Genomic DNA, 230686 nt, shown 5'->3' on the forward strand with positions numbered 1-230686 from the left:
CTTCCACTTTGGAAGTGCTCAAGAACTATCATTTCGAGGAGCCGTGCGGCTCCGCGGTGGTGCTGCGCGAACCCGTCGGCGTCATCGGCATGATCACGCCCTGGAACTGGCCGCTGAACCAGATCGCCTGCAAGGTTGCGCCCGCGCTCGCCGCCGGCTGCACCATGATCCTGAAGCCTTCCGAATTCACGCCGTCGTCGGCCCTGATTTTCGCGGAAATCCTCCATGAAGCCGGCGTGCCGAAGGGCGTGTTCAACCTGATCAACGGCCTCGGCCCCGAGGTCGGCGCCGCCATGGCCGAGCATCCGAACATCGACATGATCTCGTTCACCGGCTCGACCCGCGCCGGCGTCGATGTCGCCAAGCGCGCGGCACCCACCGTCAAGCGCGTCAGCCAGGAACTCGGCGGCAAGTCGCCTAACGTCATTCTCGAAGGCGCCGACCTCGCCAAGGCCGTCACCGGCGGCGTGATGCACATGTTCAACAATTCCGGACAGTCGTGCAACGCACCGTCGCGGATGATCGTGCCGCTGTCGAAAATGAAGGAAGTTGCCGCGATCGCCAAGGGCGTGGCCGACAAGACCAAGGCCGGCGATCCCCGCGCCGAGGGCACAACCATCGGCCCGGTCGTGTCCCGCATCCAGTGGGACAAGATCCAGAAGCTGATCCAGAAGGGCATCGAGGAAGGTGCCACGCTAGTCGCGGGCGGCCCCGGCCTGCCGGAAGGCGTCAACAAGGGCTTTTATGTGCGTCCGACGATCTTCGCCGATGTCACCAACGACATGACCATCGCGCGCGAGGAAATCTTCGGGCCGGTATTGACGATTCTCGGCGCCAAGGATGAGGAAGACGCCGTCAAGATCGCCAACGACACCCCCTACGGTCTCGCCGGTTACGTCTCCGCCGACACCGTGGAAACCGCCCGCAAGGTCGGCCGCCGGATCCGCGCCGGCAACGTCAACCTGCAGGGCGTGCCCAACGATCGCACCGCGCCGTTCGGCGGCTACAAGCAGTCCGGCAACGGCCGCGAATGGGGCAAATACGGTCTGGAAGAATATCTCGAGGTCAAGGCGGTCGCGGGTTACAACGCGGCGTAAGTTTTACGTATGGTGCAGCGCCGGGACGGATGAAAATCCGCCCCGGCGTTTTTGTTTTTCGGGAAGCGTCAACAAATTCGGTGTCGTCCCTGCGAAAGCAGGGACCCATACGCCGCGGCTTATCCGTAACGCGATGTGGCAGTCACCTTCCGCAACAATACAGGCCGGTGACTATGGGTCCCTGCTTTCGCAGGGACGACAGCGGTGATTGTTTCGCCGGGACGACATCATAACTATCCCCCCAACGCGCCTTGCGTGTTCACATACAGCGCATAGATCGACTGGCTCGCGGCCATGAACAGCCGGTTGCGCTTCAAGCCGCCGAAGCAGAGATTGGCGCAACGCTCGGGCAGCGCGATGCGGCCGATCATCACGCCGTCGGGCGCGAACACCACGACGCCGTCGAGTTCGGGATCGCCCATGCCCCAGCCGCACCATAGATTGCCGTCGATATCGGCCCGCATGCCGTCGGGCGTGCCCGGACCGGCGTCGACGAACACGCGCTTGTTGATGATCTTGTCGCCGCCGGCTGCGACGTCATAAGCGAGGATCTTGCGGGTCGGCACGCCGCGGGATTCGATAATGTAGAGGATTTTTTCGTCTGGCGAGAAGCACAGCCCGTTCGGACCCAAAATGCCTTCGGCGACGATGCTGGATTTTCCGGTCTGGCCGTCGATCCGGTAGACGTTCATGTCGATTTCGGACTCCGCCACATAGCCCTCGTAATTGCCGAGCAGGCCGAACACGGGATCGGTGAACCAGATCGAGCCGTCTGATTTCACGATGACATCGTTCGGCGCGTTTAGCCGCTTGCCCTCGAAGGAATCCATCAGCACCGTGATCGAACCGTCATATTCGGTTCTGATGACACGCCGCCCGCCATGCTCGCTGGTGACCAGCCGTCCCTGGCGGTCGCGGGTGTTGCCGTTGGCGAAATTCGAGGGCTTGCGGAACACGCTGACCGCGCCCGTTTCCTCTTCCCATTTGAGAATGCGCTGGTTGGGGATGTCGCTGCACAGGAGATAGCGGCCGTCGCCGAACCACACCGGTCCCTCGGCCCAGCGCAACCCCGTGGTCAGCCGTTCCACCGCCGACAGTTTCAGCCAGTATTTTTCGAAGCGCGGATCGAGCGCGTGGATCGCCGGATCCGGGTAATAGGTCGCCGGCTGCCAGCCGCCGCGCGGGGATTTTACTTCCGACATTTGCTGTTCTCGTTGTTGTCTGAATTCCTCACCAGTCTTGGTTTGCTATCACCGCCTTATTGCGGCGGCAAGCAGGTCTACTTTACGGTCGTCATCACCCGCGAAAGCGGGTGAACCAGTATTCCACCAGCGCCTGCGATGGAGCCGAGAGGCCGCGGCGTACTACATGCCCGGTGGAGCCTGTCATCGGGCTCGCCGAAGGCGAGACCCGGTGGCGGGCATGACAATGGTATTTGTGTTGGGAGGCTTGCGCTTGCCGCACCGCCGTCAGCGCGCCATACTCTCTTCAACGCGATCAAAACGAGGGACGAAATGCCACGCATATTGATGACCGGCGCATCGGGGGGAATCGGAACGAGCCTGCGCAAGCTTTTGCCGCCGATCTATCCGGACCTTTTGTTGAGCGACGTGAAGGCGCCCGCCGATCTCGGAAACGACGAAAAATTCAAGGCGGCCGAGCTGTCGGATCTCGCGCAGGTCGAGGCGATCTGCGAAGGCGTCGACGGCATCCTGCATTTCGGCGGCTATTCGGTCGAAGGCCCCTGGGACAACATCCTGCAGTCCAACATCATCGGCTGCTACAATCTGTTCGAGGCCGCCCGCAAGAAGGGCGTCAGGCGCGTCGTGTTCGCGTCGTCGAACCATGCGGTGGGATTTTATCCCAGGCATCACCGGATCGGAACCGACGTCACCGCGCGCCCCGACAGCCGTTACGGCGTCAGCAAGGTGTTCGGCGAAGCCGTCGGCGCGCTCTATGCCGACAAGCATGGGCTTGTGGTGACATGCCTTCGAATTGGCAATTTCGGCGACAAGCCGCTGGATCACCGCAGGCTTTCGATCTGGCTCAAGCCGGAGGATCTGGTGCAGCTGTGCCGGATCGGGCTCGATCATCCCGATATCCATTTCGAGATCTTCTACGGTGCCTCCTACAACGAGCGCTCGTGGTGGGACAACCACCGCGCCCACGACCTCGGCTATCGCCCCACCGGTAGGGCTGAGGATTTCCGCGAGCACGCCTTTGCCGAGCAGGCGAAGCTCGGGCCCGATCCGGTCGGCGATTTTTATCAAGGCGGCACATTCTGCGGCATGGAGTTCGACGGCGACTTGAGCAAGATCATCGACTGGAAATGACAATCGCTGTCATTCCGGGGCGTGCGAAGCACGAACCCGGAATCTCGATGACGTTTGCACTGTTTTTTCGTTACCTCGAGATTCCGGGTCTGGTCCTTCCGACCATCCCGGAATGACGCGGCTTATTTCGTGCCCTGATCCGCCCCGATCCGTCCCAGATAATCCGACTTGCTGAACTGCATGTGATCGACGCAGAGCTGCGCCAGCGCCCAGCTGTCGCGCCCCTTGAGCAGTTCGATCATGAACTCGTGCTGGCGGCGCGATAGTGCGAGCCCCTCGGTATCGGCGAGGTTCTTGGCGCGCATCGGCAAGGTCAGGTTCATGTAGTCCTGCAGCGAGCGCACCAGATAGGGATTGCCGCTGGCCGAGAACAGCGCGACGTGGAACGCGTCGTTGGCCTCGTGAATGCCGCGCAGATCCTGCGCGTCGGCCTTCGCGCAATATTGCCGCTGCAGTTCCGTGAGCTGGTCGATCAGCGCGGCCGGCGCCGGCAGCGCGATCATCAGCGCCGCCTGCCGCGTCAGCATTTCCCGTACCTCGTAGATCTGCCGCACCTCTTCGCCGGAATAGAACCGCACGGTGGCGCCGATGTTCTTCTCGCGCAGCACGATGCCCTGACGCTCGAGCTGGAACAGCGCCTGGCGCACGAAATGCCGGCTGGCGCCGTAGCGGCTCATCAGAGTGTCCTCGACCAGCCGGGAACCCGGCGCGAACCGGCCGAAGATGATGTCTTCCTCCAACCGGCGGATCACTTCCGCCTGTTCCTCCTCGCGGCTGAGCGGGGAAATTTCCGGTGATGCGGCCTGGGCTTTCATGGGCGTTCGCTTCGGATGTCAGCCAAAGTCAGCACGAGGCGGGCTCTATTGTCAATAATAATGGCTTTTGGTTTGCATTTTTGCGCAGTCGAGGGTCGCGATTATCAAATATTGACAATAATTCAGCGGGCTCCTTTAGTGAGACGCGGACGCATAAGGAAATAAAGACGATGGCTGACGGACTTCGCAAGGGACTGACGAGCTATGGCGACGCCGGATTTTCGCTGTTCCTGCGCAAGGCCTTCATCAAGGCGATGGGGTATTCCGACGACGCGCTGAACCGCCCCATTGTCGGCATCACCAACACCTACAGCGACTACAATCCCTGCCACGGCAACGTCCCGCAGATTATCGAGGCGGTGAAGCGCGGCGTGATGCTGTCGGGCGCGATGCCGATGGTGTTCCCGACCATCTCGATCGCCGAAAGCTTTGCCTATCCGACCTCGATGTATCTGCGCAACCTGATGGCGATGGATACCGAGGAGATGATCCGCGCCCAGCCGATGGACGCCGTCGTCGTCATCGGCGGCTGCGACAAGACCCTGCCGGCGCAGATCATGGCCGCGGTCTCGGCCGATCTGCCGACCGTGGTGATCCCGGTGGGGCCGATGGTGGTCGGCCATCACAAGGGCGAGGTGCTGGGGGCCTGCACCGATTGCCGCCGGCTATGGGGGAAATATCGCGCCGGCGAGATCGACGATGTCGAGATCGAGGCCGTCAACGGCAGGCTGGCACCGTCGGTCGGCACCTGCATGGTGATGGGCACCGCCTCCACCATGGCCTGCATCACCGAAGCGCTGGGTCTCTCGCTGCCGATGAGCGCGACGATTCCGGCGCCGCATGCCGAGCGCTTCCGTTCGGCGGAGGCTAGCGGCAGGGTCGCCGCCGCGATGGCGATGGCAAAAGGCCCAAAACCGAGCGAGCTGCTGACGGCGGCGTCGTTCAAGAACGCGCAGGTGGTGCTGCAGGCGATCGGCGGATCGACCAACGGCCTCATTCATCTGACCGCGATCGCCAACCGCACCCAGTATCGCATTGATCTCGAAGCGTTCGACAGACTCGGCCGCGAGGTGCCGGTGCTGATCGACCTGAAACCGTCGGGCGAACATTACATGGAGCATTTCCATCACGCCGGCGGCGTGCCGAAGCTGATGGCGCAGCTCGGCGATCTGATCGACCTCGACGCCAGGACTATCACCGGCGCCAGCTTGCGCGACGTCGTTGCCGGCGCCGAGGAGGTGCCGGGACAGGACGCGATCCGCCCGCGCGATCAGCCGATCAAGCCGGAAGGCGCGATGGCGGTGCTGCACGGCAATCTCGCGCCGCGCGGCGCGGTCATAAAACATTCGGCGGCAAGCCCAAAACTGCTGCAGCATACCGGCCGCGCCGTGGTGTTCGAATCCGTCGAAGACATGACGCTGCGGGTCGACGATCCCTTGCTCGACGTCAACGCCGACGACGTTTTGGTGCTGCGCAATGCCGGCCCCAAGGGCGCGCCGGGCATGCCGGAGGCGGGCTATCTGCCGATCCCGAAGAAACTGGCGCGCGGCGGGGTCAAGGACATGGTGCGGATATCCGACGCGCGGATGAGCGGTACCGCGTTCGGTACCATCGTGCTGCATATCACCCCGGAATCCGCCGTCGGCGGTCCGCTGGCGCTGGTCAAGAACGGCGACATGATCCGGCTCGACGTCGCCAAACGGAGCATCGATCTCCTGGTCGATGCCGCCGAGCTGGACAAGCGCCGCAAGGCGCTGGCGCTGCCGGCGACGCCGGAATGGGCGCGGCGCGGCTACGCGCATCTGTTCAACGAGACGATCCTGCAGGCCGACGAGGGCTGCGATTTCGATTTCATGCGGGCCAAGGGGAAGTAGAGGGCGGCCTCGTAGCCCGGATGTAGCTGTCATGCCTGCGAAGGCATCCAGTACTCCGAGACGATGAGGAAAGAGCCGATCGGCCGCGGTGTACTGGATCATCCGCTTTCGCGGATGATGACGACCGTGTGAACGGTACGACCCGTCATCGCTCATAAGCGATCATCGTCTTTCCATCTCGCAGCTGCGTCGTCTCTTCGCCTCCCGATGTCGTCTCTTCACCTCCCGATGTTGAATTGACATCCCGACAACCCCGATGGGATGATGAAAGAAAACATCCGAAATCGAGGGGGAGACGATGCAGAACCTGGGAAGGATTCTCGGTGCGGTCGTGGCCGCATCCACCATGCTCATGAGCGCCGGCGCGCATGCGCAAGAGGCAAAACATTATCGCTTCGCCTATGACCAGCCGAAGACGACGGGCTATGGAATCCTCGGCGACATCTTTGCCGACAAGTTAAAGACCCTCAGCAAGGGCACCATGCTGATCGACCAGTATCCCGGCGCGCAACTCGGGCAGGAGCCGCAGGTGCTGCAGCTCGTCAAATCGGGTGACGTGGAATTCTGCATTTCGTCCTCGGCGAATGCCGCGACGCTGTCGCCGCAGGCCGGCGTGATGTCGATGCACTTCCTGTTCAGCTCCGAGGATCACCTCATCAAGGCGATCGCCGACCCTGAGGTATCCAAGGCGGTCAAGGCGATGATCGCGGACACCGTGCAGGGCGCCCATGTCATCGCGCTTTCCACGCTCGGCCTGCGCAGCATGTATTCCAAGCGCGAGATCAAGAACATCGCCGACGTCAGGGGACTCAAGGTGCGGGTGCAGGCGACGCCGACCGAGGACACTATGTTCCCCGCCTACGGCGCGCAGATCGTGCACATGCCGTTCGGCAGCGTCTACACCTCGCTGCAGACCGGCGTGGTCGACGTCGCCGAAAACGGCGTCAACGTCTATCTCGCCAACAAGCATTACGAGGTCGCGCCGGTGCTTTCGATGACCGAGCACGAGGCCAATAACAGCCTGGTGTGGGTCAGCGACAAGCTCTGGAACAGCCTGACGCCGGAGCAGCAGGGCTGGGTGCAGGCTGCCGCCGACGAGGTCAACAGGAACCAGCCGGCGAAAGCGATCGAGCTCGAGCATCAGTCGCAGGAAAAACTCAGGTCGATCGGCGTCAAGGTCGTCATCGATGTCGACAAATCGGGCTTCGTCGCCGTCGCCGATCCCTATCTCGACAAGCTCGCCAAGGAGCTTGGGCCCCATGCCGAGAAAATCAAGGACCTGATCCGCGCGATCAAGTAGATCGCTGCGGCTTACGAACAAGCGTCAATTATCGATAATTTTGGACCGTGACGGCTTGGCATCGTCGATTATCTCTCCATTCCCGATGTTTTATTGACAATCCCGCGAGCTTGATGGGAAGATTGCCAAAATCAAAACAACGGGGGGAGCCAGGCGATGAAGTGTCTGCAGAGAATGGTCGGATGGGCCGTGGCGTCGGCGGCTGTCCTGTTCGCCGTGAGCGCAGGCGCGCAGGAGGTAAAGCATTATCGCTTCGCCCACGATCAGCAGCTCAATTCCGGCTACAGCATCGCCTACGATATCTTTTCCGCCAGGCTCAAGGAATTGAGCAAGGGCACCATGCTGATCGATCAGTATCCCGGCGCGCAGCTCGGGCAGGAGCCGCAGATCCTGCAACTGGTCAGGTCGGGCGATATCGATTTTGCGATCGTCTCTTCCGCCAACACCTCGACGATCTCGCCGCAGGCCGGTGTGATGTCGCTGCATTTCCTGTTCCGCAACGAGGACCACAACATCAAGGCGCTGAGCGACCCGAAGGTGTTCGAGGCGATCCGCGACATGATCGACGACACCGTGCAGGGCATCCATGCCATCGCGCTCGGCACCCAGGGTTTTCGGCACATGTACGGCAAGAAGGAAGTGCACAAGGTCGGGGACATCAAGGGCTACAAGGTCCGCGTGCAGGCGACCGCGACCGAAGACACCATGTTCGCCGCCTATGGCGCGCAGACCGTGCACATGCCGTTCGGCAGCGTCTACACCTCGCTGCAGACCGGCGTGGTGGATTTCGCCGAGAACGCGGTCAACGTCTACCTGATCAACAAGCATTACGAAGTCGCCCCCGTGCTGTCGATGACCGAGCATGAGGCGAACAACGCCATCATGTGGATCAGCGACAAGCTCTGGCAGAGCCTGAACGCCGAGCAGAAGCAGTGGGTGATGACCGCGGCGAGGGATGTCAGCGTGCAGGAACCCAAGCGCGCCTTCGAGCTCGAGCGCGCGGCGGCGGTCAAACTCGAGAAAATGGGCGTCAAGATCGTAAGAGACGTCGACAAGCCGGGCTTCCAGCAGATTGCCGATCCCTATCTCGACAAGCTCGCCAAAGAGCTCGGCCCGCACGCCGACAAGATCAAGACCCTGATCCGCGCGATCAATTAAAGAAGGCCTCATGGTGAGGAGCGCGCCTCTGGCGCGCGTCTCGAACCATGAGGACGATACGTTCTCGTCCTTCGAGACGCGGCCAAGAGGCCGCTCCTCGTGACTGCCCAACCGGCTTAGGGAACGCTGATGTCCATCGCCGACAAACTGGTGCTGCAGCGGCAGCATCATCTGAAATGGCGGTCGTTCGACAGGCTCGAATTGATCCTGATGATGCTGTGCGGCGTCCTGTGTTTCGGCTTTTCGCTGTCGGTGACGTGCGACATCGTCACCCGCACCATCGGCCATCCCTGGCTGTGGCTGCAGGAAGTCACCTCCACGTTGTTCATCTATGCGATCTTCATCGGCGCCGCGGTTGCCACCCGCCGCAACGATCATCTGTATCTGACCGCGGTCTCGGAGGCGCTGCACGGCACACCGCGCCTGGTCGTCGAGATTCTGATCCGCCTCGTCGTTCTCGGCGTCGCGTTTTGCCTGATTGGGTTCGGCTACGTCAATTTTCTCCGCGGTTTTGGCAGTTTCCGGCTGCCATCGGGCACGCCGATCGCCTCGCTCTATGCCGCGATTCCCCTGGCCGGCGTGCTGATCGCGCTGTTCACCGTCGAGCAGCTGGTCAACGGCATCCGCAACGGCTTCGACCATCCTGAGCCGCTGGAAGAGGACTTGCCGCCTGCCGGCGCCGGCGTACAGACGAGGGTCGGCCTGTGAGCGCGCCGGTCATCCTCGCTTTGATGTCGTTCTGTTTCCTGTTCTTCGGCTACCTCGGCGTGCCCGTGCCGTTTTCGCTGATGGCCGGCGTCTTCGTCGGCGCGCTGCTGACGGACGTGTCGCTGGCGGCGATCATCCAGAAGATCTTTGACGGCGTGGATTCCGAGGCGCTGCTGGCGATCCCGTTTTTCCTGCTGGTCGGCGAGCTCATGAGTTCGGCCAATGTCGTGGTGCGGATAGCCAATCTGTCGCTGTCGCTGGTCGGGCATATCAGGGGCGGCCTGTCGCAGGTCGTCGTCGTCTTCAGCATGTTCTTCTCGGAAATGTCGGGCTCGACCACGGCCGACGTCGCCGTGATGAGTCGCGCCCTCGGCGGCCCGATGAAGCGGGAGGGCTATTCGCCGGCCTTCATCGCTGCGATCATCGCCTCCGCCTCCACCATCGCAGCGCTGGTGCCGCCGAGCATCACCGCGGTGGTCTATGGCGCGGTCGGCAACGTCTCGATCGCGGGCCTGTTCATGGCCGGCGTGGTGCCGGGGCTGATGATCGGCTTCGGGCTGATGATCTATTGCTATTTCTTCGGGCCGTCGGGCATGCGCAAGCCGCGGGCGCCGATGCGCCAGATCGTCTTTGCCACCGCCGACGCCGCGCTGCCGCTGATGATCCCCGTGATCCTGCTCGGCGGCATCCTGACCGGCTGGTTCACGCCGACCGAAGCCGGCGTGGTCGCGGTGGTCTATATCATCGCGGTCGTGATTCCCGCGCTCAACCGCGGGCATTTGCGCAAGATTCCTTACGACTTCTGCCTCGCCGGGCTGATCTTCTCGCTGCCGCTGATCACCATCGGTGCCGCCAATGCCTTCGGCTGGATGCTGGCTTATTTGCGCGGCGCCATCGTGATCGCCGACTGGATCGTCTCGATCGCCGGTAACGATCCCCATTACATGATGCTTTTGCTGGTGCTGCTGTTCACCGTAGTCGGCGATTTCATCGAGCCGGTGCCCACCATCATCATCTTCATGCCGCTGGTGAACGCGCTCACCCAGGCCGGCGACATCAACGGCGTGCATATGGGCGTGGTGCTCATCGCGACGCTGGCGTTCGGCCTGATCACGCCGCCCTATGGGCTCGTGCTATTGATGGCGTCGAAATTCGTCGGGGTCAGTTTCGGCAAGGCGTTGCGCGCGGCGCTGCCGATCTATGTGGTGTTCTTGGTGACGATCTGCTTCACCATCTATTTCCCGAAGGTCGTGCTGTGGCTGCCGAAGCACGTGATTCCGGAATCGGTCGGCTGCTTCAAGTCGCCGGCAGGGACGGGATATATCTGTCCGGAATGAGGCTTCTCACACACTCTCGGTCGTCATGCCCCGCCACCGGGTCTCGCCTTCGGCGAGCCCGATGACAGGCTCCTGCGGGGCATCCAGTACTCCGGGACGGTGAGTTGAATCGAAGGGGCGCGGCCTACTGGATCATCCGCCGGAGCCTGTCGCCCGGCCGGCCAAAGGCCGGACCGGATGGCGGATGATGACAGCGATGTGCGCGGCTGTACCGTTACTTCCCTTTGCTCGTGAACTTCTTCACCGCCACGCGAAAATCCTCGGTGTGCATGGCGTCGATGATCTTGGCTTCTTCGGCGTCGAGCTGCTGCTTGGTCGGGGTGACCGCGGCCTGGTAGACCAGCGATTTGGTGCCGGCAATCGCGGCCGGCGGATTCTGCGCCAGCCGTTCGGCGAATTGCCTGGTCGCGGCCTTCAGTTCGACCGCCGGAACCACCTTGGCGACCAGGCCCCAATCATAGGCCTGCTGCGCGGAGAAGCTGTCCTCGGCGAGAAAGATCTGCAATGCGCGTCGAACTCCGACGGTGCCGACCATGCCGACGGTGCTGCCGCCGTCCGGCGACACGCCGATCTTGGCGTAGGCCGGCGTGAAGCGGGCGGTGTCGGCGGCGATGCAGAGGTCGGTGACGAAGGCGAGCCCCATGCCCGCGCCGGCCGCGGAGCCGTGAACACTCGACAGCACGATCTTGGGCATCCGCCGCACGGTCTCGATGAACGCGTGATAGTGCTTGAGCAGTTCCCCGACCACGGGCGCGATGGTGTCGGCCTCGGCGGCTGCTCCAATGGTCTGCAGATCGCCGCCCGCGCTGAAGGCGCGGCCTTCGCCTTCGATCACCAGCACCCTTATATCGTGCGACGCCTCGACGGCGGCGGCGAGCTGCTCCAGCTTTTTCGCGATCGAAAGGTCGATCGAGTTGAAGGCGGCCGGCCGGTTGAGCGTGATGGTGGCGATTGGGCCGTCGATCCTGAGCAGCGCGGGATCGTCGGGAAGGGAGGGGGTATGATCGGGTGCCGGCATGGGAGAGCCTCGAAGTCGGAAGGGGGCGGCCAGCATTTAAATAGCAGAAGGGAAGAGGTGACAATCCCGGCCAAGTCTGCAAAATGCGCCCCGACCATCCTCCTGGCCAGAGACGCCCTTGCGCCTCCTCAAGCCATGAGGCCAAATAGTGCCCCATCGTTCCGGACGCGGCCACGAGCGCCGTTCGTTACGGATGAGGCGAGCCAGCCAAAATCGGCGGAGTGAGGAGATGACATGGGTAATTCCTGTGCGCTTGTAGTTGGGTTGTTCCGATGACGATGGGAACGATTGTCATCGCCGGCGCTGGACATGCGGGCTTCCAGCTCGCGGCGTCGCTGCGGCAGCATGGTTTCGGCGAGCGCGTCTGCCTGATCAACGACGAGGCGCATCTGCCGTACCAGCGTCCGCCTTTGTCCAAGGCCTATCTGAAAGGCGAAGGCCGCCCCGACAGCCTGATGTTCCGGCCGGACAAGTTCTATCGCGACCAGAACATCGAGCTGATCAGCGATCGCGCCGCCTTCATCGACCGCGCCGCGCGGCGGCTGGTGCTCGAATCCGGATTGTTTCTCGATTACGGCCATCTGGTGCTGGCTACCGGCGCGCGCAATCGCCTGCTCGATATTCCCAACGCGACGCTGGCCGATGTGCGCTATTTGCGAATCCTCGACGAGAGCGAGGCGCTGCGGCTCAGGATCGGCAGGGCGCGCCATGTCGTCGTGATCGGCGCCGGCTTTATCGGGCTGGAATTTGCCGCTACCGCCCGCGCCAAGGGCCTCGAGGTCGATGTGCTCGAACTCGGCAGCCGCGTCATGGCGCGCGCGGTGACGGCGGAAATCTCGGATTATTTCCAGGAGCGCCACACCGCGGCGGGCATCCGCATTCATCTGGGCGTGCAGGCCACCAGCATCGAGAGCGACGGGACCAACGTCACCGGCGTCAGCCTCAGCGACGGCCGCCATATTCCGGCGGATCTGGTCGTGGTCGGTGTCGGCGTGCTGCCCAATGTCGAGATGGCGAAGGAGGCCGGCCTGACGGTCGCGGCGGGGATTATCGTCGACGAACACCTGCTCACTTCCGATCCCGACATCTCCGCGATTGGCGACTGCGCACTGTTCGCAAGCCCGCGCTTCGGCGGCTCGTTGCGGCTGGAGTCGGTGCAGAACGCCACCGATCACGCCCGCTGCGTCGCGGCGCGGCTGACCGGGAATGCAAAACCCTATGACGGCCAGCCCTGGTTCTGGAGCGATCAGGGCGACGACAAGCTGCAGATCGCGGGGCTGACCACCGGCTACGATCGCGTCGTGGTGCGCGGCGACCGCGCGGCGCGCTCGTTCTCCGCCTTCTGCTACAAGCAGGACGTGCTGGTCGGCGTCGAATCCGTCAACCGCGCCGCGGACCACGTGTTCGGACGGAAGGTTCTCGGCATGAACCGGTCGGTCACGCCAGAGCAGGCGGCGGATCTCGGCTTCGATCTCAAGGCCGCGGTGAAGTAGCTCAGTGCTATCTCGTCGTCCCGGCGAACGCCGGGACCCATACGCCGTGCAGTTTCGATGAGGCAATTTGGCAGTTGCCTCAACAAACCACTGTGGTCATGGGGCCTCGCGTTCGCGGGGGCAACTAGCGGAGAGGACCTCGGCCGCCGTCGGCATCGACGGCGCCGCGCCCATCCTTTGCACGCAAATCGACGCCGCGGCATTGGCGTAAGCAAGCGCATCGTGAATGGTCCTGCCGGCGGCGAGTTGTGCGGCGACCGCGCCGACGAAGCAATCGCCGGCGCCTGTCGTATCGACGACTTTGACGCTGCGGCCGGGAATAAGGCTCGACTCGCCGCCGACAAGCGCGAGCACGCCGCGTTTGCCCATGGTGACGCAGATGATTTTGTCTTTTGCCATAGGCAACGATTTGGCGGCCTCGATGAAGCGGTCTTGGTCGTCGCTATCATGAAGTTGGGTCTTCGCCAGCGAGCCGAGCTCGGTTTCATTGAGGATCAGGATATCGACGAGATCGAGCAGCTCACGGTTGAATTCGATGGCGGGCGCCGGATTGAGGATGGTGGTCGCGCCGGCGGCACGGGCGCGTTTGAAGAAGGCGGCAATCGCGGGCAGGGGTATCTCGAACTGGCTGACCGCGATGTCGCCTTTGGCAAGCCTGGGCGCGGCGACGTCGGCGGCACTGACCAGCGCGTTCGCGCCGAGAATGACGACGATGGTGTTGTCGGCATTGGCGATCGTGATGATTGCCGTCCCGGTATGGGCCTGAGGCGTCTGCTGCACGAAGCTCAAATCAATCCCCTGGCCGGCAAGAAACGCCTTCAGCTCATCCCCGAATGCGTCCTTGCCGAGGTGGCCGATCAGCGTGGTCGCCGCGCCGAGCTTGGCGGCGGAAACCGCCTGGTTGGCGCCCTTGCCGCCGGGAAAGTAGAGCACCGAGTGGCCGGCGACGGTTTCGCCGATGCGGGGATGCCGGTCGGCGGTCGCCACCACATCCATGTTGATGCTTCCGGCAACAAATACCCGGCCCATGCTTGATTCCCTGCGGCAGCCGGTCAGACCCGGGCGCCGAATTCCTGTTTGACGGATTCGATATCGGCAAGCGCCGGCAATCCGGCTTCGTTGCCAAGCCGCTGGATCTTGTAGGTCGATGCCGCGCGCGCGAACTCGAAATGGTCGTGCCAGCTTTTGCCGGGACTGGCGAGGTAGGAATAGACATAGGCGCCATGAAACACGTCGCCGGCGCCGTTGGTGTCGAGCACGCGCTCGCGCGGGATCGGCAGCGCGGGAAGCGTGTGGGTCGAACCAGTCTCGTCATACCAGAGCAGGCCGCGTTCGCCCATGGTGACGCCGCCGACCCGGCAACCCCGGCTCTTGAGATAGTCCAGCATCTTTTCCGGCGTCAGGTCCATCTGCTCGCAGAGCCGCTCGGCGACGATGGCGACGTCGATGAATTCAAGCAGTTCATGGGTGTTGGTGCGCAGGCCGCCGCCGTCGAGCGAGGTCAGGATGCCGGCCTCGCGGCACAGTTTGGCGTAATGGATCGCGGCGTCGGGCTGGTGGCCGTCGACATGCAGCGCGCGGCAGCCGCCGAGATTCAAAAGCGGAAAGGGGTGGATATGCTCGTCGTCACGGCAGCGCACGATCGCCCGCTTGCCGTCCTTCGGCATGATGAAGGACAGCGAGGAGGACTTGACCTTGCGCGGATGGATCGAGATTCCATACTTCGCGCTCATGTCCTGAAACATCCGCCCCAGCCAGTCATTGGCGACGGTGGCGATCAGGTCCGGCACGATGCCGAGCTTGGCGCAGCAGAACGCTGCCGTCACGGCGTTGCCGCCGAACGAGACCGCGTAGGCGGAAGCGACGTGCTTCTCGTCGCCGGTCGGCATATGGTCGGTGATGAAGGTAACGTCGATATAGGTCTGTCCAATGAAGAGGGCCTGCATTCGTGTTCCGTCTGGCTGAGGGGTGGTCCCGGCCGGCGCCGTACCTTAGCACTGGTATGCCGGATCATTCGCCGAAAATATTCGCAAAGCCCGCCCGCTAACGGCTTGAGATAGCCATGTGGCGGGACTACGACCACCCCCGGGGCATGCCGGCGCGCCGCGCCGACCCAACGGCCTGCGGCGGGCCTCGGTTCCTGGCAGGCGGAATATGGGGGAGAACTTATGACCGTCTATTCCGGCCCGGTATTCGACGTGGCGGTCAACCCGTTCGCGGTGACCAGCGATCATCTTGCGGTCCCCCTGGACGCGCGCGACCGCGCCGCGATGAATACAACGGGACTGTTCCCGTGATCAACGGCCTCGACCACATCGTTGTGCTGGTCGACGATATCAAGGCCGGCGCCAAGGCCTATGAATTGCTGCTCGGCCGCGCGCCGTGCTGGCGCAGTCACGGCGACGGCTCCGAGACCGTGCTCTTTACGCTCGACAACGTGTCGCTTGAGCTGATGGCGCCCGCCGGCAATTCGCCGACGGCCAACCGCATCCGCAACGTCATCAACATCTGGGGCGAGGGGCTCGCCAGTATCTGTTTCCGCGTCGGCGATATCGAAAAGACTTTTCGCCGGCTCGATCGGGTGGCGATGAAGCCGGAACCGGTCGCCGCGGTCGAGAGCCGCGATCTGGATTCTGGCAGAACGCTGCACTGGAAGCGCACCCGCGTTGAGACCGAACTCGCCCGCGGGATACGGATGTTCTTCCTTGAACTCGCCGAGGAACGCCCGCGCTCGGCCGTAACATCTGCGGCGCCGATCCTGGCGCTCGATCACGTCGTAGTTTCGACCGAGGATCCGGAGCGCGCCGCGGCGCTCTACGGCGCGCGGCTGGATCTCGAGATGGCGCTCGACCGCTCGCACCAGGACTGGGGGCAGCTGATGTTCTTCCGCTGCGGCGATCTCATCGTCGAGATCGTGCGCCGGCCGGTCGCCGGCGCCGACCAGACCCACGACAAATTATGGGGCCTGAGCTGGCGCGTCGCCGACATCGGGGCCACGCGCGCGAGGCTCGTGGCGTCGGGCCTCGATGTCTCGGAAGTGCGCGCCGGCCGCAAACCCGGCACGCGGGTGATGAGCGTGCGAAACGGCACCTGCGGCATCCACACGCTGCTGCTGGAGCGGGCGGCGAGGGCGAGCTAAGTCGAATCGCGCCCTCGTCATTGCGAGGAGCGTAGCGACGAAGCAATCCATAGCAGCCACGCCCGTGGCTGTGGATTGCTTCGCTTTGCTCGCAATGACAGTGGAAAGAGCATCTTCATTCTCAAAGCCTGTTACCCGTGCTACATCCGCATGCGTGGAGCGATGGGCGGCAATTTTGGCCAAGTCAAAAAAAACAGCAAAATGGCAGCGCGACCCCGAGGGCATGCGGCTGCGCATCCTGGAGGCGGCGAAGCAGGAATTCGCCGCCCATGGCCTGGCCGGCGCGCGGGTCGACCGCATCGCGGCCAACGCCGGCGCCAACAAGCGCATGCTGTATTATCACGTCGGCAACAAGGAAAATCTCTATCTCGCGGTGCTCGAAGGCGCCTATGAGAAGATCCGCGCCGAGGAGCGCGGGCTCGATCTCGAGCATCTCGATCCGCCACGCGCGATCGAGCGGCTGATCGACTTCACCTGGAACTATTTCATCCGCAACCCGGAATTCCTGGCGCTGCTCAACACCGAGAACCTGGCGCGGGCGCGGCATCTCAAGCGCTCGACCAAAGTCAAATCGATGCACTCGCCGTTCGTCGAGATGATCCGCACCGTGGTGACGCGCGGCGTCGAAAGCGGCGATTTCGTCGTCGCGGTCGATCCGGTGCAGCTCTACATCTCGATCGCGGCTTTGTGCTTCTTCTATCTCTCCAACAGCGCGACCCTGAGCGTGATCTTCGGCCGCGACCTCCTGAGCAAGGAAGCCAAGGACGAGCGCCTCGCCCACATGGTGGCGCTGGTGCTGGCGGCGCTGACCGGTAAATCGATCGCCTTGTTCGGCAACGACAAGCCGGCGAGGGTCCGCGCGCCGGCAAGGCAGCCGGCGTGATATAGGGGCGCAGCGAGGCCGTATTCATTTCAAGGCCGACAGGCGTAATCCACATTGGATCGTCATACCCCGCGAAAGCGGGGTATCCAGTACGCCGCGGCCTCTCGATTGATAACCGGCGTCTCTGGAATACTGGATCACCCGCCTTCGCGGGTGATGACGGTTTGCGGGTTTCGGCTTTCGACCCGCCCACGCCAATTTGTCGCCTGAAATCTCGCTAGACAGTATTTATCCAACGGGTTAATTTGTCGCCAAGAAGCCGGTGAACGAGGGAGGAAAGCGTGGCCGAACAGAGGGCCCGGAGTGCGGTATCGAAAGCGCTGAACGCGGCGTGGGTGCGGCCGTTTCTCTTCCTGATCCTCATCGTGGTGGCCTGGGACGTCGCGATCCGGCTGTTCCGGATCCCGGCGTATCAGATACCGGCGCCCGCCGATATCGTGGTGGTGCTGTGGCAGGACTGGCCGGAGCTGCTGCGGCAGGCCTGGCCCACGACGTATGCAACGATCTGCGGCTTCGTGCTGTCGGCCCTGTTCGGCATTCCCGTGGCGATGCTGATCGCGGGATCGAAGACGGTGGAGAGCTACGTCTATCCGCTCCTGGTGTTCTCGCAGTCGGTGCCGAAGATCGCGATCGCGCCGCTGTTCGTGGTCTGGTTCGGCTTCGGCATCATCCCGAAAGTGATCTCGGCGTTCCTGCTGGGATTCTTCCCGGTGGTGGTATCCGCCGTGCAGGGATTCAAATCGGTCGACCCCGATATGGTCGATCTCGCACGCGCGATGCAGGGCAGCCGCTTCCATGTATTCTGCGCCGTCAACCTGCCGCACGCGATGCCGGCGATCTTCTCCGGGTTGAAGGTCTCGGTGACGCTGGCGGTGGTCGGCGCCGTCGTCGGTGAATTCGTCGGTTCCAATTCCGGCATCGGCTATGTGCTGCAGCGCTCGATCGGTACGTTCGACCTGCCGACGATGTTCGCGGCCCTGGTGATCCTGGCGCTGATCGGGGTGATCCTGTTCTGGATCGTCGACCGCATCGAGCGTTTTGCGATCCCCTGGCATGTCAGCCAGCGCGAGGAAGTTTTCTTCGCCGCCTGACGCGGCGGGACCATCGACAAGCGGTCCGCCAAGGGCCGCACAAACACCAACGGGAGGATGAAATGATCAGATTTTTGGCGGGGCTTGCATCGGCGCTGATCTGGACCGCGCTGGCGGCGGCGCCGGCCAAGGCCGCGGACAAGGTCGTGTTGATGCTCAATTGGTACGTCTATGGCGAGCACGCGCCGTTTTATTACGGCAAGGCCAAGGGCATTTACGCCGCTGAAAATATCGATCTGGAAATCCAGGAAGGCCGCGGCTCGGCCGCGACCACGCAGGCGGTGGCGGCCAAGACCGCCGATTTCGGCTATGTCGACGTGCCCACCATGATGCGCGCGGCTATCAAGGGCGCGCCGGTGATCGCAACCGGCGTGCTGCTGCAGACCAGCCCGATGTCGGCGATGGGGTTTGCCGACAAGAACATCAGGAAACCCGAGGACATCAAGGGCAAGACCGTCGCGATCACGCCGGCGGATTCCATGACGCAGATCTGGCCGCTGTTCCTGAAGAAAACCGGCCTGAAGGAGAGCGATTTCCACACGGTGGCCGGCGACGGCCAGACCAAGCTGAACGCCGTGATCAACGGCCAGGCGGATCTCTTGCTCGGCTACGTCATGGACCAGTCGATGAAGATCAAGGACGCCACCGGCAAGGACGTCTATCCGATCAAGTTCGCCGACTACGGCATCAACATGGTCTCGTCGGGCATCGTCGCCAACAGCGACTACGTCAAGGCCAATGCCGACCTCGTCCGCCGCTTCATGTCGGCCACGACCAAGGCGGTCGAGGCCGCCGAGAAGGATGCCAGGGGCGCGGCGCAGGCGATCCTCGATGCCAACCCGAAGGGCGGCAAGATCGACACGCTGACGCAGGGCTTTGAACTCACGATCCCGCTCTATCGCACGCCGGAAACCAAGACAAAACGGCCGTTCCAGGTCACCGACCAGAACATGACCGACAGCGTCAATCTGATGGTCGAATATGGCGGACTCGATGCCAAGGCCAAGGACAACCCGAAGGCGTTCTATACCAACGACTATCTGCCGAAGGGCAATTCGTGAACGGACTCGTTTGAATGAACCCAGCGACCAAAATGTCCGGCATCGATGCATCGGGCGCGCATCTGCGCCTGGTGTCCGATCGCGCCGCCTCCGGCACGCCGGGCATTACGCTGGCCGGCGTGTCGAAGACCTACCGCTCGCGTGACGGCGACGTGCCGTCGCTGCGGCCGCTGGATTTCCACATCAATGAAGGCGAGTTCTTTGTCGTGGTCGGCCCGTCCGGCTGCGGCAAGTCCACGCTGTTGAAGATGATCTCCGGGCTGCTCGCGCCTTCGACCGGTGAAATCCTGGTTGAGGGCGAAAAGGTGACACAGCCCCACGGCAATGTCGGCATCGTGTTCCAGAACGCGCTGCTCTTGCCGTGGCGCAACATCCTCAACAACGTCATGCTGCCGATCGACATGAAGCGGCTCCCGCGAGAGAAATACCTGCCACGCGCGAAGGACCTTTTAAAGCTGGTTGGGCTCGAAGGGTTCGAGAAGAAGCTGCCCTGGCAACTATCCGGCGGCATGCAGCAGCGGGCGTCGATCTGCCGGGCACTGGTGCACGATCCCAAGATCATGCTGATGGACGAGCCGTTCGGCGCACTCGATGCCATGACGCGCGAGCGCATGAATGTCGAGCTGATGCGGATCCAGCGCGAAACCGGCAAAACCGTGCTGCTGATCACGCATTCGATTCCCGAGGCCGTGTTCCTTGCCGACCGCGTGCTGGTCATGACCGAGCGGCCGGGCTCGATCGCGGCGATCTACGACGTTCCGCTGCCGCGGCCGCGCTCGCTCGACACCATGGCCGAGCCGGTTTTCACCGAACTGGTGCAGCGCATCCGCAGGCATTTTTTTACGCAAGGCACGTTGGATTGAGGTCGTCCCCATGCCGCCGCGTTTAGCCGTGCGCGATATCGTATTTTTCGAACGCCCGGTCAGTTTTGTCCGGCCGTTCCGCTTTGGCGCGGTCGTGATCAATGCCACGCCGCAGGCGTTCGTTCGGGTCGAGATCGAAGTCGAAGGCAAGGGCACGGCCATCGGGGCCAGCGCCGAATTGCTGGTGCCGAAATGGTTCGACAAACGGCCGCATCTGGCGCCGGAAGAAACGATCGACCAACTGCGGCGCTCGCTGCTGATCGCGCGCGCGCTTTATCTCGGGCGCAAGCGGTTTGACACCGCCTTCGGTCTGCATGCGGCCTGCATCGGCGCGCAGGCCGAGGCCTGCGCGACGGAAGACATCCCGCCGCTCGCGGCCGCTTACGGCCCGGCGGAGATCGACAAGGCCATCCTCGATGCGCTGCTGCGTGGCCTCGGCATGAATTTCTTCGATGGGATGGCGGCGAATGTCGCCGGGATCGATGCGCGGCTGTCGTCCGATCTGGCGAACGCGGACGTCGCGCAGTTCTTGGCGCGATGCGCCCGGCTGGAGCGGGTTGCGATCCGGCATACCGTCGGCCTCGATGACATGATCGAGGGCAAAGGCGGCGTCGCCGACGCGAACGAAAATGCCGGAGCACGCTATTTCAAGCTCAAGCTCAACGGCGATCCGGAGCACGACGCTGCCCGCCTGACCCGGATCGGCAGGGAACTGGCGACGCTGCCGCATGACTATCGCGTCACGCTCGACGCCAACGAGCAATATGCCGATCTCGCAGGTTTGAGCATGCTGGTCGATCGGCTCGACCGCGACGGCGCCTTGGCGCCGATCTCCGAAAAACTGCTCTATATCGAGCAACCGATGCCGCGCGATATTTTTAGGGAGGCGCTGCTCGGCACGCTGGCGCGGCGCGACTTCATCATCGACGAGGCCGACGATTCCTATGACGCGTTTCCGGCGGCGCGCGCGCTCGGCTATCGCGGCATCTCCTCGAAATCCTGCAAGGGCATCTACAAGTCGGTCGTGAACGCGACCCGCGCAGCCAGATGGAGCGCGGAGAGCGAAAGAACATTCTTCATCTCCGGCGAGGACCTGACCTGTCAGGCCGGGCTCGCCGTGCAGCAAGACCTCGCACTGGGCGCGTTGATCGGCGTCACCCATGCCGAGCGCAACGGCCATCATTATGTCAACGGCTTTGGCGACGCGCCGCTCGCCGAGGCGCAGGCGTTCCGTACCGCCCATCCCGATCTCTATCGCGACGCCGGAGACGGCATCCGGCTCTCTATCCACGGCGGCGATCTCCTGACGGGATCGCTGACCGTCCCGGGCTTTGCCACCGGCGTGCACCCGCTGTGGACCGCACTGTCGCCATTGGAACAACCAAAAGCAAAAAACCTGCAGGAGCAAAGACGATGACGACGCAACGCCTCGGCGTGATCATGAACGGGATCACCGGCCGCATGGGACTGAACCAGCATCTGATCCGCTCGATTGTCGCGATCCGCGATCAGGGCGGCGTGCTGCTGGCGAACGGCGACCGGTTGATGCCGGATCCGATCCTGGTCGGCCGCGATGGCGACAAGGTCGAGCGCCTGGCAAAACGGTTCAACGTCGCGCGCTGGACCACCGACCTCGACAGAGCGCTGACCGAGAAGGGCGACACCATCTTCTTCGACGCCGCGACCACGCAGGCGCGGCCGTCGCTGCTGACCAAGGCGATCAACGCCGGCAAGCATGTCTATTGCGAGAAGCCGATCGCGACCAATCTCGAGGAAGCGGTGGCGGTACTCAAGCTGGCCAATTCGAAGGGCGTCAAGCACGGCACCGTACAGGACAAGCTGTTCCTGCCGGGCCTGAAGAAGCTCGCCTTCCTGCGCGACTCCGGCTTCTTCGGCCGGATCACCGCGGTGCGCGGCGAATTTGGTTACTGGGTGTTTGAAGGCGACTGGCAGGAGGCGCAGCGGCCGTCGTGGAATTACCGCAGCGAGGATGGAGGCGGCATCATTCTCGACATGGTCTGCCACTGGCGCTACGTGCTCGACAATCTGTTCGGCGACGTCGAAAGCGTCAGCTGCACCGGGACCACCGACATTCCCGAACGCTGGGACGAGAACGGCAAGAAGTACAAGGCGACGGCGGACGATTCCGCCTACGCCACCTTTCGCCTCAAGGGCGGCGCGATCGCCCATATCAACATGTCCTGGGTGACGCGGGTCTACCGCGACGATCTCGTCACCTTCCAGGTCGACGGCACCCACGGCTCGGCGGTGGCCGGGCTTTCCGATTGCGTGATCCAGGCGCGGCAGGCGACGCCACGGCCGGTGTGGAATCCGGACGAGAAGCGGCTGCACGATTTCTACGGCGACTGGCAGAAGCTGCCGGAGAACGCGACCTACGACAACGGCTTCAAGGAGCAGTGGGAAATGTTCATCCGCCACGTCTGCGAGGACGCGCCGTATAAGTTCACGCTGCTGGAAGGCGCCAAGGGTGTGCAGCTCGCCGAATGCGCGCTGCAGAGCTGGCGCGAGCGGCGCTGGATCGACGTCGCGCCGATCAAGCTGTGAGGAGGAGGCCATGAACAAACCGGTTTTGCCCGTCTCGTCGTATCAGCTGAAGCTGCCGACCGCCAACCGCTCGATCGAGACCTATCGCCTCGCGGCGTCGCGGGCGTTTCCTGCAAAACTTCAGGGCCCACTGAACCGCGTGGCGTTTTCGGCGGCCCATGTGGTGTTCGATCCGCTCGCCGATGCCGATCCCTGGCTCACCGCGGCGGTCGATTGGGACAGGACCATCGCGTTTCGCGAGCATGTCTGGAATCTCGGTCTCGGCGTTGCCGAGGCCATGGACACCGCGCAGCGCGGCATGGGACTGGACTGGCCGACGTCGCTGGAACTGATCCAGCGTTCGGTGAGGGCGGCAAAAGCGCGCGGCAATGCGCTGGTGTTTTCCGGCGCCGGCACCGATCATCTGGCAGCGGAGGATGCCAAGAGCCTCGATGACGTGATCCGCGCCTATGAGGAGCAGATCGCGGCGGTCGAGAAGGCCGGCGGGCGCATCATCGTGATGGCGTCGCGCGCGCTGGCGAAGATCGGCCGCAACCCGGACGACTATGTCAAAGTGTACGACCGCGTGTTGTCGCAAGTGCGCGAGCCCGTGATCATCCACTGGCTCGGCGACATGTTCGACCCGGCACTGGCAAATTACTGGGGCACCCCGAACCTCGACGCGGCGATGGATGTCGCAGTCGGCGTGATCAATACGCACGCGGCAAAGGTCGACGGCGTCAAGGTATCGCTGCTCGACAAGCAGCGCGAGGTCGACATGCGCCGCCGACTCGACAGGGGCGTCAAGATGTATACGGGCGACGATTTCAATTACGCTGAACTGATCGCCGGCGACGAGGTTGGTTTTTCCCACGCCTTGCTCGGCATCTTCGACGCCATTGCGCCCGCGGCGTCCTATGCGCTGTCGCGGCTGGCCGCCGGCGATGCCGCCGGTTTCCACGACGTGCTGGGCCCCACGGTGCCGCTGTCGCGGCATATCTTCAAGGCGCCGACGCGGTTCTACAAGACGGGAATCGTCTTCATGGCCTATCTCAACGGTCATCAGGATCATTTCACGATGGTCGGCGGGCAGGAGAGTACGCGCTCGACGCTGCATTTGGCCGAACTGTTTCGTCTCGCCGACAAAGCGGGGCTGCTCGCCAACCCCGAGCTTGCGACGCGGCGGATGAAGACGGTGCTGAGCCTGCGCGGCATCGAGGCGTGATGCGGGATTTTTCGGGCGATCATCGCTGGCTGTCGCTGAACACGGCGACCGTTCGCAGGCAGGGCGATCTCGTGCAGATCATCGAGGCCTGCGCGCGGCACGGTATCCGCGCCATCGATCCCTGGCGCGATCAGGTCGCGGCCGCTGGGCTCGATCGTGCGGCGCGCGCCGTGCGCGACGCAGGGCTGGAGCTGTCGGGCTATTGCCGCGGCGGGATGTTTGTTGCCGATGCCGCGCACCGGATCGAGGCGCGCAATGACAACCGCCGTGCCGTCGACGAGGCGAAGGCGCTCGGCGCCCCCTGCATCGTGCTGGTGGTCGGCGGCCTGCCGCAATATTCGCGGCCGGGCAGCGCGGCCTCGAAGGATATCGGAGCCGCGCGCGCGCAAATCGACGACGCGATCGCCGAAATGATGGTCTATGCGCGGCAGGCCAACATGCCGCTCGCGATCGAGCCGCTGCATCCGGCCTATGCCGCCGACCGCGCCTGCGTCAACACCACCAAGCAGGCGCTCGATATCTGCGACCGGCTCGATCCGCAGCGCTCCGGCGCGCTCGGCGTCGCGCTCGACGTCTATCACATCTGGTGGGATCCCGAGGTGCTGCCGCAGATTGTGCGTGCGGGGAAATCTCGCCTGATGGCATTTCACGTCTGCGACTGGCTGGTGCCGACCAGGGACATTCTCAACGACCGCGGCATGATGGGCGACGGCGTGATCGACATTAGGGCGTTGCGCGGCGCGGTCGAGGCGCAGGGTTTTGACGGTTATTCCGAGATCGAGATCTTTTCGAATGATTGGTGGAGCAAGCCGATGGACGAGGTCTTGCGAACCTGCATCGCGCGGCACCGTTCGGTGGTGTAGGGCTCTGATCGCTGGCACACTCCATCGTCGTCCCGGCCAAGCCGAGGGGGTCGCGCGGATGCCGTTGGGACGACCAAGCGACCTTCGCCGTTCCGGGCCTCATGGTTCTCCCGGTGATGCGAAGCATCGTCCGGAGACGGCGCGATGCGCCTCCTCACCATGAGGGATCGGCCAAGTGCAGCAGGCTGGACCTCATCCCCGGGGAGCCGCGCCCTTGCGCGGCGTCTCGAAGGATGGGCCGCAACAAGACATGAACTCGCGTTCTCGCCGCCTGCTTCGCGCGAGGTTTTGCCAGCTCGTTCCGCCCTCTCGTATCAAAGGGCGCAGGGAATGCCGGGCGCCCGATGCGCCCGATAGCCGCGTGTGCAATGAGTGTGGTAGAACGCACACGCGTTAGTCAGGTCACACCGGAATCACCCGGCATTCCCCGCGCAATGGTTTTAACGGCTTCCTTCGCGATCTCCCCGGCGACCGGGCTTTCTTGCCACCGTCGCCCCCGAAAATTGCCTCCCGGGAACTTGACGCCAGCGTCGGGGCGTCAGGACCACGCGACTTCTCCGTCCGCATCGGGCGCCGTCGTCTACAGCACCATCCGCGTCCACCGCATCCCGCTCCGCGTTTCGTGACGTTGCGCAACGCCCCTCTGAGTGGGGCGGGACGGCGGGGGATATGAAGGTGATTTGGGGGCGGGGTCAAGGGAAAATTCGGAAAATCGGAAATAAAGGCGGCGAGTCCGCGAGCCGCGGGTCCGGATCAGCAGGCTTCATAGGCTATGCCGCTCGCCGCGCGCGAAGGTCTTGCCGTCCTCCGATGTGACGTAACCGAGCCGCGCCAGTGAGGCCAGCACACATGGCGTAGGCATCCCCTCCACCACGTGCCGGCGTTAACCCACAAGTTATGGTAGTGTGGCTTAATTTCCCTTTTTGGATGGCTCATGGCGGACAAAGTAATTGACCCTACTGACGGGCTGGTGGCCGACGTGGTCGGTCCGTGGACTTCGGAAAAGCACGAGCGCCTACGCAAATATATCGATGCGTACCGAGGTGCGCGCGCGATGTTTTTGCCGAATAAGGGCACAGGGGGCGCATGCTACATTGATTTGTTTTCGGGGCCAGGTCGATCTCAGGTCGAAGGCACTGAGCAATTTATCGACGGCAGCCCACTCGTCGCATTTAGAGCAGCACAGAGTAGCCGCGCAGGGTTTTCAAATCTTCATTTCAACGATCTCGATGCAGAGAACGTGGATGCGCTGCGTCAGCGCATTTCGAACTTGGGTGGGGCGGCGAACTTTTACAGTGAAAGGGGGGATGCCGCAGTGGATCGTATAATTTACGCGTTGAACCCCGCTGGACTGCATTTCGCATTTCTCGATCCCTACAATCTCGAAAACCTGTCGTTCTCGATCATCAAAAAGCTTGCAACGCTGCCGAGAATGGACATGCTCATTCATGTGAGCATTTTTGATTTGCAGCGTAACCTGAGACGTTACCTGAATGATCGTCGGGTACTGGATGCCTTCATGCCCGGCTGGCACGGCGCGGTAGACGTCAATGGAAGTGATCACGCTGTAAGAAGGCAACTACTCGAGCATTGGCTTGGTCTCATTAAGAGCTTGGGGACCACTCCCGCCGACGGTATCGAGCTTGTGTCGGCAACTGGCGGACAACGCCTCTATTGGCTGGTATTCGTCAGCGCGCACCCGTTGGGGCGTAAGTTGTGGAACGACATTAGGAACGTCAACATGCAAGGTCGACTACTCTGAGGAATCATGGCTGAAACTACAATCGAATGGACCGACGCAAGTTGGAACCCGGTGGCTGGCTGTACTGTCATCTCGCCCGGGTGCACGAATTGCTACGCCATGCGCATGGCCGCCCGGCTCGATGCAATGGGAATGAACAAATATCGTGGACTGACTCGTAAGAGTGGGAAGCGAGCGGTATGGACAGGGAAAGTCGGGCTTGATCGGAAATCCCTCGGCATACCGGCAAGCTGGAAGAAACCGCGTCGGATTTTTGTGAATTCAATGTCGGACCTGTTTCACGAAGCCGTGCCTGCTGAGTTCGTTGCGGCCGTCTGGGGGGCGATGCAGGTGACACCGCAGCACACGTATCAAATCCTGACGAAACGACCGGACCGGATGGCTGAGATCGCTGCGTCGTTACCTGTGCTTGCGAACGTTTGGCTTGGGGCAAGTGTTGAAAATGCTGACTATCTCGCGCGCATCGACGATTTGCGAAAGGTCAATGCTGCCGTTAGGTTTATTTCGTTCGAGCCTCTTCTTGGGTCCGTAGCCGGAGCTGACTTGACCGGAATCCACTGGGTTATCGTCGGCGGTGAAAGCGGACCGCATTCGCGACCGATGGCAGAAGAGTGGGTCGGGGAAATCGAGGCAGCCTGCCGCAGGGCGAGAACGGCATTTTTCTTTAAGCAGTGGGGCGGCGTACACAAAAAAAGCACCGGGCGACAATACCGCGGGCGTACGTTCGATGAGATGCCACGCGGGGCTCCTTTGTAGAATGCCGACCCAGAACCTCCGATCACGGAGGCCGCAGCGCGGCACAATTCGGAAAGCAGATATCAACGCGGCGGGCGTGATGCCGAGCCACTCGCAGCGAGAGGAGCGAAACGCGCCTCAGCTCTTCCGCGTATGGCCCCACGTCTCGTCCCAGTCCGCGCCCGCGGCGTCGACGACACGGCCGTCGGCCTCGAAGAACTTGTTGGGGACCTGGAACATCGCAAGGAGCAGCGCGCCGTCCGGGCACCATGCGGCGTGGCGGCTGCCCGGTTCGCGCCAGATGAATTCGCCTGATTTGCAGGCGATGCCCTGCGCCGGGCCTTCCTTGTCGACGAGGCTGCCTTCGAGCACATAGGTCTGCTCGATGTTGACGTGTTCGTGGTCGGGCAGTACGGAGCCGGGCGCAAACCGCATCAGGGCAGTCATCAGGCCGGTCGTTCGATCGAACAGCAGTGTCTTGGCCTCGCAGCCGGAGAAGCGGGTCTTCTGCCACTCCATGTTTTGAGGCTGAACGAGGTGGGAATGCGTGTCTGAGGTTTGAGGGCCTTTCGGCGTCACGGCGTCCATCGCAAAAAACTCCGTTGCAAGATGCACCTCAAATAATCTAGCAGCTTTGCTCGCCCGCGTCAGCGCCTGAGGCCTCGAAGGATTTGCTGCGGTGCGGCGCGCTATGGACTGACCACGCACGGTACTTTCAAAAATCCGCGAAAGCGCGCGCGGCCGCCGCGCACCGGTTCGCCGTTTGCGGCGTAGTCCGGAAACCGCGCCAGGAATCGCGAAATCGCGATCGCGCCTTCGAGCCGCGCCAGCGCCATCCCGGCGCATTGATGCGCGCCGGTGGCGAATGCCAAATGCCGGTCCGGGGTGCGGCCGATGTCGAAATTTTCGGGGTCGGGGAATTGCGCCGGATCGCGATTGGCGGCGCCGATGCACAGCGTGACTGGCGTGCCGGGGGCAAGCGTGACGCCGCCGAGTTCGACCTGTTCCGTCGTCATGCGGTTGCCGAGCTGGTTCGAGCTTTCGTATCGCAGGATTTCCTCGACTGCGGTCTTGATCAGGCCGGGCTGTTCGATCAGCCGCTTTTTCTGGGCGGGAAAACGCGACAGCGCCACCAGCCCGTTGCCGATCAGATTGGTGGTGGTCTCGTGCCCGGCGTTGAGCAGGAAGATGCAATTATGCAGCAATTCCTTTTCCGTCAGCCGCTCGCCATTGTCCTCGCCGTTGCCCTCTCCCTGGATCAGCCGCGTCAGCACATCGCGCTCGGGATTGCCGGGTTTTGCCCGGCGCCGCGCCACCAGGATTTCCAGATAGGTGAGAAAATCCTTTACCGCGGCGTTGCCGCGGGCGAAGGCTTCCGCCGAGATCACCGGCTCCAGCGCGCCGAGGATTGCCAGCGACCAGTCGCGCAAGGGCTCGCGCTCCTCGCGCGGCACGTCGAGCAGGTTGCCGATCACCTCGATGGGGATCGCGGAGGCAAAATCATCGACCAAATCGACATTGCGCTTTGCGGCGAGATTGTCGAGCAGCCGGTCGACCAGCGCGATCAGATAGGGCTCCATTTCCGCGATCGCGCGCGGTGACAGCGCACCCATGATCAGCCGGCGCACGCGGGTGTGGGCCGGCGGGTCGTTGAAGACGAGGCTGGTGGTGTGGTGCTCGTAGAGCAGCGAGGCGCCGTATTTCGGCAAAAACTCCTTTTTCTTGTCGGAGGAGAAAACCTTCGTGTTCTTGTAGGCGCTGACGAGGTCGTCATAGCGCGTCAGGAACCAGGAGCCGTTGGGCATGCGCTTGACCGGCTCATGCTCTCGCAGTGCACGATAGACCGGATAGGGGTCGGCATAGAATTCCGCGGTCAGTTTCTCGATGTCGAACCGGGCCGCCAGCTCTCGCGCGTCTGCATTCATGCTGCCATACTCTTTGGGGGAGACCGATATGCCGTTTTTGCTCTTTTCGAGGACGGGGTTCCCTCTACAGTCCCGCACCGCAAATACAGTCTCGCCCAACCGACTGGAAATGAAAATGCACGCTCGCACCGAAGCTGCTCCCGAAACCGCGCCCGAGGCCAAGTCTTCCTGTCAGGACAAGTCTTCCTGTCCGGACAAGCCTTCCTGGCCGGAGGAGATATTTGGGATTTTGCAGCGCTTCGACGTCCGGCAGGTGCCTTATGTTCCGGATGCCGGGCATTCGCAGCTGATCGAGCGCGTGCTGGGTGCGTCGTCGATGCGGGGCGTCCCGCTCACGACCGAAGAGGAAGGCGTGGCGCTTCTGGCCGGCGCCTGGGCCGGCGGCCAGCGCGGCGTGCTGTTGATGCAGTCGAGCGGCGTCGGCAATTGCGTGAACATGCTGTCGCTGACGCAGATCTTCCGCTTTCCGTTCCTGACATTGGTAACGATGCGCGGCGAATGGGGCGAGTTCAATCCGTGGCAGGTGCCGATGGGCTCGAGCACGCAGGCCGTCTTCGAATTGTGCGGCATCAAGGTGCTGCGCGCGTCGCACCCGGACGAGGTGCGTGAGGTCGTCGAGGCGGGGGCTGGCCAAGCCTATAATGCTTGCACGCCGACCGCCGTTCTTCTGTCGCAGCGCCTGATCGGGGCAAAGGTCTTCACCAAATGAGCAAAGCAAATCTTCTCGATCGCCGCAGCGTCGTCTCCAGCCTGCTGGCGGACCGCAAGGGAACGATCGCCGTCGGCGGCCTCGGCGCCTCGACCTACGATATCGCCGCCGCCGGCGATCACGACCGCAATTTTTATCTGTGGGGCGCGATGGGCGGCGCGGTCATGATCGGGCTCGGCCTCGCGCTGGCGCAACCCGAACTGCCCGTGGTTGTGATCACCGGTGACGGCGAGATGCTGATGGGAATTGGAAGCCTCGCCACCGTCGGCCTGCAGAAGCCCGCCAACCTCACCATCGTGGTGCTGGACAACGAAGTCTATGGCGAGACCGGCGGGCAGGCGAGCCACACTGCCACAACCGTCGACCTCGTCGGCGTCGCCAAATCCTGCGGAATCGCGGATGCCCGCGCGATGGCGACCCTGGCCGAGATCGAGGCCTATGCGGCCGATATACAGGACACCGCCGCCGGGCCGCGCTTTGCCAGCGTCAAGATCGACAGCGCGAATCTGGAACGCGTGCTATCCAGCCGCGACGGCACCTTCATTGTGAACCGCATCCGCGGGTCCCTCGGATTCAGCCCGATCTAACGTTCACGTGATTCAGCCCGATCTAGCATTCACGTGAACGTGTGCGACGCAGCAAATTTATTGACTTTTGTTAAGGTGAGTGCTTACTCACAACATGAGCACTTTGCGAATGACTGGCGACTTGCGGCGGCAGCTGATCCTCAGCGCCGCCAAGCGTTGCTTTGCCCGCCACGGCTTTGCGGGCACTACCACCAAGAGTGTCGCGGCGGCGGCCTCCATTTCCGAGGGTTTGCTGTTCAAGCACTTCCCGTCGAAATCGGCGCTATATGCGGAAATCCTCGCTGACGAATGCGAGGCCGATCCCGGTCTGAACCGGCTGTTGGGATTGAAGCCTTCGACGGAAACGCTGGTCGTGCTGATTCGCTGCATGGTGGGCCATTTCCAGGAGGTCGTGGCGGCGCCCGATCAGGAGGATGCGCAGCGGCTCCGCCTGATGGTCACCAGCCACCTTGATGATGGAGAATTCGCGCGGCTGTTGTACGAGAAGATAGGGGATCTGATCGGACCCGTATTCGCTGCGGCGCTGGAGCAGGCGGTCGCGGCAGGGGACGCTGCGCGGACCGGGAGCAAGCCGCTGGACCTGTTCTGGTTTGCCCATCACACCCTGGTGATGACGGCGCTGGCGCGGCTGCCGTCGGTGCCATGCCTGCCCTACGGCAATTCGGCCGATCTTGAACGGCAGCTTTGCGAATTCATTCTCCGCGGCATTGGATTGAACGAAACCGCCATTGCCTCCCACCTGGATCGCGAATTGTCGATCGATCCGGCGCCGAAGGTAGACGCAGAAGGTGCATGACATGAATATCGTCACGGAACCCAAAATCTCGGGCAAGCCGATTACGGAGCCGCCGCGCAAGCGTCCGGTCAGGATGCTGCTCTGGTTTATCATCGTCGGCGCGGTGCTTGCGGCGCTGGTCGGCGGCTTGGTCTGGTTCAATTATTTCCGCGGCCAGATGATCGCGCAGTTCTTCGCCAACAACAAACCGCCGCCGACCAGCGTGAGCGTTTCTGAAGCCAAATCCGAGGTGATTCCCAATCTCCTGACCGCGGTCGGCGATCTCGCCGCCGTGCACCAGGTGAACGTCACCTCCGACGTCTCGGGCCGCATCACCGACATCATGTTCACCGCCGGCTCGGACGTGAAGGCCGGCAGTGTGCTGGTGCAGTTGTTTGACGGTCCCGATCAGGGCGACCTCGCCAGCTTCAAGGCACAGGCAACCGGTGCGCAGCTGGTGCTGGATCGCGCCAAGCAGCTAGCGGCGAAGCAGTTCGGCCCGCAGGCGACGGTCGATGCCGCGCAGGCGGCGTATGATCAGGCCAATGCCGGCATCGCCAAGACCCAGGCGCTGATTTCGCAGAAGCTGGTGCGCGCACCGTTCGACGGCGAACTCGGCGTCCGCCATGTCGAGGTCGGCCAGTATCTCACCGCGGGCACGCAGATCGTCACATTGACCGACCTGTCGCAGCTCTATGCCAACTTCACGGTGACGGAAAAGGACAGTGCGGCGCTCAAGGTCGGACAGACCGTGCGCATCGCGGTCGACGCCTATCCCGGCCGTACCTTCGAGGGCAAGATCACCACGGTCGAGCCGCAAATCGCCACCGACACGCGCAACATCCGCGTGCAGGCCACGCTCGACAATCCCGATCACATCCTCATGCCCGGCATGTTCGCGACCACGACCGTGGTGCTGCCCGACAAGCCGCCGGTGGTCACGGTTCCCGAGACCGCCGTCGACTATACGCTGTACGGCGATTCCGTGTTCCTGATCACCGAGAAGAAGGCCGATGACGGCAAGACCAGCCTGACCGCCGTTCGCACCTTCGTGCGTACCGGCAACCGGCTTGAGGGGCGCGCCGAAGTTCTCAGCGGGTTGAAACCCGGCGATCGCGTGGTCGCGGTCGGCCAGCTCAAGCTGCAATCGGGTGTGGCGGTCGCGATCTCGACCGACCCACAGCCGCCGATTCCGGCTAATCCGCCGCGTTACTGAAGCATGATCCGTTCCGGGCAAACGCGGGGCGTTGCCCGGAGATCGTGTTCAAACAAACAGAAGAGATCAGGGCCCAATTCAATCGGACCGTGATCTAACGGAGCGCATCGCGATGGTCTGGACCGATATTTTCATCAAGCGACCCGTGCTGTCGGTGGTCGTGAGCCTGCTGATTCTGCTGATCGGCCTCCGGGCCGCCACGACCTTGCCGATCCGGCAGTATCCGAAACTGTCGAACACGGTGGTCAACATCACCACCGTGTATCCCGGCGCGTCGCCCGACCTGATCCAGGGCTTCATTACCACGCCGATCGAGCAGGCGGTGGCGTCCGCCGAAGGCGTCGACTACATGACGTCGTCCTCGGTGCTCGGCACCTCGACGATCCAGGTCTACATCAAGCTGAATTTCGACCCGAACCAGGCGCTGACCGAAGTCCTCGCCAAGGTGAATTCGGTCAAATACCTGATTCCGAAGGAATCGAACGACCCGATCGTGACCAAGACGACCGGCCAGACCACCGCGGTGATGTATCTCGGCTTCTCCAGCGAAGTGCTGTCGGGTTCGGCGATTTCGGATTACCTGACGCGGGTGGTGCAGCCGGTGCTTTCCACCGTCGACGGCGTCGCCTCCGCCGATATTCTGGGCGGCCAGACCTTTGCGATGCGGCTGTGGCTCGATCCCGTGCGCATGGCCGGCCGCAGCGTGTCACCTTCGGATGTTTCCGCGGCGATCGCCGCCAACAATTTCCAGGCCGCCGCGGGCCAGTCCAAGGGCTTCTTCATCGTCTCCAACGTCTCCGCCAATACCGACCTGAAGAATCTCGAACAATTCAAGCGCATGATCGTCAAATCCAAGGATGGCGGGTTCGTGCGCATGGAGGATATCGCGACCGTCGAACTGGCGGCGCAGAGCACCGATGCCAGCGTCGCCTTCAACGGCGAGCATGCGATCTTCATCGGCGTGCAGGCGACGCCGCAAGGCAACCCGCTGACGCTGGTCAAAGGCGTCCGTGCGCTGTTTCCGGAACTTGAGCGCAACCTGCCGCCGTCGATGAAGATGAAGGTGGCCTACGATTCCACCAAATTCATTCAATCCTCGATCGACGAGGTCGAGAAAACACTCGGCGAAGCGGTCATCATCGTGGTGGTGGTGATCTTCCTGTTCCTGGCTTCGTTCCGTTCGGTGATCATCCCGGTGGTGACCATTCCGCTGTCGCTGATCGGCGTCTGCAGCCTGATGCTGATCGCGGGATTCAGTTTCAACCTGTTGACGCTGTTGGCGATGGTGCTGGCGATCGGGCTCGTGGTCGACGACGCCATCGTGGTGGTGGAGAACATCCACCGCCATCTGGAGGAGGGCAAGCCGCCGGTGCAGGCCGCGATGCAGGGCGCGCGCGAAATCGTCGGCCCCGTCGTCTCCATGACCATTACGCTCGCCGCGGTGTATGCGCCGATCGGTTTCCTCGGCGGCCTGACCGGTTCGCTGTTCCGCGAATTCGCCTTCACGCTGGCCGGCTCGGTGATCGTTTCAGGCGTGATCGCGCTGACGCTATCGCCGATGATGTGCTCGGTTTTCCTCAAGAGCGCCGAAGAGGGCCGGTTTGCGAAACTCGTGAACCGGGTATTCGGATCGATGACCCGCTGGTACGGCAGGCAGCTCGATCGTTCGCTCGACTATCGTCCGATCACAGGGTTGTTCGCGCTGACCATCCTCGGGCTGGTCGGATTCCTCTATCTGCACACGTCGAAGGAGCTGGCGCCGGAAGAAGACCAGGGCATCGTGTTCGCCGTGACCAAGGCGCCTAAATACGCCAACATCGATTACGTGGATTTCTACGGCGAGAAGCTCGACAAGGAGTTTTCGAAATTCCCCGAGACCGATCTGCGCTTCGTGCTGAACGGCATCAACGGTCCACAGGGCGGCATCGCCGGCATGCTGCTGAAGCCATGGGACGAGCGCAAGCGCTCGTCGATCGCGCTCAAGCCGCTGGTGCAGGCGCAGCTTTCCAAGATCGAGGGCGTCAACGCCTTCGCATTCAATCTGCCGCCGCTGCCCGGCGGTCCCGGCGGCCTGCCGGTGCAGATGGTGATCAACTCCACGGAAGGATTCCAGGCGGTCTATGACCAGATGGTCAAGGTGAAGGACGCTGCGCGCAAGAGCGGCCTGTTCATCGTCTCCGACAGCGATCTCGACTTCAACCAGCCGGTGGTGCGGGTCAAGGTCGACCGCTCGAAGGCGAGCGACCTCGGCATCACCATGGCCAACATCGGCAGCACGCTGGCGACGCTGCTCGGCGGCAACTATGTCAACCGCTTCAATCTCGAGGGCCGCTCGTACCAGGTGATTCCACAGGTGCCGCGCAGCCAGCGGCTGTCGCCCGAAGCGCTCGGCCAATATTACGTGCCGACCAGCACCGGACAGCAGGTGCCGCTCTCGACCGTGGTCTCGATCGAGACGGCGACCGATCCGAACGCGCTGACCCACTACAACCAGCTGAACTCCGCCACTTTCCAGGCAGTGCCGATGCCCGGGGTGACGGTCGGCCAGGCGGTCGACTTCCTCGAGGGCGAGGCCAAGAAGCTGCCGGCCGGCTTCAGCCACGATTATCTCGCCGACTCCCGGCAATATGTCCAGGAAGGCAACCAGCTCGCGGTCACCTTCGGCTTCGCGCTGATCATCATCTTCCTGGTGCTGGCGGCGCAGTTCGAAAGCCTGCGGGATCCGCTGGTGATCATGATCAGCGTTCCAATGGCGATATCGGGCGCCCTGATTCCGCTGTTCTTCGGCGTCGCCACCATGAACATCTACACGCAGGTCGGACTGCTGACGCTGGTCGGGCTGATCAGCAAGCACGGCATCCTGATGGTCGAGTTCGCCAACGAGCTGCAACTCAGGGAAGGGCTCGACCGCCGCTCCGCGATCGAGATGGCGGCCCGGGTCCGGCTGCGCCCGATCCTGATGACGACGGCAGCGATGGTCACGGGCCTGTTGCCGCTGCTCACCGCCACTGGCGCAGGCGCGGCGAGTCGGTTCTCGATCGGCCTTGTCGTGGTCGCCGGCATGTCGATCGGCACCCTGTTCACGCTGTTCGTGCTGCCTGCGGTCTATGTAGCGATCGCCACCGACCACCGCGCGTCGGCCGAGTCCGAACGGGCCAAGGAGATCGCGGATTTCGATGTCGCTACGAAGGCGCTAAAGCCGACGTAAGCCGAGGTTTCGATCAAGGCGGCGGCAACCGGCTACGGTTGGTTGCCGCCGTTCCCGTTACGTTGCTCCCAGCCCCCCCTTCTTTGGAGGGGTTCGGTCGGCCTAGGTCCCTGCTGCAGTGCGGCAAGAGACAAGCGTGCCCCTTCTTGCTACCTTGGGCGCAATGAGCATTTCCCTGCATCCCGACACGTCAGGCCAGACGCTGGCGGCTCCGCCCGTGGCGGGAGCGACGCCGGCGGCGGCACCGTCCGGGACCCGGATCCGCAGCAGGCTGTTCACCAAATATGTCGCGCTGTTTGTCGCCGTGGTCGCCGTCGCGCTGCTGTCCAACGGGATTTTCGAGGTTTTCTTCTATTACCGCGAGCACAAGGCGGCCCTGATCCGGATTCAGCACGAGCAGGCGGAAGCCGCGGCGGCGAAGATCGGCCAGTTCATCAAGGAAATCGAGAGCCAGCTCGGCTGGACCACCCAATTGCCGTGGTCGGCGGCCTCGATCGAACAGCGCCGGTTCGACGCCTTGCGGCTGTTGAAGCAGGTGCCGGCCATCACCGAACTGGCGCAGGTCGATTCTTCCGGCAAGGAGCGGCTGCGGGTGTCCCGGCTCGCCATGGATGTCGTCGATTCCGGCCTCGACCTCTCCAAGGATCCGAAATTCACCGAGGCCGTCGCCCACAAGGTCTATTACGGGCCGGTCTATTTCCGCCGGGAGTCCGAGCCCTATATGACGATTTCGCTGGCCGGCACCCGCAAGGATGCCGGCATCAGCATCGCCGAGGTCAATCTCAAGCTGATCTGGGACGTGGTCTCGCAGATCAAGGTCGGCGAGCACGGCCACGCCTATGTCGTCGGCGCGCAGGGCCGCCTGATCGCGCATCCCGACATCAGCCTCGTGCTGCGCAATACCGACATGTCGAAACTGGCGCAGGTGCAGGCGGCGCAGGGCGGAAGCGCCGGCGCCGACCTCGAATCCTTGCAAGGCACCAAGAACATCCAGGGCCAGGAGGTGCTGACGGCGTCCGCCCCGATCTCGCCGCTCGGCTGGACCATGTTCGTGGAGCTGCCGGTGGAGGAGGCCTACGCCTCGCTGTATCTCGCCCTTCAGCGCCTCGCCATCGTGCTGGCGGCGGCGTCGATCTTCGCGGTGCTCGCCGGGATATTCCTGGCGCGGCGCATGGTCGGCCCAATCCAGGCCCTGCGCGCTGGCGCCGAGCGCATCGGCAGCGGCGATTTCGCCCAGCGCATTTCGATTCCGACCGGCGACGAACTGGAAGGACTAGCGAATCAATTTAACGACATGGGCGCGCGGCTGCAGGAATCCTATGCCGACCTGGAGAAAAAGGTCGAAGTGCGAACGGCCGAATTGAGTGAATCACTGGAGCAGCAGACCGCGACGTCCGAAGTGTTGCAGGTCATTAGCAACTCGCCGTCCACCATCCAGCCAGTGCTGGACGCAGTCGTTATGAGCGCCGGTCGCCTCTGCGAAGCGCAGGCCGCCACGATTTATCTCCGAGACGGTGACGTCGTCGTGACATCAGCACAGTCCGGGCCTCTTGAGAGCACTCCCATCGGTCATCGAACATCGCTCAACCTCGACTGGGTCACGGGCCGGGCGATCCTTGAAGCGCGGACGATCCATGTCCCAGACCTGCCTAGCAGCGACGATTTTCAAGATGGTAGGGAGATGGCTCTTCGCTACGGCCATCGAGCGACCCTGGCCGTGCCCATGGTCCGTGAAGGAGTCGCTGTTGGCGCCATCCTGGTTCGTCGTCGGGAAGCCCGCCCGTTCACCAACAAGCAAGTCGATTTGGTCACGAACTTCGCCGACCAGGCGGTCATAGCCATCGAGAACGCCCGCCTGCTCAATGAACTGCGCGAACGCACCGACGACCTGACCGAATCGCTTCAGCAGCAGACCGCCACCGCCGACGTTTTGAAGGTGATCAGCCGTTCTGCGTTCGACCTGAAATCGGTGCTGACGACGTTGACGGAATCAGCCAAGGCGCTGTGCGGCGCCTCGCTTGGCATCATTACCCTGCGCGACGGCGATGTGATGCGGCTGCAGGCCGAGTCTGGCTGCCCGCAGGCGTTCGTCGATTTCATGAATGCCAATCCGATCAAGCCGGGGCGGGATACCCTGACCGGCCGGGTCTTCCTTGACGGCAAGCCTGCCCACGTTCCGGACGTGCAGAACGACCCGGACTACAATTTCGGTCAGGCGCCGGTGCTTGGCGAATACAGGGCGGTGCTTGCCGTGCCGCTGATGCGCGACGGCGCGGTCGAAGGCGTGCTGCTGCTCGGACGGTCGGTGGCCGGGCCGTTCAGCCAGCGCCAGATCGACCTGGTTCAGACCTTTGCCGACCAGGCCGTCATCGCCATCGAGAACGTACGGTTGTTCGAACAGGTGCAGGAGCGCACCAAGGAGCTTTCCCTATCCCTCGAGGACCTGCGCACCGCGCAGGACCGCCTGGTGCAGACCGAAAAGCTCGCCTCGCTCGGCCAGCTCACCGCCGGCATCGCCCATGAAATCAAGAACCCGCTCAATTTCGTCAACAATTTCTCGGCGGTGTCGGGTGAACTGATCGACGAACTGAACGACGTCTTGAAGACGGCCGCGCTTGACGACAAGACGCGCGAGGAGATCGACGAACTCACCCATATGCTGAAGGGCAATCTTGAAAAGGTGGTGGTGCACGGCAAGCGCGCCGATTCCATCGTCAAGAACATGCTGTTGCATTCGCGCGAGGGCTCCGGCGAACACCGGCCGGCCGATATCAACGCGATCGTCGAGGAAAGCCTCAATCTCGCCTATCACGGCGCGCGCGCCGAAAAATCCGGATTCAACATCACGCTCAAGCGCGACCTCGATCCCGCCGCCGGCATGATCGACCTCTATCCGCAGGAAATCACCCGGGTGTTCCTCAATCTGATCTCGAACGGCTTCTATGCCGCCACCAAGCGCAAAGAGGCTGGCGAAGCGGGCTTTGAGCCGACGCTGAGCGCGACAACAAAAGACCTCGGCAACAAGGTCGAGATCCGGATCCGCGACAACGGCACCGGTATCCCGCGCGAAGTCAAAGAGAAGATGTTCAATCCATTTTTTACTACCAAGCCCGCCGGCGAGGGCACCGGACTTGGCCTGTCCATGAGCCACGATATCGTGGTGAAACAACATGGTGGCAAGATCGACGTTGATACCGAGCCTGGCGCATTCACCGAATTCATTATTACGCTGCCGCGGACGGCGGCGGCACAAGCACCTTCCGGAGGCACAAATTGAGCGTTTACATCCTCGTCGTCGATGACGAGCCCGACGTCGAAGCTTTGTTTCGCCAGCAATTCCGGCGCGACCTGAAATCCGGACGCTTCACGATGGAGTTTGCGCCGTCGGCGCCCGAGGCACTGCTGCGCGCCGCCGAGGTCAGGGATCCATCGCTAATCCTGATTCTGTCCGACATCAACATGCCCGGCATGAGCGGACTTGAAATGCTGCCAAAAGTGCGCGCGGAGCGGCCCGATGTCCCCGTCATCATGATCACGGCCTATGGCGATGCGGAAACCCGCCGCAGGGCGATCGAGCGCGGTGCGGTCGGCCTTCTGACCAAGCCGATCGATTTCGCGCTGCTGCGCCACGAGATCGATACCAGGCTCGGACAGGCCGCATGACCGCCACCATCCTGTTCGTCGACGACGAGCCCGATCTCAAGGCTCTGGTTGTGCAGAAATTCCGCCGGCAGATTCGCGACGGCGCGGTTGTCTTCATGTTCGCCCATGACGGCATCGAGGCGCTGGAGTCGATCGAACAGCATCCGCATGTCGACATGGTGGTGTCCGACATCAATATGCCGCGGATGGACGGGCTGTCGCTGTTGCAGAAGCTGCAGGAGGCCGAGGACAAGAAATCGACCATCATTGTTTCGGCTTATGGTGACATGAGCAACATCCGCACCGCGATGAACCGCGGCGCGTTCGATTTCCTCACCAAGCCGATCGATTTCTCCGATCTCGAAATGACCATCGACAAGACCATCCGTCATGTCGAGATGATGCGCGAGGCGCGCCGCCGCCAGCTCGAGGCGGAGCGGGCGCATGCCTCGCTGTCGCGGTATTTTTCGCCGCAGATCGCCTTGAGGCTTGCCGCCGTCGGCGAGAGCAACGGCATGGAAGTGCACTGGCGCGAGGTCGCGACCATCTTCACCGACATCACCAGCTTTACGTCGCTGGTGGAAACCGCGCCGCCCGAAGTACTGGGCGCGCTGCTCAACGAATATGTGGGCGGCATGACCGACGTGGTGTTTGCCCATGAGGGCACCGTCGCCAAGATTATCGGCGATGCGATCCAGATCCTGTTCAACGCGCCGGGCGAGCAGCCGGATTACGCCGCGCGCGCGGTCGCCTGCGCGCACGATCTCGATGTCTGGGCGCAGGCGTTTCGCGAACGCTGGAAGGAAAAGGGTGTGAATTTCGGCGCCACCCGCATCGGCGTGCATGCCGGTCCGGCGCTGGTCGGGAATTTCGGCGGCAGCCGTTTCTTCGACTACACCGCCTATGGCGATACTATCAACACCGCAGCAAGGCTGGAGGCCGCCAACAAGTTCCTGGGCACCCGCATCTGTGTCAGCGCCGCGGTCGCCGATGCCGCCGGGTATTTCAGGGGCAGGCCGGTCGGCGATCTCGTGTTGCGCGGGCGCAGCGAACCGCTCCGCGCCTACGAGCCGCTGCCGGAAGCCGCGTTCGAGAGGCCGGCCACAAGGCAATATGCGGACGCCTTTGCGAAACTCGAGGCGGGCGATGCGGCGGCGATGCCGGCCTTCGCTGCCTTGGTCGGGCTGCATGCCGACGACGCGCTGGCCGGTTTTCACCTCAAGCGGTTGCTCAATGGCGGCAAGGGCGTCCGCATGCAACTGGAATAGGGATCATCAGCGAATGCCAGAGACGACGCGCGATTTTTCGGCCGGCAATTATCGGTTCATCCCGGCGGTGTTTCAGTATTCGAGCGGCGCGGCGGCCGCATCGGGCTATGAGATCGAGCGGGTGCGCTTCGACAAGATGCCGTCACTGGCAGATGGATTCGCGCAGATCGCAAACTACATCCAGGCGGCGGGGCGGCCACTGACGTCGTTCTGTGCCTGCGAGCTGCGTTCGCCCGCGGCGTTCACCGAGGACGGCTTTCGCCGGTTCAACGAGCATTACGTCAAGACCCTCGCGGAATGGAAGATATTCGACGGGACCACCAATCCGGTGGCGCGCAGCAATGTGTGCCCGGAGATCGATCCGCCGTCCGAGCCGTCGTTTTATGCGTTCTCCTTCACCCGGCCGACGCAAGGCACGGCGCCAAGCTTTGTGATCGCGGGCGGCGCCGAGGCGCGCGGCGGCGCGGGAAGCTATTCCGAGCGCATCGTGCGTTACCGAGACGTCGGCGCGGAGGGGCTGAAGGAAAAGGTCCGCTTCACGGTGGGCGAGATGGAAAGCCGTCTCGGCGCGTTCGGATTTACCTGGAAGGACACCACGGCGGCGCAGGCCTATACCGTCCATGATTTTCATCCGGTCATTGCCGACGAGCTGGTGCGCCGCGGCGCGACGCGTTCGGGCCTGACCTGGCATTTTGCGCGGCCTCCGGTGATCGATCTCGAATACGAGATGGATTGCCGGCGGGTGATGCGGGAGATTTTGATTTAGCCTAATACCAGCCTTCGGAAGGTCTGACTCTTTTTTGAAAAGCTGGCGCCGGCGTGATTCATTTATGACCGACTGGATTGATTCGGGAGGTCGGCGATGGGCGCGGCGGTCGGTCTACGGGAGGATTTCGAGGCGGATGAGCTGCGTCGGCTCGCGGCGAAGGTGAAGGATGCCGCGCAGGCGCGACGGCTGCTGGCGCTGGCGGCGATTTGCGACGGGATGAACCGCACCGAGGCGGCCCGGATCGGCGGCATGGACCGGCAGACGCTGCGGGACTGGGCGCACCGCTTCAACCAGTACGGGCCTGACGGTCTGATCGACATCAAGCCGACCGGGCGGCCGTCGAAGCTCTCCGACGAGCAGAAAGATGCATTGAAGCAGCTCGTCGAGACCGGCCCCGACCCGGAGAAGGATGGGGTCGTACGCTGGCGCTGCGTCGACCTGAAGCGTGTTCTCGGACAGCGTTTCGGTGTCGATCTGTCGGAGGTGAGCCTGGGGCGCGCGCTCAAGAAGCTCGGCTTCTCGCACATCAGCGCCTGGCCGCGCCATCCCGTGCAGGATCCGGAGACGATCGCGGCATTTAAAAAAACTTTCCTACGCAGGTCGCGGCGATCGTGACCAAACTCGCCCCGGAAACGCCGATTGAGGTCTGGTTCCAGGACGAGATGCGGGTCGGCCAGAAGAACAGCCTCGTCTACCAATGGGCCAAGAAGGGATCACGGCCGCGGCAGCCCAAGGATCAGCGCTACGAGAACGCCTATGTGTTCGGCGCCGTCTGTGCGAGCCGCGACACCGGCGTCGCCCTCATCATGCCGCAAGCCGACACCGAGGCCATGCAGGCGCATCTCGACGCCATCGGCAAGGCCGTCGCGCCCGGCGCGCATGCGCTGCTGATCCTCGACAAGGCCGGATGGCACACGACGCGCAAACTAAAGCCACCTGCCAATGTCACCCTCGTGCCGCTGCCACCCGCCTGTCCGGAGCTCAACGCAGCCGAGAACATCTGGCAGTATCTGCGACAGACCTATCTCGCCAACCGCGTGTTCGCGTCCTACACCGATATCCTCGACGCCTGCCAAGACGCCTGGCGAAAACTTCTCGCCGAAACCGGGCGCATCACCTCGATCGCGGCCCGCGACTGGGCCATCATCGGTCAGCCCTTCTGAAGGCTGGTATAAGCCGTCATTGCGAGCGAAGCGAAGCAATCCATAGGACAATAGGCAAGAAAGCTGGATTGCTTCGCTGCGCTCGCAATGACGAACTCAGGCGGACGAACAAAATTCACCGCTCCCTCGGATCGAGCGCGTCGCGCAGGCCGTCGCCGACCAGGTTGAACGACAGCACCACCAGGAAGATAGCCAGTCCCGGCCACAGCGCCATCCAGGGCGCGTTGGTGAGAAACCGCTGCGCCGCGTTGAGCATGCTGCCCCAGGACGGCAGCGGCGGCTGCTGACCCAGGCCCAGGAACGACAGCGCGGCCTCGGCGATGATGGCGGCGGCGATCGACAGCGTCGCCTGCACCAGCAGCGCCGGCATGATGTTCGGCAGGATATGAAACAGCGCGATGCGCCAGCGCGGATTGCCCATGGCGCGCGCCGCCTCGACATAATCCTCGACCTTGACGCTCATCACCTGGCCGCGGGTCAATCGCACAAAAATTGGCGTCGTCGAGATGCCGATTGCGATCATGGCGTTGCCCAAGCTTGGGCCGAGGAATGCCGCCAGCGCGATGGCAAGAATCAGGAACGGGCAGGCCAGCATGGCATCGGTGATCCGGCTGATCAGCGCATCGACAAAACCGCCGCGATAGCCCGACAACAGCCCGAAGGGGACGCCGATGCCAAGCGCGATCCCGACCGAGATCGCGCCGGCCGTCAGCGAGGCGCGCGCGCCATAGATCACGCGGCCAAAGATGTCACGGCCCAGATCGTCGGTGCCGAACCAGTGCAGGGCCGACGGCGGCTTGCGCACCGCCGTCCAGCTGGTCGCGATCGGGTCATAGGGCGAAATCAGCGGCGCGAAAATCGCGAGCACGATAAAGGTCGCGATCACGACGAGCCCGGCCACCGCGCCCCTGCGCGCAAACAGACGGCGCAATGCGCGCCGCGCCGGGCTCTCCAGCTCATCGGGGGCGATAACGGGGATCGCGGCGAGCGCGGCGTCGGTCATGCGCGTCACGCCCTCAGCCGCGGATTGACGAGGATATAGGCGATATCGGCGATCAGGTTCAGCGTGATGTAGATGGTCGCCGTCACCAGCACGACGCCTTGCACGACCGCGTAATCGCGGTTGAACACGGCATCCACGATCAATTTTCCGAAGCCCGGAATCGAGAAGATCTGTTCGGTCAGCACCGCGCCCGACAACAGCGTGCCGAGTTCGAGCGCGCCGAGCGTGATGATCGGCGTCAGCGCGTTGCGCATGGCGTGCTTGAGGATCACCGAGCGCTCGGAAAGGCCCTTGGCGCGGGCGGTGCGGACATAGTCGCTTTCCAGGACCTGCAGCATGGCGCTCCTGGTGTGCCGCATCAGGATCGCCGCGATCGCGTTGCCAAGCACGAAGGCGGGCATGATGGTGGCGGCCAGGCTGGCGCGCCAGTTTTCGCTGAGCGGCACGTAGCCCGAGGCGGGCAGCCAGCCGAGTTCGATCGAGAACAGGAAGATCAGCATGATGCCGAGCCAGAAATTCGGCGTCGAAATGCCCCACAGCGCGAACAAATTGGCGCCGTAGTCCCAGGCGGTGCCCTTCTTTACCGCGGAGACGATGCCGGCGGGAATGCCGATCAAAAACGCGATCACGATCGCCATTGCGGCCAACTGCATCGTCACCGGCAGCTTCTGCGCGATCAGCTCGCGCACCGGCATCTTGTTGCGCAGCGACTCGCCGAGATCGCCTGACAGCACGCCCTTGATCCAGTAGGCGTACTGGATGGGAATCGGCTGATCGAGCCGGTACTGCTGGCGGATCTGGGCGATCACGGCGGGATCGCGTTCCTCGCCGGCCATCACCAGCGCGGGATCGCCGGGCAACAGATGCTGCAGCGAGAAAATCATGATCGAGACGAACAGCAGCGTCGGCACCAGTTGCACGAGACGGCGGGCGAGAAAGTTCAGCATCGGCTGTTCCGTCTGCCGCGCCTGGCGATGACAACCCTCACTTCAGCTTCAGCCCGACGACGCGCACCAGGCCGTCCGGCATCTGGCGGTAGCCTTCGAGCTTGTTGGTATGGGCGATCAGTAGCTTGCGGTGATAGATGTAGATGATCGGTTCATCGTTGAGCACGATCCCGGTCAGCTTCTGGTAGATCGCCTTGCGCTGCGCGGGATCGTTGATCATTCGCGCTTCTTCCATCGCCTTGTCGGCCGCCGGGTTGGCGTAGCCGCCGTCGTTCTGGGCCGCCTTGCTGTGCAGGAAGACGTAGGCATTGCCGTCGGGATCGATCCGGCCGCTCCAGTTGATCTGGAAGACCTGGAACTCGCCGGCCTGGGCCTGCTTGAACGAGGTTGCGAATTCGATGACGCGGATCTTGAGGTCAAAGCCAGCTTCGGCCGCCATCGATTGAATGACCTGGGCGACGGCTTCGTTTTCCGCCCCCTTGGGCACCATGTAGTCGACGCTGACGGGCAGGGAGACGCCGGCTTCCTTCAACAACGCCTTGGCCTTCGCGATATCGCGCGGCCGGATCGGAAACGCCTTCTGGTAATAAGGGTGCGACGGGCTGACCCACTGGTTGCCCGGCGTGAACTCGCCGTTGAACACGACTTGGTTGACGGCCTCGCGGTCGATCGACAGATCGAGCGCTTGGCGCACTTTCTCGGATTGACTGAGCGCACCTTTGGTCTTGTCGTTGGCAATGTTGATGGTGAGCCCGAGATAGCCGAGTTCGGGCGCCGTCGACAGCGTCAGCCTGGAATCCGCCTGCACCGTCTTGATATCGGTCGCCAGCACCCGCTCGATCAGGTCGAGCCCGCCGGATTTCAGATTGGCAAGCCGCACCGTGGCATCGACGATCGGCAGGAATACGATGCGGTCGATGAAGACGTTGTCCTTGTTCCAGTAGTCGGCGAATTTCTCGAACACGATGCGGTCCTGCTGCACGCGTTCGACGAATTTGTAGGGGCCGGCGCATACCGGATGCAGCCCGAACTTGTCGCCTTCCTCCCTGGCGGCTTTCGGGGAGACCATCATGCCGGCGCGATCGGTGAGCTGCGCGATCAGAGGCGAGTACGGGGCCTTCAGGATGAGCTTGATGGTGAGGGGATCGACCACCTCGACGTGATCGACGCTGGCCAGCTCCGGCTTGCGGAAGGAGGTCGGCAGATTGGTGTGACGCTCGATCGAGAACTTCGCGGCTTCGGCGTCGAGAGGTTCGCCGTCGTGGAACTTGACGCCGGGCCGCAGCCTGATCGTCATTTCCTTGCCGTCGGCCGAGGTCTCATACGACAGCGCGAGCTGCGGAACGATGTTGAGTTTCTCGTCGATGTCGAACAGCTTGTCGCAGAATGCCGAGAAGACGATGCGGCCGACATAGGTACGTCCGATCGATGGATCGAGAATATCCGGGTCCTCCGCTATCCCGATGCGCAACGTGGTCTGGGCGTGAGCGCCCGTGGCAATCGAAAGCAGCAGGGCTGCCGCCGTCAACGCGAACCGAAAAGCGCCCATCGAACCAGTCTCCTCTAAATGCCGGACGGCAACCTTGCATCAAATATACCAACCCCGGGAACTGCTGATCCTTCCCCGAGGCGGCTGAACGCGGCTACCAGCTTCTCCAGCGCCGGCGAAAGCTGGCCGTCCTCGGGGACGACAGCGTCAGCCGGCGGCAGCTCGGCCGTACGGTGACAGGCGGTGGCGTGGTGGCCGGTGGTCGCATCGTCGCGCAATTCCGGCGCATCGGTGCGGCAGCGCTCGACGAGGTAAGGGCAGCGGGTATGAAAGCGGCAGCCCGCGGGCGGATTGAGCGCGCTTGGCATATCGCCCTGCAACAGAATGCGGCTTCGCCTTGCCTGCGGTTTGGGCACGGGAATCGCCGATAACAGCGCCCGGGTATAGGGATGGCGGGGCATGGCGAACAGGTCTTGCGTATCGGCGGTCTCCACGATGGTGCCAAGGTTCATCACCGCGATGCGGTCGGCGATGTGTTTGACCACCGCGAGGTCGTGCGAAACGAAGATGTAGGCAAGCCCGAGCCGGTCCTGCAGGTCGCGCAGCAGGTTCAGGATCTGCGAGCGGATCGAGACATCCAGTGCAGACACCGGCTCATCGCAGATGATGAGTTTCGGTTCCACCGCGAGCGCGCGGGCAATGGCGATGCGCTGGCGCTGGCCGCCGGAGAATTCGTGGGGGTAGCGGCGTGCGGAGCGCGGCTCGAGTCCGACCAGGCGCAACAATTCCTCGACGCGCTCGCGGCGGCCGGAGACCGGCACGAGGTCGTGCAGCGCCAGCGGTTCGGTCAGGATCTGGTTGACCGTCATGCGCGGGTTGAGCGAGGCGTAGGGATCCTGGAAGATGATCTGGGCGTCGCGGCGGAACGCGCGCAACTGGTTGGCGTCGAGCGCCAGCAGGTCGCGGCCCTCGAAGCGGATCCGCCCCGAATCCGGTTCGATCAGCCGCAGCACCAGCCGGCTCACGGTGGATTTGCCGCAGCCGGATTCGCCGACCAGCGCCAGCGTCTTGCCGGCCTCGACGCTGAAGCTGACGCCGTCCACCGCCTTGACGAACGCGGTCGGCCGTCCGAACACCGAGCGCTCGGCGACGAAATGCTTGACGAGATTGTCGACCTCGAGCAGGGCGCTCATGACACCAGCCTCTCCAGCGGCGCCTTGATGCAGCGCGACCAGTGAGCGGGCCCCACCGCCACGAAAGGCGGCGGCGCGGCGACACAGGGCTCGCCGGCAAACGGACAGCGCGCGGCGAAGCGGCAGCCGGACGGCGGGTTCGCCATATTGGGAACCATGCCTTCGATGGTCGCAAGATGCGAGGCACGGCGGTCGAGCCGGGGGATCGAGCCGAGCAGACCGACGGTGTAGGGATGCTGAGGGGCGGCGAACAATTCGTCGACCGGGGCGCGTTCGACGATCTCGCCGGCATACATCACCGCGACCTCGTCGCAGACCTCGGCGACCACGCCGAGATCATGGGTGATCATGATGATCGCCGCCCCGCTCGCCGCCTTCAGCTCGCGCATCAGATCGAGGATTTGGGCCTGCAGGGTGACATCGAGCGCGGTGGTCGGCTCGTCCGCGATCAAGAGCCGTGGATCGCAGGCCAGCGCCATCGCGATCATGACGCGCTGGCGCATGCCGCCCGACAGCTTGTGCGGATATTCGTCGACGCGTTTTTCAGGCGAGGGGATGTGGACGCGGCGCAACAGCTCGATCGCGCGTTCGCGCGCGGCGCGCCGCGCGCCGCCGCGATGGCGCAGGATGGTCTCGATGATCTGCTCGCCGATGGTGAAACTCGGGTTGAGCGAGGTCATCGGCTCCTGGAAGATCATCGCCAGCCGGTTGCCGCGCAGGTCGCGCAAGGTCTGATCGGGCACCTCGAGCAGGTCAAAACCGTCGAAACGGATCGAGCCGGTGACTTCCGCCGAATGTTTCGACAGCAAGCCCATGATGGCCAGCGAAGTCACGCTCTTGCCGCAGCCGGATTCGCCGACCAGCCCGAGTGTCGCCCCCTTGGCGACGCTGAGGTCGACGCTGTCGACCGCATGGGTAATGCGGCCGTTATCGCCGTGGAACAGCACCCGCAAATCCCTGATGTCGATCAGCGGGATTTCCGTCATTTCCGGCCCGCGACGGCGGCTTCGATTGACGCGTCGATGCTCTTGCGGTCGATGATTCCGGCCGGGTTCTTGCGCGTGGGCAGCACTTTTCGGAAATGCGCCCAATGCTCGCGGCTGACCGCCTCGATACGTTCCAGCTCTACAAGCGGATCGGCATGGTCGTCGACGCGCAGGTCGAGCTCGGACCATTCCTGGTCGCCGTAGATCAAAAGCGCCGCGGATTGCTTGCCGCGCTTGTCGCCGCCGGCGGATTCGCCCGCGCGCATCGCCGCGATCAGGCGCTGCGGGAACGGCAGCAATTCGTTCGCCAGATAGGCCTTCGCGGTGTCATCCAACACCTGCGCGCCCGCGAGCATGTTGCCGGCGATGGAAAATCCGTTGCCCTCGATATGCCCGCACCAGTCGATGCATTCGCGTCCCGTATGCGAAGCGATGCGGCCGGCGGCGTCCATGACGTGAAGCTGCCGCGTCTCGCGCCCGGCATCCGCCGCAACCAGGCCGTCGACGATATCGCGCGGCGCACCGCCTTCGCGCAAGCGCTTCAAGCCGTCGATGCCGTAATAGGGATTGACCAGCGCCTGCGTCGCGATCGCGCCGAGACGAGCCGCGATGAACGGCACGCGGGCGCCGACGGCGAAGAATTTTGTCGCTACCGCGATGCCGAACTGGCCGGTCGAGGTGTCGCGGGCGATGATCGACCAGGTCATCTTCTACCTTAAACCCATCTCTGCTCTTACCGTCCGGCCGCGTAGCCCTGCATGCCCCGCGGATTGGCGGCGGCGCGGCGGCGGCGGCCGATTTTCGAGGCGGCGGTGAGGCGGCCTTCGGACCAGTCGGGGCCGGTCTCCACGATATGGCCGCGGCTCCTGAGGTTATCGACGCTCGCCTTCGGCACGCGGTTCTCGACCACCAGCACGCCGGGGCGCGCGGTGCGCGGCCAGAACGAGATCGGGAAATGCTCGGAATGCCACGCCGGTGCGTCGATCGCCTCCTGCAGATTCATTTTGGCATGAACGTGCCGCAGGAAGAATTGCGTGATCCATTGGTCCTGCTGATCGCCGCCGGGCGAACCCCACGACAGGTACGGCTCGCCGTCGCGCAGCGCCATGGTCGGGCTCAGTGTGGTGCGCGGTCGCTTGCCGGGCGCCAGGGCCGCGGGATGATTTTCCTCGAGCCAGAACATCTGCGCGCGGCTGCCGAGGCAGAAGCCGAGTTTCGGAATTACCGGCGACGATTGCAGCCAGCCGCCGGACGGCGTCGCCGAGATCATGTTGCCGGCCTGGTCGATGATGTCGAAATGGACAGTGTCGCCGCGCACCTCGCCGAAACGGCCGACGGTGGGCTCGCCCGCACCCATGGCGCCGACCGCCTCGCGATGTCCCTCCGCCCGGCGCAGCTTTACGACCGAGCCGAAACCCTCGACCGAGCCGGGGACGAAATCGAGTGAGGCCTTTTCGGAAATCAGCTTGCGGCGTTCGTCGTTGTAGGCATCGGACAACAGCGTGGCGATCGGGATCTCGGTAAAATTCGGATCGCCATAGAACTTCTCGCGGTCGGCATAGGCGAGCTTGGCGCATTCGACCTGCAGATGGATGAACTCGGGCCCTGCGGGATCGAGTCCGTCGAGTTCGAACCCCTTCAGCAGCGCGAGCTGCTGCAGCATCACCGGGCCCTGGCTCCAGACGCCGGCCTTGCAGACGGTGTAGCGGCCATAGTCGTAAGTCAGCGGTGCTTCGACCGAGGGCTGCCAGCGCGCCATGTCGTCGGCGGAGAGCACGCCGCGATGCGGTGAGCCGGTAACGTCCATGACTTCCTGGGTGCGGCAGAATTCGCCGATCGCTTCGGCGACGAAACCATGCGACCAGGCCTTGCGCGCGCGCTCGATCTGGGCGAGGCGGTCGCTACCGGCGCTTTCGGCCTCCTGCAGGATGCGGGCATAGGTTTCCGAAAGCGTCTTGTTGGTGAAGAGCGTGCCGGGTTTGGGAACCTCGTTGTTGGGCAGATAGACCGCGGCAGAGGTGGTCCAGTGTTTCCGGAACAATTGCTCGACCGTCTGGATGGTCGCCGCGGCGCGCTCGACCAGCGGATAGCCGTCGCGGGCATAGGCGATGGCTGGCTCCAGCACGTCGCGCAACCGCAAGGTGCCGTAGTCGCGCAGCAACAGCATCCATGATTCGAAGGTACCGGGAACGCAGGCCGCGAGCAGCCCGGTGCCGGGCACCATCTCCAGTCCCTCGCTGCGGTAATGCGCGATCGTCGCTCGCTGAGGCGCCGGGCCCTGGCCGCAGATCACTTCGGTCCGGCCACGTCTCACGTCGTGCACGATGATTGGCACGTCGCCGCCGGGACCGTTTAGATGCGGCTCGACCACCTGCAGCGTAAAGGCGGCAGCGACACCGGCGTCGAAGGCATTGCCGCCCTTCTCCAGGGTGGCCATCCCGACCGCGGTGGCGATCCAGTGGGTCGAGGTGACGACGCCAAAAGTTCCTTCGATTTCCGGCCGGGTCGTGAACGGATCGGGATTGATTTTGCTCATGATAATCCAGGGTTGCGCTGGTGCCGTGGGGCGCGGGCACTTGACCACAGCCGAGGCGGCCTGCCAACCACTGCCACCCGCGGCGGCGCTCCCGTCCCCGTGATCATGCGGGGACTGCGGCGGCGGGAGTGTTGACGGCGTGGCAGGCGACGCCGTCGATCAGTTCGGGGGCTTGCTTGCGGCAGAGGTCGAACGCCAGCGGGCAGCGCGGGTTGAACGCGCAGCCGGGCGGCGGGTTGATCGGGTTGGGGATTTCGCCCTTGACTGGAATCCGCTGGCGGCCGGACATCGCCAGATCCGGCACCGCGCCCAGCAGCATCCTGGTATAGGGCATTCGCGGATTGTTAAAGAGTTCGCGGCCCTCCGCGATCTCGACAATGCGGCCGAGATACATCACGCCGATGCGGCTCGCCATGTGGCGGACCACGGCGAGGTTGTGGCTGATGAAGAGGTAGGTGAGGCCGAACTTGTCCTGCAGGTCGCGCATCAAATTGAGGATCTGCGCCTGCACGGAAACGTCGAGCGCGGACGTCGGCTCGTCGCAGACGATGAACTCAGCTTCGGAGGCGAGCGCCCGCGCAATCGCGATGCGCTGGCGCTGGCCGCCGGAAAATTCGTGCGGATATTTCCAGCCGTCGTCGGCGTGCAGACCGACTAGAGCCAGGAGCTCGCCGACCCGCGCCTGGATGTCGCGCTCGCCCTGGATCAGATCGAAGGCGCGGATCGGCTCGGCAACGATGGCATCGACCCGAAGCCGCGGGTTGAGGCTCGCATAGGGATCCTGGAAGATCATCTGGATGCGGCGCCGCAGCAGCCTGCGGGCCTGCACTTGCCTGGGGTTGGCCATCGAGACGCCGTCGATGACCACTTCGCCCGAACTGGGCGGCAGCAACCCCACCACCATGCGGGCAACGGTGGTCTTGCCCGAACCGGATTCGCCGACGAGCGCAAAGGTCTCGCCCATGGCGATGTCGAAGGTCACGCCGTCGACCGCTTTTAGAAACTCCAGATGGCCGCCTTCGAGCACGCGATTGAGCCACGGCTTCGAGACGTCGAACACGCGGCGCAGATTCTTCACCTCGACGAAGGGCGTCGTCATGCCGCGGTCTCCTTGGCGGCGGCGTCGAACAGATGGCAGGCAACGGCTTGCCGGCCGCGCCTGATCGGCTCCGGCCGCTCGATCCGGCAGCGGTCGAAGGCGAAGGCGCAGCGCGGGTTGAAGGCGCAGCCCGGCGGGATCGCGGAAAGCCGCGGCATCGAGCCGGGGATCTGGACCAGCCGCGCGGCGTCGCCCGCGAGCGTCGGGATCGCGCCCATCAGGCCCTTGGCGTAGGGATGCAGCGGGTTCTGCACGACCTCCCGCACCGGGCCGATCTCGGCGATCCGGCCGGAATACATCACCGCTACGCGGTCGCAGGTTTCGGCGATCACGCCCATGTCGTGGGTCACCAGCATCACCGCAGTGCCGTGATCGCGCCCGAGGCGTTTTATCAGGGAGATGATCTGGGCCTGCACCGAGACGTCGAGCGCGGTGGTGGGTTCGTCGGCGATGATCAATTCGGGCTCGGCGCAGATCGCGAGCGCGATCACGACGCGCTGGCGCATGCCGCCGGAGAATTCGTGCGGATAGGCGTCGATGCGCTTTTCCGGCGCGGGAATGCCGACCTCGGCCAACAGGTCGATGGCGCGCTTGCGCGCGGCCTGCTCCGACAGATTGGTATGGGTCCGGATGGTTTCGATCAGCTGATCGCCGATGCGGTACAGGGGATTGAGGCTGGTGAGCGGATCCTGGAAGATCATGCCGATCCGCTTGCCCCGGATCCGGCGCATTTCCTCGGGCGGCAGGTTGTCGATCCGCAGGCCCGAAAGATGGATCGATCCGCCCGCGATGCGGCCGGGCGGGTCGATCAGGCCGATCACCGCGAGCCCGGTGACGGATTTTCCGGCGCCGGATTCGCCGACCACACCCAGCACTTCGCCCTTGGCGATGTCGAAGGAAATCCCGTCGATGGCGCGGAGCGTCGATCGGCGGGTGACGAACTCCACTTTGAGGTTGCGTACGGAGAGAACGGGTTCGGTCATGCGATCCGCCGCAGGGTGTTGACGGCGCTTCTCATCGGAGTTTCGGGTTGAGCGCGTCGCGCAACCAGTCGCCGAGCAGGTTGATGGACAGGATCAGTGCCGCCAGCGCAATGCCGGGGAAGGCGACGATCCACCATTCGCCGGAGAACAGATAATTGTTGCCGATCCGGATCAAGGTGCCGAGCGAGGGCATGGTGTCCGGCATGCCGGCGCCCAGAAACGACAGCGTCGCCTCGGTGATCACGGCGAGCGCAAGGTTGATGGTGGCGATCACCAGGATCGGCCCCATGGTGTTGGGCAGCACGTGACGCAACATGATCACCGGCGCGGGAAGGCCGATCAACTGCGCCGCCGCCACATAATCCTTGTTCTTCTCCACCATGACGGAGCCGCGCACGGTGCGCGCATACTGCACCCAGAAACTCAGGCCGATAGCGACCACCAGCACCGCCAGCGTGCTCATCGCGTCCAGACGGTTGCCCAACACCGATTTGGCGACGCCGTTGACCAAGAGCGCGATCAGGATGGCGGGGAAGGAGAGCTGCACGTCGGCAATGCGCATGATCAGGCCGTCGACGGCGCCGCCGAAATAGCCTGCGATCAGGCCCATGACGATGCCGATCGCGCCGGAGAACAGCACGCCGAGAACGCCGACCGCGAGTGAAATCTGCAAGCCGTAGAGGATCGCGGAAAACACGTCGCGGCCCTGCTCGTCGGTGCCGAGCAGGAACGGGCTTTGGCCCTCGGCGGTCCACAACGGCGCGATCCGCGAATTCATCAGTTGAAGCTGCGCCGGGTCGAATGGATTCTGCACGGAAATCAGCGGTGCGAAGATCGCGAGCAGGAAAAACAGGATCGTCACGGCCGCCGCGACCATTGTGATCTTGGAGCGGCGCAACGAATAGAACAGGTCGCTCTCGATGGCGCGGCTGATGAGCCGTCCGGGCGAGAAGCGCATGCGCGGCGCGCCGGAATCGGATTTGTGCGGGACGACGGCGTCGGACATGGCGAAAACTCGGTTCAAGCCGGGCGGCTGAGGGTCGAGCGCAGCCGCGGATCGACGACGGTGTAGAGGATATCGACCACCAGGTTGATGGTCACGAACATCAGCGACACCATCATCAAATAAGCTGCCATGATCGGAATATCGACGGTTTGCACGGCTTGAACGAACAACAGTCCCATTCCCGGCCACTGGAACACAGTTTCGGTAATGATCGCGAATGCAATAACCGAGCCAAATTGCAGGCCGGCCACGGTAATAACCGGCACCAGGGTATTCCTCAGCGCGTGACCGAAGTGGATCGCCCGCGTCGTCAATCCGCGCGCCCGCGCAAAGCGGATGTAGTCGGTGCGCAGCACCTCCAGCATCTCGGCCCGCACCAGCCGCATGATCAACGTCATCTGGAACAGGCCGAGCGTGATCGAAGGCAGGATCAGGGCCTTGAGCCCCGAGAGCGTCAGAAGCCCGGTGGTCCACCATCCGAGCCGCACTACTTCGCCGCGGCCGAACGAGGGCAGCCAGCCCAGCACCACGGCGAACAGATAGATCAGCAGAATGCCGATCAGGAAAGTCGGCAGCGAGATGCCGATCAGCGATATCGCCTGGAACACTTTTGCCAAGAATGAGTCGCGCCGCAGCGCCGAGTAGACGCCCATCAGGATGCCGAACACCATCGCCAGGATGGTGGCGCAGATCGCCAGTTCCAGCGTCGCCGGCATCCGCTCCTTCAGCAGGCTCGCGACCGGCTGACGGAACTGGTAGGACACGCCGAATTTGAATTGCGCCGCGTTCGCCAGATAATGCGCGAACTGCAGCGGCACGGGATCGTCGAGGCCGAGGGATTTATGGATCGCGGCGCGCTCGGCCGCCGAGGTGTCGATGGCGACCATCTGGTTGACCGGATCGCCGGCGAAGCGGAACATCGCAAACGAGATGATGCCGACTGCGATCATGACGCCGATGGCCTGGATCGCCCGGCGCAGCGTGAAAGCGAGCATGTGATCCTTTCACTTCGCGTTAAACGGGGGGCGCGCGACCTCGAAACCCAAAATGAAAGATCCCGGAAAGCGCGAAGCCACCGGGACCCCTGATGATAGGACCGACTACTCTTCCTGTTTGGTCGCCCAGTAAAGCAGGACTTGGTTGTCGGCGCGCTGGGTCAACTTCACCTTGTTCGAGACGCCCCATGCCAGGGCCTGCTGGTGCAGCGGAATATAGCCGTAATCCTTGATGCCGATCTCGAAGGCCTGCTTGATCAGTTGATCGCGTTTGGCCGGATCGGTCTCGACCAGGATCTTGTCGGTCAGCGCATCCAATTCCTTGTTGCAGTAGCCGCCGAGATTGGCTTCGCCGCGCGTGGAGTCCTTGGGATCGTCACGGCAGCCCATGATATCATGCAGCACGTTGTGCGAATCCTGCGAGCCCGGCTGCCAGCCCAGCATGTAGAACGAGGTCTTGTAGCCGCCGGGCTTGAGCACCTTGGCAAAATATTGCGCCTTGGGCTGCGCCAGCAGGTCCACCTTGACGCCGATCCGCGCCAGCATGCCGACCACCGCCTGGCAGATCGCGGCGTCGTTGACATAACGGTCGTTCGGGCAGTCCATCGTCACCTCGAAGCCGTCGGGATAACCGGCTTCCGTCAGGAGCTTCTTGGCGCCATCGGGATCGTATTTCCCCCGCGTGAAGTCCTTCGACAGCGGGAACAGTTCCGGCGCGATCATCAGTGCCGACGGCGTCGAGAGGCCGCGCATGACGCGGGTCTTGATCAGCTCGACATCGATCGCCTTGAAGAAGGCCTCGCGGACGCGGATGTCCTTGAAGGGATTCTTGCCCTTCACATTCGAGTACAGCAATTCGTCCCGCGACTGGTCCATGCCGATAAAGAGGGTGCGCAATTCCGGACCATTCAGAACCTTGGCGATGCCGCTCGCATTCACCCGCGCGATATCCTGGATCGGCACCGGTTCGACGACGTCGACTTCGCCCGAGAGCAGGGCAGCAACACGCGTGGCGTCGGAGGCGATCGGCGTGAAGATGATTTCCTTCAGATTATGTTCCGGCTTGCGCCACCAGTTCGCGTACGGTTTGAACACGGTCTTCACGCCCGGCTGATGGCTCTCGATGATGAAGGGCCCCGTGCCGTTTTCATTGAGCGAGGCGTAGCTCGGCGTGGTTGCGGAGGCCGGCGTCGGCGCCACTGCATTGTGCTCTTCGCACCACTTCTTGTCCATGATCAGCCAGCCGTCCCATTGCGTGATCAGGATGGGATTGGGCGAGGACAGCACGACATCGACGGTGTAGTCGTCGACCTTGACGAACTTGGCATCGGGCGGAATGACGCTGGTGAAGTTGGAGCCCGTGGCCCGCACCCGGCTGGCCGAAAAGATCACGTCGTCGGCGGTGAAGGGGTCGCTGTTGTGGAATGTCACATTGTGGCGCAAATGGAAGCGCCAGCGGGTCGGCTCCGGTGTCTCCCAGCTTTCCGCGAGCGCTGGAATGATCTTCAGATTTCTGTCCCGGCCGACGAGACCCTCATAGATATGCGAGTGATGCGCGGTGGTGGTGGTTTCCCTGAGCGTATAGGGATCGAGCGATTTGAGATCACCCTGGTTGGCGTAACGCAAGGTCTGGGCCGATGCCGGCGATATCGCCAAGGCAACGATCGAAGCGACGGTCGCTGCCAACAAGGTTCGACGTACCGACATTTGTTTATATTCTCCGCTTAGCTACTGCACGTCCCGCGATATCGCCCGGCTGAGGACCGATCCATGTTGCCAGAGTTTAGCCGCCGCGCAAGCGCGATTTCCGCTCAAACCATGCCGGTTTGCGCGGCCTATTCCCGATGGTTAGCCTGAGCCCAAGCCGCAGACCAGCGTTTTGACCCACAACTTTTGGAGTAGTGATGACGGAACTCAAGGCCGATGTTCTCGTACTGGGGGCGGGGATGGTCGGCGTCAGCGCCGCCTTGCATCTGCAGCAGCGGGGGCGGGACGTCGTCCTGGTCGACCGCCATGAACTCGCCGGTGAAGAGACCAGCTTCGGAAACGCCGGGCTGATCGAGAGCGCCTCGGTCTTTCCCTACATGTTTCCCCGGGATTTCCGGCAAATCCTCAAATATGCCATGAACAGCACACCGCAGGTGCGCTACCACGTCGCCGATCTGCCGGGCTTTCTGCCCTGGCTGGTACGCTATTTTCTCGCATCCTCCAAGCCAAGGGCGCTGCACAGCGCGCTTGCTGAGTTGCCCCTGATCCGGCGCAGCCTGATCGAGCATGAGGCGCTGATCGCGGAGGCCGGCGTGCCGGAGCTGTTGCGGCGGACCGGTTGGATCAAGCTGTTTCGTTCCGATGCCACGCTTGCAAGCGCGGTTGCCGAACTCGAGCGCGCCAGGCAATATGGCGTCGCGGGCGAGGTGCTCGATGCCAAAGCGATTGCCACGCGCGAACCCAATCTGACGGGAGATTTTGCCGGCGCGGTGTATTTTCCGGCGCCCGGATTCGTTCCCGATCCCGGCGGATTGGCAAAGGCCTATGCGGCGCTTTTCAAGCGCAAGGGCGGGCGCTTTCATGTCGGCGACGCGCGATCGTTGCAACAGGAGGGCGGCGGATGGCGGATTGCCGGCCCCGACGGTGCCATCGTCGCGCGCGAGGCCGTGGTGGCGTTGGGCCCTTGGTCCGATCTGGTGTTCCGTCCGCTCGGCTATTCGATTCCGCTTTCGGTCAAGCGTGGTTACCATTTGCATCTTGCGCCGCGCGGCAATGCCGTGCTGCACCATCCCGTGCTCGACAGCGATCTCGGCTATCTGCTGGCGCCGATGAACCGCGGTATTCGTCTCACCACCGGCGTCGAGTTCGCGCGCCGCGACGCGCCGCCGAGCCCGATCCAGGTACAGCAGGCGCTGCCGCGGGCGCATCGATTGTTTTCGCTGGGCGGGGCGATCGACGCCAAGCCCTGGATCGGCGCGCGGCCGTGCCTGCCGGACATGCTGCCGGTGATCGGCAAAGCAGGCCGCCATGCCGGGCTGTGGTTCGATTTCGGACACCAGCACCACGGCCTGACGCTGGGGCCCGCGACCGGCCGGCTGCTGGCGGAAATGATGACCGGCGAGACGCCGTTTGCCGATCCCGGCCCCTTCGGCGTCGAGCGTTTCGGTTGACCATAACAGCCGACTGGACGGCCGGGACCATCGCTTTTGGCCTTAAGGTCGCTTGCGTCGCGCGGCCGGTCGTGGCGATACTGCGGAAAAGCCGTCAAAAGCGTCAGGAGCGGACATGAAGATCAACGTTGAAATAGACTGCACGCCGCTCGAAGCCCGCCAGTTCTTCGGGTTACCGGATGTGCAGCCGATGCAGATCGCGGTCATGGACAACCTCCAGAAGCAGATGATGGCCAACATCGAAAAGGTCTCGCCGGAGGCGCTGATGCAGAGCTGGTTCACCTTCGATCCGAAGATCGCCGAGCGCTTTCAGGACATGTTCGTGACCATGGCGGGCCTCGGCGGCGTGCGCGCCACCGACAAGAAATAATGATGCCGATCGAGGGGAGCGATCCGCCGCCTTCGGGCCGGCTGCGTCCGCCGGGTCTCGGCCTGCTGCTCGCCGAAGCGCGAGGAATTTTCGAATTCAACGCCAGCCTGCTGCTTTCGCCGCTGTTGATGCGCGCGCCGCGCGGCGACGGCCACTCCGTGCTGACGTTGCCGGGCTTTCTCGCCAGCGACCTGTCGATGGCGCCGATGCGGCGGTATCTGAAAGAGCTCGGATATGACTCTCACGCGTGGCGGATGGGCCGCAATGTCGGCGGCATTGCGCGCATGCGGGCAGCACTGCGCGACCGGCTTGCCGAGATTTACGCTTCCAGCGGCCGCAAGGTCTCGATCGTCGGCTGGAGCCTGGGCGGCGTCTATGCGCGGGATTTGGCGCTGCAGGCGCCGGAGATGGTGCGCTGTGTCGTCACGCTCGGAAGTCCGTTCGCCAACGACGTGCGCGCGACCAACGCGACGCGGCTTTACGAAGCGCTGTCGGGCGAAGCGGTCGAGGACAATTCCGAACTCCGTCAGGCTATCGCCGGAGACCTGCCGGTTCCGGCGACGTCGATCTATTCGCGCAGCGATGGCATCGTGAACTGGCGAACTTGCCTGTTGCGCCCTTCCGAGACGGCTGAGAACATCGAGGTGCATCTTGCCAGCCACGTCGGGCTCGGTGTGAATCCGGCCGCGCTATGGGCGGTGGCGGATCGCCTGGCGCAGGGCGAAGGCCAATTCAGGCAATTTGACCGTTCCGGCCCGTTTGTCATTGCGTATGCGCCCCCGGAGAATGCACAATCCTGAATGGATGTCCTTAAAAGCGGGACGGTCTGAACGCCAGAAGCGCCACCAAGGCGCCGCGTGTTGCAAAGCGGGAGGGAATCATGAGTGACGCCAAAAAGCTGTCCTCGATGGACGCGTCGTTTCTCTATCTGGAAACGCCGGAAATGCCGATGCATGTCGGAAGCATGGCGATCTTCCGCCTGCCTGAGGATTACAAGGGCGACTTCTTCGAGGACTTCAAGTCGATGATCGCCTCGCGGCTGCACGTCGCGCCGATCCTCAAAGCGCGGCTGGAAAAGGCGCCGCTCGACATCGACCATCCGTCCTGGGTCGAGGACGACCAGTTCGACATCGACCGCCATATCTTCCGCGGCACCCTGCCGGCGCCGCACGACCGCGCCACGCTGGAGCGCATCGTCGGCTGGATGCACGCCAAGCTTCTCAACCGCGCCCGGCCGCTGTGGGAGTTCTATGTCTTCGAGGGCATGAAGGACAACGAGATCGGGCTTTACTCCAAGATGCATCACGCCTGTATCGATGGCGGCGCCGGCGCGGCGCTGACCAACATGATCTATGACGTCACGCCGATCCCGAGGAAGATCGAGCCGCCGACGGCGCGCGCCAAGGTAGGTCAGGAGCCGCGCGACATCGCCGCCAACCTGCTGGATTCCTATCAGCAGCTCTGGACCCAGCCGTTCGATGCCTCGGCCGCCGCCAAGGGCATCGAACTGCCGCGCTCGGGGAAGAGCGACCTCGGATCGATCCTGTTCGACAACGCGATGTTCCAGATCGAGAACGCGGTGAAATTCGCCGGCAGCATCCCGACCATGCTCAAGAGCGTCTCCGACGTGGTCGGAAAGATCTCCGATCCGAAATCGCGCGACAGCATCGCCAGCATGATGTCGCCGTCGACGATCCTGAACAAGTCGATCTCGTCGGAGCGCAGCTTCGCCGGCGTGTCGATCCCTCTGTCGCGGGCCAAGGCCGTGGCAAAGCAGGCCGGCGGCAAGCTGAACGACGTGGTGCTGGCGGTCTCCAGCGGCGTGGTACGGCGCTACCTTAAGGAGCGCGGCGCGCTGCCGGCAAAATCGATGACGGCCGCGGTGCCGATCTCGCTGCGCGAGGAGGGCAATACCGATTCCAACAACCAGGTGTTCGGCATGATCTGCTCGATCGCCTCGAACGTCGAGGATCCCAAGGCGCGGCTGGAGGCGATCATCGCGCAGTCGACAAAATCCAAGGAGATGTCTCATCCGCTGCGCGCCCTGATGCCGCAGGTGTCCAACGTCTCGCTGCTGGGCGCGCCGATCCTGGTCCAGATACTCGCGCTGTTGTACAGCCGCTCCAGCCTGTCGGACGTGCTGCCGCCGGCGGCCAATATCACGGTCTCCAACGTGCCGGGGCCACGGCAGACGCTGTATGCCGCGGGCGCGGAGCTCTTGCATATCTTCCCGGTGTCGATCTCGACGCATGGCCTTGCGCTCAACATCACCGTGCAGAGCTACCGGGACCAGCTGGATTTCGGCTTCATTTCCGGCGCCAACATCATCCCCCATGTCCAGGTGCTCTGCGACATGCTGCCGGCGGAATTCGAGGCACTTGAAGCCGCGTTCGCGCCGCCGGCCGATCTGAAAAGCGCGGCAAGTTGATCCACAGCAGGAGTGCTCGATCATGATTGAAATGCCGCCGCTGCAGTTTGCCCAGACCAACGGGATCCGGATGGGCTATTACGAAGCCGGCCCGAAAACCGACAAGCCGCCGGTCATTCTCTGCCACGGCTGGCCGGAGATCGCGTTTTCCTGGCGCCACCAGATCAAGGCGCTGGGCGAGGCCGGGATTCGCGTGATCGCGCCGGACCAGCGCGGCTACGGCTCAACCGACCGGCCCGAACCGGTCGAGGCTTACGACATCGAGCATTTGACCGGCGATCTCACAGGCCTGCTCGACACTCTCGGAATCGACAAGGCGATCTTTGTCGGCCACGACTGGGGCGGTTTCGTCATCTGGCAGATGCCGCTGCGGCATATCGATCGCGTCGCCGGCGTGGTCGGGATCAACACTCCGCACATGGACCGCGCACCGGCCGATCCGATCGAACTGTTCCGCCAGCGGTTCGGCGAGCACATGTACATCGTGCAATTCCAAAATCCCGCACGCGAGGCGGACAAGATCTTCAACGGCCGGGTGGAACAGACGTTTGACGCCTTCATGCGCAAGCCGGTGCCGCGCGCCGCCGACGCTCCGGCCGAACAGCCGGTCGCGGGCGTCGGCGCCTCGCCCCGGCTCAACCTGGCGTTTCTGCAGATGATCGCCGGTTACGATGCCAAGCACGATCCGCGGACGCCGATCCTGTCGCCAGAGGAAAAGCAGGTGTTCGTCGACACCTTCACAAAATCCGGCTTCACCGGCGGCATCAACTGGTACCGCAACATGTCGCGCAACTGGCAGCGTTCGGCGGGGCTCGACCACACAATTCGGGTGCCCTCGCTGATGATCATGGCCGAAAACGACCAGGTGCTGCCGCCGTCGGCGGCCGACGGCATGGAGAAGATCGTGCCTGACCTGGAAAAATATCTGGTCCGCGGCAGCGGCCATTGGACGCAGCAGGAAAAGCCGGACGAGGTCAGCGCCAAGCTGATCGAATGGCGTAAAAAACGGTTCGGTTGAGGCTGGCTCTCGCGGGTCGTCATTGCGAGGAGCGAAGCGACGAAGCAATCCACTCTTTCTTTTTGTGGCACGATGGATTGCTTCGCTTGCGCTCGCAATGACGGATAGAGATCGAAATTGGGGAAAACTACGCAATGGCGTCGACCAACCGACTGAGTCCGATTCCGCAGCCGCCGGGCAAACCGGTGGTCGGCAACATGCTGTCGCTGGACTCGACCGCGCCGGTGCAGAATCTGGCCCGGCTGGCCAGGGAACTGGGGCCGATCTTCTGGCTGGACATGATGGGCGCACCGCTGGTCATCGTTTCCGGCCACGATCTCGTCAACGAGCTCTCTGACGAGAAGCGCTTCGACAAGGTGGTGCGGGGGCCCTTGCGAAGGGTGCGCGCGATCGGCGGCGACGGCCTGTTCACCGCCGACACCTCGGAGCCGAACTGGAGCAAGGCGCACAACATCCTGCTGCAGCCGTTCGGCAACCGCGCCATGCAGTCCTATCATCCGAGCATGGTGGATATCGCCGAGCAGCTGGTGAAGAAATGGGAGCGGCTCAACGCCGACGAGGAGATCGACGTCGTTCACGACATGACCGCGCTGACGCTCGACACTATCGGGCTGTGCGGCTTCGATTACCGGTTCAATTCGTTCTACCGGCGCGACTACCATCCCTTCGTCGAGTCGCTGGTGCGTTCGCTCGAGACCATCATGATGATCCGCGGCCTGCCGCTGGAAAATTTGTGGATGCAGAAGCGGCGGCGCGATCTTGCCGCCGACGTCGCCTTCATGAACAAGATGGTCGACGAGATCGTCGCCGAGCGCCGCATCAACACCGAGGTGGCCTCCGACAAGAAGGATATGCTCGCCGCCATGATGACCGGCGTCGACCGCTCGACCGGCGAGCAGCTCGACGACGTCAACATCCGCTACCAGATCAACACCTTCCTGATCGCGGGACACGAAACCACCAGCGGGCTGTTGTCGTGCGCGCTCTATGCGCTGCTCAAGCATCCCGACGTGCTGAAGAAGGCCTATGAAGAGGTCGACCGCGTGCTTGGGCCCGACATCAATGTCAGGCCGACCTATCAGCAGGTGACGCAACTCACCTACATCACGCAGGTCCTGAAAGAGGCCTTGCGGCTGTGGCCGCCGGCGCCGGCCTACGGCATCGCGCCGCTGCAGGACGAGACCATCGGCGGCAAGTACAAGCTGAAGAAGAACACCTTCATCACCGTGCTGGTGCTGGCGCTGCATCGGGACGCAAGCGTGTGGGGGCCTAATCCCGATGCGTTCGACCCGGAAAATTTCAGCCGGGAGGCGGAGGCCGCGCGCCCCGTTAACGCCTGGAAGCCGTTCGGCAACGGCCAGCGCGCCTGCATCGGCCGCGGCTTTGCCATGCATGAGGCCGCACTGGCAATCGGCATGATCCTGCAGCGCTTCAAGCTGATCGACGTCAACCGCTACCAGATGCAGCTGAAGGAAACGCTGACCATCAAGCCGGACGGTTTCAAGATCAAGGTGCGGCCGCGCAGCGAAAAGGAGCGTGGCGCCTATATCGGCTCGGCGACGGTGACCGCGGGGGCGCCGGGTGTCGCTGCAGCGCCGCGCGCGCGAACCCGGCCGGCGCACAACACACCGCTGCTGGTGCTCTATGGATCGAACCTCGGCACGGCGGAAGAACTCGCGACCCGCGTTGCCGATCTCGCCGAGGTCAACGGGTTTGCGACCAAGCTGGCGCCGCTCGACGATTTCGTCGGCAAATTGCCGGAGCAGGGCGGCGTCCTGATCTTCTGCGCCTCCTACAACGGTGCGCCGCCCGACAACGCCACCCAATTCGTCAAATGGCTCCGCGGCGACCTGGCCAAGGATGCCTTTGCAAAGCTGCGCTACGCGGTGTTCGGCTGCGGCAACAGCGACTGGGCTGCGACCTATCAGTCGATCCCGCGGCTGATCGACGGGCAGCTGGCGGCGCACGGGGCGCGCGCCGTGTATGCGCGCGGCGAGGGCGACGCCCGCAGCGATCTCGACGGCGAGTTCGAGAGCTGGTTTGCCAGGCTGGCGCCGCTCGCGACGAAAGAATTCGGCGTCGAGCAGGCTTTCGGCCGCAGCGCCGAGGACGAGCCGCTCTACCGGATCGAGCCGGTGGCGCCGTCGGCGGTCAACGCCGTTATCGCGCTCGGCGGCGTTTCGCCGATGAAGCTGCTCGCCAACGGCGAATTGCAGAACAGGGAAGGTGTCAATGCTTCGCAGCGTTCGACCCGGCATATCGAGGTGCAACTGCCGCCCGATGTCAGCTACCGGGTCGGCGATCACCTCAGCGTGGTGCCGCGAAACGATCCGACGCTGGTGGATTCGGTGGCGCGCCGCTTCGGGTTTTTGCCCGCCGACCAGATCCGGCTGCAGGTCGCCGAAGGCCGCCGCGCCCAATTGCCGGCTGGCGAGCCGGTATCGGTCGGGCGGCTACTCACCGATTTCGTCGAGCTGCAGCAGGTCGCGACCCGCAAGCAGATCCAGATCATGTCCGAACACACGCGCTGTCCGGTGACAAAACCGAAACTCGTGGCCTATCTCGGCGACGATGCCGCCTCGGGCGAGCGCTATCGCGCTGACATTCTGGGGGAGCGCAAATCGGTGTTCGATCTCTTGGAGGAATATCCGGCCTGCGAGCTGCCGTTCCATGCCTATCTCGAAATGCTGTCTCTGCTGGCGCCGCGCTATTATTCGATCTCGTCGTCGCCGTCGGTCGACCCGTCGCGTTGCAGCGTCACGGTCGCCGTGGTCGAGGGCCCCGCGAGTTCGGGGCGCGGCGTCTACAAGGGCGTCTGCTCGAACTATCTCGCCGGCCGCCGCGCCAATGAGACGATCCACGCCACGGTGCGCGAGACCAAGGCCGGCTTCCGCTTGCCCGATGATGCGTCGGTGCCGATCATCATGATCGGCCCCGGCACGGGGCTGGCGCCGTTCCGCGGCTTCCTGCAGGAGCGCGCCGCGCTCAAGGCGAAGGGCGTGAGCCTCGGCCCGGCGATGCTGTTCTTCGGCTGCCGGCATCCCGATCAGGATTTTATCTATGCCGACGAGTTGAAGGCGTTCGCCGCCTCCGGCATCACCGAACTCTTCACTGCGTTTTCGCGCGGCGAGGGTCCGAAGACGTATGTTCAACACCTGGTCGCGTCGCAGAAGGACCGCGTCTGGAGCCTGATCGAGCAAGGCGCCATCATCTACGTCTGCGGCGACGGCGGCAGGATGGAGCCGGACGTCAAGGCCGCACTGGTCGCGATCTATCGCGAGCGCACCGGCAGCGATGCTGCTGTCGGCCAGCGCTGGATCGACGATCTCGGCGCGAACAACCGCTACGTGCTGGATGTTTGGGCAGGCGGCTAAGGCACGAATCTAACCACGGGTCGTCCCCGCGAAAGCGGGGACCCATCCTCCGTGTCGTCTCGATTTGGTTCCGCCGCGCGTTGCCTTCGTAGCCATACCGGCCGGTGATGGGTCCCTGCTTTCGCAGGGACGACGAGAGAGTTTTTACGATTTCGCCTTCGCCGACGCCGCATGGGCGTGCTTGGCGATGGCGTCGATCACCTGCGGCCACATCGGGATAGGCAGCGCGTGTCCCATGCCTTCGATCATCAAGAGCTTCGCGCCGGGGATCGAGGCCGCGGTGTCCTTGCCGCCCATGGGATGCACCAGCGGATCGACGGTGCCGTGAATCACGAGCGTGGGCGCCGTGACCGTGTGCAGCCGTTCCTTGCGGCTGCCGGAGGCGAGGATGGCGCGGAACTGCCGGCCGACGCCGGCCGGGTTGAGGCCGCGCTCAAAAATGCGTTCGGCGCGCGAACGGTCGAGCGCTTCATCCTCCGGAAAATGGCCGACGCGCAGCACCTTCCAGGTCTGTGCGAAGCGCGCAAAATATTCCTCCCGCGTGGCCGGTGGCGGCGCCATCAGCACCGCGGTGGCCTCGCGGGTCGGCGGCGGTATTCTCGGATTGCCTGTGGTCGACATGATCGAGGTGAGCGAGCGCAGCCTCGCTGGAAACGAGATCGCGATTTCCTGGGCGATCATGCCGCCCATCGACATGCCCACGACATGCGCGGACTTGATGCCGAGCGCGTCCATCAGGCCGATCGTATCCTCGGCCATGTCGCGCAGCCGGTAGGGCGCCTGGACCGGAATCTTGAGGAAGCGGAGTTTTAAGAGTTCGAGCGGCGTCAGGCGCTTGCCGCCGGAGAGATGGCTCGACTTGCCGATGTCGCGATTGTCGAAGCGGATGACGCGAAAGCCGCGCGCCGCAAGCTGCCGGCAGAAATCGTCGTCCCAGAGCACCATCTGGCCGCCGAGCCCCATGATCAGCAGCACCGGCTCCGCATCGGCCTCGCCGAAGATATCGTAACAGAGGTCGATCCCGTTGGCGCGGGCGATCTGCGGCGGCTGATGGGCGATGGCGTTCACCTTGGCAATCCCTCGATCGGTTTTCTTGAGAGAGCTCTATGCCATGGTTTTTCGCGCCGCAGAAGGCTCATCGCGCCGACAAATCGGCGGCGGCGATGTTGACCGATCTGTCGCAACGGTATGGTATGGCTGAAAACAGGCGAGACAATCGCTGTCACCTCGAGGAAGCATCCATGGCCGACAACAGCACCGATCCGGTCGCGATCTGGCAGAACATGATGGGCGAGATGGAGAAGGGGTTTAACGCCTTCGCCACCAAAGCGATGGAGGCGCCTGAATTTTCCAAGGTCGTCAATCAGGTCGGCGGGGTCTCGGCGGGCGCGCAGAAGCAGCTCGGCGACATGATGGAAAAATATCTCCTGACCATGAACCTGCCGAGCCGGGCGCAGATGGTCGGCATGGCCGAGCGGCTGCAGGGAATCGAGGGACAGCTCAGCGAGATCAAGGCGCTGTTGCATCAGCTGCAGAAGAATGCCGGCGCGGCGGGCAGCGGGTTTCCGCCCGCGCCAAAGCCGCCACGGACCAAACGTCCGCCGTCCGCGGGCGGAGAGCCAAAATGAACGCGGCCGCCGGCCTCGATCTGGCATCGATCCCGGAGCGGATTCAGTCCGAGGTACAGCGTGCGATCCAGCGCAGCATCAAGGGCGTCGAATATATCGCATCATCCGGCCCGTCGCTGGGATCGACGCCGAAGGACATCCTCAATGTCCGCGGCACCATGAACCTCTACCACTACCGGCCGGTCGCCGACGAAATCTACCGGGTGCCGATCCTGATCGTGATGGCGACCACCAACCGCGGCTATATTCTGGACCTGGTGCCCGGCCAGAGTTTTATCGAGTTTCTGCTGAAGCGCGGCTACGACGTCTACATGCTGGACTGGACCGCGCCGCGGCCGGAAGAGAAATCCTTGCGGATGGAGGATTACGTCCTCGACTTCATTCCCGACTGCGTGCGCCATGTGCAGCGCGATTCCGGCGAGACCGATGTCACCGTGATCGGCTACTGCTTCGGCGGCGTGCTGTCGCTGCTCTACGGCTCGATCTTCGCCGACGGGCCGATGAAGAACCTCATCTGCTTCACGACGCCGGTCGACTTCCGCGAGATGAAGCTGTTCCAGAATTTTTCCGACCGGCGCTATTTCGATGTCGACCGGCTGGTCGACAGCGTCGGCAACGTGCCGCCCGAGATGATCCTGTCGTCGTTCGAGATGCTGCGCCCCGCCTCGCGCGCGGCGAGCCAGGTACAGTTGTGGGAAAACATCTGGAACGACGAATACGTCAAGTCGTACCGCATGTTCGACCGCTGGGCGACCGACACGCTGCCGCTGGCCGGCGAGTATTTCCGCAGCATCACCAAGGATTTGATGTGGGACAACAAGCTCTACAACGACGCCATGTCGGTCGGCGGGCGCAAAGCCGATATTTCCGGGATCAAGGTGCCGTTCCTGCACGCCGTCGCCGAGCACGATCACATCGTGCCCTATGATGCCGCAAAACCGCTGATCCAGAAGATCGGCTCGACCGACAAGGAAGAGGTGATGCTCAAGGGCGGCCATGTCAGCCTGGTGGCCGGCGCCAACGCGGTCAAGCGGCTGTGGCCGAAACTCGATTCATGGCTAGGCGAGAGATCGACATGAGCAGCGACACCCCCATTTATCCGCGCCACGCCTTGACCGATGCCGGCGAGATCGAATTCCGGCTGATGTCGCAGGCGGACGAAGCCGCCGTGCTCGACTTCGCGCAAAAATTGCCGGTGCACGATCTGTTATTCCTGCCGCGCGACATCAGCGAGCCCAAGGTGCTGGCGGCCTGGATCAAGGAGATCGAGCGCGGCGCGATCACAAGCCTTTTGGCGGTGAAGGCGGGCAGGGTGGTCGGCTGCGGCACGCTGGTGCGCGATCCCCTGTCGTGGTCGCCGCATGTCGGCGAGATCCGCAACGTGGTCGCGTCAGAGGTGCGCGGCCAGGGCGTCGGACGGGCGCTGTCGCAGGAGGTCTTTGCGCTCGCTCTGGGCGCCGGGCTTGAAAAACTGTTGGTGCAGATGACGGTCGATCAGACCGGCGCCATCGCCATCTTCGAAGGCCTGGGCTTCAAGGCCGAGGCGCTATTGCGCGACCACGTGCAGGACAAGGCCGGCAAGAAGCACGATATCGTCGTGCTCGGGCACAATGTGGCGCAGGTCCGGGCCCAGATGGAAGCCTATGGGCTGCCGGGGGCGGTTCAGCATTAATCAGGCGGACGCCGGTTTATCGAGCAAATTGCGCATCTCTTGTGCTGATCACTAATTCGTGATATCGCATCGCACAATGAATATTGCGGTGCACCATTAACTATGCCATAGAGCGGTTGCCCCGGGCCAATCCGGACGGGGCGAGCCCATAGCTCAACCCGAGGATGGAGTACCCAAAATGACCGATAGCAATTCCGTATTGAACACCGTCAAGGACGCTTTCACGCCCGTCACCGACGCGCTCAAGAACCTCCAGAATATGGAAGTTCCCGAGGCTGCCCGTGAGTTCGTGAAGAAGACCGCTGGTACCGCTAAGGAGCGCGCCGCCGATTTTCATGCCGGTTCTGAGAAGGTGACCGCCGCGATCGAGACCGCCGTTGCCGGTTCGGTCACGGAAGCCGCCAAGATCAGCCGTAACATCCAGGATGCGCTGTACCAGGACGCCGAGGCGTTCTTCGCGGGCATCGACAAGCTGGCTTCTGCCAAGTCGATCAACGAGGCGGTGCAGATCCAGTCCGACTTGCTGCGTTCGCGCGGCGAAGTGCTGATGTCGCGGGCGAAGGCCTCGACTGAATATCTCGGCAAGCTCGTCGCCGACGGCGCCAAGACTGCCCAGGATAACTTCTCCAAGGTCTATACCAAGACCGCCTGATCGCGATCTGGCTACCCAACTGCGCTTTCGAAGGCTCGCTCAGGCGGGCCTTCTTTTTTTGTCTCGCGCCTACAAATCCTCTTGCTCTTTTCTCCCCCGTTAATGCGAGGAGCGTAAGCGACGAAGCAATCCAGCTTCGTCCGCGGCACTATCGTCTGTCGCACGATGGATTGCTTCGCTTCGCTCGCAATGACGGAAGCTGCTATTCTGCGGCCGACGCGAATTCCAGTTCATCCGAAAGCCGCCATGACCGTCCCCGCCACCTTCTCCTTCGACGCGCCCGGCGATGCGGCGCGCGCGGCCGAGCTGCGGCGGGTCAAGACACTGGCGACACTGGTGCTGACGGCGACGCTGCTGCTGTTCGTGACGGCGAAGCTGCTGCTGCCCATGCACCCCGCCTTCGGCTTTGTCGCAGCGTTCGCGGAGGCCGCCACCATCGGCGGGCTCGCCGACTGGTACGCAGTGGTGGCGCTGTTCAAGCGGCCCCTGGGATTGCCGATCCCGCATACCGCGATCATCCAGAGTAACCAGCAGCGCATCGCCGACAAGCTCGGCGAATTCATCGAGGTGCATTTCCTCGAAGCGGCTCCCGTGGAAGCCAAGCTGCGCCAGATCGACTTCGGCTCCTTCATCGCCGACTGGCTGCGCGACCGCAAGCGCAGCGCCGATCTCGCCCGCTTCGCGCTGCGGCTGTTGCCGGAAGCGTTCAATGCGACGGAAACCTCCGGCCTGATGAATTTTGTCACCCGCCGCATCACCACCCAGCTGCAGGGTATAGATCTCGCGCCGCTCGCCGCCGGCACGCTTCGCGGCTTCGTGGCCGAGGGCAAGCATCAGGGTTTGCTCGACGATCTCCTGCGGGTGATGCATCAAACGCTCACCCAGCCCGACACCATGGCCATGATCCGCGAGAAAATCCGCGCCGAGCTGCCGACGCTTCTAAAACTCTACCGCGCCGACAAATTCCTGGTGAAGAGGATCGTCGCTTCCGCGACGACTTTTTTCGAGGAGGTGCGAAAGGATCCGCAGCATCCGTTCCGCGGCGAGTTCGACCGTATGCTGCTGTCGTTCGTCGACCGGCTCGGCAGCGATCCGGCGTTCGCCGGCCGCATCGATGGATTGAAGCGCGATTTGCTGGCGCGTCCCGAACTCGCCCAGCTTGCCAGCAACGTCTGGTCGAACGCGCGCTCGTTCATCGAACGCAGCGCCAGCGGCGAGACCCAGGTGCTGCAGCAGCATCTGGCGGGCATGTTCGTGAAGGCGGGCGAGGCGCTGGCCGGCGATCCCGAGCTGCGCGCCGAGATCAACCAAGGCCTCGTCGCCGTTTTCCGGAGTTTCATCGCCGACCAGAAAAGCGGCGTTTCGACTTTCATTTCCGATCAGGTCAAGGCCTGGGACATGGGGCAACTGATTTCGCTGATCGAAATCAACATCGGCCGGGACCTGCAATACATCCGCTTCAACGGCTCGCTGATCGGCGGGCTGGCGGGATTAGCGCTTTACACCGCCGAATTCCTGCTGCGGCTGTTGTGACTTTTAGATCACTCGGCGCCTCTTAAGGTGTCGAGGCCTATTGTCCCGTCGTTAGCCAGCGGCTTGAATGACCGAATCAGAACCATAGATTCTCGGAATTGCTGCGCTGCGAAGCAATTGTGCAAGATTTTGCGTTTGATTTGGCCGCGTTTCATTTGATCGATTGGGCCGTCCAGCGGTCCTGAAAAGGAAATACGATGCCCGCCACTGCCGATACGCTGCGCGCGCCGTCCAAAACCCTGATGTTTCTGGAGGGGCGGGCCTTCCACGAGCTGGGCGCGTTTCTCGGCGCTCTGCCGCTGCTCAGCCTGGCGCCGAAGGGCGATGGCCATCCGGTGTTGGTGTTGCCCGGGCTGGTCGCGTCCGACACCTCGACCCCTCCGCTGCGCGGCTTCCTCAGGGATCGCGGCTATACCGTGAGCGGCTGGCGGCAGGGCCGCAATATGGGCCTGCGGGACGGCGTGCAGCACGCGATGGTCGATCTCGTGCATGAGCTGAGCGATAGAAACGGACGCAAGATCAGCCTGGTCGGCTGGAGCCTCGGCGGCCTTTATGCGCGACAACTGGCCAAGATGATGCCGGAGCGCGTGCGCTCGGTGATCACGCTCGGCAGTCCGTTCGCAGGCAGCCCGAAGGCAACCAATGCCTGGCGCGTCTACGAATTGGCGAGCGGCCGCGGCGCCGAGGAGGAAGATCATCGTTTCGGCGGATCATTGGCGGAAACGCCGCCGGTGCCGACCACCGCGATCTTCAGCCGCACCGACGGCATCTGCGCCTGGCAGGGCTGCATGGAAACGCCGTCCGCGCAGTCCGAGAATATCGAGGTCGAGAGCAGTCATTGCGGCATGGGCCATCACCCCGCCGTGGTTTATGCGGTGGCCGATCGCCTTGCCCAGCCCGAAGGCGACTGGATGCCGTTCGACCGCAGCGGCTGGCGCAGCATCGTCTATCCCGATCCGGCGAGACAGTGAGCACGGCGCGACAAGAGCCGTCATTGCGAGCGAAGCGAAGCAATCCATCTTGCAGCGGGAGCGCGGGAAGATGGATTGCTTCGTCGCTTCGCTCCTCGCAATGACGAGAGAGATGTGTTGAGCCCCTGGCCCCCGACATTGTCGCAAATCCCTAAAACGCGCTATGCGTTGAGTATGCCGCATCCGCTTGCCCGCATCATCGATCAGCTCAAGCGCGAGCCCTCGCGCACCGGCTCCATCGTCATCACCGTGTTCGGCGACGCGATTGTGCCGCGCGGCGGATCGGTCTGGCTGGGGACGCTGCTGGAATTCTTCAAGACTCTGGATATCGATAGCGGCGTGGTGCGCACGGCGATGTCGCGGCTTGCCGCCGACGGCTGGCTCGAACGCGAGAAGCTGGGCCGCAACAGTTTCTATCGCCTGGTGAAGAAAGGGCAGCAAACCTTTGATGCTGCGACCAAACATATCTACGATCCGCAGCCGTCCGACTGGACGGGACGCTTCGAGCTCTTGTTGATTGGTAATGGCGAGGACCGCGATGCCTCGCGCGAGGCGCTGAAGAACGCCGGCTTCGGCAGTCCGCTGCCGGGCGTGTGGGTCGCGCCGTCAGGTGTTCCGATTCCGGAGGAAGCCGCGGGCGCGATCCGGCTGGAAGTCGCCGCCGAGGACGACAGCGGCCGGCGCCTGCTCAGCGAAAGCTGGCCGCTCGATCGCACCGCGGACGCCTACCTGAAATTCATGAAGACCTTCGAGCCCCTGCGCGGCTGGATCGGCCGGCGCGAGCGGTTGACGGAAGCCGACGCCTTCACCGCGCGGATCCTGCTGATCCATTATTACCGGCGGGTGGTGCTGCGCGATCCCCTGCTGCCGACGGCGCTACTGCCTGGGGATTGGCCGGGCAGGGAGGCCCGCCTTCTGTGCGGCGAGATCTACCGCGGGCTGTTGCCGAATTCCGAAAAATGGCTGGATCGCAACGGGTTGAACGAGGAAGGCCCGTTGCCGGCGGCCAGCGCGGAACTGGCGCGCCGCTTCGCCGATTGATGTGTTACAGAAATATATTGCATGTTGATATTTTTGTTATATATCTAATGCCAACAATCCAGGAGATCGGCGCATGTACACCCAGGCGCTCAATACGTCGGAAGGCGAGGAACGCAACATCGAGGACGCCGGGCGCGCCGCGCAGTTCCAGGCGCGCATCGACGCCGAGGAGCGCATCGAGCCCAACGACTGGATGCCCGCGGCGTATCGCAAGACGCTGACGCGGCAGATCTCACAACACGCCCATTCCGAAATCGTCGGCATGCTGCCGGAAGGCAACTGGATCACCCGCGCGCCGTCGCTGCGCCGCAAGGCCGCGCTGCTGGCAAAGGTGCAGGACGAATGCGGCCACGGGCTCTATCTCTACGCCGCCGCCGAAACCCTCGGCACCTCGCGCGAAGAATTGGTCGACCAAATGCTGGCGGGGAAAGCAAAGTATTCCTCGATCTTCAACTACCCGACGCTGACCTGGGCCGACATCGGCGTGATCGGCTGGCTGGTCGATGGTGCTGCGATCATGAACCAGATTCCGCTGTGCCGTTGTTCCTACGGTCCTTATGCGCGCGCGATGATCCGCGTCTGCAAGGAGGAATCCTTTCACCAGCGCCAAGGCTACGAGATCATGGTGACGCTGTCGCGCGGCTCCGAAGAGCAGAAGGCGATGGCGCAGGAGGCGCTGAATCGCTGGTGGTGGCCGGTGCTGATGATGTTCGGACCGCCCGACCAGGCCAGCCAGCACAGCGACACCTCGACCAAATGGAAGATCAAGCGTTTCTCAAATGACGAGCTGCGCCAGAAATTCGTCGATGCGACGGTGCCGCAGGCGCAGTATCTCGGGCTTTCGATTCCCGATCCCGGCATGACGCAGAACGCGGCCACCGGCCACTGGGAATACAGCGCGATCGACTGGACCGAATTCAAAGAGGTGCTGGCCGGCAACGGCCCCTGCAACCGCGACCGCATGGCGGCACGGCGCAAGGCGCATGACGAAGGCGCCTGGGTGCGCGAGGCCGCAGCGGCTTATGCGGAGAAGCGCAAGCACCGACAAGTCGCGCAGGCAGCCGAATAGGCCCCAAGGGAGATCACGATGGCCACGCCGAACACGCCGCTATGGGAAGTCTTCATTCGCAGCCGCAATGGGCTGGCGCACAAGCATGTCGGCTCGCTTCACGCGGCGGACGCGACGCTGGCGCTGCAAGCCGCGCGCGACATCTACACCCGCCGCGGCGAAGGCCTGTCGATCTGGGTGGTGCCGTCCAGCGCCGTCACCGCCTCCGACCCGAGCGAGAAGGGCATGATGTTCGAGCCGGCGGAATCCAAGATCTACCGGCACCCGACGTTTTACGACGTTCCCGAGGAAGTCGGGCATATGTGACCCCGTCATTGCGAGCGCAGCGAAGCAATCCATAGCGTGGCAAAGCAAGAGTGGATTGCTTCGTCGCTTCGCTCCTCGCAATGACGACTAAACCGTTAGGGCAGGTAGGTTAGCCATTATGGCTGTCGCGTCGATCTCCGTCTCCGAAACGCCGCTGGTGCTGTACACGCTGCGCCGCGCCGATGATGCATTGATTCTCGGGCACCGGCTGTCGGAATGGTGCGGCCACGCGCCGATGCTGGAAGAGGACATGGCGCTTGCCAATATGGGTCTGGACCTGTTGGGTCAGGCCCGCGAACTCTACAGCTACGCCGCCAAGGTCGAAGGCAAGGACAACGACGAAGACAAGTTGGCCTATTTGCGCGATGTGCGGCAGTACCGCAACCTGCTGCTCTTGGAACAGCCGAACGGCGATTTCGCGCGCACCATGGTGCGGCAGTTTTTCTACGCGGCCTTCGCCGACCTTTATTGGCGTGCGATGATGAAATCGAGCGACGCGACCCTGGCGGCGATCGCGGCGAAGTCCGAGAAGGAAAGCGCCTATCATTTACGTCATTCGTCGGAATGGATCGTCCGCTTCGGCGACGGCACCGCGGAAAGCCATGCAAGGGCTCAAAGCGCGATCGACGATCTCTGGGGCTTTACCGGCGAGATGTTCGAGGTCGATGACAGCGAGCGCGCCTTGATCGATGCCGGCATCGCCGTCGATCCTGCGAGCCTGCGCCCGCAATGGCTCAAGACCGTCTCCGATATCGTCGGCGAAGCGACGCTGGCGCTGCCGAAAAACGACTGGATGCAGCAGGGCGGCCGCAGCGGCCGGCACAGCGAGCATCTCGGTCATCTGCTCAGCGAACTGCAGTCGATGCAGCGGACCTTTCCGGGGGCTACATGGTGATCGCCATGTTCGATGATGCCGAATTGCGGCAGCGCGCCTGGGACGTCGCGGCGACCGTGGTCGATCCCGAAATTCCCGTGCTCAGCATCGCCGATCTCGGCGTGCTCCGCGACGTCGTGGTCCGGGATGGCCAGGTCGAGGTCGCGATCACGCCGACCTATTCCGGTTGCCCCGCGATGAACATGATCACACTCGAAATCGAATTGGCGCTGGAGCGCGAGGGTTTTCGCAATTCGAAAGTGCGCACCGTGCTGTCGCCGGCCTGGACCACCGACTGGATGAGCGAAGACGGCCGCCGCAAGCTCAGAGAATACGGCATCGCGCCGCCGCAGGCGGCAAGCTCCCGCCGCGCGCTGTTCGGCGTGGAACAGGTCAGGTGCCCGCAATGCGGCTCCGGCGATACCGAGGTGCTTTCCGAGTTCGGCTCGACCTCCTGCAAGGCGCTGTGGCGCTGCAAGAGTTGCCGCGAACCCTTCGATTATTTCAAATGTCACTGAACATGTCCGCATCGCATCCCCAGTTCCATCGCCTCGCCGTCGACGATCGGCGCCGCGAATCCGCTGACGCGGTGTCGCTGACCTTTGCAATCCCGAAAGAACTCGCCGACGATTACCGTTTTTCGCCCGGGCAGTATCTGACCTTGCGCGCCACCATGGACGGCGAGGAAGTGCGGCGCTCCTATTCGATCTGCTCCGGGCCCGACGATGGCGAGCTGCGCATCGCGGTAAAGAGGGTCGATGGCGGCGCGTTCTCGAGCTGGGCCGCCGACGAGCTGAAGGCCGGCGACCAACTCGACGTCATGACGCCCACCGGCCGCTTCGGCGCAGCGCCGGCGCCGGACCAGGCGCGGGTCCATGTCGGCTTCGCCGCCGGCTCCGGCATCACGCCGATCCTGTCGATCGCGAAGGGCGTGCTGGCGCGCGAGCCGAACAGCCAGTTCTTTCTGTTCTACGGCAACCGTTCCACCGGCGGCATGCTGTTTCGCGAGGCGCTGGAGGAGCTGAAAGACCGCTTCATCGAGCGGCTCTCGCTATTCCATGTGATCTCGGGCGAGGAACAGGATATCCCGATCCTCCACGGCCGGCTCGACGGCGAAAAGGTGAGGGTGCTGCTGCGCTCGCTGGTCCCGGCGGCAAGCGTCGATCATGTCTTCATCTGCGGTCCGACCGGCATGAGCGAGGACATCGAGGCGACCTGCCGCGATATCGGCATCGCCGCGGAAAAAATTCATGTCGAGCGCTTTGTCTCCGGCCTTGGCGGCAAGCCGCGTCCGAAAGCCGTCGTGCCCGTCAACGCGCCGCCGAAGGCTTTTGCCGCGCTGATCATCGACGGCAAGCGCCGCGAGGTGCCGGTCGCGGAAGGCGAGGCCGTTCTCGATGCCGCCTTGCGCGCCGGCGTCGACCTGCCGTTCGCCTGCAAGGGCGGCATGTGTTCGACCTGCCGTGCCAAGCTCGTCGAGGGCAAGGCCGAGATGGAAGTGAACTATTCGCTGGAGCGCTGGGAGCTCGAAAAGGGATTCATTCTCACCTGCCAGGCGCGGCCGACGACGGAGCGAGTCGTGGTGGATTACGATCACGTGTGATCGTCGATGCATCATTGTCGTCATTCCGGGTCGCGCGAAGCGCGAACCCGGAATCCAGAAGTCGTCGGCGCGAGATTCCGGGTTCAGCCCTGACGGGCTGCCCCGGAATGACGGAAACTACGGCTTCGGCGGCGGCGCCGAGCCCAGAATGGCTTCGATCGAAAGCCCGAGTCCGAGTAGTTTTGTGTCGCTGCCGACGGGGCCGTCGATCTCGAGCCCCACCGGCAGGCCGGCCGCGGTCATGCCGGCGAACAGCGACAGCCCGGGGAGGCCGGCGTTGCTGCCGGGATCGGTGTTGCGGATCATGGTGTCGAAGGTCGGCGCCGGCGCGCCGCCGTTGACCGAGATTTCGCTCGATCCCTTCTCCATGTCGATCACCGGCGCCGGTGCAATCGTGGTCGGGAACAGGATGCCGTCCAGCCGGTTGTCGCGGAAATACGCCTTGTAGATCTCTTGCAGCGCCGGACGCTGCACGCTCATGACATCCGGATAGGCGGCGCCGAACACGTCGGCCGTGATGGCGCCGAACGCGCCCTGCACGTCGGGGCAGGCGACCATCGCGGCGATATCGGCGAGCGTGATGCCTTCGATGCCGGATGCCTTGAGATAGGCGGGGATATCGGCGAGCGGCTCGTGCAGCGCGACGGGGAATGACACCTTCGCGTTCTGCTCGAACAACCCCGGCATATCGGCGTCGACCAGAACCACGCCGGCATCCCTGAGTTTTGTGCGTGCGGCGATCACGACCGTCTCCAGTTCGCGATCGAGCCCGGTCCAGAACGAAGCGGGGATGCCGAGGCGCTTGCCGCGCAGCGGCTCGGCGGAAGCCATCGGCGTGCCGGTGATGACGGAATCCAGAAGCGCGACGTCGGCGACCGTGCGGCCCATCGGACCCACGGTGTCGCGGGTATGGCTGATCGGCACCACCAGATTGGCATCGTCATAGCGTCGCTCTGCGCCGCCATTCCCGACCGAGGGTCGAAGCCCGACGGTGCCCGTCAGCGCCGCCGGCACGCGGGTCGAGCCGCCGGTGTCGGAGCCGAGGCCGCAGGTGACGATGCGCGCCGCAATTGCCGCTGCCGTGCCGCCCGACGAGCCGCCGGGAATCCGGGTCTTGTCGTAGGGATTTTTCACTGGCCCCGCGAAGGACGACAAATTGGTGGAGGTGATTCCGAACGCCAATTCATGCATGTTGGCCTTGCCGATAACGATGGCACCGGCATCCAGTAGTTTCTGCAGCGAGGGCGCGTTGCGGCTCGGACGTGCATTCTGCAGCGCCGGTGTGCCGCCCGATGTCGGAAGATCGGCGGTGTTGATATTGTCCTTGACGATGATCGGCAGGCCGGCCAGCGCGCCTTTTGTCTCGCCCGCATCGACTTTGGCCGCTGCCGCCAGCGCGCCATCCCTGTTCAGGACGATGAACGCGTTGAGATGCTTCAATTGGGCGGCGCGTTCCAGCGCGGCGCGCACGGCGCTGACCGCCGTGATCTTCTTGTCGCGGATCGATGCCACCAATTCGGCGGCGGTGGGGGCTGGGGTATCGGCCATTTGCAGGACTCACGTTTCCAGGGAAAAAAGCGACAACCATCGACGATATCAGCATATCGAAGCGCGAGGATAGGTCGCAGCCGCCACGTGGCCCCTCCCTATTCCTTCGGCCGCTTGTCGAACACGCGCCGGGCCTTGCCGAGTGAGCGCTCCAGGGTGTCCGGCGGCACCGCCCTGATGATGGCGTGGATGCCGGTGGTGTTCTTGATATGGTGGGTGACGAGGTCGGTTTGTTCGGTAAGTCCGCTGCTGTTCCAACTCCCGGGGCGTGCTTCCGCCAGCACCGTCATCACGTCCATCCGGCCCTCCCGCGTCAGTTCGATGATGAAATGGCCGCCGCACCAGTCGGTGGCGAGCAGCACCTCCTCGATCTGGGTCGGGAACACGTTGACGCCGCGCAGGATGATCATGTCGTCGGAACGCCCGGTGACCTTCTCCATGCGCCGCATGCCCGGCCGCGCCGTGCCCGGCAACAGCCGCGTCAGGTCGCGGGTGCGATAGCGGATGACCGGAAAGGCTTCCTTGGTCAGCGAGGTAAAGACGAGTTCGCCCTTCTCGCCGTCGGGCAGCACCGCGCCGGTCTCGGGATCGATCACCTCGGGATAGAAATGATCCTCCCAGATGTGCAGGCCGTCCTTGGTCTCGATGCATTCCTGGGCGACGCCGGGGCCCATCACCTCGGACAGGCCGTAGATGTCGGTGGCGTCCATGTCGAAGGAGTGTTCGATCTCGCTGCGCATCGCATTGGTCCAGGGCTCGGCGCCGAAGATGCCGATCTTCAGGGAGGACTGGCGGGGGTCGAGCCCCTGACGCTTGAATTCGTCGAGGATCGCCAGCATGTAGCTCGGCGTCACCGTGATGATGTCGGGCCGGAAATCGTCGATCAGCTGCACCTGCCGCTCGGTCATGCCGCCGGAGATCGGCACCACGGTGCAGCCGAGCTTTTCCGCGCCGTAATGCACGCCGAGGCCGCCGGTGAACAGGCCATAGCCATAGGCGTTGTGGATGATCATGCCGCCGCGGCCGCCGGCGGCGCGGATCGAGCGCGCCATCAACTCCGACCAGGTATCGATATCCGCTTTGGTATAGCCGACCACGATCGGCTTGCCGGTGGTGCCGGAAGAGGCGTGGATGCGGACCAGTTTTTCGCGGGGCACCGCGAACATGTTGAAGGGGTAATTGTCGCGCAGGTCGGTCTTCACCGTGAACGGAAAATTCTTCAGGTCCGACAGCTGCCGGAAATCCGCAGGCTTTACCCCGGCCTTGTCGAACGCCTTGCGGTAATGCGCGACATTCTCGTACACGCGCGCCAGCGTCGCGGCGAGGCGCTTGGTCTGCAGCGCGGTGATTTCGTCGCGGGACGCGCGCTCGCCGTCATCGAGCTCGGGGCTATAGCCGCTTTTCTTCGATTGCAGGTTGGTCGTTGCCATCGGGATGTTTCCTCAAGATCGTTTCTTTTTTATTTGGTTCCGGGTTCCGTCGCCGGCACCCAGGCGCCGCCGATGGAACGGGAATGCCCGCGCAGTTCTGCGATTACAGTTCCATCGACGGTCACGCGGACATCATAAATTCCGGAGCGGCCGGTTCGCGAGATTTCGCGCGCGGTCGCGACCAGCCGGTCGCCGAGCTTGCCCGGCCGGATGAAGGAGATGTTGCCTTGCGCCGCGACCGCGCGCTCGTTGTGGGAATTGCAGGCAAAGGCGAACGCCGAATCCGCCAGCGTGAAGATGAAGCCGCCATGGGCGATGCCGTGGCCGTTGACCATGTTCGGCTGGACCGTCATCGCCAAGGTCGCTTCGCCGGCCCTGATCTGCAGGATTTCCATGCCGAGACCCTTGCTGGCGTCGTCCTCCTTCCACATCGCGTCGGCGCAGGCGCGCGCGAGGTCGTCGGGCGAAACTGTGGCCTTGACGTTCACCGCGACGCTCCCGCCAGTGACCGATTCTTAATCAGGATCGGATCCAATCCGCTTCTCCCCAGGTCGTGCCGGGCCTGTTGGAACAGGCCTCTTTAGCTGTTGGTTCAGTTGATTAGTCTGGATGGGAAGACGTCATGGTGTCAACGATCCCGGCGGCACGGCACCCCCGGAGGGAACGAAATCATTCGTATTTTGGTTGAGGGCAAGGGCTTTATTCCCCTTGCGCCCTGTGATGCGACCGCTTCGTTCTCCGCGCTTGACGGGAGTGGACTGACGTAAAGGTAAAACGTTATAGCAGCACGGAAATTGCATTCTATTCAGGCAGCGGCGGAGATCGCCGTCGCGCCAATTCCAGGGAAAAGCCGGTGCAGGACGGTGGCAATATTGTCGTGGTGGGCGGGCTCGTGATCGGCCTTGCCTATGGCGCGATCGGGCTGCTGAGCGGGTTTTGCCTGCTTTCCGGCCTGCGCGGCTGGTGGGCCGAGGGCGACACCCGCCTGATCCGGACCTTTGCGCTGGCGCTCGGGGTTGCCATTGCCGCAACCCAGCTTCTCGCCGCTGGCAATGTCGTCGATCTCGGCAAATCGATCTATCTGCAGCCGTCGTTCTCGGCGCCGCTGATGTTCTTTGGCGGCTTGTTGTTCGGCTACGGCATGGTGCTGTCGAATGGCTGCGGCTCGCGCGCGCTGGTGCTGCTCGGCCGCGGCAACCTGCGCTCCTTCGTCGTGGTGATCGTGCTCGGCATTGCAGCACAGATGACGTTGAAGGGCCTGATCGCGCCGGGGCGGATCGCCGTGCTGCAGGCGACGCAGGCGGCGCCGAAATCGGTGTCGCTGCCAGCGCTGCTGTCGACGCTCGGCCTCAGCGAGACCTTTGCGCGCATGGCCGCGGCTTCCGTCATCGCAGGCGCGCTGATCATCTTTGCCTTCGCGCATGCGCCGTTCAAGCGCGCCTGGGGGCAGATCGCCGCCGGGATCGCTGTCGGCCTCCTGGTCACGGCCGGCTGGTTTGCGACCGGTTTTCTCGGCGCCGACGATTTCAACCCGGCCCCGGTCACGTCGCTGACCTTCATCGCGCCAATCGCCGACACCGTGCAATACGCGATGCTGTCGACCGGGCTCAGCCTGAATTTCGGAATCACCATGGTCGCGGGCGTATTCGCTGGAAGCCTGGTGACGGCGCTCGTCACCCGCCGCTTCCATTGGGAAGGCTTTACCTCGCCGCGTCACATGCTGCGTTCGATCGGCGGCGCGGCGCTGATGGGCGCAGGCGGCGCGATGGCCTATGGCTGCTCGATCGGGCAGGGCCTCACCGGCCTGTCGACGCTGGCGCTGGCCTCGTTCGTCGCGGCCGGCGGCATCTTGCTCGGCACCGCCGCGGGCCTGCGCGGCGTGCTTCGCGTGCAGCCACTGGTGCCGGCGCAGGATCAGGCGCGCTGACGCGAGACTGATTCATCAGCACCGTGGGCGTAAAGATGGTCTTGGGATCGACGCGGGCGACGACCGGCATGGCAACTTCCCCTGAGCATCCTCTAGTTCCGTGGCTTCATCCTTCGAGACGGCGCTTCGCGCCTCCGCAGGATGAGGTCTTATACCAGCCTTCAGAAGGGCTGACCGATGATGGCCCAGTCGCGGGCCGCGATCGAGGTGATGCGCCCGGTTTCGGCGAGAAGTTTTCGCCAGGCGTCTTGGCAGGCGTCGAGGATATCGGTGTAGGACGCGAACACGCGGTTGGCGAGATAGGTCTGTCGCAGATACTACCAGATGTTCTCGGCTGCGTTGAGCTCCGGACAGGCGGGTGGCAGCGGCACGAGGGTGACATTGGCAGGTGGCTTTAGTTTGCGCGTCGTGTGCCATCCGGCCTTGTCGAGGATCAGCAGCGCATGCGCGCCGGGCGCGACGGCCTTGCCGATGGCGTCGAGATGCGCCTGCATGGCCTCGGTGTCGGCTTGCGGCATGATGAGGGCGACGCCGGTGTCGCGGCTCGCACAGACGGCGCCGAACACATAGGCGTTCTCGTAGCGCTGATCCTTGGGCTGCCGCGGCCGTGATCCCTTCTTGGCCCATTGGTAGACGAGGCTGTTCTTCTGGCCGACCCGCATCTCGTCCTGGAACCAGACCTCAATCGGCGTTTCCGGGGCGAGTTTGGTCACGATCGCCGCGACCTGCGTAGGAAAGTTTTTTTAAATGCCGCGATCGTCTCCGGATCCTGCACGGGATGGCGCGGCCGGGCGCTGATGTGCGAGAAGCCGAGCTTCTTGAGCGCGCGCCCCAGGCTCACCTCCGACAGATCGACACCGAAACGCTGTCCGAGAACACGCTTCAGGTCGACGCAGCGCCAGCGTACGACCCCATCCTTCTCCGGGTCGGGGCCGGTCTCGACGAGCTGCTTCAATGCATCTTTCTGCTCGTCGGAGAGCTTCGACGGCCGCCCGGTCGGCTTGATGTCGATCAGACCGTCAGGCCCGTACTGGTTGAAGCGGTGCGCCCAGTCCCGCAGCGTCTGCCGGTCCATGCCGCCGATCCGGGCCGCCTCGGTGCGGTTCATCCCGTCGCAAATCGCCGCCAGCGCCAGCAGCCGTCGCGCCTGCGCGGCATCCTTCACCTTCGCCGCGAGCCGACGCAGCTCATCCGCCTCGAAATCCTCCCGTAGACCGACCGCCGCGCCCATCGCCGACCTCCCGAATCAATCCAGTCGGTCATAAATGAATCACGCCGGCGCCAGCTTTTCAAAAAAGAGTCAGACCTTCCGAAGGCTGGTATTAAATCCTCATGGTGAGGAGCGCGGCAATGCCGCGCGTCTCGAACCATGTAGCCACGGAAGAACGCTTCGCACAGCGAAGATGATACGCCCGCCCGGTCGCCCGTCAATCGGCGGCGCGGGTAACGATGCGGATCTCGGAGGTGAGGGTGCGGTGCACCGGGCATTTGTCGGCGATCTCCAATAGCCGCTTGCGCTGCTCGGCGTCGAGATTGCCCTCCATGCCGATCACGAGATCAATCTGGTCGAGCATCCCCTCCCTGGTTTCGCATTCGGCGCAATCCTGCGCATGGATCTTGCTGTGCTTGAGTGTCACCGTGGTCCGCTCCAGCGGCAGCGACTTGCGATCGGCATAGAGGCGCATGGTCATCGAGGTGCAGGCGCCAAGGCCCGCGAGCACGAAATCATATGGCCCGGGGCCGGAGTCCTCGCCGCCGGCGGCAGCGGGCTCGTCCGCCAGCATCCGATGCGGCCCGATCGAAACGGTCTGCTGGAATTTGCTGGCCCTGGTTTCGCGCACCACGACCGTGCGCGGCGCCTCGCCGGGATCGGAAGCCGGCTCCGCGACGGCGGGCTCGATATAGCGTGTAGCCCAGGCGGCGATGACATCGGCGACATAAGCGGCGTCGCGCTTGCCGCCGAGAAGATGATCGGCATCCGCCAGCGAAACAAAGCTCTTGGGATGTTTGGCGGCGACGAATATCCGCGTGGCGTTGTCGATGCCGACGGTGTCGTCGACGGGCGAATGCATGATCAGAAGCGCCTTGTGCAGGTTCGTCACATGCATCATCAGGCCGTGCTCGGCGATGTCGTCGAGGAATTCGCGCGTGATGTGGAACGGTCGGCCCGCGAGCGAAACCTCGACCTTGCCTTGCTTGCGGATGTCCTCGATGCGATCCTTGAACAGCCCGGTGACATGGGCGGGATCGGAGGGCGCTGCGATGGTGACGACGGCCCTGGCCTCGGGAATTTGCGCCGCCGCGGCGAGAATGGCGGCGCCGCCGAGGCTGTGACCGATCAGGAGGGACGGCGCTTTGCGCGTCTCGCGCAGATGGTCGGCGGCGTGCACGAGATCGGCGACGTTCGAGGAGAAAGTGGAATTGGCAAAATCGCCTTCGCTGGAGCCGAGACCCGTGAAGTCGAAGCGCAGCACCGCGATGCCTTTTGCCGCCAGGGCTGCCGCGATGCGCCGCGCCGCCAGCACGTCCTTGCCGCAGGTGAAACAATGCGCGAACAGCGCATAAGCCAGCGGCTCCCGCTCGGGCATATCAAGCGACGCCGCGAGCTGAAGGCCGCCTTCGCCGGTGAATTGGAAACGTTCGGTCGGCATGTGAAGTCTCCATGAGGATGCGCGTCACACCTCTCCCGATGGGAGAGGTGTCGTCGAACTCTGGCAAAGTCAACCGCCGGAATAACGCTCTTCTTTCCACGGATCGCCGCGGTTGTGATAGCCGCGGACTTCCCAATAGCCTGGCGCATCCTCGGCAAGGAATTCGATGCTCTGCAGCCATTTCGCGCTTTTCCAGAAATAAAGATGCGGCACCACCAGCCGAACGGGGCCGCCGTGCTCCCAGTGCAGCGGCACGCCGGACCAGCTATGCGCGAGCAGGGCGTCCTCGGCGGCGAAATCTTCCAGCGCGAGGTTGGTGGTGTAGCCGTCATGAGAATGCAGCACGACGTAACGCGCCTCGTCGCGCGGCCGGCAGGCATTGAGAAGGTCGCGGGTCGAAAGCCCCTCCCACTGGTTGTCGTAGCGCGACCAGGTGGTGACGCAATGGATGTCGGAGACGAAATTTGTCTGTTGCTGGGCTGTGAACTCCGTAAAATCCCAGAAGATCGGATGCTCGACCGCGCCGTAGACGTCGAGCCGCCAGCGTTCGCGCGAAATCTGCGGCGTCAGCCCGAGGTCAAGGATGGGCCAGTCTTTGGTCAAATGCTGTCCTGGCGGCAGGCGCTGCTCGTCGGCGCGCGCGGTCTTGCCGGTGAGGAAACGTCCCTCGCGCGCCCACCGTTCCTTGCTGCGGGTCAGCTTGCTGTCCGGGGGCGGATCGTTTTGTTCGGTCATGTCTTGTGCGTATGCGTCAACGCCGGCAAACGCCGGCGTCGCCAACGCTACCATGAACGCAATGCTGGCGGGAGGCGAAGGCTTCAGCCGTTCTTTCCAAAAAGCACGGGAAGCTGGCGCGGTCCGCGCACGGTGCCTTCCGACCATTTCACCTGACCGGCCGAGTCGAGCCGGAAATCCGGAATCCGCTTTAGCCATTCCTCGAGCGCGACCGTCATTTCCATGCGGGCCAGGTTGGAACCGACGCAGCGGTGAATGCCGAGGCCGAACGCGGCATGGCGGTTCTCCTTGCGGTCGATCACGACCTTGTCCGCGTCCGGGAACACGGCAGGATCCCGGTTTGCAGCGGGGAACGACAGCAGCACCATGTTGCCGGGCTTGACCGGGCAGCCGCTGACGGTCGTTTCCTTCATCACTTCGCGCGCCATGGTGACCGGCGAATAGGCGCGCAGCAACTCCTCGACCGCGGTCGGCATCAATTCGGGCTCCGCGACCAGCCGCTCGCGATCGGCAGGCGTCTTCGCCAGGTGCCACAGCGAGGCGCCGATCGCGCTCCAGGTGGTGTCGATGCCGGCGATCAAAAGCAGCCGCAGCGAGCCCAGCACGTGGCCGTCGGACAGCGGCTGGCCATTCTTGTCCTTCGCGTTCATCAGCGTCGAGATCAGATCGTCGGTCTTGTGCATCTTGCGGTATTCGATATGGCCGGCGAAATAGCCGGCCATCTCCTGGACCGCGCGCATCAGGGTGTCATTATCCTTGATGCCGAGTTCGAGGATTTCGTGGATCCATTTGATGAAGAGGTCAGAGTCCTTCTCGGGGATGCCGAGCATGTGGGCGATGGCGCGAACCGGAACGTGCTTGGTGTAGCGCGCCGCGGCGTCGCATTGGCCATCGGCGATGAATTCGTCGATCAGCTCGTTGCAGATGGCGCGAACCCTCGGCTCCAGTCTCTTCATGGCGTCGGGCGTGAATGGCGGCAGCAATAGCTGCTTCGCCGGCTTGTGTTCCGGCGGGTCGGAGGTGATCGGCGGCGCCACGCCCGTGGTTTCCGGTCGGACGTCGCGCACGATCACGCGGCGCGAGGAGAAATGTTCGGTGTCGTGGGCGATTTCCCGGACCGCCTCGTAGGTGGTCGGCAGGTAGCAGCCGAGGAAACGGTCCGTGTGAACCAGCGGCGATGCGGAGCGCAATTCGTCCCAGATCGGAAACGGATTCTCGGTCCAGCGCGGGTCGGTATGGTCGAAATCGTGCACCCAATCTTTGACAGGGGGATGTTCGGGCAACGTGCTGGTGGCATCGGACATCGGGGCAGATCCTCTGGTTCGTTCGCTTGATCTATGACGGCGCTGGAAATCGGTCGGCGGATTCAAATCGGCGGGACTGACTCACGAGCGTTCACTCTTCGGTGACTTCGATCGCGAGTTCCGGACAATTGGTCTTCGCGAGCCAGGCCTTGTCCTCGAGCCCCGCCGGCACGCTACCGTCGCCGACTTCGTGGGCATTGCCGAATTCGTCGAGGTTGAACAGTTCGGACGCCAGCGACTTGCAGCGGGCATGCCCCTGACACTTTTCCTGGTCGACGTGGATTTTAAGTTTTCCCGACATGGCGATCGTTTCCCTTGGTCACGCGCGCTTCGCGGCGTGTAGTATGTTTCCCATCCTTGACGGAGATGGGGCAGGCATCTTGGCTGCGCCCTTAAGTTATAGCATATTACATTAGCGTCGCGCCGACGCGTCAAGCGGAAAGTGATGGATTGTTACTTTAGATGACTCAACTCGTGCGCAAGTCGCTCCACGCCTACCACCATGGGGATCTCAGGGATGCCCTGGTTCAGGCCGCGCTCCAGGAAGCCGAGCAGGGCGGACCTGAAGCCATCAGCATCAAGGCCCTGGCGAAAAGACTGGGTGTCTCGCAGCCGGCGCCGTACCGGCATTTTGCCGACCGAGAGGCCCTGCTTGCAGCGGTGACGGCGGAGGCCTTCCGGCAATTCAGCGCAACGCTGCGTGCCTCGATCGGAAAGCCTTCCAGACGCTCAAAACTGTCGCGCTTCGCGCAGGCGACGCTGGCCTTCGGCCTTCGCCGCAACGGAATCTACCGCCTGATGTTCGCGTCGCGGACCATGGCCTGTGCCGCGAAAGGCAGCGAACTCCATAACGCGGCGATGGAGACGTTTGCGCTGGTGCTGGAGGCGCTCGAGGCGCCTGCAGTCGGCTTGTTGCGCGAGCGGCACGCCCTGAAAATCTGGGCCGCGCTGCATGGGGTGGTAATGCTGGCCGAGCAGGGGCTGCTCACCGGGCAGCTCGCTGACATGACCCGGGAGGAACTGGTCGAGGATATCGTGGCGGAGACGAAACTGTCGCTGTCGGTCGCGATCAAGCAGGCGAGTGATGGCGCGTGAAGCGGCGCCGCAGCGTCCGAATCCTCGCTATGCAGGCTGTACTTTCCTCATCCTGAGAAGCGGCGTCGGAGTTTATCATCGGGCCGCGCTTTGCGCGGACCCGTTGGCCGCGTCTCGAAGGATGAGGCCACCGGCGGCACCTCATGGTTCGAGACGCACGGCGCTGCCGTGCTCCTCACCATGAGGGGGGATCCTACTTCGGCGGCCTTGGATCGATCGGCGTGGTGCCGCGCACGCCCAGAATATCCTCCAGCAGCTTGGCGCCGGCGAGAAGCTGCGCCTCGCCGCGGGGGGCCGCCACCATCTGGAGTCCGACCGGCAGGCCCGACGCCGTAAAACCGCACGGCAAGGACAGCGCCGGGCAGCACACCAGCGTGATGGCGTAGACGATGCCCAGCCATTCGACGTAATTGTCGAATTTCTGGCCCGCGCATTCCGCGACATAGCGGTTCTCGACCGGAAACGGCGCAACGATGGTCGCCGGCGCCAGCAGCAGATCGTAGGTCTTGAAGAATTCAAGCGTACGGACGGTCATCGCGATGCGCTGCGCTTCGGCGCGCGCGATCTGCTCGACCGTCAGCTTCAGGCCTTCCTCGATATTCCAGATCACCTCGGGCTTGAGCAGGTCGCGCTTGGAGCGCAACAGCTCAGCCTTGCTGATCGCAAAGTCGAACGCGCGCAGCACATGGAAGCATTCATGGGCCTCGCGCAGGTCCGGATGGGCTTCCTCGACGATGGCGCCGGCTTCGGCGAAGCGCAAAGCCGCCTTGCGGGTGATGGCGGCAACCTCGGGATCGACCGGGGTGATGCCGAGGTCGGGCGAATAGGCAATGCGTTTTGGGCGCTTGCCGGAGCGCGCTTCCGCCAGGAACGAGGTCGGCAGCACGGGCAGCGACAAGGGATCGGCTGGGTGTTCGCCGCTCATGGCGTCGAGCAACAGCGCGAGATCTTCGATATTGCGCGCCATCGGGCCCTGCACACCGAGATTGCGGTCGATCTTGAAGTTGGGCGTGTGCGCGACGCGCCCGATGCTCGGGCGCAGGCCGACGATGCCGCAGAAGCTTGCGGGGTTGCGCAGCGAGCCGCCCATGTCGGAACCGTGCGCGAGCCACGCCATGCCCGTTGCGAGCGCGACCGCAGCGCCCCCCGAGGAGCCGGCGGCGGAGCGTGAAGTATCCCAGGGATTCCGCGTCGCGCCGAACACTTCGTTAAAGGTGTTGGCGCCGGCGCCGAATTCCGGCGTGTTGGATTTGGCGTAGACCACCCCGCCGTTGCTTTCGAGATGCTCGACCAGCAGATCGGAACGATCGGGGATATGATTCCGGTAGATCGGCGAGCCCTGGGTCGTGAGCACGCCCGCGACACTGGTCAGGTCCTTGATCGGAATTGGCAGCCCTGCGAGCAGGCCGCGCTCGCCTTTGGGCTGCTTCATCAGGGTTTTGGCGTGGCTCCGGGCGCGATCGAAGCAGCGCGTCGGTAACGCGTTCACCAGACCGTCGACTTCGGCGATCCGGCTCTCCAGCACGTCGAGCAGATCGAGCGGGGAGACTTCGCCCGAATTGAGTTTGTCGACGATGGCGCATGCCGTCGCCCGCACTAGTTCCTGATTGGATGCCACCTACGTCTCCCGGTCCTTCGCCTTTTCGAAAACGGATCGCCTAGTGCTGTAGAACATTTTCCGGCAGACTGGCAAACGCGCCGAAGTTCTGGCTGCACTGGAGATTTGGAATGTCGACATTGTTCTCTGCGCTGGACTGGCGCAGCATGAGCCAGGAAGAGCGCGACCTCGGCCTCAACAACGGCGTTGCGGTGAAGGGAAGCGTCGAGATGGTCGGCGGCTGCGAGCAGCGCTCCGGCGAGATGCGCAGGCGCTACGGCGAACATATCGATCTCCGCTACGGCCCGCGCGAGCGCAACCGGATCGATTTTCTTAAAGCCCGCGAGAACGCGCCGACACTGCTGTTCATCCACGGCGGCTATTGGCAGGCGCGCGCCAAGGAGGTGTTCACGATCTTTGCCGAGGGGCCGATGGCGCACGGCATCAACGTCGCGCTGATCGGCTACACGCTGGCGCCGGACGCGACGCTGGATGAGATCGTCGCCGAAATCCATGCCGGAATCGATTTTCTCGGCCGCGAATTGCCCGCGCTCGGCGGCGACGCCAGCGGGATCGTGGCGTCCGGCTGGTCGGCCGGCGGGCATCTGACGGCGATGGCGCTGTCACATCCGAAAGTCCGGGCGGGCATGGCGATATCGGGCATCTACGACCTCGAGTTGATCCGGCACAGCTATCTCAACGTCAAGCTCGGGCTCGACGAAGCGATGTCGCGCCGCAACTCGCCGATGATGCAGGCCGGCGGTCCGCCAAAACCGTTGTCGCTGGTGGTCGGCAGCGCAGAACTGCCGCTGCTGCGCAAGCAGACCGCGGATTTCGCCGGCCATCGCGCGAAGTTTGGACTGCCGGTGACGTACGAAGAAATCCCCGGCGCCAACCATTTTACCATTTTGGAAGAACTGCTCTCGCCGGCCGGACGGATCACGACGCTGATCCGGCAGTTGTTCGAGCGAACGGCGGGTTGACCAACTCCGTCATTGCGAGCGAAGCGAAGCAATCCATCTTGCCACAAGGGAAGTGTGGATTGCTTCGTCGCTAACGCTCCTCGCAATGACGGTGACAGAGCAACGCGCTACCCCCACCCCGCGCTGATACCGCCGTCGACGGTGTAGATCACGCCCGAGGTATACCCCGATCGGTCGGAGGCGAGGAACGCCATCAGGTCGCCGATTTCGCGGGCGTGCGCCGGGCGGCCGAGCGGCATGCCCTTCTGGAATTCCTTGTAGCGGTTCTCGTCACCGAACTGGTGTTTTGCGCGGGTCTTCAGCAGCGTGACGTGGCGGTCGGTGCCGACCGGGCCGGGATTGATGCCGACCACGCGGATATTGTCGGCGAGGCTCTTGCCGCCGAGCGCGCGCGTGAACGCCATGATCGCGGCATTGCCGGCGCTGCCGCAGATGTAATTGGCGTCGAATTTTTCGCCGGCGGCGCCGATGTCGTTGACGATCACGCCGCCCCCGCGCGCCTTCATCTGCGCATAGATGGCGCGGGTCAGGTTGATATAGCCGAACACCTTGAGGTTCCAGGCGTGACGCCAGGTCTCCTCGTCGATCTTGTCGATCGAGCCGCCGGGAATATCGCCGGCATTGTTGACGAGGATGTCGATGTCGGCGGCGTCCTTGGCGAGCCTGGCGAGATCCGCAGGGTTCCGGAGGTCGACGATTTGCGTCGTGGCGTCGATCTGATGGGCCGAGCGCAGCCGATCGGCGAGTGCCTTCAGTTGATCGCCGCTGCGGGCCGCGAGCATGACGTGAGCACCTTCTTCGGCAAAGGCCTCGGCGGCGGCGGCGCCGATGCCCTTCGATGCGCCGGTTATCAGCACGCGTTTGCCGCGCAAATGGAGATCCATGGGACTGCTCGCTTGGTTGGGATACGTCTGAGGGGATTTCGGGATGGGATGAAACAGTTAGGCCGGCGCCGCCGAGGCGGTCAACATTGCACTGCAGCGTTGCACCCGGGCGTGGTTTGGTCCATTGCAATCCGATCCAACATAGGACATCCCCGGCACGCCAAGGCTTAAGGAATTCTCGATGAGCAACCAGAAAAAGCAATATCGGATCGCGGTCATTCCCGGCGATGGCATCGGCAAGGAAGTGGTGCCGGAGGGTCTGCGGGTGCTGGAGCAGGCCGCCAAGAAGCACGGCGTCAGCCTGCATTTCGACCATTTCGATTTCGCCTCCTGGGATTATTACGAAAAGCACGGCGAGATGATGCCGGAGGACTGGAAGGCGAAAATTGGCAAGCATGACGCGATCTATTTCGGCGCGGTCGGCTGGCCCGCGAAAATTCCCGATCACATTTCCTTGTGGGGATCGCTGATCAAATTCCGCCGCGAATTCGACCAATACGTGAACCTGCGCCCGGTGCGGCTGATGCCGGGGGTGCCGTCGCCGCTCGCCAACCGCAAGCCCGGCGATATCGATTTCTGGGTGGTGCGCGAGAATACCGAAGGCGAGTATTCTTCCGTCGGCGGGCGAATGTTCCCCGATACCGACCGCGAATTCGTGACCCAGCAGACGGTGATGACCCGCATCGGCGTCGACCGCATCCTGAAATTCGCCTTCGACCTGGCGCAGTCGCGGCCGACGAAGCATTTGACCTCGGCGACCAAATCCAACGGCATTTCCATCACCATGCCCTATTGGGACGAGCGCGTGGAGGCGATGGCCAAAAAATACCCCGGCGTAAAGTGGGACAAGTATCACATCGACATCCTCACCGCGAATTTCGTCCTGCATCCGGACTGGTTCGATGTCGTGGTCGGCTCGAATCTGTTCGGCGACATCCTCTCCGATCTCGGGCCGGCCTGCACCGGCACCATCGGTATCGCCCCGTCGGGCAATATCAATCCGGAAGGCAACTTTCCGTCCGTGTTCGAGCCGGTGCACGGCTCGGCGCCGGACATCGCAGGGCAGGGCATCGCCAATCCCATCGGCATGATCTGGTCGGGTGCGATGATGCTCGAACATCTCGGCGAGAAGAGCGCGGCGGCCTCGATCGTCGCCGCGATCGAGCGCACCCTCGGCGAACGCACGCTGCGCACCAAGGATCTCGGCGGCAACGCCGACACCGCCGTCTGCGGCAAGGCGGTCGCGGAGATGGTGGAGTAGGGGATGTCTCCGTCATCCCCGCGTAACGGCTTTGCCGTTATCGCTGGAGGTGCGAGCCTTTTGGCGAGCCTCGAAGGATGACTACCAACGGTGATTGCGGCCATCCTTCGAGGCGCGCAAGAGCGCGCACCTCAGGATGACGGTGGAGTTTGCTTCACGCCTTCGCGATCCTGCGGCAATGCTGCCACGCCGCAGCAATCAGGTTCTCGCTCGCCTCCGGCGTGCGGAACGCCGAATGCGCCGACAGCGTTACGTTGGGCAGCTTGGTCAGCGGGTGATCGGCCGGCAGCGGCTCGGTGTTGAAGACGTCCAATCCGGCATGGCGGATGTGGCCCGATTTCAGCGCTGCGATCATGGCGGCTTCGTCGACCATGGCCGCGCGTGCGGTGTTGACGAGGATGACGCCGGGTTTCATCGCGGCGATATGCTTTGCGGTGACCAAACCGCGGGTTTCGTCGTTCAGCAACAGATGCAGCGAGACGACGTCGCTTTCGGCCAAAAGCTTCTCCAGCGCGACGAATTCGACGCCGGCAAAGTTCTTCGGCGAGCGGTTCCAGGCCATGACCTTCATGCCGCTGCCGAGCGCGATGCGGGCGACCTCGGCGGCGATGCCGCCAAAGCCGATCAGGCCGAGCGTCTTGCCGGTCAGCTGCATGCCGTCCTCGCGCAGCCAGTTGCCGGCGCGCATCTCGCGGTCCATCTGCGCGATGCCGCGTGCCGCCGCCCACATCAGCGCGATGGTGCATTCGGCCACCGCCGTATCGCCATAGCCCTTGATCAGATGAACCTCGATGCCGAGCTCGCCGAGCTCTTCCGGATTCATGTAGCTGCGCGCACCGGTGCCGAGAAAGACGACGTGCTTCAGCCCGGTGCAGCGCCGCGCGACATCCGTCGGCAGCGGCGTGTGATCGATGATGACGATCTCGGCGCCATCGAGCAGGCCGGGCATCTGCTCGGCTTTGATATCGGCGTCGCGGTTGACGCGCACCGGCGGATCGCCGGCCTTGTTCTGGCGCTCGAAAATATCCGCCAGCGAGCCGTTGGCATCGACGAAAACTCCGCGCACTGTATTCTCCAATAGTTGGTTAAGACGCGACGCCGGCAAGCGCCAGCACGGTGTGCATCAGGACGTTGGCGCCGGCGGTGCAATCGGCCTGGGTCGCGTCCTCGAGTTCGTTGTGGCTGATGCCGTCCTTGCAGGGCACGAACACCATCGCCGCCGGAATTTTCGTGTTCAGGTTGCAGGAATCGTGGCCCGCGCCCGAGGTGATGCGTCGGTTGGAATAGCCGAGCGCCTTGGCGGCGTTCTCCACCGCGTCGACCAATTTTGGATCGAAATGCGTCGGCGGCTTGCGCCAGACCAGATCGAGCTCGACCTCCACTTTGCGCCTCGCGGCGATTTCGGCGGCCGCGGCGCGCAGATCCCTGTCCAGCGCGTCCATGATTCCGGCGTCGGCGCTGCGGCAATCGACGGTGAAGGCGATTTCGCCGGGAATGACGTTGCGCGAGGGATTGGCGATCACGGCCTCGCCGATGGTGCCGACCGCTTTCGGGCCGTGCTTTCCGGCGATGCTCTCCATTGCCAGCACGATCTCCGACAAGGTCGCGAGCGCGTCGCGGCGCAGCGGCATCGGCGTCGAGCCGGCATGGCTTTCGAAGCCGGTGATCCTGCCGTCGTACCACAGCACGCCCTGGCCGGAATCGACCACGCCGATGGTCTTGCTCTCCGCTTCGAGAATCGGCCCCTGTTCGATGTGCAGCTCGACGAAGCTTGCGAATTTCTGGGTGCCGACCGATGTTTCGCCGCGATAGCCGATGCTGTCCAGCGCCTCCGCCACCGTGACGCCATCGGCGTCCTTGCGCGACAATATATCGTCGGTGGTGAAGTCGCCGACATAGGCGGCCGACGCCATCATCGCCGGCGCAAAGCGCGAGCCTTCTTCGTTGGTCCAGTTGACGATGCAGAGCGGCGCGTCGGTCTCGATGCCGGCATCGTTGAGCGTGCGGACCACTTCGAGGGCGGCCAGCGTGCCGAGCACGCCGTCGAACTTGCCGCCGGTCGGCTGGGTGTCGAGATGGGAGCCGAGGCCCACGGCAAGTTTTGTCATGTCGCGGCCCTTGCGAAGCGCGAACATCGAACCCAGCGCGTCGACATGCACTTGCAGACCGGCGGTCTCGCATGCCCTGCGGAACCAGTCGCGCACCTGCTTGTCCTCGGGGCCGAGCGTCAGCCGCCGCACCCCGCCTTTCGGCGTCGCGCCGAATTTCGCGGTTTCATGGATCGTGTCCCACAGCCGGGCGGAATCGATTTGCAGGTTGGAGGCGATTTTGGTCATGGGTGGTTCCGAAAAGCCAGACAATGCGCGCGAGAGCTATTTTCAATGCCGCGCCGGCGGCGGCGCGTCAATGACAACGCTGCCCTGCGCCAGCTTGGCGGCGAGTTCGGCGACGCGCTCGACCGCGACGGTGTCGGGCGAGGCCAGCCAGCTTGCGGAAAACGTCAGCGCCGGAATCTGCAGATCGGTCGACAGCAATTGCAGCCGGCCGTCGGCCATTTCGTTCTCGACGATCGCGGTCGGAATCACCGCGATGCCGAGGCCTTCGATCGCCATGTGAATGACGGTTGCGAGCGAGGCCGAGGCATGCAGGCGCATCGGCGGCAGGCCGGGGCGGTTGAACAGCGAGCGCACGATCTCGTAGGGCTGCGTCTTGCGCGGAAAGGTGATGATCGGGAATTTCGCGAGATCCTGCACCGACAGCCTGCGCTGGCCGAGGCCGAGCGAAGGACTGGCGAGGAAGCCGACGGGATAGTCGCACAACACCCGGTTGCTGACGGTCGGCGCCGTCAGCGGACCGAGCAGGAAGGCGAGCTCGATTTCCTGCGCCAGCAGCCTTGTGCGCAAATTCGAGGTGATGTCGACCTCGATTTCGAGCGAGAGATTGGGATAGGCGTGGTTGACGCTTTTGACCAGTTGAGACAGCCAGGTGTGCACGATGGTTTCGGCGACGCCGAGCCGCAGCACGCCGTGCATCGCCGTGCGGTCGCCTACCACCGCCAGCATCTCCGAGCGCAGCCCGATCAGCTTCTCGGCGTAGACCGTCATCTGCCGTCCGCTCGGCGTCGGCAGCACCATGCGCCGGTCGCGCTGCAGCAGCCTCACGCCGACCTCGCGCTCGAGCTGCGCGATCCGCTGCGAGATCGCGGGCTGGGTGGTGTTGAGCTTCTGGGCCGCGCCGCGAAAGCTGCCGAGCGTCACCACCCACATGAAGGTCTCGATTGCCTTGAAATCAGTCATGCATCCAAAGTCCACAGATCAATAAATTATATTTATCGATCTTGATTAAAAACGACGATTAGACATTATGCTATCCGTATGCGCCACTCCCTGTCGAGCAAATTGAAGCGGGATCAATGATGACCAGCTTGGCCAGAACGGAACGGACGCCCGAGCCCCCTGCGGCTGACCTGCCGCCGAGCGTGGCGGCACGGCATGCCTGCCGCGCCGGTATGGCCACCACCACGGCCGGGATCGCCAACGGTTTCGTGCAGGGCAATCTGGCGATCCTGCCGGAAAAGCTCGCGGCGTCGTTTCACCGGTTCTGCCAGCTCAATCCGAAGCCATGTCCTATCATCGGCATGTCCGATGTCGGCGACCCCCGCATTCCCTCGCTCGGGATCGACCTCGACATCCGCACCGACCTGCCGCGCTACCGCGTCTGGCACGACGGCGAAGTGGCGGAAGAGCCGACCGACATCATGGCGCATTGGCGCGATGATCTGGTGGCGGTCGTGCTCGGCTGTTCGTTTTCGTTCGAGGAAGCGCTGATGGCGGACGACCTGCCGATCCGTCACATCGAGCGCAAGGTGCGCGTGCCGATGTACCGCACCAATATCGCATGCCACCCGTCGGGGCCGTTCGCGGGGCCGATGGTGGTGTCGATGCGCCCGTTCAAGCCTGCGGATGCGATCCGCGCGGTGCAGATCACCTCGCGCTTTCCCGCCGTGCATGGCGCGCCGGTTCATCTCGGCCATCCCCATTCGATCGGGATCGAGGATATTGCAAAGCCCGACTACGGCGACGCGGTGCCGGTCGAAGCCGACGAGATCCCGGTATTCTGGGCATGCGGCGTCACCCCGCAGGCGGTCATAGCAGCGGCGAAGCTGCCATTTGCGATTACGCACGCTCCCGGGTTGATGCTGGTGACGGACCTCCGTAACAAAGATTTGGCTGTGCTTTAATGGGCAGCCCGTGCCGTTCTTTGAGGCTTTACCGTCATCTTCAATCGTTTCATCGATAGCTGCCGACAAAAGAGGATTTCGTCATGACCGTCACCCGCCGAAATGTGTTGCTTGGAGCCACTGCCGCCGCGGCATTGCTGCCGATCGCGTCCCGCGCGCAGAGCTCCGAAGTGGTGATCGGCGTCATCTATCCTTTCTCGGGCGCCAGCGCGCAGATCGGGGTTGATGCGCAGAAGGCATTCGAGACGGCGGCCGAGGTCATCAACAAGAGCTACGATTTCGATCTGCCGCTGGCGCGCGGCGAGGGATTGCCGGGTCTCGGCGGTGCCAAGGTCCGTCTCGTGTTCGCCGACCACCAGGCCGATCCGCAGAAGGGCCGCGCCGAAGCCGAGCGCCTGATCACGCAGGAGAAGGTCTGCGCCATCATCGGCACCTATCAGAGCGCGGTCGCCGTCACCGTCAGCCAGATCTGCGAGCGCTACCAGATCCCGTTCATCTCGGCGGACAATTCCTCGCCGAGCCTGCATCGCCGCGGCCTGAAATTCTATTTCCGCGCCGCGCCGCATGACGAGATGTTCTCGGGCGCGATGTTCGACTTCTTCGATTCCATGAAGAAGAAGGGCACCAAGATCGAGACGCTGTCGCTGTTCCACGAGGACACCATCTTCGGCACCGATTCCGGCAATGCGCAGCTCAAGCTCGCGAACGACCGCGGCTACAAGGTGCTGGCCGACATCAAGTACCGCGCCAATTCGCCGTCCTTGTCGGCGGAAGTGCAGCAGCTCAAGGCGGCCAATGCCAATGTGCTGATGCCCTCGAGCTACACCACCGACGGCATCCTGCTGGTGAAGACCATGGCCGAGCTCGGTTACAAGCCGAACGCCATCGTAGCACAGGACGCGGGCTTCTCCGAAAAGGCGCTGTATGACGCGGTCGGCGACAAGCTCGAAGGCGTGATCTCGCGCGGCAGCTTCTCGCTCGATCTCGCCGCCAAGCGGCCGATGGTCGGCAAGATCAACGCCATGTTCAAGGAGAAGTCGGGCAAGGACCTCAACGACTTCTCGTCGCGCCAGTTCATGGGCCTGGTCGTGATGGCGGACGCGATCAATCGCGCCAAGTCCACCGACGGCGACAAGATCCGCGAGGCGCTGGTGGCCACCGACATGCCGGGCGAACAGACCATCATGCCGTGGAAGCGCGTCAAGTTCGACGAGATGGGGCAGAACAACGACGCCGACCCGGTGCTGCTGCAATATATCGGCGGCAAGTTCGTCACCATCTTCCCGCCGCAAGCCGCCGTCGCCGAAGCTGTCTGGCCGATGAAGTAATCGGCAGGACGGGGCAGGGGACGTGACCGCCGAAACCATCATCTGGAGTCTTGCCCATTCCGTCATTGCGAGGAGCGCAGCGACGAAGCAATCCATTCTTTCTTTTCGCGGCGCGATGGATTGCTTCGCTTCGCTCGCAATGACGGGGTTTTGCCTTAACGCCTCTGGCATGGGGGCACGCCTGTGACCGCCGAAACCATCATCCAGTCTCTCGCCTCAGGCCTGTTGATGGGCCTGCTCTACGGCCTGATCGCCGCGGGGCTGGCGCTGATCTTCGGCCTGATGGACGTCGTGAACTTCGCGCACGGCGAATTCCTGATGATCGCGATGTACGCGACGTTCTTCCTGTTCGCGTTCTTTGCGATCGACCCCTTGCTGGCGGCGCCGCTGGTGGCGGCGGCGCTGTTCGTGTTCGGCGCGGTGGTCTACCTCCTGATCGTGCGGTTTGCGGTGCGGGCCAAGGCCAATGCCGGCATGGTGCAGATCTTCTCGACCTTCGGGCTTGCCATCGTGATGCGCGGGCTGGCGCAGTTCTTCTTCACGCCGGATTATCGCAGCATCACCCATTCATGGCTCGGGGGCAAAACCGTCTCGATATCGGGCATCTTCCTGCCGGTGCCGCAACTGGCCGGCGCGCTGGTGTCGATCGCGGCCTTCGGCGCGCTGTACTTCTTCATCAACCGCACCGATTTCGGCCGTGCGCTGGAAGCGACCCGCGAGGATGCCGGCGCGGTGGCACTGGTCGGCATCGACAAGAACCGGGTGTTCGCGCTGGGCTGGGGGCTGGGTGCCGCGCTGGTGGGGCTTGCCGGCGCGATCATGGCGATGTTCTTCTATGTCTATCCCGATGTCGGCGCGTCGTTCGCGCTGATCGCCTATGTCACGGTGGCCCTGGGCGGCTTCGGCAGCGTGTTCGGCGCGTTTGCCGGCGGCATCATCGTCGGTCTCGTCGAAGCCTCCACCGCCCTGATCCTGCCGCCGTCGCTGAAGTCGGTCGGGATCTATGCGGTTTATCTGCTGGTGGTGTTCATCCGGCCGCGCGGCCTGTTCGGGTCGATCTGATGGACACCAGCTTTGCCCAGCGCCGCCGCCGCGACCTGATCGTCGCCGCCGTGTTTGCCGTGCTCGCCGCTTTGGTGCCGCTGTTCGTCAAGGACGTCTACGTCCAGAACATCATGGTGCTGACGCTGATGTACGCGGCGCTGTCGCAGAGCTGGAATATCCTGTCCGGCTATTGCGGGCAGATTTCGCTCGGCCACGCGCTGTATTTCGGGCTCGGCGCCTACACCACCGCGTTGCTGTTCACCAAATTCGGCGTGCTGCCCTGGTTCGGCATGCTCGGCGGCGGCCTGATCTCGGCCGTCATCGCGATGGCGCTGGGCTATCCCTGCTTCCGCCTGCGCGGCCATTATTTCGTCATTGCCACCATCGTCATTGCCGAGATCGCGCTGCTGTTGTTCCAGAACTGGAATTGGGCCGGTGCGGCGCTCGGCATCGATATTCCCGTGCGCGGCGACAGCTGGCTCAAGTTCCAGTTCACGCGCAGCAAGCTGCCTTATTTCTATTTCGCGCTCGGGCTCGCCTGCGTCGCCTGGCTCGTGACCTGGTGGCTGGAGGATTCCAAATGGGGCTATTGGTGGCGCGCGGTGAAGGACAATCCGGACGCCGCCGAAAGTCTCGGCGTGGTCGTGTTCAATTCCAAGATGGGGGCGGCGGCGGTCTCCGCCTTCCTCACCGCGGTCGGCGGCAGTTTCTATGCGCAGTTCGTGTCCTATATTGATCCCGAGAGCGTGATGGGTTTCCAGTTCTCGCTGCTGATGGCGCTGCCGGCGGTGCTGGGGGGCATCGGCACGTTGTGGGGGCCGGTGCTGGGGGCGATCATTCTCATTCCGCTGACTGAACTGACACGCTCCTTCATCGGCGGCTCCGGCCGCGGCGTCGATCTGATCGTCTACGGCACGCTGATCGTGCTGATCTCACTGGCGCGCCCGGAAGGGCTGGTCGGGCTGTTCTCTCGGCGGCGCAAGGGAACGGTGCGATGACGCCCTTGCTCGAAACCAAAGGCGTCTGGCAACGCTTCTCCGGCCTGATCGCCAACAGCGACATCTCGATTTCGGTCGGCCGCGGCGAGATCGTCGGATTGATTGGCCCCAACGGCGCCGGCAAGTCGACGTTGTTCAATCTGATCGCGGGCGTGCTGCCGCCGACGCAGGGAACGATTTGGTTTAACGGCGAGGACGTCACCAGCCTGCCGGCGGCGGAGCGCTGCCAGCGCGGCATCGCGCGCACCTTCCAGGTGGTGAAGAGTTTCGAGACCATGACGGTCATCGACAACGTCATCGTCGGCGCGCTGGTGCGCAACACCGTCATGCGCGAGGCGCGCCGCAAGGCGCATGCGGTGCTGGATTTTTGCGGCCTCGCCGGCCGCGCCGACGTGCTCGCCAGCGAACTGATCCCTTCGGAAAAACGCAGGCTCGAGGTCGCGCGGGCGCTCGCGACCGAACCGAAACTGCTGCTGCTCGACGAAGTGCTCACCGGGCTGACGCCGATCGAGGCGCAGACCGGCGTCGAACTGGTGCGACGGGTGCGCTCGACCGGCGTTACGGTGCTGATGGTCGAACACGTCATGGAGATCGTGATGCCGCTGGTCGACCGCGCCATCGTGCTTGATCTCGGCAAGGTGCTGATCGAGGGCAAGCCGGCCGATATCGTTCGCGATCCGAAAGTCATCTCGGCCTATCTTGGGGATCGTCATGCTGTCGGTGCATGAAATCACCACCGCCTATCAGGGGCTGGTCGCGATCTCGGCCGTCTCGATCGAAGTCGCCAGGGGCGAGATCGTGCTGGTCGCCGGTGCCAACGGCGCCGGCAAGTCGACCTTGCTAAAATCCATCGCCGGCGCCGAACGTCCGCGCTCCGGCACCGTGACGTTTGACGGCGCCCGGATCGACGGCAAGCCGCAGCATGTGATCACCGCCGGCGGCATCGCCTATGTGCCGGAGAACCGCCGGCTGTTTCCGCGCCTGTCGGTGCGCGACAATTTGCGGCTCGGCAGCTACCTCTACCGCGGCGAGGCTGATCGCGACGAGCCGCTGGGCCTCGTGTTCGAGCTGTTCCCGCGGCTGTCGGAACGCCTGGAGCAGCGCGCCGAAACGCTTTCCGGCGGCGAGCAGCAGATGCTGGCGATCGGGCGCGCGCTGATGACGCGGCCGCGGCTGTTGATGCTCGACGAGCCGTCGCAGGGCATCATGCCGAAACTGGTCGACGAGATTTTCCAGGCGGTGAAACGCATCCGCGATACCGGCCTGACCGTGCTGATTGTCGAACAGCGCATGGCCGAATGCCTCGACATCGCCGACCGCGCCTACATCCTGCAAACCGGCCGCGTACTGATGCAGGGCACGGCCGGTGACATCAAGGGCAATCCCGACGTAAGGAAGGCGTATCTGGGATTGTGACGGTCACACCTTCCTGTTTGATCTCGCCTCGGATGCTGCGATTAGAACCTGTTCAACAATCCCGTCAAACTCGCTCTTGCCGATTGGGTCGGTCGAAGCAAGCTCGTCATATGTTTTCGTAAATTCTGGCCACCAGTGACGAAACTGTCCTGCCTTGAAGAGGGCGCGGGCAGCCGCTTCGACTTCGTGTATGATCGGACGCACCGGTTCGGTCATTGTTTTCCCTACAGTCCGCAGGGTGGGATAGCGTAGCGTGTTTCGTCGTCATTCCGGGATGGTGCGCTGGCACCAGACCTCAGATGCGCAATTGCGCATCGGGGAATCTCGAGATTCCGGGTTCGATGCTACGCATCGCCCCGGAATGACTGCTTCAATCAATCGTGGCCATGCTCCGGCAGCGTCAGCCCGAGCGTCTTCGACAAATCCGCGATCTGCCCCGGCGTCAAATAACGCGGGTTGAGCCCGCGCAGCAGCAGATAGAGTTTTGCGGTTTCCTCCAGTTCCTCGGTGGCGAACACCGCGGCTTCCAGCGTGTCGCCCGCGACCACCGGGCCGTGATTGGCGAGCAGCACGGACGAGTATTTTCCGGCGAGCCCCTTGATGGCGTCGGCGACCGCCGGGTCGCCGGGCCGATAATACGGCACCAGCGCCGTCTGCCCGCATTTCATCAGGTAATAGGCCGTCATCGGCGGCAGCGCGGCGCGCGGATCGATTTCGGGCAGCATCGAGAGTGCCACCGAATGTGTCGAATGCAGATGCACCACCGCGCGCGCCGAGCTGCGGGTCTGGTACAGCGCCGTGTGCAGCGGCACTTCCTTGGTCGGGGCATCGCCGGAAGTGAGCTTGCCTGCGGCATCCAGCCGCGACAACCGCGCCGGGTCGAGAAAGCCGAGCGAGGCATTGGTCGGCGTCACGAGCCAGCCGCCGTCGTCCAGGCGCACGCTGATATTGCCCGACGAGCCCGGCGTCAGCCCGCGCTCGAACAGCGAGCGGCCGAGCCGGCAGATTTCCTCGCGTACCCGGGTTTCGGTCATGGCAGCATTCCGGCTCATCGTGTTGTCGGCAGCGGATTCTTTCGAATGTATCGGTTCGTGTGCTGAATTTCAGCGCAATTGCCAAATTTTAATCCGGCGGCATTTCAATTCCAAACGGCTTGATCCGGATATCTATTGCAATGGCGACGCCGATCAGAGCAACGCTCGCGTAGAGCAAGGCACCGGACACGAGCCGTTCCGGATTTGTCAGGTAGATCAGGGTGCCGTGACAATCTACGAGGTTAACCGCGCCAGAAGCCTGATCGATCAATCTTGGGGAGGAGTTGCAGAACCAAAGCTGGAGAAATGTGAACGTAGCAAATGAGCACAAAGCAACTGCCGCGAGTACGTTTTCCACGCGTCGCCAGGTTTCTCGCTTCATGTTTCAGTCGCTTTAAATGTGCGCCACTTTTAATGGTCTTCTAGCGGTCTTCACGTTCCCAATATGCACCGCCCGCCGTCTTGTTTCCAGAGCCCGTTGACTAAGGAAGGGCAAAGAAGACCCCGGTCCTCCTTGTCTCATGCTTTGGCAGCGCGGCCAAGCCGTGATACCCAGAGGGCAAAGCCGTATCCGAATTCCGGCGCCGAGGAACCCCGAAGGAAGTGCTGCATGCCCGAAGCCGTCATCGCAAAACCACCTATCGCCGTGATCGGGCTGGGCTCGATGGGGTTCGGCATGGCGACCTCGCTCAGGCGGGCGGGTTTTGATGTCACGGGTTGCGATGTCTCGGCCGAGGCCGTGGCGCGGCTTGTGGCCGATGGCGGAAAAGGCGCCCGGACGCCGGCGGAGGCCGCCAGGGGCGCCGGCATTGTCGTCAGCGTGGTTGTCAATGCCGCCCAGACCGAAACCATTCTGTTCGGTGCCAACGGCGTCGCCGAAACACTGACAAAAGATGCCGTGTTCGTCTCCTCCGCGACCATGGATCCCGATGTGGCGCGGCGGCTGGCGAAACAACTGGAAGCGACCGGCCGGCATTATCTGGATGCGCCGATCTCCGGCGGCGCGCAACGCGCGGCGCAGGGCGAACTCACCATTCTCGCCTCCGGCAGTCCCGCGGCCTTCGCCAAGGCGCGGCCCGCGCTGGATGCGATGGCGGCAAAACTCTACGAACTCGGCGATGCCGCAGGGCAGGGCGCGGCATTCAAGATGATCAACCAGTTGCTGGCTGGCGTGCATATCGCGGCTGCCTCCGAGGCGATCGCGTTTGCCGCCAAACAGGGCCTCGATATCCGCAAGGTCTATGAGGTGATCACGGCGTCCGCCGGCAATTCCTGGATGTTCGAGAACCGCATGCCGCATGTCCTCGACGGCGATTACACCCCGCGCAGCGCGGTGGAGATCTTCGTCAAGGATCTCGGCATCATCCAGGACATGGCGCGCACGGCGAAATTCCCGGTGCCGGTCGCGGCGGCGGCGTTGCAGATGTTTTTGATGACGGCAGCCTCCGGCATGGGCCGCGACGACGATGCCTCGGTGGCGCGGATGTATGCGCGCGTCACCGGCACGCATCTGCCAGGTGAGCCTAAATAGCGCGAGCCGAAATAGAAGCGAACCAGCAAGAGGACCATCGATGCCCCGTTTCGCCGCCAATCTCACCATGATGTTCAACGAGGTGCCGTTCCTCGATCGCTTCGACGCCGCCGCCAGGGCCGGCTTTACCGCCGTGGAATTCCTGTTTCCCTATGATCATCCGCCGGAAGCCATCGGCGAGCGGCTGCGCCGCAACGGCCTGACGCAGGCGCTGTTCAACCTGCCGCCGGGCAATTGGGAGGCCGGCGAAAAGGGATTCGCGGCGCTGCCGGATCGTTTTGCCGATCTGAAGGCGAGCCTCTCCACCGCGCTGCCCTATGCGCAGGCGACCGGCGTCAAGCGCGTGCATCTGATGGCGGGCATCGCCGACCGCAGCAACGCGAAGGCGGTAGAAGCGTTTTACAAATCGGTGACATGGGCGGCGGAATTCTTCGCTCCCCACGGTCTCGACGTCGTGATCGAGCCGATCAATTCGCGCAACGTGCCCGGCTACTTCCTCAACGATTTTTCCTTTGCGCGCGACCTGATCAAAGAACTGAAAATCCCGAACCTGAAACTTCAGTTCGACATCTATCACTGCCAGATCATCCATGGCGACGTCACCATGCGGCTGCGCGAGATGATGCCGATCATCGGTCACGTCCAGATCGCCAGCATTCCCTCGCGCAACGAGCCGGATGGCGAGGAGCTGAACTACCCGTTCCTGTTCACTGAGCTCGACCGGCTCGGCTATGGCGGTTTTGTCGGCTGCGAATACAATCCTCGGGCCAAGACCACCGACGGCCTCGGCTGGTTCAGGCCCTATGCCGGAGTAAAGCCGTGACGCCGGCCATCGAATTGTCTCTTGGCTGCATCGCCGACGACTACACCGGCGCCTCCGATCTCGCCAATACGCTGACGCGCTGCGGCCTGCGCACGGTGCAGACCATCGGCGTGCCCTCGGACGATCTGGCGCTGCCTGAGGTCGATGCGGTGGTGGTATCGCTGAAGAGCCGGTCGATCGAAGCAGGGCTTGCGGTGTCGCGCTCGCGATCGGCGGAAAAATGGCTGCGCGGGCGCGGCGCCAGTCACGTGCTGTTCAAGATCTGCTCGACCTTCGATTCCACGGACGCCGGCAACATCGGCCCGGTGATGGACGCGCTGCGCGCCGATTCCGGTGACGGCATCGTGCTGGTGACGCCGGCGTTCCCGGAAACCGGCCGCACCGTCTATATGGGCAATCTGTTCGTCGGCTCGGTGCCGCTGAACGAGAGCCCGTTGAAGGATCATCCGCTCAACCCGATGCATGATTCCAACCTGGTGCGGGTCTTGGCGCGCCAGAGCCGGGCCAGGGTCGGGCTGGTCGCTCTCGCCGACATCGCGCGCGGCCCGGATGCCGTGCGCGCCCATCTCGCTGATCACGCGAGTAAAGGTTTCGGGGCGGCGATCGCGGATGCGGTGTTCGAACGCGACCTCGAGACGATCGGTAAGGTCGCGCTGGATCATCGCGTTTCCGTCGGCGCCTCCGGCCTCGGGCTCGGCCTCGCCCGCGCGCTGGTTGCCTCGAGCCGGATCAAGCCGAATGCGGCGAATGCTGCTTCGGAGGCGCCCGTCGGCGGACCGGCGGCCTGCCTTGCCGGCAGTTGTTCGCAGGCCACGCTGCAACAGATCGCAAGCGCCGAGGCCATGATGCCGGTGCTGCATCTCGATCCCGATCAGGTGGTCGCCGGCAGGGATGAAGCGCGGCGCGCGCTGGCCTGGGCGAGGGAGCGGCTCAAGGACGGTCCGATCCTGATCGCCTCCAGTTCGACGCCGGATCAGGTGGCAGCTCTGCAGGCTCGTCATGGCCGCGATGCAGCCGGGCATGCCATCGAGCAGGCGATGGCGGATATCGCCGAAGGTTTGGTGCAATCAGGGGTGCGGCGGCTGGTGGTCGCCGGCGGCGAAACCTCGGGCGCGGTGGTGGACCGCCTGGGTATTCCCGGATTCCTGGTGGGCGCGGAAATCGCCGCGGGCGTGCCGGTTCTGCGCGCTGTCGGCTCGAAGGACGGCGCGATGTTGCTTGCACTGAAATCAGGCAATTTCGGTGGCCCGGAATTTTTCTCCGACGCGCTCGCCCTGATGCGCTGAGCGACGACATTGCTCGGTTTGCGCATCGTCTTTCCGTAGTCCTACTGAGCAAAGTTAACTTAAATGCAGCAAGCAACGGTTTTGATACCGATTAGCATTATTGCTGATTTGACGGCCCAACGCGCTCCAAACCGAAAGATCCCCGCTGATGTTCGCCAAATACTCCATCCGTGCAAAAATCACGGCCGTCGTCGCTTTCCTGCTGATTGCGATGACAGGCATGGGCCTGCTGGCGGTCAAGAACATGAGGTCACTCAACGCCAGCACCGTGGACATCAATACGAGCTGGCTGCCGAGTGTCCGCGTGCTCGGCGATTTGCGCGCCGGCGTCATTACCTATCGCAACGTGATCCGCGAGCACATGCTGTCGGAGACGCTTGAGGAAAAGGAAGCGGCAGAGAAAACCCTGGCGACCGTGGTGGAGAGCAACACGAGAATCCGGCAGAGTTACGAGCCGATGATCACCTCGCCCGAGGAACGCGCGCTTTACGCTGAATGGTCGAAAATCTGGGACGAATACAAGAAGGGCACCCAGGAAGTAATGGCGCTGTCCCGCAAGGAAGCCGGCAAGGCTCCCCATGAGGCGCATGAACTGAATACCAAGACAGTCAACAAGCTGGGCCTCCAGGCGGACGAGGTCCTGAAGAAGGATATCGACCTCAATAATGCGGGCGCCGACAAGGCGGCCAGGGATGCGGACGCCAACTATACGTTTGCCTTCGCACTGCTCGCCGTCATCCTCGGCGTTGCCGTCATTGTCGGCATCTCCGTTGGCATCTATCTGATTCGTGACGTATCGAGCGGCATTGCCTCCATCGTCAAGCCGATGCAGGCGCTGGGTAACGGGGATCTCACCGCGCAGGTTCCGCATCAGGGCGAGAAAACCGAGATCGGCTCCATGGCGGATGTGTTGCAGGTGTTCAAGGAGGCTTTGATCGCGAAGAAGGCCGCGGATGAGGCGGCCTCCCTGGACGCGGAAGCCAAGATCGAGCGCGGCCGCCGGGTGGACGGCATCACCCGCGACTTCGAATCCATGATCGGCGAGATCGTCGAGACCGTATCCTCCGCCTCGACCCAGCTTGAAGCTTCGGCCGGCACGCTGACGGCCACCGCCGATCGCGCGCGGGAACTGACCACGACGGTCGCCGCGGCCTCCGAGGAAGCCTCCACCAATGTGCAGTCGGTGGCCTCAGCCACCGAGGAAATGGCATCCTCCGTCAACGAGATCAGCCGCCAGGTGCAGGAATCGGCAAGGATGGCCGGCGCTGCCGTCGACCAGGCCCGCAGCACGACCGAACGCGTCAGCGAATTGTCGAAGGCGGCTGCCCGCATCGGCGACGTCGTCGAACTGATCAACACCATCGCGGGTCAGACCAATCTGCTCGCCTTGAATGCCACCATCGAGGCGGCCCGCGCCGGCGAGGCCGGTCGCGGTTTTGCCGTGGTGGCCTCCGAAGTGAAGGCGCTCGCCGAGCAGACCGCCAAGGCGACCGGCGAGATCGGCCAGCAAATCAGCGGCATCCAGGCGGCGACGCAGGACTCGGTCGGCGCGATCAAGGAGATCAGCGGCACCATCGAGAAACTTTCCGAGATTTCATCAACCATTGCTGCCGCGGTGGAAGAGCAGGGCGCGGCGACCCAGGAGATTTCCCGCAACGTGCAGCAGGCCGCCCAGGGCACGCAGCAGGTCTCCTCCAACATCACCGACGTGCAGCGCGGCGCCAGCGAGACTGGCCTCGCCTCCTCGCAGGTGCTGTCAGCGGCACAGTCGCTGTCCGGCGACAGCAACCGGCTCAAGCTCGAGGTCGGCAAGTTCCTCCACGCAGTGCGCGCCGCTTGACACGCTTTGAATGCCACTATTGAGGTCCGCGACACCAGCGCCGCCGCGTGACCGACTTTCCGTCCGGCGCGGGCCTATCGCCCTCGGCCAGGTGGTGCCGCCGCGGATAGCTGTCGAGGATGTGAAGACGGATAGCGCGTCGGGCGTTGGCTATTTGGCCCAGTTCGGGTAAATCAACGGCAACAACATGCTTTTGAAGGGCGGTTCCCGGCCCTTCCACCTGACTTGGGGCTCCCCGTTTTATGATCGCACTGGTGCGCATCGCGCTAAGCCGGCCGTATACCTTCGTCGTGCTCGCGCTGCTTCTGCTGATTATTGGACCGCTGGCTGCGCTGCGCACGCCGACCGACATTTTTCCGGATATCCGCATCCCCGTTATCGGCGTGGTCTGGCAGTATACCGGGCTGCCGCCGGACCAGATGGCCGGCCGCATCACGACGCCGTTCCAGCGGTCACTAACGACCACGGTCAACGACATCGAGCATATCGTCGCCAATTCCTATAACGGCTTTGGCATCGTCAAGATCTTCTTCCAGCCGAACGTGGACATCCGCACCGCCAACGCCCAAGTCACCGCGATCTCGCAGACCCTGCTCAAGCAAATGCCGCCGGGGGCTACACCGCCGCTGATCCTCAATTACAGCGCGTCCACCGTTCCGATCATCCAGCTCGCGCTGTCGGGCGAAGGCCTGACCGAGCAGAATCTCGCGGATATCGGTATCAACCAGCTCCGCACGCCCCTGGTCACGGTGCCCGGCGCCGCGATCCCCTATCCGTTCGGCGGCAAGCAGCGCCAGGTCCAGATCGACCTCAATTCGACCGCCCTGCAGGCGCGCGGGCTGTCGGGTCAGGACGTCGCCAACACGCTGGCCGCGCAGAACCTGATCACGCCGGTCGGCACCCAGAAAATTGGCGAGTTCGAATATAACATCCAGCTCAACAACTCGCCGCTGAACATGGAAGACCTCGGCGGTCTGCCGATCAAGAATGTCAACGGCGCCATGGTCTATATTCGCGACATCGCGAGCGTGCGCGACGGCAACCCGCCGCAGACCAACATCGTTCACGTCGACGGCAACCGCTCGGTCCTGATGATGGTGCTCAAGGCCGGCGCGATCTCGACGCTGGATATCATCGCCGGCATCAAGCAGAAGGTGATCGACGTCAAATCGCAGATGCCCGATGCGCTCAAGATCGGCTTCATCGGCGACCAGTCGGTGTTCGTGCGAGGCGCGATCGGCGGCGTCGCCAACGAGGGTGTGATCGCCGCCTTGCTCACCAGCGTCATGATCCTCTTGTTCCTGGGAAGCTGGCGTTCGACCGTCATCATCGCGGTATCGATCCCGCTTTCGATCCTTGGCGCCATCATCATGCTGTCGGCGATCGGCGAAACGCTGAACATCATGACGCTCGGCGGGCTGGCGCTCGCGGTCGGCATCCTCGTCGACGACGCTACCGTGACAATCGAGAACATCAATTACCATCTGGAGCAGGGCAAACCGGTCGAGCAGTCGATCCTGGACGGCGCCAACCAGATCGTGACGCCGGCGTTCGTCTCGCTGCTCTGCATCTGCATCGTGTTCGTGCCGATGTTCTTCCTGACCGGCGTGGCGCGCTTCCTGTTCGTGCCGATGGCGGAAGCCGTGATGTTCGCGATGATCTGGTCGTTCATCCTGTCGCGCACGCTGGTGCCGACCATGGCGAACTACCTGTTGCAGCCGCACATCCATCATGAAGGCGACCCGCCGCCGACGCGCAACCCGTTCGTGCGATTCCAACGCGGTTTCGAGGCGCGGTTCGAGCGCCTCCGCGGCAGCTATCGCGATCTGCTGTCGATGGCGCTCAGCCATCGCCCGATCTTCGTGACCGGCTTCCTCTGCTTCGTCGCGGTCTCGTTCCTGCTGGTACCCTTCCTCGGCCGCAACTTCTTCCCGTCCGTGGACGCCGGCAATATCCTGATGCACGTCCGCACCCAGGTCGGCACCCGTGTCGAGGAAACCGCCAACCAGCTGGCCGACGTGCAGAAGGCCATCCGCAAGATCATTCCGCCGGAGGAGATCGATACGGTTGCCGATAACATCGGCATGCCGATCAGCGGCATCAACATGACCTACAACAACACCGGCGTGATCGGTCCGCAGGACGGCGACATCCAGATCAAGCTGAAGGAAGATCATCGGCCGACGGCCGAGCATGTCCAGGCGCTGCGCGAGCAATTGCCACGGCTGTTTCCCGGCATGACCTTCGCGTTCCTGCCGGCCGACATCGTCAGCCAGATCCTGAACTTCGGCGCGCCGGCGCCGATCGATCTGCAGGTCCGCGGCGCCAATGTGAACGCCAACTTCGCCTACGCCAATAAATTACTGAGCCGGATCCGCAAGATTCCCGGCATTGCGGATGCACGCATCCAGCAATCGCCGAGCAATCCGACGTTCAACATCGATGTCGACCGCACCCGCGCGCAATATGTCGGACTGACCGAGCGCGACGTCACCAACAGCCTGGTCGTCAATCTCGCCGGCAGCTCGCAGGTCGCGCCGACCTATTATCTCAATCCGGATAACGGCGTGTCCTATTCGATCGTGATGCAGACGCCGCAGTACCAGATCGACTCGCTCAGCGCGCTGCAGGCGCTGCCGATCACGGCAACCGGCAATCCGCAGTCACCGATTCTCGGCGGCATCGCCAACGTTTCTCGCACGACTTCCAGCGCCGTGGTGTCGCAATACGACATCCAGACACTCGTGCAGATTTACGCCACGCCGCAGGGACGCGATCTCGGGGCGGTCGCCGCCGACGTCAGGACCGCGATCGACGATACTGCCAAGGATGTGCCGAAGGGCTCATCCGTGGTTCTGCTCGGCCAGGTGCAGACCATGAACAGCGCGTTTTCCGGGCTCTTGTTTGGACTATTGGCCGCCGCGGTGCTGATCTATTTGCTGATCGTGGTGAATTTCCAGTCATGGTCCGATCCGTTCGTGATCATCACCGCGCTGCCGGCGGCGCTCGCCGGCATCGTCTGGATGTTGTTCACGACCCAGACCACGCTGTCGGTACCGGCGCTGACCGGCGCGATCATGTGCATGGGCGTCGCTACCGCCAACAGTGTGCTGGTCATCAGCTTCGCCCGTGAACGCTATGCCGAACTCGGCGATCCCATGGCGGCGGCGCTCGAAGCCGGCTTCGTCCGCTTCCGGCCGGTTCTCATGACGGCGCTCGCGATGATCATCGGCATGTTGCCGATGGCACTCGGGCTGGGCGAAGGCGGCGAGCAGAACGCACCGCTTGGCCGTGCGGTCATCGGCGGTCTGATTTTTGCAACGACTGCCACGCTGATGTTTGTTCCCGTGGTGTTTAGTATGGTACACAAAAAGCAAGGCGCCAAAGCCGCCGCCTCATCGGAGATTCCGCATGCCGCCCACTGAACAGCGCCCCCCGGTTTCGCGCCGGAGATTGGGCATTTTCGGGGTTGTGGCCGGCATCGCCCTCGTCCTCGTCGTCATCACCGGCATTCGCGCGCGGGAAGATTCCAGCACGAAGTTGAAGGAATGGACCGACAACCAGGCTGTCCCCACGGTTGCCGTTGCGCTGCCGGACGCCAAGGTCGTCAACCCGACCATCGACCTGCCTGGCCGGCTGGAGGCCTATTACCGCGCGCCAATCTTTGCGCGCGTCAGCGGCTACCTGAAGAGCTGGAGCGCCGACATCGGCGCAAGGGTCAAGGCGGGCCAGGTGATCGCCGAGATCGAGGCCCCGGACCTCGACCAGCAGCTGTTGCAGGCGCGCGCCGATCTGGCGAGCCAGGAAGCCAGCGCGAAACTGTCCGAGGCGACGCTGACCCGCCGCAAGACGCTGATCGCCTCGAATTTCGTCTCGATGCAGGAAATCGACGAGCGCTCCGCTGACCTCTCCAACAAGAAGGCCGCGGTCAATTCCGGCCAGGCCAATGTCGAGCGGCTCGAAGCTCTCGCGGGCTACAAGAAGATCACGGTGCCGTTCGACGGCGTCGTCACGGCCCGCGATACCGACGTCGGCGCCCTGATCAATGCGGGTGGCGGAAGCGGCCCCGCGATGTTCGTGGTCTCCGACATCAGCAAGCTGCGCGTCTATGTCAACGTACCCCAGAACTACGTGCCTTCGATCAAGATCGGCGCCAAGGCAGTGATCACGATGCCGGAATACCCGAGCCGCACCTTCGCCGCGACGGTAGAAGCTTCATCGCAGTCCGTGGACATCAGTTCGGGCACGACGCGGATGCAGCTGGCACTCGACAACTCCAAGGGTGAGTTGATGCCGGGCGGCTACGCCAATGTGCGCTTGACCCTGCAGAGCGACACCGTGCCGCTGCACATCCCGGCCAGCGCCCTGATCTTCAACCAGAACGGCCTGCGGGTCGCGACCGTCGGCGCGGACGACAAGATCCTGTTCAAGCCGGTGACGATCGCACGCGACCTCGGCCGCGAAATCGAAATCGCGTCGGGCCTTGCGGCCGACGACCGTATCATCGTCGCGCCGCCCGACGGCATCGCCGACGGCGATAAGGTCCGTGTTGCCGGTGCCGGCGCCAAGAGCAAGCCCGAGAAGGTTTCGGAGAAACAGGACGTCAAGGGGTAGGGGGCAGGGGCACTTGGTATCGGTCCCGCTCCGCTTGCGACGATCGTCGCCCGGATGGAGCGAAGCGAAATCCGGGTGCATCCGTGCGCTTTGAATTGTGGCCCACTCGTCCTTCTGCCCTTGCGGCAATATTCCCGGATTGCGCTTCGCTCCACCCGGGCTACGGGTATCGCCACTCCAGCATGCCATCGTTCGCCGTGACGATGTCGCCCGACGAGCCCACCGGGGTGCGGTCCAGGTTCACCAGATGGGCCAGCGTCGCGCCGTCGCTGGCCGGCACCCGCGCCAGCGCACGGGCATTGGCTTCCGTCCGCAGCATCACCACGCCGTGCTCGACCTCGTTGTTGCGGCCATAGATCACCGTATAACTCTCGACCGTGCCCTTGCCGCTGGCTTCGGTGACGAAGTCGGGCACTTGGCCGCGATGCCGGTCGGCTTCGGCCTGCACGCTGCTGTCCTGCGCCAGCGGCGCTGCAGAGGCCTGCCGCGACAGCACGAGGCCATGATGTTTGGTGACAAAACCGCCTTGGCCGTAGAGCAGGCCGAGCTTGGCGCCGCCGCGAAGCGTGCGGACCATCGCGCACGCCGCATGCGTCATGTAGGTGTTGAGCGGCGCGCCGAAGAACGTCAGCCCGCCGGTCACCGTCGGCTGCACGTCTGTGCCGAGCCCCAATGTCCGCCGTGCCATCTTGGGTACGCAGGGAAAGCAGCTGTAGAGCTCGATGGCGTCGAACGCGCGGCCGTCGCCGCCGACGAGATCCATCACCGCTTTTAGTACCGCATTCTGGGGGTGGCTCTGGAAAAACTGATCGCGGATCAGATAGTCGCGCGGCTCTTCCGCCGATGCGCCGCCCCAGACGTGAATTAGCCGATCCTCGGCGATATCAGCCGCGCGCGCTTTCGCGAGGCTGGTCATCAGGAGCGCGGCGCCCATATTGACGGTCGGATTGGCCACCTGGAGTTTTGTATAAGGCCACGCGATCAGGCGGTTGTCCGCCGTTGGCGTTGTGATCTCTTCAGGCGTGAAACGGTGCTTCAGCCAGGCATTGGGATTTTGCGCGGCGACTTCCGAATAGCGCGACCATAATTCGCCGGATTCCACCATCGCCTCGCGCGGGGTCTGGCCCCAATGCGCCGAGCTGGCGGCTTCGTAAAACGGATAGACCGTTACCGGCCTGAACACGCCGAGTTTGACCGCCGTCGGTTTCTGGAACGCCGCGCCGCGCTTCGGCTCCGGCACGTCGTGCGCGAACGGCGTCCACGGCAGTTCGACGCCGGCGCGTTCAGCCTTGGTGGCGGTCGATTGCGCCTCCGCGCCGCACACCGCGGCGACGCTGCACTCGCCGCGCGCGATGCGCTGGGCGGCTTCGTGCAGATAGCGGATCGGGCTCTCGCCGCCGACAGGGCCGTAATAGGCGTGCTCGGGTTTGATGCCGAGACGCTCGGAGAGCGCAATTTCCGGATCGCGGTAGCGCCAGCTCAGGAAATTGACGATGTCGAGCGAGGCGATCTCGCCCAGCAGCTTGGCGCCGCTGTCCGCTTCGGCGCGCCGCAGCGCCTGTTCCAGCAAGATGAGGGGCTCGAGGCCTTCGGTGATGTCACTGGGCCGATCGACGATTTCTCCGATGCCGACGATGACGGGGATGCGGTCGTCGGCAACGGGGGAGGTTGGCTTTTTCATTCGTTTTTGTTTTCACTTTCCAAGCATGGCAAAAGACGGTTTTCCTCGTCATTGCGAGCGAAGCGAAGCAATCCATCTTGCGGCGGAGCGAGGCGTGGATTGCTTCGTCGCTTGCGCTCCTCGCAATGACGGCTGTGGTTTTGCGTCACTCCGCCATCAGCGCGTTCATGTGCTCGACCGCCTCGACGAAATCCTCCTTGAATTCCTGCACCACGGCGCCTGCGGATTTGACGCTGTCGATCAGGCCGACCCCTTGTCCGACAAAATAGCTGACGAGGTCGCGCGCTTGCGCGTTGCCGGCGGCCGCGGCGCGATCGATCGAGTTGAAGGCGTCGCGGCTGAGGATGCTCTGCAACGGCATCGGCAGCGCGCCGGGGCTATCGGGCCCGTGGTCCCAGGCGTCGGTCCAGACCGAACGCAGCTGCCGCGCGGGCTTGCCGGTGCGGCCCCTGGAGCGGACAGCGTCGCGCGAGGAGGCCGTGATCATCTTCTCGCGGAAGATTTCTGAGGTCTCGGATTCGACGGTGGCGAGCCACACCGAGCCGGTCCAGACGCCGGCCGCGCCCATCGCCATGCACGCAGCCATCTGGCGCCCGGTCATGATGCCGCCCGCCGCCAGCACCGGCACGTCGCGAATATTCTTGATCGCCTTGATCACTTCGGGCACCAGCACCATGGTGGAAACCTCGCCGCAATGGCCGCCGGCCTCGGTGCCCTGTACCACCAGGATATCGACCCCGGCCGCGACCTGGCGCAGCGCGTGCTCCTTGGCGCCGACCAGTGCTGCCACCGGCACGCCGTGCTTCTTGCCCATGTCGATCATCGCCTTCGGCGGCACGCCGAGCGCATTCGCAATCAGCCGGATCGGGTGGCGAAACGAGGCATCGAGCACTTCCAGCGCGCATTGCGCATCGAATGGCTGCGGCTGATTCTTGGGGACGTCGGTCGTCGTCAGTTCGATACCGTATTTCTTCAGCAGGTTGCGGGTGAAGTCGCGATGTTCGTTGGAAATCCGCGCCTCCAGGCTCTTCCAGGTGACGTTCTTTTCGCCGGCGGTCGAAATGTTCTCGGGGATCAGCACATCGAGCCCGTAAGGCTTGCCGTCGACGTGGTCGTCGATCCATTTCAGTTCCTGCTCGATGGTTTCGGGCGTGTGTACCGTCGCGCCAAGCACGCCGAAGCCGCCGGCACGGCTGACGGCGGCAACCACGTCGCGGCAATGGCTGAAGGCGAGCAGCGGAAATTCTATTCCCAGCATGTCGCAGATCGGCGATTTCATGGCTGTGGTCACTCCCCGCTGGCCGCCTTTTCGGCGCGGCTTGTTGTTGGTTTAAATGACAAAGTTCTCCGGCGACGCTAGCCGATCGCGGGCATCGAAGCCAATCCGGTTTGCCCGGCCAAATCTTGCGTGCAGACGCCACGAAATGGGCCGCGCCCAGTGCCGCTTATGGTGCATTCCGTGCGGCAAAATATGCGGTGGCGACCTGCGGTTTTTGTCTCTTGCGCTTTCGCCCTGCCGGTAGAATGCTGGCCGGCAAGAGCAGAAAAATACTTGGGGAGTTCGAATGTCAGCGGTGCATCCCGTTTCCGGCAACTGCCACGCGGCAAGCGCCGGGGCTTACGATGTCGTCGTGGTCGGCGCAGGCTTTGCCGGCATGTACATGCTGCACCGGCTGCGCGGGCAGGGGGGATCGGTCAGGGTCTACGAGCAGGGCGGCGACGTCGGCGGCACCTGGTACTGGAACCGCTATCCCGGCGCGCGCTGCGACGTCGAGAGCATGCAATATTCCTATTCGTTCTCGGAGGAACTGCAGCAGGAATGGAACTGGAGCGAGCGCTACGCGCCGCAGCCCGAGATCCTGAAATACGCCAACCACGTCGCCGACCGGTTTGATCTGCGCTCCGATATTCAGCTCAATACCCGCGTCGATCGCGCAGTCTTCGATGAGGCGACCCGCCTGTGGTCGGTGACGACCTCCGACGGCAAGAACGTAACGGCAAAATACGTCGTGCTCGCTACCGGCTGCCTGTCGAATGCGCGGATGCCCGACATCAAAGGCTTGCCGGATTTCAAGGGCAAGGTCTATCACACCGGCCGCTGGCCGCACGAGCCGGTGGATTTCACGGGCCTGCGCGTCGGCGTGATCGGCACCGGCTCGTCGGGGATCCAGTCGGTGCCGATCATCGCCGAGCAGGCCAGCCAGCTTACGGTGTTTCAGCGCACCCCGAATTTTTCCATTCCGGCCCGCAATGCTCTGTTGACGGCGGAGGAGCGCGAGGCGTATCGCGCAAAATATCCGGAAATCCGCCGCTTCGCGCGCGAGGAGGCGCGGAACGGAATCTATACCGAGATGCCCGACCGCGGAGCGCTGGACGACGGCGACAACGTACGGCGTTCGAAATACCAGGCACGCTGGGAGCGCGGCGGCCTCACCTTCATGTCGGTCTACAACAATCTGGGAGTGGACAAGGCGGCCAACGATACCGCCGCCGATTTCGTCCGCGACAAGATCGCGGAAATCGTCAGGGATCCCGAGACCGCAAAACGGCTGCAGCCCAATAACCATCCGATCGGCTCGAAGCGCATCTGCATCGACACCGACTATTTTGCCACCTTCAATCGCCCGAATGTCGCCCTGGTCGACATCAGGACCAATCCGATCGAGGAAATCACAGCGAATGCCGTGCGCACCAAGGCGGGGGATTACGAGGTCGACGCACTGGTGCTAGCAACCGGCTTCGATGCCATGACGGGTTCGGTGGCAAAGATCGATATCCGCGGCCGCGACGGGCAGACGCTGAACCAGAAATGGGCCGAGGGACCCAAAACCTATCTCGGCCTGATGAGCGCGGGCTTTCCCAATCTGTTCATCATCACCGGCCCCGGCAGCCCGTCGGTGCTCTCCAACATGATCGTCTCGATCGAGCAGCATGTCGACTGGATCACCGGCTGCATCGTCTACATGCGCGCGCACGGCCTCGATACCATGGAGGCAAAGCCGAACGCCGAAGACAAGTGGGTGGCGCACGTCAACGAGGTCGCGCAGACCACGCTCTATCCGCAGGCCAACTCCTGGTACATGGGCGCCAACATTCCGGGCAAGCCGCAGATCTTCATGCCCTATATCGGCGGCGTCGGGGTCTATCGCCAGATCTGCAACGACGTCGCGTCCAAGGGCTATGAGGGGTTTGCGATGACGGCGGCGGAGCCGGCTCAGCAATGCGCGGCGTCGTGATCCGGAGATTTTGAGCGTCAGCGGCACTGCCAAATCTCGTCACGTCCGGGGCTTGTCCGGGGCATCCACGTATTTACATGCAAGTGCATCAAGACGCGGATGACCGGGACAAGCCCGGCCATGACGGCAACAAAGCCAGGAGCCAAAGACGTGACCGACTCATCCCCTTACGTGCCGCCGAAAGTCTGGACCTGGAACAAGCAAAACGGCGGCCAGTTTGCCAGCATCAACCGCCCGATCGCGGGGCCCACGCATGACAAGGAGCTTCCGGTCGGCCGCCATCCGCTGCAGTTATATTCGCTGGCGACGCCGAACGGCACCAAGGTCACGGTGATGCTGGAAGAGCTGCTGGCCGCGGGCTTTAGCGGCGCCGAGTACGACGCCTGGTTGATCAAGATCGACGGCAATCAGTTCGGCAGCGGCTTTGTCGCGGTCAATCCGAACTCCAAGATCCCGGCGCTGATGGACCGCAGCGGGCCGACGCCGATCAGGGTGTTCGAGTCCGGCGCCATCCTGCTGCATCTTGCCGAAAAGTTCGGGGCCTTCCTGCCATCAGGTGGTCAGGAGCGCGCCGAATGCCTGTCGTGGCTGTTCTGGCAGATGGGCAGCGCGCCCTATCTCGGCGGCGGGTTCGGGCATTTCTACGCCTACGCGCCGACCAAGATCGAATACGCCATCGACCGCTTCGCGATGGAGGTGAAGCGTCAGCTTGACGTGCTCGACCGTCGGCTTGCCGATAACGAGTATCTCTCGGGCGGCGGCTATTCGATCGCAGACATCGCGGTGTGGCCCTGGTACGGCGGTTTGGCCAAGGGACTGCTCTATGGCGGGGGCGAGTTCCTGAATGTGCAGGAATACAAGAACGTGCAGCGCTGGACCGACGCCATCGCCAGGCGGCCGGCGGTACAGCGCGGGCGCATGGTCAACCGCACCTGGGGCGAACCCGCCAGCCAGCTGCACGAGCGCCATGACGCCAGCGATTTCGACACCGGGACGCAGGACAAGATCGGAGAGCCGGCCGGAGCCGCGAGCTGATCCGGCCCGACCAAGTACTGCAGGGCGGATTGGCAAACTCAGCCGAAGCTATGCCCCGGATGCCCCTTGGCCGCCGGGAACACCATGCTGTCGTCGGTCCGGCAGTAGCGGTCGGCGAACATGCGGCCCACCGGATGGTAGCGCTCCATGTTCACGCGCATGGTTTTATCATCCCATAGTTCGTCGCGAATGTGGAAATGGATGCCTTCGCCCATGATGAGCTGGCGGTCGCCGTTCACATCGATGGTTTTCCAGGTCTTGCATTCCATCGCCCAGGGCGCGTTGGCCAATCGCGGCACGGCGATTTTGGTCGAGGGGGCCAGCCTTAGCCCGAGATAGCCGGGCTCGCCGATCTCGGGCGGGAAGTCGCCGCTGGAATCGTGCATCGCGCGCGCCAGCGGCTCATCGGCGAGGTTGACCACGAACTCCCCTGTTCGCTGGATGTTGACGACAGTGTCCTTGGGCAGGCCGTCCGGTCCCAGATTGGCGGCGAACATGCAGAGCGGCGGACTCTCGCAGAACACGTTGAAGAAGCTGAACGGCGCGGCATTGACCACGCCCGTGGGTCCGATTGTCGTCACCCAGGCGATCGGCCGCGGCAGGACGAACCCTGTCAGCACCTTGTAGCGCTCGCGGGGGTTTAGGTCGGCGGCGGCATATTCCATTTGCATTCCCTGTCGGGCCAGGATTTTTCATTCAGCCGATCCTCTCCCCGCGAGCGGGAAGAGGGCGAAGACTGGCTACGGCATGCTCAGTTCGTGGCGGCCCACGACCATCCAGTGCACTTCATCGGGGCCGTCGGCGAAGCGCAGATGGCGCACGTCGGTGTACATCTCGGCTAGCGGGGTCCATTGCGAAATACCGGTCGCGCCGTGCATCTGGATCGCCTGGTCGATGATCTTGCAGGCGCGCTCGGGTACCATGGCCTTGACCATGCTGACCCAGATCCGCGCTTCCTTGTTGCCGAGCACGTCCATCGCCTTGGCGGCCTTCAGCACCATCAGCCGCATCGCCTCGATCTCGCAGCGCGCCTGGGCAATGATCTGCAGATTGCCGCCGAGTTGCGCGATCTTCTTGCCGAAGGCCTCGCGGGTCAGGCCGCGCGACACCATCAGATCGAGCGCCTTTTCCGCCTTGCCGATCGTGCGCATGCAGTGATGGATGCGGCCGGGGCCGAGGCGGACCTGCGATATCTCGAAGCCGCGACCCTCGCCGAGCAGCATGTTGTCCCTGGGCACCCTGACATTGTTGAAGCGCAGATGCATGTGTCCGCGCGGTGCATGGTCGTGTCCAAACACGTGCATTGGACCGATGATCTCGACACCGGGCGTGTCCTTGGGGACCAGAATCTGGGACTGCTGCTTGCTGGGGGCTGCGTCCGGATTGGTCTTCACCATCACGATCATGATCTTGCAGCGGGGATCGCCGAGGCCGGAAATGTAGTATTTCTCGCCGTTGATCACCCATTCGTCGCCGACGAGTTTTGCGCTTGTCGAAATATTCTTGGCGTCCGATGAGGCGACATTGGGCTCGGTCATGGCGTAGGCGGAGCGGATTTCGCCGTTCAGGAGCGGCTTCAGCCATTTCTCCTTCTGCGCGGGCGTGCCGACGCGCTCCAGCACTTCCATGTTGCCGGTATCGGGCGCCGAGCAGTTCATGGTTTCCGAGGCCAGCGGGCACTTGCCGAGTTCGGCGGCGATATAGGCGTAGTCCAGATTCTTCAGGCCTTCGCCGGTCTCGGCCTTCGGCAGGAAGAAATTCCACAAGCCCACTTCCTTGGCCCTGGCCTTGGCTTTTTCCAGCACCTCGATCTGGCCCGGGGTAAAGCTCCAGCGATCGGTCTTTTTCTCGCCGAGCCGGTAGAACTCCGCCGCCATCGGGTCGACCGTCTCCCGGATGAACTGCCGCACGTGGTCATAAAGCGGCCGGACCTGCTCCGACATCCGCAAATCGTTGAGTTCGTCCTCCGGGCTGAGAGTGTAGGACGTCGTGCGGGGCACGTAGGCGTGTTTCATGTGGTTCTCCCATTCGGCACAGATCGTTTGTTTCCCGTTCGTTCGGGTCGCGCTGTGCTCGTTGCGGGGAATGTAGACGGCGGTGCGGGCTTTGCACAAGCAGGCGAGGGGCCGCGCCCTTCAAGGACTGCCGGAATAAGCGTTTTCATTTTATTAACACTGCGCTGTCGGCCTGACGGGCCCATTTGGCTGAAAAGGACTTGAAGCGATACCGGCGCGCCCACACATGTGCCCTGTTCCCAAAAATCGTCCGATTCCGGCTGCAAGGTTTGGCTGGAGACAGAACAGGACCCCGTGGAAAAGGAAGCAAAAACCGACGCCGAGCTCGAGGACATGATTCTTCAGAGGCTGTTGATCGGCGGTGTGTTCGTGTCGGTACGCAGAGATGAGATTCTCGGCTGGCGACCGATGGTCGTGACTGCGCCCAAGCACACCAGGAACGCGCAGGAACTCGCCGACAAGATAGCCGCGGAGCTGCGAAAGAAGTTCACGCTGAAGGATTGACGGGGCCGAGCCGGCTGTTGTCGCCGAGCGGGCTTTGCTGGTCGCAGCTATTTACGCGGCGGCGGCAGCGAGTTCGCGCGGGTTCGCCACGTATTCCTTCAGGACCGTGCCCGAGGTGTCGATTTCAGCGAGCGATACGTCGTAGCTCCAGAGATCGGCCAGATGCTGAAGAACGCGCTTCGCATCCGTCTCGTTCAGCTGCGCTCCCTTCACCACGGAATGACGCAACATCAGGCGGCGATCGCCCGCCAGGTCTACGTCGACCACCTCTATGTTGGGGTCGATGTAACCGACGTCGTACTGCCGCGCCAATTCGCTGCGAACCCGGCGATAGCCGCGTTCGTTATGAATGGCGCTGACGAGGACGCCGGCGCTTTCCTTGGGATCGTCATGCAGATGGAATAATCGCAGGCGCCGCATCAGCCGCGGGCTGAGGAACTGGCTGATGAAGCTCTCATCGCGATAATTCGCCCAGATGTCGCGCAGCACCGCCATCACGTCGCCAGTCCCGGCAATGTCCGGAAACCACTCGCGGTCCTCCGCGTCGGGATTGGTGACGATGCCTTCGATGTCCTGCATCATCGCGAAGCCGAGCGCGTAGGGGTTGAAGCCGGAAAAGCGCTGGTCGTCGAACTCGGGCTGAAACACCACATTGGTGTGCGACTGCAGGAACTCGAGGAAATTGCCGTCGGAAATCTGCCCCTTTTCGTGCAGCCGCGTCATGATGCGGTAATGCACATAGGTGGCGGTGCCCTCGTTCATGACCTTGGTCTGGCTCTGCGGATAGAAATACTGCGCGATGTGCCGCACGATCCGGAGCACCTCGCGCTGCCAGGGGCGCAGGCGAGGCGCGGTCTTTTCCAGGAAGTACAACAGATTTTCCTGAGGCATCCCAAGCAGCTTGCGACGCCGCTCGGCGTTCAGCAATTCGGGGCTCTTGATCGGCCCGGTCGGCACGGTTCGCCACAAATCGTTGAATGCGCTCTCCTCGTGCTGACGGCGCTCGCCGGCGCGCTTTTCCTCGGCGCGAAGATCCAGCGTTTTCTTGCCGGGATAGCGGTCGATGCCGTGCGACATCAGAGCGTGCGCCGCATCCAGCGTCTGCTCGACCGCCAGCCGGCCGTGACGCTCCTCGCATTGCGCAATGTAGGTTTTGGCAAAATCGAGATAATCGAGAATTCCGTCGGCATCCGTCCATTGCTTGAAAAGATAGTTGTTCTTAAAGAAATGATTGTGGCCGAACGCCGCGTGGGCGATCACCAGCGCCTGCATGGTCGCGGTGTTCTCCTCCATCAAATAGGAAATGCACGGCGAGCTGTTGATCACGATCTCGTAGGCGAGGCCCATCAGGCCCTTGCGGTAGAACGCCTCCTGGTGGGCGAAATGCTTGCCGAACGACCAGTGCTTGTAGAACAGCGGCATGCCGACCGAGGAATACGCATCCAGCATCTGTTCGGCAGTGATGACCTCGATCTGGTTCGGGTAGGTGTCGAGCCCGAGTTCGGATCGTGCGATCTCCTCGCAGGCATCGTGGATGCGCTGCAGTGTCTGGAAGTCCCAGTCCGCTCCCTCGAACAGGCGCTCGCTTGTTGCGGTCATAACGCGACTTTCTCATGTTTGCGGCGGCGCTGAAAGAGATCGTGAAACACCGGAAAGATCTCGCTTCGCTCGCTGACCTTGCGGATCGACAGCGGCGCTCCGTCGGCGCGCAGACGCTGGTACAGCGTCCAAAGCGAGGAATCGGGCATGTCGAACGTGCTGCCGCCGGTCTCGCCGACCTCAAGGTAGGCGAAAAACTGACTCACCGGCAATATCTTCTCGGTAAGCAGCTGGCTCACCGCAGCGCTGTCCGAATTGGAGTTGTCTCCGTCGGAAGCCTGGGCGGCATAGATGTTCCAGTCCGCGGGGCGAAACCGTGACCGCACGATGTCGTGCATGGCCTCCAGCGCGCTCGACACCAGGGTACCGCCCGACGCCGGCCCGTGAAAGAAGGTATCCTCGTCGACTTCCTCGGCCCGGTCGGTATGACGAATGAAGACGATCTCCACATGCCGATAGCGCCGCGTCAGAAACACGTAGAGCAGCATGTAGAAGCGCTTGGCCAGGTCCTTCATGTGTTCGGACATCGAGCCGGACACGTCCATCAGGCAGAACATCACGGCCTGGGCTACCGGCTTCGGCACGGTTTCAAAGCGGCGGAATCGGATGTCGATCGGATCGATGAACGGAATCCGCCGAAGTTTTGCCTTTAATGCCTCGATCTCGGCCAACAGCACGCTGCGGCGTGCGTCGTCGCAATCGGCGAGTTCAGCCTCAAGCTCGGCTATCGTCTCAGCCCGCGGTCGTTTTAACGCGACCCGCCGAGCCAGCGCGAGGCGAACCGTGCGGCTGACCGAGAGGTTCGCCGGTGAGCCGGAAGTCGTATAGCCGGCCCGGCGAAGCCCCTCGCTCTCCGCCTGGGCGAGCTTGCGCTTGGCGAGATCCGGTAATTCGAGATCGTCGAGGAACAGATCTACGAATTCATCGCGGCTGAGGACGAACCGGAAGGCGTCTTCGCCGTCGCCTTCACCCGCCCCGGATCCCTTTTGCCGGCTTTCGCCGGACCGCGGAAGGATGTCGCCTTCCACGAATTTCTTGTTTCCGGGCAGCACCATGTCGCGGGTGCCGCCTTCGCGACGAAAGCGAGGTTCATGCATCCCGTCGAGCGGGATGCTGACCTCGCCGCCTTCCAGGACGTCCTTGATGTCGCGGTCCTGCGAGGACTTCTTGACCGCGCCCTGAACCAGCGCCTTGGCACGGCGCAGGAACCTTTGGCGGTTCTCCAGGCTCTTGCTGCCCGGATTCAGGCGCCTGTCGATGATATGCATGGCCACTGTTGCATCCGTCCTAGCCGGCTTGCTTCACGCGCATGTACCATTCGACGAGCCGTCGTACCTGACGTTCGGTATAGCCGCGGTCGACCATCCGTTCGACAAACTCGCCGTGCTTCTTTTCGGTATCGCCGTCCTTCTTGGTGCCGAACGAGATCACGGGAAGAAGGTCTTCGACCTGGGAGAATATCCGTTTCTCGATGACTTCGCGGATTTTTTCATAGCTGGTCCATGACGGATTCTTTCCGCTGTGCTGGGCACGCGACCGCAGCGAGAACTTGACGACCTCGTTGCGGAAGTCCTTCGGGTTGGCGATACCCGCAGGTTTCTCGATCTTGGTCAGTTCCTGGTTCAGAAGCTCGCGATTGAGCAGCTGGCCGGTATCTGGGTCCTTGAAATCCTGGTCTTCAATCCAGGCATCGGCGTAATCCACATAGCGGTCGAACAGGTTCTGTCCGTAATCCGAGTAGGATTCGAGATAGGCCTTTTGGATCTCGTGACCGATGAATTCCGCATAGCGTGGCACGAGCTCGGCCTTGATGAATTCGAGGTAGCGCTTTTCGACTTCATCGGGCAGTTGCTCGCGGCGGATCGCGTGCTCGAGCGTATACATCAGATGCACTGGGTCGGCGCCGAGTTCCGTGGTGTCGTGATTGTAGGTAGCGGCGAGAATTTTGAACGCGAAGCGCGTCGAGACGCCATCCATGCCTTCGTCGACGCCGGCGGCGTCCTTGTATTCCTGAACGCTGCGGGCTTTCGGGTCGGATTCCTTGAGGCTTTCGCCGTCATAGACCCGCATTTTTGCAAACACGGTCGAGTTCTCGTGCTTGCGCAGGCGTGACATCACCGAAAAGCGCGCCAATGTCTCCAGGGTCGCCGGCGCACATGGCGCGGAGGCGAGTTCGGATCCCTGAATGAGCTTCTCGTAGATCTTCTGCTCCTCGGTCACCCGCAGGCAGTAGGGCACCTTGATGACGCAAATGCGATCGATGAAGGCTTCGTTGTTCTTGTTGGCCTTGAAGCTTTGCCATTCGGATTCGTTCGAATGCGCGAGAACGACACCGGTAAAGGGAATCGCGCCGATATTTTCGGTGCCGATATAGTTGCTCTCCTGCGTCGCCGTCAGCAGCGGATGCAGCATCTTGATCGGCGCCTTGAACATCTCGACGAATTCGAGAATGCCCTGGTTGGCGCGGTTGAGGCCGCCGGAATAGCTGTAGGCGTCCGGGTCGTTCTGGGCAAAGGTCTCCAGCTTGCGGATGTCGACCTTGCCGACGAGTGACGAGATGTCCTGGTTGTTCTCGTCACCGGGCTCTGTCTTGGCAATCGCAATCTGCCGCAGGCGCGAGGGCTGGATGCGGGCGACGCGGAATTGCGAAATATCTCCGCCGAAGGCTTCGAGCCGCTTGTAGCACCACGGGCTCATCAGGCCGCTCAGCCGGCGGCGCGGAATGCCATACTTTTCCTCGATCATCGGCCCCAGCGTGTCCGGATCGAACAGGCTGAGAGGGCTCTCGAACACCGGACTGAGTTCGTCGCCCGCCTTCAACACATAGATCGGGTGGACCTCCATCAATGACTTCAGCCGTTCGGCAAGCGATGATTTTCCGCCGCCTACCGGTCCGAGCAGATAAAGAATCTGCTTGCGCTCTTCCAGACCCTGCGCCGCATGCCGAAAGAACCCGACGATGCGCTCGATGGTTTCTTCCATGCCGTAGAATCCGGCGAAGGCCGGATAGGCCCGCATCGTCCTGTTCAAAAAAATACGGCCAAGGCGTGGGTCCCTGGCCGTGTCGATCATTTGAGGTTCGCCGATCGCAGCCAGGAGCCGCTCAGCGGCGTTGGCATATCGCATTGGATCGCCCCGACACGATTCCAGATATTCGGCCATCGACATTTCGGTTTCGCTGCGCGCCTCAAAGGAGCGGGCGAAAGCGTTGAACAGAGAATCGTTGTACATGATCCTTCTCCTCATGCGGTTAGCTGAACTACTGGAACGCGAGGCAAAGGTTCCCTATAACCGCCGCCCGTCCCTTCACGAATCAGCACCTAGGCTTGTGGTCGATTGAACACGCGACCGACTTCGCTGCGCAATGCATGGCGCGGGCAGCGACTGGGTTATAAGCAGGCAAATTGCCGAATAATTGGGCGAACCGGTTCCCTTCGCCGAATTTTGAAATGATTTTTGCGGGTGTTACCGCGCTGCAACATCGATTTAAGCTCTAAAAACAGGCTACGGGCAACTACATAAGCCCGATACCCGCTGAATTCCAGACGCGTTCCCTCAGAAAGCGGCGGGATGGTGCGGGCACTCAAACGCACGATCGTGCGTCGAGGGAATCCCAAGCTTCGCATGAATGCTTCGCATCGCCCGGAAGGATGCGATCAAAACGCCGTATAGCCGCCATCGATCACAAGGCAGTCGGCGGTGTGATAGGACGACGCCTTGCTCATGAGATAAACCGCGATGCCGCCGAAATCCTCCGGCTCGCCGAACCGCCGCACCGGTATCCGCGGCATCACATTGGCCACGAATTTCTCGTTCGCCATGATGCCGGCGGTCATCTCGCTCTTGATCCAGCCGGGCAGGATGGCGTTGGCGGTGACGCCCTGGCGCGCCAGTTCGACTGCGAGGGCGCGGCACAGCGCGTTGATCGCGGCCTTGGTCGCGGCGTAATGCTCGTTGCGCGCGGTGCCGAACAGCGAGGCGAGGCTCGAGGTCGCGACCAGCCGGCCGAAACGATCGCCGGCCTCGGCGCGCTCGGTCATGTGGCGCGCGGCGGCCTGGAACACGTGGAAAACGCCGTCGAGATTGGTTGCGAACATTTTGCGCCATTCATCTTCGGTGCGGTCGATGAAGGCGCGCCGTCCGCCGCCGCCGATGCCGGCGTTGGCAAAGCAGCCGTCGACCCGGCCGAAAGCATCCAGCGTCGCCTTCATCGCAGCCTTGACGGAAGCCGCATCGCTGACGTCGCAGATACGGGTATCAACTTTGCCCGGAGCGCCGGCCATGGTCGCCGCTGCGCTCTTGTTCTTCTCGGCATTGCGGCCCCAGATCGAAACGCCGCAGCCGGCCGCGACCAGCGCCTGCGCGATGCCAAGGCCGATGCCGCCATTGCCGCCGGTGATGACCGCGACGCGGCCGGTGAGGTCGAACATGCTCATGAGCGTTTCCAGTCTGGTCCGGCGCGCGTCAGGCCGTGCGTCCGTTGAGGGCCGATGTTCTCTTTACAACCATGGACAAGCCCGTTGAGAAAATCAAATATGGGTTCAAGACCAAAACCCTTTGTGCCGCGAGACGAAATAACGCGGCCCCACAACCCAAGAGGAAACAGATGCAGTTCAAGCACGTCACGCTGGAGTTCGACGGTCCGGTGGCGATCCTCAAGCTCGACCACCAGGAGGTGATGAACGCCGTGTCGATCGACATGCTGGGCAGTCTCGGCGAGGCGCTCGACGAAATCGACGACAAGAAGGCCGAGGTCCGTTGTCTGGTCCTCACCGGCGCCGGGCGCGCATTCTGCACCGGCGCCAATCTGCAGGGCCGCAACAATCAGAAGCCGGGCAGGAGCAATGCCGGCGCGGCGCTGGAGACCGCGTTCCACCCGTTCCTGCGGCGGCTGCGCAACCTGCATTGCCCGATCGTCACCTCGGTGAACGGACCGGCCGCCGGCGCCGGCATGAGCTTCGCGCTGATGGGCGACATGATCCTGTGCGCGCGCTCGTCGCATTTCCTGCAGGCGTTTCGGCGCATCGGCCTGGTGCCGGATTGCGGATCGACCTGGCTGCTGCCGCGGCTGATCGGCAAGGCGCGCTCGGTCGAACTGTCCCTGATGGGAGAGCGGCTGCCGGCCGAGAAGGCGCTGGAATGGGGCTTGGTCAACCGGGTCTATGACGATGCAACCTTAATGGAGGAAACCATGAAGCTCGCGCATGAGCTGGCGAACGGTCCGACGATCGCGCTGTCGCTGATCCGCAAGCTGTATTGGGATAGCCCGGAAAACTCCTTCGAAGATCAGCTCAACCTCGAATACGAATCGCAGCGGATTGCGGGGCGCGCGGAGGATTTCAAGGAGGGCGTCACGGCCTTCCTCGAGAAGCGTCCGGCGAAGTTCAAAGGCAAATGATCGAGGCGCAACTCGGACGCTGCGTCGCCGCCTGGTGTCCGGGCGCGACCGGCGTCACCGGCGCGGCAAAACTCTCCGGCGGCGCCAGCCAGGAGACCTGGACGTTCGCGATCGTGCGCCCGAGCGGCAATATCGGCGCGATCCTGCGCCGCGCGCCGCCGGGTTACGGCGCTTCGCCGTCGCGGGCGGCCGGGCTCGATGCCGAGGCGGTGCTGATGCAGCTCGCGTATGAAGCCGGCCTGCCGTCGCCGCGGGTGCTGCATGTGCTGAAGCCGGAGGACGAACTCGGCACAGGCTTCATCATGCAGCGGATCGAGGGCGAGACCATCGCGCGCAAGATTTTGCGGGACGAGCAATTTGCCGGGGCGCGTCCGATGCTGGCGCGTCAGATCGGCCGGATCGCGGCCGGCATTCACGCTCTCGATGCGGCGAAATTGCCCAGACTTAGGCAGATGACGTCGACAAAGGAGATTGCGGACCTCGAACGCGAATACCGCGGTTTTGACTGGCCGCGACCGGTGTTCGAACTGGCGCTGCGCTGGCTGCGCGATCACGATCCGGGGCCATCGGACGAGGTGACGCTGGTCCATGGCGATTTCCGCCACGGCAACCTCATCATCGGCCCCGACGGCGTGCGCGCGGTGCTGGACTGGGAACTGGCGCATCTCGGCGATCCCATGGAAGATCTGGGCTGGGTCTGCGTCAATTCCTGGCGCTTCGGCGAGATCGATAAACCCGTCGGCGGTTTCGGATCGCGCGAGGAACTGTTTGCCGGCTATGCGGCGGCGGGCCGCCGCGCCGATCCCGAACGGGTGAAATTCTGGGAAGTGATGGGCACGCTGCGCTGGGGCGTGATGTGCTGCGGCATGATGCAGCGCTTTCGCATCGGCCCCGACCATTCGATGGAGCGCGCCATGATCGGCCGGCGCTCGTCGGAAACCGAGATCGATTTGCTGCGATTGCTCGCGCCACGGGAGAAGTGAGATGCAGGACGAACCGACACCTGTCGAACTGACGAAAGCCGTCGCGGACTTCCTGCGCCAGGACATCACGCCCATCATCGAAGGGCATAGCGCGTTCAAGCTGCGGGTAGCGATCAACATGCTCGACCTCGTCACAAGGCAATTGACGCTGGAGCAGGGCAGCGATGCCGCCGAAGCAGCGCGGCTGTCGCAGCTATTGGGCCTGCAGGGTTCGCTGATCGACCTCAATCGCGCTCTGGCCGGCAGGATCGCCGGCGGCGAGCTCGATCTGCAGACGCCGGGGCTGGCGGAGCATCTGTGGCAGACCACGATGGACAAGCTCGCGGTCGATCAGCCGAATTACGCGGCGTACAAGCGGGAGTTGGGGACGAAATCGTAGGTCGGGTCGAGCGCCGCGATACCCCATCAACGTCATTCCGGGATGGTGCGTTAGCACCAGGCCCGGAATCTCGATATTCTCCGATGTGCAACTGCACATCGTAGTTCGATGCTTCGCATCGCCCCGGAATGACAATGACGTCATTTCCCCACCCATTTCGGCGGGCGCTTTTCCGAAAACGCCTTCGGGCCCTCGATATAATCCTGCGACGCCGCCATTGCCTTCACGGCGGGGTATTCGCGCTGCTCGGCGATCGCCTGCTCCAGCGAGACCGCGAGGCCTTTCTGAATGGTCTGCTTGGAGGCGCGGATCGACATCGGCGAATTCTTGCAGATGGTTTCGGCCCAGCGTTCCGCCGCCGCCAGCGCCTCGCCCTGCGGCACCACTTCATTGACGAACCCCAGCTCAAGACCCTCCCTGGCCGAGACGTGGCGCGCGGTGAGGATCATGCCCATCGCGCGCTTCAGCCCGATCTGCCGCGGCAGCCGGTGCAGGCCGCCAGCGAGTGCGGCCAGGCCGACGCGCGGCTCGGGCAACGCGAAGGTCGCGTTTTCCGAAGCGATGATGAGGTCGCAGGCCAGCGCGATCTCAAAACCGCCGCCCATGGCGACGCCGTTGACCGCCGCGATAATCGGCTTGTCGCAGTCGAAGCGCGAGGTCAGTCCGGCAAACCCGCCTTTGTCCCAGCCGCGCTTGCCGCCGGCAGCCTGCCATTTCAGGTCGTTGCCGGCGCAAAACGCCTTGTCGCCGGCGCCGGTGACGATCGCGACCCATTGCTCCGGATCGGAAGAGAAATCGTCGAACACTTTGTCCAACTCGAAATGGGCGTCCGTATGCAGCGCGTTGTACACTTCCGGGCGCGACAGCGTCACGATCGTGACCGGGCCCTTGCGCGTCACTAGCGAGAATTTCAGGTCCATGTTGCTCCCTTTTTGATTTTCTGCGGCGAAGAATATTAGCCGCAATATTAGCGTGTGCCCGCCCTCGGATACCATCCAATTTCGCAAGCGGGGTGCGCATGCCAGGCCTTGTCCGGTTGCTTGACTTGGACGTCGTCTTCTCAGCTTAATCGATCCAGGCTGAAGCGCCTTGTAGCGCCTTAACGCAAATCGACAAGAACGATATCTCCGGGAGAGACCGCCTTGGATTTCAATCTGCCGGCCGATCTGGTCGCCTATCTCGACGAACTCGACCTTTTCATCGCGCGCGAGATCAAGCCGATCGAGCAGGCCGACGACAACATCCGCTTCTTCGATCACCGCCGCGAATGGGCGCGCACCGATTTCGACAATGGCGGACTGCCGCGGCATGAATGGGAAGTGCTGCTGCGGCGGGTGAAGAATCTCGCCGACAGCGCCGGGCATCTGCGCTTCGCAATCCCCAAGCGCTATGGCGGCAAGGACGGCTCCAATCTCTGGATGGCGGTCATCCGCGAGCATTTTGCCTCCAAGGGGCTCGGCCTGCACAACGACCTGCAGAACGAACATTCCATCGTCGGCAATCTGCCGCTGGTGACCATGCTCGACCGCTACGGCCGCGAAGACCAGAAGGCGATGATCGAGGGCTCGATCACGGGAAAATACCGCATCACCTTCGGTCTCACCGAACCCGATCACGGCTCGGACGCGACCCACATGGAAACCCGCGCCGTCGAGGCCACGCGAGACGGTGTCAAGGGATGGGTGATCAACGGCGAGAAGATGTGGACCACCGGCATGCATGTCGCGACCCAATGCGCGCTGTTCGCGCGCAGCAGCGGCAATGACGGCGACGCCCGCGGCATCACCTGCTTCCTGGTGCCGGCCAAGACAAAAGGCGTCAAGGTCGAGGAATACATGTGGACCTTCAATATGCCGACGGACCATCCCCGGGTGAGCTTCACCGACGTGTTCGTCCCGGAGGATGCGCTGTTCGGCGAGGTCGGCCGCGGACTGTCGCTGGCGCAATGTTTTGTCCATGAGAACCGCATCCGACAGGCCGCGAGTTCGCTGGGCGCCGCCGTCTACTGCATCAATGAGAGCGTGAAATATGCGCGCGAGCGCAAACCGTTCGGCAAGGCGCTGGCCGAGAACCAGGCGATCCAGTGGCCGCTGGTGGAGCTGGCGACGCAGGCCGAGATGCTGCGGCTCTTGATCCGCAAGACCGCCTGGGAGATGGACCAGCTGACGCAGGCGCAGGTTGAGCACACGCTGTCCGACCGGGTTTCGATGTGCAATTTCTGGGCGAACCGGCTGTGCTGCGAGGCTGCCGACCGCGCCATGCAGGTGCATGGCGGCATGGGCTATTCGCGCCACAAGCCGTTCGAGCACATCTATCGCCACCACCGCCGCTACCGCATCACCGAAGGCAGCGAGGAAATCCAGAAGCGGAAGGTCGCGGGGTTCCTGTTCGGCTATATGGGGGCGGGGAAGCATTGAGGGCGTCTCGCTTTTCAAACAGCAGATACACGTCCGCGTTCTCGTGGCGGGAGACGCCCGAGGTTTGCGTTTCGTTGTCCCTCGACATAACGAGGGAGCAGGGAATGCCGGATGCGCGCTGCACCCGCGGTCCCGTGTGCAAAGGGCAAAAAGAAAATCGCACACGAGCATACAGGGCAGCGGAGGCGATCCGACATTCCCTGCGCAATGGCTTTACGACTTATATCGCGCTCTTCCCGGAGTATCGGGCTCTCTTGCCTCCGTCGCCTCCCGGAAACTGGCACTCTGCCCGGTTGGGCTTTCGCGCCTCCGAAAGACTTGACGCCAACCACTGAGGCATCGGAACCACACGACTTTGCCGTACGCCTCGGCACCGCTCGTCGGCGCGTCCTGTGATCGCTCACGGAGTTTACCCGCCCTGCGATCCCATCGCGCGCACGATGCCGCCGCGTCCACCGCATCCCATCCCGACGTTCGGTGACGATGGCCAACGCCCCTTCCTCGGGGACAGGATGGGAGGACTCCTAAAGGTGATTTGCCCGACGACGGAAGGAAAATTCTGCCCGTCGGGTTATTTTGTCGCAGCCCCCGGCGTGCGCGAGCCTCAGCACGTAGGGCGGATCGCGATCCGCCGTCCTGGCTATCCGGAAGGCGGACTACGCCTTCGGCTTTCATCGGACCACGCTTTGATCAGCAATGGCGGATCGCGATCCGGCCTACGGACCTAATATTCTCCGCCGCGACGATCCTCTCCGGCAACCTCACTGCATCGCAAAGAGCCATCCACAGAGATTTCAGGTTTCGAAGGGCCCCTTAACTTTTCATTTTCTTTCCAAACACATCCTAAAATCTCGTCCGTCCATTAGCAATCACCGGGACAATAATCGGACGTTTGCAGACGTGATGCGAGGCAAGAGCACAGGAGCACACCGACATGCAGGAAGGTTCGATCGAGCGCGCAGTCACTGTGTTGAGCAGGGTGTGCACTGTGAGCGTCCATCAGAGTTCGAGGAGCGTTTGGATCTGCATCGGCAATTACCACGGTAAGCGGATCGAAACGAAGGACCGAAGCATGAGAGGTGCGATCGGTAGTTGGATTAAGACGGCCAGCTACTGGGGAAACCTCTAGCCCACGGGCCACAGGCAGGGAGCTCGTAGCTCGCGTAGGGCGGGTTCTCTTTAACCCGCCGCTCCACGCGAGATGGCGGGTTAAAGAGAACCGCCCTACGGGCTACGGGCCCTCCCTGCGCCTCGGTTGCCAACGCGAAATGCCTGTTCAACCACAGCCGCCACTCCGCGAAAGCAGAGTATCCAGCAATCGCCGGCGTGCGCGAGCCTCCGGGTCTGGTTCGAGGACGAGATCGTCGCGTGGCAAGACGCGGTTGACGAGTGCAATCCAAACCGCGGTAGGGGAAAGGGCCGAGCCGTGCCTCAAGCTGAATACGGCTGGCGAGCAATGTCCGCTTCAGCGAGGATAACGGAAGCCGAATTTCGGTGCCTTCAGGGCCGTTTTTGACCCAACTCGGTTCGCTGAGCCTGGGTCGCGAACTTGATGTTGCTGCACAATTTCAAAGTCTGGGAGTTGAAAACTAAGCGCGGCACGCTCGCCCTCCTCGACCAGCAATAGCCAACCCGCCGCCCAAGGGCTTGATCGGAAAAAAGTAGGTTTAGCCTCGTCGAGAGGTTAGGATTTAGAGTGGCCCGCTCACCTTTCTCAGGAGGTTCGAACATGGCACGGCACCTTTTCTTCGCGATCACCCTCATAGGCATCGGAGTGCTCCTCAACTCACCGGCAGAAGCGGTGACAGACGCGGCGCAATGTGAGGATCAAACCGCAAATTGCGTGGGCAGATGTGCCAACCCCAATGGTGGGACGGGTCAGAACAAATGCATGTTGTACTGCGGCCGGCAGGTGACCAGATGTTTGATACGCGCGTATCACGCAACTCGGCAGTGGTAGGCGATGACGGGATCGAACCGCCGACATCCACCGAGCTAGCGGAACGGCATTGGTCAGGCGCTCCGCTCGACATCGGTACGTCGCTGCACCGTAGGCAGACGATGGCATCGCAATCGGCAGCGTAGCTGACCGATGTCTGCTTTCGGGGGTAAAACAGAAGTCCCATTTCAAGGGCGTCAGGACCGTTTTTGACCCCAAAGGAGACCAAATAGCTCCACGCCGATGGTGTTCGATTGCTGGCGAGAGCCATGTCGAGAACATCAAACGTCAATAGTTCGATTTCGGTCCGCCATAATAACGGTGCGCATTGGGCTCGACCGTCTCTGTCGCGACGGCCCGATCGTAAGCATTGTAGGCGGAGACCGCTTGCCGGTCTGAGGGGGCGATCGCTTTGGGCCAATACCGCGCGTTCGGTGCGGCCGTGCCCGCAAAAGCCTGTCCTGAGATCGCAACCAGCATCATTATCGATGCGGCTAAGGCGAGATTTTTCGTCATAGTTCTGTTTCCTTGCTGTGTGAGAATCCCCGATCGTTGGGTAATGCGCAGATTTTCGTGGCTGCGCGTTACGACTTGATTTCTGCCGGCGAGAATTGGGTTACAGCCGTAGCGAGCAGCGGAAGCTTTGATCGCGTTGGTCATGCGTTTGCGGTGATTGCGGCCCTCACTATGGGGGCATGCCGGAAACGAATCATCGGAGCCTCTGCGGGCCGTTAGCGACCGCGCCAACCGGGCCGCCCGCACGCACGGCAACGAGGTGATCGAACAAGAACGGCGACTTCCACCTTTGGCACGTTTCGGACCTAGCCCGATGTCCAAGTTGCGTCCGTAATGCGCAGCAAAGCGGACCTCGGTGAGGGAAACGTAGCGGCCTGTACAATCAATCGCGGGCGGCCTACTGCATGGGCGCCCCTCCGAGCGCTGGCGTCTCCGGACCTTCGCCGACCTCCATCGCCGCGTCGTGAACGTGCGCGAGCATTTGGGCTAAATCGCGCATGTCGAACAACGCCCCGCACACAACCATGCGGCTCGATTCCTATATCGCGTTTATGAATGGACGGCTGAATCATGCTCGCATTCCTATGCCGTGATGCGCATCTCCCTGCGATCGGGGATTCTGACACGACAAGGAAACAGAGCCATGACAAGAAATCTCGCGAAAGGTCAGCGTATCGGCCGCACCCCGAAGACCGGCGCCGAGCTGGCAATTTCTCCGCGTCGCGTGATCGTGTTCAAGCCGTCGGCCATTCTGAAGCAGCGGATCAATGGCCACAGCCCCAGTGGCGTTGCGTGAGCAGCTGCGATGGCCGCAAGACGATTGAGCAGCCAAATGAACAAATGGAACACGCTTAAAGTTGCGATGTACGGAGCTTGCCTGGGACTGCTCTACGCAGCCTCTCTGGAGATTGGGCTTTGGACACATCCCGATGTCTACGGGCAAGCCGGTGGCGGACTAATTGGTGGCACTATCGCTGGAGCCATCCTAGGCTTACTTATTTCGGGTTTTCGGAATCTCTTTGTTCGGTTTTTTAGCTGACGCCATCAGCGGGCTTCTATCGTCGTTCGCATGGTGTCCCGAGGCCACTCGCACCGGCTCATTCGCCTTCGCCTTCAGCCCCTGGTGCACCTGCCCGTCGCGATGAAGCCAGCCCGCCTCCCATTATCTCGCCCGAGTGCAGCACGGAGCGCCAATGCATTCCACGCCAAACCCGAGACAAACCGATCCGCGCGATTTCCCTCTGATCGCGCCCGAGGATAAAGAGCTTTCCAATCTGGCGCACGACGCCATGCGCTATTCTTCGGCGCAGACCCGCATGGGGTCCGACTTCTCCGCTGGCCCCCCGATTCCCCCGGTCGATCTGACGTTTCGCCCTGCTGCCGTCAACAACGTCGAAGTCCCGGGCGACCGGCCGTCGATTGGCAGGCGGGCGGTACGCGCCTTCATTCGCTTCCTATGGGTAGCATGCATCGGTGGCGCGGGCGTCGCTTGGCAGTTCTACGGTGATGCGGCCAAACAGATTATCGCGAAGTGGGCGCCGCAGTTCGTCCTGATTTTATCGCCGCCGCGGGAAAACCCAAGGCTCCCCGAGCAACCGACCCCACCTGCCGTCCAGGCGTCCGCGACGAGGGCAGCACCATCGCAACCGGCACCTCTGGCTCAGACCGCCACGGAAGGCGTCGCGCCGACCGCCGCCGCCCTGTCTCCCGAATCAGCGCAGTTGCTCCAGTCGATGGCGCGCGACCTCGCAACCGCAGGGCAAGAGATCGAGCAGCTCAAGACCAGTATTGAGCAGCTCAAGACCAGCCAGGAACAAATGTTCCGCGACGTTGCCGAGGCTTCCGAGCAGAACCGGCGGCCCAACATATCAGCGTCTCCGCCCCGGTCGGCCGCCGCTCCCCCGCACAAGCCGATGCCATTTAGGCCCTCGCAAGCCGCAGCAGCCCCTACGTTGCCGCAGGCCGCTGCACCTTCCGTGCTGCGGCAACCTGAACCGCAACCGCAAGCCACGGCCCAGCCGCAGGTCGAACCAGAGCTGTCATCGGTGCCGCGGCCGCCGATGCCCGTGCACTAGCTAGCACCAGTTCTTTCGCCGCAATTCGCGATCCGGCACGACTCCTAAGTCGAGACGATGCGCCGGGACGGAACGCTGCACGAATTCAATGCAGCTTACAAATCCCGACGCGCGGCGGCGCGGGGCGAGGGGTTCATGGGATTCAATGTTGCGATGGCGCGCCGCGCGCTGATCCCGCAGTATGCTTTGGGACACTATGGCAGACTGTTTGGGGGGCTATGCGATCCCGGCAAGGGGTTGCCCTCATCTCGAATATCCGCCACCAACTGACCGAAGATAGAACGGCTTGCTGTTTCGGCCTGTCAAAATTGTCCACTTCCGAGTTTGGCACTTCTCGCACATGGTTCAATGTCCGACTTGAGTCCGCTATGCGCTGCACAGTGGACATCGACACAAAGCAGCCCTCCGTAGCCAGTGATGCGCGTCCGGTCACACCCGCGCCTCAGCTGCCCTAGCCTAAAGCGTCATTATGAACCAGGGTCTATTGGGGCCTGCCTCATTCGGGCGAGCCTTTTTCTTTTGCGTGCAAATCCCGCAAGCATCTCATTCGTATTGCCGGGACGACGTGGAATGCTAATTCACCTGCCGCTCCTTGCCCTCCCAATAGGGATCGCGCAGATGCCTGCGTAAAATCTTCCCCGATGGGTTGCGCGGCAGCGCCTCGATGAAGTCCACCGATTTCGGCGTCTTGAAACCGGCGATTCGTTCGCGGGTGAAGTTGATGATGTCGGTGGCGGTCGCGCTCTTGCCCTGCTTCATCACCACGATCGCCTTGACGGCTTCGCCCCATTTCTCGTCGGGAATGCCGATCACCGCCACCTCGGCGACATCGGGATGATCGCAGATCGCGCTCTCGACCTCGGCGGGGTAGATGTTCTCGCCGCCAGAGATGATCATGTCCTTGATACGGTCGTGGATATAGAGATAGCCGTCCTTGTCGAGGTAGCCGGCATCTCCCGTGCGCAGCCAGCCGTCGGCGCCGAGCGTCCGGGCGGTGGCTTCAGGAAGGTTCCAGTAGCCGACCATGTTGGAGCCGGAGCGGGTGGCGATCTCGCCGACTTCGCTCGGCGGCAACCGGTTGCCATTGACATCGAGGATCGCAAGTTCGATGCCCGGCAATGCCTTGCCGGCCGAGCGCATCCGGTCCAGTCCCTCGACATGGTCCTCGGGCGGCAGCGCCACGATGGTGCCGGTCGTTTCGGTCATGCCGTACATCTGCACGAAGCCGCATTTGAACACCTCGATGCATTCCTTCAGGAGTGCCGCCGGAATCGGCGAGGCGCCATAGAGCATGTATTTCAGCCGCGAGAAATCAACCTGGCGCGCGCGGGGTTGCCGCACCACGAACTGCATCGCGGCCGGCACCATGAACAATTTTGTAATTCCGGACTGCTCGAAGAAGTCCAATATCCTGGTGGGATCGAACTCCCTGGCGATCACGCCTTTGGCGCCGTGATAGAGGCCCATCACCCCCCAGCCGGAGCCGCCGATATGGAAGATCGGCATCGCCACCAGCGAGACGTCGTCCTGGGTCCATTTGTTCCAGTCGGGCCTTTCGTCCTTGCCGGCTTCTACAAGGTTGAGGAAATTGGCGTGCGACAGCATCGCGCCTTTGGGCTTGCCTGTCGTGCCGGATGTATAAAGCTGGATGGCGATGTCCTTGCGCTCGATATCGACCTTCGGATCGTCGCCGCTCTGCGCGTCCCGCCACGCGGTGTAGTTCAAAAAGCCCGGCGCGCTGCCTTCGGTCGCGATGAAGGTGCGCACATCAGGCAGTTGCGGCCTGATCCTGTCGATCAGGCCGGTAAATTCAGGCCCGACGAACAGCACGGGCGCCTTGCAATCCTCGACGATGAAGGCGATCTCGGGCCCGGCCAGCCGCCAGTTCACCGGCGCCATCACCATATTGGCCTTGATCGCGCCCATCAGCAGCTCGAAATAGATGTCGCTGTTCTTGCCGAGATAGGCGATGCGCTCGCGCGGTTTCACGCCTTGCGCCTGCAACGCGTTGGCGACCCGGTTGGTCAGGACGTCGAACTGGGCAAAGCTGGTCTGGCGGCCCTCGAATTCGTAGACGACCGCATCGCCGCGGGTCTTCGCCCGCGCGCGCACCATATCGGCAAGGTTTGCCGGCACTTCGATGTCGGACATGTCGCTCCCGGACGTTTTGTCTTTGGTTGCGGCAATACTGGCGTCGTTGCGGGCCAAAGACAATACGGGAGGCTGGCATTCCCCGGATGCTGCGCGCGCGTTGGCGCTGCGCAGCATCCGGGGTCTATCGTTGTGCTACGAGGTGGGTCCCGGCTCCGAGTTCATCGCTTCGCGCTGCACCGCGTCCGGGAGACGATACCTTTACCCCCTTGCGGCCCGGTCCTTCTCGTTCTGCGCCTTGATCGAGTCGCGTGCCGCGGTCCAGTCGGCGTCTTTCCAGTCGCGCAGCTGATAGAAATTGCCGCCCATGGCCAGACCTTGGGCGCCGTCCATGGCGATGGTCTCGCCGTTGATCCAGTCGCAGCCGCCTGAAATCAGGAACACCGCGAGGTTTTGCAGTTCTTCCATCTTGCCGACCCGGCCCATCGGGTTCAGCGCCTTGGTGCGCGCGCCGGCCTCGTCGCCAGGTTTTATTCTTTTGCTCATGCCCTCGGTCGGGATTTCGCCGGGCGCGATGGTGTTGAGCCGGATGCCGTAATGGCCCCATTCCGTCGCCAGCGACATAGTCATGGCGTGGATCGCGGACTTGCTCATCGCCGAGGGCACCACATAGGGGCTGCCGTTGCGGACCCAGGTCACGGTGATCGACACCACATTGCCGGGCTGCTTCAAGGCGATCCAGCGCCTGCCGACTGCGTGCGTCACATAGAACGTGCCGTGCATGACGATATTGGCGACCGCGTCGAAGCCGCGCGGCGTCAGATCCTCGGTGCGCGAGATGAAATTGCCGGCGGCGTTGTTGATGAGGTCGGTCAGCGGGGCGTCACGGAAAATCGTCTCGATCATCTCGTCGACCGCCAGCGCATTCCGAATGTCGACGCCGTGGCTGGTGACCCGGCCGCCATAGAGGTCCATCAGTTCGGTCGCGGTTTCGTCGCAGACGCCTTTGCGTCGGCCGCAGATATGAACCTCGGCGCCGAGTTCGAGGAAGCGCGCCGCCATCGATTTGCCGAGCCCGGTGCCGCCGCCGGTGACCAGGATGCTCCGGCCTACAAGAAGCTTTTCATTGAACATGGGGTTTCCGCCTGAAGGGATTGTCTGTTAATTGGTTGATTGACTAAATCCGGACAAGGCCGTTCTGTAAAGCAGAACCATAATAAAGAAGCGCAGGGAGAACCGTCCATGGATGATCGCGTCTCGGTCACGATTTCGGAGGGCGTCGCCGATGTCCGCCTGGTGCGGGTGGACAAGATGAATGCGCTCGATGCCGCGATGTTCGAGGCGCTGGTCGCCACTTCCGAGCGGCTTTCCCGCGAAAAAGGCCTCCGGGCGGTAGTATTGTCCGGGGAGGGACGGGCGTTTTGCGCCGGTCTCGACATGGGGCGGTTCGCCGAAATGAAGGAAAAGGGCGGCAACGGCATCGCCGGCGGCGAAAAGCGCGACCTTTCGGCCCGCACCTATGGGCTGGCCAATTTCCCGCAACAGGCGGTATGGGGCTGGCGACAGCTTCCGGTACCAGTGATCGCGGCGATCCAGGGCGTGGCGTTCGGCGGCGGCTTTCAGCTCGCGCTCGGCGCCGACATGCGATTTCTCAGTCCCGACGCGCGGATGTCGATCATGGAGATCAAGTGGGGCCTGGTGCCGGATATGGCGGGGACGCCAATCCTGGCGAGCCTCGTGCGGGACGATATCCTGCGCGAGCTGACCTATACCGGGCGGATCTTTTCGGCGCAGGAGGCGATGGGTTTTGGCCTCGCCACGCGCATCTGCGACGATCCGCGGGCTGCAGCCTTCGAGGTCGCCCGCGAGATCGCGGGAAAAAGCCCGGATGCGATCCGCGCCGCCAAGCGCATGCTGAACCATCTCTCCCTTGATCCCGGCCCGGCGCTGCTTGCGGAGTCCGTCGAGCAACAGAAGCTGTTGGGTAGTCCGAACCAGACCGAGGCGGTGCGCGCCAACATGGAAAAGCGCACGCCGCGCTTTGCGGATATTGGATAACGACAAACCCTCATCCCTGCGTAACGGCTTCGCCGTTATCGCTGGAGGAGCGGCGTCTTCGCCGCGTCTCGAAGGATGAGGCCTGTGGCCCCTCATGGTTCGAGACGCGCGAAGACGCGCTCCTCACCATGAGGACGTCTTAGCCGACGAGAGATCGGAAAGAGACAATGACAGCGCAGCAGCTCTTCCCCGGCATCATCAGCGGCGGGCGGCGGCGCGGCCATGCCGAGGTGGCGGGTCGCGCCGCGCGCTTGGCTGGCGGCTACGAGGGGCTGGGCGTCAAGTCGGGCGACAGCGTCTGCATCCTCATGCGCAACGACATCGCCTTTATCGAGGCGGCCTATGGCGCGATGCAGCTCGGCGCCTATGCGGTGCCGGTGAACTGGCACTTCAAGCCGGAGGAGATCCATTACATCCTCTCGGATTCCGGCACCCGCGTCCTGGTCGCCCATGCCGACATGCTGCATCAGTTGCGGGACTCGATTCCCGAAGGCGTCACCGTGCTCAGCGTGCCGACGCCACCGGAAATCCTGAGCCATTACAAGATCGATTCCGATACTCTCGCCGCGCCCGATTTCGCCATCGACCTGGAATCCTGGCTGGAACAGCAACAGCCCTATGGCGGACCGGCGCGGCCGCAGCCGGCGAACATGATCTACACCTCCGGCACGACGGGGCATCCGAAGGGCGTGCGCCGCCACGCGCCGACGCCCGAGCAAAGCGCCTCCGCGGAGCGGATGCGCGCTTTGATTTACGGCCTGAGGCTGGGCGCGCGGGCGCTGTTGCCGGGGCCGCTCTATCACTCCGCGCCGAATTCCTTCGGCCTGCGCGCCGGCCGTCTCGGCGGCGCGCTGGTCCTGATGCCGCGGTTCGAGCCCGAAGAGTTCTTGCGGCTGGTCGAGGCCGAGCGGATCGACACCATTTTCATGGTGCCGACCATGTTCATCCGCCTGATGAAATTGCCCGAGGCGGTGCGCGGGAAATACGACATGTCTTCGCTGCATCACGTGATCCATGCCGCCGCGCCCTGTCCCGCCGCCGTCAAGCGCGCGATGATCGAATGGTGGGGGCCGGTGATCCATGAATTCTACGGCTCCACCGAATCCGGCGCCGTCACCTTCGCCAATTCGGAGGACGCCCTGAAAAAGCCCGGCACCGTCGGCAAAATCGCGCCGGGCGCCGAGCTTCGCTTCGTCGGCGAGGACGGAAAGATGTTGCCGCAGGGCGAGATCGGCGAGATCTATTCGAAGATCGCGGGCAATCCGGATTTCACCTATCACAACAAGCCGGAGAAGCGCGCCGAGATCGACCGCGACGGCTTTATCACCTCCGGCGATATCGGTTACCTCGATGAGGACGGCTATGTCTTCATCTGCGACCGCAAGCGCGACATGGTGATTTCAGGCGGCGTCAACATCTATCCTGCCGAAATCGAGGCGGCGCTGCACGCGGTTCCCGGCGTGCACGATTGCGCCGTATTCGGCATTCCCGACGAGGAATTCGGCGAGGCGCTGATGGCGGTGGTGGAACCGCAAGCAGGGGTGACGCTCGATATCGCGGACATCCGCACGCGGCTCAAGACTTCGCTCGCCGACTACAAGGTGCCAAAACACATCGAAATCCTCAAAAACCTCCCGCGCGAGGATTCCGGCAAGATCTTCAAGCGCAGGCTGCGCGACCCCTATTGGGAGCGGGCCGGGCGGCGGATCTAGGAGTCTTTCGCGCCGGCTTTCGCCGGGGCGATGAAGATCGCCTCCATCTTTATCTTGCGCTGCGGCAAAAAAGTTGCAGACTCCGGATTGCCGGGCAGCTTCTGGAGGATCTCGCCGTGTCACCCCAGATCATGCCTTCCGAACCCGAGTTGCGGTCCAATCGCGCTGAGGAAGCTCAGGCGCTTGAGGAGGATACCCGGCTGCGGAATGACATCCGGCTGCTCGGGCGCATCCTTGGCGATACCGTGCGCGACCAGGAGGGCGCCGGTGTGTTCGACCTCGTCGAGCGCATCCGGCAGACCTCGATCCGGTTCCACCGCGACGACGACAAGCCGGCGCGGCGCGAGCTTGAGATCATCCTCGACAGCATGTCGACCAGCCAGACCGTGCGCATCGTGCGCGCCTTCAGCTATTTTTCGCACCTCGCCAATATCGCCGAAGACCAGAACAACATCCGTCAGATGCGGGCGCGCTCCGCCGCCGGGGGGGCACCGCACCCGGGCACGCTGGCGCTGACGCTGTCGCATGCGCGCGCCACCGGCATCAGCCCGGCCGATCTGCGCAAATTCTTCGCCTCAGCCCTGGTCGGCCCGGTGCTGACAGCGCATCCCACCGAAGTCCGCCGCAAGAGCACCATCGACCGCGAGATGGAGATCGCAGCGCTACTGGATCGGCGCGAACGCGTCCAGTTGACGCCGGAGGAAATAGCGGCCAGCGACGAGGAGCTGCGCCGGGAAGTGCTGACGCTGTGGCAGACCAATTTGCTGCGCCGGACCAAGCTCACCGTGCTCGACGAGGTCGCCAATGGCCTGTCGTTCTATGATTACACCTTCCTGCACGAGGTGCCGCGGCTGCATTGCGCGCTGGAGGACCGGCTGAACGAGGCCGACGGCGCGAAGGCGGAGCTGGCGTCGTTCCTGCGCATGGGAAGCTGGATCGGCGGCGATCGCGACGGCAACCCGTTCGTGACGGCGGAGGTGATGCGCGGAACGCTGCGCCTGCAGTCGAGCCGGTTGATGCACTATTATCTCGAGGAACTGCACGTGCTCGGTTCCGAACTGTCGCTTGCCGCCCATCTCGCCGACATCTCCAAGGATTTGCGCGCGCTTGCCGAGCGCTCGCCCGATACCTCGCCGCATCGAAGCGGCGAACCGTATCGGTTGGCGGTGTCCGGCATCTACGCCAGGCTCACCGCTACCGCCGCGCGGCTGGATGTCGCGATCACCCGGGCGCCGGTCGGTGAAGCCGCGCCCTACGCCGACGTCGGGGAGTTCAAGGCCGATCTCGATACGCTCCACCGCTCGCTGATATCGAACAAATCGGGCGTGATCGCGCGGGGCCGGCTGCGGCAGTTGCGCCGCGCCGTGGATTGTTTCGGCTTTCACCTCGCAAGCCTCGACATCCGGCAGAATTCGGCCGTGCACGAGCGCACCGTCGCCGAGCTGATCGACGCGGCGATGCCCGGCATGTCCTATCTGGCTCTGAACGAAGAGGCGCGGATCGCGCTTCTGATGGGCGAGCTGCGCAATACCCGCCCGCTGACGTCGTCCTTCGTGAAATACAGCGAGGAGACGCTGGACGAACTCGCGGTGTTGCATGCGGCGGCCGAAGCGCACGCCAAGTTCGGTGCCGACACGATTCCCCAATGCATCATCTCGATGTGCAAGGGGGTCTCCGACATGCTGGAGGTCGCGCTGCTGCTGAAGGAAGTCGGGCTGGTCGACCCGTCCGGCCGCAGCGCGATCAACATCGTGCCGCTGTTCGAGACGATCGAGGATCTGCAGGCCTCCAGCGCCATCATGGACCGAATGCTGTCGCTGCATGATTATCGCAAGCTGGTGGACAGCCGCGGCGCCGTGCAGGAAGTGATGCTCGGCTACTCCGACAGCAACAAGGATGGCGGTTTCGTCACCTCGGGCTGGGAGCTCTACAAGGCCGAGATCGGCCTGGTCGAGGTGTTCGAGCGCCACCATGTGCGGTTACGGCTGTTTCACGGCCGCGGCGGTTCGGTCGGCCGCGGCGGCGGGCCGAGCTATGACGCCATCATCGCCCAGCCCGGCGGAGCGGTAAACGGCCAGATCCGGATCACCGAGCAGGGCGAGATCATCTCCAGCAAATACTCCAACGCCGAGGTCGGCCGCAATAATCTGGAGATCCTAGCCGCCGCCACGCTGGAAGCGAGCCTGCTGCAGCCGCGGCACAGCGCGCCGCAGCGGGAATATCTCGAAGCTATGGACCAATTGTCGGCATTGGCTTTCAGGGCTTATCGCGGCCTGGTCTATGAGACCGAAGGCTTTGCCGAGTATTTCTGGAATTCCACCGTCATCACCGAGATCGCCACGCTGAACATCGGCAGCCGGCCGGCGTCGCGCAAGAAAACCCGCGAGATCGAGGACCTCCGCGCCATTCCCTGGGTGTTCAGCTGGGCGCAATGCCGGCTGATGCTGCCGGGATGGTATGGCTTCGGCAGCGCGGTCGAGGCCTGGATCAAGCAGTATCCCGACAAGGGCATGCCGTTCCTGCGCGAACTCTACCGCGAGTGGCCGTTCTTCCGCACGCTGTTGTCGAACATGGACATGGTGCTGGCGAAAAGCTCGATCGCGATCGCCTCGCGTTACGCCGAACTGGTGCCGGATGAGGCGTTGCGCGAAAAAATCTTCGGGCGCATCCGCCAGGAGTGGCAGACCTCGATCGAGATGCTGCTGGACATCATGGGGCAGGAGCGCCTGCTGCAGGGCAATCCTTTGCTGGAGCGTTCGATCCGCAACCGTTTTCCCTATCTCGATCCCCTGAACCACGTCCAGGTCGAGCTCTTGAAGGAGCATCGCGCGCAAAATCCCGACGAGCAGGTGCTGCGCGGTATCCAGCTCACCATCAACGGCATTTCGGCGGGGCTAAGGAATAGCGGGTAATTGTCATTCCGGGGCGCGCGTCAGCGCGAACCCGGAATCTCGCAATTCCGGGTCCACGCGAAGACGCGTGCCCCGGAATGACGATAGTAGCCAGCAGGAAGCCGGTTACGGCTTCAGGGCGCCTTGCGCACTCGTGTACACGGCATAGAGCGATGTCGAGCCGCAGATGTAGAGTCTATTTCGTTGCTGACCGCCGAAGCACAGGTTGGCGACAGTTTCCGGTATGTGGATCTTGCCGAGTAGATCGCCGTCACGCGTGTAGCAGCGCACGCCGTCCTCGTTCGGATCGCCCCAACCCACGGAGCACCAAACATTCCCGTCGGTGTCACAGCGCATGCCGTCGGTAATGCTGGGCTTGGGCATTTCCGCGAAGACTTTGCTGTTTGAAACTTTTCCGGACCCGACATCCAGGTCGAACGCGCGGATATGCGACGGGTTGTCCGGGCCATCCGTGAATCCGGTGTCGATGACATAGAGCTTCTTCTCGTCAGGCGACAGCGCAATGCCGTTGGGCTCGACGAAGTCATCGACGACAACCTTGACGTCACCGGATTTCGGATCCACCCGGTAGACATTATGCTTTTCCTGCTCAGGCTCGGCTTTGACGCCCTCATAATAGCCGCCGATGCCGTAGACGGGATCGGTGAACCAGATCGAACCATCGGAAGCGACAACCGCGTCGTTCGGCGAGTTCAGTTTCTTGCCATTGTACTTGTCGGCGATGATGGTGATCGAGCCGTCCAGTTCGGTCCGGGTGACCCGTCGGCCGCTATGTTCGCACGTGATCAGGCGTCCTTCCCGATCAATGGTGTTGCCGTTCGAGTTCATCGACGGCTGGCGGAATACGCTGAGGTGACCGTCATCCTCCGAGAAGCGCATGATGCGGTTGTTGGGAATGTCGCTGAACAGCACGTAGCGGCCAGCCGGGAAGTAGACCGGGCCCTCGGCCCAGCGCGTCCCGGTCGCGACGCGCTCAACCGCCATAGTGCCGGCAAAGGCCGGGAAACCGGCAGGTCCGAACGAAACCTTGGGGTGGGCAGACTCCAAGTGAGAATCCGGATAGCGGCTTCCCGTTAGCGGTCCCAAGGGCAGTGGATCGGTCGACTGGGTTGGCGAGCCCAATTGGCCGAACGGCGCGACGGTCGCCGCAGAGGCCGCTTTCACGGTCACCGCCGTGACGGCTAACGTCGCCGCGCCCTTGATCAGGTTGCGGCGGTCGAAACCGCTGGATCCGCCTTTGTCTGGATGTTCGGGAAAGGTCAGTGGGGTTGTCATGATTTCCTCCCATGTTTTTTGTTGGGAGGAAATCATGTGCCCGCAATCCGGCATAAAGCGGGCGGACAACCAGAGATAGACCGGCTTTCGATCCTTAGATTGCGTCCCAGTTGAAAATATCAGCCGAACGGTCGAGCTTGTAGAACGACGATTTCAGCGCCGGCATGCCGTGCTCGGCGATGGTCTGCGGGGTCCAGCCTTCACCGCGATGGATCGAGCGCAACGGGCGCGACTGGCTCATCAGGAAGATCTCGTTCATGCGCACCGCGAAGATCTGCCCGGTGACGTCCTTGGCGGCGTCGCTGAGCAGGAAGGCGCAGATCGGCGCGATCTTTTCCGGCCCCATCTGCTGGATTTTTGCGACACGCGCTTTCTCGGCCTCGGTTTCGGTCGGAATGGTGCCGATCAGCCGGCTCCAGGCGAACGGCGACACGCAATTCGAGCGCACGTTGAAACGGTTCATGTCGAGCGCGATCGATTTCGACAGGCCGACGATGCCGAGTTTCGCGGCGGCGTAGTTGGCCTGGCCGAAATTGCCGACCAGGCCCGAGGTCGAGGTGAAGTGGACGAACGAGCCGCTCTCCTGTTCGCGGAACAGCCGCGCTGCGGCATGCGAGACATAGAACGACCCCATCAAATGCACCTTGATGACGGATTCGAAGGCGTCGATGCTCATGCGATGGAAGATCGCGTCGCGCAGGATGCCGGCATTGTTGACGACGCCGTCGAGCTTGCCAAAGCTGTCGACCGCCGTCTTGACGATCTTGCTGGCGGGAATCGCTTCGGCGACGGTCTCGAAATTCGCCACCGCGGTGCCGCCGCGCTGCTTGATTTCCTCGACCACTTCCTCGGCGGGCGAGGCGCTCGATCCCGAGCCGTCGGCGGCGCCGCCGGGATCGTTGACCACGACCTTTGCCCCCTCGGCCGCGCAGAGCAGGGCGATTTCCTTGCCGATGCCGCGCCCGGCGCCGGTAACGATGATGGATTTGCCTTCGAGTGATTTTGTCATGTTGCTTTCCTGTCCTGTTTTCCGAGGCCAAAGCAGGCAGCACTCGTCATGCGCGGGCCTGACCCGCGCATCCATCCGTCTTCGCAAAAAAGATGGATTGCCGGGTCAAGCCCGGAAATGACGAAGTGTAGGCTGTGCCCGAAACCGCCCATTTCTAGTTTTGGTTGGTAAAAATGATCGTGCCCGACGCGGCGAACATGCCGCCGACGCCGTGGCAGACCGAGATTTTTGCGCCCCGAACCTGCGCCGGCGCGATGCCGCGCATCTGCCGCACGCTCTCCTGCAGCGCGTACATGCCGTACATGCCCGAATGCATGTAGGAGAGGCCGCCGCCATTGGTGTTGAGCGGCAGCTTGCCGCCGGGGCGGGTGTTGCCATCGGCGATGAATTTGCCGGTCTCTTCGTGCGGCATGAAGCCAAGATCGCCGAGGCCGTACAGCGGCAGATGCGCAAAGGCGTCATAGATCATCAAATGATCGACGTCCTTGTGCGCAATGCCGGCCTCCTTGAACGCCAGTGGGCCCGCGACCTTGAACGCGCGCGAACTGTCAAAAGTCCGCATCTGGCTGACCATCGGCGTCTCCACGCTCTCGCCGCTGCCGAGGATATAGACCGGTTTCCTTGGAAAGTCCCTGGCGCGGTCGGCGGAGGTCAGGATCAGCGCGCCGCCGCCGTCGGTGACGAGGCAGCACTGCAGGATGCGGAATGGGTAGGCGATCATCTTCGAGTTCAGGACGTCCTCGACCGTGATCGGCGCCTTCATCGTGGCGCGCGGATTCTTCGCCGCCCATTCGCGCTGCACCACGGCGACCATGGCGATCTGCTCATGGGTAATGCCGTGGGTCTTCATGTAGCGCAGCACGGGGATCGGAAACATGCTCGGCGGTCCGTAGACGCCGAACGGCGACTCGAACTGGCCGTTGAGGCTGTCGGCCGGCGTGAAGCGCGGCTGTTTGCCGATCATCGACTTGCCGCTCTCGGCGTGGGTGATCAGCACGGTCTTGCACAGACCAGCCTCGATCGCGGCCGCGGCGTGGCGGACATGCAGCATGAACGAGCAGCCGCCGACCGAGGTGCCGTCGACCCAGGTCGGCGTGATGCCGAGGTAATGGGCGATCTGCTGCGGCGCTTCCACCGCGGTGGCGATGCCGTCGATGTCGGAGAGTTTCAAGCCGGCATCGGCGATGGCATTGAGCGCCGCATCCGCGTGCAGCTGGATCTGCGACATGTTGGGAATGACGCCGAGTTCGGTGGTTTCGGCAGCGCCGACGACGGCGACCTGATTTCTTCGCATGGTGCTCAGCCCTTCGCCGGACGGAACAGGGGAAGGGTGATCTTGTCGTCGAGCTTCTCGAAGGCGACTTCCAGCTTCATGTCGAGTTCGAGCGCTTCCGGCGTCTGCGGACAATCGATGATGTTGCTCATCAAGCGCGGACCTTCGTCGAGCTCCACCACGGCAATGGCGTAGGGCGGCGTAAAGCCGGGCGCGGCGGGCCGGTGGTTGATGACGTAGCTGTAGAGTGTGCCCTTGCCGGACGCCTTGAACACGCTGACCTTGCGGCCGCCGCAGCCCGGACAGAATGGGCGCGGCGGGAAATAGACGTTGGCGCAGGCATCGCAGCGCTGCAGGCGAAGCTCGCCCGCCTGGGTGCCGTCCCAGAAATGCTGGGTCTCCGGCGTAGGTTTTGGTTTCGCACGCGCTGGTTCAGCCATCTCGTCGTTTCCTCTCCTGGGCGTGCGGATCCGGCTCCGGCCCGCTGGTTTCGATCTTGATGCGACATTGGACGGCCCGGCCTCAACGGTCCAGCGGACCCCTTGCATGCCGCGTATTCCGGCGCACGCACTATTGCCCGGGCCGGGAAGCTTGTATCGCTATCGCTGCTCGCGGTAGATTGCCGGCGAGAACGAAGAAAATCGGGAGGAATCGATGTTGAAAATCACGGGCGCGGTGCTGGCCGCAGGTCTGGCGTGTGCCACCCAGGCCCTTGCCGCCGACGCACCGGCCGAAATCAGGATCGGCACGCTCTATGCCTCCTCCGGACGCTTCGCCTCGATTTCGATGCCAGTGCACAGCGCGCTGAAACTCTGGGCAGAGCAGAAGAATGCCGAGGGCGGGGTCTATGTGAAGGCGTTCGACAGGAAGATCCCGGTCAAGCTCGTCGCCTACGACGATCAGAGCAACACTGCCACAGCTTCCACGCTCTACAATCAGCTGATCACGCAGGACAAGGTCGATCTCCTGGTCGCGGATTCCGGTTCGGTTTTGACGGCGCCGGCGGTCGCAATCGCGCGCGACCACAAGATGTTCCTGTACGACCAGACCGGCACCGGGGCGAGCTTCTTCTCCAAGGACAATCCCTACATCGCGCTGATGGCGGACCCGGTTTCGACCGTCTGGCCGAAACCGGTCGCCGACTTCGTGTCGCATGACGGCCCGGGCCTCGGCATCAAGAAGATCGCGATCCTCTATTCGACCAACGAGTTCACGGGCACGCAGGCCAACGCCTTCCGCAAATTTGTCAAGGACTCCGGCGCGCCGATCGAGATCGTCTACGATCAGGGCGTTCCGACCGAAACCACCAACTATACCGTCATCATCAACAACATCGCCAATACGCAGCCGGATGCGGTGATCCACTTCGGCTACGCGCCGAACGACATTGCGTTCCTGCGCAACGTCGCCGACGTCGGCGTCAACTTCAAGATGCTGTTCTCGATCTATGCGGGGCTCGAGACGGAACTGCTCGAGAAGAACGTCGGCGAGAAGGGCCTGGAATATGTCTACACCTATGTGCCGCCATCCGAACTCGAATATCCCGTCGAATTCGGCATGAGCATGAAGGATTACAAGGCCGCCTGGGACAAGAAATATTCCGACGGCAAGGTCGAGTTCGGCTTCAACGCGGTCGCCGGATACACCACCGGGCTCGTGATCGAGAAGACGCTTTCGGTCGCGACCAGCCTCGATCAGATGGAGCTGCGCCGGGCGACGTTCAGCCTGTCCGGAAACCTCAAGACGCTCGACGGCACCTTCGCGCTCGACGAGATGGGCGGCCAGATCGGCGAATTGACACCGCTCGGGCAGCTCAGGCTCGACGATAACGGCCACATCAAGTTCGTCTCGATCTATCCGCACGAGACCGCTACCGGCAAGCCGGTCTATCCGCGTCCATGAAACCATCGCAGAACGGCAACCGGCTGGCGGGAGCCAAGCGCCGATGCTGATTTACGCGCTCGTCGCCGGCGTGCTGTTCGGTCTGTATTTCAGCCTGGTCGGCATCGGCCTCAATCTCGTGTTCGGCGTCATGCGCATCGTCAACCTTGCGCATGGCGACATCCTGATGCTCGGCGCCTTCGTCGCTTTCGGCGTCGTGACGCTCGCCGGCATCGATCCCTTGTTCGCGGTGCCGCTAGCCTTCGTGCTGTTCGTGCTCGCGGGCCTGTTGCTCTATTGGGTGCTGGTGCCGCGGCTGCAGGGCTCGGTCAATCCGGAAATGCTGTCGATCATCCTATTCTTCGGCCTCTCGCAGGTGATCGAAGCCGTCATGACGATCTTCTTCGGCACCAGCGAGCGCTCGATCCAGAGCCGCATGCTGGGCACGGTGTTTTCGACCATCAGGATCAAATTGTTCGGCGGCAAGCCGGGCGCGAGTGGGCCGATCCAGATCTTCGGGCAGAGCTTTCCCGCCGCCTGGGTGATCGCGGCCATCACCAGCCTGATCGCGATCGCGCTGGTTTATGTCTATCTCTACCGCACCCGCCTCGGCACGCTCACCCGCGCGGTGATGTCGCGGCGCGACGAGGCGCTGGCGACCGGAATCGATGTCGATCGCGTCTCGGCCGCAGCCTTCGGCGTCGGACTGGGGCTCGCGGCGGTGGCCGGCGTGTTCGCACCCTTCATGTTCGGGTCGGTGACGCCGGCGTTCGGGGCGGATGCGACCGTCACCTCCTTCGCGATCGTGGTGCTGGGCTCGCTCGGCAACCCCTTAGGGACCGCGCTCGGCGGCGTGGTCTATGGCGTCTGCTATATGCTGGTGCAGACCTATCTCAGTTCCTGGGCCGATCTGTTGCCTTACGTGCTCCTGATCTTCATCCTGCTGCTGCGTCCAAGCGGCCTGCTCGGAAGGCGGGTGCGCGTTGCCTAGCTCCTTCAAGCACGCCCTGTTCATCGTGCTGCCCCTGATCGCCGTATTCGCGGTGCTGCCGGGCGTCTATCAAAATCACCTGCTGCTGTTCAATTTCGTCATCTTCCTGATCCTCGCCCAGGGCGTGAACATCATCTACGGTTTTACCGGCTATCTGCCGTTCGGCTATGTCGGTTTCTTCGGCGCCGGCGCCTATGGTTTTGCGATCCTGGTGATGCACTTTCAGGCCTCAGCGCCGATCGCCGTGCTTGCCGGCGGAGCGATCGGCGTCGCGCTTGGGCTGTTGCTGACGCCGCTGTTGCGGCTGTCGGGGGCCTATTTTGCGATTGCCAATCTGGCGGCATCGCTGGCGGTGTTGCACTTCGTCGCCAATCCGGCGCTGGAGAACATCACGCGCGGGCCGTACGGCGTCTCGCTCACCGGCACCTTCAATCCGACGCTGGCCTATTCGGCCGCGCTCGTGGTACTGACATTGACGCTCGGCGCCGTCGTGTATTTGAAAAACTCCCGCTTCGGCCTCGCGCTGCAGGCGGTGCGGGAAGATGCGGTCTCAGCCTCGATGGCGGGTGTCGACGTGGTGCGGATGCGCGTGATCGCATGGCTTGCGTCCGCGCTGGTGGCGGGTCTCGCCGGCGGCGTCTACGCTTGGTACGTGTCGGTGTTCTACCCCGACAATGTCTTTTCCGGCGACTTCAGCATTTTTGCCATCGTGTTCGCGCTGTTCGGCGGCGTCGCCACGATCACGGGTCCGATCGTCGGCGTCATCATCCTCTACGGCATCTACAATCTGATCGGGTTTACCACGCCGCAATATTTCCAGTTGATTTACGGTCTCTTGATCATGGGGCTGGTGCTGTTCCTGCCGGCCGGCCTGGTTTCGCTGGCGACACGGAGGGGCTGGCATGTCCCCTGACAACGCTCCCATCCTCAACGTGACAAAACTCGCAAAACGTTTCGGCGGTTTCTATGCGCTGGACGGCTTGAGCTTCCATGTCGCGTCCGGCGAAATCCTGGGACTGGTTGGTCCGAACGGTTCCGGCAAGACCACCGCGATCAATGTGATCTCCGGTCTCTATGCGCCCGACGGTGGCGAGGTGGTGCTGGATGACGTCTCGATCGGTGGGGTCGCCTCGCACAAACTGGTCCACCGCGGCATCAACCGGACCTTCCAGGTGCCGAAGCCCTTCCTGTCGCTGACGGTGCGCGAGAATATCGAGGTCGCTTTGGCCTATGGCCGCGCCGCGGTCGCGCCGCCGGCGATGGCCGACTTGCTCAATGAGTACCGGCTGACGGAAGTCGCCGACCGGCCGGCGGCGGATCTGAACAACGCGCAGCAGAAAATGCTCGATCTGGTGCGTGCGCTCGCGACGCGTCCGCGGCTGTTGCTGCTCGATGAACTCGCCGCCGGACTCAATCCGGCGGAACTCGACTGGATCGCCGAGCGCATCAAGGCGCTGGCGCAAACGGGAATCGCGATCATCGTGGTCGAACATCTGATGGGTTTTATCGAGCACATCACCGACCGCGTCATCGTCATGAATGCCGGCAAGGAGATATTCGAGGGCAAGCTCGCGGTCGCGGTGCAGGTGCCGCAGGTGATCGAAGTGTTTTTGGGAGGCGAGCATGCCGCCTGAAGTCGCGCCGCTGTTGAAGGCCGCCGGCGTCGATGCCGGCTATGGCACCATGCAGGTGCTGTGGGGCGTCGATCTCGACGTCCGACCGGGCGAGACCGTGCTGCTGCTCGGGGCCAACGGCGCCGGTAAAACCACGTTCCTCAAGACGCTGGTCGGCCTGATCGAGGCACGGCACGGCAGTATCGATCTCGGCGGCCACGACGTGACGCGGATGCGGTCCAGCGACCGGATGCGGCTCGGCATGACCTATATGTCGGAACTCGCGGTCTTTCCCGATCTGTCGATCGAGGAAAACATTCGCGTCGGCGCGCAGGCGCTGGGCCATGCCAATCCCGGCGCGCGTGCCGAAGAACTCTACGGGGTGTTCCCGGCATTGCGCGAAAAACGCCGTGCGCCGGCCTCGAGTCTCTCCGGCGGCCAGCGCAAGATGCTCGGCATTGCGAAAGCGCTGGCCGCCGAGCCGCGGCTTCTGGTGATGGACGAACCCTCGGCCGGGCTGTCGCCCTTGTTCGTCAAGGAAGTGATCCGGATATTGAGCGATTTGCGTGGCCGGGGGCTTGCGCTCCTGATCGCCGAGCAGAATATCGGCTTTCTCGAGGTTGCGACGCGGGTGTTCGTGCTGGAAGGCGGGCGCATCCGGTTTTCCGGCACGGTGGCGGAAATGACCGATAATGAAGCGTTGCGGCGTGCCTATTTCGGGCTGAAGTGATGCGAACCATCAGAATAGGGTCAGGCGCGGGCTATTCGGGTGATCGCATCGAGCCCGCGGTTGAACTTGCCGAAAAGGGCGACATCCAATACCTGGTGTTCGAGTGCCTCGGAGAACGCACTGTCGCGCTGGCGCAGCAGGCGCGCATGAAGAACCCCGATGGCGGGTACGACCCGCTGCTGGAAGAGCGGATGCGGGCGGTGCTGCCGGCCTGCGCGGCCAGAGGCATCAAGATCGTCACCAATATGGGCGCGGCCAATCCGGTCGCGGCGAGCCGCAAGACCGCCGAGATCGCAAGATCGCTCGGGCTGTCGTCGCTGAAGATCGCGGCCGTGATCGGCGACGACGTGCTCGACGCCTGCAAGGACGGCGATCTCCCGATCATGGAATTCGAGGGGACGATAAAACAGCTCGGCAACCGTCTGTTGTCGGCCAACGCCTATCTCGGCGCGGCGCCGATGGCGGAAGCGTTTCGCCAGGGCGCCGACATCGTCATTACCGGGCGGGCGTCCGATCCCGCGATGTTCCTGGCGCCGATGATCCATGCGTTCGGCTGGGCGATGGACGACTGGAACCTGCTGGGGCAGGGCACCGTTGCGGGCCATCTGCTGGAATGCGCCGGCCAGATCACCGGCGGCTATTTTGCCGACCCCGGGTACAAGGACATCCCCGATCTGGCGCGGCTCGGCTTTCCGATCGGCGAAGTCGGCGAAGACGGTAGTCTCATCATCACCAAGGTCGAAGGCTCCGGCGGCGCGGTGACGGCGCAAACCTGCAAGGAGCAACTGCTCTACGAGGTGCACGATCCCACTCGATATATCCAGCCTGACGTCGTTGCCGATTTCTCGGAGGTGAAGGTCGAGGAACTGGCAAAGGACCGCGTGCGCGTCAGCGGCGGGCGCGGCACCAAACGCACCGGTACCCTCAAAGTCTCGGTCGGCTATGTCGACAGTTTCATCGGCGAGGGACAGATTTCCTATGCCGGCCCCGGCGCCCTGGCGCGCGGGCGGCTGGCGCTGGAAATTGTCCGCGAACGGCTGAAGCTGACCGGCGTGGCCGCGAGCGAATTGCGGTTCGAACTGATCGGCGTCGACTCCCTGCACGGGCCTCAGCTTTCCGGGCAGGCCAACGAGCCTTACGAGGTACGGGTGCGAGTCGCCGGCCGCACCGAAACTTTGCGCGAGGCTGTCAGGATCGGCAACGAGGTCGAAACGCTCTACACCAATGGTCCGGCGGCCGGCGGCGGTGCCTTCAAATCGGCGCGCGACGTGGTCGCGGTTGCGTCGGTTCTGCTGCCGCGCGAGCTCGCAAAACCGTCGATCCAGTTCGTGGAGGCGTGAGTGACGAAACTGCGCGAGATCGCCCATTCCCGCACCGGCGACAAGGGCAATATCTCCAACATCTCGGTGATCGCCTATCACCAGAAGCATTACCCGCTACTGCTGGCGCAGGTCACCAGCGCGCGGGTCAAGGCCCATTTCGCCGGCGTTGTCGAAGGCGAGGTGGTTCGCTATGAACTGCCCAACATATCAGCGCTGAACTTTGTCATGAGCCAGGCGCTGGGCGGCGGCGTCACGCGATCGCTGGCGCTCGACGCGCATGGCAAATCGCTGAGCTCCGCGCTGCTCGATCTGGAGATCGAGGCGGTTTCGGACAATAGCTAATTCGATCAGACAGCCACAAGGCGACCCAGCAATGCTCAACGTTCCCACATTGGCCGAACTGGCCGGCGATCTCGAAAACGGCCGCACCAGTGCGCGCAAGATCGTCGATGCCTGTCTGGAGCGGATCGCCGACGCCTCCGGCGAGGGAGCGTGCACCTTCATTCATGTCGACGCGGAAGCCGCGATCGAGGCGGCGGAAGCGATGGACCGGCTGCGCGAGATCAAGGCGGCGCCGTCGCCTTTTGCCGGCATTCCCATCTCGATCAAGGATCTGTTCGACATCCGGGGGCAGGTGACCCGCGCCGGCTCGCGGGCGCTGGAGGATTCAGCCCCGGCGGAAGCCGATGCCGCGGTGGTAGCGCGGCTGCGCCGTGCCGGTTTCGTGGTGATCGGCCGCACCAACATGACCGAATTCGCCTATTCCGGCATCGGCATCAACCCGCATTACGGTACCCCCAAAAGCGTGTGGCGGCGCGATGTCGGTCACGTACCCGGCGGATCGTCGTCGGGTGCGGCGGTTTCGGTCGCCGACCGGATGGCGCATGGCGCGCTCGGCACCGACACCGGCGGATCGTGCCGGATTCCGGCGGCCTTTAACGGCATCGTCGGCTTCAAGCCGACGCAGCGGCGCGTGCCGCTGGCCGGCGGGGTGCCGCTGTCGTCCACGCTGGACAGTTTCGGACCGCTGGCGCGCACGGTTGGATGCTGCGCGGTGCTGGATGCCGTACTGGCCGGCGAGCCGATCGTTCCGCTGCAGCCGCGCCCGATCAAGGGCATGCGGCTCGCGGTGCCGATCACGGTCGCGCTTGACGAACTCGAGGACGACGTGGCGCGGACCTTCGAGCGGACGCTGGAGACGCTGTCGCGCCAGGGCGCGCTGATCGAGCGGATCGCGGTGCCCGAGTTCCTCGACGTCGGCGTGATGAACACCGAGGGTGGTTTTGCCGCCGCGGAAAGCTATGCCTGGCATCGCTATCTGATCGCGAGCCACGGCGACGTCTACGATCCCCGTGTTCGTATCCGCATCCTTCGCGGCGAGGGCATCAGCGCCGCCGATTACATCGAGCTGCTCGAGGCGCGAAAGTCTCTAATCATGCGCGCCGCGGCCCGCCTTGCGCCGTATGACGCGCTGGTCATGCCGACCACGGCCAACGCGCCGCCCAGGATAGCCGATCTCGCCGACGACAAGGCCTTTACCAAGGCGAACCTGCTGGCGCTGCGCAATTGCACGCTGATCAACACGATCGACGGCTGCGCGATTTCGCTGCCTTGCCATCGCGAGGGTGAGGCGCCGGTGGGATTGATGCTGGCATCGTCGGGCGGCGCAGACCGCCGCATCTTCGAGCTTGCCGCCGGTATGGAGGCCGCCATCCGTGTTTGACCTTGCCTTCACCGTCGACGCCCAGGACACCACAACCCCGCTGACATTGCCGATCGATCAGGCCGTGATCGCGGGCTGGACCGGTCGCGATCCCGTCGCGCGCGACAAGCACATCGCCGAACTCGAAGCCATCGGCATTGCGCGGCCAGCCACCACCCCGATCTATTACCGCGTCGCCGCGCGGCGGCTGACCACGGCCGACAGCATCGAGGTCTGCGGCGGCGATTCCTCAGGCGAGGTCGAATTCGTGCTGATCGGCTGGCAGGGCCGCATTTTCGTGGGCACCGGCTCCGATCACACCGATCGCAAGGTGGAGACCTACAGCGTCACTGTCTCAAAACAGATGTGCGACAAGGTGATGGCGCCGGTGCTGTGGGAAATCGAGGACGTCGCCGATCACTGGGACCAATTGGTCCTGCGCTCCCATGCCTGGATCGGCGGCGCGCGTGTACTGTACCAGGAAGGCACGCTCGATGCGATGCTGCCGGTCAAGGACCTCATCGCGCGCGGCTTCGGCGGCAAGGGACTGCCGGACGGCTGCGTCATGTTCGGCGGCACCTTTGCCGCCAAGGGCGGCATCCGCCCCGCCAGCCGATTCGAATTCGAACTCGAGGATCCCGTGCTCAAGCGCAGCATCCGGCACGGCTATGATGTGATCGAGCTGCCGGTGCTGGGGTAACGCTTTCTCGTCATTGCGAGCGAAGCGAAGATTCCATGGGGGTGGATAGCGGCCAAGTCTGACGCCAGACTGAGGTTGTTCAACCACCCACCCTGGAGACCACCGATGTTGCACGATCATCCTTCCGTTGGACCGACCGCTATCCGCACACAGTTTGGCGCAATTTTCGTTTCGTTGGAACTCAGTCGTTCGAAGTGGGTGCTGACGTCGCTGTCGCCCGGCAACGGGGAGAAGATGTCGCAATATAGCCTGGCGGCGGGCGACGTCGGCGGATTGTTGGCACGGTTTGCGGACCTTAAACGCAAGGCAAAAGAACGCACGGGATCGGATTATCCGATCATGACCATTCATGAGGCCGGCCTTGACGGGTTTTGGGTGCACCGGGTTCTGCAGGATGAAGGGATCGAGAGCCACGTGGTCGATGCGGCTTCGATCGCGACGTCGCGCCGGCGCCGACGGGCCAAGACGGACAAGATCGACGGCGAGGCACTGTTGCGAGCACTGTTGGCCTTCAAGCGCGGCGAGCCGCGGGTGTGCGCCATGGTGGTTGCGCCTTCGCCTGAAGAAGAGGATCGTCGCAGGCTTTGCCGCGAGCGCCAGACGTTGCTCGACGAGAGGATCGTGCACACCAACCGGATCAAGGGGCTTCTGTTCGCGCAAGGAATATCCGACTACGCGCCGCTGCGGCGCGACCGGCGGAAGCGGCTTGAGGGCTTGCGCACTGGAGACGGACGGCCCCTGCCGGTGCATCTGAAGACCCAGATCAGCCGGGAACTTGACCGGCTCGAACTGCTGATCGACCAGATCCGCTCCGTCGAGGCCGAGCAGGAGGCCGTGCTGGCCGCGGAAAGCAAGGCGGCGCCCGAGGCGGGTTCCGGTCCCGAGAAGGCGGTGTCCGAGGCAGAGCCGCGCAACGCGGTGGCGATGTTGCTGACCGTGAAGGGGATCGGCGATCACTCCGCCGCTATTCTCTGGTCGGAAGGACTGTCTCGACAGTTCTCCAATCGCCGCCAGGTCGCAGCCTATGCAGGTCTGGCGGCGACGCCCTGGCGAAGCGGCGCGGTTATGCACGAGCAGGGCTTGTCGAAAGCCGGCAATCCGCGACTGCGTACCTTGATGGTCCAGCTCGCCTGGCTTTGGCTGCGCCATCAGCCAGAATCGGCGCTGGCCCGCTGGTTCAACGCGCGCGGCGAGCGAGGCCGCAAGGGCTCCATCGTTGCACTGGCGCGCAAGCTGCTCATCGCTTTGTGGAAGTACGTCACACAGGGCGTCGTCATCGAGGGAGCTGCGATGAAGGCCGCCACCTAGCAAAGGCTCGCACTTCCGGAACCTTCTGTCACCAACGCAGGACAACCAACAAAACCAATCAGCCAAGGCCTGATCAGCCTCGGCCGATCCGGGTCGACGAACCGATGGATTGCATGGCTTCAAATGCCGCAACGAAGAATGGTCCCGTCCTCTCGAGCCTACCCGTCGCAAGCGGAATCCTGGTGCGGTCGCCTCGAGCGACGACCGAATGTGAGTTTGATCTGGCAGGCAAACCAGATCGTCAAAGCCGGCTCGGACCTCGGATCGCAAACATAAGGAAGAAGACTTATTGACACACACCATCCCCATGTGAGCAATCCACTCTCTCTTTTTGCTGCCCCATGGATTGCTTCGCGGAGCCGGTCATCGGGCGCGCGTTCGCGCGACCCGTTGGCTCGCAATGACGGGGAGAGCGTATCTTCCCGGAAATCGGGTGGCGTCCATCGCTCCAATTTGAGAAAATCAGCGCCATGAAATCAGCCGCCAAGAACATCCTCGAATCCGCACCCCCATCCGACATCGCCGCGCGTGTCGACGCCATCGACTGGGGGCAGGCGACACGCGAGCTCGATGCGCAGGGCTGCGCCGTGCTGAAGGGATTGCTCTCCCCGGGTGAGTGCCGCGCGCTCGCGGCGCTCTATCCGGACGACAGCCACTTCCGCAGCCGGATCGTGATGGGCCGCCACGGCTTCGGGCGCGGCGAGTACAAATATTTTGCCTATCCGCTTCCGCCTGTCATCGCCGAGTTGCGGCCGTCGCTTTATGCGCGGCTGCGTGACGTGGCCAATCGCTGGAATGAGGCGATGGGCATCGACATCCGCTATCCGGAAACTCACGACGCGTTCCTGAAGCGATGTCATGCCGCCGGCCAGGCACGGCCGACACCGTTGCTGCTGCAATATGAAGCCGGCGATTACAACTGCCTGCATCAGGATCTCTATGGCGAGCACGTGTTTCCGCTGCAGGTCGCGATCCTGTTGTCGGAACCGGGCCGCGATTTCACCGGCGGCGAATTCGTGCTGACCGAACAGCGGCCGCGCATGCAGTCGCGGCCCGAAGTGGTTCCGCTCGCGCAGGGCGATGCCGCGGCGTTTGCTGTGCATCACCGGCCGGTGCAGGGGACGCGCGGGACCTATCGGGTTAATCTGCGCCACGGCGTCAGCCGGATCCGTTCTGGCCACCGCCACACCGTTGGCGTGATTTTTCACGATGCGAAGTGAGTGCGAGCACCCTTGACTGCCGATCTCTTTGAAGGCGTTGCCGCTGTCCTGCCGTCGCGAGAGGTGATGGCGGAGGGCGCCGTATTGCTGCGCGGTTTCGCAAGACCGTCCGAAAGCGAACTGATCGCGGCGTTGCGCGATATCGAAGGGTGGGCGCCGTTCCGCCACATGGTGACGCCGGGCGGTCATTCGATGTCGGTGGCGATGACCAATTGCGGCGGCCTCGGCTGGGTTACCGATCGCGGCGGCTATCGCTACGACGCCAACGATCCCGAAACCGCAAAACCGTGGCCGGCAATGCCGGCGGCGTTCCGTCAGCTGGCAGTGCAGGCGGCGGCACAGGGGGGATTTCCCGGCTTCTCGCCGGATGCGTGCCTGATCAATCGCTACGAGCCGGGCGCGCGCATGTCGCTGCATCAGGACAAGGACGAGGATGATTTCACAGCGCCGATCGTCTCGATGTCGCTGGGTCTGCCCGCGATTTTCCTGTTTGGCGGATTGAAACGCGCTGACAAGCCGCGGCGGTTTCGCCTGGAGCACGGCGATGTCGTGGTATGGGGCGGACCCACACGGCTCGTGTTCCACGGCGTTGCGCCGCTCGCCGACGGCAAACACGCCCTGCTGGGGCGGCAGCGCATCAATCTGACATTCCGCAAGGCGCGCTAAGGCGTTTACGTGTCAGAGCTCCTCGAGACGATCGAGAAACGGCTGCTGGCTCAAGAGAATCTTCTCCCGCGCCAGCGTCAGCGGGAACCACTCGGCCCGGTCGATTTCGGGAATCTGGATGATACGGCCGCTTCGCGGCGGCCACTCGATTGATATTTCGTTGCTGCGCATGGCGCCCGCATCCAGCGTGCCCTCCAGCGCATAGGCCAGAACGATCTTGCCGCCGCGCTGGCGTACCTGGCCGAGCGGCCGCAGCCGACCGGTCGCGGCGATCCCGAGTTCCTCGGCGAACTCGCGGCGGGCCGCTTCTTCCGGATCTTCGCCGTTGTCCAATTCACCCTTTGGGATGGACCAGGCGCCAAGATCGCGGTATCGCCAAAAAGGTCCGCCTGGATGGACGAGGAGGACATCAAGGCCGGCCTCGCCGCGACGGTACATCAGGATGCCGGCGCTCACGGTTGCCATGCTGATGGTCCGGATCCGGGGGATGACGGGTGCATTGATCTGGTTCAATTCGGCGAGGATAAAGCGGGCATTGTTATAACAAATGGTTCAGCGTCCCGGAGATCAATTCCCGTACGCGGCATTTTTCTGGCCGGCGCTTGCGGCTGCATCCGCGGTCGAAACGGCCTCATCGATCGTGGCGCATTTCCTGGGAGTTTCCGAGCACGCCAACGGCGACCGAACCGCAGAGGAGCCCGAGGGTGCTACTCCCAGCAAGATCGCGCTCGATCTGCATTCCGTCCGGCTGCGCGACTTCGCCACGGCCGACAGCGGCATTCCGACCCTGGTTTGCACGCCGCTGGCGCTACACGGCGCCGGTGTCGCCGATCTTGCCGCCGGTCACAGCCTCGTTGCCGCCCTCCGCGACGCCGGAATCGAGCGGCTGTTCATGGCCGACTGGCGCTCGGCCGGCGCCGACATGCGATTTCTCGGCATCGATGACTATCTTGCCGCTCTCAACGTCCTTGTCGATCATCTCGGCGGCGTCGTCGATCTGGTCGGACTCTGCCAGGGAGGCTGGTTCTCGCTGGTCTATGCCGGGTGCTTCCCGGCCAAGGTACGCAAGCTCGCGATGGCCGGCGCACCGGTTGATATCGCCGCGGCGCTATCCGGATTATCGGCTGTCGCGGCGGCAACGCCGCTGGCGATGTTCCAGAGCCTGGTCACTTCAGGCGATGGCCGCGTCATCGGCCGCGACCTCGCGAAGTTATGGGGAAGCGAGACCGTTGACGCCGACAAAATTCGGGAAACGCTGCAGTCATCGGAACCGAGCGGCTCACCGGAATTCACTCGGCTCGAAGCGATCTTCAGGAAGTGGAATTCCTGGACCATCGATGTGCCCGGGACCTACTATCTCGAAGTCATCGATAAACTTTACAAGCGCAACGAACTGGCCACCGGAAGTTTCCTTGCTCTGGGGCAGAGGATCGAGTTCTCGCGCCTGCGGCTTCCCATGTATCTGCTGGCCGGAAGCGCCGACGAAGTGGTGGCGCCCGAACAATTGCTGGCGCTGGAGCGGCTGGTTGGAACGCCGCCGGAGCATTTTCGTCACGACGTCGCGCCCTGCAATCATCTTGGCCTGTTCATGGGCAAACAGACCCTCGAAGAGAATTGGCCGAGGATCGTGCACTGGCTGAAGGAGCCTTGAGGCGCCGTGCGCCGGCCAGGTCACCCCGTCCCCGATTCAGTGCGAGATCAGCGCCGGGACGGTGAGGGATTCGAACATGCCGCGGGTCGTTCCTCCCAGGATGAATTCCCGAAGTCTCGAATGACCGTAGCCGCCCATCACCATCAGATCGCTATTGTTGTCGGCCGCCAGAGACAGAATGGCATTGTGGATATTGGCTGTGTCGGCCGTGATTCGATAAGGCGTTGCGGCCAGGTCGCGCCGGGCGAGATGGGCCATCAATGCCGCCGAGGATGCCTCGCTCGCGCCTTCCTTCTCGTTGACGGTAACGATGTCGATCGTCTTCGCCTTGCGAAGAAACGGCATGGCATCATGAACCGCCCGCGTCGCCGGTATGCCGCCGTCCCAACAGATCAGCACGCGATCGGTTTTGATGGGAGCGTGGGTGATGTAGGGAATCATCAGCATGGGCCGTCCGGAGCCGAACAGCACCGCTTCCGACAGGAAATCGGTCCGGCTCGGATTCGAGCGGTCGGGCTGGGCCACGATATTCAAATCGTAAAGCCGCGACATCTGCGTCAGGGTGCGCGTCGCCTCATAGGAAACGTCGAACGTGCTCTTGGCGTCATGGGGAATGCCGAGCTTTCTGGTGACGATTTCGAACTGGTCCAACACCAGGGATGCCTGCTCGACACCGGTTTGGTACTCGGCGGCCATGACGACGGCGGCGGCTTCGGAGGCGATCATCGGATTCAGGGCCTGATAGACGCAGGCGATGCCATCGAGGTGCGCTTCGAAGAGCGCTGCGACCGAAGCGGCGCAATCGATCAAAGCGCTGGCAGGCCGGTCAACGGGAAGAAGGACCGAGATATCGTTCAACATGCTCGACCGCTTTCTGGTTGGGAGGGCTTTGAATTCGTCGAATTATACGCTGCCTTCCCGTGAGACTTTTGATCTATCTCATGCTGGCGCCGCGCCGGTGGGCTGCAGACATGGGCCAGAACCCAGGGCAAACCGGTGATGCCGCGAGTGGGCCGCGGCAGGCGAGGCGCCGACGGGTATTTCGTGCGTCCTCCAATTGGGGGTTGTGGACAGTCATGCCGACTCATTCGTAGAATGCCTTTCGTTCCGTGCGTGCGCGAAGTTGAGAGGCAACCGGCAGAGACAAACTTGGACGTTTGATATCTTTGGATTGGTCCGGCCCGTGGTGGCCTCAGAACATTGGACGTCACGTGCCGCTGTTTTATTTCCGAATCTGCAATGGGGACTATTCGGGCACTTCCGGCGAGGGATTCGACCTTGCCGACAGGGACGCCGCCTGGACGGAAATGAGCAGGGTTTGCGGCGATCTGGTCGCCGGCATTGTCCGCAAGCTGAAACAGCAATCGGAATGGCGGATGGAGCTTCTGGACGCGTCCCGAAAGCCGGTGTTCAGAATCCGCGTCCTGGCCGAGACGCTGGACCATTCAGCGACATCGACTCCTTGATTGCCCAATCGTGACAAGCGGCCGGCTTGGTTTTTTTCTGCTCCAACCTCGTGGGCGGATTCCCATCATGAATACATCGAAGCCGTCAGTTGACGCGCGCGTGGGGACTAGGGTTTCGCCGGGTGAATGAACGTCCACGGCGTGATTTCGGAATCCTTTGGGATTTCCACGTCGATCAGATACGGGCCACCATGCGCCAGCGCCTTCTCCAGCGCGGGGCGAAAGGCTTGCGGCGACGTCACGCGCGCCGCGCCGACGCCGAAGGATTCCGCGAGCTTGACAAAATCCGGATTGACCAGGTCGGACGCCACCACGCGGCCCTCGAAGCGCTCGCGCTGGTCGCGCCGCACGTTTCCATACGAATTGTTGTTGAACACCAGCGTCACCACGCCGATGTTGAACTGTATGGCGGTGGCGAGCTCCTGCACGCCGAACATGAAGCCACCATCGCCTGTGATCGCGACCACCGGCCGGTCGGGATTGGCGACCTTGGCGCCGAGCGCGGTCGGGAAGCCCGAGCCCAGCGTGCCCTGGTAACCTGAGGTGATGAAGGTGCGTGGCTCATAGACCGGAAAGCCGTACCAGGACGCAAAGCCGACCTGCGACAGCTCATCGGTGACGATAGCGTTAGCCGGCAGCACCTCGCGCAGAATGTTGAGGTAGGCCATCTGCGGCTGCACCTTCTGGATCTCCTGCAGCGCCGCGGCCGAGGCCTCGCGGATCGCGGCGCGCCGGCCGCTGGTTTTCCTGTAGCCGGCCTTGCTGACCGCCGCGAGCAGCTCGCGCGTGCCGGCGCGGGCGTCGGCGACGACGGGGGCGTCGGGCGTAAACCTGCGCATTTCCGATGGGTCGATATCGATCCGGACCGATTTCAGGCCGGCCGGCTGGAACGGCCAGCGAAACGATGTCGCCGGCAATTCCATCCGGCTGCCGATCCCGATCATCAAATCGGTGTTCGGCCACAGCCGATAGGCCGCCGCCATGGTCAGCCCCAGTTCATGGGCATTGGAGACGATGCCGCGGCCGCTGCGGAACGCCACTACGGGCGCGTCGATCAGTTCGGCCAGTTCGAGGATTTCGTCGCGCGCGTCGATCGCGCCGCTGCCGACGAAGATCATCGGCGTCTTGCTGCCCGCGATCAGGGCGGCGGCGGCCTTGATCCGGTCGGGATCGGGCAGCGGCGGCGGAAACGGATCGAACCTTTTCGCGGTGCCGACCTCGGCGCGCTGGGTGAACACGTCCCAGGGCATTTCCAGCGCCACCGGCCCGCGGCGTCCCGACAGCATCTCCTGGAATGCGCGCGCGACCAGCGCCGGCGCCGCATCCGGATATTCGATGCGCTCGGCCCATTTGACGAAGGTGCGCAGCGTCGCGAGCTGGTCCGGCATCTCGTGCAGATGGCCGCGGCCCTTGCCGAGAAAGGCCGTCGGCACCTGACCGGTCAGGCACAGCACCGGCTCGTTGCAACCGAACGCGGTCAGGAGCGCCGCGCCCGCATTGAGTACGCCCGGACCGGGCACCACGCTGAACACGCCGGGCTTGCCACTCGAACGCGCATAGCCGAAGGCCATGTAGCCGCAGGCCTGCTCGTGGCGTGCGCCGATCACTTTCAGCTGCGCCTGTTGGAAGGCGTCGAACAGGCCGTAGATCTGCGCGCCGGGCAGGCCGAACACGGTGTCGACGCCGTGCGCGACCAGGCCAGACACGATGGCTTCACCGCCGGAACTCACTGTCATGGCTGTTTCCCGTCGCTCGCAAGCAGGTTCATGATGGCTTCGTCGATCACGCCGTTGCGCAGCATGCCGACGTTCTGGGCCTCGACCTCGACGACATCGCCGGGCTTCAGGTAGCGCGGCGGATCGAACCGCGCGCCGGCGCCGGTCGGGGTTCCCGTGACGATGACATCGCCGGGGACCAGTGTGGTGAAGGTCGAGATATAGTTGATCAGATAGCGGAAGCCGAAGATCAGCCGCGAGGTGCGGTCGTCCTGCCGCATCTCGCCATTGACCCAGGTGGTCAGCCTGACGTCGGCGATCTGCGCCTCGTCGGTGTAAGGAACGAGCCACGGGCCGAGGCTGCCGGTGGAATCGAAATTCTTGCCTTGCGTCACATTGAATTTCGCATGCCGGACCCAGTCGCGGATGGTGCCCTCGTTGCACAGCGTGATCGCGGCGATGTGGTCCAGTGCGGCACTTTCGGCGATATGCCGGCCGGCCTTGCCGATCACCAGTACCAGTTCGCCCTCATAGTCGAGTTGCGCGGAGGCGCGCGGGCGGACCAGTGGCGTCAGATGGCCGACGAAAGAGCGCGGCGTGCGCATGAACATGCTGGGATATTTCGGCGCGTCCTGGCCGTCTTTGTATTCGGCATTACGGTCAGGATAATTGACGCCGATGCAGATGATTTTTTCCGGCGCGGGAATTGGCGGCAGCCAGGCGATCGTGTCCAGCCCGTAGTCCGGCTGATATTGTGCGGCATCCTCCGCCAGTCTTGTCAGCGCGCCGGCGGCGATCACTTCGCGCAGCGTCGGATAGTCCTTGCCGAAGCGCGCCGAGAGATCGACGATGCCGTCATCGACGACGGCGCCGTATTTGGTCGAACCAGCGATGGAGAAAGTGGCGAGGCGGGGAGATGTCATGTGATGTCCAATAATACTGCGTGAGCCGCTTAGCCAGGGTTCATGCCCCTGGCCTTGATCACGGCTGTGGCGGCGGGAGTGGTCAGGAAATGGATAAACGCCCTGGAGGCGTCTGCTTCCCTTGAGTCCGCGGCGACGGCGGCGGTGAAGACCAGCTCTTGCTGCAGTTCCGCGGGGAAGGCGCCGGCGAGTTCCACGCCGGGGGCGATCAGCACGTTGATGAGAAACACCCCAAGCTCAGCCGCGCCTGCGGCGACGCTGGGGGCAATCTGCGCCGGTGTGGGCTGCGGCTTTGTCCGGGTCTTCATCGCCTCAGTGATGCCGAGACGCTCGAACGTCTTCAGGACATAACCGCCTGCCGCGCTATCTGGCACGAAGGCGATCGACGCCGCGTCGAGCAGGGTCCTTTTCAGCGCCTCGGGCGTGCTGATGTCGGGCTTCGGTGCCCCGGCGCGAACGATGACGCCATAGCCGACGCGCGCGATATCGACGGTTGGGCCGGGCGCGAAGCGGGCTTTTGCGCCGGCGTCGCTAAACACGTCGACTGGTACCACCACCAGATCGAACGGCGCCCCGGAGGTCGCCTGCTTGATCAAATTGGGGGTGGCATCGAAATGGATGACAAGCTTGTGGCCGGAGACGCGCTCGAATTGAGCGCCGAGTTCGTTCATCCAGCCGGTCGTGGAGCCGCCGGCCAGGATCTTGAGTTCGGCGGCCCGAAGATCAGTTATGGCCGGCATCGCCAGCGCAAGGCCCAGCATCGAGGCGGGCAGCGACAGCTTCCTCATGAGACCCCTCTGTGATCGCAGTGGATGGCATCTGCATCTCAGTCCGCGATCGTGACGTCGGCGACAAACAGCGGCTCGCGCACCGGCTGCCCGGTGAACGGCGATCCCTGCTCGAACCACGAGCGCGGCGCGGGCGCGCCCCACAGGGTCTGCCGTTGCGGATCCTTCAACGACCAGCGCAATGGCTCGTGGTCACGGTCCATGGTGAAGTAGTCGCTGGTGTAGAGCTCCAGCCGGTGGCCGTCGGGATCGCGGACATAGAGGAAGAAGGCATTCGAAATGCCGTGACGGCCGGGACCGCGCTCAAGATTTTTCAAATAGCCGCTGGACGCCATCACGTCGCAGAGATGCAAAATGTTCATCGCCGTCGGCACCCAATAGGCAAAATGGTGCAGGCGAGGGCCACGGCCGTTGGTGATCGCGAAATCGTGCACATTGCCCTTGCGGTGCATCCATGCTGCGGCGATGCGGCCATTCGGTCCGTCTTCCTCGCCATATTCGGTCAGGCGAAAGCCCAGCCGCGCGTAGAAGTCGACGGTGTCCTGGACTTCGGCCGCGAACACGTTGAAGTGGTCGAGCCGCTGCGGGTGGCAGCCCTTGTAGAGATCGTAGCGGCGCAACAGATGCGGGCGTTTCTCCATCGCGGCGTAGAGTTCGATCTGGAAGCCGAAGGGATCGGTGAACTGCAGCGTGCGGCCCTGGAACGGCGCTTCCGCAAAGGCGCAAGCGATGCCGTTCTCGGAAAAGAACGCGGCCGCCTTGTCGAGATCGCTGTCGTCGCCGACCTTGAAGCCGAGCCGGTTGCAGGCGGCGACCGGCGCTTTGCGCAGCACCAGCGAGTGATGCTGATGCTCCTCGACGCCGCGCAGGTAAACCGCCCGGTCGTCGCGGTCCTCGACATGGAGGCCGACGGTGGTCTCGTAGAACGCGCGGCTGGCATCGAGGTCCACCACGTCGAGCACGGCATGGCTGCACCGGATGATATTGAAGGGCGGATCGAAGATGTGTTGTGGAACGGGCATGTTGTTTCTATTCCAGTCCTGAATTGTCGACCCTCATGGTGAGGAGGCGCTTTAGCGCCGTCTCGAACCATGAGGCCCGTGGCCCATCCTTCGAGACGCGGGCTTGCGCCCGCTCCTCAGAGGATGTGATTTTTTGCTGCTTGGCAAGCGAGTGTGGCGGATGTCGCATGCATGTGATTCCCTGCGATCGTCGAATCGGGTGAGGCGCTGATGGGCGGTGACGAACTTTTTGGGGAACTGCCAGAGCAGAGGGGGCCGCAGGTAGGCGGGGCGCCGTCGGGAGCGCCGCGGCTGCGTGAGCCCAAACGAGACCAGATCGAGCTGCGTGCAGTGGATATCGAGAGCCTGATTGGGGAAGATCACCCGGTACGAGTGATCTGGTCGTATGTCGAAGGCCTCGACCTGAGCGAGCTTGAGAATCGGATCAAGGCACGGGGCGACAGGCCCGGTCATCCGGCGACCTCGCCGCGGCTTCTGCTGGCGCTGTGGCTCTATGCCACCAGCGAGGGGGTTGGCAGTGCGCGTGCCCTGGAGGGGCTTTGCAACAGCCATGATGTTTATCGCTGGCTGTGTGGCGGCGTGTCGGTGAACTATCACACGCTGGCGGACTTCCGGGTCGGTTGCGCTGATCTGCTCGACCGGCTGCTGGCCGAGCATTTGGCGGCGCTGATCAAGACCGGCCTGGTGGACCTCGACGGGTTGGCACAGGACGGGGTGCGGATACGGGCGAGTGCGGGGGCGTCCTCGTTCCGGCGCGCGGCGACGCTTGACCGGCATCTTTCGGCTGCGCAGGCGGTCGTGGATCAGCTCAAGCGCGAGGTCGATACGCGCTCGGATGCCAGCAACCAGCGGATCAAAGCCGCCAGGGAGCGGGCCGCGCGCGAACGCCTCGAACGGGTCAAGGCGGCCCAGAAAGCGCTCGACGAGATCGAGCGGCAGCGTGACGAACGCGAACAAAAGCGCGGCAACGGCAAGAAGCCGAAGGAGCCGCGCGCCTCGACCACCGACACACAGGCGCGGGTGATGAAGATGGCCGATGGCGGCTTCCGCCCGGCCTATAATGTGCAGGTGGCAAGCGTCGCCGGTGAGCAGATCGTAGTCGCGGTCGACGTCAGTAATAGCGGTTCCGATCGGAGCCTGATGCGGCCGATGCTGGAGCGGCTACGCACGCGGCTGGGACGCTTCCCGGCATGGCATCTTGCCGATGGCGGCTTTTGCAGCGGCGAGGATATCGAGTGGGCGCATGGCAAAGGGATCGAGATCTATTGTCCACCGGTCCAGTCCAAGCATGGCACCGACCCCTATTTGCCGCGGCGCGGCGATGGCCCAGGCGTCTTGGCTTGGCGGGCACGGATGGGGAGTGAAGCGGGCAAGGCGCAGTACAAGCCCCGCTCGATCTGCGAATGCATCCATGCGCGCTGGCGCAATTGGGATCTGCGGCAATTGACCGTACGTGGCTTCCAAAAGGTCCGAGCCGTGGTCCTCTGCTACGCCCTCACCAACAACATCTTGCAGGGCCATCGCCTCGCCGCCGCATAGGCAGGAGGTGGTCAACCGCAACCCCAGCATGCAGTCTGCCAAACAACGCAATAACTCAAAGAAACTGGCACCTACCGAAAAACTTCACAAGCTCTCAGGATGAGGGCAAACCGAGTTTCTGAATCTTGTGGGTGCCCCGCGCCAGCGAGACGTGCTTGGTTTCCATGTAGAAGTCGAACGAATAATCGCCACCGTCGCGGCCGATCCCTGAGGCCTTCATGCCGCCGAACGGCGTCGGCAGATGGCGAACGTTTTCGGAGTTCAGCCAGATCATGCCGGCCTCCAGCGCATCCGCCACCCGCAGCGCGCGGCCGGTATCGTTGGTCCAGACATAACCGGTGAGGCCGTATTTCACGTCATTGGCGATCTCGATGGCGTCGTTCTCGCCGCCAAACGGGATCACCGTCAGGAACGGCCCGAACACTTCCTCCTGCGCAACCCGCATCCCCGCATGCGCGCCGGTGACGAGGGTCGGCTGCACATAGTGTCCGCCGCCGGGGCCGTCATGCGGCCTGCCGCCGACCGCGATCACCGCGCCGTCCTGCCGCGCCACGTCGAAATAGGAGCAGACTTTTGCAAGGTGTCGCTCGTGGATCAGCGGCCCGATTTCGGTCAGGGGATCGAGGGGATGGCCGACCTTCAGGGCTTTGACCCGCGCGGTGAGCTTTTCGATGAACTTTTCCGAGATGCTTTGCTGGATCAGGAGCCGGCTCGACGAGGTGCAGCGCTCGCCGTTGAGCGAGTAGATCATGAACACCACCGCATCAAGTGCGCGGTCGAGATCGGCATCGTCGAACACGATCACCGGGTTCTTGCCGCCGAGTTCGAAATGCACGCGCTTGAGCGTCGGCGCGCCCTGCGCCATGATCGCCGAACCCGTAGCACTTTCGCCGACGAAACCGATCGCCTTGATGGCGGGATGCTCGGTCAGCGCCTTGCCGGCTTCCTCGCCGATGCCGTGCACGGTGTTGAGAACGCCGTCGGGCACGCCGGCCTGCTTTACGAGTTTTGCCAGCAGATCGGCGGTCACCGGTGACCATTCCGCGGGCTTGTGCACGACGGTGCAGCCGGCCGCGAGCGCTGGCGCAATCTTCCAGGTCGACAGCATGAACGGCGTATTCCACGGCGTGATCACGCCCACGGGGCCGATCGGCACCCGCGTCGACACGTTCCAGTGCTCCTCGCTCGGCATGTTGAGGCCGTCGCGGGCGTCGGCACATTTGTCGGCGAAGAAGCGGAAGTTTTCCGCGGCCCGGATCGCGGCCTTGGCCATGAAGCGATGGGCCTGGCCGGTATCGATGCATTCGAGCACGGCGATATCGTCGGCGCGCTCCTCGATGGCGTCCGCAACCCGGTGCAACAGCTTCTTGCGCATCGTCGCCGGCATGTCGCGCCAGGCCTTGAACGCAAGGCTTGCGGCGGTCGCGGCGCGATCGATATCCTCAGGCCCACCGCGCGCGACGCTCGCCAGAATTGCGCCATCGATCGGCGACTTCGTCTCGAACGTATCGCCCGAGATCGACGGCACGATCTCGCCGTCGATCATGTGCCCGATGCCGTCGGCCCTCAGCGCTTTAAGCAGCGGCCCGGCGCGATCGAGGTTGGCCTTGAAGACATCCGATTTCGGCGTGATTTTATCCATGCGCGGCCTCCGCCTTCAACGCCTCGTGAATGTTGTTGCGCTTCCAGCTGGTTTCCTTGTCGTTGATCTGCATGTCGAACGAGAGCGCGAATTTGCTGCCCGCGAAGACCGGCTCGAGATGACTGGAGAGCGCCTTGAAGATATGTTCGCCGGCCTTCTGGCGCGCTGCGAGATCGCGCCCTTCGCCGAGCCGCAGCAGCATGGCGAGAAAGCTGAAATGCGGCGAGCCGTCGGCGATGGCGTAATGCTCGCAGCGGATGGCGCGGACGCGAATGCCCCCGAGCGGAAAGATTCCGGTTTCCACCGCCGCCTTGCGCACGAGTTCGACGATCTTGCCCATGTCGACGCGGCCATCGAGATTGGCGGAATATTCGATCGTGAAATGCGGCATGTCCGGCCTCCCAACCGATTGTTCAGAACGACATCAAGCGAAGTAACAGCTGACGGACCCGTAGGGTCCATAGTCGGCTTGAATCGTGTCGCCTTTGCGGGTCTCGATCGGGCGGATGAACGATCCCGCCAGCACCACCTGGCCGGGCTCGAGCGCCAGCCCGAGCCGGGCGATCTTGTTGGCGAGCCAGGCCACGGAAGTGGCGGGATGGTTGAGCACGCCGGCGGCAAGCCCGGTCTCTTCCAACTGGCCGTTACGATAGCACAACGCGCCGATCCAGCGCAGGTCGGCATCCAGCGGCCGCAGCGGGCGGCCGCCGAGCACGATGCCGGCGTTGGCGGCATTGTCGGCGATGGTGTCGAAGATCTTTCGCGTCGCCTTGGTTACGGGATCGACCCGCTCGATCCTGGTGTCCAGTATTTCCAGCGCGGGGACGACGAAATCGGTCGCATTGAGCACATCGAACAGGGTGCAGCCGGGGCCGGCCAGCCGCGTCTTCATGATGAAGGCCAGTTCCGCCTCGACCCGCGTGCCGATGAAGCGGTTCGAGGGCACGAGGCCGCCGTCGGCAAAGAACATGTCGTCGAGCAGCACGCCGGAATCCGGTTCGTCGATCAGAAGCGCGCTCTGCATCGCCTTCGAGGTCAGCCCGATCTTGTGGCCTTTGACGACGCGGCCTTCGGCTACCTTGATCTCGATCCACGCTTGCTGGATCGCATAGGCATCCTCGATGGTGATGGCAGGAAATTCCAGCGACAATTGCCGGATCTGCGTGCGGGTCTTCTCCGCCTGGTGAAGCCGCTCGGCGGCAACACGGATATCGTCCTTGGTCAGGGCCATGTTGGTTTCGGCTTCGCAAGCAAAAAGCGGGGGTGCGGAAATATGATTAACATGTTAAATTGTTCCGGGCAAACCGGACGGGATTTTGCTGCGATGCAAACGCGACCCATGTTGCCGGAAATGATCTGGGATTGCCGAGGGCGGATATTCGATCGTGACGCGGAAAAAATCCCCCGACAAAACCGCCGTCCGGCACGTGCCGATGCGCGAATTCTCGCGTTCGCTGCCGATGTCGCTGTTGCGCGCCCGCGAGGCCGTGATGCGGCAATTCCGCCCCTCGCTGCGCGATCACGGCCTGACCGAACAGCAATGGCGGATCCTGCGCGCGCTTGCTGCCGTCGACACCATCGAGGTGACTGAGCTTGCCCGGGTCGCGTTTCTGCTTGGTCCCAGCCTTTCCCGCATTCTGCGCGACCTGGAAGCGCGTCATCTGATCGAACGACGGGTGGTGAAGGCCGATCAGCGCCGCGGCCTGGTGTCGATCTCCGCGAAGGGAGTGCGGCTGATCGAGACCGTCGCGCCTTCGTCCGAGGCGATCTACGCCGCCATCACCCGCCGCTATGGCGCGCGCAGGCTCAGGGAATTGCAGGATATGCTGCATGAGCTGGAGGGCACGCTGTCGGCGCTCAATAAAGGAGGGGGAACCGGCGAGGACGGCGAATTCGAGTGAACGCAATTTTGCATGATCGTCCCAAAAAGACGCATAGCTCCGCTTGATGCATATTGTTTGAGCATCGAAAGCCGCGGCCAACACTGCCTGATAACGGGAATAAGCCCGGTCAAGCGGCGTTAATCTCATGCAGTAGTCACGCCGCGCGAGGCGTCTGCGTCCTTAGTAGAAATCGTTGCGATATCAATTTACTCAGGGCCAGAGAGTCCGTAGATACGCTTTCGGTGTCGCGTCCTCTGGGACTGCAAACATCAAGAAAGGCCGACAAAGAAGCCCGGCCTCACGGAGGAACGAATGAAGCTCACGAGACGCGATTTCGCGGCCGGCTTGGCCGTTGGTATTACCGCACCCTACGTTATCGGCAGCGCCCGCGCGCAAGCCGCCACCCTCAAGATCGGTATGTGCGCGCCCGTTACCGGCCCGGCGGCCGAATCCGGTGGATACGCGATCAAGGGTGCCAAGCTCGCGCTGGAGGCCGTCAACAAGGCCGGCGGCATTCTCGGCAAGCAGGCCGAACTGATCATCGAAGATGACCAGACCACCAACCCCGGGATCGTGCTGGCCTTCTCCAAGCTCGCCGCGCAGCCGGACATCGTGGGCTTCCTCGGCTCGATCCGCTCCACGCAGGTGCACGCGATGGCGCCCGACGTTCTCAAGCTCGGCAAGCCCGTGATGATCGGCGGAACCGATCCCAACCTGACCCATATGGGCAATCAGTGGCTGTTCCGTTTCCGCCCCAATGACAGCTATTCGGGCCGCGTGATCGCCGACTACGGCGTCAATACGCTCGGCAAGAAGAAATGGGCCGTGCTGCATTCGACCGATGCATTCGGCACCGCCGGCGGCAAGGCGCTGACCGACGCGCTCGGCAAGCTTGGTACGCCGCCTGTTCTCGATCAGGGCTATGCCAACCAGAGCCAGGATTTCACGCCCGTCGTGCTCGCGATCAAGCAGTCCGGCGCCGACATCCTCGGATCGTACTTCACGTTCGAAAGCGATCTCGGCATCTTCGCCCGTCAGTTGCGCCAGCTCGGCGTCAACATTCCCTGGGTCGGCTCGCCCTCGATCGTCAACATCACCGCGCTGAAGCTCGCCGGTCCCGCGCTTTACGGCACCTACGGGGTCGCCGATTACGCCGAGGATTCCAGCGAGGCCTCGAAGGCGTTCGGCAAGGCCTATCGCGATGTCGCCAAGGTCGCACCGGACAACCAAAGCTCCTGGCCCTACGACGCCATCAACGTTCTGGCGGCCGCGATCAACAAGGCCGGTTCGACCGATCCCGGGAAGATTCGCGAGGCTATCCTGGCGACCAAGAAATATCCGGGCGCCGAGGGCGAATATAACTTCGACCAGAACGGTGACGGTTTGCACGGCTACAACATCGTGAAGAACGAGAAGGGCAATATCGTCTTCGATAAGCATATCGAGTCCAACGATTGACGACGTCGCCGGCTCCTCCCGATCGGAAGGGCCGGCTTCGCATCCAGCAAATCCATTCGTGCTGGGCCGGCGTCTATGTGCCTGCGCCTGTCACCTAACGACGCCCGGTCGATCCGATTGCGAACCTGGCCGGTTTGTTTCTCCCACCGAGCATTTCCATGGATCTCGTACTGCAACTGCTCTTCACCGGGATCGGCATCGGCGCCGTCTACGCGCTGGTCGCGCTCGGTTTCGTGCTGATCTTCCGCGCCACCAACGTGGTGAATTTCGCGCAGGGCGAATTCTCCATGGTGGCGGCCTATCTGATGGTGGTGTTCGCCGTCGATCTGGGCTGGCCGTACTGGCTGTCGTTCCTGCTGGCGCTGGCCGGCATGGCGCTGCTGGGGGTGGTCTTCAATCTCGGGGTCTATTACCCGCTGCGGCATCGCAGCTTCCTGCCGGTGATCATCGCCACGATCGGCGCCTCGATCCTGATGGCCAATTCGGTGCTGGCGATCTACGGTCCGCAGCCGCAGGTGCTGCAGGGATGGTTCGAGACGCCCGGCATCCAGCTCGGGCAGGTCTATCTCGACAGCCAATATCTGCTCATTATCGCGGTCACTATCGTGATGGTGATCTTCAACTACTGGTTTTTCGAGCACACCATGCTCGGCAAGAAACTACAGGCCACCTCGCAGGACAAGGAGATGGCCTCGCTGCTCGGCATCTCCGTCTCCACCATGATCATGATCACCTTCATCTATTCGGCGGTGCTGGGCGGCCTCGCGGGCATCCTGGTGGCGCCGGTGCTGTTCGTCTCGATCCAGATGGGCTCGACGATCGCGCTGAAGGCGTTTGCCGCCACCATCATCGGCGGCTTCGGCGACGTCGCGGGTGCAATCATCGGCGGGCTGGCGCTCGGCATCATCGAAACCTTTGGCGCGGCCTACATTTCCGTTCCCTACAAGGACGGCTTCGCCTTCCTCGTACTGGTGCTGTTTCTGGTGTTCCGGCCGCAAGGCATCTTCGGCGAACGTGTCGCGGAGAAAGCATGAGCGCGCCCAGCGACAACCTGACGATGACGGCGCTGCCGCGAACGAAACCGCTGCTGCTGCGCCATCTGCCATATTTCATCGCTGCGACGATCCTGGTGGTCTTGGCCGCGACGATGCGCTTCGACGGCTACATCCTCAACATCCTGATGCAGGCGACGACCTTCGCGATCGCGGTGTTCGGCCTCTCGGTCGTGCTCGGCCTGTGCGGCCAGATCAACCTGGCGCAGGCGGCGTTCTTCGGTTTCGGCGCCTATGCGGTCGGCATCGGAACCACCGATCTGCATCTGAGCTACTGGCTCTGCCTCGTCGCGGGCTGTGTCATGGCGCTGGGGGCGGGCGCGTTCCTCGGCATGTCGACCTTGCGGCTCGGCGGCCATTACCTCGCGATGGTGACGATCTCGTTCCAGCAGATCGTCACGCTGGTCATGATCAACGCCATCGGGCTGACGCACGGCCCGGACGGCGTCTCCAACATCGGCCGTCCCGATCTGTTTCAGACCGCGCAGGGCTATCTCGCCTTCTGCGTCGCGATGCTGGCGATCATCGGCTATTTCGTCTGGCACCTGCCGGACACCCGGCTCGGGCGGGCCATGCGCGCGGTGCGTGACAACGAACTCGCCGCCGGAGTCAGCGGCATCGATGTATTCCGCACCAAGGTCTACGCGTTCGGCCTGTGCGCAGCGCTCGGTGGTCTCGCCGGCGGTCTGTTCGCCGGCGGATTTGCCTATGTCAGCCCCGACCAGTTCTCGTTCGCGGAATCGATCGTGTTCCTGACGATGTCGCTGCTCGGCGGCGTCGCCTCGCCGATCGGCTCGGCGATCGGCACCGGACTGTTGATCCTGATCCCGGAATGGCTGCGGTTCCTCAAAAGCGTTCCCGGGCTGTATCTTGCGATCTACGGCCTGTTCGTCATCCTGATCATCCGCTACATGCCGGACGGCATCTGGGGGTTCATCGGCGTCGCCCTCGATCGCTGGCGCAGCCGGATCAAGGCGCCGGCGACTGCGGCACCTCTGCTATTGAAGCCGGCCAGCGTCGGCGGCGATATCGTGCTGGAAGTCACCGGCCTTTCGAAGCATTTCGGTGGCCTCAAGGCCGTCGACGGCGTCGATATCGCGGTAAAGCGCGGCGGCGTGCACGCGCTGATCGGGCCGAACGGCTCCGGCAAGACCACGACGCTGAACGTGCTATCCGGCCTCTACAAGGCGACCTCAGGCAAGATCGTGCTCGACGGCACCGACATCACCACCATGCCGCCGCACCAGCGCACCGCGGCAGGTCTGGGACGTACGTTCCAGAACATCCGGCTGTTCCGCTCGATGACGGCTTTGGAGAACGTCGAGATCGGCGCCGAACGGCCCGGCAACACGCTGATCGGGCAGGGCGGCGATGCCGCGCTGACGGAACGCGCGATGGAAGCGCTGACCTTCGTGGGCCTGGGCAGCCGCGCCAATGAACTTATCTCGAGCTTTTCCTACGGCCATCAGCGGCTGATCGAGATCGCGCGCGCGCTCGCCGCCAACCCGACGCTGCTGCTGCTCGATGAACCTGCGGCCGGCCTGAACTCGACTGAGAAGCTCGAACTGCACGAATTGCTCAAGCGCATCGCGGCGCAAGGCCTGACCATCCTGATCATCGACCATGACATGACCCTGGTCTCCGAGGCTGCCCAGCACATCACCGTGCTCAATTTCGGACGCCGCATCGCGGACGGCGAATCCATGGCGGTGCTGCGTCATCCCGACGTCGTCTCCGCCTATCTCGGGAGCGAATGATGGCGCTGCTCCAGATTAACGATCTGATCGTCCTTTACGGCGAGATCGAAGCATTGCGCGGCGTCTCGCTCAGCGTCGATGAAGGGCAGGTGGTGACCTTGCTCGGCGCCAACGGCGCCGGCAAATCGACCACGCTGCGGGCGATCTCGGGGCTGGCAAAACCGGCGGCGGGTGAAATCCTGTTCGACGGCAGATCGATCGCAGGCCTCGGCCCGGAAGCGATCGTCCGGCTCGGCATCTCCCACGTGCCGGAAGGCCGGCGGATTTTCCCCGGCCTGACGGTGAAGGAAAACATCATGCTCGGCGCCTCGAACCGGCGCGTCGCGAAGGCCGAATTGTCGCGCGAAGCCGACGCCATGTTCGACCTGTTCCCGGATATCCGCTCGTTCTCCAATGCGCTGGGCTGGACGCTCTCGGGCGGCCAATTGCAGATGGTCGCGGTCGCGCGCGGCCTGATGGCGAAGCCGCGGCTGTTGCTGCTCGACGAGCCTTCGCTCGGGCTTGCGCCCGTCATCGTGCAGGCGGTGTTCCGAATCATCTCGCAGATCCGGCAAAACACCACGGTGCTGCTGGTCGAGCAGAACGCGCGCATGGGGCTTTCGGTGGCCGATCACGGCTATGTGCTGGAAACCGGCCGCATCGTGCTCGGCGGCAAGCCCGACGAACTCTGGGGCAACGAAGCCATCGCCGCCGCCTATCTCGGCGGTCACGCCAAAGCACGTGCGTGAACAGCCGGTGAAGCATCCATGGAGGTTGAAAATCTGATGGGCTTCGTGGCGGACGTTTTCGCCGGTGCCCTTGCCTGATGATACCGGGGCGGCGATAGTGAACACCGCGCGAGATCGGCGTGAGCGGGCTGAGTCAAAGGACGACGGCATAATTGGTATCGTCATTGCGAGCGCAGCGAAGCAATCCATGGCCGCTAAAAAAGGATGGATTGCTTCGTCGCTCCGCTCCTCGCAATGACGGCGAGAATGAACACAGGGAAGGAAACAAAAAGTGGCAAATAACGTGAAAAAGGTCTGGGCGTCGGGCAAGGCGGTGGTGAACGCCTGGCTTGCGATTCCTTCCGGGTTTTCCGCCGAAGTGATCGCGCAATGCGGGTTCGACAGCGTCACCGTCGACATGCAGCACGGCGTGCAGGACTACCAGTCGATGGTGCAGTGTTTCCAGGCGATGAACGGCCATCCGGTGACGCCGATGGTCCGCGTGCCCTGGAACGAACCCGGCATCATCGGCAAGGTGCTCGACGGCGGCGCCTACGGTGTGATCTGCCCGATGATCAACACGCCGCAGGAAGCGAAGAACCTCGTTGCCTATTCCAAATATCCGCCGAAGGGCACGCGTTCGAACGGTCCGATCCGTTCCGGGATGTACGGCTCGGCCGGCAGCTATCAGCAGACGGCGAACGACGAGATCGTGCTGCTGCCGATGATGGAGACCAAGACCGCGGTCGAGAACATGGAATCGATCCTCGATGTCGAAGGCATCAACGGCGTCTATATCGGCCCCTCCGATCTTGGCTTCTCCTATGGGCTGGTGCCGAAGCTCGACCGCGACGAGCCGGAAATCCTCAAGATCTACGAGAAGATCGTCAAGGAATGCGGCAAGCGCGACCTCTATCCGGGCATCCACTGCTCGGGCGCCGAGGGCGCGGTGCGCGCCATCAACATGGGCTTCAAGCTGGTGACGCTGTCGAACGAAAGCGGGCTGATGATGACCTACGCCAGGATGCAGGTGGCGCAGACCCGGAAAGAATCGGCCGGCAAGGCTTAAGACACGCGAATAGCGAATAGCGAGTAGCGAATGGCGAATAGGGAGTGACGAGAGGCGAATAATGATTTGAATAAGTATTCTTTCTATTCGCTACTCGCTATTCGCCAACTTCAAGGAGACCTCCCATGACCCCAGCCCCCGTGATCCGCCTGCATCCCGACGACGGCGTCCTGATCGCGCGGGCAAGCCTGCCGCCGGGCATGGTGGTGGCTGACGGCGTCACCACGGTCGAACGGATTCCGGCGGGGCACAAAGTGGCAATCCGCCCCATCGCCGTGGGCGAACCGATCCACCGCTATGGCCAGATCATCGGCTTTGCCACGATCCCGATTTTGCCGGGCCAGCATGTTCACACCCAGAACTGCGGCATGGGCGATTTCGCCAAGGACTATGCCTATGGCGTCGACGTCAAGCCGGTGCCGAATTTCGATCTGCCCGCAACCTTCGAAGGCATCCGCCGGCCCGACGGGCGGGTGGCGACCCGCAACTATATCGGTATCCTCACTTCCGTGAATTGCAGCGCGCATGTCGCGGGCCTGGTCGCCGACGTCTTCAAGAAGAATCCGTTCACGCACGACAACCCGCTGGCGGATTTTCCCAATGTCGATGGCGTGGTGGCGCTGACCCACAAGACCGGCTGCGGCATGACGCAGGACGAGCCGCTGGCGCTGCTCCGCCGCACCCTCGGCGGCTACGCGCGGCATGTAAATTTTTCCGCTGTGATCGTTTTGGGCCTCGGCTGCGAGGTCAACCAGATCGGAGGGCTGATGGCCGAGCAGAAGCTCGCCGGGCGCTTGCGCGCCATGGACATTCAGGAAGTCGGCGGCACCCGCAAGACCGTGGAGGCCGGAATCGCCTTCGTGAAGGAGGCGCTGACCGACGCCAATAAAGTCAAGCGCGAGCCCGTGTCGGCGAGCGAGTTGACGGTAGCGCTGCAATGCGGCGGCTCCGACGGCTATTCCGGCGTCTCGGCCAATCCGGCGCTGGGCGCGGCGAGCGATCTCCTGGTGCGGCATGGCGGCACCGTCATTCTTTCGGAGACCCCGGAGACCTATGGCGCCGAACATCTGTTGACGCGCCGGGCGGTCAGCCGCGAGGTTGGCGAAAAACTCGTCGGCCTGATGAGGTGGTGGGAAGAATACACCGCACGCGAAGGCGCCGAGATGAACGCCAACCCGAGCCCGGGCAACAAGGCTGGCGGACTCACTACCATCCTGGAAAAATCCCTCGGCGCGATGGCCAAGGCCGGCAGCACCAACCTGGTCGATGTGCTCAATTACGCCGAGCCGGTTACCAAGAAGGGCTTTGTCTTCATGGATACGCCCGGTTACGATCCGGTCGCGGCGACCGGGCAGGTGGCCGGCGGCGCCAACCTCGTCTGCTTCACGACAGGGCGCGGCAGCGTGTTCGGCTGCAAGCCCGCGCCCTCGATCAAGCTTGCGACCAACACACCGATGTACAAGCGCATGGAAGACGACATGGACGTCAATTGCGGCACCATCCTCGACGGCGAGGAAACCGTGCAGCAATGCGGCCAGCGCATCTTTGATCTCATGCTGAAAACTGCTTCCGGACAGCCGACCAAGAGCGAGGGCTTCGATTTCGGCGGCGCCGAATTCGCGCCGTGGGTGCTTGGGGCGACGATGTGACCGATCGTAGCTCGGATGGAGCGAAGCGAAATCCGGGATCCCATCCGCTGCGGGATGCGTCGGATTGCGCTGAGCCTGTCATCGGGCGGCGCTTCGCGCCGACCCGTTGGCTCCTACGGGTCTGAAGGCGGCTTGCTTAAAGCGTGATCGATAGTGCCCGGAAGTAGTTTGTCGGAACGTGATCGCGCACCATGCGCGGCAGGACTCCGGCAAGCCGGTCGAGCGGTCGTGGCCCGATGCTGCGAATGAGGCGAAACGCCGCCAGCGCCCGGATATCGGCAAGTCCGGCCGCAATGGCGCCATCGATGATATCCGGCTTGTTTTCCGCGGCGGCGCCGGTCTGCGCCTGTGTGCCATCGAAGCGGCCGTCGGTCGGGCACTGGATCGATTGCCCGACATGGCGAAAATCGCCCGGTTGCGGCGGCGGGACGGTGGGCACGATGTCGGTACCGTCAATGAGGCGGAAGGTGGAGCCGCCGAGCGGATAATTGTTGAAGAATGCCGAGCCGCCGGTCCGCGGGCTGCCGAAGGTATAAACCACCGTGGTCCTGACGTTCGGCTCGTGCGCCGCGCGCGCCGCGGCAAGGACCGCTAGTGCACCGCCCAGGCTATGCCCGGTGAAGAACAGCGGTTCTGCCGGTGCCGGGCGTTTGGCGATCACCGCCTGGATCACCGGCCAGACGGTTTCCACCGCGTCCTCGAACCCGCTGTGGAGATTATCCGGGGACTGCACGGCGTTGAAATCCGTGATCCAGTCTTCGAACTTCAGGGGATCGCTGCCGGCAAAGGTAACAAATGTCGCGCCGCGCCCTGCGGCGACCACCACGCATGCGCTTTTCGGTGGCAGACCCGTGGCGGGGTCGTTGGCGACGAAGGCAGGCATCGTCAGTTGCCAGGCATCGAGGATGCTTTTGACCTTGTCCCTGTGCGCCGTCTCATAGGCAAGCTGGGACAGCCACATCATGGCCCGCGCATTGTCGAGGCCAAATTGCGAAGATAATGAGGTGAATTTCTCCAGGGCATTGTCGGGATAGGCGCCTCGGGCCAGCTCTACCAGGAAACTCATTGAACAATTCCCCCAGCGACTGATAGTGCCGCTAAATCAATCACAGGTAGTTAGGAGCGGCAAGCGGGAACGCTATAACCCGCATCTCTCCTAGGCATTGGCTGCCCGTTGTTAGTGCTTGATGTCGGGGGGAACCAGTGTTCTGCTTAAAAAAGCTGCTGGAGTAGCCTGCCTGTGTCGATCTTCGTCGCATTACATCACGTCACGCATTACAAATACGACCGACCGATCGATCTCGGCCCGCAAACCATTCGCCTGCGCCCGGCGCCGCACACGCGCACGCCGATCCTGAGCTATTCGCTCAAGGTCCTGCCTTCCAATCATTTCGTGAACTGGCAGCAGGACCCGCAAGGCAACTGGCTGGCGCGCTATGTCTTTCCGGAAAAGGCCACCGAACTGAAGATCGAGGTCGATTTCACGGCGCAGATGACCGTGATCAACCCGTTCGATTTCTTCGTCGAGCCTTACGCCGACAGTTTTCCGTTCGCCTATACCGCCGATCTCAAGACCGAGCTCGCGCCGTATCTGGCGACCATCGAACCGGGGCCGGAGTTAACAAGATATCTGGCGGAGATTCCGCGCGACGCGCCCAGCACGGTCAATTTCCTGGTCGATCTCAACGCGCAACTGCAGAAAAAGATTCGCTATATCATCCGCATGGAGCCGGGCGTTCAGACGCCGGAAGAGACACTGGCCTCCGGCGCCGGATCGTGCCGCGACTCCGCGTGGCTGCTGATCCAGATCATGCGGCATCTCGGGCTCGCCGCCCGTTTCGTCTCGGGCTACCTGATCCAGTTGCGCCCCGACATCGATCCGCTCGAAGGCCCGCGCGAGGTCGAGAACGATTTTACCGATCTGCACGCCTGGGCCGAGGTCTACCTTCCCGGCGCGGGCTGGATCGGCTTCGACGTCACCTCGGGCATGCTGACGGGTGAGGGGCATATTCCCGTCGCCGCCACGCCGCATTACCGCACGGCGGCGCCGATCTCGGGCGCAGTCGGCTTCGCGCAAGTCGAATTCAACTTCGAGATGACCGTCAAGCGGATCCGTGAAGCCCCTCGAATCACAAAGCCTTTCTCCGATGATTCCTGGGCGCGCCTCGACAAGCTAGGCGAGCGGGTCGATGCCGATCTCAGAGAGGGCGACGTGCGCCTGACCATGGGCGGCGAGCCGACTTTTGTCTCCGTCGACGATCTGGAATCGCCGGAATGGAACATCTCCGCGGTCGGTCCGACCAAGCGGGCTCTGGGCGACGACCTCATTCGCAAGCTGCAAACCCGGTTCGCGCCGGGTGGGCTGCTGCATTACGGGCAGGGCAAATGGTATCCGGGCGAAAGCCTGCCGCGCTGGGCGTTCGGCCTGTATTGGCGCAAGGACGGCGTGCCGATCTGGAAAAACGCCGATCTGATCGCCGCTATCAACGGGCCGCACCAGACGCGAATTGAAGACGCCGAGCGCTTTGCGGACAGCACGGCTGCAAAGCTCGGCGTCGACGCCGAATATGTCCTGCCGGCGTTCGAGGATCCCGGTCACTGGCTGCAGAAGGAAGCGGGCCTGGCGCCCAATGTCGATCCCAGCGATTCCAAGCTGTCGGATCCCGAGGAGCGCGCGCGCATGGCGCGGGTGTTCGACCAGGGGCTCAACACGCCCAAGGGATTCGTACTGCCGATCCAGCGCTGGAATGCCGACGCAAGTAAATCTCCCTCGCGCTGGAAGAGTGAGCGCTGGAAGCTGCGTCGCGGCAATCTGTTCCTGACCCCCGGCGATTCCCCGCTAGGGCTGCGGCTGCCGATCGCCTCGCTGCCGCATATACCGGCCGAGGAATATCCCTACATCGTCGAGCAGGATCCGCTGGAGCCGCGCGACAACCTGCCGGTTTACGACGCGACGCCGGCCGAGGCCGCCCCGCAGCAGGAGGTGCAGGAGCAGCAGCTCAAGGGCGGTGGCGTGCGCACCGCGATGTCGATCGAGATCCGCGACGGCGTGCTGTGCGCCTTTATGCCGCCGGTGGAGAAGCTCGAGGATTATCTCGAACTGGTCGCGGCGGTGGAGGCGACCGCCGAAGAGATGCAAGTTAAGGTTCACGTAGAGGGTTATCCGCCCCCGTTCGACCCCCGGGTGGAAGTGATAAAAGTGACGCCCGATCCCGGCGTCATCGAGATCAACATCCAGCCGGCGCAGAACTGGCGCGACGCCGTCAACATCACCTTCGGCCTGTACGAAGACGCAGGCCAGGTCCGGCTCGGGGCCAACCGCTTCCTGGTTGACGGCCGGCACACCGGTACCGGCGGCGGCAACCATGTCGTGGTCGGCGGCAGCACGCCTTCGGACTCTCCGTTCCTGCGCCGTCCTGATCTGTTGAAGAGCCTGGTGCTGTACTGGCAGCGGCATCCGTCGCTGTCCTATCTGTTCTCCGGCATGTTCATCGGTCCCACCAGCCAGGCGCCGCGCATCGACGAGGCGCGCCATGACGGCCTCTATGAGCTGGAAATCGCGCTCGCCCATGTGCCGCCGCCTGATATCAAGGCGCCGCTGTGGCTGGTCGACCGGCTGTTCCGGCACATCCTGGTCGATATAACAGGCAATACCCACCGCGCCGAAATCTGCATCGACAAGCTCTATTCACCCGACAGCTCCACCGGCCGGCTGGGCTTGGTCGAATTTCGTGCGCTGGAAATGCCGCCCGATCCGCGCATGAGTCTGGCGCAGCAATTATTGATCCGGGCCTTGATCGCAAAACTCTGGCGCGAGCCGCAAGCCGGCAAGTTCGTGCGCTGGGGTACCACGCTGCACGACCGCTTCATGCTGCCGCATTTCCTTTGGGAAGATTTCCTGGATGTGCTGGGTGAGCTCAAACAGTCCGGTTACGACTTTTCGCCGGACTGGTACGCCGCCCAGCTCGAATTCCGTTTTCCGGCGTTCGGCCGGGTCCATCATGGCGGCGTTTCGCTGGAACTGCGTCAGGCCCTGGAGCCCTGGCACGTTCTCGGCGAGGAAGCCTCCGCCGGCGGCACGGTGCGTTATGTCGATAGCTCCGTCGAGCGGCTGCAGGTCAAGGCGTCCGGCTTTGTCGAAGGCCGCCACGTCGTCACCTGTAACGGACGGCGGATGCCGATGACCGAAACCGGTCGCTCCGGCGAGGCGGTTGCCGCTGTCCGCTTCAAGGCCTGGCAGCCGGCCTCCGGGCTGCATCCGACCATTCCCGTCCATGCGCCGCTGACATTTGACTTGATTGATACCTGGAACGGCCGCTCGCTGGGCGGCTGCGTGTACCACGTCGCGCATCCCGGCGGACGCAATTACGAGACCAAACCGGTCAATTCCTATGAAGCCGAGGCGAGGCGGCTCGCCCGGTTTCAGGATCACGGCCATACGCCCGGCAAGATCGATCCGCCGCGCGAGGAACGCACAATTGAGTTTCCTTTGACACTCGACTTGAGGACCCCGCTCCTGCATTGAATAGGGGCAGAGCGTTTTCGAGCGAAGTGGAGACCGGTTCGCGCCAGGAAAACGTGTCAATTAAGAATCCAGAGCCCCGTTTCGATTCTATCGAAACGGGGCTCTGGGCTGGAGTAGTTGGGATGGCGGGACACGACGGCCAGGAAGGCGGCCGGGCAAGCAGCCAGGGAAGCAAGGTCCGTTCGGCCAACCGGCGCGTGGCGCAGTGGACGCGCGACTACGCCCGCCTGCCGGGAATTCCCGATGAATATATCGCGCAGGACGGCGAGCCGCGGGCGGTCTGGAACCGGTTTTTCGATGCCTTCGCAGCCTTGAGCCCGGGCGAAATCGAGCGGCGTTTCGGCTCCGCCGACCGGCATTTGCGGGAAGCCGGCGTGACCTACCGCGCGCCCGGCGAAACCTCGGACCGGCTTTGGCCGCTGAGCCATCTGCCGCTGTTGATCGACGAGGCCGACTGGCAACAGCTGAGCGCGGGCATCGTCCAGCGCGCGCAATTGCTGGAGCTGGTGCTCGCCGATCTCTACGGCCCGGGCCGGCTGGTTGCCGAAGGCGCGATTCCCGCCGCCGCCATCGCCGGCAGCGCCGAATATCTCCGCGCGGTTTGCGGCATCAAACCGCCGGGCGGCCGCTATCTCAGTCTTTATGCCGCCGATGTCGGCCGCGGACCCGATGGGCGCTGGTGGGTGCTCGGCGACCGCACCCAGGCACCCTCGGGCGCGGGCTACGCGCTGGAGAACCGGCTGGTGCTGTCGCGCGCCTTCACCTCGCTCTACAAGTCGATGAACGTCGAGCGGGTCGCACCGTTCTTCGAGGCCTTTCGCGATGCCTTGCGCGGCAGCGCGGACCGCGACGAACCGCGCATCGGGCTCTTGACGCCGGGCCAGTTCAGCGAGACCTATTTCGAACACGCCACGCTGGCGCGCTATCTCGGCTTCCTGCTGGTCGAGGGCGACGATCTCGCCGTCAGCGGCGACCGCATTCACATCCGCACCGTCGCCGGCCTGAAACGGCTCGACGTGCTGCTGCGCCGGGTCGATTCCAATTTTCTCGATCCGCTGGAACTGGATGCCTCCTCGCAGCTCGGCGTGCCCGGCCTCATCGACGTGCTGCGAAAGGACGGCGTTGTCGTCGCGAACATGCCGGGCTCGGGCGTGATGGAGGCGAGGGCGCTGCTCGGCTTCCTGCCCAGCCTGAGCCGGCGGCTCTTGGACGAAGATCTGAAGATGCCGAATATCGCGACCTGGTGGTGCGGCCAGAAGGCCGCCCGCGACGAGGTGCTGTCGCGGCTCGACGAGGTCGCCATCGAAGGCGCCTATGCGCGAGGCGTTCCCGGCTTTCCGGGGAGCGGGCCCGTGCTCGCCGGCGAGCTGTCGGCGGCCGACCGCGACCGGCTCAGGGGCGCGATCAACGATCGCGGCATCGACTATGTCGGCCAGGAACTGGTGCGGCTGTCGACCATGCCGGTGTGGGACGAGGGACGGATCACGCCGCGTCCGTTCGTGCTGCGGGTATTCGCCGCCGCTACCCCCCATGGCTGGACCATCATGCCCGGCGGCTTCTGCCGGATCGCCGAACAGACCGATGCGCGCGCCGTGTCGATGGGCGATGGCGCGCGGGCTGCGGATGTCTGGGTAGTCTCCGATAAGGCGGTGCCGGCGACCACGCTGCTTCCAGCGGTCGACACGGTACGGATCAGGCGCATCGCCGGCGTGGTGCCGAGCCGCGCCGCCGACAACCTGTTCTGGCTCGGCCGCTATCTGGAGCGTGCCGAGGCGACGCTGCGGCTGGTGCGGGCGCTCGGGACATCGCAGCGCGATCCCGGCAAGGGATCGTCACCCGTGCAGCACGCGCTGGAGCGAATTCAGCGGCTGCTCGTAACGTGGGGCGCAACCTCGCAAACGGCGCGAACGCAACCCGCGAAGATCGCCGCGGAAGCGCTTCAGTCTGAAGACAAATTCGGCTCGGCGCTGTCGCTGGTACGCGCCGCGCAGCGCACCGCGACTTCCTTGCGGGAACGGCTTTCGCCCGACGCCTGGCAGGTCATTACGGAGATGGTCGAACGTCTTGCGCAGGAGGTTGAAGACGACGACGGCGTGGTCAGCGCCGCCGAACTGACGCTGCAGGAATTGGCGAGCTTCGCAGGCCTGGCGCAGGAAAACATGAACCGCGCCGCCGGCTGGCGCTTTCTCGAAATGGGCCGCCGCGCCGAGCGTGCCATCAACACCGTGCGGTTCGCCCGCCAGTTCGCCTGTGACGAGGCCGGCGGGGAGGATCTCGACATCCTGCTGACCCTGGTGGATTGCCAGATCACCTATCGCTCGCGCTACCTGGTCGGTCCGCTGCTGGCGCCGGTGCGCGATCTGGTGGTGCTCGACCCCTATAATCCGCGCTCGGTCGCGTTCCAGGTCGCGGCGCTGAACGAGCACATCGCGAGCCTGCCGACCCTAAAGGAGGGAGGGCTGATCGAACGGCCGCAGCGGCTCGCGGTCGCGCTGCAGGCGGGCCTGACGACGGCGGAGGCATCGAGCCTCGACACCAAGACACTGTTCGCGCTGGAGCAGGATCTGCTCAACCTCGCCGACGCCATCGGATTGCATTATTTCCCGCATGGGCCCAACGCCAGCCGGCCCGAGAAGCTGACGGGGCTGGCGTGATCTACGACATCCGCCATGTCACCAGCTATAGTTACGAAAGCCCGGTCAGTTTCGCCCGGTGTTCGCTCCGGCTTGAGCCGAGAACCGGCGACGGGCAGCAACTGGTCTCGCACAGCGTCGATATCCGCCCCAAGCCCGCCGACCGCACCGCCCGGCGCGACTTCTTCGGCACCCTGACCGAGAGCATCCTGATCGAGACCGCGCATCGCAACCTGCGCATCGATTCGAGGTCGCGGGTGTCAGTGTCCCGGCAGGCACCGGGCCGGGCCGCGCCAAGCCCCTCTTGGGAAAGCGTCCGCGACGTGGCCTTCGAGGCCACCAGCCTCGGGCCGGCGTCGCCGATCGGCTACGTGTTTGCCAGCCCGCTGGTGCCGGTACAGCGGCCGGTTACCGCCTATGCGGCCTTAAGCTTTCCGCCGGGCGCGGGAATCCTGGCCGGCGCGGTCGACCTGATGCACCGCATCCGCACCGAGTTCAAATACGACCCCAAGGCCACCGTGATCTCGACGCCGCTCACGGAAGTGTTCGAGAAACGCCACGGCGTCTGCCAGGATTTTGCCCATGTGATGATCGCAGGGCTCCGCGGCCTCGGGCTGCCGGCGGCCTATATCTCGGGCTACCTGCGCACCGTCCCGCCGCCGGGCAAGCCGAGGCTGCAAGGCGCGGACGCGACCCACGCCTGGGTCTCGCTGTGGTGCGGCGCCGAGACCGGTTGGGTCGGCTTCGACCCGACCAACGATATCCTAGTCGAGAACGACCATATCGAGCTCGCGGTGGGGCGGGATTTCTCCGACGTCTCGCCGGTCGACGGCATCATCGTGGGGTCGCGCAAACAGAAGCTGAGCGTCGCCGTGGATGTGCTGCTGGTGGAATGACCCACGCCCGCCATCTGCAGCCGGACTTCCATGACGTCATCATCCTCGGCGCCGGCGCCGCGGGCCTGATGTGCGCCGCCGGGGCCGGCCAGCGCGGGCGCTCGGTGCTGCTGCTCGAGCAATCGCGGCATCCGGGCGAGAAAATCCGCATCTCCGGCGGCGGGCGGTGCAATTTCACCAATTTGCACGCCGGCCCCGCCAACTTTCTCTCGGACAACCCGCGCTTCTGCACCTCGGCGCTAAGCGGCTATACCCAGCGCGACTTCATCGCGCTGGTCGAGCGATATGGCATTGCCTGGCACGAGAAGACGCGCGGGCAATTGTTCTGCGACGGCTCGTCGCAGCAGATCGTCGACATGCTGCTGGAAGAGTGCCGCAAGGCCCACGCCGAGTTGCGTCTGGGCGTGCGCATTTCGGCGGTCTCGAAGGGCGGGGATGGCTTTGTCGTCGTCACCGACCAGGGTGAGTTTCGCTGCGGCGCGCTGGTGGTCGCCACCGGCGGTCCGTCCATTCCGAAGATGGGGGCGAGCGGGTTCGGCTACAAAATCGCCGAGCAGTTCGGCCTGAAGATCGTGCCGCCGCGGGCGGCGCTGGTGCCGCTGACCTTCGACGCCGCGCTGCTCGCGCAATTCGGCGATCTGGCGGGTGTCTCGGTCGAGGCGATCGTGAGCTGCGGGAAAACGCGTTTTGATGAGGCATTGTTGTTTACCCATCGCGGGCTGAGCGGCCCGGCGATCCTGCAGATATCGTCCTATTGGCGCGAGGGCGAGGACATCGTCGTCGATATGGCGCCGGGGATCGACGCCCTAACCGGGCTGAAGCAATTGCGCGGGGGGCATCCCCGACAGGAAATGGCGACCGCGCTCGCCGGCCTCGTGCCGAAGCGCCTGGCGCGCGCCATCGCCGACAGGGTCGGCGGTCCGGAACGGATCGCCGATTTCTCCGACATGCTGCTGGGGAAACTTGCCGCGGCGATAACACAATGGCGCGTCCGGCCGGTCGGGACCGAGGGCTATCGAACCGCCGAAGTGACGCTGGGCGGTGTCGATACGGTGGGCCTCTCCTCGAAGACGCTCGAAGCGAGGGCCGTCCCCGGGCTCTATTTCATCGGTGAAGTCGTCGACGTCACCGGCTGGCTTGGCGGCTTCAATTTTCAATGGGCGTGGTCGTCGGGATATGCCGCGGGCCGGCACGTCTAACGCCAGGGCGAGATGACGTCCAGGGCGCGTATCGGGCCATCGGCTCAATGACGGGGCGAGATCTGAAGCTCGATCAGCGCCATTCGCTGTAATGTTGCCGGATCTGTCTCGCCATCCTTGGCGGTGCGAAGGATGCTTTCGGCCAGCGCTTGCACATGGGCGGAGCTGACCGGTTCCGGCAGCGAAGCCACCGCCGCATCCAGGGCGTCTCTCATGACGGTTAGGGTTTCAGGTGGAAACGATGCGTTGGAAAAGTCTTTCATCGCGCTTCAGTCTCGGTCGATGCCTTGAAGGCAGCGTTACCGCAGTCAACGCGGTCAAATCGCTCCGTCAGGCGCAGAAGATGGGGCGGTAACCGATTCGGATTTCCCGTCAGCGTGGCATGCAGCGCTTCACCGATCTCTTTGCAAATTGCGCCGGCATGGATCCGATCGAGGTGGACGCCGTTTGTCCCTGGGCTCGTCATGATGGTTCCAGTTGTTGCAATTCAATCCAATTGCAGGACCAAGTCCTCGAACGGGCATTGGTTCACCCAAGCTGGCAAAAAAGTCGGAACCGAGAGCTTCATCTTGGTACCGCCTGCTCGGAGAGTGGCGGGCTAAACGGCGGAACCCGCCCTCAAAAGCTGACATTCGGTGGATTTCTGCTGCGCTGGCCGCCTTGAAGCTACGACCGGCACGACCTCCGGTTCGAGATCAGAAGCGGCAGCCGGTTTGGCATCGCGCCGGCACGGGCGGGCCGTCGGCTAGCAGCTGCTGCAAATCTTGAGTTTACGCTTCAGGCTGGCTTCGTCATTCCGATCCGCTGCCAGATCTTGCTCCCATTCGTCCTTTGATCGAACGTTGGTCCGCTCGGCGGTCGCCGCGTTGAGCGGGCCGATGATGATTTCTCGCTTCGCCCGCGCCTGCTTCTTGGGCGGCGGCGGAGGCTCAACCGGCTGTGCGCTGTCCGTCGGGGCAGAGCCCAGTCCGTCCCACGCCACCGGCGCTCCCGATGCCGGCGCACAATCGGTTCCCAGTGCACAGCAATTTGCCAGCATTAACGCTGCGCAGAGGAATAAAATGGATTTCGAAATCATCGTGATCACTTTGCGGTGCCGCAATCGAAAAGGGTAAAAAGGCAATGTCACGCTAGAGCTTTTTCCGCCCCGACGGAATCAAAACCGGGCTCCAGCTCCCTGATTCGACGCGTTTTCCTGCCGCGAACCGCCTCCATCTCGCCTCAAAACGTTCTGGTGCGGCCGACGCCGCACCAGTCCGACTCAGTAGCCGAGCAGCGCAAGGCTGACCCAGCTGAACGCAAATAGAGAACCGACGATCGCCGCTGCCGACGCCAATCTTGCAATAGCCTTTACGGATCGCATGACTACAACCTTCTTGTATGCAACGATCCCACTCTGTTCGACAATCGGCGCTCAATCGTGGCGAGATTCTTCCTCGATCGAAAATCCGGCCGACTGTGGCCGCGTTGCTACATCGACCGATGTTTGCCTGCAAAAACCCGCATTTGCTGCACAAGTGTAGAATCAGGTGGGGATTCTAGCGGATGCACGAACTTCTGAGCGGTGACGCCGAAAAGCGTCTCGTCATATCCATTGGGCTTGTGCTGGCTTTGCTTGCACTCCCCGTTGGGTGGCTGGCCTTTCAGGGGTCGCAGCCCCCGTCTGCCCGGGATTTTGAAGAGTGCGTCGAACAGGTCGAGGTCAAATCGCCGGACAATGACCAGCGCCGCGCCTTGTCGACGGCGTGCAACGCGCGGTTCGCAGGCCGGCGCAAGCCGGGCGGGGGCTACACCTATTACGACTTCATGCAGAACCGCAATTTCGACATCGCGGGCCCCAATCCCACAGCCGACGAGCGCAAGCAGATCGACCGCGAATATATGGGCTTCCTCGATGCCCAGCGGCGAGAGGCTATTTCGGCCGAGCTGGCGAAAAAACAGAACGAGCGGCTGCAGGCGGATCTGGAAGGTGCCCGGCAACCCCTCGGGCCTCCGATGATATTGCTGCCGAGGAAACGGCCGCTCGATCGATCGAAATCGGGGCGCTGCGAGGAAGCTTCACTGAGTTGCAGCTGGGAAAAATTCTCGGCGGCAGTGAAGAATGCGTTTGCCTCCTCGCCGAAGGCCAAGCCCTAATCCGGCTCCAGTGCCGGACGAAGCTCGCCATCAACGCGCCGTACGAAAAGCAAGATCGTAAATTTAAAGTGTCCCGGTTCGACGCACCAAGGGGGGACACCAAAATGCGCCGCGGATGCCGGCCGGCCAGCAAAGACGCCGAGACGACAGCCTATACGTTCCATTTTCAAATAACGAGCAACGGCGGAAGACAAGCTTGCAGCGTCAAGGTAGAGGCGCAAAGCATTTCGGACGCGACCGCATTGCTGCGGGAGAACTGGGCAATGATCGAGTCGATGGCTCGAGATCGTCTGATCAGTGCATCGAGCGACGACCGGACGATCAAGCTGGCCGTGCCTTGACGGCGAATGCACGGATGGGCGCGACGCAACATCCGCACGGCAAATCAGCGGCTCATCGCCGCGGAGAAGTCGGGTTGATGGAACGTCGCGTCCGGCCCGGCATCTTCGCGTGCAGTCACGCCGTTGCTCGCGCCGGACCGATATCGATCCGGCTTCATTGCCGGCAGCACCGAGTGGCAAAGCCGCGTCGTGACGGGGGACGGATCAGTAATAGCCCGGCGCGGGCTCGCAAGGGACGTCCCTGGTGTTGGTCCAGGGCTGCGTGGCGTATGCGCCGACGCGAGGAGCCGGAATGCAGGCGCGTCCGTCGATGTAGAACGCGCCGGGAGGCGTGGTGCCTGCATCAGCGGTCGCCGCGAAGTGCCGCGACATGACACGGCCTTCCTGCGCCATCGCGGGAGTCGCGAGCATGGCTGCGGCGATCAGCCCAGCCGACATAAATTTCAGTTTAGTCATCTGATTTCTCCATACGATGTGAGAAGCCGACAAGGTTCGGCTTCTCAATGGAGATGAGAGAGGCGACCGACCGTTTAAAGAGAACAGGTTGTCACGTTGTTTCAACGACCCGCGAGGCCGGCGAATCGTCCGATCACAAACTCCGGCGCGGGCTGACGAAGTGGATGCTGTCGTATCACGCAGCGTTTGAAACCAATCGATCGCACAGGCGATGGCTCGAGAGTGGCAGCAGCCCGGCCTTCGCATCATCGAATTTGCGCCGCGAGTTGCTCGGCGACCCTGCGATGACCTTCCGCCGTCATGTGAATTCCGTCCGGTTGCCTCAGGCCGCTGCGAAGCGCCGCCATGCCGTAGCCGTCGGCTTCGATGGTCCTGATGCCGCGCCGGTGCAGTTCCTTGCGGATTTCGGCCCGGTTGGCCTGGGCGTTGGCGAGGCTCATCCCCTTCATCGCATCGTTGCCGGCGATCTGGAGAATGACGATCTTCGTTCCTTCCGGCACCGCGTTCGACAATCTCGCGAGCATGCCGCCGGTGGTATCGCCGCTTATTCCCGCGTTTCGAACCGACATGGGCCGGCCCCTCGCGCGAAGAATGGCTTCCAGCTGGGCAGGAAACGACGCCGACGCGCCGACGCCGTATCCGGCGGTGCTGCTGGCCCCCAGCGCCACGATCTGGGCATGGGATGTCGTCGTGGCGGCACAACACAGCAGGCAGATGAGGATCAAGTGTCTCAACATGTCTGGAAGGTTCGATGCCGCAAAAAGCGTTCGTCACAATTGGGCTTTGTGCAACCCCAGCCTGTAACAGTCCGGCGCGGAAATCAAGAATTCAGCTTGGGGCTGGCGCCGCCGGCCAAGGTTGTCGCCGATGCGGCCAGGTGGGATGATACGAAGATGGAAATTCGAAACGCCATAGCCGAGGACGCGGACGCTGCTTGTCTGGTGATGCGACGATCGATCGCGGAGCTGTGCGTGGCCGATCACGGCAATGACGAGGCCATCCTGGCGCGATGGCTGGGCAACAAGACCGCGGAGATCTTCCAATCATGGATCGCAGAGCCGGGCAGTTCGGTGCTGGTCGCCGTCGAGCGCGGCAACATCCTGGCGGTCGGCGCCGTCACCGATGCGGGCAATATCACGCTGAATTACGTTTCGCCGGATGCGCGGTTTCGCGGGGTCAGCCGGGGCCTGCTCGCGGCGCTCGAAGCCCGCGCCGTGGAACGCGGCAATTCGCAGTGCACCCTCACCAGCACCGAGACGGCCCGGCGTTTCTATCTGGCGAACGGCTATGCCGAGGAGGGGGCGCCTGTCGGCAAATTCGGAACCAGTTCAGGGTATCCAATGTCCAAGCCGCTGGTGTCGCACGCGGGCTAGTAGTACCGCACAGTGATTATGATTCATTGGGCGAGGGCGTTTTAGAGCCTTCCGAGGGATAGGCACGGCCCATTTTGGCGCGGGCTTTCTCGGTTGTGAACATCCATTTGATGCGGGCGCGTGAAGCGTTGCGCTGCCGCTCCCAGGCGGCGATCTCGGATACGAGTTGTTGCCGGTTGTCGATGCGTCTGTCCAGACACTGACTGCGCAGCACGCCAATCTCGATCTCCACCATATTCAGCCAGCTGGCGTGCTTGGGGACGTAGTGGAACTCCAGCCGGCGCAAGATGCGTCGCGCCTCGGCCGGCGGGAAGGCTTGGTAAAGCGCGCCGACTGAGTGGGTCGATAGATTGTCCAACACGACCCGGATGCGCTCTGCCTTTGGGAAGTGAACATTGGCGAGTTCGCGCATGCAGGCGGCGAAGTCGACCGCAGCGCGGCTGTCAGTGACTTTGACCTTGCGCCAGGGCCGGTGCACGTCGAGGAAGATGAACAGGTTGACCGTGCCATTGCGCTTGTACTCACAATCGTAGCGCTCAAGTTGGCCCGGCGCGGCTGGGATCGGCTGGCGGACTTCGCCGATGAGCTGGGTTGGGCTCTCGTCGAAGCAGACCACCGGGCGCTTCGAATCGGGCTGTTCGGCATAAAGGTCGAGCACATCCTCCATGCGGGCGACGTACTCGCCGTCGACCTGCGGAATGCACCACATGTCCTTGCGCCAGGGCTTGAGGTCGTTTTCAGCCAGGCGCCGGCGCACAGTCTCTCGGGAGATGTCGTCGTGCTCGGTGAGCCTGACCAACTCGCCCGCCAGGAGTTCCAGGGTCCAACGCGCCCGGCCTTTGGGTGGGCTCGAACAGGCCGTCGCAACCAGCAGGGCTTCCTCCTTCCCTGAGAGCTTGCGGGCCGCTCCGGGGCGCGGCTCCTCGCTCAGCGCCGCCTCCAGGTTGCCGAGCACGAAGCGGCGCTTGGTCCGGTAGATAGTCGAGCCGCTTGCGCCGACACCGGTGGCGATTGCTTCGTCGCTCGCGCCTGCATCGGCAGCCAGTAAAATCTGCGCTCGCTTGAGCTTGCGCGCGGCGTGCTTGCCGCCACTCAAAAGCGCTGTGAGTTCTGCCCGCTCGGTTTGGCTCAGTTCGACCCGATAGCGTACATTCATCCCTGCCTCCTCGCTCGTGTGAGGCTTGGACGAACAGCTGAATCGGATGGCCGGCGTGAGTCCCGCTGCAAAAAACTTCACGCCCAAGCAAGGGCAGTATCTGGCGTTTATCCACCTCTACACGCGGCTGCATCGCAGGCCGCCGGCGGAAGCCGACATGCAAGAATATTTTCGCGTCAGCCCACCATCCGTTCATCAGATGGTGCTGACGCTCGAACGGGCAGGTTTCATCAGACGGCAGCCGAGGGTCGCCCGCAGTATCGAACTCCTCGTTGATCCTCAGCAGCTTCCCGAGCTACTTTGATCCAGTATTCAACCCGTCAAATTCACCGTGCAGCGGTACTAGTCGGTTTCGCGTTGCCTGGCTGTTTGACCCTCAGCGGCCCGCGGTAGCGGCCCGCCGCGCCTGTTGGCCGTCGAGCGGATCGACCTGCAGATTATGGAAGAACTTGTCCACCTCGCGCGACAGCGTTTCCGCCGTCGCGGTCAGGTCGCTGGACGCCGTCAGCACCGATGTCGCCGCCTTGTTGGTCTCGCCGATGGCTTGGGTCAGCGAGCCGATATTGGCGACCAGGGTCTCGTTGCCCTGGGCCGCCGATTGCGCGTTGGAGGAGATCTCGCGGGTCGCGGCGTCCTGCTGGCCGACGGCGCTGGCGATGTTCGAGGTGACGTCGTTGATGTCGCTGACGGCGCCGCCGATCTCGCGCACGGCATCGACGGCGCTGCGCGTCGAGGACTGGATCAGGCCGACGTTCTGGCCGATCTCCGAGGTCGCCTTCGCCGTCTGTTCGGCCAGCGCCTTGACCTCGTGCGCCACCACCGCGAAGCCGCGGCCGGCGTCGCCGGCGCGTGCGGCTTCGATCGTCGCATTCAGCGCCAGAAGATTGGTTTGCTCGGCGATGGTCTGGATCAGGTTGAGCACGCCGTCGATGCGCTGGGTCGCCGCGGCGAGGCTTTCGATTTCGGCGACCGACTTCTCGGTCCGCAGACCGGCCTGTTCGACGACTGCAGCGGATTGACGGACCTGCCGGCCGATCTCCTCGACGGAAGCCGACAATTCTTCGGCCGCGCTGGCGACGGCGGCCACATTGCTGGAGGCCTGCTCCGTCGCGCTCGAGGCGGCCACTGCGCGTCCGTTGGCGTCGGACGCCGTCTTGGTGATGGACTGCGCGGTCTGGCGCATGGCAGTGGCATTCTCTGTCACCGCGCGCAGTACGCCTCCGATCGCGCCGCGGAACTCTTCCACCGAGGCCTCGATATGCCTGGCCCGCTCCTCGCGGGCCTTGGCGTCCCGCCCGATCTGCGAATTGAGATTGCGGTTGCGGTCCATCGCTTCCTGGAAAATGCGGATCGCCCGTGCCAGCGCCCCGATCTCGTCGCCGCGATCGGTATGGGGAACCTCGACCTGCTCATCGCCCTCGGCGACGCGCTTGATGGTGGCGGTGATCAGCGAAAGCGGCCGCGCCACGGAGCGGGAGATGATCACGACGCCGAAGCCGACCACGACCAGCGTCAGGGCGCCGAGTGCGGTGAGTAAGAGGGCCATGTCGCGGTTGATCTGGGTTTGCTGGGTGATCTGCTTGCCGCGCTCGGCATAGACCCTGGAAAGCGCCTCGAGATCCTTGTTCAGCGCCGAACGCACCGCGCGATTGGCGTCGTTGTCGCCCCATTCGCGGCCCGCGGCGGCATTGATCTCGATGCCCCGGCGAACCAGCTCCTTGCGGAACTCGACGAACTGCTCGATGCGCTTCTTGAAGGTCGCGAACTGCTCGGCATCGTCGGCCTGGATGATAGATTCCCAATACTTGACCACGCCGAGAATCTGGTCGTTGAACTTGAGAAGCCCGTCGCCGTACTTCTTCACGTCGGCCGGCTCGGCGGACATATAGACGCCACGGGATTCCATCACGACCGCGTAGACCAGCGAATTGACGCGCTGGACATTGAGGGCGGCGCGGTTGGCGGTTTCGATCGCCTCCGTCAGCGCTCCGTTCCGCTGGGTGTTGTAGTGAGACAGCACCGCGGTGGCCGCGGTCAAAAGCGCGATCAGCGCGAAGGTCGAGTACAGCTTGGCTGCGAGCGACAACCGCGACGCAAAGGGGAAGCCGGAAGACTGGCTCGCGGATTTCGACATTTCAGGCATCGCACGGTCTCTCTTCGGGAGGCCGGTCAGCGCTGCCGGCCGTCTAAAAACCATGCAAAAGCTTCGTGTAAAAGTCTTTAAACTTTGACCTGATTCATTCAGTTGCGCGCAATTTGTATGATGCTACCGCCGCTCTGGGAAGCCAAGGTCCATCGCAGGCCTTCAGATATCCAGTATAGATATCAAGCGCTTACGAGTTGATCGCTGGTCCGGGTGCCGCAGGTCGGGAGGGTATGCCGGGACGCCGACCGAAGTCCCCAGGGGGCGTCCGGTAATTGAGCAGCATTCCCTGGATGGTTGGTAATTGGGCACCCAAGCGCGCAACGCTGCATACAATCTCTGCTTCCGGCCAGCCGGACTTCGGGCTGATAATCTGGTGCAGGCCATCACCCCCGGTGGCCCCGGAGCCGCCATGGCCTATCGCCGCACCATCGATGCCACCAGCTACGTCTTTACGGATTTGCGCGATCTGTTGGCCAAGGCCACGCCGTCGCGCTCGGGCGATCGGCTGGCCGGGATCGCAGCCGAGAGCGCCGAGCAGATGATCGCGGCGCGGATGGCGCTGGCGGACGTTCCCTTGCGGCAATTCCTGCAGGAAGCGGTGATTCCCTATGAAGACGATGAAGTCACCCGCCTGATCGTCGATACGCACGACCGGTCGGCCTTCGCGCCGGTTGCTCCGCTGACGGTTGGCGCGTTCCGCGACTGGCTGCTGTCGGACGCGGCAACCGGTGAAACGCTGCGGAAGCTATCCCGCGGCATCACGCCGGAGATGGCCGCGGCGGTTTCCAAGCTGATGCGCAATCAGGATCTCATCTTGGTGGCGAAGAAATGCCAGGTGACATCGGCCTTCCGCAACACCATCGGCCTGCGCGGGCGCATGAGCGCGCGGCTGCAGCCCAATCATCCCTTCGACGATGCCAGAGGCATCACCGCTTCGATCCTCGACGGGCTCATGCTCGGATCCGGCGACGCCTGCATCGGCATCAATCCGGCGAGCGACGATCCGGCGGTCATCGGCGGCCTGCTGCGGCTGCTCGACGAGATCATCATGCGGCTGCGGATCCCGACCCAGTCGTGCGTGCTGACCCATGTGACGACCACGCTCGGCCTGATCGAGCAGGGCGTGCCGGTCGATCTGGTGTTCCAGTCGATTGCGGGCACCGAAGCCGCCAACCGGAGCTTTGGCGTCGATCTTTCGCTGCTGGGTCAGGGCCGCGAGGCGGGATTGTCGTTGCAGAGGGGAACCGTCGGCAACAACGTGATGTATTTCGAAACCGGGCAGGGCTCGGCGCTGTCGGCCAATGCCCATCACGGCGTCGATCAGCAGACCTGCGAAGCGCGCGCCTATGCCGTTGCTCGCGCGTTCGATCCGCTTCTGGTCAACAGCGTGGTCGGCTTCATCGGCCCGGAATATCTCTATGACGGCAAGGAAATCATCCGCGCCGGGCTCGAGGACCATTTCTGCGGCAAGCTGCTCGGCCTGCCGCTCGGCGTCGACGTCTGCTACACCAACCATGCCGAGGCCGATCAGGACGACATGGACAATCTCCTGACGCTGCTCGCCGCGGCCGGCGTTACCTTCATCATGGGGGTGCCGGGGGCTGATGACATTATGTTGAACTACCAATCCACCTCGTTCCACGACGCGCTTTACGTCCGTGATCTGTTCGGCCTGAAGCGGGCGCCGGAATTCGACGACTGGCTGTTACGCACGGGGCTTGTCGACGCCGATTTTCGCCTGTCCGGCAACACGGGGCAGCTGCCCGATTTTGCTTCGCGCCTGATCGCATGAGGGCGGCAAAAGGCCGCCGCCGGAGTCGTTTTCAGGCAACCATTCGATCCCCGGCGGGTTGGAACCGCTGCCACAATCTTGAGGAATTTATAGCCGAGCGTTGATGGGCATGCTTAACTTTGTTCGGGTCTTGCCGGATATCGCAGAGGAAATCTGATGAGAGCTGAGGGCATCGAGACGGTACGACGTATCCTGTGCGTCTTTCCGCGCTATACGTCTTCGTTCGGCACGTTCGAATACGCCTATCCCCTGACCGACGGCGTCCAGGCCTTCATGCCGCCGCAGGGGTTGTTGCTGATCGCGGCCTATCTGCCCGCCAACTGGCCGGTCCGCTTCATCGACGAGAATATCCGCCTCGCCTCGAAGGAAGACTTCGAGTGGGCGGAAGCGGTGTTCGTCAGCGGCATGCACATCCAGCGCCAGCAGATGAACGACATCTGCCGCCGCGCCCATGCGTTCGATCTTGCGGTTGCGATCGGTGGTCCCTCGGTCAGCGCCTGCCCGGACTACTATCCCTCGTTCGACTATCTCCACGTCGGGGAACTCGGCGATGCGACCGACGATCTGATCGCGCGGCTGGCGCGCGATCCGGCGCGGCCGGAACGGCAGGTGGTGCTGAAGACCAACGACCGCGTCGCCATGACCGACTTCCCGATTCCGGCCTACGAACTCGCCGAAGTCAAAAAATATTTTCTCGGTTCGATCCAGTATTCGAGCGGCTGTCCCTATCAGTGCGAATTCTGCGACATCCCCGGGCTCTACGGCCGCAACCCGCGGCTGAAGACGCCGCAGCAGATCACCGCCGAACTCGACCGGCTGCTCGAATGCGGGGTGACGGGCTCGGTGTATTTCGTCGACGACAATTTCATCGGCAACCGCAAGGCGGCGCTGGATTTGCTGCCGCATCTCGTCGAGTGGCAGAAGAGGACCGGCTACGTGATGCGGCTGGCCTGTGAGGCGACGCTCAACATCGCCAAGCGACCGGAGATTCTCGAGAAGATGCGCGAGGCGTTCTTCGTCACGATTTTCTGCGGCATCGAGACGCCGGATCCCGACGCGCTGAAGGCGATGCACAAGGACCACAACATGATGGTCCCGATCCTGGAAGGCGTGCGCACCATCAACGGCTACGGGATGGAGGTCGTTTCCGGCATCATCATGGGGCTGGATACCGACAAGCCGGAGACCGGCGAGGCGCTGCTCGGCTTTGTCGATGAATCCCGGATTCCCCTGCTGACGATCAATCTGTTGCAGGCTTTGCCGAAGACGCCGCTGTGGGACCGCCTTGCGCGCGAAAACCGGCTGATCGAGGACGACAGCCGCGATTCAAACGTCGATTTCCTGCTGCCCTATGACCAGGTCGTCGAATCCTGGAAGAAATGCATGAAAGTCGCATTCGAGCCGGAGCGACTTTACGCCCGTTACCAGCACCAGGTGGATTTCACCTATGCCAACCGCATCAAGGTGCCGGTGACCCCGGAGCAAAAGACCTGGGCCAATATCAAGCGCGGGCTGATCATGCTCCGGAACATTTTCTGGAAAGTCGGCGTGCTCGGCGATTACAGGAAGGTGTTCTGGAAATTCGCTTTGCCCCGCCTGAAGCACGGCGACATCGAGGGGCTGATTTCGGTAGCCCTCGTCGCGCATCATCTGATCACGTTCGCGCGGCTGGCCTCGGTCGGACAGCACAGCGCCTCGAACTATTCGATCCGGCTGCGCGAGGCCTCGGTTCCCGCCGAGTAACCGATGACGAAACCGCTCGTGCCATCGTCCCGCTCGCTGACCGACCTGCGGGACCTTACCCCGGCAAGGGTCGGGCTTGGCCGCGTCGGCGCCAGCTTGCCGACCGAGGCGCTGCTCGACTTCACGCTCGACCATGCCCGTGCCCGCGATGCCGTTCATGCCGCCTTCGATTCGCCCGCGATCGTGTCGGGCCTGCACGATCTCGGCCTTGCGGCGATCGAGGTCCATAGCCGCGCCCGCAACCGGACCGACTATCTGCGGCGGCCGGATCTCGGACGGATGCTCGACCCGGCCTCGCAGCATCTGCTGGCGGGCCATGGCGGCGCCGCCTGCCGGCTTGCGGTCGTCGTCGGTGACGGCCTGTCGCCGACGGCGGTCAACGCGCATGCCACTCGGCTCCTCCATAGTCTGGTGCCGCGACTTCTCGTCGACGGCATCGAAATCGGCCGTGCCGTGGTCGCGGGCGGTGCGCGCGTCGCCCTCGGCGACGAGATCGGTGCGATTCTCGGCGCCGGCATGATCCTGATGCTGATCGGTGAGCGGCCGGGCCTGTCGGCCTCCGATAGTCTGGGCGCCTATGTGACCTTTGCGCCCAAGGCCGGCCGCACGGATGCCGAGCGCAATTGCGTCTCCAATATCCACAGCAAGGGGCTCGGCTATGACGAGGCCGCGTTCAGGATTGCGTGGCTGGTTCGCGAGGGCCTGTCCCGCGGGGTGACCGGCGTCGCGCTCAAGGATGAAAGCGGGGAGGCGGCGCCCCGCCCCATCGCCGCGAACTCAGGTTTGAGCTGATGTCACAAACCGGAGAGCTGAGGCGGATATCGCAATATCCGCGGCGATTTTGCCGACCCTCGCGCGCTTGCGAGAAGCGGGGCAGACCTGCTACATCTGTCGCAGCAGATTTATCCTATATTTTCAACGGCTAGCGCCGATATAACAGGGCCCGTCGCGGCCTCATTCGCGCCCGGGAATTTAAGCTATACAAATTGAGCTGATGTGAGGACTGGACAGGGCATGCTCGAAAAGAACGGCGACAGCGAGGTTCACGTCGAGAAGGACGAGCACCGGCCGGGCGCGAGCATCGCCTTCGGGCTGGAGCGGCTGGGGCTGATCGCGGTCAAGGCGCCGATTCTGTCCTGCCTCATTCTGGTCGGCCTGGTCATTGCCGCTTTGTTCGGCATCGACCGCATCAAGATCGACGACTCGCTCAGCCAGTTGTTCCGCTCCAATTCCAAGGAATACCGGCAATACGAGGCCGAAACCAAGCGCTTCCCGGCGGTCGAATTCGACGTTCTGGTCGTGGTCGAGGGCAAGACGCTGCTCAAGCGCGAAAACCTCGAGAAGCTGCGCGATCTCGTCACCGATCTGCAACTCGTCGACGGCACGCGCGGCCTGATTTCGCTGTTCTCGGCGCGCCAGGCGCCGGCGCCCGGCAAGCTGCCGGCGGCGCTGTTCCCCTCGGACCTGCCGCAGGGCGCCGACTACGACAAGTTCATCGAGACCGTCAAATCCAACGAGATCATCCGCGGAAAATTGCTGTCCGAGGACGGCACGCTGGCACTGGTCGTGCTGTCGCTTGAACCGGACGTGGTCGCCAGCAACAACCTCGCCAGGACGATCGGCGATATCCGCAAGGCGATGGCCGAGGACCTCCAGGGCTCCGGCCTCAACGCGGAATTGTCGGGCGTTCCCGTCATGCAGCTCGAAATCCGCAATGCGGTCAAGCGCGACGGGTTGACCTACAACGTGCTGGGCATCCTGGCCGGCTGCATCATCGCGATCATCTTTTTCCGCAAGATATCGTTCATGATCGTCGCCGCCTTCCCGCCGATCATCGCGATCGTGCTGGCGCTCGGCGGCCTCGGCTGGGCCAATTTCAACCTCAACATGTTCCTGAACGTGATGACGCCGCTGATCATGGTCATCAGTTTCTCGGACTCGATGCAGCTGACCTTCGCGGCGCGCGACCGTCTGATCGCGGGCCAGGACAAATTCACCGCGTTCAAGAACGCCGTGCTGGTGGTCGGGCCGGCCTGTGTGCTGACCCATGGCACCGCCGGCATCTCGTTCATCGCGCTGCAATTCTCCAACTCCGACCTGATCCGGAAATTCGGCGAGGCGGGACTGGCCGCCACTATCATCGCGCTGATCGCGGTGCTGTCGCTGGTGCCGGTGTTCGGCGTGCTGCTGGTTCGCAACGAAAGGGTTTTCGCGGTAAAATTCCAGGGTGCCGACGCCGGCGTCCAGATGCTGCGCAATTTCTGTTACTGGATCGCGGTGCGCATGGTCAGCCGGCCCGGCCTGTTCAGCCTGATCGCGGTGATCTTCGTCGGCGGCCTCGCGGTGGTCTATGCCAACCTCGAGCCGCGTTACCGGCTCGCCGACCAGGTGCCGGACAAGCAGCAGGCGGTGGCGGCAAGCGGCCGTCTCGACGCCAAACTCACCGGCGCCAATGCGATCGACGTGCTGATCGAATTCCCCAAGGGCGCCTCGCTCTATTCACCGGAAACGCTGCAGACCATCGCCGATGTCCACGCCACGGTGGAGAAGCAGGCCGGCGTCGGCAACGTCTGGTCGCTGGAAACGCTGCGGCGGTGGCTCGCGGAAAAGGCGGGAAGCAATGACGTCGCGACCCTGAGGGAATATGTCGACGTCATTCCCAAATATCTGGTGCGGCGCTTCATTTCCGCCGAGCAGGATGCTGTGGTGGTCTCGGGCCGGGTGCCCGATCTCGATTCAAGTCAAATTCTTCCCGTCGTCGAGAATCTCGATCGCACGCTGGACGCGGTGCGCAAGGCGCATCCTGGCTACCAGATCGCGGTCACCGGCCTGTCGGCGATCGCCGCCCGCAACAGTGCCAACATGATCGAGAAGCTCAATCGCGGGCTGACGATCGAGTTCGCGCTGGTCGCGGTCTTCATCGGGCTGGCGTTCCGTTCGGTGGTGGTGATGTTCTCCTGCATCCTGCCGGGCATCTTCCCGGTGGTGCTGTCGGGCACGGTGCTGTTTCTGCTCGGGGAGGGGCTGCAATTCGCCAGCGTCGTGGCGCTGACGGTATCGTTCGGCCTCGGACTGAGTGCCACGATTCACTTCCTCAACCGGCTCAGACTCGAATCCAGGCCAGGCGTCAGTCCGGAACTGGCGGTCGAACGCGCCACCGTGCTGGTCGGCCCGGCGCTGATCCTGACCACGGTGGTGCTGGCCTGCGGCCTGGTGGTGACGGTGTTCTCCGACCTGCCGTCGCTGCGGCTGTTCGGCTGGCTCAGCGCCTTCTCGATGGTCGCGGCGCTGATCGCGGATCTCTTCATCCTGCGGCCGACGTCGATGTTCCTGATCAACCTGTCGCAGCGGCTGCGCGGGACGCAAACTCACGCCAAGCCGGCGGAGGAAGCCGGACCCAACGGCTAAGTCGATGGCATGCGCGGACGTCGCCGACGGCCGCGTCCGCGAAATCTTTGTTTATCTTTTCAATGATATCGGTGACGGCGAACTCGGGCGCTCCCTGGCCGAACCGCGTACTCGACTTGGGTCCCCGGCGGGGGTATTGGCGGCAGGTCAGGGCGCATTGCGTTCCCTAAGTCGAACATTTTGGTTCAGCTCAGAGTGCGCTCATGAATCGCAAACAGCGCCGCGCCGCGGCCAAATTTGGACGGGCGTCGAACAATTCGCTTGAGGAGACCGCAGCCGCAGCCGCGGTTACGCCCGGTGCTGCCGAACTCCTGCAGACAGGTCTCAAGCACCAGCAGGCGGGACGATTGACCGAGGCCGAGGCCTGTTATCGGCGAGTGCTGGCGGCCCATCCAGACCATGCGGACGCGCTGCACCTGCTGGGTGTCATTGCTCACCAGGTGGGACGCCGTGATCTGGCTGTCGAATTGATCGGCCAGGCCATTAAACAGAACGGACACAATCCAGTCTATTTTTCCAACCTTGGTGTCGTGCTGAAGGATCAAGGCAAGCTCGACGAGGCAATGACCGCCTATCGTCAGGCCATCCGACTAAGGCCCGACTATGCCGAGGCTTATTCCAACCTCGGGTATGCGCTGTGGGACCAGGGCAAGCTCGACGAGGCGGTCGCCGCCTGTCGCCAGGCAATCCGCTTCAATCCCGGCCTGGCCGAGGCGCATTCCAACCTTGGCATAGCGCTAAAGGGCCGGGGCAGGCTCGACGAGGCGGTTGCCGCCGCGCGCGAGGCTATTCGCATCAGGCCCGACTTTGCCGACGCACATTCCAACCTCGGCATAGCGCTGAAGGACCAGGGCAAGCTCGAGGAAGCCATTGCCGCCTGCCGACAAGCCATTCGTTTCAATCCCGACTTTGCCGACGCGCATTGGAACGAATCATTGCTTAGCCTGCTCACCGGCGATTTCGAGCGCGGCTGGGCCAAGAGCGAATGGCGCTGGAAGAGCGGTTCGTCCGGCTTGTCGAGGCGCAATTTCACGCAGCCCCTCTGGCTTGGTGCGGAGACGCTCGACCGTCAGTCGATCCTCCTCCACAGCGAGCAGGGGTTGGGCGACACGATCCAATTTTGTCGCTACGCCCCTCTGGTCGCCGCGCGCGGTGCTCGCGTTATCCTTGAGGTTCAGGAGCCGCTTCGTGAACTCATGTCCGGCCTTGCTGGTGTGTCGCATTGCGTCTCCAAGGGGGAGGCGCTGCCGGATTTCGACCTGCATTGCCCGTTGCTCAGCCTGCCGTTGGCGTTCGGAACCCGGCTCGACACAATTCCGTCGACGACGCCGTATTTGTGCGCGCCAGTGCATGGGCAGGACTGGGAAGCGCGGCTTGGGCCAAAAGATCGAACCAGGATCGGCTTGGTCTGGTCTGGAAATCCGGCACATCGGGACGATCGCAAGCGATCCATCGAGCTCAATGCGCTATCGCCTCTGTTCGATGTCGCGGCGACATTCGTGAGCCTGCAAAAAGATCTCCGCGTCGGCGACGAAGCGGCGTTGACGGAGCGAAGCAATATCATCAACCTTGGCCAGTCGCTCGAAAGTTTCGCCGACACGGCGGCGCTGATTTCGCACCTCGACCTCGTCATTTCGGTCGATACCAGCGTCGCTCACCTGGCGGGCGCCCTCGGCCGGCCGGTGTGGGTTCTGCTGCCGTTTGTTCCCGACTGGCGTTGGCTGCTCGGTCGGGACGACAGTCCCTGGTATCCGACAGCGCGCCTGTTCAGGCAAGCCGACACCTGCGATTGGCGCGGCGTGGTGGACCGCGTACGCACAGCCCTGCATGATTTGGTCGAAAATAAGCGGGCGGACCCGGTCCTATACCTGACAGCAAACATTCCAAGATGAAGACGGCGTGAAACGCAAACGGCGCGAGATCGCCGCGTCGGACCGCCGACGCGCAGCGCGTGTGTCTGAACATCTCGATCATCGGCGCACCGCGAGAATTCGTGCGCTGTGCAATCTGGTCGCTGCCGAGGCGGAGCGGATGTGCGGAATGCCGCAGCCGTCAGGCTCCCGATCGGATCATGATCGAGAGGCTGCGGCGTCAGCTCTTCACCATCGTGATGTTCACGCCCTTGATCTCGCCCTTGGAGCTGATCTCGACGGTCTGCCGGTTGCCATTGGTCTGCAAGGTCAGGCTGGCGGCAAATCCGGCGGCCTGCACGAACACCTCGATCCTGCCACCGCCGGCGGTGCCCTGCAGACTGCCGTTCACATTGCGGCTGGCTTCGCTCCAATAGCCCGAAATCCGGTCGCCCTGGCTCTGCACATCGCTGCTCAGGTCGAATTTATAGCTGTCGCTGGCGCAATGCAGGCTCTGCTTCAGGCCGAGGCCCGTGCCGTCGACCTTGTAGTCGGCCTTGCAGCGGATGCGCTCGATGGTGCCGTCGGAGAGGGCCACGGTGCCGTTTCCGGACCATGCACCGCTAAAGCCGGCAAAGGGGCCCGACTGGGCATGGCTCGCCGTCACCGACAGCATGAGGACGGCGCCGACGCCGGCAGACTTGATCGCCTGCCTAAACAGGCTGGAGCCAAACAGTTTCATTCGCATTTCCCTCAAATTGACGTTCCAATGAAAGATACGTCTCGCCGCATCGAAGATTTAGTATCGCCGCAGTGTGTCAGGTTCAAATGACACATCGAACGCCGCGCGCGATGACGCTGACTGGTTCATCCAACTACATAATGACACAAACCGGGCGGCGCTAGCGAACCGCTTTTTCGCGTCGGCAGATCGAAACAGCTAGGTTTTGGATTCCGATAAGCTGGTTCCAGGCGTGGCCAGTTTGCAACGGCCACATGCCAAATGGCCAACGAAAAAATAATCCCTTGATATCAACCGGTTAATAGCGTCATTGAATCCGGGCGCAGAGGATCGCGATTCGCGTTGGTATCGCCGTAAATTTGGCCGCATTTACCAGCGCTTCTGGTCCTCTCGTTGCCGCGTTTCGCGGCGCTTGCAATCCGCCCAGTCGGTCCCGGTCATGTCTTGCATCATGCGGGATTGGAATCCTCTGCCGTCAGTCAGAATGAAGGAACACGATGCGTAAATTTTCCCTGGCACTCATCCTGTTGTCATTATCGGTTTCTACCGGTGCCATCGCCGACCCGCAGCCGCAGCGCAGCGGCACCGCGGAAGAGCAGGCGGCCTGTACGCGCGACGTCGAGCGCTATTGTCGTCCGGTGATCGACCAAGGCGATTTCACCGTTCTGGCGTGCCTGCAGCAAAATCGTCCCAAATTGTCCAAGGCCTGCGAACTGGTGCTGAAGAACCACGGGCAATAGACGCGCGTTTCCGGCGGCCGTCGCAATAGGCCTGTCTATTGACTTAATAGGCCTGTTATCGGCCTCATTCGGGCCTCCCGGACATCGCAGATAGCATTGGTTTTGGTGTCGTATTCCCCTATATGGGGGCCGCGATCCCCAGGCATGCGCGGGCAATCGTTAACGCGCGCGCAGCCACTGTTTCTAGCGAATGTAGCCAGTTGCTGATGACGAGCGCGAGCCAACTACGATCCGGCAAGACGCACCGCGACGAAAACTTTCCGGTCGCGTCGTGGATCATCCATCCGCGTCACCGGGCGCTGATCCTTGCGTTCTACAATTTTGTTCGAACCGCCGACGACATCGCCGATCACGCCACGCTTGCCCGAGAGGAAAAGCTCCGGCTTCTCGATCTGCTCGAAGCCGAACTGCTGGGGCAGGGCGACAGCCAGCCCGAGGCGGTCAATCTGCGGCGCGCGCTGGCGGAGCGGTCGATGCCGCCGCGCCATGCGCTCGACGTGCTGGTCGCCTTCCGGATGGATGTGACCAAGCTTCGCTACGAGAACTGGGACGAAGTGATCCACTATTGCCGCTATTCGGCGATGCCGGTCGGCCGCTTCATGCTCGACGTCCACGGCGAGAGCACATCGACCTGGGCGGCCTCCGACGCGCTGTGCGCCGGCCTGCAGATCAACAATCACCTGCAGGATTGCGGCAAGGATTTCAGGGACCTCAATCGCGTCTATCTGCCCCGCGACGCGCTGGCGGCAGCCGGCGCTTCGGTCGAGGCGCTCGGCGAGGGGCGCGCATCGCCCCAGCTCCTGCAGTGCCTGCATGCGCTCGCGGTGCGCACCGAGGCGCTGCTCGATGAAAGCAAGTCGCTCAGCGCCGAGGTGAAGGATTTTCGGCTCGGGCTCGAGATCTCCGTGATCCAGGCTTTCGCCGACCGGATCGTCCGCCTGCTGAAGGTGCGCGATCCCTTGAGCGAACGGGTGCATCTCAACCCGGTCGAACTGCTGGCCCACAGCCTCGGCGGGGTGGCGCGCGAGATGGTCCGGCGGGCGGCGGGACGCCGGCCTCTGTCGAAGCCGGCGGCCGGCGCATGAGCCTTGAGGCGGCGGCAGCCAACCCGAGTGACGGGACCACCGCGTCCGGCAGTTCGTTCTACGCGGCGATGCGCATCCTGCCGCGCGCGCAGCGCGAGGCGATGTTTCAGATCTACAGCTTTTGCCGGCAGGTCGACGACATCGCCGATTCCGACGGGCCGCGGCCCGAACGGCTTGCAGCGCTGCAGCAATGGCGCGACGATATCGACGCGCTGTATCAGGGCCATCCGCCGCCGCGGCTCGCCGATTACGTCACCTCGGTCCGGAAGTTCGACCTCAAGCGCGAGGATTTTCTGGCCATCGTCGACGGCATGGAGATGGACGTGCCGCAGGATATCCGCGCGCCGGATATCGCGACGCTCGATCTGTATTGCGACCGCGTCGCCAGCGCGGTCGGACGGCTGTCGGTGCGGGTGTTCGGACTTCCCGAGGCCGACGGCATCCTGCTCGCCCATCATCTCGGCCGCGCGCTGCAATTGACCAACATCCTGCGCGACGTCGACGAGGATGCCGGCCTCGGCCGGCTGTATTTGCCGCGCGAAGGTCTGCTGCTGGCCGGAATCACCGGCGACGATCCGGTGCGGGTGATCGCCGACCGGGCCTTGCCCAAAGTATGCCTGCCGCTCGCCGAGCGGGCCAAACTGCATTTCCAAAAAGCCGATGAAATCATGAACCGCAACAAGCGGCGCGCGGTGCGCGCGCCGAGGATCATGTCGAAATATTATCGGGCGATACTGGATCTTCTGCTTGCACGGGGCTTTGCGTCCCCTCGCACGCCGGTTCGCGTCACCAAGATGGCCCGCATTGCCATTCTGCTCCGCTACGCGTTCATCTGATGCCAGACATCGTTCATATCATTGGTGCTGGAATTTCCGGTCTCTCGGCCGCCGTTCGGCTGGTCAATGCCGGCTTCAACGTGCGCGTTCACGAGGCCACTCAGCAGGCCGGCGGCCGCTGCCGGTCCTATTTCGACGCGGCCACCAACCTGACCATCGACAACGGCAACCATCTCCTGCTCTCGGGCAATCGCCATGCGCTGGCCTACGCGCGCTCGATCGGCACCGAGGCGGGGCTGGTCGGGCCGAAGCGCGCGCAGTTTCCGTTCGTGGATCTGGCGACCGGGCAGCGCTGGCAGCTCGACCTCGGCGAAAGCCGGCTGCCGCTATGGGTGTTCGATGAGTCGCGCCGGGTGCCCGATACGGGCTTGCGCGATTATCTCGCACTGATGCCTCTGATATGGGCGGCGCAGAGCAAGCTGGTCGGCGACGCGATCCCCTGCGAGGGAACGCTGTACCATCGGCTGGTGCAGCCGCTATTGCTGGCGGCGCTCAACGTCGATCCGCCGGAAGGCTCCGCGGGGCTCGCCGGCGCCGTGGTGCGGGAGACCCTGCTGGCGGGCGGACAGGCCTGCCGGCCGCTGATCGCGCGGGACGGCCTGAGCGCGGTGCTGGTCGAACCCGCGGTCAAGCTGCTGCAGGACAAGGGCGCCAGCGTCCAGTTCGGACACGAGCTGCGCGAATTCGGTCTTTCGCCGGCCGGCGTCAGCGAATTGAAATTTGGCGGCGACGGCGTGGCGCTCGGGCCGGACGATGTCGTGATCCTGGCCGTGCCGCCGCGCCCCGCGGCGTCGCTGCTGCCGGGCCTGAAAACACCGACCAAATTCCGCGCGATCGTGAACGCCCATTTCCGCTTCGATCCGCGCGCGGACATGCCGCCGCTGACCGGCGTCGTCGGTGGCCTGGTGGAATGGCTGTTCGCGTTCCCGCAGCGGCTGTCGGTCACCATCAGCAATGGCGACCGCCTGGTCGATATGCCGCGCGAGGAGCTCGCTCTGGCGATCTGGCGGGATGTCTGCAAAGCGGGGGGCGTGCGGGGCGACCTGCCGCCGTGGCAGATCGTGCGCGAGCGCCGCGCCACGTTCGAGGCTACGCCCGAGCAGAACGCGCTTCGGCCTGGCGCCACGACGGCGTGGAAAAACCTGTTTCTCGCGGGCGACTGGACTGATACCGGGTTGCCAGCAACCATCGAGGGATCGGTGCGGTCGGGGAACCGCGCCGCCGACCTCGTGCTGGCGAAGCGGCGGTCCTGATCGCCAGCGCGTTTTCAAGCGCAGCGGCGATCGGTTCCCGCCTGAAAAAGGCGACAGTTCAATAATTTAAAGTCCCGTTTTGATCCTGTATCGAAACGGGGCTCTAGCCGGCAAAACGGCTTTCTGGTGTAACCTAGCAGGGCAACTACAGGAGATGTCGAGCCTGATGCATTCCGTCGAAAAGTCACTTGGATCGAAAACCGGCGAGGCCCTTCAGACCAGCATCGCGTCGGCGACGCGCGCGTTGCTCGATTACCGGCAGCCGGACGGGCACTGGGTGTTCGAACTGGAAGCCGACTCCACGATCCCGGCCGAGTATGTGCTGCTTCGCCACTATCTCGGCGAGCCCGTCGACACCGTGCTGGAAGCCAAGATCGCCAATTATCTGCGCCGGGTGCAGGGCGCCCATGGCGGCTGGCCGCTGGTGCATGAGGGTGATTTCGAAATGAGCGCCAGCGTGAAGTCCTATTTCGCGCTGAAGATGATTGGCGATTCCGTTGACGCCCCGCACATGGTGCGCGCGCGCGAGGCGATCCGCTCGCGCGGCGGCGCCATCCACAGCAACGTCTTCACCCGCTTCATGCTGGCGATGTTCGGCGTCATGACCTGGCGCAGCGTGCCAGTGCTGCCCGTCGAGATCATGCTGCTGCCCTTGTGGTTTCCGTTCCATCTCAACAAGATGTCGTACTGGGCGCGCACCACGATCGTGCCGCTGATGGTGCTGGCGGCGCTGAAGCCGCGGGCGCGAAACACGAGCGGCGTCGGCATCGACGAGTTGTTCCTGCAGAAGCCGCATTCGATCGGGATGACGGCGAAGGCGCCGCATCAGAGCTGGGGCTGGTTCCTGCTGTTCCGCGGACTGGACAGCGTGCTGCGGACCGTCGAGCCGCTGTTTCCGAAGCGCCTGCGCGCGCGCGCGATCGATGCCGCGGTGGCTTTCGTCGAGGAACGGCTCAACGGCGAAGACGGCATCGGCGCGATCTATCCGCCGATGGCCAACGCCGTGATGATGTACGAGGTGCTCGGCAAGGGCGCCGATTATCCGCCGCGCGTGGTCACAAGAAACGCGCTCGACCGGCTCCTGGTGATCGGTGAGCACGAGGCCTATTGCCAGCCTTGCGTCTCGCCGGTGTGGGACACCTCGTTGACCTGCCACGCGCTGCTGGAGGCCGGCGGCGAGGCGCTCGGCCCGGCCATGCGGGGGCTGGACTGGCTGAAGCCGAAGCAGGTGCTGGACGTCAAGGGCGACTGGGCGGTGAAGCGCCCCGAGGTGCGGCCCGGCGGCTGGGCCTTCCAGTACAACAATGCCTATTATCCCGACCTCGACGACACCGCCGTGGTGGTGATGGCGATGGATCGCGCCCAGCGCTTGAGCCGGAGCCATGACTACGATGCAGCGATCGCCCGCGGCCGCGAATGGATCGAGGGCATGCAAAGCCGCGACGGCGGCTGGGCCGCCTTCGACGTCAACAATCTCGAATATTATCTCAACAACATCCCGTTCTCCGATCATGGCGCGCTGCTCGATCCGCCGACCGAGGACGTCACCGCCCGCTGCATCTCGATGCTGGCGCAGCTCGGCGAGACCGCTTCGAGCAGCAAGGCGGTGGCCGACGGGGTGGCCTATCTGCGCCGCACCCAGCTCGCCGAGGGGTCGTGGTACGGCCGCTGGGGGCTGAACTACATCTACGGCACCTGGTCGGTGCTGTGCGCGCTCAACGCCGCCGGCGTCGATCACGGGGATCCCATGATCCGCAAGGCGGTCGACTGGCTTGTGTCGATCCAGAACAAGGCCGGTGGCTGGGGCGAGGATGCCACCAGCTACAAGCTCGATTACCGGGGATTCGAGGGGGCGCCTGCCACCGCCTCACAAACGGCATGGGCCTTGCTTGGCCTGATGGCGGCGGGCGAAGTTGAGCATCCGGCGGTTGCCCGTGGGGTGGAGTACCTAATAGCCACACAGAGCCAAAAAGGACTGTGGGACGAGCAGCGCTACACGGCAACGGGCTTTCCACGGGTATTTTATCTACGCTATCATGGTTATCCGAAGTTCTTTCCGCTCTGGGCGTTGGCGCGGTATCGGAACCTGAGGAACACCAACAGCAGGGTGGTAGGGGTCGGAATGTGAAATTGGGGGCGGGGGGCGTTACGTCCGCGGGCAAGCGAATTGACCCGCGGCCGGTATTGATTGTGACCGGTCTTGTGCAGGAGGCCCGCATCGCGGCTGGGCCCGGCATGACCGTGATCTGCAGCAGTAGTGATCCCGCGCAATTGCGGGCGCTGCTGACGGTGTTCGATCCCACGACGATCAGGGGCGTCATCAGCTTTGGCGTGGCCGGGGGCCTCGATCCTTCGCTGAAATCGGGCGACGTCGTGGTGGCGACCGAGGTGTTGGCCGGCGATACGCGCTGGCTGGCCGGCCTGCCGCTGAATGAAGAGATGATCGCCGGCGTCGCCCTGGGGCGCCGACGCGTGGTCAGGGGCAGTCTTGCGGGAGCCGAACATGTGGTCGCTGCGCGGCACGTGAAGGCCGCGCTGCACTCGGAGACGGGCGCCGCCGCCGTCGACATGGAAAGCCATATCGCGGCCGCCTACGCAACCGAGGCCGGACTTCCGTTCGCCGCCTTGCGCGTGATCGCCGACCCCGCCAGCCGGGCTCTGCCGGCGCTGGCGATGACCGCGATCAAGCCGAACGGCGATATCGACCTGCGCAAGGTGCTGCGCGGGGTGGCGCGCAACCCGATGACGCTGCGCGCGCTGGTCTCGACCGGAATCGATTTCAATCGCGCGCTGCGTTCGTTACGCGGCTGTCGAGGCTTTCTGCTCGGCGGCGAGGGCCTCGTCGCGGCGGATCTCTGACAGCCGCTTCTGCACTTCCGACGAGAAGATGTACTGCGCCGGGCGCTGGTTATCGAGATTGATCTCGGGCGCCATCGGCCCCGTGGTGCGGACGCCGCGCAGCGCCACCCACATCGCCTTGAGCGGGTTGTCGAGCGCCGCCTTGGCCGCGGTCGGCTCGTAGCCGCAATGCGCCATGCAGTCGGCGCACTTCTCGTACTTGCCGGTACCGTAGGTGTTCCAGTCGGTGGTCTCCATCAGCTCCTTGAAGGTCTTGGTATAGCCTTCGCCGAGCAGGTAGCAGGGCTTCTGCCAGCCAAAGATGTTGCGCGCCGGCATGCCCCACGGCGTGCATTCATATTCCTGATTGCCGGCGAGGAAGTCGAGGAACAGGCCGGAATGCATGAAGTTCCACTTCTTGCCCTTGCCGAGGGCGAAAACGTCGCGGAACAGCTTTTTGGTCTTGGTGCGGTTGAGGAAGTGCTCCTGGTCGGGCGCACGCTCATAGGCATAGCCCGGCGACATCGAGACGCCGACGCCGAGTTCGGTGGTGAAGTCGAGGAATTTCGCGATCTCCTCGGCCGGGTGGCCGTCGAAGATCGTGGCGTTGACGTTGACGGTAAAGCCGCGCGCCTTGGCCGCCTTGATCGCGGAGACAGCGCGATCGAACACGCCCTTCTGCGACACCGCCTTGTCGTGGTGGTCCTTCAGGCCGTCGAGATGCACCGAGAAGAACAGATAGGGCGACGGCTCGAACAGATCGAGCTTCTTCTCCAGCAGCAGCGCGTTGGTGCACAGCGACACGAATTTCTTGCGCGCCACGAGGCCGCGCACGATCTCGCCGATCTCCTTGTGGATCAGCGGTTCGCCGCCGGGGATCGCCACCATCGGCGCACCGCATTCGTCGGCGGCATCCCAGCATTCCTGCGCCGACATGCGGCGATTGAGAATCGCATCGGGATAGTCGATCTTGCCGCAGCCGACACAGGCGAGGTTGCAGCGGAACAACGGCTCCAGCATCAGGACGAGCGGATAGCGCTTGCGGCCCATCAGCTTCTGCTTGATCAGATAACCACCGATACGCAGTTCCTTGAAGAAGGGTATTGCCATTACAGGTTCTCTTTCTGGACACTCGAGAGAAGTGGATCAGCCTGCCGCCAGTTCAGCCGGAAGCCGGAATTCGATATTTTCTTCGCGCCCGGGCAGCACCGACACCTTCACCGGGCCGATCCGCCGCAAGGCCTCGATCACGTCGTCGACCAGCACCTCGGGGGCCGAGGCGCCCGCCGTGATGCCCACGGCCCTGGCGTCCTTCAGCCAATCCGGGTTCAGCTCGCTGCCGTCGGCAATGAGATAACTCGCGACGCCGGCTTCGGTGCCGATTTCGCGCAGCCTATTCGAATTGGAACTGTTGGTAGCCCCCACCACCAGGATGACGTCCACGAGCTTGCTGAGGTCCCTTACCGCAGTTTGGCGGTTCTGTGTCGCATAGCAGATATCCCTTATGTCCGGGCCTTGAATATCTGTAAACCGCCGCTGGAGCGCGGCAATGATGTCCTTGGTGTCGTCCACGCTCAGCGTGGTCTGGGTGATGTAGGCGACCGGGGTGTCCTTGGGGATCGTCAGGGCGGCCACGTCGTCGACGTTCTGGACCAGGAGCACGGGGCCGGGAACCTGACCCATGGTTCCCTCGACCTCGGGGTGCCCGGCATGACCGATCAGGATCAGCGCCCGGCCTTTGGACATATAGCGCTTGCCCTGGTTGTGGACCTTGGTGACCAGCGGACAGGTGGCGTTGAGGACCGGCAGGCCGCGGGCCGCCGCTTCCTCCTCCACGGTCCGCGCCACGCCATGGGCGCTGAACACGGTGACCGCCAGTGGCGGCACTTCCGAGAGGTCCTCGACGAAGATGGCGCCCTTGTTTTTCAGGCTCTCGACCACGTATTTGTTATGCACGATTTCATGTCGCACGTAGACCGGCGGGCCGTATTTCTCCAGCGCACGCTCGACGATTTCGATGGCACGCACGACGCCGGCACAAAAGCCGCGCGGCTGCGCAAGATACACTTCCATGGGACGCCCGTTACGCAGTTGCACCAAACTCATTTCCGCGCTTTCTCCAGCTGGGGAGTTGCAATATCCGCGCCATGCCCGTTTCCGCATCCGCCCCTGTCCCCAAGCGCATGGAGGCACCGGGCTTTGTGTCAAAAAACCGCCGGTTAGGAAAGGCGGGTCTCGAACACGGGAGGCCAAAACGGGGTGAGCTGACAGCGAGGTTAATCCCGGTATCATAGTAGGGTATGGCGGAAATGAGGGCGATAGGGCAGAGGAACCGTCACTTGTTCGTCACTTTACCGCAAGTCCAACCCGACTATATCACCGTCTCGGCATGGTTTCGGCGCCCTGGTGCTGCCAGTTCCCGCGCCCCCAGGTAAACCATTAAAAGAGCAACATTAGATCGGCTTGTGAAACTCCGGTAAACAGCGGGCGTTTACCGGCGCGCCGTTAACATTAGAGAGAATAGATGTGCTGACCCGTATTGTCGTATCGATTGTCAAAGCCTGCACGAGGTTTGCTTCTCTCACGGTTCTGGTCGCGCTCATTCTTGCGATAGCGGCGGGCTACTATACGTCCCGGCATTTCACCATCAACACCGACATCAACACGCTGATTTCGTCCAATCTGGACTGGCGCAAGCGCGATAACCAGTTCGGCGCCGCCTTCGATCGCGAGCGGACGATTCTCGCGGTCGTCGAGGCCCCGACGCCGGAATTGACCAGCACGGCAGCCAAGGCGCTGGCCGAGAAACTGTCGGGCGACAAGACCAACTTCGAATCGGTTGCCCAGCTCGGCACCGGAGAATTCTTTGAAAAGAACGGGCTGTTGTTCCTGCCGGTGGCGGAGGTCGGCCAGCTGACCGGACAGTTCGAATCGGCAGCACCCCTGATCGAGATCATAGCCGGCGATCCCTCTATCCGCGGCTTGACCGGCGCGCTGGAAACCGGGCTCGCCGGCGTCAAGCGCGGCCAGGTCAAGCTCGACAGCACCGAGCGGCCCTTCAACCTGATCGCCCAGACCGTCGAGAACGTCCTGAACAAGGGTTCGGCGACCTTCTCCTGGCGCGAGCTCACCAGCGACAAGCCGCTGGAGGATTCCGACCGGCGCGCCTTCATCGAGTTCAAGCCGATCCTGGACTTCAACGCGCTGGAGCCCGGCAAGGCTGCGACCGACGCGATCCGGCAGGCGGCCAACGACCTTAATTTCGCGGGCGAATATGGCGCGCGGGTCAGGCTGACCGGGCCGGTTCCGATCGCCAACGAGGAATTCGCCACCGTTCAGGACGGCGCCATCAGGAACGGAATCGGCACCGTCATCGTCGTGCTCGTGATTCTCTGGATGGCGCTGCATTCGCCGAAGATCATCTTCGCGGTGTTCGTCAATCTCTTCATCGGCCTTTCCATCACCACCGCCGCCGGGTTGATGATGGTGGGCTCGCTCAACCTGCTCTCGGTCGCGTTCGCAGTTCTGTTCGTTGGATTGGGCGTCGATTTCGGCATTCAGTACAGCGTCCGCTACCGCTCGGAACGCTTCAAGGGCAACGATCTGACGGCGGCGCTGGTGCAGGCGGCCGAGCGCTCCGCGGTGCCGCTGTCGCTGGCCGCGATGGCGACGGCGGCCGGATTCCTCTCCTTCCTGCCGACCGACTACAAGGGCATCTCCGAACTCGGCGAGATCGCCGGCGTCGGCATGCTGGTGGCCTTCACCTCCAGCATCACCGTGCTGCCCGCGATGTTGAAGCTGCTCAACCCGCCCGGGGAAATGGAGCCGGTCGGCTACGCGTTCCTGGCGCCGCTCGACCGCTTTCTCGAGGATCATCGCGTCGTCATTATCGTCGGCACGCTGCTGATCGCGGTCGCCGGCCTGCCGCTGCTTTACTTCCTGCGCTTCGACTTCAATCCGATCAATCTGCGCAGTCCCAAGGTCGAATCGATCGCGACCTTTCTCGATCTGCGAAAGGACCCCAACACCGGCGCCAACGCCATCAACGTGATGACGAACTCGGATGAGGACGCCAGGAAGATCCAGGCCCGGCTCGAGAAAGTTCCGGAAGTGCTGCGCGTGATGTCGCTGGAGAGCTTCGTGCCGGAAGATCAGCCCGCGAAACTGAAGCTGATCGCGCAGGGCGCCAAGGTCCTCAATCCCGCGCTCAACCCGGACTCCATCGATGACCCGCCGTCGGACGCGGAGAATGTCGAAGCGTTGAAAGGATCGGCGGAAAACCTGCGCAGGACCGCCGGCGATGCCAAGGGTCCGGGCGCGGTGGCGTCGCGGCGGCTCGCCGATGCGCTGTCGAAGCTCGCCGATTCCAACCAGGCCACGCGCGACAAGACCCAGGCGATTTTCGTCAACCCGCTGAAGGTCGTACTCGACCAACTGAAGAATTCGCTGCAGGCGGCGCCGGTCAGCCTGAAGACCCTGCCGCCGGATCTGGTCGCCCAGTGGAAGACCAGGGATGGCCTGCAGCGCGTCGAGGCGCTGCCGCGCGGCGATCCCAACGACAACGACACGCTGCGCAAGTTTGCCGCCGCGGTTCTGGAGGCCGAACCGACCGCGATCGGCGGACCGGTCTCGATCCTCAAATCCGGCGACACCGTCGTGAAGGCGTTCATCCACGCCGGCATCACGGCGCTGCTGGTGATCGGCTTCCTGCTCTGGCTGACGTTGCGGCGGATCACCGACGTGCTGCTGACGCTGGTGCCGCTGTTGGTGGCGGGCGCGGTGACGCTGGAGATCTGCGTGCTGATCGGAATGCCGCTCAACTTCGCCAACATCGTCGCATTGCCGTTATTGCTCGGCGTCGGTGTCGCCTTCAAGATCTACTATGTCACGGCATGGCGATCGGGCAGAACGAATTTGCTGCAATCGAGCCTGACGCGGGCGATATTTTTCAGTGCGCTGACGACGGCGACCGCGTTCGGGAGCCTGTGGCTGTCGAGCCACCCGGGGACCGCGAGCATGGGCAAGCTTCTGGCGCTCTCGCTTGTTACCACGCTCGCCGCGGTGCTGTTGTTCCAGCCGGCGCTAATGGGAAAGCCCCGCGACATCGGGGAGTAGGCAGATGTCACCGACGGGATCGGCGGGCTGCGCGGCTGTCAGTTTTTGGCCCTTGGCGGCTGGATTCACGGACCCGGTGGTCTTCGGCGCAGGGGCAGGCTTGGGCGCCGCGCCTGCAGCCTTCGGCGAACCCTTGGCCATGCTGTTGGCGGGGCTCGAGGGGATCGGACCCGAAACACGGGTCCAGGTTTCGCCGCCGCAGAGAAAACCGAGGACGCAGCCCTGGATCTCGAGATGGTCCGAATCGACCGGCTTGATCGTCGAACTATAATATTGCCCGTCCTTGGCGTTGTAGACTTGGCCTTCCCACGCGTCGATGCCGGGTTTCTTCTTCATGTCGATCAGAATCGGCATCCCCAGGCTCGGCCTGCTCTGTTTTGATACATCTGGATTGTGCGTGTCCTTGCCACCCGGTGTCTGTTCCCAGGAGACCGCGCCCCACATGCTGCCATTGCATTGTGCAACGCGGATGTTGGCGACGCCATCGGCCACCTTCCAGTCGCCGGTGGGATCCAGTGCCAGCGCAGGCGCAAGGCCTGTCGCCAAAAATATTCCTGTATATACTACTCGGCGCATGATGTTTCGGGGGCAGTGCAACATGTCTAAACCTATGCTTATGTAGATGGGCCGAACGGCAGGGCAAAACGCCGCATTGAGCGTTCCCTGTTGACGAATTCAGTTGACGAAATGGCCATCAACCGAAGTATGTAGCTGATGCTATATTCAAATCTAGACGTTTCCGAGATGTTTGTGGACCGCCAGGCGCAGCGCAGTTCCATGCATGCGCGCCACTTGAATGAGCAACTGGTGCGGGTGCTCAAGACCATCGGTTACGATGTCGGCTTTCAGAAGGGACAAGGCCAGTACCTCTACGATCGTGACGGTGCGCGCTATCTCGACCTACTGAGCGGTTTTGGCGTTTTTGCGATCGGCCGGAACCACCCGGCGCTGCGCCAGGCCTTGAAGAGCGTGCTCGACAGCGACCTGCCCAACCTCGTGCAGCTCGACGTCTCGACGCTGGCCGGCGTGCTGGCCGAACGTCTGCTGAAATTCGTTCCCTATCTGGACAAGGTGTTCTTTGCCAATTCCGGCGCCGAATGCGTCGAAGCGGCGATCAAGTTTGCCCGCGGTGCCACCGGCCGGCCGGGCATCGTCTACTGCGCCCACGCCTTCCACGGGCTGTCCTACGGGGCGCTGTCGCTCACCGACGATCCGAATTTTCGCGCCGGCTTCGAGCCGCTGCTGCCGGGATGCACCCCGATCCCTTTTAACGATCTCGCGGCTTTGGAGCAGGCGCTGTCCTCGCGCCAGGTTGCCGCCTTCATCGTCGAGCCGATCCAGGGCAAGGGCGTCAACATGCCGACCGACGAATTCCTGCCGGGCGCCGCGGCGCTCTGCAAGAAGTACGGCACGCTGTTCGTCGCCGACGAAATCCAGACCGGGATCGGTCGCACCGGCCGCTTCCTCGCGGTCGAGCACTGGAATGTCGAACCCGATATGGTGCTGCTCGCCAAGGCGCTGTCCGGCGGCCATGTTCCGGTCGGCGCGCTGCTCACCCGCAAGTCGATCTTCGACAAGATCTTCAACCAGATGGACCGCGCGGTGGTGCATGGCTCGACATTCGCGAAGAACGATCTCGCCATGGCGGCGGGCATCGCCACGCTCGAAGTGATCGAGTCCGAAAAACTGGTCGAGGCTGCCGCCAAGCGCGGCGCCGAGCTTCGGCTGGCGCTGACCCGGATGGTCCCCGGCTACGAATTGATGAAGGAAGTTCGCGGCAAGGGACTGATGATCGGCGTCGAATTCGGCCCGCCGAAATCGCTGCGGCTGAAGGCCTCCTGGAGCGTGCTGGAGACCGCCAACAAGGGGCTGTTCTGCCAGCTCATCACCGTGCCGCTGTTCAAGGATCACAAGATCCTGACCCAGGTCTCCGGCCACGGCAGCCACACCATCAAGCTGTTGCCGCCTCTGACCATCACCGAGGAAGACTGCAACTGGATCGAGACCGCCTTCGACACCGTCATCGCCTCCAGCCACAAGGTCCCCGGCGCGATCTGGTCGCTCGGCAAGACGCTGGTCGACAACGCCGTGAGGAAGACGGCGTAGGGCCGATCGTTCCCTTGTAGGATGGGTTGAGCGCTTGCGAAACCCATCTGCCCGCGGCTAAGCTCGCTCTCCGAAATCCCCGCCGTCATGCGAGGCGTCGCCGGCCCAATCTGTGGGGTAGGTGCCGATTTTCACCATGCGGTGGAACGACGAATACGGCCAATCTTTCACCCGCGTCACAAGCTCGTGCTTGACCGGGTTGATATGGATGTAATCGGTGTGACGCGTGAAATCTTCCTCATCGCGAATGGTATGCTCCCAATAGCGGCGCTGCCAGATACCCCGTTCGCCCTTGGCCGCGCGGCTTTCTGAAATCCGCTCCCCGTTTGCGATCTGGCGCGAAAATGTTGATTTAATCAAGCGCCAGCGCGTGGCAAAATCGGCGTCGCCTTCGGGCAATGTCCAGACCGCGTGGAGATGATCGGGCAGCACAACCATCGCATCGATGGTGAAGGGGTGACGCCGGCGTATCTCACGAAACGCAGTCCGCAGATTGTCGACGTGCTCCGTCAACAACTGCAGATGTCGGTCCGCCAGATTGACGGTGAAGAAGAAGCTGCCTCCAACGAGAAAATTGCGGCGATAATCGGTCATGCAAACATCTTAGCATGACGATACGCTGGGGTGATGGGTATCGCTGCGCTCCACCCATCCTACAGGGATCTCACCCCGCGCTCGTCTTCATCGCGCCCTGGAACTTCTCGCTAAACTCGGCGAGTTCGTCGGCGGCGATGTCGGAGACCGCCCAGTAGTTCAGCCCGCCCTCGCTCCAGCTTCGGACATTGAATCCCTGGAACGTCTCGGTCCTCGGCGCGCGGGTCTCGGTGTTCGCGGTTTGCGCCACGAACAGATTGATTACGTGCAGGCGGCGGCGGTAGACGATGGCGCCGACGGGGCGGGCGTCGATATAATCGAGCCGGCCGCCGATCAGGGTGAATCCCAGCGCGGTGAGGTCGATCACCGGCGGCGCCACGTCCAGTCTGCCGTTGAACCACGGTTTTACGGTGTGCTGGTCGGTCGAGACCACGTCGGTGAGATGGCCGGCCTGCAGCGAACGCAGATGCGCCGAGACGATCTCGGAAGTAATGCGGGACTGGTCGTCGTTGCGCAGCACGATGGCGACGAGGCCGGTGGCCGCGATCGCGGACACCGCCGACCCCATCGCAAAGCCCCGCAACACCGAGCGCCGGTTCGGCGCTGCTTGCGCCCGCGGCAGCGAAGCCTCGATGCGGCGGCGCAGTTCGGGCGGCGCCTTGTAGCGCAGATCGGCGCCTGCCACCGCCTTGCTCATCTCGCGGTAATCCCTCAGCGCGGCGGCGCAAGCCGCGCAGTTCGCGATATGGTCCTCGACTTCGCGCGCATGGCCGGCGTCGAGTTCGCCGTCGATCAGCGCGTGCAGCAGGATTTCGGCCTCGTCGCAGGTCATTTCGGTGGCTCCTGTTCCGCCAGCCATGCCGAGCGCAGCATGGCGCGGGCGCGCGCGAGCCGGGACATCACGGTGCCGACCGGCACTTCCTCGACATGGGCGATCTCGCGATAGGAAAGATTCTCGATCTCGCGCAGCACGAAGGTCTCCCGGAACGGTTCGGCCAAAGCGCTCACCAGCCGCCGGATCGCGCCGGCGTCGCGCTGGCGCAGGATCTGGGCCTCCGGCGTTTCCGGTGCTTCGCTCCACAGCGGCGTCTGCTCGGCCTTCTCGGGCACGTCCTCGATGGTCTGGGTCGGCGAACTGGCGCGCCTTGCGTATTCGGCGCGGCAGACATTGCGCAGGATCGCAAACAGCCAGGGCTTCATCGCCGGGCCGCGATAAGAGTCAAAATGCTTCAGCGCGCGCAGGTAACATTCCTGCACCGCGTCCTCGGCATCGCTCGCATCGCGAAGCATGTAGCGCGCCAGCGTATAGACGTCGTCGAGATGCGGCAGTGCCGCGTCGCGAAAGCGCCGTGCCTTGTCCGGATCGTCGTTGGCAGCGTTGACCGGCATCGCGCTGGGTCCGGCTTTCGTCGAAAGTGTTGCTGCCCGGCCGGCTTCGGTCCACCGGCCGGGCAGTGCTGTGATGCCTTGGTTTATCGGGCTATTCAACCTTGATCATTCCGGTCATGTGCGGGTGCAGCGAACAAAAATACTTGTAATCGCCGGCCGCCGTGAAGGTGAACGAGAAGCTGTTGTCGGTATCGAGCGTCTTCGACCTGAACTTGCCGGCCGAGACGATCGTGTGCGGAATGTCGTCGTGGTTGGTCCAGGTCACGGTGGTGCCGACCTTCACCGTCAGCTCCGCCGGGGCGAAGGTGAAATTGTCGATCGTCACGCTGGCGTCCTCGGCGTAGGCGTGCGCCGCGCCGAGCGACAGGGAAATCGCCGCGGCGACGGCAAGTCTGCCGAGGCCGCGCAGGGTTACTGACATCATCTGAGAATTTCCTTTAACCCTGCAGTGGCGTGTCGATGATCGCGAGGCGCTGGTCGCCCGGCTTGAAGTTGACGCTGGCGACGCCGAGCAGCGTGCGAAGCTTGTCATCGGCGACCTTCATCGGGCCGGGCGAGGGGGCGGTGCCCGGCGCCGGCTGCGGGAAGGCGGTGGAGCGCGCGGTGTGGAAGGTGACGTTGCCCTCGACCTTCTGCATCACCTGGTGGATGTGGCCGTTGAGCACGGTCACCGAACCAAAGCCCTTGAGGTAATCCAGCGCGCGGGCGCTGTCCTCGGTGCCCCAGCCCCATTGTGGATACACCGTCCACAGCGGGATATGCGCGAACACCACGATCGGCGTCGATTTCGATTTTCCCTTGAGGTCGTCCTCCAGCCATTCGATCTGGTCGGCGCCGAGATTGCCCAGCCCGCCGGCCTTGAGGTCCACCACGTTGACGAGGCCGATGAAGTGGACGCCGTTGGCGTCGAAGGAATAATAGCCGGCGCCCTTGGTGCCCTTGCCGTAGCGGTCCTTGTAGAACTTGACCTCCTCGTCGAGGAAGTCGTGCTCGCCCGGCACGTAATGCACGTCGAGCTTGGCCTGCGAGATGATGCGTTCGGCGTCGTCGAACTCGGCCGCCTTCGACAGATGGCTGATGTCGCCGGTGTGGATCATGAACGACGGTTTGGTCGGGATCGCCTTGACCCGGTTGATCGCCTCCTCGAGCGTGCCGAGCGCGTTCGGATTGGCCGGCTTGTCGAAGCCGACATGGCTGTCGCTGATCTGCAGGAAGGTGAGCCCTGTGGGCTCGGCGGCCAGCGCGGAATCGACCAGCCCCAGCGAGCGCGGCACGCCGCCGGAAATGGTCCAGAGCACGCCGGTGCCGGCCCAGGTCATGCACTCCAGCACCTTGCGGCGGTTGACGCCGGGCTTGTCATCATGATGGTCGTGATCGCTCATCGCCTGTTCTCCTTGGACCCTTGATTGGGTTTCCACGGGGCGTGATCGGGCGGGGGCGGGGTTTATTCCCGGCCGGGATCGACCGGCGGGCGCGGGCGATGACGATTTCGTGAGGGGCCGCCCGGGGCGTGCACCCCATAAATTCGAAATGGTCGACGGACGTCCGCTTTGGTGCGCATTCCGGACTGAGGTCGGACGTTACGACACTTCCGAAGAGCGCCCAGGACCGGACATGCGGTCCCGGCGCGCCTCCGGCACCGGGACCCGCTGATGGCTGCTTCGCTTCTTAAGCATTAGGCGGAGAGCGCGCGACCTCAGGGATGACGTGCAAAGCTAACAGGGCCGGGGTGTGTCTTGATGCCGGAAAAAACAGCGCCGGGCAGGAACCGTGCAGGCCCCAACCCACCGCTCTGAGGGATCAGGGCGCGCATCACCCCCGTCCATCTTGTCAACAAAGCGCCGAGGGAGCATCCTGATGTTCACAAACCAAGTCATCTGGGGAACGTCGGCCAGCATCGGCCTTTAGGGACGCCCCGACAATGTTGCCGGCTGCATTTGCAGGTGAGTCGGCGGATTCATCGCGCGTTGGTCTCTCTGGTCCGAAAATTGGGCAATCCCGATGGTCGTTACCGGAACGTATGATCCGTATCTCGTGGTGCTGTCCATTCTGGTCGCCGCCCTTGCATCTTACACCGCCCTCGATCTCGGCGGGCGCGTGGCGGCGGCCCGAGGACTCGCGCGTCGCGTATGGCTGGCGGCGGCCGCTATCACAATGGGGGGCGGCATATGGTCGATGCACTTCGTTGCCATGCTCGCCTTCATCATGCCGACTCCGATGTCCTACGACATCGGATTGACCACCCTCTCGCTCGTGGTGGCGATATTCGTAACCGGCGGCGGCTTTTACGTCATTGGTCGCCACAGCGGATCGCCGCTTCGCCTTGTTCTCGGCGGCATCTTCATGGGACTTGGCATTGCCGCCATGCATTACATCGGCATGGCGGCAATGTGGGAGCACATCGAGCTCAGCTACGACCGCATTTTCGTGGCGCTCTCCCTGATCATAGCGATCGGCGCCTCGACGGCGGCACTATGGCTGGCATTCCGAACCACAGATCTTGGGCAAAAACTCATTGCCGCCGTCGTCATGGGCCTGGCCATTTCAGGTATGCACTACACGGCGATGGGAGGGACCATTTTTTCGGCTCACGGCCCGGTTCCCGAGGCCCACGGATACGCCAGTCTCGATCAAACCAAGCTGGCCCTGGCGGTTGCCGGCACAACGTTTGCCATTCTGGCCTCCGCATTGATTGCCTCCCTGTCCGAGCAGAAGCGCGCCGAAGAAGCGCTGCGTGAGGCGCAGGCGGATCTCGCACACGTCAGCCGGGTGACCACGATGGGTGAGTTGTGTGCCTCCCTGGCGCACGAAGTGAACCAACCTATTGCTGCTGCCGTCACCAGCGCCCATGCCTGCTTGAGTTGGCTCGCTTGCGACACTCCAAATCTCGAAGAGGCGCGCGCGTGTGCGATGAGAATAGTGGAAGACGGAAAGCGTGCGGCGGAAATCATCGACCGGATCCGTCTGCTCTGTAAGAAGGGTACACCGCAACGGGAGTTGGTTGATGTAAACGAAGTTATTCAGGAATTGATCGTCATCCTGCGCAGCCAGACCACGCGATACCTCATATCAGTACGGATGGAGTTGGCGGCAGATCTTCCCCAAGTTATGGGAGATCGCGTGCAACTGCAGCAGGTCATGATGAACCTCATGATGAACAGCATCGATGCGATGAAGGATGTGGACGGGACGCGCGAGCTTGCCATCAAGTCGCGGCGAGCGAAAAACGAGCAACTTATGGTCTCCGTCAGCGATACCGGCGTAGGGTTGCCCCCGCAGCAGGCGAACCAGATCTTCGATGCGTTTTTTACCACGAAGGCTCACGGGACCGGTATGGGATTGTCCATCAGTCGTTCCATCGCTTCATCGCATAACGGCCACTTGTGGGCCGCCGACAACTCTCCGCGCGGCGCAAGTTTTCACCTCATTTTACCCAGCAGAGTCGAAGAACATGGATGACGCCTACAGGGCGCCCCCACGATGTTCATGCGACCGGCAGCAGCACCATCACCACAACAAAGAACGCTTTCGCGCCAGCCGCCGACAGGCCTGGCAGCGTCGAGCCTGGTGCCCTCGCTGAATTCGGACATCGCCGATACGCCCGCATCCTGTGACAGGAATATCCTGTTGCTCCAGGCCGCCTGTTTCTTGGAAACTATCACCAGCAAACGCGAACCAGGCCGTCTGGGCCTCGAACGCCGTTGCGGCCATCATGACCTTATCAATGAAGCTCGCCGAGCAGGGCCTTGGCCTGTCGCAGGTCGCTCGTGTCAAAACCTTCGGTGAACCAATCGTAGATGGGGGCGAGAAGGTCACGTGCCGCTTGCCGTTTTCCCTGATCGCTCAAGAGCCGCGCCAGGCTCATGGCGGCGCGCAATTCCCATGATTTTGCCTGCTGTGCTCGCGCAACGGTCAGGGAATGCTCGAAATACGCGTGTGCTTTCGCCACGTCCCGCTGCGGCGACTTGAGCGCGATTTCACCGGCAACGCGATGGGCCTCAGCCTCGCACCACCTTTCCTTGGTTGCTTGCATCGCCGTCATTGCCTTGTCGATGCAGCGCCAGGCATCATCGAACTGCCCCGAATCTGCATGTGCGATTGCCAGCATGAACTCGTGCTCCGGCGTAAATATTGTCGACCCGGCCGACCGCCACAAATCAATGCCGGACGTGACCATCTCGACTGCCTTGGTGGCTTTTCCCGTGAGGGTCAGGACATAGCCCTGCCGCAACACCCCTTCCGCCTTTCGGAACGGGGCACCTTTCTCCTCCGCCAGGATGACAAGTTCTTTGAGACGCTCGTTTGCCGCATCGTAATTCCCGCAGTAGGTATTGATAAGAATAGGGAAATTCAGCGTAAACATCAAAGTCGCGGCATGTTCAATCTGGCGCGCTTCCATTAGCGCGCGGTCTGCATCCCTGAGCGCAGCCTCGGGATAACCGAGCAGCCAAAAGAGCATTGAACGGAACCCCAGGCACGTCACCCGGAGGTCCTGGCCAAATCGCGTCATCAATCGCCGGTGTTCGGCGGCGCGGTAAAGGGCGAGCGCTTCGTTGTAGTGGACTCCGGCCTCGACGAGGTCCCCCATAAACGCGAGCGTGCTCCCCATGGTGCGGTGTCCAACCATGAGCGGTACCGTCCCCTCCTTCTCGCCAAGGGCCAGAAAGCGCGCTGCGAGCTCTCGCGCAATGTCGCCATCGAAGCTTATGAAATTGACGATCCACTGGCCAAAGAGGGCTGAGAGCAGCAACGAAGAGTCATCGGGAGTTTCTCCGAGCCGTTCGGCTTGCTCGATCAACGCTCTCACCTGAGCCACAGCAGCCTTGGTTTCGGGCGCGCCATATCCTTTGACATGCATGAGCGTGTTCAGGAGCGCGACTTGCAAAATGATCTGCTCGCGCCGCAGGTCGGACGTGCTGGGCAAGGTTGCGATTTGCGCCAGGGCGTGGCCAAGTTGTTCTGCGGCTTCGACCAGCGCCGAACGTTCCTGCGAGCGCTGTCCCGCCTTGCCCCACAGGTGCGCTGACTTCTCGATCAGGTCGGCCTTTGTGTAGTGACGCGCCAGCAGCTCGGGCTGGCTCTCGGCGATTTCTGCGAACTGACTTTCGAGGATCTCGGCGATGCGCGCATGCAGCACGCGCCTGGGCTCCCGCAGCAGCGTACTGTAGGCTGCGTCCTGCACCAGCGCATGCTTGAACAGGTAGCTCGCATAAGGCGGGGTGCCTTGTCGAAACAACAAGCCCGCGGCAATGAGCCGATCGAGGTCGGCGTCCAATTCTGCCTCCGGCTTGCGTACGAGCGCAGCCAGCAACATGTGGGGAAATTCCCGGCCGATCGCCGCGCCGACCTGCGCCACGTCCTTCGCCGGGCCGAGCCGGTCGAGTCGCGACATCAGCGAAGCCTGCAGGCTCGCCGGAACCGCCACGACAGGTCTTGGTGCCCCTGCGAAGGCCCGCTGCGCTTCACTCTCACCCTCCGCATCCAGCACCGCCTTGGTCATCTTCTCGACGAACAGTGGAATGCCATCGGTGCGCTCGATGATGTCCTGGCGGACGCCCGCCGGCAGCGATCGGTTGCCGATGACTCCCTCGATCAGGAAATGGATGTCGCGCCGCGCCAGCCGATTGAGGGTCAGCGCCGTCACGTGCGGCCGTCCGATCCAGGGCGGGCTGAACTCCGGCCTGAAAGTAACAAGGATCAAGAGCCGGTGGCTCACGGCCAGGTCCACCGCCCGGGCGAACAATTCGAGGCTGGTTGGATCGGTCCAATGCGCATCTTCGAAAATCATCAGCACGGGGTTGATCCGCGACAGCGCCTCGATGTGCGAACCAAGAGCTTGCAGCGTTTTCTGACGACGGAGCTGCGGCTCAACTTCAACCGGAGGGTAGCGTCCATCGTTGGGCAGCGACAGCATTTCGGCAAACAGCGCCGCATCCTGGGGCGGCGTCGAGCTTTGCGTCAGCAGCGCGTCAAGCTTGTTCGCTTTCGCTTGCGGGCTGTCATCGTGAGCAAAGCCAGCGGCGCGCATCATCTCGCCGATAACCGGATAGAGCGCGCTGTCGGTATGCTGCGGCGAGCAGAAGTACCGCAGGCGCATGTGCGGCTCGCGAGCAAGCTGTTCCAACAGCGCGACGATGAGCCGTGATTTGCCGATCCCCGCTTCACCGGAAAGCAGCACCACCTGACCTTCGCCGATCTTGGCCCGCGACCATCGCCGAAGCAGCAACTCAAGTTCTTCCTCCCGCCCGACAAGGGAGATCACGGTCCCCTCACGCAGCGCCTCAAATCGGCTTTCGACCGAACTCGGCCGTACCGCCGCCCATGCGCGCACCGAGCCGGTGATTCCCTTGAGGTCTTTGGCCCCAAGGTCCTGCAGTTCGAACAGATTTCCGAGCAGTCTGCGCGTGCCCTCGGCGATGACCACCGTGTTGGGCGCCGCGATACCCTCCAGCCGTGCAGCCAGATTCGGAGTCTCGCCGATAATGCCACGCTCCTGCGCCTCGCCCGCGCCGATGAGATCGCCGACCACGACCAAACCGGTCGCTATGCCCACACGAGCTTGCAGAACAACGGGCTCCTTGAGCGCTGCGAGTCTCGCGATCAAGTCCAGTCCAGCCCGTACCGCGCGTTCTGCATCATCCTCGTGCGCCTGTGGATAGCCGAAATAGGCGAGCACGCCGTCGCCCATGTATTTTGCCACGAACCCGTCGAAGCGCTGCACTGTCTCCGTCACACACTTCTGGTAAGTTGAAATGATGTCTCGTAAATCCTCGGGATCCATGCGTGCCGACAGTTCCGTTGAGCCGACCAGGTCGACGAACATGACGGTGACCTGACGGCGCTCCGCGGCGTCCGGGGCCTTCGGCGCCATTGAAACAGCAGAGGGTTCGGGTGCGGCCTGCGCCGCGGCCGTCGGCTCGCCGATGGCTGCAAGGATTTTCCGCCGGTGCCCGAGCGGAATGCCGATATCCTTCAGGTCCTGGTCAGTCAGATGGGGGAGTACGGCGAGGTCAATTTCATTTTCGGCAAAACGCTGTGCGTATTGCCCAAGACCAAGTCGCTCAAGCCAGTAGGCAATCTCCTGCACATCGCCTCCGCGGTTTACAGGCCCCTTACTCAGCAGGATGGATAGCTTATACTTTTTGCGCGACAAAGGCAGGCGGTTTCGCGCATTGCAGCGCATGTCCGTGAAGGGGCAAAAGCTGACTCTGACGGGAGGTCCGGTTCTGGCGCAAAGCTGACTACCGGACGGGGGAGCGCGCTTCCGTTCGCGCACGGCATCTGGCTTCCGGTGGCGCGCACGCCTACAGCGCGGTCGGAAGTTACCCCAGGATCATCCTGGCCGACCAATCATCGTGCGTTGTATTCCCACCGTTCCAACGCGGCGCATCGCTCTCACGCCCGACGCACGTCCCGAATGTCCGATCACGACACGCGCCCGCTTTTTGCCCACAGGAACGACAGTCACCATCATGGCGCGCAATCTGCGCCGCAAGCGCAGGTAAACCCGTCAATATGACGATCGAAACCACAAACAATTTGGCTATCTTTTTGAGACGCATCTTGATCCTTCCTTCTATGAGGCAAAGATTGCCCGGGCCGTCTTTCAGGAGAGGTGCCGCAATTGCGACCGGGCGAGCCGAAGCAACCAGTCCGGATGGCTGAGAGTTGTCCGATAGGCAGCATCGGCTTTTGGCACACGCAAAGCA

196 protein-coding genes and 2 pseudogenes (1 of these 198 running past the window's edge) are annotated in these 230686 nt (G+C 63.3%); 120 read left to right on the forward strand and 78 right to left on the reverse strand.

Annotation, left to right across the window (positions count from 1 at the left end; genetic code table 11):
- Nucleotides 1-1097, forward strand: partial view of an aldehyde dehydrogenase family protein gene (locus B5525_RS21470; protein WP_079567784.1) — the 3' portion only. The gene continues 334 nt to the left of window position 1, outside the view; only the last 1097 of its 1431 coding nucleotides appear in the window; the start codon falls outside the window, past its left edge; its stop codon occupies nt 1095-1097.
- A 233-nt stretch (nt 1098-1330) separates the two neighbouring features.
- On the opposite strand, the gene B5525_RS21475 is transcribed toward B5525_RS21470, so the two are convergent.
- Nucleotides 1331-2299: an SMP-30/gluconolactonase/LRE family protein gene (locus B5525_RS21475; RefSeq protein ID WP_079567785.1), complete on the reverse strand. Its 969-nt coding sequence runs from the start codon at nt 2297-2299 to the stop codon at nt 1331-1333.
- A gap of 312 nt (nt 2300-2611) precedes the next feature.
- Between B5525_RS21475 and B5525_RS21480 the strand changes: the two genes are divergently transcribed.
- On the forward strand, nt 2612-3430 hold the full coding sequence (locus B5525_RS21480) for an NAD-dependent epimerase/dehydratase family protein (RefSeq protein WP_079567786.1): 819 nt from the start codon (nt 2612-2614) through the stop codon (nt 3428-3430).
- Nucleotides 3431-3552: 122 nt separating this feature from the next.
- Here B5525_RS21480 and B5525_RS21485 read toward each other — a convergent pair whose 3' ends face one another.
- On the reverse strand, nt 3553-4245 hold the full coding sequence (locus tag B5525_RS21485; protein ID WP_079567787.1) for a GntR family transcriptional regulator: 693 nt from the start codon (nt 4243-4245) through the stop codon (nt 3553-3555).
- Nucleotides 4246-4415: 170 nt separating this feature from the next.
- Between B5525_RS21485 and B5525_RS21490 the strand changes: the two genes are divergently transcribed.
- From B5525_RS21490 to B5525_RS21510, 5 genes are all read left to right on the forward strand, one after another.
- On the forward strand, nt 4416-6119 hold the full coding sequence (locus tag B5525_RS21490) for an IlvD/Edd family dehydratase (protein ID WP_079567788.1): 1704 nt from the start codon (nt 4416-4418) through the stop codon (nt 6117-6119).
- Between the two features lie 298 nt (nt 6120-6417).
- Nucleotides 6418-7419 (forward strand): TRAP transporter substrate-binding protein, encoded by a 1002-nt coding sequence (locus B5525_RS21495; RefSeq protein ID WP_079567789.1) that lies wholly within the window; start codon nt 6418-6420, stop codon nt 7417-7419.
- Nucleotides 7420-7575: 156 nt separating this feature from the next.
- The gene (locus B5525_RS21500; protein WP_079567790.1) at nt 7576-8577 is read left to right on the forward strand and encodes a TRAP transporter substrate-binding protein; all 1002 of its coding nucleotides are present in this window, start codon (nt 7576-7578) and stop codon (nt 8575-8577) included.
- Between the two features lie 129 nt (nt 8578-8706).
- Nucleotides 8707-9285, forward strand: a complete 579-nt coding sequence (locus B5525_RS21505) for a TRAP transporter small permease (RefSeq protein WP_079567791.1) — start codon at nt 8707-8709, stop codon at nt 9283-9285.
- Nucleotides 9282-10622, forward strand: a complete 1341-nt coding sequence (locus tag B5525_RS21510; protein WP_079567792.1) for a TRAP transporter large permease — start codon at nt 9282-9284, stop codon at nt 10620-10622. Before B5525_RS21505 ends, B5525_RS21510 begins: the two co-directional genes overlap by 4 nt.
- Before the next feature lie 214 nt (nt 10623-10836).
- Here the strand turns inward: B5525_RS21510 and B5525_RS21515 are convergent, their stop codons facing one another.
- Nucleotides 10837-11640 (reverse strand): enoyl-CoA hydratase/isomerase family protein, encoded by an 804-nt coding sequence (locus tag B5525_RS21515; RefSeq protein ID WP_079567793.1) that lies wholly within the window; start codon nt 11638-11640, stop codon nt 10837-10839.
- Nucleotides 11641-11912: 272 nt separating this feature from the next.
- On the opposite strand from B5525_RS21515, the gene B5525_RS21520 reads away from it, so the two are divergent.
- The gene (locus B5525_RS21520) at nt 11913-13133 is read left to right on the forward strand and encodes an NAD(P)/FAD-dependent oxidoreductase (protein WP_079567794.1); all 1221 of its coding nucleotides are present in this window, start codon (nt 11913-11915) and stop codon (nt 13131-13133) included.
- Nucleotides 13134-13229: 96 nt separating this feature from the next.
- Here the strand turns inward: B5525_RS21520 and rbsK are convergent, their stop codons facing one another.
- On the reverse strand, nt 13230-14162 hold the full coding sequence (gene rbsK, locus B5525_RS21525; protein ID WP_079567795.1) for a ribokinase: 933 nt from the start codon (nt 14160-14162) through the stop codon (nt 13230-13232).
- Between the two features lie 23 nt (nt 14163-14185).
- Nucleotides 14186-15079, reverse strand: a complete 894-nt coding sequence (locus tag B5525_RS21530) for a sugar kinase (protein ID WP_079567796.1) — start codon at nt 15077-15079, stop codon at nt 14186-14188.
- A 222-nt stretch (nt 15080-15301) separates the two neighbouring features.
- On the opposite strand from B5525_RS21530, the gene B5525_RS47225 reads away from it, so the two are divergent.
- From B5525_RS47225 to B5525_RS21585, 12 genes are all read left to right on the forward strand, one after another.
- Nucleotides 15302-15430, forward strand: a complete 129-nt coding sequence (locus B5525_RS47225; RefSeq protein ID WP_276328787.1) for a hypothetical protein — start codon at nt 15302-15304, stop codon at nt 15428-15430.
- Nucleotides 15427-16272: a VOC family protein gene (locus tag B5525_RS21535; RefSeq protein ID WP_079567797.1), complete on the forward strand. Its 846-nt coding sequence runs from the start codon at nt 15427-15429 to the stop codon at nt 16270-16272. The genes B5525_RS47225 and B5525_RS21535 overlap by 4 nt, the downstream gene beginning before the upstream one ends.
- Nucleotides 16273-16447: 175 nt before the next feature.
- Nucleotides 16448-17155 (forward strand): TetR/AcrR family transcriptional regulator, encoded by a 708-nt coding sequence (locus tag B5525_RS21540; protein WP_172899939.1) that lies wholly within the window; start codon nt 16448-16450, stop codon nt 17153-17155.
- Between the two features lie 281 nt (nt 17156-17436).
- On the forward strand, nt 17437-18246 hold the full coding sequence (locus B5525_RS21545) for an ABC transporter permease (protein ID WP_079567798.1): 810 nt from the start codon (nt 17437-17439) through the stop codon (nt 18244-18246).
- A 62-nt stretch (nt 18247-18308) separates the two neighbouring features.
- Complete coding sequence (locus B5525_RS21550; protein ID WP_079567799.1) at nt 18309-19307, forward strand: ABC transporter substrate-binding protein; 999 nt, start codon at nt 18309-18311, stop codon at nt 19305-19307.
- A gap of 14 nt (nt 19308-19321) precedes the next feature.
- Nucleotides 19322-20170 carry an ABC transporter ATP-binding protein gene (locus B5525_RS21555; RefSeq protein WP_079567800.1) on the forward strand — a complete coding sequence of 283 codons (849 nt, stop codon included), beginning with the start codon at nt 19322-19324 and terminating at the stop codon, nt 20168-20170.
- 10 nt (nt 20171-20180) lie between these two features.
- On the forward strand, nt 20181-21587 hold the full coding sequence (locus B5525_RS21560; RefSeq protein WP_079567801.1) for a hypothetical protein: 1407 nt from the start codon (nt 20181-20183) through the stop codon (nt 21585-21587).
- Nucleotides 21584-22735 carry a Gfo/Idh/MocA family protein gene (locus B5525_RS21565; RefSeq protein ID WP_079567802.1) on the forward strand — a complete coding sequence of 384 codons (1152 nt, stop codon included), beginning with the start codon at nt 21584-21586 and terminating at the stop codon, nt 22733-22735. The genes B5525_RS21560 and B5525_RS21565 overlap by 4 nt, the downstream gene beginning before the upstream one ends.
- Before the next feature lie 10 nt (nt 22736-22745).
- A complete protein-coding gene (locus B5525_RS21570; RefSeq protein ID WP_079567803.1) occupies nt 22746-23939 on the forward strand; it encodes a dihydrodipicolinate synthase family protein in 1194 nt (397 codons plus the stop codon).
- A complete protein-coding gene (locus B5525_RS21575) occupies nt 23939-24802 on the forward strand; it encodes a sugar phosphate isomerase/epimerase family protein (protein ID WP_079567804.1) in 864 nt (287 codons plus the stop codon). Before B5525_RS21570 ends, B5525_RS21575 begins: the two co-directional genes overlap by 1 nt.
- A gap of 934 nt (nt 24803-25736) precedes the next feature.
- Nucleotides 25737-26564 (forward strand): three-Cys-motif partner protein TcmP, encoded by an 828-nt coding sequence (locus B5525_RS21580; protein WP_079567805.1) that lies wholly within the window; start codon nt 25737-25739, stop codon nt 26562-26564.
- 6 nt (nt 26565-26570) lie between these two features.
- Nucleotides 26571-27320: a DUF5131 family protein gene (locus B5525_RS21585; RefSeq protein WP_079567806.1), complete on the forward strand. Its 750-nt coding sequence runs from the start codon at nt 26571-26573 to the stop codon at nt 27318-27320.
- Between the two features lie 117 nt (nt 27321-27437).
- Here the strand turns inward: B5525_RS21585 and B5525_RS21590 are convergent, their stop codons facing one another.
- Together B5525_RS21590 and B5525_RS21595 are read right to left on the reverse strand one after the other, a co-directional pair.
- On the reverse strand, nt 27438-27887 hold the full coding sequence (locus tag B5525_RS21590; protein WP_079567807.1) for a cupin domain-containing protein: 450 nt from the start codon (nt 27885-27887) through the stop codon (nt 27438-27440).
- 101 nt (nt 27888-27988) lie between these two features.
- Nucleotides 27989-29224, reverse strand: coding sequence for a cytochrome P450 (locus tag B5525_RS21595; RefSeq protein WP_079567808.1), 1236 nt, complete (start codon nt 29222-29224; stop codon nt 27989-27991).
- 115 nt (nt 29225-29339) lie between these two features.
- Here B5525_RS21595 and B5525_RS21600 point away from each other — a divergent pair, with 115 nt between their 5' ends.
- The 10 genes from B5525_RS21600 to B5525_RS21645 all read left to right on the forward strand — a co-directional run bounded on the left by B5525_RS21600 (nt 29340) and on the right by B5525_RS21645 (nt 42561).
- The gene (locus B5525_RS21600; protein WP_079567809.1) at nt 29340-29933 is read left to right on the forward strand and encodes a phosphonopyruvate decarboxylase; all 594 of its coding nucleotides are present in this window, start codon (nt 29340-29342) and stop codon (nt 29931-29933) included.
- Nucleotides 29930-30520 carry a thiamine pyrophosphate-dependent enzyme gene (locus B5525_RS21605; RefSeq protein WP_079567810.1) on the forward strand — a complete coding sequence of 197 codons (591 nt, stop codon included), beginning with the start codon at nt 29930-29932 and terminating at the stop codon, nt 30518-30520. Before B5525_RS21600 ends, B5525_RS21605 begins: the two co-directional genes overlap by 4 nt.
- Nucleotides 30521-30614: 94 nt before the next feature.
- Nucleotides 30615-31316 carry a TetR/AcrR family transcriptional regulator gene (locus B5525_RS21610; protein ID WP_079567811.1) on the forward strand — a complete coding sequence of 234 codons (702 nt, stop codon included), beginning with the start codon at nt 30615-30617 and terminating at the stop codon, nt 31314-31316.
- A gap of 1 nt (nt 31317) precedes the next feature.
- A complete protein-coding gene (locus B5525_RS21615) occupies nt 31318-32511 on the forward strand; it encodes an efflux RND transporter periplasmic adaptor subunit (protein ID WP_079567812.1) in 1194 nt (397 codons plus the stop codon).
- 112 nt (nt 32512-32623) lie between these two features.
- Nucleotides 32624-35719, forward strand: coding sequence for a MexW/MexI family multidrug efflux RND transporter permease subunit (locus B5525_RS21620; protein ID WP_079567813.1), 3096 nt, complete (start codon nt 32624-32626; stop codon nt 35717-35719).
- A 163-nt stretch (nt 35720-35882) separates the two neighbouring features.
- Nucleotides 35883-38996 (forward strand): GAF domain-containing protein, encoded by a 3114-nt coding sequence (locus B5525_RS21625; protein ID WP_079567814.1) that lies wholly within the window; start codon nt 35883-35885, stop codon nt 38994-38996.
- Complete coding sequence (locus B5525_RS21630) at nt 38993-39382, forward strand: response regulator (RefSeq protein WP_079567815.1); 390 nt, start codon at nt 38993-38995, stop codon at nt 39380-39382. The genes B5525_RS21625 and B5525_RS21630 overlap by 4 nt, the downstream gene beginning before the upstream one ends.
- Entirely contained in the window at nt 39379-40629 is a 1251-nt protein-coding gene (locus B5525_RS21635) for an adenylate/guanylate cyclase domain-containing protein (RefSeq protein WP_079567816.1), read from the forward strand. The genes B5525_RS21630 and B5525_RS21635 overlap by 4 nt, the downstream gene beginning before the upstream one ends.
- A 13-nt stretch (nt 40630-40642) precedes the next feature.
- On the forward strand, nt 40643-41395 hold the full coding sequence (gene cnbZ / locus B5525_RS21640; RefSeq protein ID WP_079567817.1) for a 2-amino-5-chloromuconate deaminase CnbZ: 753 nt from the start codon (nt 40643-40645) through the stop codon (nt 41393-41395).
- Nucleotides 41396-41491: 96 nt separating this feature from the next.
- A protein-coding gene (locus B5525_RS21645; protein WP_154073353.1) for an IS630 family transposase occupies nt 41492-42561 on the forward strand; the annotation gives its coding sequence in 2 pieces (ribosomal slippage) (nt 41492-41978 and nt 41978-42561; 1071 coding nt in all).
- A gap of 115 nt (nt 42562-42676) precedes the next feature.
- Here B5525_RS21645 and B5525_RS21650 read toward each other — a convergent pair.
- The 12 genes from B5525_RS21650 to B5525_RS21705 all read right to left on the reverse strand — a co-directional run bounded on the left by B5525_RS21650 (nt 42677) and on the right by B5525_RS21705 (nt 56505).
- Nucleotides 42677-43564: an ABC transporter permease gene (locus B5525_RS21650; RefSeq protein WP_079567818.1), complete on the reverse strand. Its 888-nt coding sequence runs from the start codon at nt 43562-43564 to the stop codon at nt 42677-42679.
- Nucleotides 43565-43569: 5 nt separating this feature from the next.
- Complete coding sequence (locus tag B5525_RS21655; protein ID WP_079567819.1) at nt 43570-44511, reverse strand: ABC transporter permease; 942 nt, start codon at nt 44509-44511, stop codon at nt 43570-43572.
- 37 nt (nt 44512-44548) lie between these two features.
- On the reverse strand, nt 44549-46060 hold the full coding sequence (locus B5525_RS21660; protein ID WP_079567820.1) for an ABC transporter substrate-binding protein: 1512 nt from the start codon (nt 46058-46060) through the stop codon (nt 44549-44551).
- A gap of 14 nt (nt 46061-46074) precedes the next feature.
- Entirely contained in the window at nt 46075-47193 is a 1119-nt protein-coding gene (locus tag B5525_RS21665) for an ABC transporter ATP-binding protein (RefSeq protein WP_079567821.1), read from the reverse strand.
- A complete protein-coding gene (locus tag B5525_RS21670; protein WP_079567822.1) occupies nt 47190-48179 on the reverse strand; it encodes an ABC transporter ATP-binding protein in 990 nt (329 codons plus the stop codon). The genes B5525_RS21665 and B5525_RS21670 overlap by 4 nt, the downstream gene beginning before the upstream one ends.
- The gene (locus tag B5525_RS21675) at nt 48176-48886 is read right to left on the reverse strand and encodes a DUF1028 domain-containing protein (protein ID WP_079567823.1); all 711 of its coding nucleotides are present in this window, start codon (nt 48884-48886) and stop codon (nt 48176-48178) included. Before B5525_RS21675 ends, B5525_RS21670 begins: the two co-directional genes overlap by 4 nt.
- Before the next feature lie 26 nt (nt 48887-48912).
- A complete protein-coding gene (locus B5525_RS21680) occupies nt 48913-50715 on the reverse strand; it encodes a gamma-glutamyltransferase family protein (protein ID WP_079567824.1) in 1803 nt (600 codons plus the stop codon).
- A 103-nt stretch (nt 50716-50818) separates the two neighbouring features.
- Entirely contained in the window at nt 50819-51814 is a 996-nt protein-coding gene (locus tag B5525_RS21685) for an ABC transporter ATP-binding protein (RefSeq protein ID WP_079567825.1), read from the reverse strand.
- Nucleotides 51811-52797, reverse strand: coding sequence for an ABC transporter ATP-binding protein (locus B5525_RS21690; RefSeq protein ID WP_079567826.1), 987 nt, complete (start codon nt 52795-52797; stop codon nt 51811-51813). Before B5525_RS21690 ends, B5525_RS21685 begins: the two co-directional genes overlap by 4 nt.
- Nucleotides 52798-52828: 31 nt before the next feature.
- On the reverse strand, nt 52829-53803 hold the full coding sequence (locus B5525_RS21695; protein WP_079567827.1) for an ABC transporter permease: 975 nt from the start codon (nt 53801-53803) through the stop codon (nt 52829-52831).
- Nucleotides 53804-53817: 14 nt separating this feature from the next.
- Entirely contained in the window at nt 53818-54798 is a 981-nt protein-coding gene (locus B5525_RS21700) for an ABC transporter permease (RefSeq protein WP_079567828.1), read from the reverse strand.
- Between the two features lie 105 nt (nt 54799-54903).
- The gene (locus tag B5525_RS21705) at nt 54904-56505 is read right to left on the reverse strand and encodes an ABC transporter substrate-binding protein (RefSeq protein ID WP_079567829.1); all 1602 of its coding nucleotides are present in this window, start codon (nt 56503-56505) and stop codon (nt 54904-54906) included.
- A gap of 197 nt (nt 56506-56702) precedes the next feature.
- Here B5525_RS21705 and B5525_RS21710 point away from each other — a divergent pair, with 197 nt between their 5' ends.
- The 6 genes from B5525_RS21710 (at nt 56703) to B5525_RS21735 (ending at nt 65146) form a co-directional block, all read left to right on the forward strand.
- Nucleotides 56703-57956 carry an NAD(P)/FAD-dependent oxidoreductase gene (locus B5525_RS21710; protein ID WP_079567830.1) on the forward strand — a complete coding sequence of 418 codons (1254 nt, stop codon included), beginning with the start codon at nt 56703-56705 and terminating at the stop codon, nt 57954-57956.
- 115 nt (nt 57957-58071) lie between these two features.
- On the forward strand, nt 58072-58326 hold the full coding sequence (locus B5525_RS21715; protein ID WP_079567831.1) for a DUF6489 family protein: 255 nt from the start codon (nt 58072-58074) through the stop codon (nt 58324-58326).
- A 2-nt stretch (nt 58327-58328) separates the two neighbouring features.
- On the forward strand, nt 58329-59126 hold the full coding sequence (locus B5525_RS21720; protein WP_079567832.1) for an alpha/beta hydrolase family protein: 798 nt from the start codon (nt 58329-58331) through the stop codon (nt 59124-59126).
- An 80-nt stretch (nt 59127-59206) separates the two neighbouring features.
- A complete protein-coding gene (locus B5525_RS21725; protein ID WP_079567833.1) occupies nt 59207-60754 on the forward strand; it encodes a WS/DGAT/MGAT family O-acyltransferase in 1548 nt (515 codons plus the stop codon).
- A 22-nt stretch (nt 60755-60776) separates the two neighbouring features.
- The gene (locus B5525_RS21730) at nt 60777-61772 is read left to right on the forward strand and encodes an alpha/beta fold hydrolase (RefSeq protein ID WP_079567834.1); all 996 of its coding nucleotides are present in this window, start codon (nt 60777-60779) and stop codon (nt 61770-61772) included.
- 134 nt (nt 61773-61906) lie between these two features.
- Nucleotides 61907-65146 (forward strand): bifunctional cytochrome P450/NADPH--P450 reductase, encoded by a 3240-nt coding sequence (locus tag B5525_RS21735; RefSeq protein WP_079567835.1) that lies wholly within the window; start codon nt 61907-61909, stop codon nt 65144-65146.
- A gap of 144 nt (nt 65147-65290) precedes the next feature.
- Here B5525_RS21735 and B5525_RS21740 read toward each other — a convergent pair whose 3' ends face one another.
- Complete coding sequence (locus B5525_RS21740; protein WP_079567836.1) at nt 65291-66214, reverse strand: alpha/beta fold hydrolase; 924 nt, start codon at nt 66212-66214, stop codon at nt 65291-65293.
- 173 nt (nt 66215-66387) lie between these two features.
- Here B5525_RS21740 and B5525_RS21745 point away from each other — a divergent pair, with 173 nt between their 5' ends.
- The 12 genes from B5525_RS21745 to paaE all read left to right on the forward strand — a co-directional run bounded on the left by B5525_RS21745 (nt 66388) and on the right by paaE (nt 76495).
- Entirely contained in the window at nt 66388-66774 is a 387-nt protein-coding gene (locus B5525_RS21745; protein WP_079573641.1) for a hypothetical protein, read from the forward strand.
- Nucleotides 66771-67853, forward strand: a complete 1083-nt coding sequence (locus tag B5525_RS21750) for an alpha/beta fold hydrolase (protein WP_079567837.1) — start codon at nt 66771-66773, stop codon at nt 67851-67853. The genes B5525_RS21745 and B5525_RS21750 overlap by 4 nt, the downstream gene beginning before the upstream one ends.
- Nucleotides 67850-68446, forward strand: coding sequence for a GNAT family N-acetyltransferase (locus B5525_RS21755; protein WP_079567838.1), 597 nt, complete (start codon nt 67850-67852; stop codon nt 68444-68446). The genes B5525_RS21750 and B5525_RS21755 overlap by 4 nt, the downstream gene beginning before the upstream one ends.
- Nucleotides 68447-68624: 178 nt before the next feature.
- Entirely contained in the window at nt 68625-69098 is a 474-nt protein-coding gene (locus B5525_RS21760) for a phasin (protein ID WP_079567839.1), read from the forward strand.
- A gap of 246 nt (nt 69099-69344) precedes the next feature.
- Nucleotides 69345-70631 (forward strand): DUF445 domain-containing protein, encoded by a 1287-nt coding sequence (locus tag B5525_RS21765; RefSeq protein WP_079573643.1) that lies wholly within the window; start codon nt 69345-69347, stop codon nt 70629-70631.
- Between the two features lie 197 nt (nt 70632-70828).
- A complete protein-coding gene (locus tag B5525_RS21770; protein WP_079567840.1) occupies nt 70829-71602 on the forward strand; it encodes an esterase/lipase family protein in 774 nt (257 codons plus the stop codon).
- A 174-nt stretch (nt 71603-71776) separates the two neighbouring features.
- The gene (gene paaX / locus B5525_RS21775) at nt 71777-72643 is read left to right on the forward strand and encodes a phenylacetic acid degradation operon negative regulatory protein PaaX (protein WP_079567841.1); all 867 of its coding nucleotides are present in this window, start codon (nt 71777-71779) and stop codon (nt 72641-72643) included.
- 73 nt (nt 72644-72716) lie between these two features.
- On the forward strand, nt 72717-73712 hold the full coding sequence (gene paaA, locus B5525_RS21780; RefSeq protein WP_079567842.1) for a 1,2-phenylacetyl-CoA epoxidase subunit PaaA: 996 nt from the start codon (nt 72717-72719) through the stop codon (nt 73710-73712).
- An 18-nt stretch (nt 73713-73730) separates the two neighbouring features.
- Nucleotides 73731-74018, forward strand: coding sequence for a 1,2-phenylacetyl-CoA epoxidase subunit PaaB (paaB, locus tag B5525_RS21785; RefSeq protein ID WP_079567843.1), 288 nt, complete (start codon nt 73731-73733; stop codon nt 74016-74018).
- A gap of 118 nt (nt 74019-74136) precedes the next feature.
- A complete protein-coding gene (gene paaC / locus B5525_RS21790; protein WP_079567844.1) occupies nt 74137-74913 on the forward strand; it encodes a 1,2-phenylacetyl-CoA epoxidase subunit PaaC in 777 nt (258 codons plus the stop codon).
- A gap of 5 nt (nt 74914-74918) precedes the next feature.
- Complete coding sequence (gene paaD / locus B5525_RS21795) at nt 74919-75410, forward strand: 1,2-phenylacetyl-CoA epoxidase subunit PaaD (RefSeq protein ID WP_425305207.1); 492 nt, start codon at nt 74919-74921, stop codon at nt 75408-75410.
- A 2-nt stretch (nt 75411-75412) separates the two neighbouring features.
- On the forward strand, nt 75413-76495 hold the full coding sequence (gene paaE / locus B5525_RS21800; protein WP_079567846.1) for a 1,2-phenylacetyl-CoA epoxidase subunit PaaE: 1083 nt from the start codon (nt 75413-75415) through the stop codon (nt 76493-76495).
- Between the two features lie 117 nt (nt 76496-76612).
- On the opposite strand, the gene iaaH is transcribed toward paaE, so the two are convergent.
- The 3 genes from iaaH to paaI form a co-directional block, all read right to left on the reverse strand.
- Entirely contained in the window at nt 76613-78043 is a 1431-nt protein-coding gene (iaaH, locus tag B5525_RS21805) for an indoleacetamide hydrolase (protein WP_079567847.1), read from the reverse strand.
- Between the two features lie 98 nt (nt 78044-78141).
- Nucleotides 78142-79473, reverse strand: coding sequence for a phenylacetate--CoA ligase PaaK (paaK, locus tag B5525_RS21810; RefSeq protein WP_079567848.1), 1332 nt, complete (start codon nt 79471-79473; stop codon nt 78142-78144).
- Nucleotides 79474-79502: 29 nt separating this feature from the next.
- On the reverse strand, nt 79503-79961 hold the full coding sequence (gene paaI / locus B5525_RS21815; RefSeq protein WP_079567849.1) for a hydroxyphenylacetyl-CoA thioesterase PaaI: 459 nt from the start codon (nt 79959-79961) through the stop codon (nt 79503-79505).
- 365 nt (nt 79962-80326) lie between these two features.
- Between paaI and B5525_RS21820 the strand changes: the two genes are divergently transcribed.
- Entirely contained in the window at nt 80327-81400 is a 1074-nt protein-coding gene (locus tag B5525_RS21820; protein ID WP_079567850.1) for a YeeE/YedE family protein, read from the forward strand.
- Between the two features lie 161 nt (nt 81401-81561).
- On the opposite strand, the pseudogene B5525_RS21825 reads toward B5525_RS21820, so the two are convergent.
- The 5 genes and pseudogenes from B5525_RS21825 to B5525_RS21845 all read right to left on the reverse strand — a co-directional run bounded on the left by B5525_RS21825 (nt 81562) and on the right by B5525_RS21845 (nt 86391).
- Nucleotides 81562-82631 (reverse strand): annotated as a pseudogene (locus tag B5525_RS21825) (IS630 family transposase).
- 196 nt (nt 82632-82827) lie between these two features.
- Entirely contained in the window at nt 82828-84051 is a 1224-nt protein-coding gene (locus B5525_RS21830; RefSeq protein ID WP_079567851.1) for a bifunctional alpha/beta hydrolase/OsmC family protein, read from the reverse strand.
- Nucleotides 84052-84120: 69 nt separating this feature from the next.
- Nucleotides 84121-84786 (reverse strand): sulfite oxidase-like oxidoreductase, encoded by a 666-nt coding sequence (locus tag B5525_RS21835; RefSeq protein ID WP_079573644.1) that lies wholly within the window; start codon nt 84784-84786, stop codon nt 84121-84123.
- An 83-nt stretch (nt 84787-84869) separates the two neighbouring features.
- On the reverse strand, nt 84870-86090 hold the full coding sequence (locus B5525_RS21840; protein WP_079567852.1) for a cytochrome P450: 1221 nt from the start codon (nt 86088-86090) through the stop codon (nt 84870-84872).
- A 91-nt stretch (nt 86091-86181) separates the two neighbouring features.
- A complete protein-coding gene (locus B5525_RS21845) occupies nt 86182-86391 on the reverse strand; it encodes a ferredoxin (protein WP_079567853.1) in 210 nt (69 codons plus the stop codon).
- A 161-nt stretch (nt 86392-86552) separates the two neighbouring features.
- On the opposite strand from B5525_RS21845, the gene B5525_RS21850 reads away from it, so the two are divergent.
- Entirely contained in the window at nt 86553-87185 is a 633-nt protein-coding gene (locus B5525_RS21850; RefSeq protein ID WP_079567854.1) for a TetR/AcrR family transcriptional regulator, read from the forward strand.
- 193 nt (nt 87186-87378) lie between these two features.
- Here B5525_RS21850 and B5525_RS21855 read toward each other — a convergent pair whose 3' ends face one another.
- Nucleotides 87379-88803, reverse strand: a complete 1425-nt coding sequence (locus tag B5525_RS21855; protein ID WP_079567855.1) for an amidase — start codon at nt 88801-88803, stop codon at nt 87379-87381.
- 110 nt (nt 88804-88913) lie between these two features.
- On the opposite strand from B5525_RS21855, the gene B5525_RS21860 reads away from it, so the two are divergent.
- On the forward strand, nt 88914-89765 hold the full coding sequence (locus B5525_RS21860; protein ID WP_079567856.1) for an alpha/beta hydrolase: 852 nt from the start codon (nt 88914-88916) through the stop codon (nt 89763-89765).
- A 107-nt stretch (nt 89766-89872) separates the two neighbouring features.
- On the opposite strand, the gene B5525_RS21865 is transcribed toward B5525_RS21860, so the two are convergent.
- On the reverse strand, nt 89873-90649 hold the full coding sequence (locus B5525_RS21865; RefSeq protein ID WP_079567857.1) for an SDR family oxidoreductase: 777 nt from the start codon (nt 90647-90649) through the stop codon (nt 89873-89875).
- A 181-nt stretch (nt 90650-90830) separates the two neighbouring features.
- Here B5525_RS21865 and B5525_RS21870 point away from each other — a divergent pair, with 181 nt between their 5' ends.
- Nucleotides 90831-91910, forward strand: coding sequence for a tartrate dehydrogenase (locus tag B5525_RS21870; RefSeq protein ID WP_079567858.1), 1080 nt, complete (start codon nt 90831-90833; stop codon nt 91908-91910).
- A gap of 154 nt (nt 91911-92064) precedes the next feature.
- On the opposite strand, the gene B5525_RS21875 is transcribed toward B5525_RS21870, so the two are convergent.
- From B5525_RS21875 to B5525_RS21885, 3 genes are read right to left on the reverse strand one after another with little or no spacing between them, the layout of a single operon-like run.
- Entirely contained in the window at nt 92065-92976 is a 912-nt protein-coding gene (locus B5525_RS21875; protein ID WP_079567859.1) for an NAD(P)-dependent oxidoreductase, read from the reverse strand.
- A gap of 19 nt (nt 92977-92995) precedes the next feature.
- A complete protein-coding gene (locus B5525_RS21880) occupies nt 92996-94246 on the reverse strand; it encodes a Zn-dependent hydrolase (RefSeq protein ID WP_079567860.1) in 1251 nt (416 codons plus the stop codon).
- Nucleotides 94247-94288: 42 nt separating this feature from the next.
- Entirely contained in the window at nt 94289-95206 is a 918-nt protein-coding gene (locus tag B5525_RS21885; RefSeq protein WP_079567861.1) for a LysR family transcriptional regulator, read from the reverse strand.
- Between the two features lie 212 nt (nt 95207-95418).
- Between B5525_RS21885 and B5525_RS21890 the strand changes: the two genes are divergently transcribed.
- From B5525_RS21890 to B5525_RS21915, 6 genes are all read left to right on the forward strand, one after another.
- Nucleotides 95419-96150, forward strand: a complete 732-nt coding sequence (locus B5525_RS21890) for a putative hydro-lyase (protein ID WP_425305320.1) — start codon at nt 95419-95421, stop codon at nt 96148-96150.
- A gap of 83 nt (nt 96151-96233) precedes the next feature.
- Nucleotides 96234-97478 (forward strand): ABC transporter substrate-binding protein, encoded by a 1245-nt coding sequence (locus B5525_RS21895; protein ID WP_079567862.1) that lies wholly within the window; start codon nt 96234-96236, stop codon nt 97476-97478.
- 228 nt (nt 97479-97706) lie between these two features.
- A complete protein-coding gene (locus tag B5525_RS21900; RefSeq protein ID WP_244568066.1) occupies nt 97707-98540 on the forward strand; it encodes a branched-chain amino acid ABC transporter permease in 834 nt (277 codons plus the stop codon).
- Nucleotides 98540-99520: a branched-chain amino acid ABC transporter permease gene (locus B5525_RS21905; RefSeq protein ID WP_079567864.1), complete on the forward strand. Its 981-nt coding sequence runs from the start codon at nt 98540-98542 to the stop codon at nt 99518-99520. Before B5525_RS21900 ends, B5525_RS21905 begins: the two co-directional genes overlap by 1 nt.
- Entirely contained in the window at nt 99517-100248 is a 732-nt protein-coding gene (locus tag B5525_RS21910; RefSeq protein ID WP_079567865.1) for an ABC transporter ATP-binding protein, read from the forward strand. Before B5525_RS21905 ends, B5525_RS21910 begins: the two co-directional genes overlap by 4 nt.
- A complete protein-coding gene (locus B5525_RS21915) occupies nt 100232-100936 on the forward strand; it encodes an ABC transporter ATP-binding protein (protein ID WP_079567866.1) in 705 nt (234 codons plus the stop codon). Before B5525_RS21910 ends, B5525_RS21915 begins: the two co-directional genes overlap by 17 nt.
- A 3-nt stretch (nt 100937-100939) precedes the next feature.
- On the opposite strand, the gene B5525_RS21920 is transcribed toward B5525_RS21915, so the two are convergent.
- From B5525_RS21920 to B5525_RS44185, 3 genes are all read right to left on the reverse strand, one after another.
- Entirely contained in the window at nt 100940-101152 is a 213-nt protein-coding gene (locus B5525_RS21920; RefSeq protein ID WP_079567867.1) for a hypothetical protein, read from the reverse strand.
- A gap of 158 nt (nt 101153-101310) precedes the next feature.
- The gene (locus B5525_RS21925; protein ID WP_079573648.1) at nt 101311-101970 is read right to left on the reverse strand and encodes an aldolase; all 660 of its coding nucleotides are present in this window, start codon (nt 101968-101970) and stop codon (nt 101311-101313) included.
- A gap of 88 nt (nt 101971-102058) precedes the next feature.
- Nucleotides 102059-102352, reverse strand: a complete 294-nt coding sequence (locus tag B5525_RS44185) for a hypothetical protein (protein ID WP_154073357.1) — start codon at nt 102350-102352, stop codon at nt 102059-102061.
- Between the two features lie 228 nt (nt 102353-102580).
- Here B5525_RS44185 and ltnD point away from each other — a divergent pair, with 228 nt between their 5' ends.
- The 6 genes from ltnD to B5525_RS21960 all read left to right on the forward strand — a co-directional run bounded on the left by ltnD (nt 102581) and on the right by B5525_RS21960 (nt 112064).
- On the forward strand, nt 102581-103501 hold the full coding sequence (ltnD, locus tag B5525_RS21935) for an L-threonate dehydrogenase (RefSeq protein ID WP_079567869.1): 921 nt from the start codon (nt 102581-102583) through the stop codon (nt 103499-103501).
- 40 nt (nt 103502-103541) lie between these two features.
- Complete coding sequence (otnI, locus tag B5525_RS21940) at nt 103542-104324, forward strand: 2-oxo-tetronate isomerase (RefSeq protein WP_079567870.1); 783 nt, start codon at nt 103542-103544, stop codon at nt 104322-104324.
- A gap of 8 nt (nt 104325-104332) precedes the next feature.
- Nucleotides 104333-105610 carry a 3-oxo-tetronate kinase gene (gene otnK, locus B5525_RS21945; protein WP_154073863.1) on the forward strand — a complete coding sequence of 426 codons (1278 nt, stop codon included), beginning with the start codon at nt 104333-104335 and terminating at the stop codon, nt 105608-105610.
- Between the two features lie 148 nt (nt 105611-105758).
- A complete protein-coding gene (locus B5525_RS21950; protein WP_079567872.1) occupies nt 105759-107450 on the forward strand; it encodes a methyl-accepting chemotaxis protein in 1692 nt (563 codons plus the stop codon).
- Between the two features lie 242 nt (nt 107451-107692).
- Nucleotides 107693-110875 carry an efflux RND transporter permease subunit gene (locus B5525_RS21955; protein WP_079567873.1) on the forward strand — a complete coding sequence of 1061 codons (3183 nt, stop codon included), beginning with the start codon at nt 107693-107695 and terminating at the stop codon, nt 110873-110875.
- The gene (locus tag B5525_RS21960; protein ID WP_079567874.1) at nt 110862-112064 is read left to right on the forward strand and encodes an efflux RND transporter periplasmic adaptor subunit; all 1203 of its coding nucleotides are present in this window, start codon (nt 110862-110864) and stop codon (nt 112062-112064) included. Before B5525_RS21955 ends, B5525_RS21960 begins: the two co-directional genes overlap by 14 nt.
- 160 nt (nt 112065-112224) lie before the next feature.
- On the opposite strand, the gene B5525_RS21965 is transcribed toward B5525_RS21960, so the two are convergent.
- Both B5525_RS21965 and B5525_RS21970 read right to left on the reverse strand, forming a co-directional pair.
- Nucleotides 112225-113745 (reverse strand): acetyl-CoA acetyltransferase, encoded by a 1521-nt coding sequence (locus B5525_RS21965; protein WP_079567875.1) that lies wholly within the window; start codon nt 113743-113745, stop codon nt 112225-112227.
- A gap of 145 nt (nt 113746-113890) precedes the next feature.
- Complete coding sequence (locus B5525_RS21970) at nt 113891-115024, reverse strand: nitronate monooxygenase (protein WP_079567876.1); 1134 nt, start codon at nt 115022-115024, stop codon at nt 113891-113893.
- A 286-nt stretch (nt 115025-115310) separates the two neighbouring features.
- On the opposite strand from B5525_RS21970, the gene B5525_RS21975 reads away from it, so the two are divergent.
- Complete coding sequence (locus B5525_RS21975) at nt 115311-116981, forward strand: flavin-containing monooxygenase (RefSeq protein WP_079567877.1); 1671 nt, start codon at nt 115311-115313, stop codon at nt 116979-116981.
- 150 nt (nt 116982-117131) lie between these two features.
- Entirely contained in the window at nt 117132-118016 is an 885-nt protein-coding gene (yghU, locus tag B5525_RS21980) for a glutathione-dependent disulfide-bond oxidoreductase (protein WP_079573650.1), read from the forward strand.
- A 38-nt stretch (nt 118017-118054) separates the two neighbouring features.
- On the opposite strand, the gene B5525_RS21985 is transcribed toward yghU, so the two are convergent.
- Together B5525_RS21985 and B5525_RS21990 are read right to left on the reverse strand one after the other, a co-directional pair.
- Nucleotides 118055-118681 carry a flavin reductase family protein gene (locus B5525_RS21985; RefSeq protein WP_079567878.1) on the reverse strand — a complete coding sequence of 209 codons (627 nt, stop codon included), beginning with the start codon at nt 118679-118681 and terminating at the stop codon, nt 118055-118057.
- 75 nt (nt 118682-118756) lie between these two features.
- Nucleotides 118757-120031: an acyl-CoA dehydrogenase family protein gene (locus B5525_RS21990; protein ID WP_079567879.1), complete on the reverse strand. Its 1275-nt coding sequence runs from the start codon at nt 120029-120031 to the stop codon at nt 118757-118759.
- Between the two features lie 294 nt (nt 120032-120325).
- On the opposite strand from B5525_RS21990, the gene B5525_RS21995 reads away from it, so the two are divergent.
- A complete protein-coding gene (locus tag B5525_RS21995) occupies nt 120326-120535 on the forward strand; it encodes a hypothetical protein (RefSeq protein ID WP_079567880.1) in 210 nt (69 codons plus the stop codon).
- A 51-nt stretch (nt 120536-120586) separates the two neighbouring features.
- Here the strand turns inward: B5525_RS21995 and B5525_RS22000 are convergent, their stop codons facing one another.
- The 4 genes from B5525_RS22000 to B5525_RS22015 all read right to left on the reverse strand — a co-directional run bounded on the left by B5525_RS22000 (nt 120587) and on the right by B5525_RS22015 (nt 126570).
- On the reverse strand, nt 120587-122134 hold the full coding sequence (locus tag B5525_RS22000) for a SpoVR family protein (RefSeq protein ID WP_079567881.1): 1548 nt from the start codon (nt 122132-122134) through the stop codon (nt 120587-120589).
- Entirely contained in the window at nt 122131-123402 is a 1272-nt protein-coding gene (locus B5525_RS22005) for a YeaH/YhbH family protein (protein ID WP_172900110.1), read from the reverse strand. The genes B5525_RS22000 and B5525_RS22005 overlap by 4 nt, the downstream gene beginning before the upstream one ends.
- Nucleotides 123403-123421: 19 nt before the next feature.
- On the reverse strand, nt 123422-125365 hold the full coding sequence (locus B5525_RS22010) for a PrkA family serine protein kinase (RefSeq protein ID WP_079567883.1): 1944 nt from the start codon (nt 125363-125365) through the stop codon (nt 123422-123424).
- Between the two features lie 425 nt (nt 125366-125790).
- On the reverse strand, nt 125791-126570 hold the full coding sequence (locus B5525_RS22015; RefSeq protein ID WP_079567884.1) for an SDR family NAD(P)-dependent oxidoreductase: 780 nt from the start codon (nt 126568-126570) through the stop codon (nt 125791-125793).
- A 170-nt stretch (nt 126571-126740) separates the two neighbouring features.
- Between B5525_RS22015 and B5525_RS22020 the strand changes: the two genes are divergently transcribed.
- Genes B5525_RS22020 through B5525_RS22030 form a run of 3 tightly spaced genes read left to right on the forward strand, consistent with a single transcriptional unit; the run spans nt 126741 to nt 128894 of the window.
- A complete protein-coding gene (locus B5525_RS22020) occupies nt 126741-127532 on the forward strand; it encodes an enoyl-CoA hydratase/isomerase (RefSeq protein ID WP_079567885.1) in 792 nt (263 codons plus the stop codon).
- Nucleotides 127529-128515 carry a phosphotransferase family protein gene (locus tag B5525_RS22025; RefSeq protein ID WP_079567886.1) on the forward strand — a complete coding sequence of 329 codons (987 nt, stop codon included), beginning with the start codon at nt 127529-127531 and terminating at the stop codon, nt 128513-128515. Before B5525_RS22020 ends, B5525_RS22025 begins: the two co-directional genes overlap by 4 nt.
- Before the next feature lies 1 nt (nt 128516).
- Nucleotides 128517-128894 carry a DUF6285 domain-containing protein gene (locus B5525_RS22030; protein ID WP_079567887.1) on the forward strand — a complete coding sequence of 126 codons (378 nt, stop codon included), beginning with the start codon at nt 128517-128519 and terminating at the stop codon, nt 128892-128894.
- Nucleotides 128895-129034: 140 nt separating this feature from the next.
- On the opposite strand, the gene B5525_RS22035 is transcribed toward B5525_RS22030, so the two are convergent.
- On the reverse strand, nt 129035-129814 hold the full coding sequence (locus tag B5525_RS22035; protein WP_079567888.1) for an enoyl-CoA hydratase-related protein: 780 nt from the start codon (nt 129812-129814) through the stop codon (nt 129035-129037).
- Nucleotides 129815-130036: 222 nt separating this feature from the next.
- Between B5525_RS22035 and B5525_RS22040 the strand changes: the two genes are divergently transcribed.
- Nucleotides 130037-131311 carry an acyl-CoA dehydrogenase family protein gene (locus B5525_RS22040; RefSeq protein WP_079567889.1) on the forward strand — a complete coding sequence of 425 codons (1275 nt, stop codon included), beginning with the start codon at nt 130037-130039 and terminating at the stop codon, nt 131309-131311.
- Between the two features lie 2227 nt (nt 131312-133538).
- Here B5525_RS22040 and B5525_RS44195 read toward each other — a convergent pair.
- Entirely contained in the window at nt 133539-133910 is a 372-nt protein-coding gene (locus tag B5525_RS44195; RefSeq protein WP_154073359.1) for a hypothetical protein, read from the reverse strand.
- 517 nt (nt 133911-134427) lie between these two features.
- Between B5525_RS44195 and B5525_RS22050 the strand changes: the two are divergent.
- Nucleotides 134428-134562 (forward strand): annotated as a pseudogene (locus tag B5525_RS22050) (HU family DNA-binding protein); the annotation flags it as partial.
- Nucleotides 134563-134959: 397 nt separating this feature from the next.
- Nucleotides 134960-135841 carry a hypothetical protein gene (locus B5525_RS22055; RefSeq protein WP_079567892.1) on the forward strand — a complete coding sequence of 294 codons (882 nt, stop codon included), beginning with the start codon at nt 134960-134962 and terminating at the stop codon, nt 135839-135841.
- Nucleotides 135842-136414: 573 nt separating this feature from the next.
- Here B5525_RS22055 and B5525_RS22060 read toward each other — a convergent pair.
- Nucleotides 136415-137992, reverse strand: a complete 1578-nt coding sequence (locus tag B5525_RS22060) for a fatty acid--CoA ligase (protein ID WP_079573652.1) — start codon at nt 137990-137992, stop codon at nt 136415-136417.
- A gap of 201 nt (nt 137993-138193) precedes the next feature.
- A complete protein-coding gene (locus B5525_RS22065; RefSeq protein WP_079567893.1) occupies nt 138194-139066 on the reverse strand; it encodes an SDR family oxidoreductase in 873 nt (290 codons plus the stop codon).
- 108 nt (nt 139067-139174) lie between these two features.
- Here B5525_RS22065 and B5525_RS22070 point away from each other — a divergent pair, with 108 nt between their 5' ends.
- From B5525_RS22070 to ppc, 3 genes are all read left to right on the forward strand, one after another.
- Complete coding sequence (locus tag B5525_RS22070; RefSeq protein ID WP_079567894.1) at nt 139175-139990, forward strand: crotonase/enoyl-CoA hydratase family protein; 816 nt, start codon at nt 139175-139177, stop codon at nt 139988-139990.
- A 167-nt stretch (nt 139991-140157) separates the two neighbouring features.
- Nucleotides 140158-141702, forward strand: coding sequence for an acyl-CoA synthetase (locus B5525_RS22075; RefSeq protein WP_079567895.1), 1545 nt, complete (start codon nt 140158-140160; stop codon nt 141700-141702).
- Nucleotides 141703-141818: 116 nt separating this feature from the next.
- Nucleotides 141819-144614, forward strand: coding sequence for a phosphoenolpyruvate carboxylase (ppc, locus tag B5525_RS22080; RefSeq protein WP_079573654.1), 2796 nt, complete (start codon nt 141819-141821; stop codon nt 144612-144614).
- 105 nt (nt 144615-144719) lie between these two features.
- Here ppc and B5525_RS22085 read toward each other — a convergent pair whose 3' ends face one another.
- From B5525_RS22085 to B5525_RS22100, 4 genes are all read right to left on the reverse strand, one after another.
- Nucleotides 144720-145889: an SMP-30/gluconolactonase/LRE family protein gene (locus B5525_RS22085; RefSeq protein ID WP_154073360.1), complete on the reverse strand. Its 1170-nt coding sequence runs from the start codon at nt 145887-145889 to the stop codon at nt 144720-144722.
- A gap of 94 nt (nt 145890-145983) precedes the next feature.
- Nucleotides 145984-146898, reverse strand: a complete 915-nt coding sequence (locus B5525_RS22090; protein ID WP_079573658.1) for an SDR family oxidoreductase — start codon at nt 146896-146898, stop codon at nt 145984-145986.
- A gap of 154 nt (nt 146899-147052) precedes the next feature.
- Nucleotides 147053-148192, reverse strand: a complete 1140-nt coding sequence (locus B5525_RS22095) for a thiolase C-terminal domain-containing protein (protein ID WP_079567896.1) — start codon at nt 148190-148192, stop codon at nt 147053-147055.
- A gap of 5 nt (nt 148193-148197) precedes the next feature.
- The gene (locus tag B5525_RS22100) at nt 148198-148611 is read right to left on the reverse strand and encodes a Zn-ribbon domain-containing OB-fold protein (RefSeq protein WP_079567897.1); all 414 of its coding nucleotides are present in this window, start codon (nt 148609-148611) and stop codon (nt 148198-148200) included.
- A gap of 214 nt (nt 148612-148825) precedes the next feature.
- On the opposite strand from B5525_RS22100, the gene B5525_RS22105 reads away from it, so the two are divergent.
- The 12 genes from B5525_RS22105 to alkB all read left to right on the forward strand — a co-directional run bounded on the left by B5525_RS22105 (nt 148826) and on the right by alkB (nt 160304).
- Complete coding sequence (locus tag B5525_RS22105) at nt 148826-150073, forward strand: amino acid ABC transporter substrate-binding protein (protein ID WP_079567898.1); 1248 nt, start codon at nt 148826-148828, stop codon at nt 150071-150073.
- 43 nt (nt 150074-150116) lie between these two features.
- A complete protein-coding gene (locus B5525_RS22110) occupies nt 150117-151043 on the forward strand; it encodes a branched-chain amino acid ABC transporter permease (RefSeq protein ID WP_079567899.1) in 927 nt (308 codons plus the stop codon).
- Entirely contained in the window at nt 151036-151956 is a 921-nt protein-coding gene (locus B5525_RS22115) for a branched-chain amino acid ABC transporter permease (RefSeq protein ID WP_079567900.1), read from the forward strand. Before B5525_RS22110 ends, B5525_RS22115 begins: the two co-directional genes overlap by 8 nt.
- Nucleotides 151946-152677: an ABC transporter ATP-binding protein gene (locus tag B5525_RS22120; protein ID WP_079567901.1), complete on the forward strand. Its 732-nt coding sequence runs from the start codon at nt 151946-151948 to the stop codon at nt 152675-152677. The genes B5525_RS22115 and B5525_RS22120 overlap by 11 nt, the downstream gene beginning before the upstream one ends.
- Complete coding sequence (locus B5525_RS22125; protein WP_079567902.1) at nt 152667-153386, forward strand: ABC transporter ATP-binding protein; 720 nt, start codon at nt 152667-152669, stop codon at nt 153384-153386. Before B5525_RS22120 ends, B5525_RS22125 begins: the two co-directional genes overlap by 11 nt.
- Nucleotides 153386-154726 carry an acyclic terpene utilization AtuA family protein gene (locus B5525_RS22130; protein WP_079567903.1) on the forward strand — a complete coding sequence of 447 codons (1341 nt, stop codon included), beginning with the start codon at nt 153386-153388 and terminating at the stop codon, nt 154724-154726. The genes B5525_RS22125 and B5525_RS22130 overlap by 1 nt, the downstream gene beginning before the upstream one ends.
- The gene (locus tag B5525_RS22135; RefSeq protein ID WP_079567904.1) at nt 154727-155050 is read left to right on the forward strand and encodes an AtuA-related protein; all 324 of its coding nucleotides are present in this window, start codon (nt 154727-154729) and stop codon (nt 155048-155050) included. It abuts the gene before it with no gap.
- Nucleotides 155051-155081: 31 nt separating this feature from the next.
- Complete coding sequence (locus B5525_RS22140) at nt 155082-156431, forward strand: amidase (RefSeq protein ID WP_079567905.1); 1350 nt, start codon at nt 155082-155084, stop codon at nt 156429-156431.
- Nucleotides 156424-157110, forward strand: a complete 687-nt coding sequence (locus B5525_RS22145; protein ID WP_079567906.1) for a DUF2848 domain-containing protein — start codon at nt 156424-156426, stop codon at nt 157108-157110. The genes B5525_RS22140 and B5525_RS22145 overlap by 8 nt, the downstream gene beginning before the upstream one ends.
- A 105-nt stretch (nt 157111-157215) precedes the next feature.
- On the forward strand, nt 157216-158418 hold the full coding sequence (locus B5525_RS22150) for an IS110 family transposase (protein WP_079567907.1): 1203 nt from the start codon (nt 157216-157218) through the stop codon (nt 158416-158418).
- A 470-nt stretch (nt 158419-158888) separates the two neighbouring features.
- On the forward strand, nt 158889-159638 hold the full coding sequence (locus tag B5525_RS22155; protein ID WP_079567908.1) for a 2OG-Fe(II) oxygenase: 750 nt from the start codon (nt 158889-158891) through the stop codon (nt 159636-159638).
- 12 nt (nt 159639-159650) lie between these two features.
- Nucleotides 159651-160304: a DNA oxidative demethylase AlkB gene (gene alkB, locus B5525_RS22160; protein WP_079567909.1), complete on the forward strand. Its 654-nt coding sequence runs from the start codon at nt 159651-159653 to the stop codon at nt 160302-160304.
- Between the two features lie 12 nt (nt 160305-160316).
- Here alkB and B5525_RS22165 read toward each other — a convergent pair whose 3' ends face one another.
- Entirely contained in the window at nt 160317-160769 is a 453-nt protein-coding gene (locus B5525_RS22165; protein WP_079573660.1) for an NUDIX domain-containing protein, read from the reverse strand.
- Between the two features lie 82 nt (nt 160770-160851).
- Between B5525_RS22165 and B5525_RS22170 the strand changes: the two genes are divergently transcribed.
- Entirely contained in the window at nt 160852-161955 is a 1104-nt protein-coding gene (locus B5525_RS22170; RefSeq protein WP_079567910.1) for an alpha/beta fold hydrolase, read from the forward strand.
- A 36-nt stretch (nt 161956-161991) separates the two neighbouring features.
- Here the strand turns inward: B5525_RS22170 and B5525_RS22175 are convergent, their stop codons facing one another.
- Complete coding sequence (locus tag B5525_RS22175; protein ID WP_079567911.1) at nt 161992-162816, reverse strand: universal stress protein; 825 nt, start codon at nt 162814-162816, stop codon at nt 161992-161994.
- Between the two features lie 350 nt (nt 162817-163166).
- On the opposite strand from B5525_RS22175, the gene B5525_RS22180 reads away from it, so the two are divergent.
- A complete protein-coding gene (locus tag B5525_RS22180) occupies nt 163167-163421 on the forward strand; it encodes a DUF6894 family protein (RefSeq protein ID WP_079567912.1) in 255 nt (84 codons plus the stop codon).
- A 107-nt stretch (nt 163422-163528) separates the two neighbouring features.
- Here B5525_RS22180 and B5525_RS22185 read toward each other — a convergent pair whose 3' ends face one another.
- Genes B5525_RS22185 through hpaD form a run of 4 tightly spaced genes read right to left on the reverse strand, consistent with a single transcriptional unit; the run spans nt 163529 to nt 167869 of the window.
- Nucleotides 163529-165157 (reverse strand): thiamine pyrophosphate-dependent enzyme, encoded by a 1629-nt coding sequence (locus B5525_RS22185; RefSeq protein WP_079567913.1) that lies wholly within the window; start codon nt 165155-165157, stop codon nt 163529-163531.
- On the reverse strand, nt 165154-166059 hold the full coding sequence (locus B5525_RS22190; protein WP_079567914.1) for a fumarylacetoacetate hydrolase family protein: 906 nt from the start codon (nt 166057-166059) through the stop codon (nt 165154-165156). The genes B5525_RS22185 and B5525_RS22190 overlap by 4 nt, the downstream gene beginning before the upstream one ends.
- Nucleotides 166060-166088: 29 nt before the next feature.
- The gene (locus B5525_RS22195; RefSeq protein WP_079567915.1) at nt 166089-166847 is read right to left on the reverse strand and encodes a molybdate ABC transporter substrate-binding protein; all 759 of its coding nucleotides are present in this window, start codon (nt 166845-166847) and stop codon (nt 166089-166091) included.
- A 38-nt stretch (nt 166848-166885) separates the two neighbouring features.
- Nucleotides 166886-167869 carry a 3,4-dihydroxyphenylacetate 2,3-dioxygenase gene (hpaD, locus tag B5525_RS22200; RefSeq protein WP_079567916.1) on the reverse strand — a complete coding sequence of 328 codons (984 nt, stop codon included), beginning with the start codon at nt 167867-167869 and terminating at the stop codon, nt 166886-166888.
- A gap of 210 nt (nt 167870-168079) precedes the next feature.
- Between hpaD and B5525_RS22205 the strand changes: the two genes are divergently transcribed.
- On the forward strand, nt 168080-169408 hold the full coding sequence (locus B5525_RS22205) for an IS1182 family transposase (protein ID WP_079567917.1): 1329 nt from the start codon (nt 168080-168082) through the stop codon (nt 169406-169408).
- A gap of 94 nt (nt 169409-169502) precedes the next feature.
- Here the strand turns inward: B5525_RS22205 and hpaE are convergent, their stop codons facing one another.
- The 3 genes from hpaE to hpaH are packed head-to-tail and all read right to left on the reverse strand — an operon-like array spanning nt 169503 to nt 172281.
- A complete protein-coding gene (gene hpaE, locus B5525_RS22210; protein WP_079567918.1) occupies nt 169503-171050 on the reverse strand; it encodes a 5-carboxymethyl-2-hydroxymuconate semialdehyde dehydrogenase in 1548 nt (515 codons plus the stop codon).
- Complete coding sequence (locus B5525_RS22215; protein WP_079567919.1) at nt 171043-171441, reverse strand: 5-carboxymethyl-2-hydroxymuconate Delta-isomerase; 399 nt, start codon at nt 171439-171441, stop codon at nt 171043-171045. Before B5525_RS22215 ends, hpaE begins: the two co-directional genes overlap by 8 nt.
- A 33-nt stretch (nt 171442-171474) precedes the next feature.
- On the reverse strand, nt 171475-172281 hold the full coding sequence (hpaH, locus tag B5525_RS22220; protein WP_079567920.1) for a 2-oxo-hept-4-ene-1,7-dioate hydratase: 807 nt from the start codon (nt 172279-172281) through the stop codon (nt 171475-171477).
- A 202-nt stretch (nt 172282-172483) separates the two neighbouring features.
- Here hpaH and hpaR point away from each other — a divergent pair, with 202 nt between their 5' ends.
- From hpaR to B5525_RS22255, 7 genes are all read left to right on the forward strand, one after another.
- Nucleotides 172484-172951: a homoprotocatechuate degradation operon regulator HpaR gene (hpaR, locus tag B5525_RS22225; protein WP_079573662.1), complete on the forward strand. Its 468-nt coding sequence runs from the start codon at nt 172484-172486 to the stop codon at nt 172949-172951.
- A 294-nt stretch (nt 172952-173245) separates the two neighbouring features.
- The gene (locus tag B5525_RS22230) at nt 173246-174391 is read left to right on the forward strand and encodes an ABC transporter substrate-binding protein (protein ID WP_079567921.1); all 1146 of its coding nucleotides are present in this window, start codon (nt 173246-173248) and stop codon (nt 174389-174391) included.
- Nucleotides 174392-174549: 158 nt separating this feature from the next.
- Entirely contained in the window at nt 174550-175425 is an 876-nt protein-coding gene (locus tag B5525_RS22235) for a branched-chain amino acid ABC transporter permease (protein ID WP_079567922.1), read from the forward strand.
- The gene (locus tag B5525_RS22240; protein WP_079567923.1) at nt 175422-177200 is read left to right on the forward strand and encodes an ABC transporter permease subunit; all 1779 of its coding nucleotides are present in this window, start codon (nt 175422-175424) and stop codon (nt 177198-177200) included. Before B5525_RS22235 ends, B5525_RS22240 begins: the two co-directional genes overlap by 4 nt.
- Complete coding sequence (locus B5525_RS22245) at nt 177200-177928, forward strand: ABC transporter ATP-binding protein (protein WP_079567924.1); 729 nt, start codon at nt 177200-177202, stop codon at nt 177926-177928. The genes B5525_RS22240 and B5525_RS22245 overlap by 1 nt, the downstream gene beginning before the upstream one ends.
- A 271-nt stretch (nt 177929-178199) precedes the next feature.
- Nucleotides 178200-178976, forward strand: a complete 777-nt coding sequence (locus B5525_RS22250; protein ID WP_079567925.1) for an HpcH/HpaI aldolase family protein — start codon at nt 178200-178202, stop codon at nt 178974-178976.
- 125 nt (nt 178977-179101) lie between these two features.
- The gene (locus B5525_RS22255; RefSeq protein WP_079567926.1) at nt 179102-180625 is read left to right on the forward strand and encodes a UxaA family hydrolase; all 1524 of its coding nucleotides are present in this window, start codon (nt 179102-179104) and stop codon (nt 180623-180625) included.
- Between the two features lie 136 nt (nt 180626-180761).
- On the opposite strand, the gene B5525_RS22260 is transcribed toward B5525_RS22255, so the two are convergent.
- Complete coding sequence (locus B5525_RS22260; RefSeq protein WP_079567927.1) at nt 180762-181691, reverse strand: lipase family protein; 930 nt, start codon at nt 181689-181691, stop codon at nt 180762-180764.
- 174 nt (nt 181692-181865) lie between these two features.
- Here B5525_RS22260 and B5525_RS22265 point away from each other — a divergent pair, with 174 nt between their 5' ends.
- The 4 genes from B5525_RS22265 (at nt 181866) to B5525_RS22280 (ending at nt 189878) form a co-directional block, all read left to right on the forward strand.
- Nucleotides 181866-185150 carry a DUF2126 domain-containing protein gene (locus B5525_RS22265; RefSeq protein ID WP_079567928.1) on the forward strand — a complete coding sequence of 1095 codons (3285 nt, stop codon included), beginning with the start codon at nt 181866-181868 and terminating at the stop codon, nt 185148-185150.
- A gap of 122 nt (nt 185151-185272) precedes the next feature.
- Nucleotides 185273-187804 carry a circularly permuted type 2 ATP-grasp protein gene (locus B5525_RS22270; protein WP_079567929.1) on the forward strand — a complete coding sequence of 844 codons (2532 nt, stop codon included), beginning with the start codon at nt 185273-185275 and terminating at the stop codon, nt 187802-187804.
- Nucleotides 187801-188679, forward strand: coding sequence for a transglutaminase family protein (locus tag B5525_RS22275; protein ID WP_079567930.1), 879 nt, complete (start codon nt 187801-187803; stop codon nt 188677-188679). The genes B5525_RS22270 and B5525_RS22275 overlap by 4 nt, the downstream gene beginning before the upstream one ends.
- Complete coding sequence (locus tag B5525_RS22280) at nt 188676-189878, forward strand: NAD(P)/FAD-dependent oxidoreductase (protein WP_172899940.1); 1203 nt, start codon at nt 188676-188678, stop codon at nt 189876-189878. The genes B5525_RS22275 and B5525_RS22280 overlap by 4 nt, the downstream gene beginning before the upstream one ends.
- A 44-nt stretch (nt 189879-189922) precedes the next feature.
- On the opposite strand, the gene B5525_RS22285 is transcribed toward B5525_RS22280, so the two are convergent.
- Together B5525_RS22285 and B5525_RS22295 are read right to left on the reverse strand one after the other, a co-directional pair.
- The gene (locus tag B5525_RS22285) at nt 189923-190141 is read right to left on the reverse strand and encodes a hypothetical protein (RefSeq protein ID WP_079567931.1); all 219 of its coding nucleotides are present in this window, start codon (nt 190139-190141) and stop codon (nt 189923-189925) included.
- Between the two features lie 482 nt (nt 190142-190623).
- Complete coding sequence (locus B5525_RS22295; RefSeq protein WP_154073362.1) at nt 190624-191007, reverse strand: hypothetical protein; 384 nt, start codon at nt 191005-191007, stop codon at nt 190624-190626.
- A gap of 416 nt (nt 191008-191423) precedes the next feature.
- On the opposite strand from B5525_RS22295, the gene B5525_RS22300 reads away from it, so the two are divergent.
- Complete coding sequence (locus B5525_RS22300; RefSeq protein ID WP_244567533.1) at nt 191424-192014, forward strand: hypothetical protein; 591 nt, start codon at nt 191424-191426, stop codon at nt 192012-192014.
- 104 nt (nt 192015-192118) lie between these two features.
- The gene (locus B5525_RS22305; protein ID WP_079567934.1) at nt 192119-192355 is read left to right on the forward strand and encodes a hypothetical protein; all 237 of its coding nucleotides are present in this window, start codon (nt 192119-192121) and stop codon (nt 192353-192355) included.
- A gap of 204 nt (nt 192356-192559) precedes the next feature.
- Here the strand turns inward: B5525_RS22305 and B5525_RS22310 are convergent, their stop codons facing one another.
- Complete coding sequence (locus B5525_RS22310) at nt 192560-192811, reverse strand: hypothetical protein (protein WP_079567935.1); 252 nt, start codon at nt 192809-192811, stop codon at nt 192560-192562.
- 245 nt (nt 192812-193056) lie between these two features.
- Nucleotides 193057-193548 carry a GDSL-type esterase/lipase family protein gene (locus B5525_RS22315; RefSeq protein ID WP_079567936.1) on the reverse strand — a complete coding sequence of 164 codons (492 nt, stop codon included), beginning with the start codon at nt 193546-193548 and terminating at the stop codon, nt 193057-193059.
- Between B5525_RS22315 and B5525_RS22320 the strand changes: the two genes are divergently transcribed.
- Nucleotides 193489-194184 carry a GNAT family N-acetyltransferase gene (locus tag B5525_RS22320; protein WP_338075050.1) on the forward strand — a complete coding sequence of 232 codons (696 nt, stop codon included), beginning with the start codon at nt 193489-193491 and terminating at the stop codon, nt 194182-194184. The genes B5525_RS22315 and B5525_RS22320 overlap by 60 nt on opposite strands.
- Before the next feature lie 16 nt (nt 194185-194200).
- Here B5525_RS22320 and B5525_RS22325 read toward each other — a convergent pair whose 3' ends face one another.
- Nucleotides 194201-195340, reverse strand: coding sequence for an IS630 family transposase (locus B5525_RS22325; protein ID WP_079566206.1), 1140 nt, complete (start codon nt 195338-195340; stop codon nt 194201-194203).
- Between the two features lie 46 nt (nt 195341-195386).
- On the opposite strand from B5525_RS22325, the gene B5525_RS22330 reads away from it, so the two are divergent.
- Entirely contained in the window at nt 195387-195644 is a 258-nt protein-coding gene (locus tag B5525_RS22330; protein ID WP_154073816.1) for a LexA family protein, read from the forward strand.
- Between the two features lie 72 nt (nt 195645-195716).
- Here B5525_RS22330 and B5525_RS22335 read toward each other — a convergent pair whose 3' ends face one another.
- Nucleotides 195717-197483 carry a methyl-accepting chemotaxis protein gene (locus tag B5525_RS22335; protein ID WP_244567534.1) on the reverse strand — a complete coding sequence of 589 codons (1767 nt, stop codon included), beginning with the start codon at nt 197481-197483 and terminating at the stop codon, nt 195717-195719.
- A 412-nt stretch (nt 197484-197895) separates the two neighbouring features.
- Between B5525_RS22335 and B5525_RS22340 the strand changes: the two genes are divergently transcribed.
- The 5 genes from B5525_RS22340 to B5525_RS22360 all read left to right on the forward strand — a co-directional run bounded on the left by B5525_RS22340 (nt 197896) and on the right by B5525_RS22360 (nt 206321).
- A complete protein-coding gene (locus B5525_RS22340; protein WP_079567938.1) occupies nt 197896-199278 on the forward strand; it encodes an ethanolamine ammonia-lyase subunit EutB in 1383 nt (460 codons plus the stop codon).
- Nucleotides 199279-199434: 156 nt separating this feature from the next.
- Complete coding sequence (locus tag B5525_RS22345) at nt 199435-201021, forward strand: B12-binding domain-containing radical SAM protein (RefSeq protein WP_079567939.1); 1587 nt, start codon at nt 199435-199437, stop codon at nt 201019-201021.
- Nucleotides 201022-201024: 3 nt separating this feature from the next.
- Nucleotides 201025-201813 carry an ethanolamine ammonia-lyase subunit EutC gene (gene eutC / locus B5525_RS22350; RefSeq protein WP_079567940.1) on the forward strand — a complete coding sequence of 263 codons (789 nt, stop codon included), beginning with the start codon at nt 201025-201027 and terminating at the stop codon, nt 201811-201813.
- Between the two features lie 222 nt (nt 201814-202035).
- A complete protein-coding gene (locus B5525_RS22355) occupies nt 202036-204429 on the forward strand; it encodes an efflux RND transporter permease subunit (protein ID WP_079567941.1) in 2394 nt (797 codons plus the stop codon).
- A gap of 203 nt (nt 204430-204632) precedes the next feature.
- Nucleotides 204633-206321 (forward strand): tetratricopeptide repeat protein, encoded by a 1689-nt coding sequence (locus B5525_RS22360; protein WP_079567942.1) that lies wholly within the window; start codon nt 204633-204635, stop codon nt 206319-206321.
- Nucleotides 206322-206520: 199 nt separating this feature from the next.
- Here the strand turns inward: B5525_RS22360 and B5525_RS22365 are convergent, their stop codons facing one another.
- The gene (locus B5525_RS22365; protein WP_079567943.1) at nt 206521-207021 is read right to left on the reverse strand and encodes a hypothetical protein; all 501 of its coding nucleotides are present in this window, start codon (nt 207019-207021) and stop codon (nt 206521-206523) included.
- Nucleotides 207022-207518: 497 nt separating this feature from the next.
- Here B5525_RS22365 and B5525_RS22370 point away from each other — a divergent pair, with 497 nt between their 5' ends.
- From B5525_RS22370 to B5525_RS22395, 6 genes are all read left to right on the forward strand, one after another.
- On the forward strand, nt 207519-207761 hold the full coding sequence (locus tag B5525_RS22370) for a hypothetical protein (RefSeq protein WP_079567944.1): 243 nt from the start codon (nt 207519-207521) through the stop codon (nt 207759-207761).
- 206 nt (nt 207762-207967) lie between these two features.
- A complete protein-coding gene (hpnC, locus tag B5525_RS22375; RefSeq protein ID WP_079567945.1) occupies nt 207968-208846 on the forward strand; it encodes a squalene synthase HpnC in 879 nt (292 codons plus the stop codon).
- Complete coding sequence (hpnD, locus tag B5525_RS22380; RefSeq protein ID WP_079567946.1) at nt 208843-209682, forward strand: presqualene diphosphate synthase HpnD; 840 nt, start codon at nt 208843-208845, stop codon at nt 209680-209682. Before hpnC ends, hpnD begins: the two co-directional genes overlap by 4 nt.
- Nucleotides 209682-210935, forward strand: coding sequence for a hydroxysqualene dehydroxylase HpnE (hpnE, locus tag B5525_RS22385; RefSeq protein WP_079567947.1), 1254 nt, complete (start codon nt 209682-209684; stop codon nt 210933-210935). Before hpnD ends, hpnE begins: the two co-directional genes overlap by 1 nt.
- A gap of 166 nt (nt 210936-211101) precedes the next feature.
- On the forward strand, nt 211102-213063 hold the full coding sequence (gene shc, locus B5525_RS22390; protein WP_079573670.1) for a squalene--hopene cyclase: 1962 nt from the start codon (nt 211102-211104) through the stop codon (nt 213061-213063).
- On the forward strand, nt 213060-213794 hold the full coding sequence (locus tag B5525_RS22395) for a phosphorylase (RefSeq protein ID WP_079567948.1): 735 nt from the start codon (nt 213060-213062) through the stop codon (nt 213792-213794). Before shc ends, B5525_RS22395 begins: the two co-directional genes overlap by 4 nt.
- On the opposite strand, the gene hpnH is transcribed toward B5525_RS22395, so the two are convergent.
- Both hpnH and ispH read right to left on the reverse strand, forming a co-directional pair.
- Entirely contained in the window at nt 213735-214883 is a 1149-nt protein-coding gene (gene hpnH, locus B5525_RS22400; RefSeq protein WP_079567949.1) for an adenosyl-hopene transferase HpnH, read from the reverse strand. The two genes, B5525_RS22395 and hpnH, sit on opposite strands and share 60 nt — an antisense overlap.
- Nucleotides 214884-214919: 36 nt before the next feature.
- A complete protein-coding gene (gene ispH, locus B5525_RS22405; protein ID WP_079567950.1) occupies nt 214920-215846 on the reverse strand; it encodes a 4-hydroxy-3-methylbut-2-enyl diphosphate reductase in 927 nt (308 codons plus the stop codon).
- 453 nt (nt 215847-216299) lie between these two features.
- On the opposite strand from ispH, the gene B5525_RS22410 reads away from it, so the two are divergent.
- Nucleotides 216300-218888 (forward strand): MMPL family transporter, encoded by a 2589-nt coding sequence (locus B5525_RS22410; RefSeq protein ID WP_079567951.1) that lies wholly within the window; start codon nt 216300-216302, stop codon nt 218886-218888.
- Here B5525_RS22410 and B5525_RS22415 read toward each other — a convergent pair.
- Nucleotides 218856-219464, reverse strand: coding sequence for a DUF2147 domain-containing protein (locus B5525_RS22415; protein ID WP_079567952.1), 609 nt, complete (start codon nt 219462-219464; stop codon nt 218856-218858). The two genes, B5525_RS22410 and B5525_RS22415, sit on opposite strands and share 33 nt — an antisense overlap.
- A 138-nt stretch (nt 219465-219602) precedes the next feature.
- Between B5525_RS22415 and hpnO the strand changes: the two genes are divergently transcribed.
- On the forward strand, nt 219603-220994 hold the full coding sequence (gene hpnO, locus B5525_RS22420) for an aminobacteriohopanetriol synthase HpnO (protein WP_079567953.1): 1392 nt from the start codon (nt 219603-219605) through the stop codon (nt 220992-220994).
- Nucleotides 220995-221051: 57 nt separating this feature from the next.
- Here the strand turns inward: hpnO and B5525_RS22425 are convergent, their stop codons facing one another.
- The 5 genes from B5525_RS22425 to B5525_RS22445 all read right to left on the reverse strand — a co-directional run bounded on the left by B5525_RS22425 (nt 221052) and on the right by B5525_RS22445 (nt 224359).
- Nucleotides 221052-221588 (reverse strand): REP-associated tyrosine transposase, encoded by a 537-nt coding sequence (locus B5525_RS22425; protein ID WP_079567954.1) that lies wholly within the window; start codon nt 221586-221588, stop codon nt 221052-221054.
- A gap of 70 nt (nt 221589-221658) precedes the next feature.
- Complete coding sequence (locus tag B5525_RS22430; RefSeq protein WP_079567955.1) at nt 221659-222420, reverse strand: anti-sigma factor family protein; 762 nt, start codon at nt 222418-222420, stop codon at nt 221659-221661.
- Nucleotides 222417-222977 (reverse strand): sigma-70 family RNA polymerase sigma factor, encoded by a 561-nt coding sequence (locus B5525_RS22435; protein WP_079567956.1) that lies wholly within the window; start codon nt 222975-222977, stop codon nt 222417-222419. Before B5525_RS22435 ends, B5525_RS22430 begins: the two co-directional genes overlap by 4 nt.
- 91 nt (nt 222978-223068) lie before the next feature.
- Nucleotides 223069-223401, reverse strand: a complete 333-nt coding sequence (locus B5525_RS22440) for a cupredoxin domain-containing protein (RefSeq protein ID WP_079567957.1) — start codon at nt 223399-223401, stop codon at nt 223069-223071.
- Between the two features lie 13 nt (nt 223402-223414).
- Complete coding sequence (locus B5525_RS22445; protein ID WP_079567958.1) at nt 223415-224359, reverse strand: metallophosphoesterase family protein; 945 nt, start codon at nt 224357-224359, stop codon at nt 223415-223417.
- Between the two features lie 619 nt (nt 224360-224978).
- On the opposite strand from B5525_RS22445, the gene B5525_RS22450 reads away from it, so the two are divergent.
- Nucleotides 224979-226436, forward strand: coding sequence for an MHYT domain-containing protein (locus B5525_RS22450; protein WP_079567959.1), 1458 nt, complete (start codon nt 224979-224981; stop codon nt 226434-226436).
- Between the two features lie 262 nt (nt 226437-226698).
- Here B5525_RS22450 and B5525_RS22455 read toward each other — a convergent pair whose 3' ends face one another.
- Nucleotides 226699-230064: an adenylate/guanylate cyclase domain-containing protein gene (locus B5525_RS22455; protein ID WP_172899941.1), complete on the reverse strand. Its 3366-nt coding sequence runs from the start codon at nt 230062-230064 to the stop codon at nt 226699-226701.
- Nucleotides 230065-230686 lie beyond the last annotated feature (622 nt).

Origin of the sequence: Bradyrhizobium erythrophlei (assembly GCF_900129505.1) — a bacterium.
GTDB classification, from domain to species: domain Bacteria; phylum Pseudomonadota; class Alphaproteobacteria; order Rhizobiales; family Xanthobacteraceae; genus Bradyrhizobium; species Bradyrhizobium erythrophlei_D.

Coding starts and splice junctions, on each gene's coding strand:
- B5525_RS21585 (WP_079567806.1), top strand. CDS start 26,571: ATGGCTGAAACTACAATCGAATGGACCGACGCAAGTTGGAACCCGGTG.
- B5525_RS22170 (WP_079567910.1), top strand. CDS start 160,852: ATGGTTCAGCGTCCCGGAGATCAATTCCCGTACGCGGCATTTTTCTGG.
- hpaR (WP_079573662.1), top strand. CDS start 172,484: ATGCGCGAATTCTCGCGTTCGCTGCCGATGTCGCTGTTGCGCGCCCGC.
- B5525_RS22125 (WP_079567902.1), top strand. CDS start 152,667: ATGCCGCCTGAAGTCGCGCCGCTGTTGAAGGCCGCCGGCGTCGATGCC.
- B5525_RS21490 (WP_079567788.1), top strand. CDS start 4,416: ATGGCTGACGGACTTCGCAAGGGACTGACGAGCTATGGCGACGCCGGA.
- B5525_RS22415 (WP_079567952.1), bottom strand. CDS start 219,464: ATGCGCCGAGTAGTATATACAGGAATATTTTTGGCGACAGGCCTTGCG.
- paaK (WP_079567848.1), bottom strand. CDS start 79,473: ATGGCAACGACCAACCTGCAATCGAAGAAAAGCGGCTATAGCCCCGAG.
- B5525_RS22300 (WP_244567533.1), top strand. CDS start 191,424: ATGCACGAACTTCTGAGCGGTGACGCCGAAAAGCGTCTCGTCATATCC.
- B5525_RS22185 (WP_079567913.1), bottom strand. CDS start 165,157: ATGACAGTGAGTTCCGGCGGTGAAGCCATCGTGTCTGGCCTGGTCGCG.
- B5525_RS22035 (WP_079567888.1), bottom strand. CDS start 129,814: ATGGACCTGAAATTCTCGCTAGTGACGCGCAAGGGCCCGGTCACGATC.
- B5525_RS21770 (WP_079567840.1), top strand. CDS start 70,829: ATGCCCGCCACTGCCGATACGCTGCGCGCGCCGTCCAAAACCCTGATG.
- B5525_RS22175 (WP_079567911.1), bottom strand. CDS start 162,816: ATGTTGAACGATATCTCGGTCCTTCTTCCCGTTGACCGGCCTGCCAGC.
- B5525_RS21530 (WP_079567796.1), bottom strand. CDS start 15,079: ATGCAGGCCCTCTTCATTGGACAGACCTATATCGACGTTACCTTCATC.
- B5525_RS21560 (WP_079567801.1), top strand. CDS start 20,181: ATGCCGCCGCGTTTAGCCGTGCGCGATATCGTATTTTTCGAACGCCCG.
- B5525_RS21830 (WP_079567851.1), bottom strand. CDS start 84,051: ATGCCGACCGAACGTTTCCAATTCACCGGCGAAGGCGGCCTTCAGCTC.
- B5525_RS21625 (WP_079567814.1), top strand. CDS start 35,883: ATGAGCATTTCCCTGCATCCCGACACGTCAGGCCAGACGCTGGCGGCT.
- B5525_RS21650 (WP_079567818.1), bottom strand. CDS start 43,564: ATGACCGACGCCGCGCTCGCCGCGATCCCCGTTATCGCCCCCGATGAG.
- B5525_RS22270 (WP_079567929.1), top strand. CDS start 185,273: ATGGCGGGACACGACGGCCAGGAAGGCGGCCGGGCAAGCAGCCAGGGA.
- B5525_RS22085 (WP_154073360.1), bottom strand. CDS start 145,889: ATGACAACCCCACTGACCTTTCCCGAACATCCAGACAAAGGCGGATCC.
- paaC (WP_079567844.1), top strand. CDS start 74,137: ATGGCTGTCGCGTCGATCTCCGTCTCCGAAACGCCGCTGGTGCTGTAC.
- B5525_RS22255 (WP_079567926.1), top strand. CDS start 179,102: ATGACCCCAGCCCCCGTGATCCGCCTGCATCCCGACGACGGCGTCCTG.
- hpnE (WP_079567947.1), top strand. CDS start 209,682: ATGCCAGACATCGTTCATATCATTGGTGCTGGAATTTCCGGTCTCTCG.
- B5525_RS21715 (WP_079567831.1), top strand. CDS start 58,072: ATGAAGATCAACGTTGAAATAGACTGCACGCCGCTCGAAGCCCGCCAG.
- B5525_RS21765 (WP_079573643.1), top strand. CDS start 69,345: ATGACCGTCCCCGCCACCTTCTCCTTCGACGCGCCCGGCGATGCGGCG.
- B5525_RS21915 (WP_079567866.1), top strand. CDS start 100,232: ATGCTGTCGGTGCATGAAATCACCACCGCCTATCAGGGGCTGGTCGCG.
- B5525_RS21895 (WP_079567862.1), top strand. CDS start 96,234: ATGACCGTCACCCGCCGAAATGTGTTGCTTGGAGCCACTGCCGCCGCG.
- hpaE (WP_079567918.1), bottom strand. CDS start 171,050: ATGGATAAAATCACGCCGAAATCGGATGTCTTCAAGGCCAACCTCGAT.
- B5525_RS22095 (WP_079567896.1), bottom strand. CDS start 148,192: ATGCGAAGAAATCAGGTCGCCGTCGTCGGCGCTGCCGAAACCACCGAA.
- B5525_RS21555 (WP_079567800.1), top strand. CDS start 19,322: ATGAACCCAGCGACCAAAATGTCCGGCATCGATGCATCGGGCGCGCAT.
- B5525_RS21505 (WP_079567791.1), top strand. CDS start 8,707: ATGTCCATCGCCGACAAACTGGTGCTGCAGCGGCAGCATCATCTGAAA.
- B5525_RS21860 (WP_079567856.1), top strand. CDS start 88,914: ATGTCGACATTGTTCTCTGCGCTGGACTGGCGCAGCATGAGCCAGGAA.
- B5525_RS22335 (WP_244567534.1), bottom strand. CDS start 197,483: ATGCCTGAAATGTCGAAATCCGCGAGCCAGTCTTCCGGCTTCCCCTTT.
- B5525_RS22140 (WP_079567905.1), top strand. CDS start 155,082: ATGCTCAACGTTCCCACATTGGCCGAACTGGCCGGCGATCTCGAAAAC.
- B5525_RS21910 (WP_079567865.1), top strand. CDS start 99,517: ATGACGCCCTTGCTCGAAACCAAAGGCGTCTGGCAACGCTTCTCCGGC.
- ltnD (WP_079567869.1), top strand. CDS start 102,581: ATGCCCGAAGCCGTCATCGCAAAACCACCTATCGCCGTGATCGGGCTG.
- B5525_RS22000 (WP_079567881.1), bottom strand. CDS start 122,134: ATGACCGCAACAAGCGAGCGCCTGTTCGAGGGAGCGGACTGGGACTTC.
- B5525_RS21675 (WP_079567823.1), bottom strand. CDS start 48,886: ATGACCTGGTCGATCATCGCCCGCGACACCTCGACCGGCCAGTTCGGC.
- B5525_RS22060 (WP_079573652.1), bottom strand. CDS start 137,992: ATGTCCGACATCGAAGTGCCGGCAAACCTTGCCGATATGGTGCGCGCG.
- B5525_RS21950 (WP_079567872.1), top strand. CDS start 105,759: ATGTTCGCCAAATACTCCATCCGTGCAAAAATCACGGCCGTCGTCGCT.
- B5525_RS22230 (WP_079567921.1), top strand. CDS start 173,246: ATGAAGCTCACGAGACGCGATTTCGCGGCCGGCTTGGCCGTTGGTATT.
- B5525_RS21495 (WP_079567789.1), top strand. CDS start 6,418: ATGCAGAACCTGGGAAGGATTCTCGGTGCGGTCGTGGCCGCATCCACC.
- B5525_RS21885 (WP_079567861.1), bottom strand. CDS start 95,206: ATGACTGATTTCAAGGCAATCGAGACCTTCATGTGGGTGGTGACGCTC.
- B5525_RS21610 (WP_079567811.1), top strand. CDS start 30,615: ATGAGCACTTTGCGAATGACTGGCGACTTGCGGCGGCAGCTGATCCTC.
- B5525_RS21760 (WP_079567839.1), top strand. CDS start 68,625: ATGACCGATAGCAATTCCGTATTGAACACCGTCAAGGACGCTTTCACG.
- B5525_RS21900 (WP_244568066.1), top strand. CDS start 97,707: ATGGGCCTGCTCTACGGCCTGATCGCCGCGGGGCTGGCGCTGATCTTC.
- B5525_RS22355 (WP_079567941.1), top strand. CDS start 202,036: ATGCTCGAAAAGAACGGCGACAGCGAGGTTCACGTCGAGAAGGACGAG.
- B5525_RS22190 (WP_079567914.1), bottom strand. CDS start 166,059: ATGACATCTCCCCGCCTCGCCACTTTCTCCATCGCTGGTTCGACCAAA.
- hpnO (WP_079567953.1), top strand. CDS start 219,603: ATGCTATATTCAAATCTAGACGTTTCCGAGATGTTTGTGGACCGCCAG.
- B5525_RS22260 (WP_079567927.1), bottom strand. CDS start 181,691: ATGAGTTTCCTGGTAGAGCTGGCCCGAGGCGCCTATCCCGACAATGCC.
- B5525_RS22120 (WP_079567901.1), top strand. CDS start 151,946: ATGTCCCCTGACAACGCTCCCATCCTCAACGTGACAAAACTCGCAAAA.
- B5525_RS22030 (WP_079567887.1), top strand. CDS start 128,517: ATGCAGGACGAACCGACACCTGTCGAACTGACGAAAGCCGTCGCGGAC.
- B5525_RS22435 (WP_079567956.1), bottom strand. CDS start 222,977: ATGCCGGTCAACGCTGCCAACGACGATCCGGACAAGGCACGGCGCTTT.
- B5525_RS21590 (WP_079567807.1), bottom strand. CDS start 27,887: ATGGACGCCGTGACGCCGAAAGGCCCTCAAACCTCAGACACGCATTCC.
- B5525_RS21550 (WP_079567799.1), top strand. CDS start 18,309: ATGATCAGATTTTTGGCGGGGCTTGCATCGGCGCTGATCTGGACCGCG.
- shc (WP_079573670.1), top strand. CDS start 211,102: ATGCATTCCGTCGAAAAGTCACTTGGATCGAAAACCGGCGAGGCCCTT.
- B5525_RS21755 (WP_079567838.1), top strand. CDS start 67,850: ATGAGCAGCGACACCCCCATTTATCCGCGCCACGCCTTGACCGATGCC.
- B5525_RS22235 (WP_079567922.1), top strand. CDS start 174,550: ATGGATCTCGTACTGCAACTGCTCTTCACCGGGATCGGCATCGGCGCC.
- B5525_RS22310 (WP_079567935.1), bottom strand. CDS start 192,811: ATGACTAAACTGAAATTTATGTCGGCTGGGCTGATCGCCGCAGCCATG.
- B5525_RS22365 (WP_079567943.1), bottom strand. CDS start 207,021: ATGAAACTGTTTGGCTCCAGCCTGTTTAGGCAGGCGATCAAGTCTGCC.
- B5525_RS22130 (WP_079567903.1), top strand. CDS start 153,386: ATGCGAACCATCAGAATAGGGTCAGGCGCGGGCTATTCGGGTGATCGC.
- B5525_RS21690 (WP_079567826.1), bottom strand. CDS start 52,797: ATGACCGAACCCGTTCTCTCCGTACGCAACCTCAAAGTGGAGTTCGTC.
- B5525_RS21600 (WP_079567809.1), top strand. CDS start 29,340: ATGCACGCTCGCACCGAAGCTGCTCCCGAAACCGCGCCCGAGGCCAAG.
- B5525_RS22440 (WP_079567957.1), bottom strand. CDS start 223,401: ATGATGTCAGTAACCCTGCGCGGCCTCGGCAGACTTGCCGTCGCCGCG.
- B5525_RS21845 (WP_079567853.1), bottom strand. CDS start 86,391: ATGTCGGGAAAACTTAAAATCCACGTCGACCAGGAAAAGTGTCAGGGG.
- B5525_RS21835 (WP_079573644.1), bottom strand. CDS start 84,786: ATGACCGAACAAAACGATCCGCCCCCGGACAGCAAGCTGACCCGCAGC.
- B5525_RS22005 (WP_172900110.1), bottom strand. CDS start 123,402: ATGCATATCATCGACAGGCGCCTGAATCCGGGCAGCAAGAGCCTGGAG.
- B5525_RS21850 (WP_079567854.1), top strand. CDS start 86,553: ATGACTCAACTCGTGCGCAAGTCGCTCCACGCCTACCACCATGGGGAT.
- B5525_RS22370 (WP_079567944.1), top strand. CDS start 207,519: ATGCGTAAATTTTCCCTGGCACTCATCCTGTTGTCATTATCGGTTTCT.
- B5525_RS21990 (WP_079567879.1), bottom strand. CDS start 120,031: ATGAAACACGCCTACGTGCCCCGCACGACGTCCTACACTCTCAGCCCG.
- rbsK (WP_079567795.1), bottom strand. CDS start 14,162: ATGGGCCGGGTATTTGTTGCCGGAAGCATCAACATGGATGTGGTGGCG.
- B5525_RS21920 (WP_079567867.1), bottom strand. CDS start 101,152: ATGACCGAACCGGTGCGTCCGATCATACACGAAGTCGAAGCGGCTGCC.
- B5525_RS22425 (WP_079567954.1), bottom strand. CDS start 221,588: ATGACCGATTATCGCCGCAATTTTCTCGTTGGAGGCAGCTTCTTCTTC.
- B5525_RS22165 (WP_079573660.1), bottom strand. CDS start 160,769: ATGGCAACCGTGAGCGCCGGCATCCTGATGTACCGTCGCGGCGAGGCC.
- B5525_RS21520 (WP_079567794.1), top strand. CDS start 11,913: ATGACGATGGGAACGATTGTCATCGCCGGCGCTGGACATGCGGGCTTC.
- B5525_RS21685 (WP_079567825.1), bottom strand. CDS start 51,814: ATGACGACGCCCTTCGTCGAGGTGAAGAATCTGCGCCGCGTGTTCGAC.
- B5525_RS22025 (WP_079567886.1), top strand. CDS start 127,529: ATGATCGAGGCGCAACTCGGACGCTGCGTCGCCGCCTGGTGTCCGGGC.
- paaA (WP_079567842.1), top strand. CDS start 72,717: ATGTACACCCAGGCGCTCAATACGTCGGAAGGCGAGGAACGCAACATC.
- B5525_RS21580 (WP_079567805.1), top strand. CDS start 25,737: ATGGCGGACAAAGTAATTGACCCTACTGACGGGCTGGTGGCCGACGTG.
- B5525_RS21515 (WP_079567793.1), bottom strand. CDS start 11,640: ATGCCGGCACCCGATCATACCCCCTCCCTTCCCGACGATCCCGCGCTG.
- B5525_RS21730 (WP_079567834.1), top strand. CDS start 60,777: ATGATTGAAATGCCGCCGCTGCAGTTTGCCCAGACCAACGGGATCCGG.
- B5525_RS21670 (WP_079567822.1), bottom strand. CDS start 48,179: ATGACGGAAATCCCGCTGATCGACATCAGGGATTTGCGGGTGCTGTTC.
- B5525_RS22430 (WP_079567955.1), bottom strand. CDS start 222,420: ATGACCTGCGACGAGGCCGAAATCCTGCTGCACGCGCTGATCGACGGC.
- B5525_RS21905 (WP_079567864.1), top strand. CDS start 98,540: ATGGACACCAGCTTTGCCCAGCGCCGCCGCCGCGACCTGATCGTCGCC.
- B5525_RS21695 (WP_079567827.1), bottom strand. CDS start 53,803: ATGTCCGACGCCGTCGTCCCGCACAAATCCGATTCCGGCGCGCCGCGC.
- B5525_RS22150 (WP_079567907.1), top strand. CDS start 157,216: ATGTTGCACGATCATCCTTCCGTTGGACCGACCGCTATCCGCACACAG.
- B5525_RS22315 (WP_079567936.1), bottom strand. CDS start 193,548: ATGTTGAGACACTTGATCCTCATCTGCCTGCTGTGTTGTGCCGCCACG.
- B5525_RS21865 (WP_079567857.1), bottom strand. CDS start 90,649: ATGGATCTCCATTTGCGCGGCAAACGCGTGCTGATAACCGGCGCATCG.
- B5525_RS22325 (WP_079566206.1), bottom strand. CDS start 195,340: ATGAATGTACGCTATCGGGTCGAACTGAGCCAAACCGAGCGGGCAGAA.
- hpnD (WP_079567946.1), top strand. CDS start 208,843: ATGAGCCTTGAGGCGGCGGCAGCCAACCCGAGTGACGGGACCACCGCG.
- B5525_RS21870 (WP_079567858.1), top strand. CDS start 90,831: ATGAGCAACCAGAAAAAGCAATATCGGATCGCGGTCATTCCCGGCGAT.
- cnbZ (WP_079567817.1), top strand. CDS start 40,643: ATGCCAGAGACGACGCGCGATTTTTCGGCCGGCAATTATCGGTTCATC.
- B5525_RS21705 (WP_079567829.1), bottom strand. CDS start 56,505: ATGTCGGTACGTCGAACCTTGTTGGCAGCGACCGTCGCTTCGATCGTT.
- B5525_RS22055 (WP_079567892.1), top strand. CDS start 134,960: ATGCATTCCACGCCAAACCCGAGACAAACCGATCCGCGCGATTTCCCT.
- hpnH (WP_079567949.1), bottom strand. CDS start 214,883: ATGGCAATACCCTTCTTCAAGGAACTGCGTATCGGTGGTTATCTGATC.
- B5525_RS21595 (WP_079567808.1), bottom strand. CDS start 29,224: ATGAATGCAGACGCGCGAGAGCTGGCGGCCCGGTTCGACATCGAGAAA.
- hpaD (WP_079567916.1), bottom strand. CDS start 167,869: ATGCCCGTTCCACAACACATCTTCGATCCGCCCTTCAATATCATCCGG.
- B5525_RS21955 (WP_079567873.1), top strand. CDS start 107,693: ATGATCGCACTGGTGCGCATCGCGCTAAGCCGGCCGTATACCTTCGTC.
- B5525_RS22155 (WP_079567908.1), top strand. CDS start 158,889: ATGAAATCAGCCGCCAAGAACATCCTCGAATCCGCACCCCCATCCGAC.
- B5525_RS21965 (WP_079567875.1), bottom strand. CDS start 113,745: ATGAAAAAGCCAACCTCCCCCGTTGCCGACGACCGCATCCCCGTCATC.
- B5525_RS22070 (WP_079567894.1), top strand. CDS start 139,175: ATGGATGATCGCGTCTCGGTCACGATTTCGGAGGGCGTCGCCGATGTC.
- paaB (WP_079567843.1), top strand. CDS start 73,731: ATGGCCACGCCGAACACGCCGCTATGGGAAGTCTTCATTCGCAGCCGC.
- otnI (WP_079567870.1), top strand. CDS start 103,542: ATGCCCCGTTTCGCCGCCAATCTCACCATGATGTTCAACGAGGTGCCG.
- B5525_RS22215 (WP_079567919.1), bottom strand. CDS start 171,441: ATGCCGCATTTCACGATCGAATATTCCGCCAATCTCGATGGCCGCGTC.
- B5525_RS21605 (WP_079567810.1), top strand. CDS start 29,930: ATGAGCAAAGCAAATCTTCTCGATCGCCGCAGCGTCGTCTCCAGCCTG.
- B5525_RS22090 (WP_079573658.1), bottom strand. CDS start 146,898: ATGACAAAATCACTCGAAGGCAAATCCATCATCGTTACCGGCGCCGGG.
- B5525_RS22445 (WP_079567958.1), bottom strand. CDS start 224,359: ATGAGCGATCACGACCATCATGATGACAAGCCCGGCGTCAACCGCCGC.
- B5525_RS22360 (WP_079567942.1), top strand. CDS start 204,633: ATGAATCGCAAACAGCGCCGCGCCGCGGCCAAATTTGGACGGGCGTCG.
- B5525_RS22195 (WP_079567915.1), bottom strand. CDS start 166,847: ATGAGGAAGCTGTCGCTGCCCGCCTCGATGCTGGGCCTTGCGCTGGCG.
- B5525_RS21735 (WP_079567835.1), top strand. CDS start 61,907: ATGGCGTCGACCAACCGACTGAGTCCGATTCCGCAGCCGCCGGGCAAA.
- B5525_RS21710 (WP_079567830.1), top strand. CDS start 56,703: ATGACGGAACTCAAGGCCGATGTTCTCGTACTGGGGGCGGGGATGGTC.
- B5525_RS21665 (WP_079567821.1), bottom strand. CDS start 47,193: ATGAGCGCCCTGCTCGAGGTCGACAATCTCGTCAAGCATTTCGTCGCC.
- B5525_RS21680 (WP_079567824.1), bottom strand. CDS start 50,715: ATGAGCAAAATCAATCCCGATCCGTTCACGACCCGGCCGGAAATCGAA.
- B5525_RS21700 (WP_079567828.1), bottom strand. CDS start 54,798: ATGCTCGCTTTCACGCTGCGCCGGGCGATCCAGGCCATCGGCGTCATG.
- B5525_RS22340 (WP_079567938.1), top strand. CDS start 197,896: ATGGCCTATCGCCGCACCATCGATGCCACCAGCTACGTCTTTACGGAT.
- B5525_RS21970 (WP_079567876.1), bottom strand. CDS start 115,024: ATGAAATCGCCGATCTGCGACATGCTGGGAATAGAATTTCCGCTGCTC.
- B5525_RS21655 (WP_079567819.1), bottom strand. CDS start 44,511: ATGCTGAACTTTCTCGCCCGCCGTCTCGTGCAACTGGTGCCGACGCTG.
- B5525_RS21840 (WP_079567852.1), bottom strand. CDS start 86,090: ATGTCCGATGCCACCAGCACGTTGCCCGAACATCCCCCTGTCAAAGAT.
- B5525_RS21880 (WP_079567860.1), bottom strand. CDS start 94,246: ATGACCAAAATCGCCTCCAACCTGCAAATCGATTCCGCCCGGCTGTGG.
- eutC (WP_079567940.1), top strand. CDS start 201,025: ATGACGAAACCGCTCGTGCCATCGTCCCGCTCGCTGACCGACCTGCGG.
- B5525_RS22205 (WP_079567917.1), top strand. CDS start 168,080: ATGGGCGGTGACGAACTTTTTGGGGAACTGCCAGAGCAGAGGGGGCCG.
- B5525_RS21975 (WP_079567877.1), top strand. CDS start 115,311: ATGTCAGCGGTGCATCCCGTTTCCGGCAACTGCCACGCGGCAAGCGCC.
- B5525_RS22330 (WP_154073816.1), top strand. CDS start 195,387: ATGGCCGGCGTGAGTCCCGCTGCAAAAAACTTCACGCCCAAGCAAGGG.
- B5525_RS47225 (WP_276328787.1), top strand. CDS start 15,302: ATGACCGTCTATTCCGGCCCGGTATTCGACGTGGCGGTCAACCCGTTC.
- paaE (WP_079567846.1), top strand. CDS start 75,413: ATGTCCGCATCGCATCCCCAGTTCCATCGCCTCGCCGTCGACGATCGG.
- B5525_RS22285 (WP_079567931.1), bottom strand. CDS start 190,141: ATGAAAGACTTTTCCAACGCATCGTTTCCACCTGAAACCCTAACCGTC.
- hpaH (WP_079567920.1), bottom strand. CDS start 172,281: ATGGCCCTGACCAAGGACGATATCCGTGTTGCCGCCGAGCGGCTTCAC.
- iaaH (WP_079567847.1), bottom strand. CDS start 78,043: ATGGCCGATACCCCAGCCCCCACCGCCGCCGAATTGGTGGCATCGATC.
- B5525_RS22015 (WP_079567884.1), bottom strand. CDS start 126,570: ATGAGCATGTTCGACCTCACCGGCCGCGTCGCGGTCATCACCGGCGGC.
- B5525_RS21660 (WP_079567820.1), bottom strand. CDS start 46,060: ATGGGCGCTTTTCGGTTCGCGTTGACGGCGGCAGCCCTGCTGCTTTCG.
- B5525_RS22110 (WP_079567899.1), top strand. CDS start 150,117: ATGCTGATTTACGCGCTCGTCGCCGGCGTGCTGTTCGGTCTGTATTTC.
- B5525_RS21620 (WP_079567813.1), top strand. CDS start 32,624: ATGGTCTGGACCGATATTTTCATCAAGCGACCCGTGCTGTCGGTGGTC.
- B5525_RS21745 (WP_079573641.1), top strand. CDS start 66,388: ATGGCCGACAACAGCACCGATCCGGTCGCGATCTGGCAGAACATGATG.
- B5525_RS21575 (WP_079567804.1), top strand. CDS start 23,939: ATGCGGGATTTTTCGGGCGATCATCGCTGGCTGTCGCTGAACACGGCG.
- B5525_RS22105 (WP_079567898.1), top strand. CDS start 148,826: ATGTTGAAAATCACGGGCGCGGTGCTGGCCGCAGGTCTGGCGTGTGCC.
- hpnC (WP_079567945.1), top strand. CDS start 207,968: ATGACGAGCGCGAGCCAACTACGATCCGGCAAGACGCACCGCGACGAA.
- B5525_RS22100 (WP_079567897.1), bottom strand. CDS start 148,611: ATGGCTGAACCAGCGCGTGCGAAACCAAAACCTACGCCGGAGACCCAG.
- B5525_RS21480 (WP_079567786.1), top strand. CDS start 2,612: ATGCCACGCATATTGATGACCGGCGCATCGGGGGGAATCGGAACGAGC.
- B5525_RS21570 (WP_079567803.1), top strand. CDS start 22,746: ATGAACAAACCGGTTTTGCCCGTCTCGTCGTATCAGCTGAAGCTGCCG.
- B5525_RS44195 (WP_154073359.1), bottom strand. CDS start 133,910: ATGACCAACGCGATCAAAGCTTCCGCTGCTCGCTACGGCTGTAACCCA.
- B5525_RS22075 (WP_079567895.1), top strand. CDS start 140,158: ATGACAGCGCAGCAGCTCTTCCCCGGCATCATCAGCGGCGGGCGGCGG.
- B5525_RS22065 (WP_079567893.1), bottom strand. CDS start 139,066: ATGTTCAATGAAAAGCTTCTTGTAGGCCGGAGCATCCTGGTCACCGGC.
- B5525_RS22010 (WP_079567883.1), bottom strand. CDS start 125,365: ATGTACAACGATTCTCTGTTCAACGCTTTCGCCCGCTCCTTTGAGGCG.
- B5525_RS21720 (WP_079567832.1), top strand. CDS start 58,329: ATGCCGATCGAGGGGAGCGATCCGCCGCCTTCGGGCCGGCTGCGTCCG.
- B5525_RS21985 (WP_079567878.1), bottom strand. CDS start 118,681: ATGGAATATGCCGCCGCCGACCTAAACCCCCGCGAGCGCTACAAGGTG.
- B5525_RS21475 (WP_079567785.1), bottom strand. CDS start 2,299: ATGTCGGAAGTAAAATCCCCGCGCGGCGGCTGGCAGCCGGCGACCTAT.
- B5525_RS21925 (WP_079573648.1), bottom strand. CDS start 101,970: ATGACCGAAACCCGGGTACGCGAGGAAATCTGCCGGCTCGGCCGCTCG.
- B5525_RS21615 (WP_079567812.1), top strand. CDS start 31,318: ATGAATATCGTCACGGAACCCAAAATCTCGGGCAAGCCGATTACGGAG.
- B5525_RS21750 (WP_079567837.1), top strand. CDS start 66,771: ATGAACGCGGCCGCCGGCCTCGATCTGGCATCGATCCCGGAGCGGATT.
- B5525_RS44185 (WP_154073357.1), bottom strand. CDS start 102,352: ATGAAGCGAGAAACCTGGCGACGCGTGGAAAACGTACTCGCGGCAGTT.
- B5525_RS22305 (WP_079567934.1), top strand. CDS start 192,119: ATGCGCCGCGGATGCCGGCCGGCCAGCAAAGACGCCGAGACGACAGCC.
- B5525_RS21890 (WP_425305320.1), top strand. CDS start 95,419: ATGGCCACCACCACGGCCGGGATCGCCAACGGTTTCGTGCAGGGCAAT.
- B5525_RS22245 (WP_079567924.1), top strand. CDS start 177,200: ATGGCGCTGCTCCAGATTAACGATCTGATCGTCCTTTACGGCGAGATC.
- B5525_RS22020 (WP_079567885.1), top strand. CDS start 126,741: ATGCAGTTCAAGCACGTCACGCTGGAGTTCGACGGTCCGGTGGCGATC.
- B5525_RS22450 (WP_079567959.1), top strand. CDS start 224,979: ATGGTCGTTACCGGAACGTATGATCCGTATCTCGTGGTGCTGTCCATT.
- B5525_RS21500 (WP_079567790.1), top strand. CDS start 7,576: ATGAAGTGTCTGCAGAGAATGGTCGGATGGGCCGTGGCGTCGGCGGCT.
- B5525_RS21725 (WP_079567833.1), top strand. CDS start 59,207: ATGAGTGACGCCAAAAAGCTGTCCTCGATGGACGCGTCGTTTCTCTAT.
- B5525_RS21485 (WP_079567787.1), bottom strand. CDS start 4,245: ATGAAAGCCCAGGCCGCATCACCGGAAATTTCCCCGCTCAGCCGCGAG.
- B5525_RS21635 (WP_079567816.1), top strand. CDS start 39,379: ATGACCGCCACCATCCTGTTCGTCGACGACGAGCCCGATCTCAAGGCT.
- B5525_RS21960 (WP_079567874.1), top strand. CDS start 110,862: ATGCCGCCCACTGAACAGCGCCCCCCGGTTTCGCGCCGGAGATTGGGC.
- B5525_RS21565 (WP_079567802.1), top strand. CDS start 21,584: ATGACGACGCAACGCCTCGGCGTGATCATGAACGGGATCACCGGCCGC.
- paaD (WP_425305207.1), top strand. CDS start 74,919: ATGTTCGATGATGCCGAATTGCGGCAGCGCGCCTGGGACGTCGCGGCG.
- B5525_RS22345 (WP_079567939.1), top strand. CDS start 199,435: ATGAGAGCTGAGGGCATCGAGACGGTACGACGTATCCTGTGCGTCTTT.
- B5525_RS22240 (WP_079567923.1), top strand. CDS start 175,422: ATGAGCGCGCCCAGCGACAACCTGACGATGACGGCGCTGCCGCGAACG.
- paaX (WP_079567841.1), top strand. CDS start 71,777: ATGCCGCATCCGCTTGCCCGCATCATCGATCAGCTCAAGCGCGAGCCC.
- ispH (WP_079567950.1), bottom strand. CDS start 215,846: ATGGAAGTGTATCTTGCGCAGCCGCGCGGCTTTTGTGCCGGCGTCGTG.
- B5525_RS22320 (WP_338075050.1), top strand. CDS start 193,489: ATGGGATGTCGTCGTGGCGGCACAACACAGCAGGCAGATGAGGATCAA.
- B5525_RS22280 (WP_172899940.1), top strand. CDS start 188,676: ATGACCCACGCCCGCCATCTGCAGCCGGACTTCCATGACGTCATCATC.